This window comes from Arsukibacterium indicum, assembly GCF_019100565.1.
Lineage (GTDB): Bacteria > Pseudomonadota > Gammaproteobacteria > Enterobacterales > Alteromonadaceae > Alishewanella > Alishewanella indicum.
Genome location: NZ_JAHRID010000002.1, coordinates 230,687 through 461,372 on the forward strand (window position 1 = coordinate 230,687; position 230,686 = coordinate 461,372).

Consider the following 230,686-nt stretch of genomic DNA (forward strand, 5'->3'; position numbering starts at 1 on the left):
ATTGCGCTATCCCAGGTTACATGAGGTCGGTGGCCGCGACGGCTATTACACTCAGCAACAATTACGCGAGTTGGTGCAGTACGCCGCGCAGCGCGGTATCCGGATTGTGCCGGAGATAGACCTTCCCGGCCATACTACTGCACTGGGAGCAGCCTACCCTGAACTGATGGCCGCCCCCGGGCCTGCAACGCCAGAGCGACACTGGGGAGTACATAAAGCCGTATTGGATCCCAGTAATGAACAGGTTTATATATTTCTTACTAATTTACTGGCTGAAGTTGCTGCAGTATTTCCGGATCGCTACCTGCATATCGGTGGTGATGAAGTGTTGCCGGATCACTGGCTGACTACGCCCCATATTGTTGACTTTATGCAACAACAGCAGCTGCCCAATGCGCCGGCACTACAGGCGTACTTTAACAACCGGTTGCAAAAAATTGTCCAGCAACTTAACAGGCAGATGATTGGCTGGGATGAGGTGCTGGACGACAAGCTGCCAGGCTCGGTACTGGTGCAATCATGGCGAGGCACCGAATCGCTGGCCAACGCCGCCCGGGCTGGCCATCAGGCTATTTTGTCGACCGGTTATTATCTGGATCAGCCGCAATTTGCCAGCTATCACTATCGCAATGACCCATTGCCCGAACCCGTTGCAATGCCAGAACTTAGCACACTGGAGCATTGGTCAGCCTGGCAATTTCAATTCAACCGCAAGCGAGGCAGCGCGATCAGCGGACAGTTACTGCTGTTGCATATGCGCGATGGCAGCAGTCAGGCCTTATTACAATTTACAGGGCGTCAGCCGCAACTGCTATCGCAATTTACCATTAATGCCAATCAGCTACATTTTTACACAGACAGCTGGATGGGACCGTTACAGGGCAGCTTTATCACCGAAATGAGTACCTGCAATATACAGCAGCCGTCAGCCTTACACGGCCAACTGTTGGTTGGTAATGCGTTTTATCATGTCCGTGGCCATCCGGTTGCTCTGCAGCAACCAGCCAGCGTGCCACTGCCTTTTCAGCTGCCTCAGCAGCAACTGGATGCCGCCAGTGAGGCCAGAATTATCGGCGGTGAAATTGCATTGTGGGGCGAACTGGTAACGCCAGACAATATTGATATCCGGCTTTGGCCCAACGGCTTTGCTGTTGCCGAGCGGCTATGGTCAGCAGCCAGCTTGCAGGATGAGCAAAACCTGTACTGGCGGATGCAACAGCGGTTTGACCAGCTGACAGCTGACAACATTTTACAGACGGTAGCACAGCAACAGCAGGGGCTCAGCTTGCTTGCCGGCCCGGCCAAGCTGGCCGCACTGACCGTGCTTAGCCAGACCCTGGAGCCTGGCCACTACTATCACCGGCTGCATGAAAAATCGGTCGCCGGTGCTTATCATGCTGATGAGCCGCTAAACCGGCTGGTCGACTTTCTTAGGGCTGAGCATCCGCAAATGCGCCAATTTACCCGGCAGACAGCAGGTTGGTTGGCAGACGAAAACCCGGACACGCTGGCCGCACTACTAAACCAGTTACAACAATGGCAGCAGGCTGCTGAGGCATTAACAGCTGTTGATAAGCCTGCATTAGTTTCGCTGGCCGGGCAGGTGGCAGCACTTAGTCAGTCGGGGCAACTACTGCTTAACCGTATTCAACAGCAACAGCCGCTGACTGCAGCAGAACGCAAGTTAATCAGTGGGCAGCTGGCGCAGGGAGCCACACTTCAGCAGGAAATGATCATAGCACTGCACCGGCCGCTGCAAAAGTTGCTGGAATTCGCGCCGCACAGCGAGGTTTGGCTGGCACCAGACACTTTTGCGCCGACCATTGAGGGGCCGGCTGTAGACAGCAAAGGCAACTTGTACGCCGTAAATTTTGCCGTTGAAAGCACTATAGGTAAAGTTACGCCGGGCGGTAACGCATCGCGCTATCTTAGCCTGCCGAAGGGCAGTATTGGCAATGGCATAGTGTTCGATAAAGCAGGTGCAATGTATATTGCTGATTATACCGCTCATAACATCTGGAAGTATCAGCATAACCAGCTTAGTGTTCACGCCCATAACAGTGCCATGCATCAGCCAAACGACCTGGCTATACTCGACAATGGTGTGATCTTCGTCAGCGACCCTGACTGGGCAAATAACAGTGGCCGGGTGTGGCGGATTGCCCCTGATGGCAACAGCAAGCTGGTGGCCGAAATGGGCACCACTAATGGTATTGCTGTCAGTCCCGACCAGCAGTACCTGTATGTCAACGAGAGTGTGCAGCGCCGGATCTGGCGTTTTAATATTAATTCCGACCACAGCCTGAGTAATAAACAGTTAATTGCCCGCTTCAGCGATTATGGCCTGGATGGCATGCGGGTTGACCGTGATGGCAATCTGTTTGTGGCACGCTATGGCAAAGGTACGGTGATAAAACTCAATAGCAACGGTACACTTTTGGCCGAATACCGGCTGAATAACCTATTGCCTACTAATGTCAGCCTGAATAATGATGAAACGTTGCTGTATGTCACAGTGCAGCAATGTGGCTGCATAGAGCGGATCCCCCTGACTTTTGACTGAGTTAGGAGTGGTCCCCCACAGGTATGCTGATCAGTTAAAGGGATTTTCATTTATTGGCCAGATTGGCCGTCTGAGTTTTTGATAGTCGTTACGTTTGGGATCGCTTGGATACGGCGCGCCGGCATCAACATAGATAATCTGGCTGGCCAGCGGCGCAAACCCCTGATAAAAATGATTGGTCGATTTTACCAGCAGGATCCGGCGCTCCTCAGGTGCAATACCCAGCGCCCGGAACAGACTGGGATCAAATGACTGACAACGGTTGCTGTTTAAAATAACCTCAATGCCGTCAAAGCTGATTAAGGCACAATCGCCCATGGGCACGCTGCTGTCGGCAAATTGCTGGCTGGCATTGGTCTGCAAACGCTCAACCCTGACCCTTTTGTCCAGTGGTGGCCCGGCGGTCGCGCCACTTTTACCGCCAAAACGCAGCGCAATATCCGCCCCTTCTCCTGCAGCAAAACACAGCTTTACCGCCATCGGGTCCCAGATCGTTCCTACCGCTACTCCGGTCAGCTTTCTGGCAATAATTTGCTCTAAAATCAGTGTGCCATCGCCGGCCACCCCGCCACCTGGGTTATCCCAGACATCAGCCAGCACTGTCGTACCGTCAGCCATGCCAGCCAGATCCAGAGCACTGGCAATATCATTAAACTGAGGCAAGGTACGACCGCGAAAGCTATATAGCTCAATGCCAAGTTCAGCTGCCAGCGCCTGACCCCGTTCAGGCTGGTTATCGGTTATTACCAGTAATTTAGTTCCCATATCGGCAACATCGCCAGCCATAAAACCATGAATAACTGAGATAGACAACACACCGGCTTGCTGCTCCAGTTTTCTTATTTTTGCGACAAAAGATTTCATCGGTTCGTGGGTTGTTGGCAACACATCTATCATCCGACAATCAAAGCTGTTCATTTCAGGCTTTATCTGGCCCCTGACCGCCGCCAGAGCCAGTTGCACCAGTTCCCGTGCCCGCTGCATAAAATCTAAATGGGGAAATTCTTTAAAAGCGATCAGCAAGTTAGCGGCAGTTTGTCGTTTTGCCGTTAAATGACTATGCGGGTCCAGCGTGGCGCCAATAATGGTTTTCGGGCCAACAATCTGCCTTACCCGCCCCAATAAATCCCCTTCACAGTCATCATAGCCCTGTGCCACCATAGCGCCATGTAACCCCAGCAGTACCGCATCTACCGGCATTGCTTGCTGTAATTGCTGCAAAATTTCATCCCGCAGGTGTTCGTAAGACTGCCGGTTTAGCAAGCCACCCGGCTCCGCCCAGGCACAACTGCCTTCAATCAGCTGCAATGAGGGATCGGCTGCTACTGCTTCACGACAGGCTATCAGAGGCGCACTGCAGAGGGTTGGTGTCGCGGGGTGCTGACCAGGAGGCGCGTAAAAGCTGGCATAAAAACTATGCACGTCAGTATACATTGGCGAAAAGGTATTGGTTTCTGTAGCCAGTGATGCGGTAAATATACGCATTATTCCTCCGCTAATTGACGCGGGTTTGAAGTGATTGGTCTGCCGGTTGCTGCGAAGCAGCCGGGCCAGACTCACGCTGTGAGGTAATGATTGCCAGCGCCTGTTGCCGGCTGATAGCCGGCGGCGGAGTGATTAAACTTACCGTTACCGCAGCCAGTAAAGCGGCTGCTACCGCAGGTAAACAGGGGTTGCCCCAGTATGCCAGCCAGACGGCCTGATTAAGCAACACCAGCGAGGTTATCATTGCGCTTAGCATGGCTGCTAATGCTCCCTGCCAGCTGAAACGCAGCCAGAACCGGCCAAGTAAGGCGCAGACAAATAAGCCAGACATCAGGGTGGAGATCATGCCGGTGATATAGCGAATTAAATCATCTGACAACAGCGCCAGGGTAAGCGCCAGCCCCGACACAAGCAATACGGCCAGCCGGGAATATAAAATAGCCCGATCCGCTGGCGGCATACTGCCGGTTGCACCCTGATAAAGATCCCGGATCAGTACCGATACTGCTGCAATCGCATCAGAGCTGGCGGATGATAAAGTGGCCGATAAACCGGCCAACAGTACCACCATGCTCAGTAACGCTGGCAGCAATAGTACCGTCAGGGTGGTAAAAGCAAACTGATGGTTTTGCAGATCAGGTGCCATCACCCGCGCAGTTATACCAATTAAGGCGGGTAACGCAGCGAATGCCAGATAAAGTAAACCTGAACAGGTAAAAGAACGCCGTACCGTCTTAACACTTTTTGCAGCATAAATACGTTGCCGGAAAGAAGGGGTCGCCATGACCCCGATGGCCACCACGCCAGCCAGTGAAACTGCTGGTAATGCGGCTATAGACGTTACCGTACCGCTTTCCTTTGCCAGTGAAAGCGCCATATTAAGCTGGTTTAGGCCGCCAACAGCTTGTACGGCCGCATAACTCATCAGTAAAAAGCCGGTAAACAAAACCAGGGCCATCAGGCTGTCTGTCCAGATAACGGCGCGGTAGCCACCAATCATCACATATAACGTATAAGCTCCGCCGATCATCAGCTTGGCATAAAATAAGTCAATTCCGGTTGCCCAGGACAAATACAAGGCTCCGCCAATAATATGGGCACCGAGCCAGCCAAGCGATGCCAGAAATATCAGAATTGCACTACCCTGTTTAACCCAAAGGTTGGCTCCAACGTAATAACTGAGCTCCTCGCTCATGGTCATAAAGCGCTTTTGCCGTAACGGTGCAAATAACCAGGCTGTCAGTAAAATACCCAGCGCGCCGCCAACACCGTAAAGCATGCCACTCCAGCCGTGGTTATAGGCAAAGCCAACGGCGCCCATACTGGTACCGGTGCCAATCATCGTCGCCACGGTACTGCCAAACGTTAGACGGGTGGAGACATTGCGCCCCGCCAGCAGAAAATCATCATTGCTCTGCTGACGCCTTGATACCAGATAACTGATCACAATCATCAGCATCAGATAAAGGCCGAAACCAAGCAAAAAATGGCTGCTGTTCATATTAAGCCCGGTCAGCACGATAACAGGTAAGATCGACTTCTACTTTACAATCAACCACTAACGATGCCACTGCACAGATCCGTGCTGGCGGTGCTTCAGCAAATACCTGCCGAAAAACCTGATTAAAACTGCTGAAATAACGGGCATCGGTCAGATACACTTTTACATGCACCACATCAGAGAGCTGATATCCGGCTGCCGTCATAATATCCAGGCAGTTTTGCAACGCCAGCCGGGACTGGTCAACAATACCGCCCTCCACCACTTCACCATCACGCATTGGCGTTTGGCCTGACACATACAACCAACCGCCAGCCTCTACTGCTTTAGCAAAGGGTAAGCGCTGGCCGCCGGTGCCGGTACTTTCATCTATGCCATATCGTGTAATGGTCATTTGTTAATCTCCTAATGGCTGGCGCTCGTCGCCACCGCGATGGCTGTCCAGCGATAATTTTACCCGACGCAACTTATCGCGTGATTTACGCTTATTCTGTTTCGCCACTTCAGTCGCCAGCACGTCAATAATGGCCAGCATGGCGTAGCGCGAGGCTGACGGTTTATAGATAAAATCGGTTTCTGGTGCCTGCAAGCCCAACACAATATCGGCGTTATTCGCCAGCGGCGAGCCGGGCTTGGTAATAGCAATCACTTTGGCACCGTATTGGCGGGCTATCGCGGCAGAATCAATGATTTCGCCGGTATTACCGGTAAGCGAAATGGCAACCATCACATCCTGCGGCTCTACTGCCGCGGCTACCATCCGGGTTAGCAGGCCATCCTGATAACTACAAACCGGCATACCAAACCGGAATAACCGATATTGCAGCTCCTGCGAGCCAATAGATGAACCACCGCCCATGCCGATACAAAAAATCATCCGGGCGTTTTGCAGATAGCTAACGGCCAATTTAATATCTGCTTCCACCAGCAATTTCCGGCTTAAATCCAGGGTGTTTTTAATCGCTTCGTAAACGCCCTGAATACCATCCAGATCAGGCGTTTCGTCAACAAAACGCTGCCCTACCGCCAGGGACTGCGCCAGCTTAACTTTAAGCTGGCGCACATCTTTACAATCTACTGTCCGGGCAAACCGGGTAACGGTAGCCTGGCTTACCCCGGCATTGGCCGAAAGCCTGGCAATACTCATTTCAGTTGCGGCTTTAACATTGTCGAGGATAAGCTGCGCCACCCGCTGTTCTGACTCGCTCATTTCGACAAACCGTTCAGAAATACGGGATAACACATCAATTTCGTAACTCATCGTTTTACCTGTCATGTCCTATAGTGTTACTCAGTAACTTTTGCTAAAGTAACATTTCCATCATCAATAAAGATACTTTGTACCATCACGACCGGAAAGTAAATATTAAAATGGCTTTATTACAGCCATTTACCGGTTTTTTGGTAAAAATATACTTTTACAATAAATAGCAGGTTGTTATGAAGTACCAAAATATCGTTCATAAAGCAGCGACACCGGAAGCAGATAATGCCAATCTCAAGCTGTTTGAACATGATGTCTGCTTGCCCGCCGCGCTGTTAAAACAATCAGCAGTACTGCACAACATTAACTGGATGCAGCGCTTTGCTGATGCCAGCGGGGTATTGTTGGCACCGCATGGTAAAACCACCATGACGCCATGGCTGTTTAAGCAACAACTGGCGGCAGGCGCGTGGGGACTGACAGTGGCAACAGCCTATCAGGCCATCGTCGCAGCAGAAGCTGGAGCAAGCCGGATTATTATTGCCAACCAGTTGGTCGGGGCGGCTAATATGCAACTTATTGCCGGCTTGCTGGCCGCTGGCACAGAGGTTTTTGTCTGTGTCGATCATGCCGATAACGCCCGGGCCCTGTCAGCCTTTTTTCAGGCCAGGCAATTGCAGCTGCCAGTACTGATTGAACTGGGCGTACCGGGCGGCCGCTGTGGCTGCCGAACCAATCAACAGGCACTTATCCTTGCTGAGCAGCTTAGCAGCATGCCTGGCCTGGCACTGGCTGGGATTGAATTTTATGAGGGAGTGATCAACAGCAGCGATGTGAAGAACAGTGTGGCCCAGTTCGCACAACAAGCGGCAGCGCTTTGTAAAGCGCTGTTCCGGCAAAAGTTACTGACTCATTCTCAGTTACTGATTAGCGGCGCGGGTTCAGCCTGGTACGATATTGTCGCCGCAGAATTAACCAAAGCCACGGTGCCAACCGACATGCAGATTGTGCTGCGTCCCGGCTGCTATATCAGCCATGACCAGGGCATTTACTGTCAGGCTCAGCATGCTATTGATTCACGCAGTAAACTGGCTGCCAAGCTCGGCTCCAGTTTAGTCAATGCCTTGCAAATTGCGGTTTATGTGCAATCGCTACCCGAGCCGGGGCTGGCAATTCTCGCTTTTGGTAAGCGTGATGCAGCCTTTGACGCTGGGTTGCCGCAGGCAGATGCCCTGTACCGGGATGGTCAGCTTATCTGCGATAAGCTGACTGACTGCCAGACGGTAAAAGTAATGGATCAGCATGCATTCTGGCACTACAGCCCGCAAGTAACACCCAAGGTAGGTGATATTGTGCTGCTCAGCACGTCGCACCCATGTTTGACCTTTGATAAATGGCGAGAGTTGTGGTTAACAGATGACAACTACAACCTGTTGCATACTGTAGAAACACGATTTTGAGCCCGTTACCCTACCCGGTTACTGACTCAGCTGCGCTGGCAGAATGCTACCCGGCAACTTGCTGGCCAGCGCAATTAACCGCTGCTGATGCTGACGAAGGGCCGTTCTGTCTGCTTCTGATAAGCAGGGCTCGACTACCTGGGTGATATTATCGGTTTGCGCCAGCAGTTGTTCTGCCTGCAGCCGCTGATTCTGCGGCAAAAACGGCAGGGTTTGCCGGGTTACAGATAATACCGGCTGCAGCGACTGCAATAAAGGCCAGCTTCCTTTTGCGCTTAGTTCAATGAATAACGCCGGCGTTAACTGATGTTCAGCCAGTATGTTATCCACTTCATTCAGGTAACTTTTACCCTGCTGCTGAGCCCGTACTTCAGCCGCATGGCGCGGCCAGTTGCAGTGGCGTTGCAATTTTACTTTATGCAGCGTGGCCACATCATCCTGCTGAATCCTGGCCAGCTTTGGCAAAGCAGCCTCCAACCGGCTCAGATTCTGCTCAGTCAGCACGGTATTGGCCTGAACAGTTGCAACCATTAGCACCGACAACCCCGTGGCCATAAATATCTGCCTTATCATCATACTACTCCTGCTTTAACGGGCAATTTAAACCGAGTTTAGCCTTTTAACACCATCTGCTGGCTGAACACTGATTACAATTTATACCCCTGTTAAAACACTAGGCTGAAAAAATAGTGAAAAGTCCCAGCAATATAAACACTGCGCAGGCTATTCGGCGCGCCCAGTCCAGCGACACTTTTTGCAGCAGCCAGCTGCCGGCATAAACCACCGGCACATTGGCGGCCAGCATGCCCAGCGTGGTGCCCCAAATCACCATCCAAACCGCGTCATCAAAGGTTGCCGCCAGAATTACCGTGGCAATCTGGGTTTTATCACCAATTTCTGCCAGAAAGAATAAAATACAACTGGCTGCAAAGGCGCCGTATTTCAAAAGCCGGGTTTCATCGCTGTCATCTTTATCCGGGATAAGCAACCAGAGTCCGACCACGATAAAAGAGCCTCCCAGTAACCAGGGGCCAATGGCTGGTGCAATAAACTGAGCCAGCCAGACTCCCAGCCAGGCAGAAGCAGCATGGTTTAACAGGGTTGCGACCAGAATACCGGCAATAATAGCGCCTTTAGCCCGGAACCGGGCTGCCAGAAATAAAGACAGTAGTTGGGTTTTATCGCCAATTTCAGCGATGGCTACAGCAGAAAACGAGGAAAATAACGCGTCCATTACAACTCTCAGTGGCGAACTTACGAAAGGCGGCAGGCATTGTATGAACTCTGTCCGCCGACCGCAACGTTAAATTAGCCCGGCGGTTGGTGGCCAGGTTTTGCTGCCAGTAACACTTTATCGCTTATTTTTCTGCTGCGCCCTACCAGGCGGCTGCAGGCACCACGCAGCTTAACTAAGCCATAGTAGGTTAACGGCACCAACAGTAAGCTGGTCAGGGTCGAGAATAATAATCCGCCGATAATCGCGATCGCCATCGGTGCGTAGCTTGGGCCACCGCCACCAATCTGAGTGCCGCCCATTGCCAGCGGCAGCAAGCCCAGTACGGTGGTTGACACGGTCATTAATATCGGTTTTAGCCTTGCTTCACAAGCATGAATAATTGTGGTTTTTAAATCCTGCAATGGCAGTAATTGCCGATCCTGGTTAATCCGGTCCACCAGTACTATGCCATTGTTCACCACAATTCCCATCAATACCAGCATGCCAATCATGCCCATCACTCCCATGCCGGTACCGGTTAGCAGAAAGGTCCAGAACACGCCGACCAGAGAGAAAAATAACGAGCCAATTACTGCAGTTGGCAGTAATAACGATTCGAATAACGCCGCCATCACGATATAAATCATCGCGACTGCCAGCAGCATATTCACCATCATCACCTGTTGCTCTTCATCCTGGCGCTGGAAGCTGCCACGGAATGACCAGCGGTAGCCATCGGGTAAGGCAACACTTTTCATTAACTGCTCAATATCGGCCCGGGCTTTATCCATGCTGATGTCTTTTGCCGGGTTCATCCGGATAGCAATGCCGGTAGCACGGTCAAAGCGGCGAATGCTGGATAAGCGTGGTACAACGTTCAGTTCGGCAAGTTGTGCCAGAGTAATTGCAACCCCCTCTGCCTGCGCCACCGGCAATTGCTGCAATTCAGCTAACGAGTGACTGATTTTCTCATCATAGATCAGCCGCAGCAGTAACTCGCCCTGCTCGGGGCTGCGAAAGGTTCTTAAATTGACACCGCGTAACGCCAGCGACACGCTCTGAGCCACCTGCTGCGCGCTGACGTTATAGCGTTCAAGCTGCTGATGATTCAGAATAATTTGTACTTCCTGCTGGCCGCGGGCCAGCTCGGAACTGACATCCTCCAGGCTGGGCAGTGCCTGCAGCATCGGTAACAGCATTTCTGATAACTCCATCAACACTTCAGTAGAGTTGCCCAGCAAATGCAGTTGCATGCCACCGCCGCCACCCCAGCCAAAAATCGGCCGTGATCTTACCAGCGTCGGCCAGTCACTGCGGATCAGCTCTTTTACCTGCTCCAGCTCCAATGGTTGACCGTCTTGCAGAATAATGGTCGACATCGCATAACCGGCCGTGTAGTAGCTGTACACAGACTCAATATGCAATTCTTGTTGGCGGCTGTATAAATACGCCTCCATCTGACTGACTTCAGCGCGTACTTCTTCCAGACTGTAATTGCCCTGCACCTGATAATTTAAGAATAACCGGCCATTGTCGCCGTTATCGCCATTATCAGATCCCATTGAGCCCATAGGTACCACTATGCTGGCCAGCACAAGCACGGCGGCCAATGCCGACAGCTTTGGCCAGTTCATCACCGTTTGCAGACTGCGTTTATAAACACGATCTAACTTACTGCCCTTAGCGTTTTCAACCGGAATAACTTTTAGTTTGGTGGTTAACAGTGGGATCAGGCTCAGTGCCATTACCAGTGAAATTGCCAGACACAGACAAATAGCAATGGCCACATGCTCCAGAAAAATGGTCAGCTGCATTTTCTGGCCAATAATATTTGGCAAAAACACGATAGCAGTGGTAGCGGTGCCTGCCAGTACCGCCAAACTTACCCGGCGCACCCCACGCTCGGTAGCGGCGCGAACATCACCGCCCGCTGCCCGCTCGCGAAAGATACTTTCAGTCACCACAACAGCATTATCTACCAGCATACCTATCGCCAGCATTAAGCCCATCATGCTGAGGATATTCAGGCTGTAGCCCATAAAGTACATGGCACCCAGGGCGATAACAATCGCGCTCGGCACCGATAGTACCACCACCAGGGTAGTGGTTAGATGCCTCAAAAATAAATACAACACCACGAAAGATAGCAAGGCGCCAATAGCCCCTGCCTTTAATAAGTCTTGCAGTGATGTGGTGACACCATCGGCGACATCGTCCATGACATACAAACTAATGCCATTAAATGCCGGATTGTTGTCAGCGGCTGCCACTACCGCCATCGCCGCCTTGGCTACCTCTACCAGATTAGCACCTGACTCTTTGAATACATTCATGCCAACGGCATAGGTCTGGTCTAAATGACGGCCATCTTCGCGCTTTGGCAGCTCCAGAGAAATCTCTGCCACATCGCGCAGCATTAGGCCCGGCCGCACCGGCAGCCGTTCTATTTCAGCCAGTTGCCGGTACTCCCCTAATGGCTTCACCAGCACACTTTGCTCGGCGTTACGCAATTCACCGGCAGTCAGCGCGAAATTACTGCCCCGAAGCTTTGCCAGCAGGGCATTGGCATCCACGTTCAGCGCTTTCAGCTTATCCGGGTTAAGCCGGATAATCACCTGACGTTTTTCCACGCCATACAGCTCTACTTTAGAAACGCCCTGTACCCGCTCCAGCGGCCGCTTGATCTGCTGCTCGAGTAAGTCATAAGCCATAGCCAAATCGCGTTCAGAGGAGATCCGCAGCTGGAATATCGGCATATCGTCGGTGTTAAACTGAAATACCAGCACCCGCTCAACATCATCCGGCAGTAAATGACGGACGGTATCTATCCGTTCGCGAACTTCCAGACTTTTACTATTGATGTTTTCACTCCAGTTAAACTCGAGTGATACCTCACCGCTGTTTTCATTGGAAAAACTGCGCATCTGCTTAATACCGCTGACAGTCGCCAGTGCTTCTTCCAGAGGCCGGGTGATCAACCGCTCTACCTCTGCCGGGCTGGCATTGTTGTAGGGCACATTGACATACAACTGCGGAATATCAATGCCCGGAAACATTTCAAGGGGTAGTAGCCGGCTGGCCAAGGTACCGAACAGCAAAAAGGATATAAACAGCATGGTTATCGTCACCGGCCGGCTTAGTGCCAGCCTGGTAATGGCTAGTGGCTTCTCAGTCATAGCGCCTCCTGCACATCTGCTGTTGTGACTGTCTGCTCACCAGGCTGACGCTCTCGGGTAAACAGCGCATACAGTACCGGAATAAACACCAGCGTCAGCAAGGTCGACAACAGTAAACCAAAAATCACCGTTACAGCCATCGGTGCCCGGATTTCGCTACCATCGCCACCACCCAGAGCCATTGGCAATAAACCCAGTACTGTGGTCAGGGTAGTCATCAGCACAGGCCGTAACCGGCTGGCGCCCCCTTCAACAATCGCTTCCGTTAAGTCTGTACCGTTCTGGCGTAACTGATTAATCCGGTCAATCAAGACAATGGCATTGTTCACCACTATACCGGCCAGCATTATCAAGCCAATAAAGACAATCACAGATAGCCGGGTATCGGTCAGCCATAACCCGAGGATTGCCCCGGCGCCGGCTAAAGGTACGGTAAACAAAATTAACAGCGGTTGCAGCAGGTTTTCAAACTGCGATGCCATCACCAGATACACCAGAAACACCGCCAGTAATAAAGCCATAAATAAAGAACTGTACGCCCGCTGCATTTCCTCGCTCTGCCCGGCTACCACTGCACTGACCCCAAATGGCAGGCTTTGTTTTGCCACAATGTCGCGGGCAATAGCAGTGGCCTGCTCTAAATCACCGAAAGCTAAATTGGCACTGACAATTGCTACCCGCTGCTGTGCTACCCGGGTAATTTCACTGGGGCCCAGTTCGCGGCGAATATCTGCTACTGCCGACAATGGCAGCGGTTGCGCACTACCCGGATTAATAATCAGCGACGCTAATTGTTGCTCATTTTGCCGGTATTCTTCAGCCAACCTGACCCGGATATCAATTTTGCGATCATTAACCGAATACTGGCCGGCAACTTCGCCACCCACATACACCGCAACCCTTTTCGCTACCTGCTGCGCTGTCATACCCAGCTGTGCCAGCCTGGCGTGGTCAAAATACAGGGTTATTTCCGGCTGGCCCGGCCGCAGGCTGGTTTTTACATCAGTAAAGCGCGGTTCTGCAGCCAGGCTAACCAGCAGCTGATCTGCAGCCTGTTTTAAATCTGCCAGCTCAAAACCGGTTAATTCAATTTCCAGCGGGGTGGCAAAACTAAATAACTCCGGCCGGTCAAAGCGGGCTTTTACTCCGGCCATGCCGGCAACATGCTGGCGTAACTGCTCTGTTACCTGCCGTTCAGCCTGCTCATCAGTGCCAGCTTGCATAACAATATTCAGCCGGCCCCAGTGGCTGCCGCCAATCGCCGGATCTACCGTCATCTGCGCGCCGGTGCCTACCTGTCCGTAGCTACGCTCCACCCCAGCAAGGGGGGCGGCAACGCCAGCCAGTTCTTTTAACACAGCGTCGGTTTGTTCAATAGCACTGCCAAAGGGTAGTTGTACTTCAACATAAAACTCGCCCTGACTAAGTTCCGGGATCACATCTGCCCCTAACCTGGGCAGCAGGCTGTAACATAAACCAGCAACCAGTAAGGTGCTGCCAACTGTCAGCCATTTAGCCTGCAACGCTGCGCCCAGCAAGCGACGATACGCCCGGGTAAGCACATCGAGGGCGGCTTTTACCACAAACAACAGCGGTTTAAATAACAGACCCAGTAGCCGGCTTACTGCCCGCCAGATCAGGGTAAACAGGCTTAGCAGGCCAAGCAGGACAAAATACAGGCCTTTAAAAATTTTACCCGGCACCCACCACAACACCCGGCCGACAGTATGATACCAGCGGCTACCTTTTACTTTAGGTGTCGCAGCTTCCGTGCTGTCAGCAGTAACAACCCGCCGTTGGCGCGCCGCCATGGTCGGGATCAATGTCAGTGCCACCACCAGTGATACCAGCAAAGCGAAAGTTACCGTCAGTGCCTGGTCTTTAAATAACTGACCAGCAATACCTTCGACAAACACCAGTGGAAAAAATACCGCTACCGTGGTCAGGGTGGATGCGGTGATGGCCATCGCCACCTCGCCGGTGCCGGTTCTGGCGGCCTCTGGTGCAGATTTACCCTGCTCTTTGTGTCGGGCAATGTTTTCCAGTACCACGATAGCATTATCAACCAGCAGGCCGACGGCCAGCGCAATGCCACCCAGGCTCATCATATTCAGGGTAATACCCTGACCGTACATCAGATTAAATGTAGCTACAATGGAAACAGGGATTGACACTGAAATAATCACTGTCGCCCAGACGTTACGTAAAAACAGATATAAAACCAGCATAGCCAGCAAGCCACCGACAATACCGGCAGATTTAACTTCGCTAATCGCTTGTTTAATAAAGGCTGATTGATCATATACCAGGGTAAGTGTGTAATCCTGTGGTAAACCTTTACGAATATTGGTCAGCTGTGCCAGCAGCGACTCTGCTACTTTTACCGTGTTGGCATCACCTTCTTTGTAAATTGCCACTTCTATTGCTTCGGCACCATTTACATAGGTAACACTTTTTCGATCAGCAAAAGCATCAACAACCGTCGCCACATCTTTTAACCGAATTTGCGAATTGCCAACTGTTGCCAGATACAGGTTTTCAATGGCTGATAAATCGGCAAACTGATTAATGGTTCTGACCAGAAAGTCATAGCCCGGCGTTTCCAGCCGGCCTCCGGCTAAATTGATATTCTCCTGCGCCAACCGGCTGCTGATTAAACCAATATCCAGTTGCAGCTGGCTTAATTTGTTGGGATCAACCAGCACCTGAATTTCCTGGTTTAAACCACCGTCCGGCCGCACTGCGGCAATGCCCGGCATCGCTTCCAGTTTGCGACGTAAGTCTTCTTCGGCATAAGTGCGCAGTGATACCAGTTCGCGATCACTGTTAATGCCCCCTTCACGGCTTAGTGCCAGCCGCACTACAGGATCCAGGTTGGGGTTAAAGCGCAGTAACAGTGGCTTTTCAATATCCAGAGGCAGCATTAGTACGTCGAGTTTTTCCCGTACTTCCAGCATAGCCAGATCCATATCGGTACCCCAGTCAAACTCCAATACCACATCAGAGCGGCCAGAGCGTGAAACCGATTGCACCTTGTGCACACCTTTGACAATGCCCAGGGCTTCCTCAATGGGTTTGCTGACCAACTGCTCTACTTCAGCAGGCGCTGCGCCAACGTATTCAGTGCGAATAGTCAAACTGGGGTAAGACAAATCGGGAAGTAAATTTACCGCCAGCCGGCCCGCGGAGACTAAGCCAAACAACAGAATACCCAGGGTAAACATCCATATTGTGACCGGGCGCGCCACCGCAACATCAACCAGTTTCATAAGTGGTTCCTTTTCAGCATTTTTTATATTTGTTGGTTACTGTATCTTTTAGCCCGGCTATGCCGGGCATTCAGATCCTTGCGGTTAAAATTCGCGGGTAGTTACAATGGTTACCAGGCTTTGGTCTTTCAGCGCACCATGTCCGGCAACAACCACTTTTTCGCCAGTGGCGACACCGTCTAAAATCTCCACGGTGGTATCTGAGCTGTAACCAAGGTGCACCTCTTTGCGACTGACTTTATCTTCCGCATCCACCACAAACACACTATGCTGATTATCTGCTGTGATTACGGCACGCTTAGGTACCAGTAGCGCATCAGGTTTCACATCAAATTTCAGTTCTACCTGGGCAAACATGCCAGGGCGCAGCTTACCGTCACTGTTATCAATAATTAACGTAGTACGAACCGTACCTGACTGGGCATCAACCACCGGTGAAATACGGCTAACGCTTGCTTTAACCGGTAACATGCCGGTAAAGCGTAAAATGGCTGCCTGACCGGCTTTAGCCTGGGCCAGTTGTTGCTCTGGAATATGTACTACAGCTTCCAGTTCAGCATTGGCAACCAGATGAAATAATGATTGTGGCGCCATCTGACTAATTAACTGACCGGTTTTGACATAACGACGCGACACCACACCGCTGATAGGCGCCCGGATTTCAGTTTCGCGCACACTTAACTCGGCCAGATCAACAGAGGCTTTAACTGCATCATATTGCCACTGTAGTTTTTCATACACATCAGTACTGATTAGCTTACGTTGATACATTTCAGCCATCCGCTTCAGTTCACTGTCAAGCCGGCTAAGTTCAGCCTGCTCCTTGGCCAGCATAAAACGTTGCCGCTCATTTTCCAGTACCGCCAGTAACTGTCCGGCTTTAACATAGTCACCTTCTTCCACCAGCACTTGCTCAACAATACCGCTGCTTTTGCTGATAACATCCGTTTCAGCCCGCGCTGCCAGAGTAGCATTGGTATGGTAGCTGCTGCTGATTTCGCCATTACGCGCCATCGCAGCTTCCACCGGAATGGCCACAACTTCTGCGGTATCGCTGTTGCTGCTGCTATTGGCCTGGTTACAGCCAGTTAGGAAAACTGCAGAACTAAATACCGCCACAACCAGTGATAACTTTTTCATTTTTTTAAATCCTTGTTTTTGCTCGTACCGTCAACATGCTTGCTCACGGCCTTTTCAATTTTTTGGTTACTACTGATAGCGACTAATGCAGCGCCTGTGCCATCCTGAATTTTATATTTTTATTATTTAATTTCAATTAGTTAAATTATCTTAATGTGTAATCAAATATTATTGGCGCAATGTAGTTGGCGAGTTACGCTAAAATTTGGTTAGAAACAGCCAACTCTTGCGTTAAAAGGGCTAATTTGCAGGAAATAGTGCATATACTCTAAGGTCTGACCTCTCTATAATGGCCGAACGCTTATTTCGGAGTATGCCCATGAATTTCTCAAAAACCCGCCTTAGTCTTGCTGTTTTACTTGCCGTCGGCAGCACCAATGCTGCCGCTGAGGGCTATAAATTGTTCGAACAGTCGGTTAGTAGTATGGGCAATGCCTATGCTGGGCGCGGCGCGCAAATTACTGATGCCAGCCTGGTGTATTCTAACCCGGCAGCCATTACCAGGCTGAGCGCCCCAGAGCTTTCAGCCGGCTTAAATCTGATTAACGCCAAAACAAATTACCGTAACGCCAGTGCCCAAAGTGCAAATGGCCATCCGGTAGTTGGACGTACTGAAGGGGCAAATAGTTTAAATGAGCTGATCCCTTTTGCGTTTTATGCCGACAACGTAACGGAGCAACTAAGCTGGGGTATTGGCTTTTATGTCCCTTTTGGCTTGTCATCTGATTATGACAACGATTTTGTAGGCCGCTATTTTGCCGACGAAACCGCCATCCAGGTGTTAAGCCTGCAACCTGCAATCGGCTATAAACTGAATGAGCAATGGTCAGTTGGCGTTGGTATCTCGGTAAACCATGTGGAAGGCACCTTATCTAAATACAAAGATCACAGTGGTTTGTGTGAGCTTGGTGCAGCCACCACCAACGCGATGTTTGGCGCACCGGTATACAACGACGCTTATTGTAATAGTCATTATGAAGTTACTGGCGATGACGTTGCCTTTGGTTATACTCTGGGTATTCATGGTGAGCCGGTTGCCGGTACCCGGTTGGCCTTTACCTGGCATTCTGCTGTGCGTTACACCCTTAAAGGTGATTCAGTTATCACCAACACCCCGATCACCGGCGCAAGCGTCGCTGGCAACCCTAATTATCAGGTAGTAGCGCCACAATTACCTGCTATCGATTTAAGTACCGGTAAACTGGCAGCCAACAGTCAGTTAACGGAAGCCAGTCAATTAGCCCTGACCACCCCGGCCAGTGCGGCATTCAGTCTTGATCAGCAACTGACCAAAGCGTTATCTGTGCAGCTGAGCCTGGCCTGGACCGAGTGGAGCGAGTTTCAAAGCATTGATATTGTCAGCAACGACCCGGCTCCGAGTATCTCGCTGAATACCCAGCGGCCACCCAACCTGAACAGTACCGGTTATATTGGTTTTATACCACAGCAGTGGCAAAACAGCTGGTCTGCCGCGCTGGGCTTAAACTACGTTTACCAGGCGGGTTTAACCCTGAAGGCCGGAGTCGCTTTTGATGAAAACCCGATAGCTGCAAGCCACAAAACTGCCAGGATCCCGACTGATGATCGGGTATGGCTGACGGTTGGCGCCAACTGGCAGCTGCACAGTCAGCTAAGTATGGATATCGCATATGGCCATTTATTTACAGGTGATGTGTCAGTTAACGAGCGCGAATATAATGTTCAAAATGAACCGCTGTATAACAGCGGCTATCAGGGGCAGTACAGCAATAAAGGTCAGCTACTGGCTGTACAGTTTAATTACCGCTTTTAACTGCTCGCCAAGGCTATGTTTAAAATTAACCAAACTTATTGTTTAGCTTTGAGTCTTAGCTACTATAGACTTAACTATCTGGTTTAAGCCGATCTTCGCTGATTAGAGGTAACTATGGCAATTTTTAACAATACGCTGGTTCGATTTAGCAGCCTTGCCGCTGCCCTGTTGCTTGGCCTAAGTGCCTGTTCCAGTACCCGTCAGGCAACAGTTGATTACGACCGCACGGTTAACTTTCAGCAATACCAGACTTTTGGCTTTTACCAGCCAGAGCCTGAACTCCGCTCAGAAACCGAACACGCTGCCGCCACTAAACCACTGGCTGCAGAAGTAAAGGCGGCTCAGGATGAAGCAAAAGCGTACACCACGTTACTGGATCAGCATTTTAAAAATGCTATTACTAAAGAAATGGCAGAGCTTGGCTATCAGTACAGTGAACAAAACCCTGATCTGTTGGTAAATTACATGACCAACGTAGAAACCCGCAGTGACGTGCGAAGTTCGCCATTCTCGATTAATGCCGGTTATGGCTACTACGGCAGAAGCAGCAGTTTTATGTTTGGTATTCCGCTGTTTGGTAATCAGCTGGAAAAAACCGAGTATAAAGTGGGTACAGTAACAATTGATGTTATTGATGCCAATGAACAACGATTGGTTTGGCAGGGACTGGTTGATGGCCGGCTGACCAAACAAGCCATGGCCAATCCACAACAGGCTATAAGCGATACCGTGCAACTGATTTATCAGCGCTATCCCAGCCGTCTGCCTGCGGAAACAAAATAACTGTATAAAAAGTACAACTTAAGCAATAACAAAAAACTGGGAGCTAACGCTCCCATCATCACTATTGCGTGAAGAAATCCAGGAAGGAAGGTGTAACAGGGCTAAGTATGGCAGCCGTTAATGGCAGTAATATGACACAGCATTATTTTTTATGATAAGTGATTAGCGACATGCCTACCCCCGGCCCCCAGCGTCTGGCAAAATGGATTGCCCAAAGCGGCCATTGTTCGCGCCGTGCGGCTGGGCGACTGATTAGTGCAAACCGGGTGCGCGTTAATGACAAGCTGGGATGTCATAACGATCAAGTGTGTAATACCGACATCGTTTACATAGACGATAAAATTCTGGCCGAGCTACCGCCCCTCTGCTACCTGCTCTATCACAAACCCGTTGGTATAGATTGCAATAACCGGCCGGCTGATCCGGCAAGTTTGCATCAGTTATTAAAAACCCTGCCGCAACGCGTGTTTGCCGTAGGCAGGCTGGATAAAGACTCCAGCGGCATGCTGCTGCTAACCAATGATGGCGCGCTATGTCAGCTATTAATGCATCCGGATCATTACCATCAAAAAACGTATTCAGTAACCACAGATAAAGCGATAACTGCCGGATTCCTGCACCATATGGCCAGCGGAGTGAACTGGACGCTGGGCCAGAACCACTATCAGTCGCGTCCCTGTAAGGTGCGCGCAACCGGCCGTCAGCAATTTGAAATTATTCTGACTCAAGGGTTACACCGGCAAATCCGCTATATGTGTAAGTCGCTGGGCTACCGGGTTACCGCTTTGCAACGCACCGCCATCGGCGCACTGCCACTGGGCGAACTGGCTACTGGAGCTTATCGCCAACTCAATGCTGACGAACTCGCTTCTTTACAGCAAACTGCACCAAGTTAACCTGACCTTCCTTCAAATAAGCAATAAGGCCGCATTCGCGGCCTTATTTTAAAATAGCTGATAAGAAGTTGGCTTGCCCTGTTACAGCTTCTCCAGCTTGATATCACCACTTACGGTGGTTAATTCAACACTGCCATCACCACTACCCAAAGTGAACTGCAGGCTGCGTGACGGGCCGTATTTTGCTTTGGTGGCTTTATCATTGCTTAGTTTATTGTCAAGGCTGCCGCCGGCTGAAGCTTTAAGTGCAACCCGGGCGTTGGCATTGCTCTCAAGTTTTAATTCAATATCACCGCTGACACTGCTGCCACTGATCCGAGGGCTGCTAACGGCACGCAGCTCTGCTTCAATTTCGCCATTTACCGTGCTTAACTTAAGCTGCTTTGTACCAGATAATTCAAGTTCAGCATCACCGTTTACCGTACTGATGCTCACTTCTTCTGCCTGGCTCTTGGCTTTTATTTTGCCATTTACCACTTCGTAGCTTAAGCGGCCAGTAGATCCCTCATCATTTATTTCACCATTGACGGAATTCAACTCCACCTTGCCACTGGCGCCATTTACCTTTATTTCACCATTTACCGTGCTAAGCTTAACGCTGTTTTGCAGATCGCTGGCAGTGATCTGGCCGTTTACCGTAGCAATTTCACTGCTACCATGAATACCGCTGACAGTAACATTACCGTTTACCCCTTTAAACTCAACACTGCTGCCAACCGGCACTTCAATGCGCAGTTCCGCCATATTCGTTTTGTCTTTCCAGTTGTAATTCACCTGGCGTGGCATTGTCATTTCAAAACGGCTAAAACCGTCTTTGCTATCAAACTCGTAGCCCGTGGCTTTTTCATCCAGTTTACCGCTAACACTGAAAGTATTGCCTGATATGGCTTTAATGGTAATTTCACCGCTCATCACTTCTACATATATCTTTTCATTAGCACTGACACTGCGGCTTTCATTGACCACTTGACGTGAGTCTGCCAGCGCCAGCGTACTAGCTGCCAACAGTACTATGCTTAACAGGCTGCCAAGCCAGTTTTTATTAATTGTTTGCATGTTCTTCTCCTAACTGGTTATTAAGGGTTGCTGCAACGTTGCCTGCTGGATATAGCGAAGCTGTTGCTGATATAACTGTTGCAGCTGCGCTAACAGCTGCGGTTCATCCGGATAAAATTGCAGGGCCCGGCGCACCTGATCGATGGCCTGATCCCAGATAGCTAGTTGTTGCTGCCAGTTGTCAAAGCCCTCTGCCACTGCCACCACTTGTGCCAGTTGCTGTGCTTTTTCCTGTTCGTACAGCTGCAATAGCAGTAATTCGGCATTAGGTGCTGTCGCGACCTGCTGCTGTGGTGTTGGCATAACAGCCAATTGCCAGCCAATCAATGCTACCAGTAACAGTGCTGCAGCACTGGCCCAGTGCATAAGGCCCGCCCGTTTATCACTAGCCGCGGCAGCAACATCCTCAGTCCTAAGCTGGTCGGCAGGTTCAAGCCTGGCAGCGATATCCAGCCAAAGATCCCTTTCGGGTTGCAGCTCACTGTTCAACCGTTGCAGGGCTTGCTCTAATTGTTGTTTATTCATCAGCCAACCACTCCTGTAACAATTGTCTGGCCCGGTGATACTGTGCTTTGCTGCTGCCTTCAGCGATACCCAGCAAGCCAGCAATTTCCTGATGCTGATACCCCTCCAGCGCAAACAACACAAAAACTGCTCGCGCCTGCAAAGGTAACCGTAAAATAGCCTGCTCCAGTGTTACGCTCTCGCCATTACAGGCAACGGAAAGTTCCGGCAATGGCAACTGATCGCTACTGTCAGTTAACCGCAGATTTTTCTGCTGTCGCCAGTGATCAATCGCAGTCCGGGTAGCAACACTGTGCAGCCAGGTCGCAAAGCTGCTGTCGCCACGAAACGCCGGCAATTGCTGCCACACCTTAATAAATATTTCCTGACTGACATCTTCAGCCAGCTGTTTGTTAGCCAAAAGCCGCCAGCAAATCGCATATACCCTGCCAATAAACTGCTGATATAAAATATGAAATGCTTGTTTATCGCCCTGTTGCGCGGCTGTGATTGCCGCTGCAATCTCCATTGCCATACATGCCCTATGCAAGCCAGATTACATAACCGGCCAAATTTAAAAATACTGAAAGGTTAGTCGAACGTATTTACAGAAAGGTTTAAACCGGATAAAAAAATTCAGCGAATTTTAAACCATAACCTTAGCGCCAGCAGTAAGGTTAGGCTGTACATCAGCAGTGATGCGATAACCACCCCAGGCCAGCCCATTGCCTGCCAGAATGGCTGCAGATAGATACCACCAATACTGGCCCCCACATAGTAAAACACCAGATACAACGCACTGGCACTGGCTTTAGCGCGCCGGGCATGCTGATTAACCCAGCTACTGGCCAGTGAATGACACAGAAAAAAGCCAAAGGCACTGATAAAAAAGCCGGTGACAATGACCATCAGCTGGCCATGCAGCGTCACCACAGTCCCCAGCATCAGTAGTATTATGCCAAGTGCCATTGCCAGCGGCGCAGACAGTCGCCTGGCAATGCGGGCAGATAAAGCCGAACCCACCGTACCGCTAAAGTAAGTAATAAAAAGTAAACCCAGCATGCTGCTGCTAAGCAAATACGGCGGCGCTGCCAGTACAAAACTGATAAAGGTGTATTGGTTTAAAAATATCAGAAAGTTCAAACCGCCAATCAGGTAGGTTAGCAATAGCAGCGGTTGGCGCAGATGATTACCATGGTTGCTCAGTGCCTGCCACAACCGGAACGGCTGCTGCTCAAACCGCACTGATTGCGGTAAATAGCGCCATATTAAATAACAGCTTAGCCCACTTAATATTGCCATCGGCCAGAATGCCCATTGCCAGTGCCCCACATCGGCAAGGCCACCTGCCAGTAAGCGACCGCCAATCCCGCCCAACGAGTTGGCGCTGATATAATATCCTACCGCGGTAACCAGTGCTGGCGTTGAGTATTCCTCGCCCATCCAGGCAATAGCAATTGCCGGCAAGCCCCCCAGGCAAATACCCTGCACTGCCCGCCAGCATAGTAATGCGGTAAAGCTTTCTACCTGGGTCAACGCGAACGTGCTAACTGTCATTCCCAGCATGGTTAGCAATAGTAAAGGCTTACGGCCCCAGGCATCCGACAGAGAGGCATAAACCAACAACGATAAGCCCAGACCAAACGTGGCGATGGTGTAACTGAGGCTGGCCTCAAGCGGGCTTAGCTGAAAATCACGGCTAAGCTGGGGCAGCAACGGCTGCATTAAATGTAAATTAGCAAATACCACTATCGCCGCCAGGCACAGCGCAAAACAACTGCGGTAAAATTCGGCCGATTTGTACTCAATCACAGGAGGTGTGCCCGCTTAAGCAAAGCCTTAGTATACTGAGTTCAGGCTCTGATGACGAGCTGGTGTCAGCCCACAAGACGTGTATCATAGCGCTTTATTTCCCGGAAAAGGCCCCGCTTTGTCGTCGTTATTTTTAAATGCCTCGCTGCAAAAAAAAGTCGCTGCTATTGCTCTGCCCATGGTGCTGTCCAATTTATCAGTGCCGCTGCTGGCACTGGTAGATACGGCCGTAAGCGGTCATCTTGAGCATGCCTGGTATCTGGGCGGTGTTGCGCTCGGTTCCAGTTTAATCAGCCTGTTATTTTTTCTGCTGGGCTTTTTACGGATGAGCACCACCGGCCTGACCGCCCAGGCGTATGGAGCGAATGACAACGAAGGCCAGCTAACCTGTTTAAGCCAGAGCCTGTTAGTGGCGTTGCTGCTGGCATTGCTGTTGCTATCTTTGCAAGGGCCACTAGCACAGCTGGCGTTTAGCTTCAGCGATGCAAGTAACGAAGTAAACCAGCAGGCACAGCTGTATTTCGGTATCAGGATCTGGAGCGCCCCGGCAACCTTAATAAACCTGGTGCTGATGGGATGGTTTTTAGGCCGGCAGAATGCCCGCTACCCGATGTGGATGTTAATTGTTACCAATCTGGTCAATATTCTGCTCGATTTACTCTTTGTACTGGGTTTTGGCTGGCAGGTGGCTGGTATCGCGGCAGCTTCAGTTGTAGCCGATTACGCCGGCCTGCTGCTGGGGGGCAGCTTACTACTACGCAGCCTTGTCGCCAAAACACTGCTGACAAGCATGCTCAGTCAGCTTAGCCGGCTTGCCGGTTTGCGCCGGCTGTTTGCCCTGAACCGTGATATATTTCTGCGCAGCTTATGTCTGCAAAGCGTGTTTGTGTTTATCGCCTTTCAGGGAGCAGCTTATGGTGATAATACTGTTGCAGCCAATGCCGTGTTACTGAGTTTTTTAATGCTGGTATCCTACGCCATGGACGGCCTGGCTTATGCCGCTGAAAGCCTGACAGGCAATGCTATTGGTGCCCGCGATAAACATCTGCTTGGCAACACCCTGAGTTTACTGGCGTTGTGGTGTCTGGTGCTGGCCAGTGTTTTCAGCGCCGGATACGGTTTATTTGGCAATAGCTTTGTCAGCTTGTTAACCTCACTGCCTGAAGTACAACAGCACGCCGCGCGTTATCTGGGCTGGATGATTTTACTACCACTGCTGGCCTGCTGGGCCTATTTTCTGGACGGGGTATTTATTGGCGCTACTCAGGGCAAAACCCTGCGTAACAGCATGCTTTTGGCTTTGCTGGGCTTTGCCGGCAGCTTTTACCTGTTGCAAAGCTGGCAAAACCACGCTCTTTGGGCTGCGCTTTCGGTGTTTATGGCGCTTCGCAGCATCAGTTTAGCGCTAATATTATGGCTGCAGTGGCAGCGTAATAGCCTGGTAATAAATCACACCCATTAGCGCCCCGCTTCAGTGTGAAATGCACCGTTGCTAAATTATTGCTAAGCGTCGGCCCGTCAGTTAGAGTGGACAGCGTCATAATACTTTGGTGCCACAGGCACTAACTAATAACGAGACGCTACCTGCATGAGTATTTCCAGCCCTTCAACGCCATTACAAAATTCAATGTCGGCTTTGCCACAACCGTCCTCCTTTTATCGATGGATGGTATTATTATTTGTCAGCCTGGCAATGTTTGGTAACTATTACATTTACGATTCGCTGTGGCCAATTGTCGATTTGCTGCGCGAACAACGTGATTTCAGTTACCAGCAAATTGGCTGGTTATCTACGGCTTACAATATTGCTGCGCTTTGTGTTCTGCTGCTTGGTGGCTACATAATTGACCGCTGGGGTACTAAAAAGGCCATTACTTTGTTTGCCTTAATTTGCCTGGTGGCTGCCGCCTTGACAGCCTTCAGCCCTAATTTTGAAACCATGTTTGCCGGCCGCTTTATGCTGGGTCTGGGTGCAGAGCCGCTGATAGTGGCTGCAACTACGGTGCTGGCCAAATGGTTTAAAGGTAAAGAGCTAAGTTTTGCTTTTGGTATAAACTTGTCAATCTCCCGGCTGGGCTCAGCATCGGCTGACTGGTCTACCGGCTTCGCCAGCCCATTATATGTTAACTGGCAAGACCCATTATGGCTGGCAACAGCGGTGGCCGGTATTTCTGTTACGGCAGCCATTTTATACTGGATATTAGAGCGCCGGGCAGAAGGCCGTTATGATTTAGGTACGGCCGACAGCACTGATAAACTGGAATTTAAAAGCCTGTACTCGTTCAGTGCCTCCTACTGGTATATTGTGGCACTGTGTGTTGTGTTCTATGCCACCGTCTTTCCATTTCGCAGTTTTGCCATCGATTACTTCCAGCAAGCACATGGCCTGGATCGCGAAGCCGCAGGTATTTTAAGCAGTCTGCTGCCAGTTGCCGCGATAATTGCCACGCCGCTGTTCGGACTTTGGGTAGACCGCGTTGGCAAGCGGGCACTCTTTATGGCTGCAGGCTCGCTGGTAATGTTACCGTTGTTTTTAATGGTTACTTATCTGCCGGCCGGGCCAGACGTCAATATTATGATCCCCTTTATCGGCAGTGCTGTGGTACCACTTACCCTGCTGTTGGTTATTTTGCTGTTGGGGATGGTGTTTTCATTGATCCCGGCGGTAATGTGGCCATCTGTCGCTTATATTGTCGACAGCCGCCGCCTTGGCAGTGCGTATGCGCTGATGACATTCTGCCAGCAAATTGGCTGGGCCATCGTGCCTCTGGCAGTGGGCTATTTAAACGACATTTACCTTGCAGGACCTGACAATATTAATGGCTACACGCCTGGCATGTGGTTTTATACTGCGCTGGCATCGTTAGGCTTATACTTTTCCTACAAGTTGTGGCGCACAGAGCAAGGCCCGGGCGGGCATGGTCTTGACTCTATCACAACTAAAACTCCGGTAGTCGCTGCCGAGCAACACCCGGGCTGAGCATTTTTCAATAGCTAACAGCATTGATAATGGAAACGGCGCAATATATTCACTGCGCCGTTTTTTTACCTGCAAAAAAAGCTAAAGTTTAAACAACTGCAGCCGATAGCCTCGTTACGCTATAGTTTAACTAACTGCCGGCATTTACAACCGGCTTAAGTAACAAGAGGTCATTATTATGGCTATTTCCACCGGTAACATCGGTACCGCCAACGCAGCTGGCAAAAATATCGAAAATAAAAATATCGATAGTAAAAATACTGACAATAAGGGCATTGCAGATACCGCCAGCAAAGCCCGCCAGGCTCAGAATGTCGCCATTCTGAAAGCCAATGAAAAAGTGTCGCTGAGCAGCAATAACGACTCGCTTAGCTTATTGTATAAAACAGCGCTGGAAGGTATCAATGCTGAGCTTGAGCCGGTTTTTGGTGAAAATGCCGCCCAGAAAATTTATGACTCTGGTATTGATACCTCCCCGGAAGCTACTGCTGAGCGAATTGTTGCCTTTGCCACCGGCTTTTACAGCCGCTACAAAGCACTTAATCCGGGCCGCACTGAACAGGAGCAGCTGGACAGTTTTTTAAAAGTAATTGGCGGCGGAATTGAAAAAGGCTTTGCCGATGCCAAAGATATTTTAAAAGGCTTGAAGGTATACGAAGGTGAGGTGGAAGCCAGGGTTGACCAAACCTACGCCAAAGTAATGGCCGGGCTCGACAGTTTCCGCCAGAAAATGCTGGAACTGGCAGAGCAGGCTGCAGAGTCTGGTACCACGACTCCCGACAACATCAGTGATCGGGATAATACCGGTTCCTGATTAAAAACTTTGCGAAAATGCCCAGTTCAGCTGCTAGCCTGCTTTTCGAAAAACAGGCTGGCAGGCATCACTTTATTCTGTTGTAACCAGCGGTGTTCAGGGGTGATCTGAAATATCAACCCGGGTAACCAGTAACTGGTCAATTTTATAGCTGTCGATATCAACCACCTCAAATTTGTAACCACCGTGCAGAACAAAGTCGGTACGCTTTGGAATTTTGCGCAGGGTAAACATCATAAAACCGGCAATGGTTTCGTAGTTTTCCGGGTTAGGAAAACTGTCAATATCCAGTACCCGCATCACATCGGCCAGCGGCGTTAACCCCTCCACCAGCCAGGAGTTGCCGTCACGTTTAACGATTTGCTCCTCTTCAGAGCTGACCAGCTCGCCCATGACAATGCTCATCACATCTTTTAACGTGATAATACCCACTACCAGAGCGTACTCATTCATAATAATGGCAAAGTCGACCCCGGTAGATTTAAAATGCTCCAGCGCCTCATACAACGACAAGGTATCGGGAATAATCAGCGGTGAGCGGACAATGCCCTCTTTTTTCAGTGAAATAGGCTGGTCGTGCAGTACCTGCATTAAAATATCGCGGGTATCAACATAGCCTACAACCCGGTCCAGTACTTCGTCACAAACTATAAACTTAGCGTGCGGGTGCTCGGCAATTTTGGCTTTGATATTGTCCTGTGACTCGTTATTGGTGAAAAAAATCAGACTTTCCCGCGCCGTCATCGCCGAGGTTACGGTGCGCGATTCCATATCAAACACATTTTCCAGCAGCTGATGCTCGTGCTGCTGCAACACACCAGCCTGAGCGCCGGCATCCATCATCGCGATAATATCATCAGGGGTAATGTCGTCCTTGCGCATGGTCGGCACATTAAACAAACTGAAAAACAAGTTCGCTAAGCCGTTAAACAACCAGACGAAAGGTTTCAGCACTAAAATCAGTAACATCATCGGCTGAACAATTTTTACCGCGATTTTTTCCGGTGCAATCATTGCTAAGCGCTTGGGCATTAAATCGGCAAACAAGATAAACAATGAAGTGACAAAAAATACCGATAACCCAAAGGCTGCCGCCGGCACCCAGCTGGCATCGAAAAAGATCGCTAGTAATGATGAGAAGTACGGAGTAAATGCCGACTCACCTAAAATACCGCCTAAAATAGCCACCGCATTTAAGCCAATTTGCACTACGGTAAAAAAATTACCAGGGTGCTCCTGCAGCATCAGCACTTTTTCAGCGCTGATGTCACCCTCGCTGGCCATTAGTCGCAAACGCATTTTACGCGAAGCCGCTAAGGCTATTTCTGATACAGAAAAAAACGAACTGGCAGCCACCAGCAACAACATAACAAACAGGTACTCAACGGTACTCATAACGTTTCCACAACCTCAGGGCAAACCATTTTGCCATGCCTGAATGACACGATTGTTATTATAGCTTTAATCAGCTGCTAAAAACGCTAAGCAGCTGAAAATATTAAGTCGTTAGTTAAAGTTTTATGTTATTTACAGCTGTATTTGTCTGCAAAATACGCTATCTTCAAGACTGTTTAATGTCATCCGGAAGCGGTGCATGTCTCAGTTTTCAGCTATTCGTAATTTGCAGTGCACGCCATGGCTAACTGTACTCCTGATGGTATTGTGCATCTGTACCAGCGCTGCCAATGCGCAGCAGCAAGTTAGCACTACTCTCGAGCAAGAGCTGGACCGGTATCTGGTTGAACTGCGGGAAAACGCCACAGCGGCTGAAGCGATGCTGGCTGCACTTTATCAGCGCTACTATCTGGAGCCGACTGAGAACATCCCGCTGGCCAGTAAAGTGCGGCTGATGTCGTATCAGGCTGCTGATCTGCTCTATCAACAACAGCAAGCTTCCGCTGATGCCTTACTCACTGAACTACTGGCAATAGCTGACGATACCGACAATCCTGACATCCTCAGTGAAATTTATGCTACCGAAATAGAGTTTTTGTTTTATCAGCGCCAATTATCAGCTGCAGTACTAAAGGCCGACCGGCTGCAGCTGATTGCAGAGAATGCCAGCGTACCAAGGGTGCGTTACTTTGCGCACAACCTGCTGGGCAGGCTATTTAAAGCCGACAGCCAGTATGACGAGGCCCTGCGCCACTTTACCAAGGCACTTGATGCCGTAATTGCCACTGACGATCAGTTTACCTTACGTCGGCGCGCCTATTTAAACTATTCTATCGCTCAGGTTTACTCAGATTTAAAAAAATGGCCTGAGGCCAGGGCTCTGACTGAAGACCTTATTGCCGCCGCAAAAAAATATAACTATAACAATTTTTTACCTGAACTGTATTTAATGCTTGGTTTTATTCTGGCCGAACAGAAAGATCTTGACGCTGCCGTTACCGTTAATCAACAAGGTATTGTTGCCGCCAGATCTGTAAACCAGCCCGGTGTGGAGCTGACATTCCAGAATAATCTTGGCTCTATTTATATCCAACAGGGTAATTACGCTGCAGCAAAACAGGTATTACAACTTGCTGCTGAACAAGCGAAATTACTGGAAGATGAATTCAGCAGTCAGCTTATTGCTTTTAATCTGGCTTATATAGCAGTGATGGAAGGCCAGCACGACAATGGCCTGGCCAGAATGTTAGCTGCACTGGAATATTTTAAAAACAATGATACTAAAGCCGGTTATGAAAGTACTTTAGAGTCGGTAGCTAAAGCGTATGGCGCTGCCGGTAAATATCAGTTGCAAGCGCAAACGTTGCAACAACAACTGGAACTTCGCGCGGAAATTCTGACCAGTGAGCGGGAAAAAAGCGTGGCTGAATTACAAAACCGCTATGATACCAAAGCGAAAAGCCAGCTGATAACCATCCTGGAGCAGGAAAATGATCTTAAAGCGCAATTGCTGGCAAATCAGAAGCTGCAACAGCAGCTTACCGGCTTATTTGCGCTGGTACTGATCTTTGCGGCAATCCTGCTGTATCAGTTGTATCGTAAAGTGCGGCAGTCGAACCGTAGATTGCGCGAAGCCAACAAGCAACTGGAATACCAATCGTTACGTGACCCGTTAACCGGTTTGTTTAATCGCAGAGCCTTGCAGGACCACATGCAGCGTCGCAGCAAATTCAGCAGACGTTTAAGTGATATCAGTACTCAGGCTAATGGCTTTTTGCTACTGGATATCGACTTTTTTAAAAAAATAAATGACAACTTTGGTCATGCAGCCGGTGATGAGGTGCTGAAGCAAATCAGCGGCCGGTTAACCAAGGTTTGCCGGGAAGAAGATCTGCTGATCCGCTGGGGCGGCGAAGAGTTTCTGCTTTATCTGGATAATATCGAGCCCGAGCAGGTGGCTGGCTTTTGCAAGCGGATCCTTGATGTGATCGCCAGTGAACCGGTACTTAGTGATGACAAAATTATTCCGGTCAGTGCCAGTGGCGGTTTTATTCATTTACCTTTTGCCGGCATTAATGAAACAGAGCTTAACTGGGAGCGCACACTACAGATTGCCGATATGGCGCTGTATTTAAGTAAAGTACATGGCCGCAACCAGGTATATGCCATTACCGGTTTACGCTGCGACTACACGACAGCCCGCCAGGCGCTGACCAACGATTTACAGGGCGCTATCCAGCAGAATATGGTTGACTATATCACTGTGAAAGGGCCAGCGTTACCTAAGTAAATAGCTGTTTGGTTGCAACGCTTGGGGTTACCAGAATACCGAAGCGGCTATCAGTAATACCACCACCAATAAAGCGCTGGCGCGCACCATATCAGCTGATGCCAACCGGTTCAGGGCACGCTCTGCATCGCGCCAGTTTAAAGTGACACGTGGCGCCTGCCATTGCCGGCGTGGCTGGTAAAGCCTTTGGAGCCACATCGACCACAACAACACAGCACTGCTGCGATCATAGCAGGGCTCTGGCAAACGCCATCGGCGCCAACGAACAATCCCTGTAACCAGCAGCGCCAGCAGCACTGGCCAGCTGACAGCCCATATTTTCGGTAATGTCAGGGTTTGCAGGCTAAGTTGCTGCAGCGGGTGCCATAGCCAGGGTAACAGAATAAGGATCAGAGCAAGCAACATCAGGCAGGCGCCCTGCCAGTATAACCCCAAAGCGGCTTCGCCCCCGCCAGAGTCATCACTCAGGTGCCGTTGTTGCCGGCGAATTGCAGCAGCCAGATGCAAAAATAACAGGGCGGTTAAAAAAGCCCCCGCACTTAATAACATTGCCATCAAGCCGGCATTCAGCCAGCCCGGCATCGGCATGGTACCAACCAGACTTTTCATCCCGGTTTTAATGGCCGCGCCACCAGTTAAAGGTAAAGCCATTAAAGCCAGCGCGGGCAGCCAGAACAGGATTTGCCAAAGCGCAGGCAGGCGTTGTTTAGCGTTTAATCCGGCATACAAAAAAAGTGCTCCCTTGGCAATAGCATGATGTGCAGCGTAGGCCATCAGCAGCGGCAGCACGGCAGCTGAACTGGAGGTCCAGGCCAGTGCGACCAGGACAATAACATAGCCAACCTGACTGACCGACGAATACGCCAGAATAACCTTAGGTTGGCGGTGCAACAAACTGGCCAGCACCCCAAAACCGGCCGAGAAGAAACCAAGCGATACCATATAAGGCACCCATTGCTGCAACAGCGGATCGCCTGCTGGTAGAAATACCACTAAACCCAGTACACCCGCCTTGATCATGGCACCAGATAACACCGCACTGGCCGGTGCCGGCGCTGCCGGATGAGCCTGCGGCAACCAGATATGCAGCGGCCAGAAACCGGCTTTCAGGCCAAGGCCGGCAATGGTTAGTAAAATCGTCAGGTGATCCAATGGCACCTGCTGCCAGCTTAGCCAATCGTATTGGCCTCCGGCTGCACTGGCCCGCAGGATCAACGCAGCAAACAATAACAACTCGCCAATGATGGCCAGTTGCAAATATAATCGGCCTGCCCGTCGCGCAGTTTTATCGCCGCTGTGAACCACCAGCCCATAGGCTGACAAACTCATAATACTAAAACCGATATAAAAACTGATCGCATCCAGCGCTGCAATCAACAGCATATTGCCGGCAAAACTCAGGGCAAAGAACAACCAGTACCGGCCTTGGTGCGCAGCCTTTGCCATGAACGTCAGGCTGAAGGCCGCAGCAACTAGCCATAAACTTAAACTGAAAACCCACCACAGTTGCTGCAATTCAGTTGCCAGGCCTAAACCGGCGCCGGGCCAGAGCCAGTCAGATAAATCAATCATACCTGAACTCCCGCTCGACAATTAGTTCAGCCCAGCTAAGCGGACTTATAACCGTGCTGGCAAAAAGCCCCATTAACACAATAAGTAACGCGGTAAATATTACCGGTAGCAACAACATCCAGTGTGTTTCAAATTTAGCTGACAATCGCTGCTCTGCTGGCCAGGGCTGTGCCTGGGGTGAAAACCATAACCGGTAAACAATAGGCAGAAAGTACGCCGCATTTAACAGGCCGGAAAAAACAAACACTAACAACATCAGCGGGTTGTCGGTAGCCACAGCACCCAGCCCCAGGTACCATTTACTGATAAAACCAGCGGTGGGCGGAATACCAATCATGCCAAGCGCGCCCAGCGTAAACGCAATAGAGGTAATCGGCATTCGCCGGCCAGCGCCATTTAACTGACGAATGGTATGCACACCCAGCGTCTCAGCATAGTTACCAGCGCAAAAAAACAGAGTTATTTTCATCACGCCCTGATGTACCAGATGCACCAGACCACCTACCGCAGCAAGAGGCCCGAGCATCGCCACCCCTGCGGTAATATAGGACACCTGACTGATGGTCGAATATGCCAGCCGCCGTTTGATATCCTGCTGTGCCAGTGCTCGCCAGGAGCCATATAAAATTGTCGCCGCTGCCAGCAACATCAAAGGTTCAGCCAGTTGCAGCAATTGCATACTGTCGACCCCGAACACATCATATACCAACCGGATAATGCCAAATGCTCCGGCCTTTACCACGGCTACCGCATGCAGCAAGGCGCTGACCGGCGCAGGTGCCACCATGGCCTGGGGCAGCCAGCCGTGCAACGGCAACAACGCCGCTTTTACACCAAGCCCTGCGATCATCAGGCCAAAAGCCAGTTGCAACAAACCAGCGTGCGCACTAATTACTGCACCGATATAACCTCCAGGCGTAAATTGCGGGCTCTGTACCATTGAATGCAGCAGCGCAACACCGGTCAGTAACAGCACACCACCAGCCAGGGTGTAGCTCAGATAACGTCGGCCGGCCGCCAGCGACTGAGGTGTGCCACGATGCACCACCAGCGGAAAGGTTGCCAGTGTTAACAGCTCATAAAACAATAAAAAGCTGACCAGATTACCAGACAGCGCCAGGCCTACTGTGGCACTGACACACAAGCTGAAATAGCCAAAAAACCGGGAGCGCAGCGGTGAGTTTTCCAGATAACCAATGGCATAAATCGTGGTTGCCAGCCACAGAACTGATGAAAGTGTGACAAACAACAGAGATAGTGCATCCCCTTGCAACACTAAATCAGCACCGGGTAAAAAGGGCACACTGAAATAAAAAGTCGCCCCACTACGCACCGCCTGCAGCATAATCAGCACCAGCACTAACTTTACCGTCACCCCTATCAGGTTTAGGCTTATCCGTAACTTAACCTGGTGCTCTTTCAGGGTAAAAATAACTAAACCGGGTAGCAGTGAGCTCAGAATTATAGCCAGTGGTAAGTAACTTAACCAAAATGTGCTCATCATGCCTCCAGCCGCAGCAATAACAGCAGATGCTCACTAAACAATGCCATCGCCCAGACCGCTAAGGCCGGCAGTAATGCCAGCCACTGCGGCAACAGCTGGGGCGAGAAATCCGGTGCCACCGGCTCAGCCCGATCAAATGCCAGCACAACTACCCGGAATACATAGGCTGCTGACAACAATGTGGCAAGCAGCAAGGCTAATGGCCAGAAGAATGACTGGCCCTGCTGCCAAATGCCTTGCAGCAAAGCCCACTTCGCCAGAAAACCACCACTGGGCGGCAGGCCGATTAAGCTGCCGCCGGCAACGGCGAAGGCAAACATAGCCAGCGGCATGGTCTGGCTGGCACCTTTTAGAATAGTCAGTCTTTTCCCACCCAGCGTGGCACTCATTTCACCTATAGCTAAAAAGCAAGCCGCTTTTGCCAGGGCATGAGCCAGTACAAATAACCATAACGCAGCAAAAATCAGCGGTTGCTTAAACATCAGCATCAGGCCCAGTGCCAGGGTGGCATAACCCAGTTGAGCCACCGTAGAATACGCCACCAGAACCTTGGCATAAGGGGTACGAAGCGCCGACCAGCCACCAAACAGCAGCGCACAAAGCCCGGCAAACGCAAATAATGACGCCATCGCCTGTGCCTGCTCTGTACTGGCCAGCCGCAGCCATAACAGGCATAGCATAAACAGCGGCCCCTTAACCACCAATGCCGACAGCAACGCACTTACCGGCGCCGGGGCGGCGGCATGAGCCGCCGGCAACCAGACGTGTAATGGCCACAGCGCAGCTTTTAACATTAGCCCCAGGCTCATTAGCAGCAAGGCACTGTTGGTCAGCCAGCTGGCCTGCCACTGGCTGGCCAAACCCTGAATGTCCAGCACGCCGTAAGCGCCATATAACAACACAACACCCAGCAGATAACACAGCGAGCCAAACAGGGATAAAAGCAGATAGTTAAGCGCAGGCTTAATCGCCGTTCGCCCGGATAAACTGACCAGCGCTACTGCCACCAGTGCCAGTAACTCCAGACATACGTACAGGTTGAATAAGTCCCTGGACAACCACAACGCGGTTAAACTGATCTGCAACAAACTACTCAGCGGCCAGAAACTCTGATGTAACTGATCCCGCACCCGGGTAGCAAAGGCATATAAGCCAACTAACAATTGCAGTAAAGCTGTCAGCAGAATAAGCAAACTGCTAAGGGTATCAGCCTGCCAGGCAATGGCCAGTCCGGCTGGCCAACCGGCCAGTAAGTATTCACGACTGCCCTGCCCGCTTACCTGCAGTAACAGTTGCAGCGCCAGCAAACTGCAGACAGATGCTGATAACAACGTCAGAAGTGGTGCCAGCCGTGGCCAGAGCAACATCAGCAATGCCGTTAACAGTGGCAACACCAGCAGCATTATCATCAGTGCTCCACCTCTTGCTGTGCTTTCTGCAATGTCCGCTTATGCGGCACTGTCGGCGCTGACGATGCCTGGCTAAGTCTGGCCAGCAAGGCCAGGGCAAAAGCTGTGGCACTAACGGCTACCACCAGCCCGGTCAGCACCAGGGCGTGCAGCACAGGATCGACTAAGCCGTTTGCGGCGCCGGGCACTGTCCCACGATAAGCCAGCACTACCATCAGCATAAAAACACCGGCACTAATGATGTTCAGTGCCAGAACCCGGCGCAGCACTTCAGGGCCGCTGATAAAACCATACAAGCCAATGGCGATAAGACTGGCCGCGGTTATCATAAAAAACATAACTGAACTGTCAGACGCCGCCATTAGTCGCCTCGCTGCTATCTTGCCGGGCCAGACTGAGATCAGTATCCGGTTGCTCAGCAACCACCAGCAAAGTCAGGGTAATAGCGATTGCCAGGGTGGCAAAAACTTCAATCAGCAAAATGATGTACTTGGCAAGCTGTGGTGGCCATTGCAGCCATTGTGGATCAGTTGCCTGATCTAACAGCAACCAGGCGAGCACTGCCGACATTGCAAATACCATCAGGCCGGCAACAGCAAAAAATCTAACCAGGATATTGCCCCACTTTAGCCAGGGCAATTGCTGGTTTAACTTCAACACTACCGCACCGGCTGCCAGTAGCGCCCCGGCCTGAAAGGCACCTCCGGGCTGATGGGCCCCGGCCCATAACAGATAACCAGCCAGTAAAATAATAACCGGCGCTAATAATTGGCTCCAGATACGGCTTAACTGCCAACTCGGTTGTAGCACCGGTTCGGGTGCAACCTGCAGGGTACCGATTAGCGCCAGTAGCAATACCAGTAGCTCAAGCAAAGTGTCCCAGGAACGATAGTTAAGCAGTACCGCGGTAACCGGATGGCTAACCCCGCTATCAGCCAGATACTGTAGCGCCTGCGAAGGCAACGGCCCCGGTTCTGCCGGCAACTGTAATAACGCCAGCAATAAGCCGCAAAAAATCACTACAATAAACACTGCTGGCCAGCAGCGTTGCGACCAGCCAAGCGTGGGGGTATTAACGAGCTGCCCTTGCCGCGCCAGCGCGCTAAAACATAATGCACCGGTTAAGCCGGCGCCAATAGCGGCCTCTGCCAGCGCTAAATCCGGCGCGGCCAGCCTGGCCCAGGCCAGTGCCATCAAAAGACCAAAAGCAATATATAAAATAACCGCATGACTGAGTTGACGGCTAAGCATGCTGGCAAGAGCCAGTGCCAGTAGCAACCCACACAGAACAAAATCGAATAGCAATACACTCATGCCTGCTCCTGCTTTGTTTTGCAAAAGCGGGCAAGCAACTGGCAGGATACGGTGCCAGAACAAAGCACCAGCAACCAAATCAATAGCATTAACAAATTCTGCCACCAGTTACAGTAAAACATCAGGCCGGCCACGACAGAACCCAGGCCCAGAGAGTCGGCTTTCGTCACCGCATGCAGCCGGCTGTAACTGTCCGGAAAACGCAGCATGCCAACACTGCCGGCGATAAAAAACAGGAGCCCTGCCAGCAGTAATCCGCTGCTGATCAACGTGCCTAACAAGTTTAGTTCGACAGCACCACTCATCCGCGCCCCTCCGGTTTGCCGCTAACCTGGCCAGAGCTGCGTTTTAACCGTTGCACCAGCGCCGCGGGTGCAGCTGCTGCCAGCACCGCCAATACCAAGGCAACATCTAACAGGGCGGGCTGGCTTAATGCCTGCGCCAGCACCAGACATATTGCCACACCGGTGGTACCAAAAAGCTGAACAGCCAGCAGCCGGTCTAGTAAAGCCGGGCCCTTAATTACCCGCCGTAAACCCAGCAACATGGTTAAAAGCAGCGCCCCTGCCAACAACATCATTGCGGAAACTCCTCACGGTTTTCCGCCAGCAGTAAGCGGGCCAGCTGCTGCTCCAGAGCAGCAATACTGGCTTGCCAGTCTGCTTGCTGGTCCAGAACATGCACCAATATCTGGTTCGGTTGCCCCGACTGCCGTTCAATCCTGGCACTGCAGGTACCGGGCAGTAAGCTAATCATCGTGGCCAGCAAGCGCTGACTGGCCGGCTGAGATAAACGGCTGGGATAATGTTGCCAGCCAGGCGCGAAATGCCGCCCAGGCGCCAGCGCCCGCCAGCCGACATCAAAAGCACCCAACACCAACTGCCAAAAGAAGAACAGCATAAAACCAGGCAGCACAGACAGCCGCAATGCCGGCAACGTTATAGGGGAAAACTGCAACCAGAAAAGAATAAGTAACCACAGCGGCAGAAAAAAAAGCCATCCCTGATTTTGGGTTAATGCCGCCCAGCAAAGAGCAGCCATTATGCTTAGCGGAACACTATTTAGCAGTCGTCGATTTAGCATTAGCGAATATTCCTTTTGACCGCAACCTGAGCAATACTATTGAAGATACTGTAAAAACTCAAATAAAGGGTTACTTTTACCCACTGCGCTTTTGGTGATATGGTTTTACAAACTAAGTAACAGGAGCCTTCACTATGCGAGACGATCTGCATTTAAAGATCCGCCATTTAGCCCCTTCAGACTACCCTCAGGTTAAAGCGTTAATGGATCGGGTATATCATGACATCGGAGGCGCCTGGCCTGAACACACCATCAATAAACTGATTAAAGACTTTGCCGAAGGCCAGATCTGCCTGATTGACCATGACGACATTATTGGCCTCGCATTAACGGTGCAGGTAAAGTATGACAAGTTCAGCAACCCTCATACCTACGATGATTTAATCGGCAAGCGGGAAACCATTCTGCATGATAAAACCGGTGATGCGCTGTACGGCCTCGATTTAATGATCCACCCGGATTACCGCGGTTACCGGCTGGGCCGGCGTCTGTATGATGCCCGCAAAGATCTGTCCCGTCAGTTGAACCTGCGGGCTATTTTAGCCGGCGGCCGTATCCCTAATTATCAGCAGCACAGCAAACAGATGTCAGCCGCAGACTATCTGGAAGCAGTGAAATGCCGGGAAATTTACGATCCCATTTTAAGCTTTCAGTTATCAAATGACTTTCAGTTAAAACGGCTGTTGAAAAAATACCTGCCGGAAGATGAAAGCTCGCAGGGCTACGCCACCTTACTGGAGTGGAATAATATTTTTTATGAGCCGGTGCAAGCCGGGTTCAACAACCGGAAAAGCCAGATCCGGGTTGGTGCCGTGCAATGGCAGATGCGTGAGGTGGCATCGGTTGAGCAGGTGTTGCAACAGGTTGAATACTTTGTTGATGCGCTGGCAGATTACCAGAGCGACTTTGCCCTGTTTCCGGAGTTTTTTAACGCAGCATTAATGGGCTTATGTCCGGACAAGGCAAACCAGACTGCTGCCATTCGATTTTTAGCCGGCTTTACCGAGCAGTTTAAAGCAGCCATGTCTGATATGGCGGTCAGTTACAATATCAATATTATTACCGGTTCAATGCCGGTACTTGAAGGTGACACCCTGTTTAATGTCAGCTTTTTATGCCGGCGGGACGGTACTATTGATTGCCAGAGTAAAATTCATATCACGCCGCACGAGCGACGCGACTGGGTTATTGAAGGCGGCGACAAACTACAGGTATTTGACACCGATGCCGGCAGGGTTGGCATTTTAATTTGTTACGATGTTGAATTTCCGGAGCTAAGCCGGCTGCTGGCTCAACAGGATATGGACGTATTATTTGTGCCGTTCTGGACCGACACCAAAAATGGTTTCTTAAGGGTTAAACATTGTGCCATGGCCCGGGCTATTGAAAATGAATGCTATGTGGTCATTTGCGGCAGCTGCGGTAACTTGCCGCAAGTTGACAACCTCGACGTGCAATATGCGCAGTCGGCAGTCTTCTCGCCGTCTGATTTTGCCTTCCCGCATGACGCGGTAATGACTGAAACCACCCCCAACACCGAAATGATGATGTTTTCTGATTTAGATTTGGACAGGCTTAAACAAATTCGCAATGAAGGGTCGGTAACGAACTTAAAAGACCGCCGGCATGATCTGTATCAAGTAAACTGGCTGAACCTGCTACCCGATTAGCCTTAAGTCTAAGTGGCAGCGTGCTGTTTTTTCGCTAAGGTAACGAAAACCGCAGCCACAAGGACAATGCGTATGTCTTATCAAACTGAATATCAGGCTGCCTGCCGGCAGCCGCAACATTTCTGGGCCGAAAAAGCAAACCGTCTGGCCTGGTATAAAAAGCCAGAGCAAATTTTGCATATTAAAGGCGACCAATACCAGTGGTTTGCCGATGGTGAATTAAATACCACCTATATGGCACTGGACTACCATGTTGAACAAGGTCGCGGCAGCCAGACCGCATTAATTTATGATTCACCGGTTACCGGCAGCAAACAACAATTCAGCTATCAGCAACTGACCGATGAAGTCGCACTTTTTGCCGGCGTATTAAAAGCACGTGGCGTGACAAAGGGTGATCGGGTAGTTATTTATATGCCAATGATCCCGCAGGCCGTCATCGCCATGCTGGCGGTTGCCCGGCTGGGCGCAGTGCACTCGGTGGTGTTTGGCGGTTTTGCCGCGCACGAGCTGGCGCTGCGGATAGATGACGCCAGCCCGAAAGTGATTGTTGCCGCTTCATGCGGTATTGAAGTTAACCGGGTTATCGCATACAAACCACTATTAGATAATGCGCTTAAGCTGGCCGGGCACAATCCTGATAGCTGTATTATCTGGCAACGGCCACAGTTGACAGCCGAACTGCAACCCGGGCGGGATCTTGACTGGCAACAGCTGTTACATCAGGCGCAGCCAGCGGCCTGCGTGCCAGTAAAAAGCACCGATCCGCTGTATATCCTGTACACCTCTGGCACCACCGGCAAACCGAAAGGCGTGGTCCGGGACAATGGCGGCCATGCTGTAGCGCTGCATTACAGCATGCAGGCCATTTATGGCATGACGCCGGGTGATGTGTTCTGGGCGGCTTCCGATGTTGGCTGGGTAGTCGGCCACTCTTATATCGTTTATGGCCCTTTACTGGCCGGCTGTACCAGCGTCCTGTACGAGGGCAAACCGGTGTATACCCCGGATGCCGGTGCGTTCTGGCGGGTATGCGCTGAATACAACGTAAAAGCATTGTTTGCTGCACCAACAGCCTTTCGGGCCATCCGCAAAGAAGATCCGGACGCAACGCTATTAAGCCAATTTGATTTAAGCGGCTTAGAACGCATTTATATGGCCGGTGAACGGCTCGACCCGGCGACCTATGACTGGACCGTTACCCACACTGGTAAGCCGGTAATCGACCACTGGTGGCAAACCGAAACTGGCTGGGCAATTTGCGCCAACCCGGCCGGCATTGAGCTGTTACCTGGCAAAGCCGGCTCAGCCACAGTGCCGGTACCGGGCTTTCAGGTAGCAATTCTTGATCATAACGGCCAGCCGCTTCCGGCTAACCAGCAAGGCAATATCGCGCTAAAACTGCCGCTGCCTCCGGGCTGCCTGAGCACCATCTGGCAAAATCCGGAGCGCTTTATCAGCGGTTATTTGCGCCAGTTCCCGGGTTATTATGCCAGTGGCGATGGCGGCTATCTGGATGACGACGGTTATCTGTATGTGATGGGCCGCACCGATGATGTGATTAATGTTGCCGGTCACCGCTTATCAACCGGCGAAATGGAAGAAATTGTTGCCAGCCACCCGGCCGTAGCCGAGTGTTGTGTTATTGGCCTGGCTGATCCGCTAAAAGGCCAACAACCCGTTGGTTTTGTGCTGCTGAAAAATGGAATAGAGATAACCGAGCAACAGCTGCAAAGCGAGCTGGTACAACTGGTTCGCGAGCAAATTGGCGCCCTGGCCTGCTTTAAACAGGCATTGATTGTGCCGCGTTTGCCGAAAACCCGCTCGGGTAAAATACTGCGCAAGTTACTCAGACAAATTGCAGACGGTGAAGACTATGTGGTGCCATCTACCATTGACGATCCGGCTAGCCTGGCAGATATTGCCCGCTGTATGACAGCACGTGGCCTGATGGCTAATCAAGCTGATTAAGCCGGCAATACTGATCGCCCCATAGGCATTGGCAGTAATAAATGGTTATAATAACGGCCTGCAGCAAAAGCGGCCGTTATACCCTAAATTTGCCAACAGGAACAAACCATGTTGTATTTTTCCAGCCATAACATTCCGGAGTTACAAGGCCTGAATTTTGACCAGCGGATGCAGGTAGTGCGTGCTGCTGCCGACAAACTGCCTACGCCAACCAAAGTAGGCTTAAATACACTAAAACTCATTATTATATTCGGCTTGTTTATTCTGGTTGCCCGGGCAGAAGGCTGGGCGATTCTGGGCTATGCCCTGCTGATAGCGCCGCTATACCTGTTAATTACCCGCCCTATTACCTTTGCCCTTTGCCAAAGCCGGTTAAGCGCGGTACGCCAGCAAATTTTTGCAAAAAATGAAGCGGCACAAACTGGCGAATAGACCTCGAAATCAGTAAAGCAAAAAAGAAAACCCGCATAATGCGGGTTTTTCTGTAACTAAAATCCGGCCGCTGATTAATTAAACCCGATATAGCTGAAGAATACTGTCAGCATGTTATAGCCAAAATAGATGGTCAGCACAGTGTTAACAAAAATAATTGCCAGGATCACCGGGATAAAGGTACCCAGCGAAAAGTTAACGTATTTTTGTAAAAATGAGCCGGCAAAGCCCGGGTTGCCTTCAATCATTTCGGCATCCAGGTTTTGCTTTTTCCAGCGGTAAATCACAAATAAACATAACAACAGGCCATTTAGCGGCAGTATTGTTTCATAGAACATGTCGTAAATCAGCGCAAAAAACGACTTGGGATTGCCACCATAACTTAGGATATTGCTTAGCCAGTCAACCCGGCCAAACGACAGCGCACTGATCATAGCCAGCACAATCATCGCGCCACCAAGTGAATAGAGTGCCTTACGCCGGCTGAGGCCTTTGCCATCCATAATACTGGCTACAGGTACCTCAATTATCGACACCAGTGACGTCATCGCTGCAAAGAACACCAACAGGAAGAAGAACGAAGCAATAAAAGATGCACCAAAATAGCCAATATCTGCTTGCAGCGCTAAAAAGATTTTTGGCAGAAACATAAAAATCATGCCAATGCTTGACTCTGACAACTCGCTGATTTCAATATCCGGGTTAAAGGAAAACGCCGCTGGTAAAATTAATAAACCTGAACAACAAGCAACCAACAGCGACAATGCTGCGACCATTTTGCCGGCAGACACAATATTATTGTTTTTCTGAATGTAGGAGCCGTAAGTAATTAAAATACCCATCGCCAGCGACAGCGAGAAAAAGGCCTGGGCCAGCGCACCATTTAATACGTTACCGTTTATTTTACTAAAGTCCGGTACCAGGAAGAACTTAACCCCCAGCATGGCGTTATCCAGGGTCAGTACGTAAACTACCAGGGCAATTAACATTACAAATAAGGTAGGCATTAACACGGTAGTGGCTTTTTCAATGCCTTTTTTCACGCCGCCCTGCAGAATTAAAAAGGTCAGGCCTACCACTATCGCCATATATACAAACAGCTCGTTACTGTTAATAAAAACATCAAAGCCAGCGGGGTCAGCCAGCAGATCCAGCTGGCCCATCATCGCTTTACCCAGATAACCGGCTATCCAGACCGTAATCACCAGATAAAACACCCCAATCATAAAGGGAGTAATAACCGACAACCAGCCAACGGTGCGCCAGGCCCGGTTCTGGCCAATTTCAGTATAGGCGCCCAGTGGGTTTTGCCGGGTATGCCGACCCAGGCTCATTTCGGCCAGCATCACCGGTAAGCAGACAAAAAAAACAAAAATGGCGTAGATAATTAAAAAAGCGGCACCGCCGTTTTTACTGGCCATCACCGGAAAAGCCACCAGGTTACCTATGCCGACAGCCGACCCGGCGGCGGCCAGAATAAACCCCAGGCTGGAGCTGAATTGTTCACGTTTCATTGGATTGCGGACTCCCTGAATCTTTTTATTAGAATGGTTGTTTTAATATTTTTATCATGTTCGCACAGCATGCTAACAGCAGGCTGCGGCAAATCCTAGCCCGACCTGACATAAAGAGTATAAAGGCGGGGCTAATTGGTTTTGCCAGGCATTTCTGCTATCTTGCGTCGATTAATTGCAACGGGGTTTTACCATGTTCTATATGATTTACTCTGAAGATGCGGCCAATAGTCTGGAAAACCGGTTGGCAACCCGGCCGGCTCATCTGGCGAGGCTGCAAGCACTGAATGAGGAAGGTCGTTTACTGATTGCCGGCCCGCTACCGGCCATTGACAGTAACGAACCGGGTGGCGCTGGCTTTACCGGGTCATTGGTAGTGGCTGAATTCACCTCGTTAGCCGCCGCTCAAAGCTGGGCTGACAGTGACCCCTACCTAACTGCCGGCGTGTACGTTAAATCGACAGTAAAACCGTTTAAAAGGGTATTGCCGTAAATGACCTACATTCTGCTAACGGGCGGCGCTGGCTATATCGGCAGCCACACTGCACTGGCACTATTGCGTTCCGGCTATCAGGTGATCAGCTTCGATAACTACAGCAACTCTTCTGCCACCGCCCTGCAGCGGGTCGAAAAGCTGGCAGACAGAAGCATGATCAGTATCAGCGGCGATATCAGAGACGAAGCAGCGCTTAGCGCCGTATTCCGCCAGTACCCGATAACTGCCGTGGTACATTTTGCCGGTTTAAAAGCCGTGGGCGAATCAACAGAGCAGCCGCTGCATTATTACGACAACAATGTTGGCGGTACTATTAGCCTGTGCCGGGTGATGCGTGAGTTTGACGTTAAAAAGCTGGTGTTCAGCTCCTCGGCCACCGTGTATGGCGATCCGGAAGTAGTGCCTATCGCTGAAACAGCAGCGCGCTCGGCCACTAACCCGTATGGCCAGAGTAAACTGATGATCGAGCATATTCTGGAAGATCTGGTTAAAGCAGAACCTGATTGGGGCATTACCCTGCTGCGCTATTTTAACCCGGTTGGCGCTGACAGCAGTGGTCAGATTGGCGAAGACCCGAACGGCATTCCCAACAACCTGATGCCGTTTATCTCACAGGTAGCCGTGGGAAAACGCGATAAGCTGAGCATTTTTGGTAACGACTACCCTACTCCCGACGGCACTGGCGTGCGTGACTATATTCATGTGGTCGATTTGGCCGCCGGCCATCTGAAAGCGCTGCAATACCTTAACAACCATCAGGGCATTGAAGCGATAAATCTCGGCACCGGTACCGGCTACAGTGTATTGGATATGGTCAGGGCCTTCAGCCAGGTTAATCAGGTTGAGGTGCCTTACCAGATTGCGCCACGCCGGCCCGGTGATATTGCCAGTTGTTACGCACTGCCAGCCAAAGCATTAACACTGCTCGGCTGGCAGGCTGAGAAAACCCTGGACGATATGGTACGCGACAGCTGGCGCTGGCAAAGCCAGAACCCCAATGGTTACGGCGAGTAATCACAGCGGCAGACCGCACTGCAGCGTGCGGTCTTTATGGTAGCGGCATACGCATTATGCCGCCTTTAAACAAGCCAAAATAGATAACCTGTTGCTGATTTTCTTCCACCAGGATCATACTGCGTACCCCACCAAAAAAATCCTGCTCAGGGTACTGATATTGCTGCCAGCTGGCGCCGCCATCGTCAGTCCATTCAATAATCAGCGGTTGCGGCTCGGTGAAGTTCTTGGCCCAACCCGCGGTGTAAATCCGCTCTGGCGCATCAGGGTCGATTATCAGGTCAAAATAAAACCGGAAGTTGACGTTGTCGAGCACAGCTTGCCAGCTCTGGCCATGGTCTGTACTGCGGACAATTCCCCCTTCAGCACTGACATACACCGTTTGCGGATCATCCGGTGCATAGCGAATTGCCTTTATTGAGCTGGGGTTTGGAAATAAATCGGTATGGGCAACCGCTTGCTCACTTGCCACGTCATACTGATAAAAAATGCCGTTTTCAATGGCACCCTGGCCGCCATACCAAATGGTCTGACCATCAGCCGATTGGGTTAATGCCGTTTTTGGCTGACCAAAACCACCAAAGTCACCATGCACCGCTTTCCAGGTCTGGCCCATGTCACTGGAGCTGGCCAGCACATCTATGCCGGTAGCATAAACCAGCTGCGCCACGGCATCATAGTGCATGGCAAAAATGGCTTCATTTTCGCCGGCCATACCAAACTGGTAATCAATTTCATGCCAGTCACTGCCGCCATTAAAGCTTTCAAACAGTAAGTATGCCGGAAAACCCTCCTGGTTGGTTTTAACAGTAGATGCCAGCCAGTGCTGCTCAGTCAGCAGGCTCATGGCCATCACGTCATAGCCTTCAAGGCCTGCGCCAGTCCAGCCACCGCTGCTGGTCTGGCGATGCACGCCATCATCACTGGCGGCCAGCAGAACGCCATTGTGCTGATACAGCTCATTAATAATATAACCATCCAGCCCCTGAAAACTCAGTTCAACCGGCGGCGCGGGCGATACCGGCGGCGGTGGCGGCTGCTGCACCGGTGCTGTGCTCCCGCCACCACAAGCAGTAACCAGCAAAACACCAAGCCACAATCCACAAGCTGCCAAAAACCTGTTTACCCTCATCTCTCACTCCATTTCAGCCACCGGTAGGGCTACTTTAGCTTAAAATCGCCGCCTTTTTGTAATTAAAAGTTAACAGCTAATTCACTAAAACCAAAGTGATGCAGAAAAAAAGATAACCGGCAGGCAGTAAATGGTATTAAAAAAGGCGCCGCAGCGCCTTTTGGTTAAGATTTTTTCAACTCTGGCCCTGACGGGTCGGCTTTTTGCCGGTGGGCTGGCGCTGGGTTGATTTACCCTTGCTGACTGGCGCGCGCTGCGGTTTAGCCGCTGGCTTTGGTTTGGGTTCGGCTTTTTTAGCCGGCGTTTTCTCAGCAATCTGGTGCTTGCGTACCGCGCGCTTCATACTGGCCAGGCGACGACGCCGTTCGGTGCGATCTTCGCTTTTAACCATGGTCTGTTCTTCTGGCCCTAAGTGCACTAACTTACGCAGATAGTTTACCTCGTCCAGCGGATACTCAGCATAACCCCCTGCCGGAATATGCTTAGGCAGCAATAAATCACCATAGCGTACCCGGATAAGCCGGCTCACTACTGCGCCCTGAGATTCCCACATCCGCCGTACTTCTCGGTTGCGGCCTTCGGTTAACACCACATGGAACCAGCGGTTAATGCCCTCACCCGGCAACGCTTTAATTTTCTTAAAGTTCGCTTTGCCGTCCTCAAGCTCAACCCCGGTGCGCAGTCGCTGGATCATGGCATCATTAATATCGCCAAATACCCGTACTGCATACTCCCGCTCAACTTCAAATTTTGGATGCATTAAGCGATTGGCGAGCTCGCCATCGGTAGTAAACAGCAATAAACCCGAGGTATTAATATCCAGCCGGCCAATCGCTATCCAGCGGGCGCCTTTAATGCTTGGCAAGCGGGAAAATACTGTGGGCCGTCCTTCCGGATCTGTACGCGAACATATTTCGCCTTCCGGTTTATGATAGGCCAGTACCCGGCAAATTTGCTGCTGTTCACTGGCCAATTGCACCGGATGGCCGTCAACCCGCACCGCCTGGGTGGTGCTGACCCGATCGCCGAGTGTTGCCGGCTTGCCATCTACGGTAACCCGGCCCTTACTAATCCAGTCTTCCATTTCCCGGCGCGAACCAATACCAGCGCGGGCTAATACTTTTTGCAGTTTTTCGCTGCTGCTTTTATCACTCATTAGTGTAATTCTCCTGTCATCTCGACGGTGGGAAGAAGATCAGCCGTCAGCTCGGTAAACTCGGGCAGTGGCGGCAAATCGCTAAGGCTTTTTAAGCCAAAATAATCTAAAAATAACGCGGTGGTGGCATACAGCCCTGGCCGGCCCGGTACTTCTTTGTGGCCAACCACCTTTACCCAGCCGCGATCCAGCAAAGTACGAATAATCTGCGTACTGACCGTTACGCCGCGCACTTCTTCAATTTCGCCCCGGGTAATGGGTTGTTTATAGGCTATAAGCGCCAGGGTTTCCAATACGGCGCGGGAATAGCGGGCAGAGCGCTCTGGCCAGAGCTGGGCTAAGTCATCACTGAGCTCAGGCCGGGTTACAAAACGAAAACCAGAAGCCGTATGCTGCAGCACAATGCCGCGGGCGCTGTAGTCGTCTTGTAACTGACGAATTGTAGCATCTATCCTGCTTTTACTGACAGTAAAACGTTGCAGCACTGAGGCCTGCAGTTCTGCCACACTTAATGGCTGTTCGCTGGCAAAAATCGCCGCTTCAATTAACTGCAGCAATTGAATATCATTTATTTTCTGGGCCATCAGCGATGCTCCCGGGCTAGTTTGACATGGATCTGGCCGTAGGCCTCCACTTGCGTCAGCTCTACCATTTTTTCCTTAGTCAGCTCCAGTATCGCCAGAAAGCTCACCACCACGCCCTCGCGCCCCTCGGCCAGCTCAAAGCAATCTTCAAATGCCAGATAACCTTGCTGCTGTTGCAGTAACGCTAAAATCCGGCTCATCCGCTCGCGGGTAGACAAATGCTCGCGTTTAATATGATGATGCTGAAAATCTTTCGCCCGCTGCATAATGCTTTTCAGGGCCATCACCAGCTCACTCAGCTCTACTTCCGGCAGCACCACTAACGGGCTGAAGTTGTCAGCAAGGGCAGCCCGGGCACCAAAATAGTCACGCTCATCACGAGGTAAGCTGTCCAGCTCAGTCGCAGCCTGCTTATACACTTCATATTCCTGCAACCGGCGAATGAGCTCGGCCCGCGGGTCTTGCTCATCGTCATCATGCTGGGTATGTTTTGGTAACAATAAACGTGACTTTATTTCGGCCAGCATCGCAGCCATTACCAGGTATTCGGCCGCCAGTTCAAAATTCAGGCCCTGCATCAGTTCAATATATTCCATATATTGCAGGGTAATTTCGTTTACCGGTAAATCGACAATATCAAACTTATGCTTGCGGATGAGATACAGTAAAAAATCGAGCGGGCCTTCAAAGGCATCCAGCATCACTTCCAGCGCATCAGGCGGAATATACAAATCTTCCGGCCGGTTATGCACGGCCTCGCCGCGGACAAAAGCCAGCGGCAATGGCGGTTGCACCGTTAAATTTGCAGGAGGATTACTCATCAGCTACTAGTTACTGTCTGTGTTACATAAAGGGTGTCGGGTCACCACGGCCTTCACGTAGCACAGTGGCACCGTCTTCTGACAAGTCAACTACGGTAGTCGGATCTTCACCTATTACCCCACCATGTAAAATTAAGTCAACCTGACGCTCCAGTTGCGAGCGCATATCATCCGGATCAGCTTCTGCAAATTGCTGGCCGGGTAAAATTAAACTGGTCGACAACAGTGGTTCTCCCAGTTCTGCTAACAATGCCTGAGCAATTTTATTTTCCGGGATCCGTAAACCTATGGTTTTTTTCTTATCATTTAACAAGCGCCGGGGCACTTCTTTGGTGCCCCGTAATATAAAGGTATATGCGCCCGGCGTATTGTTTTTAATCAGCCGGAAGGCGGTATTCTCAACCTTGGCGTAAACCGACAACTCTGATAAATCGCGGCACATCAGGGTGAAATGATGATCACCGCTTATCTGACGAATTTGGGTAATTCTATCCATGGCATTTTTATCGCCGACATGGCAACCCAGCGCATAACCACTGTCGGTTGGATAAACCACGACACCACCTTGCTTAATGATTTGCACGGCTTGTTTCAGCAAACGTTGCTGCGGGTTCTCAGGGTGAATATGAAAAAATTGACTCATTGAATATTCTTCTATTGTTGTTTTTATTTAATTTAGTACCCAGTTATGCCAGACCGGCGTAACATCGTCTGTTAAATATAGATTTTTTCCAAGATCATTCCAGCTGGTTTGCTGATGAAAATCTGAACCGACCGAGGCAGTTAAGCCATGCAACTGACAAAGTGCCCATAACTCACGCTTTTGCACCGGCGTTTGCTGCGGCGAGATAATTTCCATCGCATCGCCACCGGCTGCAGCAAACTGTTCGGCCAGCCGCTTAACCCATTTTGTTGTCAGTTTATACTTTAACGGGTGGGCCAGCACGGCAACCCCGCCGGCATCATGGATCCACTGCACCGCATCAGCCATCTCTACCCAGTTACTGGGCACATAACCTGTTTTACCGCGTCCCAGATATTTCTTAAACACATCATTAATCGAGCTGGCTTTACCAATATTCACCAGATGGCGGGCAAAATGAGTACGGGTAACGGCCGCGCCATTGGCCAGTGCCTTCACCGCTGGCAGTACATCGGGGATCTGGCTTTTCTCCAACCGCCGCGCCATTTCCTCAGCCCGTTCCAGCCGGCGCTGCTGTTGTGATTCCAGCCGGGTCAGTAATTGCGGACAATCAGGATCAATATTAAGGCCAACAATATGAATTTCCAGTTGTTGCCAGCGGGTGGATATTTCCACACCATTAATCAGCCGCAATGCCAGTTGCTGTTCGGCAATCGTCTGGCGGGCCGGAGCTAAACCCGCTACGGTATCATGATCCGTAATCGCCAGCGCGTCCACGCCGCGCTCAACGGCACGGGCAACCAGTTCGGCCGGCGATAACACGCCGTCAGAGCATAAAGTATGGCTGTGTAAATCAAATTTCATTTATACCTCAATATCAGGCAGCTATTGTCGCACAGGGCTGCTGTTTGGCAAAGCATCCTGATTATTGGCCCGCTGAACCAGATTTGAGCAGCAAGCGTAACCACTTCAAACTAATCATGAGGGGCATCTATGTTTGGCTTTCTGAAACCCAACCCGGCAAAAAAATTGCGTAAAGCCTATGACAACAAGCTCGAACAAGCTATGCATGCGCAGCGCAATGGCGATATGCGGCTTTATGCCGACTTAACCGAACAGAGCGAACAAATCTGGCAGCAACTCACTGCGCTGGAGAAAAGTAACGGCAATTAACAGTGGAGCTGATAAAGCCATCTGGCCGCTTATACGCTTTTAATTCTGTTATATAACAAAACAGCACTTGACGCGTGGCCGATTTCGCGGTTTTATGTGGCGACTTAACTAATCGAATCCGAGTGATTAAAGCTAATGCAATTCAATACCGCATTCAACCTGACTAACTGGTGGTGGCACATACCCAACGGGCGTGTGTAGGCGTTGTATTAGCTTTAATTACCTAAGCCCGTTTCCTGATAAGAAGCGGGTTTTTTTATTTTAAGAGATTAACATTATGATTTTTAGTCATATTACTGACCAGCAGGGCGAAGTAGCCAGCATTACCATGCCGGCGCCCTATTATGCTGATGCGCTGGCCACCTTTGCTTGCCTTTGCGCCGACAGCGACAGTGCGGTGTTACTTGAATCTGCCGAAATTGACAGCAAAGATAACCTGAAAAGCCTGATGCTACTGGATGCCGCGCTGCGCATTGAATGTAACGGTATGCAGGTGACCATTAAGGCGCTAAGCCAGAACGGCAGCACCTTGCTGCCTTTCCTGGCCAGTAAGCTGGCAGATGTTGCCAGCCTGACACAGGATGCCAACAGCCTGAGCTTGCTGTTTAGCCAGCCGGATCCGCTGCTGGATGAAGTCAGCCGGCTGATGCAACCTAATCCGTTCACGGTGCTGCGGGTTATACAGCAGCAACTTACCAGCCATAGCCAGCAAACCGCTGCCGACCACGACCAGCCAGACTTTGCCATTATGCTGGCCGGGGTGATTGGCTATGACATGGTAGCAAATGTTGAACAACTGCCAGAGGTGGGTAATGGTGCTAACCAATGCCCGGATTATGTATTTTACCTGGCCGAAACCCTGCTGGTACTTGATCATCAACGGAAACAAAGCCAGTTTATCGGCAATGTGTTTTGCGGTGAACATGCCCCGGCAACCTACTTTGTTATTGGCAAACGGCTGGAGCAGTTAAAACAACGGCTGGCAGAGCCGGCGCCACTGGTTGCCGCTAAACCGGGCGATGACAGCCAACTACAGGTGGATATCAGTGACGCTGAATTCGGCCGTCAGGTTGAAGCATTAAAAGAGCATATTGTCAGTGGTGATGTGTTTCAGGTTGTACCATCACGCTGTTTCAGCCTGCCCTGCCCCAATCCGCTGGCGGCCTATGCCAAACTAAAACAGCTTAACCCCAGCCCCTACATGTTTTATTTAAAAGATCCGGCGTTTCAGCTATTCGGCGCATCGCCAGAGTCTGCGCTGAAGTTCAGTGCCAGTAACCGCCAGGTCGAAATTTATCCGATTGCCGGTACCCGCCGCCGTGGTTTTAAAGCCGATGGCAGTATAGACCGCGATTTAGACAGCCGGATAGAGCTTGAACTGCGCCAGGATGACAAAGAAAAAGCCGAGCATTTAATGCTGGTTGATTTAGCCCGTAATGACGTTGCCAGAATAAGTGTACCGGGTAGCCGCTATGTGAAAGAGCTGCTGAAAGTAGACCGCTACTCCTATGTGATGCATCTGGTATCGCGGGTAATAGGTACCCTTAAGCCAGAGCTGGATGCCTTACATGCCTATCAGGCCTGCATGAATATGGGCACCTTAGTTGGCGCGCCCAAAGTAAAAGCTGCAGAGCTTATTCGCGGTGTCGAAAAGCAGCGCAGGGGCAGCTACGGTGGTGCAGTAGGATACTTAACCGGCAACGGCGACTTTGACAGCTGCATTGTTATTCGCTCTGCCTATGTTGCCAACAATACTGCCTATATTCAGGCGGGCGCAGGCGTGGTTTTTGACTCGGTGGCCGAGCTGGAAACCGAGGAAACCCGTAATAAAGCCCAAGCGGTAATCAGCGCCATTATGGCGGCAGGCCATTAACCGCCGAATCAGGAATATCGCAGGAGCATTAAGCATCATGACCACTCTGTATTTGTTAGATAATGTCGACTCCTTCACCTATAACCTGGTGGATGAATTTGCCCAGTCAGGCTATGCCGTTAAGCTGTATCGCAATACCGTGCCTGCCAGCTATATCTTTGACAAGATGCAGCAGGAATCCGGGCCTGTGCTGCTGGTGTTATCACCAGGCCCGGGGGCCCCGGCAGAAGCCGGCTGCATGCCGGCCTTACTGCAATTAGTTGCGGGCAAGTATCCGGTGCTGGGCATTTGCCTGGGTCATCAGGCCATCACCGAACACTATGGTGGTATTGTCGGCCGCGCCGGGGAAACCGTGCATGGCAAAACGGCCAGTATCAGTGTTGCACCACATCCGGTTTTCAAAGGGCTGCCCAATCCGTTTTCGGTGGCCCGCTATCATTCTCTGATGGCAACTGAGCTGCCCAATGCCCTGACCTGTATTGGCAATGACCGGCACATCCCGATGGCCATTATTCATGAACAACAAAGAATGCTGGGCTTTCAGTTTCACCCTGAATCTATTCTTACCACACTGGGTAAGCCCCTGCTGCAACAAAGTATCAGTTATTTATTAAGGAGTGACGCATGACAAATGTCGTCGAAACAGGGCAACCGCAAGTATCCGGACAGTTGCAGGAACAATTGCAGGCAATAGTGCAGCAGGTACTAACCGGCAAACCGCTCAGCCAGAGCCAGAGCGATAGCTTTTTCAGGGCTGTGGTTAACGGTGAGGTAGCACCTGTGCAGTTAACCGCTTTACTGGTAGCACTGAAAATGCGCGGCGAAACTGCCGCAGAAATTGCCGGTGCAGCTAAGGCCCTGCGCCAGGCTGCGCTGCCCTTCCCTGCCAACGTTACTGGCAGTATTGATTGCTGTGGTACCGGCGGTGATGGCAGCAATACCATTAATATTTCCACTACTGCAGCCATTGTCGGTGCCAGTATGGGGTTGCCGGTTATCAAACACGGCAACCGCAGTGTGTCATCCAGCTCAGGCTCTGCTGATCTGCTGGAACAACTGGGTATTAACATTCAGCAATCGCCGCAGCAGGCAGCAAATACCCTGCAACAGAGCAACTGCAGCTTTTTATTTGCGCCTCAGTATCATACCGGTATTAAACATGCGATGCCGGTGCGCCAGGCGCTGAAAAGTCGTACGCTGTTTAACTTGCTGGGACCGCTGGTTAACCCGGCAGCGCCTGATTTTCAGTTGTTAGGGGTGTATGATCCTGCGCTGTGCCGGGTTATGGCACAAGCGCTGCAGCAATTAGGTACCAAAGCGGCCTGGGTGGTACATGGCAGTGGTTGTGATGAAGTCGCCTTGCATGGCAATACCTATGTATGTCAGCTGAAAGACGGTGAAATAACCGAGTTTAATCTCAGCCCGGAAGACTTTGGTTTAACGGTGCAACCGCTTAGCAGCCTGGCTGGTGGCACGCCAGCCCAGAACGCAGCGGCCACCCTCGCTATTCTGGGGGGCTCAGGTCAGAGCGCTCATAATCAGGCGGTGGCAATTAATGTTGCCGCCATGCTGAAGATTGCTGGTCTTGGCGAAAACCTAAAAATAAATACCCGGGCTGTGCTGGAGTGTCTGGCCAGTGGCAAGGCAATGCAAACCCTGCAGCAATTTAAGGAGCTAAGTCATGGTTGAACAGCTAACCGGGGTACTGGCAAAAATTATTCAACACAAAACAGCTGAAGTCGCCGGCCTGAAGCAGGCCAGACCGCTTGAGCAATTTAAGGCAGACGTTACACCAAGTCAGCACGACTTTCTGGCGGCGCTAAAGCAGCCGGGAAGCCGTTTTATTCTGGAATGTAAAAAAGCGTCGCCTTCTAAGGGGCTTATCAGGCAACAATTTGATTTAACCGAAATAAGTCAGGTATACAATCAATACGCTGATTGTATTTCAGTGCTAACCGATGAAGCGTTTTTTCAGGGCAGTTATCAGAATCTGGCAACCATGCGCCAGTTGACCGATAAACCACTGCTGCACAAAGACTTTATTATTGACCCTTATCAAATTTATCTGGGCCGGTTACAGGGTGCCGACGCGGTGTTGCTGATGTTATCGGTTTTAAGCGACGAGGCGTATCAGCCGCTGGCCGCGCTGGCGGCCGAACTGAATATGACAGTGCTTACCGAAGTCAGTAATGAGGCTGAAACCCGTCGGGCAGTAGCACTTGGCGCTGAACTGATTGGTATTAATAACCGGAATTTGCGCGATTTAAGCACCGACCTTAACACCAGTTTTGTGTTAGCAGAACTGATCCCACAAGGCGTTACCGTGGTATCAGAGTCGGGCATTTATACTAATCAGCAGGTACGGCAATTACAGCCGGTGGCCGATGCCTTTCTGGTTGGCAGTTCACTGATGGCGCAAAGCGATTTAGCAGCGGCAGCGCGGATGCTGATTGTTGGCGAACACAAAGTATGTGGCCTGACCCGTAAGCAAGATGTCAAGGCGGCTTATGCCGCTGGTGCCTTTTATGGTGGTTTGATATTCGCCCCTTCATCTAAACGTTGCATCAGTGTTCAGCAAGCTGCAGAGCTGGTCACCGCAGCGCCGCTTAAATTTGTTGGCGTTTTTGTTGACACCCCGTTACGTGACATAGCTGAAGCCGCAAAGACATTGTCACTTACGGCAGTGCAGCTGCATGGCAGCGAAACCGATGACGATATCCGGGCACTTCGCGCGGCCCTGCCTGCAGGCTGTCAGATCTGGCGCTCTTACCGGGTAGCAGATAAATTGCCGGTATTTACCGAACTGGCAGACCGGTTGCTACTGGATACGTATCATCCCGGCATGCATGGTGGCAGCGGCCAGGTATTTGACTGGCAATTGCTGCAACAACCGCTGGCCGAGCATACCCATTTGCCAATTATGTTAGCAGGCGGGCTTAACCCGACCAATGTGCAGCAGGCGTTGGCCCTGCCTGTGGCCGGGCTCGACATGAATTCAGGGCTGGAAAGCGCCCCAGGTATTAAAGACAGCACAAAAATTCAGGCGGCTTTTGCCGGGATCAGGGCGTTTCAGTACCGCAGCGCCAACACTCCCGAGCAAGAAAAGCACACCAAGCAGACAATACAGAGAGCAGTATTATGAGCGAGCTTAAATTAAACCCCTATTTTGGCCAGTATGGCGGCATGTTCGTGCCGCAGTTGCTGGTACCAGCACTTAAGCAACTGGAACAGGCCTTTGTTGACGCGCTGCAGGATCCGGCCTTTGACGCTGAATTTCAGCAGCTATTAACCGAATATGCTGGTCGGCCGACCCCACTGACATTATGCCGCAATTTATCACCAAACCCGCTGGTGAAAATTTATATGAAGCGGGAAGATTTACTGCACGGCGGCGCCCATAAAACCAATCAGGTACTCGGGCAGGCGCTGTTAACCAAACGCATGGGTAAAACCGAAGTCATTGCTGAAACCGGTGCCGGCCAGCATGGCGTGGCCACAGCGCTCGCCTGTGCCCTGCTGGGTTTAAAATGCCGAATTTACATGGGTGCCAAAGATATTGAGCGCCAGCAACCCAATGTGTTCCGGATGAAACTGATGGGCGCGACCGTTATTCCGGTTACTGCCGGCTCCGGCACCTTAAAAGATGCGGTAAACGAAGCCATGCGCGACTGGTCAGCCAGTTATGCGACCAGCCATTATATGCTAGGCACTGCGGCAGGGCCGCACCCGTTCCCGACCATAGTACGGGAGTTTCAGAAAATGATTGGCGAAGAAGCCAAACAGCAAATTCTGAAAGCCGAAGGTAAACTGCCCGATGCAGTTATTGCCTGTGTGGGTGGTGGCTCCAACGCCATTGGCATTTTTGCTGATTTTATTAAAGAGGAAGGCGTACGCTTAATTGGGGTAGAGCCCGGTGGCAAAGGCATTAATACCCACCAGCATGGCGCAGCGCTGAGTACCGGCAGCTACGGTATTTTACACGGTGCCTTCACCGCCATAATGCAAACCAGTGATGGTCAGATTGAGGAATCTTACTCGGTGTCTGCCGGTCTGGATTACCCGGCAGTAGGCCCGCAGCATACCCATTTACAGCAAACAGGCCGGGCTGAGTATGTTGCCATTAATGATGATGAAGCCTTAGCGGCATTCCAGCATTTAGCCAAAGCCGAAGGCATTATCCCGGCACTTGAGAGTTCGCACGCGCTGGCCCATGCCCTGAAAATGGCAAAAGAGGCTACTGAGCCCATGGTGTTGTTAGTTAATTTGTCCGGCCGTGGCGATAAAGATTTAAGCCATGTCCACAGCATACTGGCAGAGCAAGCCACAGATAATGCTAAAACCAGTAATGAGGGAGCGCACTAAATGCAACGTTATCAACAGATGTTCAACCGGCTGAAAACAGAACAGCGCGGCGCCTTTGTGCCTTTTGTTACTGTAGGCGATCCGGGCCCGGAGTTGTCGTTTGACATCATTAAAACCCTGATTGACGGTGGGGCTGATGCACTGGAGCTTGGCATCCCGTTCTCTGACCCTATTGCCGATGGCCCGACTATTCAGAATGCTAACCTGCGGGCTATGGCAGCAGGGGTAACACCGGCAATGTGTTTTGATATTATCCGGAAAATACGCGAGTACAACGCTGACATCCCGATTGGTTTATTGCTGTATTCTAATCTGGTGATGGCCCGGGGTTTAGACAATTTCTACAGCCAGGCCGCCGCTGCCGGAGTAGACTCAGTGCTGATTGCCGACGTGCCACTGCACGAAAGTAAAATGTTCCGTCAGGCCGCGATGGCGCACGATATTGCCCCTATTTTTATTGTGCCACCCAATGTCGATGATGATGACCTGCGCGCTATTGCTTCTTATGGTCGTGGCTATACCTATCTGCTCAGCCGGGCCGGTGTAACTGGTACCGAAACACAGGCAGCAATGCCAACTGCCGAGCTGATTGCCCGCATCCGTGCCTATAACCCGGCGCCCCCGCTGCTTGGTTTTGGTATTTCCACCCCGGCACATGTAAAAGATGCCATCGCCAATGGCGCAGCCGGAGCAATATGCGGCTCGGCCATTGTCAAAATTCTGGAGCAAAACCTTGGGCAGCCCGCCAAACTGCTGAGCGAGCTGAAACAATTTATTTTGCAAATGAAAGCAGCAACTTAACCATACTGTTGCATGCTACTCAATATACTCAAGCTGCTGCTGCGGTAACTGTTCCAGCAATCCGTAGTGCAGCTTTAATTCTTGTAGTAACAACTGATTATCCACCAGAAAGCGATTAAACTGGGCCAATACCTCGCTATGGCGGGTAGTCGACAAATGAAAACCGACCTGACTGAAAGGTAAATTTTCGGCAACTACTAAACCTTCAGGTTGCTGCAACTCAGTCAGTAAATGCAACGCCACATTATATTCAAGATCTGCCACATCCAGCTCACCGCGTAACACTAAACTCACCGCGCTTTGCGGATTAGCCACTTCAAATATTTCAAACCTGTTGCTTTGCTTTAACCTAAGCCACTGCACCGGGGTAAACCCCCGGATGATGGCCAGGGTCCGGACCTGTTTTATCGTTAATTGCTGTCGCTGTGGCTTAACCATACTCACGCCCAGATTATAAACCAGCGCCTCACTGTATAGCCGGTCAGCAAGATCGCCCTGAAAACTATGCCATGCAGGGTTATCCGGATAGATAAAGTCAACGGTATTGTCCAGTTCGTGATAAAGACGTTTTACCGGCAATGGCTGAAAACTGAACTGATAGCCATATTGTTCAGCAAATTTATTCAGAACATCGTTGGCAAAGCCATTTTTACCACCGGTAGTAAAGTCGTAATGCGGATAAAACGCCAAGTCTTCTGTGCCTACCACAAAACGGGTTTGCACTGGCATCGCCATTGCAAAAGCCATACTGAATAACATTGCGAACCCTGACAGGTAAGATGTTAGTGACAAAAACGACTCCGGTTTCAGTCTGGTGGTATCAACAAGTGTAGGAAGCCGGCGTTAAAACTGCAATTTCTGCCAACAAGAAAAATAACAGTCGATTTTTCAAGAGCTGCCTTTCATAATGCCGTTTTTAAATGGGGCCAGCACAATGCAAATCAGCAATAACGCAGTAGTTCAGTTTCACTATACCTTAAGCGACACCTCCGGCGAGCTGGAAAGCTCGAACGGCAGTACACCACTCCTTTATATGCATGGCCAGCAGCAAATGCTGCCAAAGTTAGAAGCTGCGCTGGAAGGTAAAGCAGCCGGCGATACCGTTGAACTGACCCTGGCACCAGAAGATGCTTATGGCGAGGTAAAGCAGAATGCTATTCAGAGTGTTCAGGTTAAGTACTTACATGGAGCAAAAAAATGGAAGCCCGGCATGAAAGCCTGGATCCAGACCGACGAAGGTCAGCGTCAGGTCACCGTGGTAAAAGTTGGCATGTTTAAAGCAGACATTGATGTTAACCACCCACTTGCCGGCAAAACCCTGACCTTCAAGGTTGACATATTAAATGTGCGCCCGGCGACCAGCGAAGAAATCGCCCATGGCCATGCCCATGGCGAAGGCGGTCATCAGCATTAATTAATCGGCCGGCACTGGCAACGGTGTCAGGCGCAGCAGCTTGCCACTGGCACTATCAGTCAGTACATATATTGCGCCATCAGGCCCGGTTCGGACATCACGTAATCTGCTGTTAAGCTCGGTTAACAGCAGCTGCTCCGCCACCATTTTACCGTTTTCCATTTGCAAATGGTGCAAAGCCTTACCGGCTAATGCAGTAATAAATAAATCGCCCTGCCAGTCTGGAAACAGCGCGCCCCGGTACAAGGCCATACCAGCCGGCGCTATAGACGGGCTCCAATGATGGATCGGTTCAACCATCCCGGGATATTGCCTGAATGGAGATACCCTGGCACCGGTATAATCAATACCGCGGGTTGCAACCGGCCAGCCATAATTATTGCCCGCCTGTAGTATATTCAGCTCGTCACCGCCACGCGGGCCATGCTCATGGCTGTAAATCAGCTGATTTACGCTATCGCGGACAATGCCCTGCACATTACGATGGCCAAGACTGTATATTTCAGCGGCATAGCCGGCTTTTTCAACAAAAGGGTTGTCAGTTGGAATGCTGCCATCAGGCATCAGCCTGACAATTTTCCCCAGATGATTGGCCGGATTTTGCGCCTGCTCACGATAATCAAAGCCATCCCCCAGGGTCAGTACAATGCTGCTATCTGATAATTGCAGCATCCGGCCACCATAATGTGCGGCCCCTTTGCGGTAAGGCTGCGCTTTAAATATTACACGAATGTCAGTCAGCTGGTTCTGCTGCCAGCGCGCTGTGGCCAGACAAAGGGTATTGGCCTCACTATTACCACAAACGTAGCTAAGCACTAATTGCTGATTCTCTGCAAAAGCAGCCGGCAGCAATACCTCCAGCAAGCCGCCCTGTGCGGCGACGTATAACTCCGGCAATGCCGGGCTTATTTCAGCCAGTAGCTCACCGTCTGCCGATAACTGTTTTAGCTTGCCGGTACGTTCTGTCACCAGCATGCTGTTATCCGGCAGAAACGCTAACGACCAGGGGTAATTTAAATCCTCTGCGACCGTGGTCAGCTGATACGGTGCGGCCACCGCACCCAGTGACGATACAACGCTCAGTGACGACACAATCAGCAGCAAGACAGCTGTTTTCGCAAAAATTTTCATCTCAGGCCTTATTAGTACTGGTTAAACTGAAGTGCGGGTTAATCGGATATAAATTGCCGCCCCTGCTGCAGCACATAGCGCCAGTGCCAGACTACCCTGCACACTGCGGCTGGCGGCGATAAGGGTCGGCATCGGCGCCAGATTATTGATTGCCCACAGCGCCAGTAAAAAACCAACTGCACTACCGGCAACTGCTAACCAGAGCCGGCTGATACCAGCAATATTGCCAAGCAACCGGCTGGCAACAAGCGCTAACAGTAATACAGGCGCCAAAATTACCAGCATGGTAGGGGTGAAAAAGCGCAAATCAAACCACACGGTATTGAACCAGTCAGCAAATGACACCTGCTTTACCAGGGCTGCAATTGCCAGCAAATTAAACTGACTTTGCACAATGCTGCCAAGTGCTGCTGCCAGCAGCAGCGCAATGCCAAATGCCATTAGCCTTTTAAGCTTGCTGTTTCCGGTAACCTCTGTAGAAGTCTGCATATGTTTGCCAATAAAACTGAACATGATGAGTTTAAGCTTACCGGCACAACCGTTTTATTACCAGTAACCGGGTACGATAACAGCATTTTTAATTACTGTTATCCCACTGTAACTGCTACCATTCTGGTATTATAACCAAACCAGCCAGCAGCCGGCAGCGTATGCTCTGGCTGTTTATTCCAGCTTATTGAAGTGACAGCTATGGCCTTTATCAACAACCCGAACTACCAACACAGTGCCCCGGATAAAATTGGCGTTTTGCTGACCAATCTCGGCACCCCGGATGCCCCTACCCCGAAAGCATTAAAGCGTTATCTGAAGCAGTTTTTATCTGATCCCAGAGTGGTTGAAGTACCGCGGCTGTTGTGGTGGTTTATTTTAAACGGGGTAATTTTGCAAATAAGGCCCCGCCGCTCGGCTAAAGCCTATGCCACGGTCTTTACAGAGCAGGGCTCGCCGCTGTTATTTCATACCAGAGCACAAGCCGAAGCCATTGCCAGTAAATTTGCCAGCGATGGCCGCACCGATGTCGTGGTTGATTTTGCCATGCGCTATGGTAATCCGTCGTTCAGCTCAGTACTGGATTCCATGTTCGCCAAAGGCGTGCGCAAAATTCTGGTGTTGCCGTTATATCCGCAGTACTCCGCTTCAACATCGGCTTCCACCTTTGATGAGCTGGCTGGTAATTTCAGCAAACGCCGCTGGTTGCCAGACATCCGGTTCATTTCACACTATCATGATGATTCTGGCTATATTGCCGCCTGCGCCGAACGTATTAAACAACACTGGGCTGAGCATGGCCGCGCTGCTAAGCTGATATTTTCTTACCATGGCATTCCAAAACGCTACCTGCTTAATGGTGACCCCTATCACTGCGAATGTTACAAAAGCTCGCGGCTGATCGCCGAAGCACTGGGCCTGGCCAAAGATGAATATATGACGACCTTTCAATCACGCTTTGGCCGGGAAGAATGGTTAAAGCCTTATACCGATCACACATTAAAAGCTCTGCCCGGCCAGGGAGTGAAATCGGTGCAGTTATTCTGTCCGGGTTTTGCCGCAGACTGTCTGGAAACCATTGAGGAAATCGGTGAGGAAAACCGTGATTACTTTCTCGAGGCCGGCGGTGAAGATTATCAGTATATCAGCGCATTAAACGATCGGCCGGCGCACATAACTGCCTTGTATCAGTTGATCCAGCACAATTTACAGGGCTGGCAGCTGGCAGAAGAACCTCAGCGTGCCGCCAGGGCAGCTGAACTGGCAGCTGAGAAAGGATATCAGACTGACGATAAGCGATAATAACCCGGTATCAGGTTCCGGTCTCGCTACTGGCCGCAACCACCTGGTTTCTGCCCTGGCTTTTTGCCTGATACAAAGCCAAATCAGCGCGGTGCAGCCAACTTTCCCAACTTTCAGTGGGCTGCAATATCGCAATGCCAATAGAGGTTGTTAACTTTTCGCCGTCGGGCAAGCTCAGATGCTCGTTTACGCCCAGCCGTATTTTATCCGCCAGCTTGTGCAAATCAGCCTGTTTAATGTCTGACAGTAAGATGACAAACTCTTCGCCACCAAACCGGAATACGGTATCGCGCTGGCGCACCATAGCCTTTAATATCGGCACCAATTCTGTCAGCACGCCGTCACCGACTTTATGACCATAGTTATCATTAATACTCTTGAAATAATCTAAATCGAGTAACATCAGACCAAATTCGGTACCAGCTTTTCTATGCTGATTAATCGCGGCAATTAGTGCTTCGTCTAGTGTTCTGCGGTTTGCAGCCCCGGTCAGGCTATCGGTGGTCGCCAATACTTTTAAAGCTTCGCGCTGAGTCTGCGTACGATACGCAAACAAATAAGCAAACAGACTGGTAACAAAACAGGTAACGGTAAAGGACACCAACTGAAAAGTACTGGCAAAAATCTGTCCCGGATTAACTAAGGCGACGCCGACAACAACCGATAACGACAGCAATAACATCAGCAGGGCTTTAAATGGCGAAACCAGAAAAAAAATAAAGACAATAAACGGGTACACCCAGAAAACGCCATCTACCCCCAGGTTAATGCACACCAGAATCGCACCAACACAAAAGGCCATTGCCATTATTAAACCGGGGCCCTTGGTGTTGCCGGTACGCCAGGCAAAACTGACACAACAAATACTCACCAGCACCATAACTAAATCGGCAATACCGACAACAATATTGCCGCTTAACAGCCGGTAAATACCATAGGGAGTAACGCATACCGTAATCATTAATCCGACCAGGCTTATCATCGCCAGATAAAAATTACTTTTTAACCTTGCCAGCAAATTTGTTTACCCTGTTTTTTTATTTTTATGCCGCTAATATAGGGGCTTTACCCGCTTAAATGCAACTAAATAGCTCAATTAACAGGCGCTTGAGGGCTGTTACTACTGCCAGGCATTTAAACGATACAACTTTACAAAGCTAGTACCGGGCACTTAGCTGACTAACCAACGCCGGCAACTGATTAAAATGGCTGATATGAAAATCTGCCTGACTGATAAAGTGCTGATTAACCCCGTTTAGATACAGACAGGACAGGCTGCCGGCATTAGCGGCCACCTGCAAATCAAATAAATAATCACCTACGTATAAAATTTCAGCACAGTCCAGTTGTAACTGTTTTGCTATCAGCTGTAAACCTTCCGGATCAGGCTTTGCCGCGCAATCCTCTCGGGTTAATACCAGGCTGATCGGGATCTGCAGCCGCTCTATTACCCGTTGGGTAGCAAGGCGCATATTGCGGGTTAAAATTGCCAGTGGCCAGCCTTGTGCTGATAGTTGCTGCAGGCTTTCCAGGGCGCCTGGGATCCAGCTGGCAGCATCTGCTCCTGCCAGTTCATGCTGCTGAATAATCTGCTCGACCCGCGATTTCTCGGTCTGACATTTGACCGTTGCCAGCTGCTCTAACAGCGGCGTACCGGCCGGCCAGCCAATATCATTACACATAGCCGTAAAATCAAGCCGAGAATCTACCAGTGTACCATCAAGGTCAAAAACAACGGCCTTAATGGCCGGCCGTGCGGTTGTTACTAAGCGTGCTGTCATACTAAATTGTCTGCTTCTTCATTTCTGGTTTATCAGCGCTATATAACGCTTTAAGCAGTGCTTTGGTTTTCTCTGCGGCATTTTATCAGTCATTTAGCAAAATCCGGCCCGAAATGGCGCTTAAGCTTGCTATAAAAGCACGCAATTGGCTAGACTAGCGCCCTGTTAGTTTTATACCTCAGTTTTATACTCAAGAATACAGGAGCGCGACAATGGGCGCACAATGGAAAGCCAAACATAAACAAGACGCGGCAAACGCCAAAGGCCGTATTTTCACCAAACTGGCAAAAGAAATTGCTGTCGCTGCCCGCAATGGCGCTGATCCGGATATGAATTCCAAGCTTCGCTCTGCCATTGAAACCGCTAAAAAAGCCTCAATGCCCAAAGACACCCTGGAACGGGCAATTAAAAAAGGTGCCGGCTTGCTCGATGGCCCGGCCAATTATGAAACCGTGGTTTATGAAGGTTTTGCGCCGCATCAGGTACCGGTTATTGTTGAATGTTTAACCGACAATAAAAACCGCAGCGCCCAAAGCATCCGCCAGCTGTTTCGCAAAGGCCAGCTGGCCACTTCTGGCGCAGTATCCTGGGACTTTAAACATTTAGGTCAAATTGAAGCTGAAGCCACCAGCAGCGACGCCGATATTGAGCTGGCAGCCATTGAAGCCGGTGCTCAGGATTTTGAAACAAGTGACGATAGCGAAGATAACGAAGTGGTGTTTTTAACCGAAGCCACCGATTTAGACATGGTTGCCAAGGCCCTGCCAGAATTTGGCTATAACGTGTTAACGGCAAAACTGGTGTATCGTGCCAATAACCCGGTAAGCCTGAACGACGAGCAACGCGCTGAGGTAGAAGCCTTTCTTGACGCCATTGACGCCGACGATGACGTACAAAACGTTTATGTGGGTTTAGCCGGCTAAACTTCGGTTGGGTTCAGCCGCCAAGCCATCCAATCGGATGGCTTTTGTTTTATTATCTTCGTCGTTGACCAAATAGTACTAACCGAAAAGTATTTGCCAGAAGCTGACTTTACGCTGCTTATGGTAATGCCGGCGCAGCTGCTCTATCTCTTTCAGCGCTTGCTGCAGCTTGCGGTTATCACCTGCTGCGGCGGCATCTTCTGCCTGCTGCAGGGTTACCAACACTTTATCCAGCCCCTCCAGATAGGTTTGCGCTTTATCTTCCGGAAAGCGGGCATTTTTGGCCAGCTCTGTCAGTTTAGTAAGTTCACTCAAATAAGGCCTGGCGGCCTGCGGGCTTTCAGCCTCTCTGGCTTGTTTTAACGCCAGGCCCATGCTTTTCATGGTGGTTTCCAGGTTAACACTGTTGCTGGCAGAGACAGCCAAAGGCAGCGACAGCAACAGACAGAATAAAAAACGGTTTAACATAACGACAACTCCGGGCTGGATTTTCCGGGCGCAGCATAGCATATTATGGCCGGCCGGATTAACCACAAGGACCAACTGATGACAACCCGCCTCTCGTTCCCCCTCTCTGTAATAGGTGCTGCACTACTTAGCATCGGACTTAGCGCCTGCAGCACACCAGGCCAGCTTGATAACCAGAGTTCACTACAACAGTCAACCGGCGCGCTCAGTATTGAACAGCGCGCTGCACAGATTGCTCAGAACAGCATGATTATCGATACCCATATCGATGTGCCATACCGTTTACATAAAGACTGGGAAGATGTTACCAAAGCCACCAAACGCGGCGAGTTTGATTACCCGCGGGCCCGCAAAGGCGGCTTGAATGTGCCCTTTATGTCAATTTATATTCCGGCCTCTTATGAGCGTACCGGTGGTGGTTACCTGCTGGCCAACCAGCTGATTGACAATATGGAAGCCCTGGTCGGTCGGGCGCCGGATAAATTTGCCATGGCTTATAACAGTGAAGATGCACTGGCGCAGTTTGGCAGTGGTAAAATCTCACTGGCCCTTGGCATGGAAAATGGCACACCTATTGGCGGTGACTTAGCCAACCTGGAGCACTTTTACCAGCGCGGTATTCGGTACATTACGCTGGCACACTCTGAAAGCAACCATATCTCTGACTCGAGTTACGATTTACGCCGGCGCTGGCAGGGCTTAAGCCCGTTTGGCAAAGAGCTGGTGGTAGCAATGAATAACATCGGCATGATGATTGATATTTCTCACGTATCAGACGATGCCTTTTATCAGACTGTGGCACTGAGCAAAGCACCGGTCATTGCTTCGCATTCATCACTGCGCAGCTTTGTACCGGGCTTCGAGCGTAATATGGACGATGAGATGATAAAAGCCCTGGCCAAAAATGGCGGGGTTATTCAGATTAATTTTGGCTCGTCTTTTGTCACCGCTATTGCTAATCAGTATGGCGCCTTGCGTAAGGCGGCAGCCGAAAAAGCCGGGGTACCGAACGATGCGGCCTTTGCCGAGGTTTTCCGCCAGCAACAGCCCTACCCGTTTGCCACTCTGGATACGGTACTTGATCATATTGATCACGTGGTAAAACTGGTGGGAGTTGATTACGTTGGTATTGGCTCTGATTATGACGGGGTGGGCGACTCGTTGCCAGAAGGGTTGAAAGACGTGGCCAGCTACCCTAACCTGATTGCTGGTTTACTTGAGCGCGGTTACAGCGAGCAGGATATTGATAAAATTCTGTCGGGAAATTTATTGCGGGTTTGGCGTGAAGTCGAAGCTTACTCCAGGAAACAACAAAGCTAATATACCACCACAGCACTGCAGTAGCAGTGCTGTGGCTTCAGCATTACTGAATAAAAGCCGCCAGCAGGCCTATCAGGCCGCCAAATACCCCACCCCATACCACTAACCAGCCTAAATGCTGGCGGATCATCTGCTGAATAATCTGTTTTACCAGCTCCGGGGTAAGTTCTGCCAGCCGTTGTTGCACTATAGTATCAACCTGATCACGAATTTGCTGTAACTGTTCCGGCTGATCAAGCTGCGCCAGCACCAGCTGATTAAATTCTTCACTGCGGGAGATATCGGTCAGGGCTGTTTTTAACCGGTCAATAAAAGGCTCTTTTAAAGGCAGCAGCGCAGCACTGCCTCCAAACATACTTAACATGCCCCCAAAAGATGACTGCTCTACCACTTTTAACAATGAATCAAAGGTGGGTGATAAGTCGGTTTTGGCAATAACCGGCTCAAAGTCGAACGCTGGCTGGCTTTCAGCACCAGACGAGCCCTGTTGTTTGGCTGTGATAAAACGATCAATGTTGTCACTACTGAAAAACTGGCTCATCACCAGCTGATAAATACCTGCTTTAAACTCATTAAACCGGGCCGGTATAACGCCGGAACCATACAGTAGCGGCACTTTTTCGAACAACATATGCACGGCAAGCCAGTTGGTTAGTGCGCCTGATAACGCAAATAAGCCTACGCTAAGCACTACTGGCTGCTGCCAGAACCAACCTGCGGCAACGATAATTGCGGCGATGCCATTGGTAACTAAATTTTTATTCATGCCTGATCTCTGACTAGCGGTTAAACGACAAGACGCCGATTCTAATCAGAGCGCCAGCGCCAGGCAAGGGTACAACGGTTTAAAAAACGTGATGCTTAACTCAGTTGTAGCCCAGCACCGCGCAGTGGGCTGTATCTGGTTCGCGCTGCGGCGACAGGCTGTTATCCGCACTGCTATCATTCCATACCAGACTTAATGCTTTACGCTCTTGCTGGGTTAAATCAACTGTCTGGTTTTGCTGATAAAAAAACTGTTGTCGTGGCACTTCACTTTGCTTAGAAACACTCATAGCAGACTCCTGCATTATTTAAAATGGCGGCAGTCAGGTAAAAAGATTGGCTATGCTTTCAACCATTTTTAAACCTTTAACACCGCAAATACAGGCTAAGCATAGGTTCGGCAAACTGAGCTTAAGCTGAATTGTGAAAAAAAGTTTGGATAAATACAGTTAATTTGTCACATTTTTAAAAGACTGTTCGTCTTACCTATAACACCGACACTTAATCAGGGCAGCGCCAAACGGCTGTAATTGTCAGCTTACCCTCTTCAGTCATCTGTACTATAGTGTAAACAGCATGCAGCTGAGGGCCAACAACAGGAACAAAAACAATGAGAAAAACCAGAATCGGATTGGTATTAGCGTTAAGCAGTGCCCTATTTTTTGCCCCCATTGCAGCCATTGCCACAGCTCAGCCAGCTGGCTTTTGTGCCAGTGTCAGCTGTCAGTCTGAATTTAAACAGCTGGAGCGAATGGCCAACAATGGCAGCGGTGAGGCCGCAACCATAGTGGCTGTTGCTTATGCCAGAGGCGAAGGCGTTGAGCAGGACATAAAAAAAGCCCGCCGTCATATTAAAAAAGCAGTAAGCTGGGATGAGCCAATGGCACTGCATCAAATGGCTTCCTGGCTGCGGCAGGGCTTTATCTTTGAACAGGATATCGCCAGAGCTGATGAATTACTGGAGCGGGCAGCAAGGGCAGAATTTGCTCCGGCGTTAACCGATAAAGCGAAATTATTACTGGCACAAGATATCCCGCAAGCGGATAAAGAAGCGGTTGCTTTACTGGAGCTGGCAAACGAGCAATTCTACAAACCTGCTCAGTATTTGCTGGCACAGCTACTGGTTAGCGGAGTTGGTATTGAATCTGATTTAGCCCGTGCTGGCGTCATCTATAAAAACCTGGCATTAGAAAGTTATGCCGATTCCAGGCAGCGCTTAGATGAAATTATCAATGCCCTGGAGCAAATATCAGCGCAACCGGAACCTGAACTGGTGGCACTGGTGCAACCGGTGCTGACTAATCTTAAGCAAATTGATGATATTGAGGTTATTGAGGTACGGGGCGAGCAGTTTGACGCCAATTCAGAACTCAGCAATATCGTCAGTCAGCTGAATTCGTTGAATATATACTATCGGGGCAATACCGGCTCGCGCATTCCGGGCAACCTGTGCGGTCGCGGCGCTTCGATGTGCAGCGTGGCCTTTGATCGCAAAACAGATGCCGACTTCGGTGCTACCACCGTGGGCGAGTTAATGGGTCAGTAGGATAAGAAGTAAAACAAAGGGCCTGAGTTACTCGCAGGCCCTTGCTGTTTTTCCAGCGGTGAATTAATTGCTTGGCTATTTACCCGTTACAGATACGCCCGATTAAACGACTCTTTTGACTGCTGCAAATAGTCGCGGGCTTTTACAGCGTGGCTGTCCCAGATCTGTTTATCAGCGGCTTCAGTAAACGGGTTCTGGCTGCTGTGAACGGAACGCTCAAAGCGATCATAATAGGTCAGCACCGCTGAAGTGATCTGATTAAACTGGTCTTTATAACTCTGAGTCTGCTCCAGTTGCTCTGAGGTTTTCAGCACAAAACGGATAAGCTCAGTATTGTTGCCTTCTTTCAGATAACTGCTGGCTTTAAGGGTAATATTACCGGCCACCTCGGCCATCAGTTTTTGCCGGGTAATCTCATCCTTACTCAAGGCCCGGCTTATCGTCTCCTGCGAGCGGGCCATACTGGCGTGTTGCAGAGTGTCTCTTAACTGCTTATCCAGATCGCGGCGAAAGCGGTCCACATTTTTCTGAATAGCCAATAGTTCATTATCCAGCGCCGCCGCCTGGCTCAGCTCTTTTTCCAGCTCGGATAAAAACCGCTCAGCATCCTGATAAATTTTCAGGCCATTTTGTTCAGCGAATTTGCGATCAGCCCGGCTTAAACCTGCGTCATTGTAATTGCTTTTATCAAAGCTGGAGGCCAGAAATGACTTAAACGGCTCGGCAAAGGCCGAGTAAGTGCCACCGCTGACCACATTTAAACCGGCGGTTACCAGATCACCAAACGGCTTTAACATTGAATTGAGCCTGGCCTGCTGCAGCGGCGTAGTCACCCGCCGTGTGTCAGAGACAATACTGCGAAAACTGGCATAAGCCATCGGGTTAGACATTCTGTTACGCTCAGAGCCAGCCAGGGCCAGCGCAATACCTGAATGCAGGGCGTTGGCATACTCCAGATATTGCCGTTGTAAATCAAGCTGGGCCGCATAGTTTACGCCCAGGGTGCGGAACGACTCTGCCTGCACGGCAATATTCTGATCCTGCCGCAGTTTATCCAGAATACCACTGACAATGCGCTGCTCGTTCTTTTGCAATGCCGTGGCCAGCAAAATACGCTCTACCATCACATCGTCAAGCGCCACCATACCGTTGTTAACTTCAATATCAAGCCGCAGGTAACGCCTCGCCGGCTCATCAATCGATACCCGGTGCGCTTTAAAGCTGGTATCACCACCAGTATGCTCAATCAGCGCTACCGGTTGCCACAGCGCATTTAGCGAGGGTAAATCAGCAACCAATACATGAATACGATACGAGGTGTTAATGGTCTCAGGCCGCAGCCACAGTTCCAGCACCCCCATCTCACCAATCGCTTCTTTGCTGAACAGCACCGTATTACCGGCCTTACATTGCAAAGCTAACTCGCCGGAGCGCGGCGCGCCGGGCAAAGCCTGGCAATCCCCTAACTGGCGCCAGAGTTCACCATCACTATTTTCAAAGCCATCACTAAACACCACAGCAGCCTGCGCGGAAATAGCCGGCAGCCAGACAGCAAGCAACAACGCAAAAACTTTACGCATGCAAACTCCGCAAAGCAAAAGGTTAAAACCGCCGGACGGCGGTTTTTGGCAGTGAGGCTATTTTACCAGCAGCCCCCCGATAAGCGGAAGAGGGCTGAACAAATCATTATTTGTGGGCGATAGGCTTATCAGTAAATAAATAGTCTTTTAATTGTTTATCAAAGTACGGATCGCGTCGTCGTATCCACTCCAGCACCATAGCGGCATGTTCTTTTTCTTCATCGCGGTTATGAATAAGAATTTGCTTAAGCGCTTCATCCTTGCAGGCATCAACCCGTTGGTTATACCAATCAACGGCCTCCAGCTCTTCCATTAATGAGGTAATAGCCCGGTGCATATCGCGTGTTTCAGCACTAAGTTCCCCTATCGGTTCATGATAACCTTCGTTTGCCATATGTTCTTTCGTCCTGATAGTGCACTAAAGAACTTAGTGTAGATCACAGCAACGGTACCTGCCTGCAAGATTGCCGTTGAAGGGGAAGTTTTAGGATGGTAGCGTTATATATCCGCCTAAAATATCGCCAATAGTTCTACTTTTCCCTAAATAGTGCAATACCGCAACCACCAGGCAGACCAGTGCGTCTAACTTGTCCTCGTTTTGCTTAAGCTGCACACCTCTTAACGTGTTAATTTCAGCAATTGTTAACGCGACTGAACCAGCATTACAGAGCTGCAACGAAAAAGGTAACCTTTTCCCGATGGCCAATAAGTGACTCGCCAGTAAAAATTGCCCCGCTTTGCGCTCAGCCACATTGCCTTTTTTGTAAGCCAGTCGATATTCCAGGTTGAACAACTCAATAATGGCGGGGTGCGGATAAACCTCAATTTGCCATTGATTGCCAACAATATGCTCGTAATTCATTGTTTGTAATTGCTGAGACAACAGCACACTGGTCGCTTTAGGGAATAAGGTTAAATTGGCGGTGTGACAGCTTGCACCTTTTGCACCATACAACTTACCAATCTGCCGCTCGCAATCTCGCATTCCACTTTGATTTCTGATAATCAGAGGTGCATCGATGGCGATACCCACCGCATTGTAGTCTTGTACTTTGCGGCACAGTTCGTCGTTACTAAACACTTCACTTCCAAGATAATCGACATGCAGAGTGTTGTCATGTAAACGACCTAATGCCATCCCACTTGGTTTTATTCCATGCCACGCTAAGTCTATCCCTGCTAATCGTGTGCCCAACATATTAACCTTTCTGTACTTTAAAAACGTCAGCTGTATTTCTGCAGCCCTGACAAACTAACTGATATAACAACCGAGATTTACTCACCTTGGTATTCTGGCTTTTGCACACCTGGCATGGCCGTTTAAGAGGTGTATTACCGCCGCATTTGCCACATTGCACGTAGTAGCCATAACGGCCAGACTGCGGGCTAAGTGCACTGCAATCACCACAGTGTTTGCACTGTGCGGTTATGCTGTTGATATGTAATGGTTGCGCGGCAGAAACTGTCGAATCCCATGTATTATTAACTGCCGCAGGTACTACAACTGGCAGAGGCTCTGTGGTTGACGATGTGTTGCCAGGTGAAGGCCAAGCAGCATGGGCCTCATTAACGCTGTCACTTTCAATTTGTGGCGTGTTACCCAGCAAAAACTGACATATATGACTGAGCTCTTGCTGGCTAAACGTGGGCCGGGTGTCATATATCTTGCCGACAACGTTATAGAACTTTTTAAAGTTCATCTTCTTATCCAGCGCGTCGGCAATAAACTCAGACTTTACCAGCTTATCAGCAATGTCTTTAGGCGCATTGGAGCGGTCGATAATGGCATCGCTTGAAATAGCACAAAAAACGTCATAACAACGTGCACCAAGTCCTTGCTGAATACCTAAGAACTTACCGATAACCTTTTCGGTATTGGCACACAAGTACTGCTTTAAAAGCTTAAGCTGCAGTTCGGCCTGCTTAATCGGCGATGGCATGCCACTCCACTGCCCTTTATAGCTTCTGGTCCACTCGCCGTATTCATTAACTTTAACCTCACCACGAATGCTCTTTGACTCCACTACGATAAAGCCATAGGTATATACAATAAGGTGGTCTATCTGCGCGCTTTCGCCGTCATGCTCAATACGCAGATCATTCAGCACCATAACCTGGTCACTGTTCTTGTAAGCACGACGTAGGTAAAACGCCACGTCGTGCTCTTGCTTAATACCAGCATCGAGTTTGACGGATGCCGAGCTGGTTTGGGTTTTGTCTTTTAAGATCATGATGGTTTTAAATCAATATTTGGCCAAGCCAAGTTCGACAAGTAACAATGACAAGCAATGCAACGCTGTTTGTGCATCCTCTTCTGTAATGTCACGAGTGCCATGTTGCGCCTGGGCGTTAGGTTTAGCACGTGCATGCAAACGAGCAATAATATTGCTGCTATATTGGCTTAATGTGTTTTGAGACGTCGAGGCAGCTAATTTACTAAGTGCTTTGCCTAAATCTGGAATCGGGTCACCAATGGTAATACCCACCGCACTGGCCGCAGCACTGCGACAACTTTCCACCAAGTGAAATGGGCTTATTTTACGATTGGCTGTCTGCACCTCATCGAGAGTAATGCTAAGGCGCTGATAGTCTTCTGTAGACATCGCATTGGGTAATAGAACAGGTAACGAACCATTTGAACGGGTACTTTTCAGCGTTACAACAACGTCACCACCAAAGACTTGCTCAGCAGCAACCACTTTCCAGAACGATGCATACTCGCCATTACCTATAATGGCTTGGTTGTTATTGGTATCCGAAATGTAGTGATGCATTTTGTATGATTGATAGTGGTAAAACATTTCATCATAAGATTCACTTGGGTGTATTCCAGGTCTTTCGCTGGCCCTTACCGCATTACTAAAACACCATTCTTTCCTAGTATTTGGATAGCCGTAAATTCGCCCCCGCTTAATGCCTGCAGCCGGCTCATATATATCCTCAAGAAATAAAAAGCCCGGATATTCAGCCAAATCATCACAAGCGAAACGCCCCATGTCGGCAAATCTAATTGGCATGACTAATTGTGATGGAGAAACAGGTTTACCGTTGCCCGGCTGTTCGCCAACGTAAACCAACTTTGAGGTGTGGGCAATTCCTAGGACTGACACAGAAACTCCTTTTGCTGTTAACTATTTTTGGCTAATTCGACTGGATATGTTTCTAAACCAAACCGTGATATAAGCTCCTGTTCTAATTCGCGCTTTTTTGCTTCAACTTGACTCACTGCCTTAACTATATCTTCTAACTGATCTCGCGCTTCCCACTTTGTTCGACATGCTAAAATCACTTTTTCATGATGGCGTAATTCAAATGCCGAGTCATATAACGCCTTTGAAACATTAACAATTTCGAACTCGCCTGATTCGGGGTAAAAAAGATGCATAACCCTGCCTGCGTCGGCAAACATTTTAAAATCACGCATTTGCTCTCCTGTTAATATGTGTCGTTAGTCTTCAAAATAGTCGCTGTCGAACTTGGGTATTTTGACTATTCGGGTCGATACACCCACTTCATGATCGATCATCAACTCTGCCAGTTTGATACCGTCTACCAGCACAATACGCTCTACTGATTTAGCAAACTCAACGGCCTGAGCTGTATAAGCAGAGGTAGTAATAAACACACCTTTAGTAGCGCGCTGCCCCGCTAAGGCACCGTAAAAGCCTTGGTTTTCAGGCCGGCCAACACTGCTTTGCCAGCGTTTGGCTTGCACATAGACCTTTTCCAGGCCTAACTTATCTAGCGAGATAACGCCATCAATACCGCCATCGCCAGAGCCGCCTACCCGCTGCAAATCATTGCGGTTTGCGCCGTAGCCCATCTTATGTAGCAAGTCTAAAACGATGGTTTCGAAATAAGTCGGGCTAACTTTGGCAAGTGTTTCCAGTAAGTCTGCAGCTACGCTTTCACGCATTTCCTTTACTGCTGCACCTAAGCGCTCCTCCGGGCTCGATGTTTCGCTGGTTGTGTCACTTATGCTGGGTTTCGTGACAGTTTCAGTAGTTGATGTGGCTTCTTTTAACCGCACGTCCATATAACCAAAAGCGAGATCGGCAACTAGCCCCTGCGATAATGGACCAACGTTACTGGCAGCAAATATTTTTCCCTCATCAGTTAAACACCAAAAACCTCGTTTGGCTGAACTCGACAACCCAGCCCGCTTTAACCGGTCGTGCGCCCAACCTATACGGTTTTTATATACTTGCTGTGCCTGGCTGGGTAATAGCTCTGCACGCTCTTCATCTGTTAGCTGCATTGCATCAGCTGCAGCCTCATAAACCTCGCGAGCCAAAGCACCATCGGGACGAGTCGCTAAAAAACGAAGTACGGGTTCAATAAATTGATCATATGTTGGTATCGCCATTACTAAGTTCCTTATTATTCCCAAGGTGCCACGTAAATATCGAAGTAGCTTTGAACCTTCGTTGGTGTAATCCCCACACTTTCAAGAAACAGTTGCTGACCTGGCGCAAGTGGTTTGTCGTGTATATAGAACGCTTCGCGTTTATTTTCTGGGAATTTCTTGAAAAATTTTGCTCGTTCTATCAGTAGCCAGCGCAAGAACACTTCCGTGACTTCCAAACTCAAGCCAAAGATAAATAAATCATTCTGAAAAACCGCATTTAACCAAGTATGGCGGCCAGGCCATTTGCTAAATTCAGCTCTATAGAACAATCTGTTACCAGATTTGTGTAACATTGGCCGAGCGCGCTCAACTGACCCCATATAGTGCGATAAGCCTAAACGAATACTGCGTTTGTAATGCTGCATGCCATTGATATGCCAGATGGCAAACTCATTAGAAGTATCACTAATCGGTTTATCGGCGTAGTAATTACTCCACGGGTAAAAGTCGGTAAATTTGAGCGCTGTTAACCGATGCAGTTCAAGGCCTAACGAATCTGATAATGTATTTTCAAAATTAGTCGTTAGGATTGGGCATTGATTGTTCATGGCCCATTGAACAATTATATGATGGTGCTCTTTGGCCTGCCAATGCGCCATCCCTTTACAGAACTCTTCTTGCAGGCTTTTACTTGATTTACCCACTTTTAAGTCGAGTGCGTCATAGAATTCTGTTAACGAAATGCCCTCCAATGCCTCTTTGGTGACAGAACCAATATTATTTCGCCACAGCTGTAGCAGTAGCTGCAGCCAATTGCTCGTTCCATCGGCAGAGTCATAAAGATTGACGCCATTTCCGATAATCAGCGCCGGTTTAACCCCAGGTTTTCGTATAAGTGCTTTGAAATCCATATCCATATTTAAATTTCCGTTTTGACTTCAATCACTGAGCTTTTGCAGGCTATCTATTCGGGCAGCTCATGATTTTGCTTTGGTCTTTTTAGATAACTTCGCCCGCTCTGCCTTTATCCGCGCCAGCAACGCCTCGGCGCTATTCTCGCCACTAATCAGCTCGGGGTTAGCCGAACGCCAATCGGCGGTCAGTTCTCCGCGAAAGGCTTTGGCGAGGATAGATTGGGTAAGATTATTTACCCGGCTAAGCGCGGCATGGGCGGCTTGTTCAATGCGATCGGCGAAAGCAAATAGCTCTGCTACCCGGCGGACACAAAATCGTCTGGAACGATTTTGGACTGCTGCAAGCAGGGCCGAAGGCCGAGTATCAGGGATGATACGAGCAATTTCGGTTTGTGGTGTGCCAGCAACAATACGCTGGCAATAGTACGCCATCATCCTGCTTTGGCCTTTTTGGTTGGCTTAACCTTATCCCGCTCTGCCTTTATCCGCGCCAACAATGCCTCGGCGCTATTCTCGCCGCTTATAAGATCGGGGTTAGCGGCGCGCCAATCGGCAGTGAGTTCACCGCGAAAGGCTTTGGCGAGGATGGATTGAGTCAGGTTGTTTACCCGGCTAAGCGCCGCCTGAGCGGCGTGCTCAATGCGGTTGGCAAAGGCAAAAAGCTCTTCTACCCGGCGGACGATTTCGGATTGCTCTTCTTCACACTCGGGGATTAGTATTTCAATTGCTTTAACAATTCCAGTATTAAGATTGGGTTGCGCTGCTCCTTGATTAACGGACCGCAGTATTTCCGTCATCGAAAGCAAAGAATAGTAGATATAACTCTTTAATGGCTCTTCAACGTTTAATATGGCTACTACCCCGTCGTTAATACAGCCATTAATTTTAGAAATCTTAGGCACACCGAGTGTCGCGCCACTGTTTGTAAGTAACAGAGTTCCTTCGTAGATCATCCTACTTTTCGTACTTCCAAGCTCAGTTAAGTAATCCCCTGTAGAAACCAGATATTTAAATTTATCTTTCGTCAATTCTTTTACTGTTATCCAAGGAATGTCCCCACCAAAAAAATCTGGATGACCAGATGGACGCGGAGACCCACCTCGAACAACATTAGCTACATCGCCTATTTTTTTTACTATTCCCAACCGAATGTTTCGAGAAGCACGCCACTCCTCCGTTAACTTACCACTTACCGCGGCGGCGAGGACGGATTGACGGAAGCGTTTTAGGATCTCGGGAATGCGCTCGAGGCGGGTTTTGGTGTTGTCGACCTGGGCTAGCAGGGTGTCGAGTTTTTCGGCGATAACTTTTTGTTCGGCTAGTGGGGGAAGCACCAACGGCGCTTGTGAGAATTTTGATTTGTTTATTATAGTAACAGTCGTCGCAGACGACTCTGATACCATCCATTCCTTCAGCGTTCGCATTTGGTAATAAATGAACTTAACATCCACATTACTAAATGGAAGCACGCTATTGATTTGTTGGTTTGTTGCAGAACGTTCTGTAGTAATAGCACAACGTCCTAAATTACCAATACACGTGACAACAATTGAGCCTTTGGGGATAGTAGGTACTGTAGCCGCACCAAGCTCGGTTAAGTGCTCATCAGTGAATTCGATATTTCCCTGATCGTTAACGTCACCCGGTTTTATAAACGGTATAGCTCCACCAAAATATTCTGAGTTTTTCTTGCTTGGGGTCTTACCTGTGACAACTTCCCCAATCATCTCCAAATTTGTTGTTAGCCATTCAGAAGGTAGACGAATTTCACTCATCACACCGCCCCTTCCAGCGCTTTAAGCAACCCATCCAGCTCACTAAGCGCGGCTTCCAGCTCGTCTTTCGCCTCACGCGCTAAAACCTCTGGCTCGGGCAGATTGGCGGCATCGACGCTGTCTTTATCTTTTAGCCAGCTAATATCCAGCGAGTCAGCCTTATGCTCGCGGATCCAGTCGCGGCTGAATTTGCGCCAACGGCTGTGGGCTAATTTGCTGTCTACGCCTTCGTTTTCATCACTTACTGAAACTTCAACTCGCTCGGCGTCAAAACTATACTCGCCCTCTTCACGTGGGCTTTGGCCATTTGGGTCTTCGCCAAACACTTGCTCAAACGGCGTTAAATGCGCCTCGCCAAAGGGGGTGCGTTTACCAAAACTGGGCATATTGGTGCGCAGGTCGTATACCCACACATTTTCAGTACAGTTCTCTTGCTGGTGTTTGTCTTTGCTACTGCCTTTAGTAAAAAACAGCACGTTGGTTTTAACACCCTGGGCATAGAAGATGCCGGTGGGCAGGCGCAAGATGGTGTGCAGGTTGCATTTGTGCATTAAATCGCGCCGTACCTCGGTGCCGACACCGGCTTCAAATAATACGTTATCGGGCAGTACCACAGCGGCGCGGCCGCCGGGTTTTAGGTTACGGTAAATATGCTGCAAAAACGCCAGCTGCTTATTGCTGGTTTTATAGGTTAAATCGTCACGGGTATTGCTGGCCTCACCGCCTTTACTGGTGCCAAACGGCGGGTTAGCTAAAATAATATCGGCTCGGGCTAAGCCCTTACCGCTATCACCCAGCGCATTGCCTAAATGCACTACGCCCTCAGCGTCGCCTTCCATACCATGCAATAAGCAGTTCATTAGCGCTAAACGGCGGGTGCCGGGCACCAGTTCAATACCAACAAAGGCGTTATTGCGCTGAAAGCTTTGCTCAGTCGCGGTTAAATCATACAAGTCATCGGTATGCTGCTTAATGTACGCATCGGCGGCAATTAAAAAGCCTGCCGTACCCGCGGCAGGGTCTTGTACTACCTCGCCTGCTTTTGGCTTAATGCAGCGCACCATGCTGTTAATTAAGGCACGTGGCGTAAAGTACTGGCCAGCGCCCGATTTAGTCTCACCGGCGTTTTTCTCCAGCAAGCCTTCGTACAAATCGCCCAGGCCGTCTTTAGCGGCGCTAAACCAGTCGATTTGATCCAACGTTTTTATCATCTGCTCTAAATGGCGTGGCTCGCGCAGGCGGGTTTGTGCATCGGCGTATATGGCGCTGATTAGTGGGTCTTCATGTACCTGGTTGCCCAGTGCATCTTTACCGGTAGACAGGCTTAATAAAATGCGTTTGTAATCGTTTAGCAGGTTTATACCCGACTTGCCGTTTAAATCGGTCCAGCGGCAGCCTTGTGGCAGTGGGTGCTTTTTTAAGGTGCCGGCTTCGGTGTTTTCATGCACCATTTTAATAAACAGCAGCAGTACTAACTCGGTAACGTAATCGCTGTAGTTAATGCCGTCGTCGCGCAGCACGTCACACAGGTTCCAGAGTTTTTGTACAATGTCGTTGTTGGTCATGTTTTGCTCTATGTAAGTAAAATGGGCTTAACCATGGGCTTTTAATAAGGCGCACAATGGCTGATTAATATAATAATTGCCGCGACCGATTTTCTGCTTCTCTAAAAAGCCATGTTCAACCAACAGCTCTAAGTATTTGGTCGCAGTGATGCGGCTGACCCCTAACTCATCGACCAAAAACTCAATTTTGGTATAGGGGTGATGAAACAAGTTATTCAGTAGCTCCTGCCGGTAAATTTTCGGCAGTTGCTCACGCAAGCGGTGTTTTACGCCTTGCATTAAGGCTTTCATATTGGTGATTAGGGTTATGGTATCTTGTGCCGTGGTGACAATGCCATCAAGCATATACAGCAGCCAGGGTTCCCAGTTGCCTGTTTCGCGTACCTGCTGCAGCTGTGTGTAGTAATCTGCCTTGTGCATAATAATAAAGCGGCTTAAATACAACACCGGCAGGTTAAGCAGCCCTTTAGCCACCAGATACAAAATATTGATAATGCGGCCGGTGCGGCCATTACCATCATAAAACGGATGGATGCTTTCAAATTGGTGATGGATGATGGCCATTTTTACCAGTGGATCGGCATCGCACAGGCTGTCGTCATTAATATACTGCACCAGGTTATCCATTAAGGCTGCTATGTCGTCAGCATGCTGTGGCGGCGTATAGACCACCTCGCCGGTGCGTGCGTTTTTAAGTGATGTGCCCGGCAAGCGGCGCAAGCCAGCTTGATTGTGCTCAAGCTGTTGCTGCACCGCCAAAATATCATCCAGCCGAATCAGTCCTGTGCGCCTGACAATGGCAAAGGCTTGTTTTAGCGCAAAAGCGTAATCTTGCACCTCTTTAGTGGCCGGATTGGTTAAGGACTCCTCAAACACATTGGCTTTGTAAAGTTCGTCGTGGGTGGTAACGATATTCTCCACTTCCGAGCTATCTTTCGCCTCTTGCAGTGCCAGGGTGTTGATTAAAATGGCTTCATTTGGAATGCTGGCAGCCACACCTTTTAACTCTGCCAGATAGCGATGTGCTTCGGCCGCTTTTTTAAGCACCTGTCGGGTTTCCCACTGGGCTATTTCTGCGAGTGGCAGTAGAGGCAGAGTATTATGCATAGAAAAAAACTTTTTTAAGTAATGACTGGCTCAATATATATAAAAAAATAGAAAATTTATACATGTAACGACTCATATGTATAATAAGTGAAGAAATATATAGATGAGCATGCGACTTCCATGCTTCTATGCACTTTGTGTTGTCCAAATCGCATCACTTAACTCTGCCAGCACCGCGTCTAACTGATCATCCAGCACGGCATTAAGCCGCTTAGCACCACCATCGTTGGCAAAGCTGTTATTTACAAAATCGCGGTCAACCACCACTTCATGCACCAGCTGTTTGGCTAAGCGCTCTAACCACTTGCGCTGGTTGGGGTTAAAGTTGTGTTGCTGAAATAAACGCTGCATGGCCTGTGCTACACGCTGCTCAAACGGCAACAGTGGTTCACCCAGCGCAGCACGGCGTATATGGCCAATAATGCTGGCTGCGATGTCCTGATTGGTTTGGTTACGCACCGCGCTTTGCAGTTTGGCTTCAGAATAGCCTGCACCATCGAGTAATAACTTCACTTCTTTAAGCTGCTCGCGGGTAAGATCACGTGGTTTATTCACCACCACCGCCAGCGCTGCCGATTGGTTAAGCTGGGCTTTAATAAACTGGTTAAAGCTTTCTAAATAGTCTTCTGGCTTTTGGTATTTGCCATAGCTTTGCTCACGCACTAACAGCTCGTCATGGTGATCCGACAATACCGGTTGATACACTGAGCCGACCAGGCTGTTTACTTCATTAAGCTGGTTTAGCAGCCCGCTGTGTTGCTGAATAAACTGCGCAGCCTGAGTGGGCCCCAGTTGGCGTAAATGCGTGTGCAGGCTTTTGGGCTCGACACCCCACAAGTCTTGTAGTTCGGTAAGCTTTTGCTGCAGTGCCGGTTTGCTATCGGCCTTATTTTCGGCTTTGCGCAGCACGCGCATCACTTTTTGGCTTAGCTGGCTTAGCACCACATCAGCATGGCTTTCGCCTTGTTGTTCGCCAGGGCTGGCCAACGCCTGTTGCAGCTTGTCGGGTGTAGTAAGCTCGCCAACCAACTGCTCCAACGTGATGTTGGGGTCTTTCACTAACGGCTTCATGGTGTTCACGTCTTGCAGCGCGGCGTAAATATCCACCGGATCGTAAATACGAAACACGGTTTTACCAATGTCGTCACAACGGCGGGTGGCGCGGCCAATCATTTGCTCGTATAAAATGCGTGATTTAACCCGGCGCATAAACACCAGGTTACAAATTTTGGGCACATCAATACCGGTAGTGAGTAAGTCTACCGTAATGGCAATATTGGGGTAACGCTCATTTTTATACTGGCGGATAAGCTGTTCAACTTTATCACTCTGGCCGGTAATTTTGGCCACCGCAGCCTGGTTATAGTCGCCGTTGTACATGGCTTTAAAGGCGTCATCTAACAGCCGTTTTACCATATCAGCGTGTAGGTCGGTAGCGCAGAAGATCATGGTCTTTTCGTCACCAAAGGGGTCAAGCTCTTTGGCTAACTGCTGGCAAATAACCCGGTTAAAGTTCTCGTTAATCACCCGGCGGTTAAAGGCTTCTACATCAAAGTTCAGCTCATCTTCCAGATCTGAGGCTTCAATTTCGCCGGTTTGGGTATTAATAGCACTGACCTTGGCGCCCTTTTCAAACTTAATGCCGTTTTGGCTAAGCAGGGTTTCAAACCGGATGGGCGGCTCATGATCTATCAGCCAGTCATCAGCCACGGCTTCACGGTACGAATAGGTGTATACCGGTTTACCAAAAATTTCGCTGGTATGCTTGGCCGGTGTCGCCGTTAGTGCCACTTTAAAGGCATCGAAATAATCCAGCACCCGCCGATAACTTGATAAATATTGGCTGGCATCACGAGTGGCCAGCTCGCCTTCGGTCATCTCCTGATCCAGGGTATAACCGCGGTGCGCTTCATCAACGATAATGCAGTCGAACTGATCCAGCGCTGGCGGGTTATCGCTCATAAAGATACGCTTTACCATCGCCTGCACGGTAGCCACCTGAATGCGGGTTTCAGCTTCGGCTGCCATATCGCCCAGCTCAGCGATATTGTATATCTTAGAGAGGGTATGGTTTTGCTCTAGCGGTGCTTCGTTAAACGCATCAAGTGCTTGCTGGCCCAAGGCGGTGCGGTCAACCAAAAACAAAATGCGCTTAAAACGCTCGGCTTTTAAAAAGCGATACATTAAACCGATGATGGTGCGTGTTTTACCGGTGCCGGTCGCCATAGCTAACAAAGCAGTACGGTGGTTTTCAGCCAACGTTTTTTCTACTGCTTCGATGGCTTTTTGCTGGTAAGGCCGAACTTTTAAATAGCCAAAAGGTTCTTGCTTAAGTTTTTTCTCTGCCTCTTCTTTGCTGCGTTTTAATAGATCAAGTAGACCATCTGGCGTGTGAAAACTCTGCAGAGCACGCTTTAAATTGCTCGGCTCGCGGACATCACGAAACCAGGTCCCCGATTGTTCAGCCAGTTGTGGCACATATGGCCGACCATTACAGGAATAGACAAAGGGCACCTTGTAATGGCCATCGTGGTTATCTGGCCAGGCGACGGTTAAACCGGCCAGCTCCCAAGCCGCCGTTAGTGGCGATACTAGATTAAAACCACGGCTATAACGCTCAGCCTGATCAATCTTACCAGCTACATTAACGTTTTCTTTTTTCGCTTCCACTACCGCAATAGGCGTTAATCCGCAGAACAGCGCGTAATCGGCCCGGCCGCCCTTACCGTTTAATTTGGTGGGCCATTCGCTAATCGCTTTATTTTTACCTTTCTCCGGCCGACAGCCTTTTTGGTAGGTCAGCTCCTGCGTATCTACTTCCCAGCCAGCGTCTTTTAGCTGCTGATCGATCAAAATGCGGGTCAGTTCTTCATTCAGGCTAATATACTGGCTGGCGGCCTGCGTTTTTTGCTTAGCGCTACTTTGTTGCTTGGCCACCTCGTCACTGGCTTGGGTGGCAATTTGCTGCTGCAACTGCTGGATCTTCGCTTCATAGTCTTGCTGCTGTTGCTTTAATGCCGCTTCATGCAACGCCGCTTGCTGCGCCAACTGTTTGGCTTCTTCATCCATCGCCAACGCTAAGGCTTCATACTCCGCCTTTTCTTTCGCAACCAGCTCATGTAGTTGCTGGCTGCTATCGAGCTGCACATTGGCCTGGTTTAAATCGGCTTTTAGCTTTTCTATATCCTGCTGCAGTTGACGCAGCTGGCTGCTTGGGTCTGCCGGTGCAATAAAAGGCCCGGCTTTAAATTGGGTACCGGCCTTACCAAAGGCCTGATGAAACCACACCGCTAACGCCCGGGCGACTTTTAAGCCGTCTAAGGCCTCTTTGTGTTGGGTTTTAAACTGGTGGGTAGCTTTATTGCCTTCAATACGCAATATATGAAACAGCTCGCGCACACTGGGGTCAAACCCCAGCTCGCGATTAAGCTTGTAAAGTAAGTCTGCTTGTGTGGTTTGCTCGTCAAAAGCAACGCCGGAGCGCGCAGCCACTTCCTGCGCTATCGCTTCAGCAAACTGGCGCAGTTTAATTAAAGTGGTATTAGGGTCTGCGCTAAAGGCACGCTCAGCACTTTGCGCCAGCTGCAAAAAAAGCGGTTCGTATTCACTTAAAAAAGTAAAGTTAGACTGGTTTGCGCTTAAAACCTGCTGCGTCATAATCCCTCGTCGCAAGCTGATGATTTATCTTCAGATATGAAGATAAGTTTGTACCACTAATAGTTACGCATAGCAAGACTATCCCTATCTTTAACATTGGTTAAAGATAAATTATCGCAATCGGTCAAACTCCGGTTCGTTAAAGTAACCATAATCACTCAGCATGACACACGGCTATTCATTGGCATCCTTGCCAGCTTGTCCCTGTTACATCCTGTTGGCCGCATCCTGCAGCCTTGTCCATTCACTATGTCACTAACAGCGACATGTCATCCCTTGCTGCACATCTTAGGCAGTTTCCAAATTCACGCCATACTGTGCAGATACTCAGTGTATGTTTTTCAAGCAGGTTATTGTTGCTAAATTAAATTGTCATTCCTTTAATCGGGATAATGGCTTAGATTAATTATGCAGTAAGCGAGTTAATATGAACGATTTAAGGACAGGTACTACTAGAATGGAAACACCGAATACCGGCTGGCCGATACGCTGGGAACTATTAATGCGCTACCGGCTGATTGAAATAGTTGCGCTTTGGGAAGGCCGTTTAACCACTAATCATTTATGTAACAGCTTTGGCATTGCCCGCCAGCAGGCCTCCAAAGACATTAATGGCTATTTACGTGATGTTGCACCAGGCAATCTTATTTATGATGGCAGTTTACGAGGCTATAAACCCTCGGATACTTTTAAACCCAAGGTCACCAGCGGCCTGGCCGATGAGTACCTGCATGCACTGGCAAGTACCAAAGATTTCGCTCACACCTTTAGCCAATTAGATTTAGGCTTTGCCCACACTGAAATGCTGACATCACCACTTCGGCAGGTTAACCCGGACATTTTACGCGCGCTGGTACAAGCGGCGCGCGATGGCAAAAAGATCGATATGGGGTATGTGTCGCTTACATCCCCGGATGAAGAAAGCCGGATTATTGCGCCGCACACCCTGGTTTGTACCCCACTTCGCTGGCATGTACGGGCTTACTGTGAAAAGAACCGCGAGTATCGCGATTTTGTGCTTAGTCGGTTTCGCGGCATAAATGACATCGAAGGCGATGCCGATATGACTAAAGCGCAGGATGATCGCTGGAACAGCAAAATTGATATCGTACTCGTGCCGGACTCTCGATTAAGTGACTACCAAAAGGCAATTATTGCCGAAGATTACAATATGACCGATGGTAGGCGGGTTATTTCAGTGCGATCTGCTCTGGTGCCTTATGCGGTTCAGGCGCTAAACCTGGACTTGGCAAAAATTGAAGCGCGCCCGGAGGCGCAGCAGATTATGGTGGCGAACTTAGATGAAGTGAAGCGGCATGCGTTTTGATTAATATGTGTAATCAAAAGATACAGGTTAAATTTCCTCCGGCCGGTTAATGCTTTTCAAAAGCCGGCCGACAACCTAAGCTCAGGCAATGCAAAAAGGAGCCATCGCCATGAGCCAACACACAACGCCAAACGTGACTGAACAGCAAACCAATGAACTTCGTTACCTGCACAAGGTGATGCAGGCTATTCAGATTTTAGGCGAGCAGCCAAGCCTTAATGTAGTGGCTTACGGTAAAATATGGCGCTACGCCGATTTGCTTAAAACCGCAGTACGTTATGCTGAGCTGGCTGAGTTACATGGCTTTGATACCAGTGCGTTTAAACACTGGTTTAAAAAAGATATGGTGATATTTGCGCAATACGGTGTCGACTTGCAGGTTAGCTAACACCTCATCTAGACGCTTAAATGAAAAGAGCCCACGCTTTTGGCAGGGAGTCGGGATGATTCCGGGCTTCCTGCCCTCCACCCCTGCGGGCCGCACTAAAGTGCGTTCCAATTTGCTGAGGCTTTCCTGCCTCAGTCCTTCGGACCAGCACAAGCGCTGTCCAAAATTGCTCCTGACAATTTTGTGCTCCCGGAGAATTGGTCGAACCGAAGGGTTCTCATCAAGTCCTCGATCTCTGCCGAGTTAAATGAAAAAGGCCCATGCTTAAGCGACAGCACCGAGGGATTACCAGAACCATCCATGGTTCTGGCCCTTCGGGCCGCACTAAAGTGCGTTCCAATTCTCTCCCAGAGAATTGGTCGAACCGAAGGGTTCTCATCAAGACCTCGATCTCTGCCGCGTTAAAACAAAAGGCCCACGCTTTTGGCGTGGGCCTTTTGTTTTAATATGGCGGAGAGAGAGGGATTCGAACCCTCGTTAGGGGTTAACCTAAACACACTTTCCAGGCGTGCGCCTTCAGCCACTCAGCCATCTCTCCGGAACTTGCGTTGCAAGCGCGGCTATACTAGGGAAATTCCCTGCGCGCTGCAACTGTTATATCTATAACTGGATTTTTATGGCTGCTTTTTAAGCAGCCGGCACTTAGTTTGCATACGTTCTTTGTTTAGGCGTTGCCTTTTACCTGCATTTTTAAATCGCGGGCGAAATTCAGCATCCGGTTCAGCGGCACTAAGGCTTTTTCGCGCAGTGCGCTATCGACAAAGATCTCATGGCCGGTGGTATCAGTTAAAGCCGCCTCAATCGCTTTTAAGCCGTTCATGGCCATCCAGGGGCAGTGAGCGCAGCTGCGACAGGTAGCGCCGTTACCGCCGGTTGGCGCTTCAATAAAGGTACGATCCGGCATCTGTTGCTGCATTTTATAAAAAATGCCTTTGTCGGTCGCCACAATAAAGGTGCTGTTGGGCAGGGTTTGGCTGGCTTTAATCAGCTGACTGGTTGAGCCTACGGCGTCGGCCAGCTGTACCACGCTATCCGGTGATTCCGGGTGCACCAGTACTGCCGCTTCCGGGTACTGCTTTTTCAGCTCGACCAGGGCATTGGCTTTGAACTCGTCGTGAACAATACAGGCGGCATCCCACAGCAACATATCGGCGCCGGTTTGCTTTTGCACATAAGCGCCAAGGTGCTTGTCGGGTCCCCAGATAATTTTTTTACCCTGGCTATCTAAGTAATCGACGACATCCAGCGCAATAGATGAGGTTACCACCCAGTCAGCGCGGGCTTTAACTGCAGCAGAGGTGTTGGCATACACCACCACCACGCGGTCGGGGTGGGCATCACAAAATGCCGAGAACGGCTCGGCCGGGCAGCCTAAATCCAGCGAACAGGTCGCCTCAAGCGTTGGCATTAGTACGGTTTTATTCGGGGTCAGAATTTTTGCGGTTTCGCCCATAAACTTAACGCCGGCGACAATTAAGGTTTCTGCCGGGTGTTCATTACCAAAACGGGCCATTTCCAGTGAGTCAGACACACAGCCACCGGTTTCCTCGGCCAGCGCCTGAATTTCCGGATCAGTATAGTAATGGGCAACCAGTACCGCATTTTTTTGCTGTAGTAACGCTTTAATCCGGCTTTTATAGGCCAGCTTTTCGTCTGCAGACAACGGCACAGGTTTTCTCGGAAACCGGAAATCCTGCTCACTAAAATACAGCGACTGCGTCATAATACCTGCCAGGTTTGATAAAAATGGCGCGTATTATACAACGGTCGGTAGGGTATGAACAGTATTTAACAGGCTGGTGTTTGGTGGGTCATGATGGATTCGAACCATCGACCAACGGATTAAAAGTCCGCTGCTCTACCAGCTGAGCTAATGACCCACTTCGGTGTACTTGTTTGCGCGGTTTGGTGGGTCATGATGGATTCGAACCATCGACCAACGGATTAAAAGTCCGCTGCTCTACCAGCTGAGCTAATGACCCTAACCGCGGACGCATATCTTACTGATTTACGGCGCTAGTGCAACCGAAAAATGTTAAAAAGGCCACCTTGGCGGCCTGACTGCACAAAAAGCCAGCGATATGAAACAACAAAGCCAACCTGTTGGTTGGCCTGAAAGCTTACTTAAGGGCGTCTATCCGCTCTTGCGCTAACCGGGCAGACGTTGCCGAGGCATGTTCTGAGGTTAGCTGCCGGTAATATCGCAGCGCGGTTTCTTTATTATTTTCCCGCTCAGCAACCTGTCCCAGCTTTAACAAGGCATCTGGTACCTTGTTGGAATCTTTGAAATTTGCCACAACCCGCTCAAAGTGCGTTTTTGCTTTGGCCAGTTCATTGGTATTGTACAATAGCTGCCCCAGCCAGTAATGCGCATTTGGCGCGTAACCAGAGTCAGGATAATTTTGTAAAAAGGCTTCAAATTCTGGGATCGCCGCATCATAGCGTCGATCTTTCAGCACCATATTAACGGCTTTATCGTAAGCCTCGTTTTCTGACACATTTGAAGAATATGAAACAGTTGGCACGGTATTATCATTAGCGGAAACCACCGGTTGAACAGGTGTATTGTTTTGCAATGCCCCTACCCTGCGATCAATTTCCTGATATAAATCACGTTGCCTTTGCAGCATTTCGTCCAGTTGATAGGTGTGGGTTTCAGTCACCCCCCGTAACTGGCTGACTTCTTCAAGCAACACATTTAACTGCTGTTGCATCCGGATTTGACCCTGGGCCCGGGCTTCTACCACCCGCTCCAATGTTGCCAGACGTTGCTCCAGCGTTCCTGAACCAGGATTGGCCAGCTGCTGGTTTGGCGTGTTATTTCTGCCCAGCTCAGTAACCGGTGCCGGGTTAGCCCAGGCACCGGTACTTACTAAGGACAGAGCAACCCACAGTGTTTTACTTACTGTCATGATCACCCGTTTTCGTAATTATTTTATTAGTATACTAATACCGCACGACGGTTTTTAGCAAAACCGGTTTCAGTACGTGATCTGTCAACTGGCTTCTCTTCACCGTAACTTACGGTAGACAGCTGGCCACCAGACACACCCAGGTTTTGTAAATATGATACAACAGCCTGAGCACGACGTTCACCTAAGGCGATGTTGTACTCTGGCGTGCCACGCTCATCTGAGTGGCCTTCGATGGTAACACGAACGCTTGGGTTAGCACGTAAAAAGGTGCCATGCGCTTCTAATACTTCAACGAACTCAGGACGAATTGTTGAGCGGTCAAAGTCGAAATAGATGGTATTTTCCTGACGCAGTGCTTCCAGTTTCTGGCGCATTTGCTCAGCAGGGCTGATTACCGGTTCTGCAGTTTCAACCTGCACTGTCTCAGTGACCTGCTGGGCTCTTGATGCGTTAGCATCGTCAGCAGAAGTTGATGACGTTGAGCTACAGGCGGCTAAAGTCATCACAGGTACTGCGACTAATATAGCCTTTAACACTTTGTTTAAGTTCATTTTGTTGTCCTTAGTAAGTTAACCACGTTTTTGTTTTATAAAAAAGGTGACCAGGCTGGCGATTTTACCTGTCCATCGATCGCCGGCAGTCGGGCTTTAAAGCGTCCATCCATTGAAACCAGTGCTAACACCTGCGATGAACCATGCATGGTGCTGTAAATTATCATTGAACCATTTGGTGCAATACTGGGTGACTCATCCAGATTCGTTTTCGTCAGTACCTGCAGGAAACGGCTCTGCCGATCCATTTTCGCTATATGGTACTGGCCCTGGGTGCGATTCACCATCACAATGGTGCTGCCATCAGGGGTATAGGCGCCAGCCAGGTTCATCTCACCCTCAAAGGTTAACCGTCTGGTAGTGCCAGTTACTAAATTTACGCTATAAAGCTGGGGATTGCCACCTCTGTCAGAACTGAACACCAGCTCTTTACCATCAGGTGACCAGCTTGGCTCTGTGTCAATTGCGCGATGATTGGTTATCCGGTTTAATGCTTTGCTGGCAATATTAAGGGTATAAATTTCCGGGTTACCGTCTTTTGATAACACCAGCGCCAGACTTTCACCATCAGGTGACCACACCGGCGCACCGTTAATGCCAGGAAAAGTACTGACCACTGTCCGCCGGCCGCTGTAGATATCCTGCACGAAAACCTGTGCCTGACGGCGCTCGAAAGTAACATACGCCAGCTTGGTACCATCTGGCGACCAGCTTGGTGACATTAACGGCTCTTTAGAACGCAGTAAAATCTGCTCATTAACGCCATCATAATCGGCTACCACCAGCTGATATGGGAATTCGTTCGCCGGGCGCACCAGCACGTAGGCAATTTTAGTTAAAAACGCGCCGCGCTCACCTGTCAGCTTCTCATATACAATATCGCTGATCCGATGGGCATACTGGCGGAACTGACTGCCATTAATAGTGGTTTCCCGGCTATCAAGCACATGCTCGTTACTGGTGACCAGTTTACCGGCATTGAGCATTTGCGAATTAGGGCCGCTGTTGCCTTTTAACACGTCGATTAATTCAAAACTAACGCTGTAGCGGTCGATGCCAATTTCATTAATCTGGCCCATAACAATGGCCTCAACCCCCTCTCTGGCCCAGGCAGCATAATTAATTTCGCTGGCTCTGGCCGGTTGTTGTGGCATTTTAATCCGCGCCAACGGACTGAACTTGCCGCTTCGCATCAGATCAGCAGCCACAATTTCTGCCAGATTTTCAGTGGGCCGGGTTGTACCATTAAAACTGAACGGCAATATTGCCACCGGCCTGGCAGAGTCGATGCCTTCGGTTATTACAATTTCCAGTGACGCACGGGCCAGCACAGGGAACAGTAATAGTGTCAGGATAAGGGTCTTTTTCAAAAAATTAGTCATCAGAATTCTGGTGCCACCGTTAAAGTTATATCTTTCAGTTGATTATACACATCAGGGTCGGCAGACATCGGTAAAGTGCCTGCCCGGTTTACCGCACGTATTGCGGCTTCGGCAACCTGCCGGTCACCACTGACATAACGCACGTCTGTCACAAAACCACTGGTCGCCAGCCGGATATTAATCCGAGCTGTTTTACCACGCATGTTTTCATCCACTAATAAATTACGTTGTATAGTGTCACGGATCATCGCCGTATAGCGCTGTACCTCAGTTACCGCCTGCTGGGCTCTGGCCTGGCGCCGTGCTTCAGCTTCCCGGGCCAGTTGCTCCTGCATTTGCCGTTCCCGCTCGGCCTGTTCTCTGGCTTCACGGGCTTTACGCTCCCGCTCAGCCTGAGCTTTTGCGGCCGCTTCTTCAGCCTGACGTCGTTTCTCTTCTGCAGCTTTAGCGGCAGCCTCTGCTTTTTTCTGCTCCGCTTCCCGGGCTTTACGGGCCTCTTCCGCCTGTCTGGCTTTTTCCGCTTCAGCCTGTTGTTTCTTTTGAGCCTCTGCCGCTGCAGCCTTGGATTTACGGGCGGCTTCGTCAGCCTTGCGTTTCTCTTCGGCTACCCGCTGCAAGCGTTGTTCTTCTGCAGCGCGATTACGCTCGGCTTGCTGGGCCCTTCGCTCTAGCGCGGCTATCCGGTCTTCTTCCGCTTTTTTGGCGTCATCCCGGCTTTTCTGAATTTCCGCAACCCGCTGCTCCAGTTGCTTGCGGTCAATAGCCACTGCCTCAACGGGTGCCGGGTTACTTTCTACTGCCTGTTCGGTACTGATAGACAGCTCCACCGTTTTGCGTTTAAAGCTGATATTGGCCCCAAAAATCAGCAGCAGCAAAATAGCGACGTGTAACGCCACTGATTTCGCCAACGGCGCAGTCAGTGCTGGTTTAAGCGTATTAAACTTCATTATCAGTCATTAAACCCACTGCCGGCGCACCGGCATTTTTTAAAACATTAATCAGGCGTATTACCGCTTCATAACTTACCGCTTTATCACCTTTGACAATTACCTGTGTTCCAGGCTCAATTGTCAGCCAACTGGCAACTTCCACTTGCAGTTCGGCAGCCGTAAACGGCCCCTGCTGATTGCCATCTTTCTCGAAATAATACAAACCATCGCTATCGACTGTGGCAACCAGCGGCGTTTTGCCTTCAGTCATCTGGGCGATTGGTTCAGCCGCAGATTTTGGTAGCTCTACTTTCACCCCCTGGGTAATCAGCGGGGTAGTAACCATAAAAATAACCAGCAACACCAGCATAACGTCAATGTACGGCACCACGTTTATCTCGGCCACCATTCGCCGTTTTTTCCGGATGTACATCAGGCAGCCTCTGTGCTGTTAACTGCCTGGCGGTGCAGTATGTTTGAAAACTCTTCCACAAAATTGACGTAGCTGCTTTCCAGCAGTTCTACCTGATGCGAAAACTTGTTGTACGCAATAACCGCTGGAATAGCGGCAAATAAACCAATGGCGGTAGCAATCAGCGCTTCTGCAATACCCGGAGCTACCATTGCCAATGTCGCCTGCTGCACTGCGCCCAGAGCAATAAACGAATTCATAATACCCCAGACCGTACCAAATAAACCGATGTAAGGGCTGATAGAACCAACCGTTGCCAGGAAAGGTAAGTTGGTTTCCAACCGTTCCACTTCCCGCGACAACCCAACACGCATTGCCCGCTGCGCACCTTCCATTACCGCTGCCGGCTGTTGCCTGCTGCTTTTATGTAAGCGGGCAAATTCTTTAAAACCGGCTTTAAACAGCGCTTCTAAGCCATTAATACTCTGCCTGGCACTGACTTCGGCATACAATTTAGACAGGTCAACACCCGACCAGAATTTATCTTCGAATTTCTTCGCATCAGTCAGGGCTTCTTTCAGTACTTTTTTACGTTTAAAAATCATACTCCAGGAGGCAACAGACATCCCCACTAAAATTAACATTACGGCCTGTACTACAATACTGGCATCGAGTAATAAATGAAGAATGGAGATTTCACCTGACACGCGTTAACACCTCTGCAATTTCGGCCGGCATTGGCCGGGCTCTCATGGCCTGCTTATCTACACAGGCAACTTTTATTTCAGCCTGACAAACTAACTGGGCCGAAGCATTATAAATTTGTTGGGTAAAAATGATACTTGCTGATCTTAAGGTACTGATTTGACTCGATACCGTCAATAATTCATTAAACCCAGCGCTTTTTTTGTTATCCATTAAAACCTGAGTAACAACAAAGGCGATATTATTTGACAACAAAATGTCCTGCTCAATACCCAGAGCCCGTAACCATTCAGTGCGGGCTCGCTCAAAGAATTTAAGGTAATTGGCGTAATAGACGATGCCCCCGGCATCGGTATCTTCATAATAAACCCGTACCGGGAATTCGAAGCATGTTTCTGACATTTATAATCACATCTTAATTTAGTGCGTATGATAAATAGCCGGATTAGCAAACTCAATGGCTAACCGCAGCAGAAACTAACTATATTTATTTTCATCCCGCTATTGCTTTACGCTCAAAAAACAGACTCATCTGCGCCAGCGAAGTTCAATCTTCTGAAAAACGGGCTCTTTTTGTTTTAATGCTGATGTCAGCCACAAAAAGTAATCCGAGCTATCATCCACACTGAAACTTAATCACAGATGAATAAAGGCGTGCTTTTAATTCCCGCCTGAAAACTGGCTAATAAAGAGGCACTGTAATAATAGTTTCGCATTAGTTATTTTAATGCCAAGGCGTTAATTTTTCTCGTTTGAAGTAATTGCTCGAACTCATTAATATGTGCCCTGTGTTCTGAGCTAGCGCAAAGGCAAGATAAGAGGGTTATCTTGTTTAGTAAAGTTCACTTCGCAGTGAGACTGATAGTTAAGATTAGTTTTGCTGCTGTTTTATGCATGTTCCCTGGATTTATTGAAGCACTCCTTCAACTTGTTGCTTGCCCGCTCCTTTGAGCGGGCTTTTTTTTTATCCACGTCCCGGCTCGCACTACAGCGTTGTTGCCTGCATTAAAAGGCAAAACTCACATAGTTAACTATGCTCGTCTTACCTTTTAACTTGTCGCCTAGCTGTAGCACCAGCCAGTTAGTGGATAATTTGAAACTGCAGCGGTGTTGGCTGCAGCATCAACCAGTTAGAGAATTCGATGCGACAATTCATTCTGACTTGGGTAAGTCGAAACCGAAATGCTGATAGGCGCGTGGAGAGGCTATCCGGCCTCTTGGCGTGCGTTGAATAAAGCCCTGTTGAATTAAAAACGGCTCTATTACATCTTCAATAGTTTCTTTTTCTTCGCCAATCGCTGCCGCTAAATTATCTAAGCCAACCGGGCCGCCCATAAATTTGTCAATAATGGCCAGGATCAGTTTACGGTCCATGTAATCAAAACCCTCGGCATCCACATCCACCATTTGCAGCGCCTGGCTGGCGATGCTAACCGATACAGTGCCGTCTGATTTAACCTGGGCGTAATCACGTACCCGGCGCAACAGGCGGTTAGCAATACGGGGCGTACCACGGGAACGTCTGGCAATTTCTGTTGCAGCCTCTTTATCTAACTGCAAATTAAGATAAAGCGCTGAGCGTTGAATAATATCGCTTAGCTCATCAACTTTATAAAACTCTAACCGTTGCACAATGCCAAAACGATCACGCAGCGGCGATGTCAGGGCGCCGGCCCGGGTCGTTGCCCCAATCAGGGTAAAGGGAGGAAGTTCAAGTTTAATTGAGCGGGCTGCCGGGCCTTCACCAATCATAATATCCAGCTGATAGTCTTCCATGGCCGGATACAGTATTTCTTCAACCACCGGGCTTAAACGGTGGATTTCGTCAATAAACAGCACATCATTCTGTTCAAGGTTGGTTAGCAGCGCGGCCAGATCTCCCGCTTTCTCTAATACCGGGCCTGAGGTACTTTTAATATTTACGCCCATTTCATTGGCAACTATCATTGCCAGGGTGGTTTTACCAAGGCCAGGCGGGCCGAAAATCAGCAAATGATCAAGTGGGTCGCCCCTGCCGCGGGCCGCTTCTATAAAAATAGCCATTTGCTCGCGCACATGCTGCTGTCCGGTATAATCAGCCAGGGTTTTCGGCCGGATAGCCCGGTCAATTACTTCATCTTCACGGGTCGCAGTGCCCTGGATCATTCGATCAGCTTCAATCATCTTGGCTATATCATACTTTTAAGGGCAGCCATGATCAGTTGCTCACTGCTCATGTCAGCACGTTTCACTAGTTTAACCGCTTTACCGGCCTGCGCCTGACTGTAACCCAGCGCCAGTAAGGCTCCCAATGCATCTTGCTCGGCACTGGCCGGTGGTGCAAAAAACGCATCATCCCCCACCAATGTCAGCTTATCTGTTACCGGTGTATCGCTGACACCCCAGTCTTTTAAGCGATCACGCATTTCTATCACTAACCGCTCTGCGGTTTTCTTACCAACACCCGGTAATTTAACCAGGGTGCTGATGTCATCGTGCAACACACAATGTACAAACTGCTGGGCGGTCATACCGGATAAAATCGTCAACGCCAGTTTTGGCCCCACGCCGTTAGCTTTAATAAGCTGGCGGAACAGGCTGCGCTCGGTGCGGCTGATAAAACCATACAATAACTGCGCATCTTCCCGCACCACAAAATGGGTGTAAATGGTAGTCTCACTGCCCGGCTCTGGCAGCTGATAAAAACTGGTCAGCGGCAGTTGCACTTCATAGCCTACGCCAGCGACGTCCAGCAAAATATCCGGTGCCTGTTTTTCAAGGAGCACACCTTGTAAACGTCCTATCATCGGCCGGTTCTTCTTATTCTGGTTCGTTAAGTATTAACTGGCCCGGTTGGATCAGCGCCGGTTGGATCAGCGTAAGCGGCGACGTACCGTTTTACTGGCCTGACCGGCCAATGCCACCAGGCTTTGTTGAGTATGCCCGTGACATAACGCCACTGCAAGCGCATCGGCAGCATCGGCCTGCGGGCTGGCGCTTAACTGCAACAGCGAACGCACCATATGCTGCACCTGTGCTTTATCGGCAGCGCCAGTGCCGACAACGGCCTGCTTTACCTGGCGCGCAGAATACTCAAATACGTCAAGCCCCGCGTGTTTTGCTGCCACGATGGCAGCCCCCCGGGCTTGCCCCAGCTTTAATGCCGAGTCAGGATTACGTGCCATAAAAACCTGTTCAATAGCAAACACCGAGGGCTGGTTCTGGGCGATGATTTCTGACACACCGTTAAAAATTCGCAATAAACGCTCAGGCAACTCATCGGTACCTAAGCGGATACAGCCACTTGCCAGATAAACGAATTTATTTCCCTGCTGGCGGATCACACCATAACCGGTAAGACGGCTACCGGGGTCGATTCCCAGAATAACACTCACCGTCAGCTATGCTCGCCAAGTAATTCGTCACTGATCTCAGCATTATGGTAAACGTTTTGCACGTCGTCTGAATCTTCCAGCATGTCGATCAGTTTGAAAAAGCGGCCAATGTTGTCAGCATCTACCTGAGCGCGCACAGACGGGATCATATCAATCTCTGCATTGTCAGGATTAAAACCTGCAGCTGCCAGCACCTCTTTAATGTCGTTATATTGCTCCGGACTGGTAAACACCTCAATACTGCCATCGTCATGGCTTTGCACGTCTTCCGCGCCAGCTTCCAGTGCCGCTTCGAGCAAGGCATCTTCATCAATCCCCGGCGCAAACAGCAGCACGCCTCTGCGGGAAAATAAGTAAGCAACGGAGCCGGAAGTGCCTAAATTGCCGTTATTTTTTGTAAAGGCATTACGCACATCAGCAACTGTTCGCTTATTGTTGTCGGTCATGGTTTCAACAATAATGGCGACACCGTTAGGGCCATACCCCTCGTACACCAGCTCTTCATAGTTTTCACCTTCCGTTGCCCCGGCACCACGCTTGATGGCCCGGTCGATGGTATCGCGGGTCATATTTTCTGATAATGCTTTGTCAACTGCCAGCCGCAACCGCGGGTTGGCACTGATATCCGGATTACTGCGGGCTGATACGGTTAGTTCACGAATAATTTTGGTAAATATCTTACTTTTTTTGGCATCCTGGCGGGCTTTGCGATGCTTCATGTTCGCCCATTTACTATGGCCGGCCATCTGTCACTCCTCGCTTGCTCTGATAATCATGCGGCAGCTTACTGCCGCCGCAGGGTTAAACTTTCACGCTATTACTGTTTACTGACAACCTGAATATTTAATTCAGCCAGCTGAGCCGGATTAGCTTCACCCGGGGCATCGGTCAGTGGGCAGGCAGCCGTAGCTGTTTTAGGAAACGCCATCACATCACGGATTGACGTGGCACCCGTCATCAGCATTACCAGCCGGTCAAGACCAAAGGCCAAACCAGCATGAGGTGGCGCACCGAACTTTAATGCTTCGAGCAGGAAGCCGAACTTTTCGTTTGCTTCTTCATCACTGATGCCCAGTAATTTAAATACCTTGGCCTGCACCTCTGCATTATGGATACGGACTGAGCCGCCACCTAACTCAGTGCCGTTCAGCACCATATCATAAGCGTTCGACAATAACGTGGTATGGTCCAGCTGCCCGGTTGGTGTCGCCATAAATGCGGCAGTGTCCAGCGGCGCCGTAAACGGATGATGCACAGCCGTGTGGCTGCCATCGTCGTTCTCTTCAAACATGGGGAAATCTACCACCCATAATGGTTTCCAGCCGGGTACCGTTAATCCCAAATCGTTGCCCAGTTTCAGGCGCAGTGCGCCCATTGCCTCACAGACCACTTTATAACTGTCAGCGCCAAAGAAAATCATATCGCCATTAGCGGCAGCGGTGCGCGCTAAAATGCTCTGGACTATGTCAGCAGTTAAAAACTTCGCCACCGGTGACTGAATACCATCGATACCGGCAGTCACGTCATTTACCTTCATCCAGGCAAGACCTTTAGCACCATAAATACCAACAAAACTGGTGTAGTTATCAATGTCTTTGCGCGAGACTTTATCAGCAGCAGCCGGTACTTTAAGTGCCACTACCCGGCCTTTTGGATCATTAGCCGGGCCGGAAAACACTTTAAACTCAACATCTTTAACTAAGTCGGCAATGTCGACAAACTGCATCGGGTTGCGTAAGTCGGGTTTATCAGAGCCGTATAACCGCATGGCTTCGTGAAAGGTCATCTGCGGAAATTCACCCAGATCCACATCCAGTTGCTGTAAAAACAACTGGCGAACCATTTGCTCTGTCACCGCCATAACCTGCTCAGCGCTCATAAAGGAGGTTTCAATATCAATCTGAGTGAACTCTGGCTGGCGATCTGCCCGTAAATCTTCGTCACGGAAACATTTTACAATCTGATAGTAGCGGTCAAGGCCTGACATCATCAGCAACTGCTTAAACAATTGCGGTGATTGCGGCAGCGCGAAAAACTGGCCCTGATGGGTCCGGCTTGGCACCAGATAATCGCGGGCACCTTCTGGGGTTGCCTTGGTGAGAATTGGCGTCTCAACGTCTAAAAAGCCATTGCTGTCCATAAAGTTACGAACAAAACTAGTGACGCGGGCCCGGAACTTCAGCCGCTCACTCATCACCGGACGGCGTAAGTCCAGATAGCGGTATTTCAGGCGCTGCTCTTCGCTGTTGTCGTGGTTAAAATCCAGCGGCAGCGGCGCCGCTTTATTTAAAATGGTTAAACCGCTGGCGTAGACTTCGACTTCACCCGTTGCCATATCGGCATTGATTTGGGATGCCGGCCGTAACCGCACTTCACCGGTTACCGTAATGCAGAATTCGTTTCTTAAGGTGTAGGCCAGATCAAATAATTCTGTTAAATCCGGGTCACAAATTACCTGTACCATGCCTTCACGGTCACGCAAATCAATAAAAATAACGCCACCAAGATCCCGGCGCCGGTTTACCCAGCCACACAATGAAACCTGTTGCCCGGCATGTTGGGCAGTTAAAAAACCGCAATAATGGCTACGCATTAACCTTTCCTTCTATCTCTTTGGTCAGCCGCTGTAAAATGACCGCCAATTATATAGAAATAGCGCCTAATGTCACTGCCCGTTCATGAAAACTCTCGTTCGGTAAAACTGTAGCCATTTTTACCCTGTTGCTTTGCCAGGTACATTTGTTTGTCTGCCTGTTTGAGCAAAGCACTGCTGTTGGTCGCGTCATGCGGATAAATTGCGATACCAATACTGGCCCCTACCTGCACTTCACCAAAAGACAGCTGCAGCGGTTGGCCCAGCTTATAAAGTATTTTTTCTGCAACAATCGCCGCATCATCACGATGCAGCAGCGCTGTTAGCAATATCACAAACTCATCACCGCCAAACCGGGCCACCGTATCACTTTTCCGGATGCACCCTTCCAGTACCCCAGCCAGTTTCAGTAACAACTCATCACCAGCATCATGGCCATGGATATCGTTTACTTCTTTGAAACCGTCAAGGTCCAGAAAAAGTACCGCCAGTATCTCATTATGCCGGCTGTGTTGCTCAAGTGCCTGATCAATCCTTTCTTTTAGCAGGCTGCGATTGGGTAAACCGGTTAAATCGTCATGGGTGGCCATGTAGCGCATTTTATGCTCAGCTTCGCGCCGCAAGTTCACTTCCCGGCGCAAAAATAAGTTCCAGACAATAAATACGGCTATCAGTACCAGGGTGACAGCCACGACTTGCCAGACAATCTGATACACCCTTTTGCGGTCAATACCCTGGGTTATTTCAAAATCAAACCAGCGCTGATAAATCTGAGTTCGCTCGGTTTCACCAATGCTGCGCAGCCCCTTGTTTAAAATGGCGACCAACGGCTGATAATCACTGCGAACCGCCACCAGCGACGGATAATCTGGCAAATCGTCAATCAGTTGCATTCGTAAATTAATCGCGTTAGAGCGTTTTAAGGCTCGACTACCGGCCTCTACCGAATCCAGCACATAGTCAACCCGGTTAGCCTGCAATAAGCGCAGACCATCCTGTAAATCGCTGATGGTAATAACCTCAACACCGGGTACAATATCAGGCAAGTGCTCTGCCAACTGATAATCGCGGAAGATAGCAATTCGCTTAGTGCGAAGATCGCTGGCGCTTGTAACGTTTTCGCTGTTTATATGGCTTATTACTGCCCATTTCACCGACCAGAAGGGTTCAGTAAAACGAGCATAGGCTTCCCGTTCAGCTAACGGCGAAACATTGGCCACTAAATCGATATTACGCTGCTCCAGATCGATAAGGATCTGTTCAAACTCATCGTAAGGCTGAAGTTCAAACTGAATATTTAACCGGGTAGCCAGAATGCTTAAAATCTCCTGACTCACTCCGGCAACATTGCCATCCTCATCAACAAACTCCATAGGCGGCCAGTTGCTGATAATACCTACCCTGAGCGGTGTATGCGCGGCTAACCAGTCGCGTTCCTCCGGTGTTAGCGGAATCTTATTACTAAAGTCAGCAAAGTAGCTTTGTTCTGGCGAGCTTACCCATTTTTTTTCGATGGCAATAAGTTCAGCCAGCGAGAACTGATTAAAGCCTTCTCTTATCTTCTCTGCCAGCTCAGTGTTTTCAATATGAGTAAACGCATACAGCGGCGCAAATATACGACTTGCCGGCATAACATCGAAGTCACTCGCCAGGTTAAGCTGCTGTAGCCGGTTTTGCGCAATCACCTCGGCCCCGAAAAAACCAGCTATTTCCCCGTCAATCGATGCTTGTGTCAACGATTCAAGTGACGGATAGCGTTTGAACGTTGCACCAGGATATTGCCGCTGCAACTCGGGCAAATAATTGGCATTATTAAAAATGCCAATGTTGCCGCTGAAATTACTGTCCAGTGCTGAAATACTGCTATTTTTCAGCCGGTAAAAAGCCGTACTGAAGCTATATAAATGGTAAGCCTTAATAAGCTGCGGGCTCATGTTTTCGATGTCTGGAAAGCCGATATGAGCATCAATCCGCTGATTAACCAGACTCGCCAGACTGTCACCAGAATTATCCGGAACAAAAGCAATACTGGTGCCGGTTTTCTCTGACCATAAGCGCCATAAATCAACCAGCAGGCCAGTGGCCTCCCCCTGAGACGATACATCCATAAAGGGCTGATTCAGCACGGATAAGCCAAGTAACAGCGTATCATCGTTGTCAACTTTAAAACCCAGCCACTTGCGCTCCAGTTCATTTAAGGTTGCTGCTGATACTGCTGCCGCATAGCTTTCTAACCGGTCGTTTAACGGGGAGTTTAACGGCACGCCAAATACCAGTTTGATAGCCTGCAACGGCAGCTTTTTGTATAGCGGAAACTGGTTATTTAAATCCTGATAAGCAGCGTAGCGTGGTGACAAACGATCCAGTGAAGCAAAGGCTTTCAGGTTACCTGCCAGCGCCTCATCATACATTTGAGTGACGGTCTGGTATTGTCGTAACAACGCGCCAGGCAGACGCTGATTCAATGTCGCAACATGACTGGAGTTTTCGACCACACCAATGGCAAACGGCATTAAATTCTGCAGCGTTTCCACTCTTAGCAAATCACGGTGGACAAACACATTGCTGAAAATGGTGATATTAATGTCGTACAGGTTGTAATCTTTGGCCCGTTGTTCTGTGTAGGCCATACCGCCGTGCAAATCTACCTTGCCAGCATTGAGTAGTGCCACTGTTTCTGGCCACTCGGCCATAACAAACTCAATATTAAACTGCTGCTGGCGGGCAATTTCGCGCCAGTAATCGACCAGCAGGCCATCTGGCCGGCCCTGCTCATCAACAAACATATACGGATAAGTGTCGTTGCTAAGTGCAACTTTTAAGGTCTCATTTGTTCCGTATGCCGCTTCGGCTGTTGCCCGTTCACAGATTACAAAACACAACAACAGGACAGCAGTACAAAATAATCTTCTGATCATGTGTTTAGACTGATAGTTAATGTCATATTGTTGTACCCTTACCGCCCGCATTGGTCAAGTTAAGCACAGTTCCGGATTCATAGCAGACTATTTTGTCGTGCTGCAGTTTGCTTTTGGCTGGTCGCAACAATTCAGGTAAACTAGCGCATTCAGATTTATATCGCGAGTTCAGCCATTCCCGCGCAGCACCGGTGCTTTACATTATGCAAAAAGATCATATATACGCCGAGCCCTTAGCTCAGATCCAGGATTTCCGCTTTGATGATCAGGTAGCAGAAGTGTTTCCTGACATGATTCAGCGCTCAATTCCGGGTTATCAGACCATCATTCAGACTATTGGTAAGCTTACTGCGCGCTATCAGCAAGCCAACAGTCATTATTATGATTTAGGGTGCTCACTGGGAACTGCCAGTCTGGCAATGCGCCGCAATATCAATGTCAGCGGCGCCCGTCTTATTGCGGTAGATAACAGCAAAGCTATGCTGGAGCGTTGTGAGCGGCATTTGCTGGCATTTCGCTCAGACGTTCCGGTAAGTCTGGAGCTGGCTGATATCCGTGATATCAGCATTGAGAATGCCGCCGTAGTGGTTATAAATTTTACCCTGCAGTTTCTGGCGCCAGAGCACAGGGATGCCCTGATCAACAAAATTTACCAGGGTTTAAAGCCCGGCGGTGTGCTGATATTGTCTGAAAAATTTATTGCTCATAGTGACACTACCAATACATTGCTGGTCGATTTACACCTGGATTTTAAACGGGCCAACGGTTACAGCGAGCTGGAAATCAGCCAGAAGCGTTCTGCGCTGGAGAATGTAATGAAGCCCGACACCCTGGCACAGCATCAGCAAAGGTTACAGCAAGCCGGCTTCAGTGAACATAGCCTGTGGTTCCAGTGTTTTAACTTTTGCTCAATGGTTGCAATCAAATAGGCCTGCCGGCCAATACAGGGAAACCCAATGCTTGATTTCACCCCTTTTTATGCAAAATTAGCCAGTAATAAGTTACATGCCTGGTTGCAAACGCTGCCTGCTCAGTTAGCTAACTGGCAGCGCCAAGCCCTGCATGGCGATTTTAAACAATGGCAAAAAGTAATTACCAACCTGCCCGCCACTGATGTCAGCACTATTGAACTGACCAACGCAGTGCAGTTTGGTACAGCAGCGGATATCAGCGAGGGCCAGGCAGAACGGATCCGTTTTTTACTGCAGCAGCTTAAACCCTGGCGTAAAGGCCCTTTTACCATCCATGGCATCGAGATTGATACTGAATGGCGTTCAGATTTTAAATGGGACCGTGTTTTGCCGCACATCAGCCCGCTGACGGGTCGCACAGTGCTGGATGTGGGTTGTGGCAGTGGTTACCATTTATGGAGAATGCGCGGGGCCGGCGCCCAATTCGTGGTGGGCATTGACCCGTCTCAACTGTTTTACAGCCAGTTTCAGGCTATTAAACACTTTAACCCTGATCCTGATGTACATCTGATCCCGCTGGGCATTGACGATATGCCGCCACTTGCCCAGTTCGACACGGTTTTTTCAATGGGAGTGTTGTACCACCGACGCTCTCCAATTGATTTTTTGCAGCAATTAAAACAGCAATTACGCCCGGGCGGCGAGCTTGTGCTGGAAACGCTGGTAGTGCCAGGTGACGAACACACTGTGCTGGTACCTGGTGAGCGTTATGCCAAAATGCGTAACGTCTGGTTTATTCCAAGTACCCTTGCCCTATGCCACTGGTTAAGCCGGCTAGGTTTTAAAGAACCGAAAGTGGTTGATTTAAATACAACCAGTCTGACAGAGCAACGGGCAACCGCCTGGATGGAAAATGAAAGTTTAATTGATTTTCTCGACCCGACTGACCATAGTAAAACCATTGAAGGGTACCCTGCGCCATTACGTGCTGTGATTGTTGCCACCATTTAGTTTAAGAAGGATCCAGTCTGCTATGCCCTACCGCCCCCGCTCAACCCTGGAACAATGGCGCATATTACAGGCCGTTGTTGATGCCGGCGGCTACGCTCAGGCAGCCGACTTATTGAATAAAAGTCAGTCATCACTTAATCATGCTGTTGCCAAATTGCAATCACAATTAGGGGTTGAACTGCTGGAGGTAATTGGCCGTAAAGCGCAACTTACCGATGCCGGTGAGGTAATGCTGCGACGCTCCCGGGTGCTAACCCAGCAAATAGAAGACCTGGAGCTGTTAGCAGACAATATCGAACAGGGTTGGGAGCCCGAAATCAGGGTAGCGGTGGAGCTTGCCTACCCGAAACAATATTTATATCGCGCCTTACAGAAATTTTATCCGCAGAGCCGCGGTAGCAGGGTTCAGATAATTGATACCGTATTAACCGGCACCAGCGAAGTCATTGTTCAGAAAAAAGCTGATTTAGTGATCGCAGGAGTGGTACCCAAAGGCTACCTGGGCGAACCTTTATATGTCAGCCGTTTTATCCCGGTGGTGGGCGCCGGCCATGAGCTGGCCCGCCTGGCAACCCTCGATCAGAACCAACTTAGTCAGTATTTACAAATTGTTATCCGCGATACGGCGCAAAAGCCATTAGAGAATATGGGCTGGTTAAAAGCCGAACAGCGCTGGACGGTCGATAACTTTAACGAGGCTATCGAAATTTTACAGATGGATCTGGGTTTTTGCTGGTTGCCCGACTTTACAGTGACCGAAGCGCTGGCAAAAGGCTCACTGGTTCAAATCCAGCTAAATAAAAGCTCAGAGCGGCTGGTACCTATGTCATTGTTAACGCCGCAGGAAGAGACACTGGGGCCTGGCAGTAAACAATTACGCCAGTTAATTCTGGCTGAACACCTTAAATAAGGATAGCTATGCAAACAACTGAAATAAGCAAACTGATGCAGGAATCTGCCCGCGATGCGGTCAGTTACGTGGCAGAGCAGCATAAGCTGCAGCTTGATTTTAGCCTGAGCAGCTTGCAGGAAATTGATGCTGTACTGGCTACCCTGCATCAGCATCAACAACAGCAAAGCCATTCTGCTGAGTTAATTTTTACATTAAGTAATATTCTTGGCGCCTACATAGGTGAAGTTTTTATCAGCAACTATGGCGGCAACTGGCACAGCAATACCGCCGATAACGCTGCACCCTACATTGCTGTACAACTATCGGACAAAGAATTCCCATTTGCATCAGTATGTTACCATAAAATAATGCAAGACAACTCCATCAGTGTTGCCGACTATGTCAAACAAGCTGCTGCAAATGTCATGCAGTAATGCTTTTGTCGGCGCCATTAAGCAGGTAAAATACGCGCCGATTCAGCCAACCAACCAAGCCAATCGAGGAAAGCCGTGAGCAAGCAAAACACATCTTTAAGCTACAAAGACGCCGGAGTTGATATAGATGCCGGCAATGCCCTGGTAGATCGGATTAAAGGCGCTGTAAAACGCACGACCCGTCCGGAAGTCATGGGAGGCTTAGGTGGCTTTGGCGCCTTGTGTCAGATCCCGGCAGGCTATAAAGAGCCGGTACTGGTTTCTGGTACCGACGGTGTTGGTACCAAGTTACGGCTGGCGATGGACTTAAAACGCCACGATGGTGTTGGTATCGATTTAGTGGCCATGTGTGTTAACGATTTAGTTGTGCAAGGCGCAGAACCACTGTTTTTCCTGGATTACTATGCCACGGGTAAACTTGATGTTGATACCGCTTCCGCTGTGGTTGGCGGTATAGCAGAAGGCTGTGTGCAATCAGGTTGTGCTTTGGTCGGTGGTGAAACAGCTGAAATGCCGGGTATGTACCATGGTGACGATTACGACATCGCCGGTTTTTGCGTAGGCGTGGTTGAAAAAGCTGACATTATTGACGGCAGCAAAGTTAAAGCCGGTGATCAGCTGATTGCATTGGCGTCATCAGGCCCTCACTCCAATGGTTTTTCCCTGATCAGAAAAGTACTGGAAGTCAGCGGTCAATCAGCTGACACTTTACTTGAAGGTAAAAGCCTGGCCGACCATTTGCTTGAACCAACCCGCATTTACGTTAAAAACCTGCTGGCGCTAATTAAGCAAATGCCAGTGCATGCACTTTGCCACATCACTGGTGGTGGCTTCTGGGAAAATATTCCGCGGGTACTGCCAGCTGACACCAAAGCAGTAATAAACGGCAAAAGCTGGCAATGGCCGGCTATTTTCAAATGGTTACAGCAGCAAGGCAATATCAGCCAGCATGAGATGTACCGCACTTTTAACTGTGGCGTTGGTATGTTGTTAGTGGTACCTGCCGACTCGCTGCAAGCCGCACTGGCTAACTTGCAAGCTGCCGGTGAAACAGTCTGGCATCTGGGCGAGATCCAGAGCGCGGCTGATGGTGAAGAACTCGTTATTATCAACGAATAGGGCTGTCGATGAAATCTATAGTAGTACTGATTTCAGGAAATGGCTCCAATCTGCAGGCAGTAATCGATGCCTGTGCCAGCGGTTTTATCGCTGGCCGGGTGTCGGCAGTTATCTCCAATAAAACGGCAGTATATGGGTTACAGCGTGCAGCCGAGGCAGGCATTGCAAACCACGCCTTGAGCCATAAAAACTTTGCCAGCCGTGACGCATATGATAAAGAGTTAATTACCCTTATTGACAGCTATAAACCCGATTTGGTGGTGTTGGCCGGCTTTATGCGGATCCTGACCGCCGGCTTTGTCAGCCACTACAGCGGAAAATTATTGAACATTCATCCGTCTTTGCTGCCGAAGTATCAGGGATTAAACACTCACCAGCGGGCAATTGATGCCGGCGACACTGAACATGGCTGTAGTGTGCATTTTGTGACAGAACAGCTTGACGGTGGCCCGGTAATACTGCAAGCCAAAGTGCCGGTGTTCCCTGAAGATGATGCCAATACTGTCGCTGCACGGGTACACGAGCAGGAACATCAGCTTTACCCGCTGGTTATCCGCTGGTTCTGTCAAAACCGTTTACAACAACGCGGCGATAAGGCATGGTTAGATAATAATTTATTGTCGGAACAAGGATATGCAAACGATGAGGACGAATTTTAAATGGCGCCTGCTGGCGTCATTGCTTTTAACCAGCCTGCTTACTCATTCCGGAATAACTTACGCTCAAACTGCCCCTGATCCACAAACTGCTGAACAATCGGCTCAGTTTCGTCAATTTTCTGCCGATTATCTGGTTTACCGTGCCGGCAAAAAGCACGGCGAAGCCAATCGCTATCTCAAATTCAAAAATGATCGTTACCAGATGGGCTACAGCAGTGACATTAGCTGGCTGATTTTTAGTGATAAACGGCAGGAAACCAGCGAGTTTGTGGTTAACAATGATAAAGTTCAGCCACTTAATTATGTGATGAAACGCCGGGGTACCGGCCCGAGCCGCCATTACGAGTTACATTTAGATCCGGCAAAAGAGCAATTAACTGTAGGTAAATCAAAGGAAGTTAAACAGGGCAGCTGGCAGGATGACTGGCTGGATCCGCTTAGCTATCATCAGCAACTGGTAATTGATCTGCGTGCCGGTAAAACTGAGTTTTTTTATGAAGTGTTAAATCGCAACGGTAACAGCAAAACCTATCATTACAAGGTGATAATGGAAGAACCACTGGCACTGCCTTATGGTACCGTGCGCACTTTACGGATTGCCAGAATGGATGATCCGGAAAAACAAGTTTACGCCTGGGTGGCACCAGAGCTGGATTATATGCTGGTGCGTTTATGGCGTGGCGAAGACAATGTTGAGCAATTTGATGTGCAATTACATAAACTTGAGTTTATAACCCCTTAGTTGCCCCCTCTTCCGGTTGCGCCTGTATGACATTTCTTAGCGTCAATACAGGCGCAACCGGCAACTCCTGGCAACAGCAGCTCCCTTTATACAAGTCACGCCAACTGAGCCAGCAGCTGGCCTTTCCGCGTATAAATCATTGTCATCATTTATTTGCAGATACAATTCTGAGAAAAGCCGGATATCGCTTGCAACTTTTTTCAAAGCAATCTAAGCTTAACAGTTAGTGGTCTGACCTCTTATTTAATTGGGAGTTAACAATGAACGTAGTCTTTCTAATACTTGCCATCGTCGTGGCAATCGGTGCTTTAGCTTATTATCGCGCCAGCTTAACCATGTTTACCGCTGCCATTGCTGCGTTATTAGTTGTTGGCAGTCTGACTGATACCTCAGGTATTGTTGCCTGGCTGATATTTTTAGCGGTAGCACTACCACTAAATATTGCCAGTGTCAGACAGCAATACATAACCAAACCGGTGTTAGGTTTATATCGCAAAATTATGCCGGAGATGTCGACCACTGAAAAAGAAGCAATTGATGCCGGTACCACCTGGTGGGAAGCGGATCTGTTTCGTGGCAACCCTGACTGGCACAAAATGCACAATTTCCCCAAGCCACGCTTAAGTGCCGAAGAACAGGCATTCCTCGATGGCCCGGTAGAAGAGCTACTGGCAATGGTTGATGACTGGCACAGCACTCATGAACGTGCCGACTTGTCACCAGAGGTTTATGACTATCTGAAAAGCAAAGGCTTTTTCGCCATGATCATCGCCAAAAAATATGGTGGTTTGGAATTTTCTGCTTATGCGCAATCTTGTGTGCTGCAAAAACTAACCAGTAAAAGCATGATGCTATCCAGTATTGTTGGCGTGCCTAACTCGTTAGGCCCGGGCGAACTGCTGCAACACTATGGTACAGATGAGCAGAAAAACCATTATTTACCGCGGCTGGCAAAAGGTCTGGATGTACCCTGTTTTGCGCTGACCAGCCCCGAAGCCGGTTCTGATGCCGGCGCCATTCCTGACTTTGGTATCGTCTGCAAAGGCGAATGGCAGGGTAAAGAAGTGTTGGGCATGCGCCTGACCTGGAACAAGCGTTATATTACCCTGGCGCCCATTGCTACCGTATTAGGCTTAGCCTTTAAATTGTACGACCCTGAAAAACTACTGGGCGATAAAGAAGAGCTGGGCATTACCTGTGCGTTAATTCCAGCCAATACGCCGGGCGTAAAAATCGGCCGCCGTCATTTCCCGTTAAATGTTCCTTTCCAGAATGGTCCTACTCAGGGCGATAATATTTTTGTGCCACTGGATTACATTATCGGTGGCGCACCGATGGTTGGTCAGGGCTGGAAAATGCTGGTTGAGTGTTTGTCTGTTGGCCGTGCTATTACCCTGCCTTCTAACAGCACCGGTGGTATTAAAGCTGCAGCAATGGCAACCGGTGCGTATGCCCGCATTCGCCGTCAGTTCAAACTACCCATCGGTAAAATGGAAGGTGTGGAAGAAGCCATGGCTCGGATTGGTGGCTATGCCTATATGGCTGATGCCTCAACGACTATGTCGGTTGGCGCTATTGACCTGGGCGAAAAGCCATCGGTTATTTCAGCCATTACCAAATACCATATGACCGAGCGGATGCGCACCGCCATTAACGATGCGATGGATGTGCACGGTGGTAAGGGTATTTGTATGGGTCCAAACAACTATCTGGCCCGTGGTTATCAGGGTGCGCCGGTTGCTATTACGGTAGAAGGCGCCAATATCTTAACCCGCAATATGATTATCTATGGTCAGGGCGCCATCCGTTGTCATCCTTATGTGCTGGCCGAGTTACAAGCGGCGCAACTGGAAGATGAAGGCGCTGCAATCACTGCCTTTGATAAAGCGGTATTTGGCCATATCGGTTTTGCAATCAGTAACTTCTTCCGGACATTCTGGTTGTCATTAACCGGCGGCATGTTCAGCCATGCACCTTACAACGATGCAACGGCAAAGTACTATAAGCAGATGAACCGGTTCAGTGCTGCGATGGCACTGATGTCAGACGTGGCGATGGCGACTCTGGGTGGTGATTTAAAACGCCGTGAGCGTATTTCAGCCCGGTTGGGTGATATTTTAAGTATGCTGTACTTAACCTCGGCCGTGTTAAAGCGCTTTAATGATGAAGGCCGGCAGGTACAGGATTTGCCGCTGGTGCAATGGGCCTGTGAAGACAACCTGGCTAAAGCCCAACTGGCACTGGATGAGTTATTTGATAACTTCCCTAACCGGGCAGTAGGTGTGGTATTAAAACGTGTGGTATTCCCATGGGGCCGTACCTTGCGTAAAGCATCAGATAAAGTGGAACATCAGGTTGCCCGTATTATGCAAACCCCTTGTGAAGCGCGTTCTCGTTTAGGCGCACATTTATATCTGACTAACGAACCTGGTAACCAGTTAGGCCGGGTAGAACAAGTGCTGCTGGATATTCTGGCTGCTGAACCGCTGTTTGATAAAGTTGCTAAAGCAGCCAATAAGCGTCTGCCATTCTACCGCTTGCATGAAGTAGCCGACTTAGGCCTGGAACTTGGGGTCATCAGTAAAGATGAAGCTAACAAGTTACGCTTAGCAGAAGAAGGCCGCTTATTCGTTATTAATGTCGATGACTTCGAGCCGGAGTATCTGGCAGCGGATAACAGCCTGACGCAACAGCCTAATGGTGCCGATGCCCTGAATGAGCAACAAGCTAAAAAAACCAAAGCGGCCTGATTAATATTGCCACTTTAATAAAAAAACCTGCCAGCTGGCAGGTTTTTTTTGCCTGATAGTTCAGTAAATTAATGCTGAGCTATCACTACTAATGCTCAGCTGTCAGAAGTTAACCACTAACGGCGCAGAGCATTGGGCGGTGCTATCAAGACATAAACGGTAAGTAGCACTGTTTACTGCCGGGTTTTTAAACTGATCGTTATAACGACCAGGCCGGCTTAACGTTGTTACCGGTGTATCATCCCGATATAGCGTTAATGCCTGCTCCGCATCACTGCTCCAGCGTAATTGCACCAATGTGGCGCCTGAGCGGCTACGATTAACCCGGATTAGCTCCAGATTAATATCCAGTGGCGGATATACCGGTGCCAGCTGCAGAGCCACAATTACCGGATCATGATCTGACGAGCGATAGGCATCCGGCGCATAATAATCAAATAGTTGCTGCTCAGTTTTAAATTCGGTGTTGTAATCAAGCGCAATAGGTTCATCAGCATTGATGTTCCATTTTGCCGCATCTGCCAACACATCCAGAGCATGTTGATTTAACAAAGCATGGTCAAGTGAGCCAACCAGGCCCTGAAATACATAGCCGTAACTGTCGGTTTTGCCAAGCACTTCAAACACATTGTAATAGCCAGCGGCTGCCAGTGTTGTGATAGGATCTTCTTTCGCGTAAGCGTTTAAATCACCGATAACCAGGGCCGGAATATCTGCAAAATGTTGCTCAGCAAAAATACCTATCGCTTCTGCAGCCCGGGTCCGGCTCAGATTGCAGTTGCCCTGCCCGTCGCCGGTATCGCCATCTGCTGAGCCACAACCTGAACCTTTAGATTTAAGATGATTAACCATTACCGCAAATTCAGCGTTGTTCTCCAGCAAGCGGAACCGCTGAGCTAACATCGGCCGGTTACGGCTATCATCAAACAGTGGCTGGCCGCTGCCATCAAGTGCTGAATTCGCAGAATCCAGTATCCGCGTTGCTTCAGCAGGCACCAGCAAATCTGCACGGTACAGCAAGCCGACGCTGATTTCATCTGTGCCGATAGGGCTTACCTCAGGCTGCACAAATTGCCAGTCCATCTGGCCCGTTGCCTCTCGCAGACCTACTACTAAATCGGCTATAGCTGAGGTGCTGGCAAAGCCATCATTTTCCAACTCCATCAGGCCAATTACTGTCGCATCCAATCCTGCCATGGCGGCCAGAATTTTCGCGCGCTGGCGCTCAAACTCGAGGGCAGAATCTGCACCGCGCGAGGTTGGGAAACCACCGCCTAAACCATTACCATTAAAGTAATTCAGCACATTAAAGCTGGCGACTTTGACATTACCATCAGCCTGCAGAGCCGGGCTCAAACTTCTGGGATTATCAGCGAGAATAGTCACTGGCGCGTTGGGCATAATCCGGTACTCATTAAATGAGTAATGTAACGTACCTGTCAGGCCGACCACAGAATCACCACCTCGCACCGGATTAGCTGCGCTCAGTCCCGGTACAGGATAAGGTACCAGTGCCGGATTTTGCACGGTGCTATTATCATCCAGAATAATCCGGTTTAATTGCTGCGCCTCAGCCAGGGCAATAGCCTCAGCACCCGGTGCCACCACCTGAGTTGGCGTGTAACGCCGGCCACTTGCTAAAGTAAGTTCGCCAAACCGGCCCAAAGTAAAAGTGTCGTTTACTGTCAATGGCTGGGCAAAGCTAACCAGCATACCTTCATGCGCTTCCCAGTTAGCCATATCAGGTACTGGCAGCGTTAATGCCGCAGCTGCCGGCAATGCCGACGTACCGCAATCAACGTTAGCAGCAATACCCGTCAGTTGAGTCATGGTAAAGAATTCAGCCACATTAGCTTGTAATCTTACCCGCTGGCCGGTAGCCACGGTCAGATTAGCACTACCGGTGTACACGAAAATCCCTTCCGAGGTCATCGGGTCATTGTCTTCTGTACCTGGCAGAGACTGAATGGTGAAGCCCTGCAATCCTGGTAAAGTTTGGGTCACTACGGCTTCAACCACCAGCGCCTGGCCAACTAACGGGCTGGCATCACCACTTCCCTGGATCTGATGAATGGGTGTATACGGTGCACCACAGCTTAAATCAAACTCCGGATCCGGGTCTATCGGATCACCACCTTCTCCGTTAAACAAACCGATATCACTGAAGTCATCCTGGGCAAAGCCGAGCCACTGATCTGCAGGCTCAAACGTATCAAAGGGGTTTGTATCATAGCTAACTGCAGCACGACGTAAGGTATCGTTAGCAGTGGTTATACTGCCCGATCCCCAGCTGCCACTTGGCCTGAAACCTACCTGGCCAATACTGTCTACCACCACATCATTCTTGGTTAATGTAATTGCATCATCACCATTCCACAGGCCGCCACCTACTGTCTGATCAGCAAGTAACAGCAGTTCTTCCGCTGCACTTGCAGAAGCAAAGACGTAAGTTGCCCCCGGGGCCAGTTCACCATTTAACGCAACGCTGACGCTGGCGCTGCTACTACCATTAAAAAATACGTTAATCCGATAATCTGCCAGATTAAGGCTGCTATCAGTCGGGTTATAAAATTCTAATGCCTTATTGTTTCCTGAACCTTCAACATATTCTGAGATGAAGAGTTCAGCATACGCAGTTGGAGCCAGCAGCATAGCAACACTGGCGGCTAAGATTGTTTTTTTCATCGCGGATCCCTGAGATTATTGTTATAAAAAAAATAAAGCGTCTTACCATAGCGCTAATTTATGTCACTTTCATTAACCTTTTAACAAACCCTCTATTTATTATTTTACATAAAGTTGTCAGCTTTTTTTACTAGCAAACACCGGGGTTTTCAGGTTTACTAAAGCACTTAAATTAAAGGAGTTTTTATGTTTAAGGTTAATCAGTATTTTGATGGTAAAGTGGCATCAATCGCTTTCGCTGGTGAGCAGCTGCCGGCCACTGTCGGTGTTATGGCCCGGGGCGAGTATGAGTTTGGTACCAGTCAGTATGAGGTAATGACGGTAATCAGTGGCGCCCTGACGGTGCAGTTACCGGGTAGCTCCAGCTGGCAAACCTTTAACAGTGGTGAGCAATTTGAAATTGCCGCCAATGTTAAATTTCAGGTAAAAGTAAACCAGGATACCGCTTACCTTTGTACTTATGCATAATAGCCCGTCATACCTTTTATTTTGAGTAGCCTATGCGCGGAATGCGAAGTGCAGCCAAACAACCTGAACCGCAGAAACGCCCTGAAGCATTACCACTAGGCCAGACCGTTGCCACGCTCTGGCCTTACCTAATGGCGTTTAAAGGCCGGGTACTGTTGGCTTTACTGGCCTTAATCGCTGCCAAAGGTGCAACCTTACTTATGCCATGGGCGCTAAAAGAAATTATTGATGCGCTTGATACAAATGTCAGTGCAGTAGTGGTCCTGCCGGCGGCGCTACTGCTGTTATATGGTGGTTTGCGCTTTGGCTCGGTGTTTTTCGGTGAACTGCGTGACGCATTGTTTGGCCGGGTTACCGAACATGCCATGCGCCAGATCGGCTTAAAGGTATTTAATCATTTACACAGTCTGGAACTGGCATTTCATCTGGACCGGCAAACCGGTGGGATCAGCAGGGATATAGAGCGCGGCAGCAATGGCCTGAGTTTTTTAATGCGCTTTTTAATGTTCAATATTGTTCCTACGCTGTTCGAAATTGTGGCTGTTGCGGTTATTTTCAGTCTGTTGTTTTCCCCGCTATATGCCATAATTACCGTTATCGCTGTTGGCCTGTATATCTTTTTTACCGTCTTTGTTACCGAATGGCGCAACAAGTTTATCCGTGAGGCGAATCAGGCAGACAACACCACCAACAGTCGTGCTATCGACAGTCTGCTTAATTACGAAACGGTAAAATACTTTAACAATGAAGCTTACGAAGCAAAGATTTACGATGGTTTTCTGGCTAACTGGGAACAGGCCCGTCTGAAAAACCGCTTAAGCCTGCTGGCACTTAACTCCGGCCAGGCATTTATTATTGCTGCTGCTATTACCAGCCTGATGTGGTTGGCAGCAGCTGAAGTAATGCAGGGCAATATCAGCCTGGGTGAACTGGTGATGGTTAATGCTTATATGATCCAGCTGTTTTTACCACTGAACTTTTTAGGTTTTGTTTACCGGGAAATTCGCAGGGCATTAACTGACTTAGAGAATATGCTGGGACTGCTAAAACGACAGCCAGCGATCAATGATGCGCCAGACGCTAAGACACTTAAGGTGATGGCCGGACACATTCAATTTACTGATGTCCGGTTTGGTTATCAGGCCAACAGGCCCATAGTTAAGGGCCTGAGTTTTACCGTTGCCGCAGGCAGCAAAGTGGCGATTGTCGGTGCCAGTGGTGCTGGTAAAAGCACCCTCGCCCGCCTACTGTACCGCTTTTACCCGCTGACAGGCGGCCAGATCACCATTGATGGCCAGGATATCAATTCGGTAACTCTTGACAGCCTGCGCCGGGCCATTGCCATAGTGCCGCAGGACACCGTGCTGTTTAACAGCAGCATTCGCGATAATATTCAGTACGGCAACCCCGACGCCAGTGCTGCTGAAGTTGACCAGGCCATAGCGCTGGCTCACCTACGACACTTTATTGATAGCCTGCCGCAGGGCGATGCTACCATTGTTGGCGAGCGCGGCCTGAAAGTATCGGGCGGTGAAAAACAACGGATCGCCATTGCCCGGGCCATTTTAAAAAAATCGCCCATTCTGCTGTTCGATGAAGCCACATCGGCGCTTGATTCAAGCTCTGAACAAGCCATCTTACAGGCGATGCGCGAAGTGGCCCGTAACCATACCAGTCTGGTTATTGCTCACCGGCTGTCAACTATCACCGATGCTGATAATATTCTGGTGTTAAAAGATGGCATCCTGGCTGAGCAAGGCAATCATCAGCAGCTGATTGCCCGCCAAGGTGAATACGCCAGAATGTGGCAGTTACAGCAACAGGAGACATGAGCCAGATCAACCCCTGCCCTGCAAAAGCGGTCTATGCTTTAAGCAACGGGTAAAATAAAAAGGGGGCGCCATGCCACTACAACAATTAAAACATAAATTATTAGTTCAGAAAGTGCAGTTAGAACGCCAGCTAAACGCCATTCATCATGATTTCCAGCAGGGCCGCAGCGCTGATGCAGCCGAGCAGGCGGCCGAGCGGGAAAACGAGCAGGTATTAAACAGTCTGGAGCACAATGCGGCAGAAGAGCTGAAGCAAATCAATATTGCGCTGCAACGGATGGAGCATGGTGAGTATCTGCACTGCAGTCGCTGTGGTGAGGACATTGGCGTGGAGCGCTTAAATGCCGTGCCCTTCACCACCCTGTGCATCAGTTGCGCCAATACACCTTTATAGCGCTGACTAACTGCATTTATCCGGGTTGCAACTGTTGCACCACAAACTCACAGAGTTGATGGCTGCTAAGCACGGTTTTATTTTGCGCCGTGTTGCTGCCGCCGGCTGCCAACTGCTGAATAAAGGCGTCAAGCATGGATACGAAACCGCGTTTGTATAACGTGCTTTGCCAGTCGTCTGCCACCAGTTGCTGTTGCCGGTTATCTGCCATCAGGTGACCCTGTACCAGGTTATCTACCTGCCAGTGCTGGTTATCGGCGAAATACTCCAGCCGTTCAAAGTTACCGCCAGCCAACCGGTTCATTGATGCTGACACCAGTGTATTGCCAGATTGCCAGTTTACCTGCACACAGCCCAGTTGCCCGGCGTTTACGCGGCCGTACACCACCGGCTTAAAGTTGCCACGGTTATGTAACGCGCTGGCATAGTGGGCAAAATCAAGCACATGAATAAAGTCATCATAGATAAAACTGCGCACATCGGCAGGCAGATTATGGCGGTTTTTCTGGTAATGCAGCTGAATTGGCGAGACTACCAGCGGCGGCTGGTACAAGGGCACATAACGGCGGTTAAAGCCGACAAACAACAACAGGTTTTTCCGCTCGGCCAGCGCAAGTAACTGCTCACACTCGGCCAGCTGATAGCTGAGCGGTTTATCAATAAACACCGCAATACCGGCATTGAGCAACTGCATTGCAATACTAAAGTGACTGTCGGTACTGCTGTGGATCATCACGGCATCGGGCCTGGCAGCAATTAACTGCGTAAGCTCAGTGTAACCCTCTGTAATGCGATACTGCTGCATCAACTGCTGCAACACCGCTGCTTGCCTGGTACATAACAGCGGAGTTATACCCGGCATAGCAGCTATTAATGGTAAATAAGCTTTACGGGCAATATCGCCAAGCCCTAACAGCGCAATTCTCATGCAGTAACCTTGTCTGAATTAACTGTAATCAGATTACGCTAAAGCGTTCGGTACAAACAAGGGTCAGCCAAGATGCTGCCGGAAAAACGCCAGTGTGCGCTGCCACGCCAGTTCGGCCATTTCTTTATTGTAGCGGGCAGTAGAGTCGTTATGAAAACCATGATGCGAATCTGGATAACGGTGCACAGTAAATGTCTTATTATGTTGTTGCAGCAACGCTTCGGCCTCAGGCCACCTTGCATTCACCCGCTCATCGAGCTCGCCCAGCTGCACCAACAGTGGTGCTTTAATATCCGCGATTTTATCTGCAGGTGGTGGTGAACCATAGAAAGGAACGCCGGCATCCACCACATCCGGTAATTCAGCTGCCAGTAAGCCCGTCATGGCGCCGCCAAAGCAAAAACCGACGACGCCCAGTTTGCCAGTGGTGCCTTCAAGCTTATTCAACCACTTTGCTGCCGCTTTTAAATCGGCAATAATTTTCTGGCTATCAATACTGCGCTGCATTTGCCGGCCGTCATCGTCATTGCCAGGGTAGCCACCAAGTGGCCAAAGCGCATCGGGCGCAAAAGCAATAAAGCCGGCCTTGGCCAGGCGCCGCGCCACATCTTCAATATACGGGTTTAAACCCCGGTTTTCGTGAATAACCAGCACTGCAGGCAATTTTGCAACTGACTTTGCCGGCTTAACTAAATAACCGCGGCCTTCTCCATGCCCCTCTGGTGACGGAAACGTCTGATAGGTTGCCATGATATCAGGGTCATTAAACGACACTTGCTCAGCCAACGCATAGTTCGGCAGTAAGCTACCCAGAATACTGGCCGCTGTAGCAGTACCAATAGCCAGGCCGCCAACAGCGGTTAGAAAATCCCGCCTGGTTATCATGCCATGCGCATATTTGTCATATAATTCATACGCTTTTTCTGGTATCGCTACCGATTGCACTTTTTTATTGTTATTCATTTTTTTGTTCCTGGTTTGCCGTTTATCTAATAGCAGATAGCCATAACCTACCAACTTGATTCGGCTACGCTATACCGGCGTGAAAAGTTTAGTATAACAGCTGAAAAATAGTTCATGCCGGCCCCCCGTGCTGGCTGGCAAATAACACTGCAACTGATATGCTATACAGCACTCTTGGCATCCTTGGAAACCTTATGTTACTGGCAGTGTTAGCGTTAATCTCCGGCCTGGCGTTATTAGTCTGGAGTGCCGATCGTTTTGTTGATGGTGCCGCCGCCGCGGCCCGTTATGGTGGCATGCCACCGTTATTAATTGGCATGCTGGTGGTAGGCTTTGGTACCTCAGCTCCGGAAATGGTGGTCTCTGCCATGGCTGCCGCTGATGGCAACCCCGCTCTGGCGTTGGGTAACGCCTATGGCTCCAACATTACCAATATTGCGCTGATTATTGGTTTAGTTGCGCTAATAAGCCCCATTAATGTCCACTCCCAGGTCCTGAAAAAAGAATTACCGTTACTGCTGGCTATTACCTTGTTTGCCGGCTGGCAACTGTTTGATCATCAGCTTAGCCGTTTCGATGCCTGGTGTTTGCTGGCTGTATTCGCCGCGGTTATGGCCTGGTCAGTCTGGCAAGGTATGCGCAACCCACAAGATGCGCTGGCAGCCGACGTTGACACTGAGTTGAGCGGTAACAGCATGACCTTAAAACAAGCCCTGCTCTGGCTGGTGCTGGGCCTGGTACTGCTGATTGTGGCTTCACGTTTTCTGGTCTATGGTGCCGTGTATATTGCGCAGGGCCTGGGAGTCAGCGATCTGGTGATTGGCCTGACTGTGGTAGCCGTTGGAACGTCGTTACCAGAACTGGCCTCGTCATTAATGGCGATTAAAAAAGGCGAGCATGATATCGCTCTTGGCAATATTATTGGCTCAAACCTGTTCAATACCTTAGCCGTTGTGGGTATTGCCGCATTGATACAGCCAATGACTGTCGATTCACTGGTACTCAGCCGCGACTGGACTCTGATGTTCGGCTTAACAGTGGCATTGCTGGTGCTGGGAATTGGCATCAAAAAAGCGGGCCGGATCAACCGGCTGGAAGGCGCTTTACTGCTGGCGGTATTTTTTGGCTACACCGGTTATTTAATCAGCACCGCGTTCTGATACCTCCCCTATTTCTGTGTGGCTGATGTCTTACATTAGTCGCACAGAAAACTCTGCTTACAGTTTTCTGACACCAGTTCCCGCTCCTCTGTGCTATTACTTGTTGGAATTAAAATGCCAACATCACAATAAAAACTCAGGGGATACTCATGTTTAAACCGAAAAAACTGGCGATGCTCTGCTGCATTGGTCTTGGTCTGACTGCTGCCACAGCCGCAGCCGCAAATGACGGCACCCGTCTGCTGCAACAACCTGATATCTCTGCAAATCATCTGGCCTTTGTTTACGGTGGCGATATCTGGTTAACTGACCGCAATGGCCAGAATCCACGCCAGCTTACCAGCGATCCGGCCAGTGAATTTGCGCCATCGTTCTCACCTGACGGTAACTGGATTGCCTTCTCTGCCAGCTATAACAACAACACAGATGTCTATGTAATGCCGGCAACCGGTGGCCCGGCTACCCGACTGACTTTTCACCCATCTGCCGATACCGTAAATGGCTGGAGCCCGGATGGTAAAAAAGTGTTATTTGCCTCTAACCGGGAAATTGCCAACAGTCGCAGCAATCAGCTGTATCAGATCAGTGTCGAAGGCGGTTATCCGGCTAAGTTAATGGAAGCCGTAGCCTATGAAGGGCAGCTTTCTGCGAACGGCAATAAACTGGCGTACCGCCCCAATAATATGGCCTACAGCGGCGCCAGTGGCTGGCGGTTACATCGTGGTGGCAGCACGCCACCGGTCTGGATTATTGATTTAGAAAAACAGCAGCTGGAGAAAATCCCCCACCCTAATGCCAACGAATTTAATCCGTTCTGGCTCGGTGATACCGTCTATTTTTTATCTGACAGGGATAATGTGGCGGTTAATCTGTTTCAGTATCGCGACAAACAGGTTAAGCAGCTAACCAATAATACCGACTGGGACCTGCGTAGTGCCGCTGGCCATGGCGACAGCATTGTCTATGAAGCCGGTGGCTATTTGCATCAGTTTGATGTCAGCAGCGGTCAGAGTAAGCCAATTAATATCAACATTGTTACTCAGTCAGCCCAGAAACGGCCACAATGGAAAGATGCCAGCAAAACCTTAACCCGTGCCCGGCTATCGACCACCGGCCAGCGGGTGGTAGTCAGTGCCCGCGGCGATATTTTCACGGTACCGGTAAAAGAAGGCACTACCCGCAACCTTACCCAGACCAGCGGCGTGCGTGAATTCGATGGCTTATGGAGCCCGGATGGCAGCAAAGTGGCTTATATTTCCGATAAAGGCAATAAGCATCAGCTGGTACTGGAGAACCAGGATGGCTTAAGCGAGCCAGAGGTTTATCCACTGGCCGACAGTGGCTATTTTAACCTGCTGAGTTTCTCACCTGATGGCAACCTGATTGCTTATCATGATAATCATTTAAATCTGTATGCGTTTAACCTGAAAACCAAACGCAGCCAGAAGCTGGATACGTCTTTGCGGCGCAACAATTTTAACGTGTCATTCTCACCCGACAGCCGTTATCTGGCCTACACCGTTGCTGGTACCAACTATTTCAGCCAGATAAAACTGTTTGATTTTCAAAACAATAAAGCCAGTCAGATCACTGACGGTATGAGTGAAGCCGATAATCCGGTATTTACTCAGGACTACCTGTACTTTACCGCGTCGGTTAATACCGGCCCATCGCAGGTTGGCCTGGATTTATCCACCCGCGAGCGCCCGGTGCGCAAAGCTATTTACGCTTATGTGCTGGCCAGTGACGGTAAATCGCCGTTGCTGCCAGAAAGTGGCGATGAGCCGGTAAAATCTGCCGCCGCCAAAGATGAGAAAAAAGACGATAAAAAAGGTAAAGGCGACGATAAACCGGCAGTAAAACCGGTAAAACTGGATTTAAATGGCCTGCAGGATCGGATTGTTGCCATTCCGGTCGCCGAACGCAACTACGATAACTTATCAGTGGCTAGTGACGGCGCGCTGTTTTATCTGGAGCGGACCCAGCCTGGTAGCAGCAACGAACTGCCAGGTACTGATGGCCGCAACAGTGCCACCTTACACCGGTTTGATTTTGAAGAGAAAAAAGCCGAAACCGTACAGCAGGACATTGCCAGTTATACCTTAAGTGATGATGGCAAAAAAATCTTAATGATTAGCATGCCAAATAAACTGCAGGTGGGCGATGCCAAAGCCAAGCCAGACGCAAAGGCAGTATCGTTAGCTGAAGTACGCAGCTTTGTTGACCCGGCAGCAGAATGGCAGCAAATTTTTGATGATGCCTGGCGCATGCAGCAGGAGTATTTTTATGATGCCAATATGCATGGCATTAACTGGCAGGCCATTTACGACAAATACCAGCCCATGCTGGCCCACGTGCAGCGCCGGGAAGATTTAAACGACGTGCTGGTGCAAATGATTGCCGAACTGCAGGTTGGCCATAACCGGATTGGCGGCGGCGATGTGCATCAGGAAGGCAGCAGTAAAGTGGGCTTATTAGGTGCTGATTTTGCAATTAACAATGGCAAGTATCAGTTTAAAACAGTGTATACCGGCGATCGCTGGAGCCCGTTTTTAAAAGCGCCGCTAAGCGTGCCGGGCGCCAGTGCCGAAGCCGGCGATTATTTACTGGCAGTTAATGGTAAGGATTTAACGGCCAGCGACAACGTGTTTGCGCTATTGGATAACACCCAGGGCAAACAAGTGGTACTGACCATTGCCGACGACGCCCGTGGCAAAAACCAGCGCAATATTACTGTTGAACCGGTAGCGAACGAAAGCCAGCTGCGGTTATGGCACTGGGTAGAGCAAAACCGCAAGCTGGTTAATGAAAAAACAGATGGCAAGGTGGCCTATGTTTATCTGCCAAATACTGCTGATGGTGGTTTTTACTTCTTTAACCGGATGTTCTTTGCTCAAACCGACAAACCAGCAGTAATTCTGGATGAGCGCAAAAACGGTGGCGGCCAGGCGGCCAACTACATTACCGAAATTCTGGCCCGGCCGTTTTTATCCGGCTGGAAAGACCGCGATGGCCTGATTTTCACCACACCAGGTGCCGGTATCTATGGCCCGAAAACCATGCTGATTGATCAGGATGCCGGCTCAGGTGGCGACTTCCTGCCGTGGGCCTTTAAGCGGCTTGATCTGGGTACCACCATCGGCACCCGCACCTGGGGTGGCTTAATTGGTATTTCTACCAACCCGCCAATGATCGACGGTGGCTTCCACGTGGTACCGTTCTTCCGCTTCTATACCCCGGATGGTGAATGGCGGGTAGAGAACGAAGGTGTCGCACCGGATATCGAAGTCGAGCTCGACCCAATTGCGGTTAATAAAGGCATCGATGTCCAGCTGGAGCGCGCCATAGAGCATACGCTAAGCGAGCTGAAAGCAAACCCGCCGAAAGATCACAGTAAGGCACCGGCTATGCCGACCAAACTGGGTTTGTAATTTTCAGCTTTAAAACCAAAAACCGCTGCAATGCAGCGGTTTTTTTCCGTCGGTCAGGAAACAAATATTTTGCTAACTTTTGCCACCCGCTGGCCTAAATAATGTGCAGTACGCACATCAGCTTCATCAACTGTACCACCGACAGAGTGTGCGATAAGGCCCAATTGTGCGCCCAGCCGATTAAAGCTATCAACCCCGTTGTTTTCTGGAATATCTAACCCAGACCATAACATGCCATGCTGTCCCGCGAAGACTTGCAGGTATTGCAACGTACTAAGCTGGTCGCCACTAACATTGCTACCAATGGTAAAGCCGGCAGCGATTTTATTAGCCCACAGTTGCTGCGACCAGCGCTCGCTGCTGGCATCGGCAAAAGCTTTAAATTGCGCCGATACGCAGCCCATATAAGTCGGTGAGCCAAATATAATGGCATCTGCACCATCAAGTTGTGCAAGTAGCGAGCTATTGCAAAACCGGCCAAGCTTAACGTCAGTACCGACAATCTCAGCCTGAATAACATTAACGCCTGCTACTTCAGAGGCGCCGGCCGCAACAGCCGCAGCCAATTGCCTGGTTGTCCCACCAACGGAGTGAAAAATAACGGCAACCTTTACCACTTTAATATTCCTCCACACGGACCTGGTCTTGGTTTAAGTTGCGCTCGGCCGGTATATCGCTCAAATACTCGACAAATTCCACTTCAAATCCAGCCGGGTCGACAAAATAAATGTTTTTCCGAAAAGGCTCCTCTGCTCCAGGTTTAGCGATGGCATAGCCGGCGCTAGTTAATCTGGTGATCACCGCATCCAGGTTACTGGTTACATAAGCAAAATGAGCAAAGCCGACACTATGGCCCGCCAGCTCGCGGTTATTGCCCTCACCGTGGTCGCTTAACGCTAAATAATGATAATCATCGCCAAAGTGCAGCCATTTGCGTGGTTTACCATACCATTCGCCCCTGCCCTCATCGCGGATTTTCCAGTGCGGAAATGCAGCGCGGTAAAAATGCAGCATGGCATCAATATCGGCTACCACCAGATTTACATGTTCTAAATACATAGCTTGTCTCCTTGCATTAATTCGACCGGCAGGTTAAAACCTCAAGCTAGGTTTAGGTAAAGTGTTTTTTAAGGTTGGCGTAAAAAAATTGCGGAGCAGAATATGGCAGAAGCAACCTGGAGTGTCGGGCGGGTAGCGAAGCGTTGTGGCGTGAACGTCAGCGCATTGCACTTTTACGAGCAAAAAGGCTTGATTAAAAGCTGGCGCAATTGTGGTAATCAACGCCGTTATAAGCCGGATGTGTTGCGGCGTATCTCTGTGATCAAAGCAGCCCAGAAAATGGGCATTAGTCTTGAGGAAATAAAACAGGCGTTTAATTCGCTACCGGATAACCGCACCCCGACTACAGAAGACTGGCAGTTGCTTGCCAGTAACTGGCAACAAATGCTAGATGCCAGAATTAGCTATATGCAAAAGCTGCGAGATGACCTGACCGGCTGCATTGGCTGCGGCTGCCTCAGCATGAACTCATGCCCACTGTATAACCCCGATGATGTGCTAAGTGCTAAAGGTAGCGGCCCGGTGCTACTGGACCAGTCTTCAGCCCGGCCTCAGACTTAGTGTTGCTCCTAAGCCAGATACGTCAAGGTCTTTTACAATCTCAGCCTGTTTTAAATAAACTAAAGTAGTAAGCGCTTAAATAATAAGCTTATTTTATTTCGGCTTAAATATTGCTTGGTTTTTAACCAGCTACCTTAACACCCTTCCAAAAGCAGTACCTGTAGCTTACCCATTCCTGCCATGTCACACGTGGTGAGAATAACGCATACGTTGTATCGTTAATGTTAAGGAATATCTATGTCTACAAACTTAAAACTACTTACCCTGCCTTTGTTAGCGTTGTTTTTCATTGCCCAGTTCGCTGAGGCTGGGATTATCAGAACCAGCGGCAGAGGCGATTTAAGCCTCAATTATTCACAGGCTTTTTATTATGTTGATAACCAGTATTTAAATGAAGTAGGGATTATTGAATCGGCTTTTAATTTTGATGCCCCTTTTGCAGCTAACAGTATAGTGCGCGCCGTTGGCGGTGGCGGCCGTGGCCTAGGTTCCGTGCCGAATGACTGTATTAAAGGTTACACCCAGGACGATTTAGATAATTTAGAGCAGGAAATAAACTTTTTATACGAGGATTTCGATAACGGTTTAATTACTGAAGACGAATTAAACGCCGGGATCGCCGCATTAGAGTTTGCAATTTATGGCGAGCCCTGTGTCTGGGAATTTACTCAGGGTGATGCGCTATCGATGTTTGGCTTTTTCAGCCTGTATTTTGATACGCCCGATGTCAGCTATAACGTGCGCTGGTTAATCGATGACGTTTCCCTCGCCGGCGATATTAATACCGCAGGCGATCTGGTGACGCCGGATGGCACCATTAAGAACGGCTGGGTAACTTTAAATACCGCGCCAACCATGGCCTTTGCGCCGGGTGATTATATGGTGCATGCCGCTGTTGATTTATCGTCCAGCGCCGGCCGGTTTTTTATGACCAGTAACCAGCCAGGGGACGAAATAGTATTCGAGCAAAAATGTATCGAAAAGCCGAATCCTGACTTCGACCCGGACAATCCGGATGAAGGCATCGACCCCTTTATTGAAGTTTGTGGCTATACCAATGTCGACAGAAGCTCATCAGAAGTGAATGATCCCACGATGTCGTTCTTCTCTGATGGTGAGATATTGCGTATTCTGCCGGCCATTGACGGCCCGGTTACCCCGGTTAATGCTCCAGGGTCTATTGCGCTGCTTTTAGCAGGCTTATTAACTATGGGTTTAAGAAGACAACGTAAAACCCGAAACTAATATTTTCATTCTTCCATTTTAATTAAAACGGGCTAAAGCCCGTTTTATTTTTTAGGCAATGTTATTCATTAAACAACTTTAGCGCCTCCGCTTTTTGCCGCGCTAAATCATCGTCCAGAAACTGAATTAACTGCTGAAACTCCGGCTCATCAGCCAGGCTTGCCAGCAACGGGTCATACTTAGTCCACCACTCCCGCCAGCCAATATCAATCGCCTTGGCCAGCGCCTCAATGGCTTGTTCTGATTTGCCTTCCAGCGCATATATTCGCGCTGCTAAATAATGCAGTTCAAAATAGCTTATTGAAGCTTGTAGCTGCTGTGCTAATAAGCTCTGGCACTGCTCAATTAAACCTTGTGCTACTGCCTTGTTACCCCGTTCAAGTTCAGCCCAGGCCACCTCAATGGCGGGTGAACAATGCGGCATCCCAAACCGCTCTGTCTCGTCAACCAAGTCAAATCGATTGGTAAATAGCAGTAGCGCCTGTTGTTTATCACCAAACATTGCCTGATACCAACCCGCTTCAAAGCCAACCCAGTAATCATCGGGGTTGGCAGCCAGTTTAAAATCAAGACGTTTGAATAATTCTAAAAACTTTTCCTCAAAAACAAGAATGTGCTCCGTTGAAAATTCAATAGCTTCCTGCCAATCCGGATCTGATGACTTTGCTTTCACAATGTCAGTTAAACCAAGTTGCAACATAGGAAATGCTACTTTGCCAACTAACCGCTTATCATCTGGTGATAAATTAATTGCCTGGCGAATTTCCGTGATGGCACCCACTAAATTACCCTGACTAAAGTAGATATCAGCTAAGCCCTGATGTGGAAACGGTGACTGGGGGAAGTCCAGTTGCATTTGTTTAAAAATAGCTACCGCTTCGTCAAAGCGGCCAAGTTTGGTCAAAGTAACACCCAAGTTATAACTAGTTGTCAGGAATAGCGGGTCCAGCTCTTGCGCTTTCTGCAAAGCGGATAACGACTCATCGAATTGCTGCAATGAATTTAATGCAACAAACTTCCACATATAGGCAATCGCAAGGCTGGGATTTAATTCAATCGCTTTGTCATAATCACTTACTGCCGCGGAAAAATCATTAGTAACAAAAGCAATTAACCCTTTTACCGCATGAGCCTCAGCCATCTGAGGCTGGCGAGCCAACGCTTTATCAATATTTTGTTGGGCTATGCTGGCCGCTAGATCAGCTTTAATCACGCCAAAACCTGCTACACCTGTACCACCTTCTGCCAATAACAATAAGGTATCCGCCAGCCCGACATAGCCATTGGCATATTCAGGGTCCAGCACCACGGCCTGCTCAAATAACTGGCGGGCCTGTTGCATGGACTCGGTGGTTTGTTTGCGGTACTGCTCACGACCTTTTAAATACAGCACATAGGCATCGGCACTGCGGGTACCGGCCAAATTATCAAAGCTGCCGGCGGCAGCGAAGCTATCCTGTAATGTGTTGACTACCGAGCGGCCAATATCCCGCTCTAGTTCAGCAATATCGGTTAAATTACGGGCATAATTATTGCTCCACAGGGTGCTACCACTGTTAACATCGAGCAACTGTACCCGCACATTAAGCCGGTTATCAGTCGCCTTAACACTGCCGGTTAGTATCGTATCAACTTGTAAACGCTCACCTATCTGCTGAGCGCTTAAACCCTGCTCGCTTAAAAACTGACTGGAGCGCGACGCCGATACTTTAAAATTGGCGGCGCTCCCCAGTAAGCTGGTCATCTCTTCCGCTAAGCCCAGTGCTAAATAGCCCTGATCCTTTCCTTCGCTGTCATCAGTAAATGGCAACACCGCAATAGTGCTGGTACCAGCCTGGCTGGCGGCAGTTGCTGCCTGCTGCTTTGCCAGCTGTTGCTGCTCAAGTACGCCATAGTACTCAAGGCCTACATAACCACTTAGCAGCATTACCAACAGTAAACCGGCCCATTGCCGGCCACCCGGCGCTGCAGCGGGTTTGTCTTGCTCATTAGCACTTGCGGTGCGGGTAATGCCACCCAAGCTGATATCACAGTACCAGGCCAGATAGATAACCAGTGGCAGGCAGCTTAGCAGCAGCACAAACAGCGCTGAGCCAAGCAACGGATTCAGAGCCAGGGTACTGGTTAACACCGAAATAATTTGCAGCAGTAACCAGCTTAACCCCAGGTAAATCAGTACCGATTTGACTACTGCACGCCGTTTTAGCTCACTGAGAAAGGTTTTCAAAATAGAATAGACTTTAGAGGTGTCGAATATAATAAGACTAGTTAACAAAGCCTGTTTATACAACAGGCGCTGGTGTCAGCTTGCTAAGCAACCGTTATTCTGTCGTTACAACAAGCTGCATTGCTGTTTACCAGTCAAGCCGTGCTTCAAAGCTCATTTCCAGCACCTGATCTGTGTCAGCTGGCTGTGCCTTTATGTTCAGCTGAAAAATACGTTGTGAGCTGGCATCCAGGGTGCCGTAGTAAGAAATATAACCATCAGTTTCGGCTTTGCGCATGTCAATAACCTGGGTGTGCCCCAGCAGGTTTTCGTGCTCGACATGCACACTGGCAGCAACCGTTGCATCCTGGCGCGGCTCACTATTGTCCTGAATAACCAGATTCAGTAGCGCAAGATCAGGGTTGGGTGCAATGCCATATTTTTCTGCCATGTTCTGGTTTAGTATATCGGCACGGGTAATATTAGCCCGCAGGGTATAGCCGTCAAGCTCCATCACATGCCCTAAAGGCTTATCGGGTATCACCACCTCTGCGTTATTACCAGGTTCCGCCGGCGCAACGTTCTGTGCGGGACGCTCACAAGCCGTTAAGAATACAGCAGCGATAATAGTAGCGAAAAGATGCTTAGCTGATTGTACTGCTGCTAACATGCTGAATTTAAAACTCATCGGCAGCTCCTCAGGGTTAACGGCATAGAAAGCGAACTGCTTTCAATAGTGACCGTTACATACCCTAAGCATAGCTTAACATTGGCTAATTCGCTGGCGGTTACTCTGCTTTGTCGTCGGCGTTGCTACCAGAAACATCGGGCTTTTTTAATGGCAGACGTCCGGCTTTACGCAGGGCATCATGCAGCAGATACTCTATCTGACCATTAACACTTCTGAATTCATCATCAGCCCAGCGCTGCAGGGCGCTGAGCATTTTGTCATCCAGCCGTAAGGCAAACGCTTTTTTCGCCACAAGCGCCCCGACTAGTACAAGCTACCGGTATTTAATACCGGCTGCACATGATGATCGCCGCACAATACCACCAGTAAGTTACCTACCATAGCGGCTTTGCGCTCGTCGTCCAGCTCTACCACATTGCGCTCTGAAAGCTGCTCCAGTGCTGACTCGACCATGCCTACTGCACCTTCAACAATCTGGCGGCGGGCGGCGACTATAGCGGCTGCCTGCTGGCGCTGCAGCATAGCACTGGCTATTTCCTGCGCGTACGCCAGATGGCTGATCCGGGCCTCCAGCACCTGCACGCCGGCTTTGTTTAAGCGAGCCTGTATTTCATTCTTCAGTAATTCAGTAATATCATCTGTGCTGCTACGCAGACTGATATCGTCATCATTGCCGGCATCATAGGCGTAACTGGATGCTAGATGCCGGATAGCCGACTCGCTCTGAATGCTGACAAAATTCTCATAGTTATCGACTTCAAATACCGCTTCGGCGCTGTCGACCACTTTCCACACCACCACCGCAGCAATTTCTACCGGATTACCGGCGCTGTCATTGACCTTCATTTTGCTGCTTTCAAAGTTACGCACCCGCATCGACACTTTTTGCTTGCTATACAGAGGGTTAGACCAACGCAAGCCATTGTTAAGATCGGTGCCAACGTAGCGGCCAAATAACTGCAGTACTGCCGACTGATTCGGGTGCACCATATAAAAACCAAACCAGCATACCAGTACCACTATGGCGGCCAATGCAAACACGGCCTTTAACACGCCGGGCATTACTACCAGGGCAGCCACCATCAGCACCTGCAGGATCAGCAGCACGCCAATCATACCAAAGCCACCTTTGCTGTTAATCATTCGTTCTTTCAACATAATCAAACCCCATCAATGTGATATTATTTTGATATCACTTTAATAGATATTTTTAAAAAGGCAAGAAAAAAGCTCAATATTTCGGCGATTAACAGACAGCCACGCCACTCTCTCTGATCAGTTCCGGTTCTAACAGCGCTATTTGATTTTGACTATTGCATTCTCTACAAATGTAGATTAGCATCTCTACACGTGTAGACTTACTGTATGGTTAATATGTCTCTGTCTGATTTCGAACTGGAAGTAATGCAAATATTCTGGGAATTGAAAGAAGCAAGCGCTCCTGAAATTCATAAAATTATTGAAAATAAAAGAGCGGTAAAATACTCAACAGTAAAGACAATTATCGATAGATTGGAAAAAAAACAAGCTGTCACTCGCAGTCGCTCTGACGGCAGAATTATTTTTTATCTTCCAGTGATGGAAAAACAAAATGTACGCACTCCACTTATAAAAGAATTTATTAATAGAGTTTTCCTGGGAAAAAGCAGGCCTTTGGTTGCGCACATTATTGAGCAAGAAGAACTAAGCATTAAAGACATAGAGTACCTGGAGTCGGTATTAAGAGAAAAGAAGAAGGAACTCAAGTAGATGTGGAGCTACTTTTTAGTAAATATTTTAATATTTATCAGTGCAATTTCATTAATGAAATTTGTAAAGCTATCGGCAAAAGCGAATTACCTCATGTCATTATTCGCTATTCTTGTATGGTTTATTCCTTATAGCCTTATTTCGGGCTTTATCCCTGGCTCAGTATTAGCCGAACCAATTATCGTTTCATTTACAAATAGTGCTTTGTCCGGTACTGCCGCTGACATTTCCTCTAAACAAGTAAATATAGATTTCATAATTAAAATAACATTTAAAACCCTGATTTCGCTTGGGTTGCTCATTTTTTTGTATCGACTGCTTAGATTATATAACTGGAAAAGGAAGCTGTTATTAAGCAATGCACTAATGCCTTTGAATAGCCTCACTAACCAGCACAAGATCCCTGTTTTTTCAACACAATATCACTTGGGGGGATATTTGCTGGGAGTGCTGAATCCAATCATCGTTATCTCAGATAAAATACAAGAAAAGAGGTTTATTGATCTTATTATTGCGCACGAAAAGCAGCACTGGAAACGAAACGACAATCTACGGCTTTTAATTTTAGAGTTTTGTTCATGCCTTTTCTGGTGGAACCCACTGGTTGGAAAAATGGTAGATTTGAATCGCTTTTATATCGAAGTACTTTGTGATGAAGAAGCCAGCAAGAAATATGGCAAAGATAAATATATCAGTGATCTTTCATCTTTAACATTATTTATTGGTTTACACAAAACCAGTCAGTTAGCTTCAAATATTGTATCTGTCGACACATCAACCATCTCCAGAATTAAATTTTTAAAGGAAAACCGGAAAATGAACCTCAGCAACAAACTGTTTTTTGCACTATCAATCTTTGCGATGACAACCGCTATTTCATGGAACACGCTTGCCACGGCAATTCCAGACAGAGACAACAAACCAGCGCATTCAAACCCGGAAGAAATCGGTTCGTTATTAGCGTTTGACATAGATATTTTATACAACCGAGAAGCCTCAGGAGAATACCGTACCGAAGATAAGCACTCTGCTAAACTAGAGATTTGGTCAGAATTTGCAGAAAAAGTATCTTTCAAATTTAATGATGAATTTTCATTCAATTATAAAGCGACAGATCTTGGTGACGTAATTTTGCTGGAGCTGGAACTGGTAGAAAATATAAACAATGCAGCCGTCATAGTCGCCTCTCCCACTCTTAAGGTTGCTGTAGGTAAGGAGGCTGTTATTGAAATAGATAATCCAGACATAAGCCAAAGTGCGTATAAAATAAAGGCGATTCCTTACAAAAAGGCCAGGCCGACCAAGTAAGCTCTAGCTTTTGGGATCCGGCAGTAAAATTTGGTCAGTCATTGGGCACAACGTCATTATCTAGTAACGTTTACTGCGTGTGCGCCGTGTGTGTTACCATCCTTCAGGCACAGAACATTGCCTAAAATAGCGAACTAACCTTACTTTAAGCTGCCCAATCTCCCGCTGGGCAGCGGAATATCAGGCAGCTTTGCTGCGCAGGAAAAATGCTACTATCACCGATGTAACACTCCCCATAATTGCGGCGCCTATCAGGCTCTGGACAATGTAGCTTGACAGATTAAAGTAAGCAGCAGCTTCATCAGCCGACATCATCTGCTGGCTAACCGCGTAAGCCTGAACATTGGCAAAGTAATCGGGGCTGATCACCGTATGGAACAACCATTGGGATAACGGGCTTAGCACTACTACCACCAGGGTTATCAGCAAACCGGCAATAATGCCCTGTTTCCAGCTCATCACCCCGTTATAATCACGCCATTTTTTCTGGCGCAGCGCCAGCACGTAAATAAGAATAGCCGGGATGGCGAACAAGTTAGTGTAAGTGGCATGGTGCTCAATATAAGGCCCGTGCAGCCCGACCAGATGTTCCAGCCACAGCCATAACAGCATCACCAGCGTAAAAATAATGCCCCAGCGTATTTCAGTCAGATGTTTTTGCATAACGTATTGTTCTTATTAGGTTAGACACAGCAGAAATATAGCGCTTTTTTCTGTAAAAGCCACTGCTGTTGCCTGAACCGACGCCTATTTAAACAGTGCGTAATGCCGCCAGGGTCTGCTCAATTTCCTGTTCATTGTTAATCAGGCTCGGGGCAAAGCGGGCGTATGACTGACGATACGGCGTACTGCTCATTATGATGCCCTTACCATGCATCGCTTTTACCACGTCATCCGGGGCCATGGTTTTATAATCAAAACATACCAGGCCTGATGAAAGCTCTGCCGCCATTGGCGTATGCAAGGTTACGCCCTTTATCTGCTGCAGGCCCTGCTTGGTAAGGGTGTTTAACTGATGAATCCGCTGCTGTACATTGGCTTTGCCAAGCTGCAGGTGCAGCTCAAATGCTTCGGGTAACGCCCAGCGATGTTCAAATGAATGAAAACCGCCCGGTGTCATATGTTCGCCCATTGGCACCTGGTCCTGAGTACTGCCACCCAGCCAGACATCGTAAGAACGGCTGAAGCTCGGGATCACGGCTTTACAGCGCGACCAGCCCCGATCACTACCCCAAACCACACCGGTGCCCCGTGGCCCGAAGATCCATTTGTGGGTGCCGGCAATAAAAAAGTCACAGCCAATGGTTGATACGTCAATATCTTCAATGCCAAAGCCATGCACACCATCGACACAAAACAGAATGTGATCAGCTTCGTTTCGTTGCTGGTTAACGTCGGCAAGCATGGCTGCAATAGCATGCACCGGCAGCTTCACCCCGGTAGACGAGTGCACCCAGGTAACCGCTACTACCCTGGTCGCAGCGCTGATGGCCGCTTTTAATCTGCTCACCACCTGATCGACTGACACCTGTGCCGGATTGTCGTATAGCGCTACCTGTCGCACCTTTGCACCGGTACGCTCAGCGCGTAACTGCAGCGACAAATCGGTAGAATAATGATCGTGTACCGTTTGCAGAATTTCATCGCCCGGGCGTAACTGCAAACCACTGTATACCAGCGCCAGGCCCATAGTGGTGCTGTCTGTCAGAGCAATGTTTTCAGCTTTGCCCCCCATATAACGGGCAGCGGCTGCGGCAATATCAGCATCGATGGTCATAAAGTGTTCATGCCAGTAGTCAGACGGATTAACATCAAAAGCATGCCGGTGCCGCGCTATGGCATCGGCAACCGGTTTAGGGTGGGAGGCCAGTAAAAAAGTAGCAAGGTGAATGTAATCATAACTTAGAACAAACTGCTTGCGCAGGCTCGTCCAATCGCCGGCTTTTAATTGGATTTCAGCGGCATTTTGCGTTGAGCCGGCTTGAAGTAATGCTGGTAAAGGCAGCAAGCTGCTGCCGAGCACTAAGGAGGATTTAGTCAGAAATTCGCGCCGTTGCATAATAACCACCGCTGGTTAAATTTTAATCAGTTTAGTTCAAGCTAAACAACACAGCAAATACGTCACTATAGGCATAGTGGCAGCTTTACAATATAAGGGGCTGAATGCTTTCAGCCGCTCCTTTATTTCAGATCAAACCCATTGCCTGCAGCAGGCTCGCGGGTAGCTAAAGGCTGTGATAAGCTAATTTTACTTTGTTTAAGCTGGCAGGGTTTACATGTTATGAGCGGCTTTACCTCCCTTTATCTGTTTGTTGAACGCACCTTTTTTGGCACCCTTAGCCGGAAAATAATCGGCAATATCAGCTTTTTAGCTGTTTTCTTTTTGCTGGCAATTTATATGGCCTACCCTGAAGATGGCGCTAACAGCAGCTGGTGGGCGTTACTGGTGCTGGGCCTGAGCGCTTTTATTTTTACCATAGGCTATATGCATTATTTATTTGTGCGGCCGGTATCCACCCTGGTCGGCGCGCTGCATGACACCAACCGTAAAGGCACTGATCTTAACTTGCGCCTGCCAGCCTTTACTTTTGATGAGTTCAGAACCTTATCGGAGGAATATAACCAGTTTGTCAGTCAGCTTGGCGTGCTGCTGGGTGACATTCACCAGCAGGCGCAGGAAACGCATCAGGTTAACGAGCAGGTTTCAACGGCAGTAAAAAGTACCCGCCAGCATTTACAGGACACTGAAAAACGCAGTGGCCAAATTCGCCGGGACAGCGATCAGGTACTGGATAATCTTGCAGACATTGTTCAGCATGGTGATGAAGTTAACCAGGTGTCAGGTAATGCAGTAGATAAAGCTAAAGTGGCCAGTGGCCAGATGCAGCAGCTAAGTGGCCAGTTGTCCGGCATTGTTAAGTTGCTTGATACCTTTGGTAACACCATTAATGGCTTACATAAAAACTCTGAAAACGTGCGGCAAATACTGGTGATGGTAGAAACCTTTTCTGATCAGACCAACCTGCTGGCACTCAATGCTGCCATTGAAGCGGCCCGCGCCGGTGAGGCTGGCCGTGGTTTTGCCGTGGTAGCAGATGAAGTAAGGACCCTGGCTGCCAAGGTCAACGATGCCACTAAGCAAATTTCCGGCTTTCTGAATGAAATGGAACAACTGGTAGGCGAAACCCGCACTGAATCACAAAGCCTGAACCAGCAAGCCCAGCAAGCACAGCAGCAAATTGCTGATACGAGTAGTGAATTCAGTAATTTACAACAGGAACTGCAGCAGGCAAAAAATGGTATTCAGAATATCAGTCAGACCGTGTTGCAACTGGAGCAGCGCTATCAACAGACCCATCAGCATTTAAGCGCAATTGAAAAAGTAACCACTGATGCGCACCAGCAAATGGCGTCGATTGATAAAGCAGCGAAAGACTTACTAAGCGGCACTGCCCGCACCCAGCAGCAACTGGGGCGCTTTGCCCGAAGCTAATGTCCAACCGCAGTTACTTGCTGTTGCCACCACTGGCTAAGCTCGCCGGCACTGCCCTGCATCAGTACCGGCAAGTCACGCTTATTCAGCTGATACTGATACATCGGGTCGTAATAGTCAGTTAATAACCGCGTTATCCACTGCCGATGTAAATTGATATCACCGCTTTGCTGTTGAATGGCCAATGCCTGACAGAGCAGCGTGCTTAGCTCGCTGTAAAGCGCCCCACCTAACCGCTTTTTAATCCTGGCCATTGCCTGCTGCAGCATGCTGCTGAACTGACTAAAGCCCTGTTCGGCGTATAAAGTCATGGCTTCGTCCAGTAAATCGATTATGTAGTCCTGCAGTATTACCTCAATCCGCGCCTGGAGTGACTCCTCAAGCAGCAATAAAGGGCTGCGCTGCATTGTCTGAAACAAGCTGTGCGGAATGTTGCGCTGGCCAATAAGCAGGCTTTCATCTTCCAGCAGTAAATAGGGAGCGTTAACTGTCTGCACTTGCAACAGCGCACCAGCCAGATCATTTTCAAAGCGGATTTGTGATGGTTGCGCTGCCAGCTTGCGGCCAAAAGCCGAGCCACGATGATTAGCCAGTGCCTCAAGGTCTACCGCCTGTAACTGGCGTAATAAGCGGGTTTTGCCGCTGCCAGTCGGCCCCGCCAGAAGCAGCACAGGCATGGTCGCTGCCTGATCAATAACTGTAATGGCGGCCTGACGTAATGCTTTAAAGCCGCCTTTTACTCTGGGGTATACAACACCGGCATCAGCCAGCCACTGCTGGGCAATTTGCGACCGCAGGCCGCCCCGGGCACAGTACAGTAAGCCATTTGGGTGCTTCAGGGCAAAATTACGCCAGGCGATCACCCGGTTTGCTTTAACCTCACCTTGCACCAGCTGATGGCCAAGCGCAATTGCCGCCTGCTGCCCCTGTAGCTTATAACAGCTGCCAATAGCTGCACGCTCATTGTCTGTCATCAGTGGCAAGTTAACACTGCCGGTAAAAGCACCGCGGTTAAATTCTACCGGTGCCCGCAAATCAAGTAGTGGCAGCTGCTGCCGCAGTATTTGCTGGTAATCATTTGCCAGAGGTAAGTCGGCAGCCATTAATGTTGCCATTAACCCACATTAATGCGGTGGCCTTTACCCCGCGAGGTCAGCTTGCCAATTGGCTGTAACACTAAATCGTACGCTAACGCGATATCGTTAAAACCCGCTGCTGCATCCGGGCTGACGGCCAGCAGTAAGCCGCCACTGGTTTGCGGATCGCATAGCAGGGCCTGCTGCTCAAGTGTCAGTGGCGAAACCTTAGCACCGTAGCTGGCAAAATTGCGGCCGGTACCGCCTGGAATGCAGCCCTGTGCGATGTAATCAGTCACAAAAGGCAGCGTTGGTATCGCCGTAATATCCAGTATCGCATCCACGTCACTGCCTTCACACATTTCCATTAAATGTCCCAGCAAACCAAAACCAGTCACGTCAGTCATGGCATGAACCCCCGGCAGCGCGGCAATTTCTGCGCCAATCCGGTTTAATTGCACCATGCTATCCCGTGCCAGCGTCCCGTGCCCGGCCTGCAGTTTTTTCTGCTTTTGGGCGGTAGTTAAAATACCCACCCCCAGCGGCTTAGTAAGATACAACCTGTCCCCCGCCCTGGCAGTGTCGTTGCGTTTTAACTTGTTTATTGCCACCCTGCCACTAACCGCTAAACCAAATATCGGCTCTGGGGCATCAATACTATGGCCGCCAGCTAACATAATACCGGCTTCTTTGCAGGTGTGGCGGGCCCCCTCCAATACCTGCTGTGCTAATTCCGGCGGCAGTTTACTCACCGGCCAGCCTAAAATAGCGATAGCCATTAATGGCCGGCCACCCATGGCATAAATATCACTGATTGCATTGGTGGCGGCGATGCAGCCAAAATCAAAGGCATCATCAACAATCGGCATAAAAAAGTCGGTAGTGCTTAATAATGCGCTGCCGTCGCCCAAATCATAAGCGGCCGCATCGTCTTTACTGCTATTGCCCACCAGCAATTTACCGTCGGTAAAGTTAGAATTGGTTTTAAGAATGGTGTCCAGTATTTGCGGTGAAATTTTACAACCACAACCGGCACCATGGCTGAATTCAGTAAGCTTATAAACGGGAGAATCGGACATGACAACAACACCGGACAACAACACAATATAGCCAACATACCCAAAGCCATTTGCAATAACAAGCCATCTTTTGCCTGCCAGGCACAGCAGGCCACTATACTTTAACAATGATTTAAATAATCAGTGAGGCAAATAGTCATGGCTGTGGATAAACAATCACTTCTTGACCTGGCATTGCAACTGGCAGAGCGCACGGGATGGGAAGGGTTGCAGTTAACAACTCTGGCCAACAGTTTAAATATTGATTTGGCAGAGCTGGCGATGGTCGTGAAGCAAAAAGATGAGCTGGCAGATGCCTGGTTTGACCGGGCTGATATGGCAATGTTTAATACTGAGTTATCAGGCGCCAGCGATGCGGCAGAGAAGCTGGAGCTGGCCATTCGCAGCTGGTTAAATAGCTTAGCGCCGTATCAGCAACTTACCCGGCAAATGCTTTATTACAAGCTGGAGCCGGGCCATATTCATTTACAGGCAGCGGCAATACTGCGGATAAGCCGCACCGTGCAATGGTTACGGGAACTGGCCGGTTTGCAGGCAAGCGGCGCTTCCCGGATTGCCCAGGAGCTGGCGCTAACTGGCATATTCAGCAGCGTGTTTATCGGCTGGTTGTATGATAGCTCACCCGGACAAACAACCAGCCTGGCACGGCTAAAATCGGCCATCAGTAATCTGAATAAGCTCGGCTTATGTCGATAATGCTTTACTAGTCATCTAATTGTTTATTCAGCCTTTTTAACAGCGCAATATCCGGCTGATAATTAATTGCCAGCTCAGCCCTGGCCAGCGCTGCAGCGGCATGTTCTCTGGCACAACGTTTAAATTCCGGGCCATAGGCCGCCAGTGCCAGAAAGGCTTTTTGCAGGCGGATATGAATTTCAATATGTCCTGCGCCGTCGCGGGCTATGGCCGTGAAAAAATCATTAAACAATTCATCGAGCCGGACTTCAGGGGCCCACACCCGGTCGTATTTTACTTCCTTTTGACAATTTTCCGGCGGCCAGTTACTTAGCACCCTGACCCCACGGCCAATAATCTCAATCGCGGTACCCGGATCGTTTATTGCCGGCGATAGCGCTTTAGAAGCAATTTCAGCCAGTACCATAACTCCAAAGCGCGGGTCTTGATCAAAACTGCGATAATCGCTTAGCGAAAATGCCTTAAGCAACAGCTGGTCAGGCTGAACATTACTACCAGTCAGCCACATCAGCGGCCGGTCTTTATGAATAAAGGCACCTGGCAGGCTGGCAATATATATATTCGCGTTATGCTCCGCTGCCCAGCTTTGCAGCGCATTAACATCAATATGTTCGATATAGCCAATTTCCCCGGTACAGACTGGGCTGGCATTGGTGGGTATATCATCCACAGAACTTAGCTGATTAGCATCCAGCCAGGGATGTTGTTCACATCGTTTTACTGCCTTGTATGCCTGATCCTCAACCCGGTCGGCTGTTTCACCCACCCGGCCCAGGCTGGATAAATGCTCAATCCAGATTAAAATAGTGACAACAATCAAAAGAATGACGGCAATGGTAATGATAAACAGCACTACCCGACCGCTTTCACCATAAACATCGGCACTGAGCAACACAATACCGACGATACTGTACAAAAAAGAGCCGATAAAAGTGGCCAGTGCATTCTGAGTGGTGCTGTCAGCCATCAGCAGCCGGGTTGCCCGTGGTGATACCCCGGTCGACGCCGCGTTAAAGGCCGCCACCATGATACTTAGCGAAAAGGTGGTTACCGTCAGCATACTGGTGGCCAGTATAGTCAGTATTTTTTCAGCGGCGTCAGAACCAATCGCCATGCCAAGCGAGTCTGGTATCACATCGCTTAACAAAACACCAAGCGCAGGAGTAAAAAATGCCAGCACAGTAAACAGTGACGTACGCACCCATAACTTGCGGCTTAGCTGTAATAATGTCCAACCCCATTTTGTTAACATAAGCCTGCCCTGAGCTGTGGAGAGTTGTAGTGTGGTGTAGAGACTTATCAACATAACCAAAGCAATCCAGTGTTACAAGGTTTGATACTGTTACACACAAAGCGTCTGCCACTTTGCCTGCTAAGATATTCGCATTACACTGCAGATAACAACGTTCTTAAAAGCCGAACTGAGGAATACTATGCTTACCCGTCTGATACTACTTTGTAGCCTGCTGCTGGCCAGTGTCGCTGTTTCAGCCAGTGACGACAGTTACACCTATGCCAACTACCGCCAGGTCACCGTAAGTCACCTGCATCTTGATTTGGACATGAATTTTGAACAGAAAACGTTAAGCGGTTTTGCCGATTTACAACTGAACTGGCTGGTCAGCGATGCAACCGAGCTATATCTGGATACCCGGGATTTAACCATTTCGCGGGTATATGGCAAACAGCAGAATGGCAACTGGCAACCAGTACCGTTTTCGCTGGCAGCCCGTGATGAAGTTCTGGGTAGCAAGTTGACAATAAGCCCTGCTTTTCAGCCACAAAAACTACGTATTCACTACAGCTCTAAACCTCAAGCTTCGGGCTTACAATGGCTGACGCCTGAGCAAACTGCCGGCAAAACCACGCCCTTTATGTTCAGTCAGAACCAGGCCATTCATGCCCGCAGCTGGATCCCAATTCAGGACACGCCGGCTGTGCGGATGAGCTACAGCGCCCGTATTCAGACAACTGACAAAGTACTGGTAGTAATGAGCGCGCCAAACGATCCTGCCACCAACCGCGATGGTGATTACCAGTTTTATATGCCCCAGCCTATTCCGGCGTATTTAATTGCCATTGCTGCCGGCGACTTGCAATTTAAAGCGATGAGCGAGCAAACCGGCGTTTATGCTGAACCTTATATTCTGAATGCCGCTGCAAAAGAATTTGCCAGTACCCAGGCGATGATTGACGCCACTGAGAAACTTTACGGTGAATACCGCTGGGGCCGTTACGATTTATTGATTTTACCCCCAAGCTTTCCGTTTGGTGGTATGGAAAACCCGGTGCTGAGCTTTATTACCCCAACGGTAGTGGCCGGTGATGGCAGCCTGGTGAATCTTATCGCGCATGAGCTGGCGCATTCCTGGTCGGGGAATCTGGTAACCAATGCCACCTGGCGCGACCTGTGGCTAAATGAAGGCTTTACCTCTTATGTTGAAAACCGGATTATGGAGCAGGTGTTTGGTACTGACCGCGCCGTGATGGAGCAAGCATTATCAGTGCAGGCGCTGCAGGATGAGCTTAAAACACTAAGTGCTAACGATAGTATTTTGCACATTGATTTACAGGGGCGCGACCCGGACGATGCGTTCAGTGGTGTACCCTACACCAAAGGCCAGCTATTTTTAATGTTTCTGGAACGGCAATTTGGCCGCGATAAATTCGATCCGTTCGTGCGACGCTACTTCGCCGATCACGCTTTTAAAAGTATTGATACCGCCTCTTTTGTAGAGTATCTGAACCGTAATTTGTTACAAAAATACCCTGATATAGTCTCCCCGGCAGAAGCAGAAACCTGGGTTTATCACAGTGGTTTACCCACCAGCACACCGGCACCGCAATCTGATGCTTTTAACCAGGTACGCCAGCATGCCAGCAACTGGCTTGCCGGCAATATTGAGCTTGCTGCGCTGCCCACCGAAAGCTGGACAGTGCATGAATGGCTGTATTTTATTAATAATTTGCCGCTTAGCATCAGTCAGCCGCAACTTATCAGCCTGGACGCAGCGTTTAACCTGACCGAATCCGCCAACAGCGAAATTGCCCATGCCTGGTACTTGCTGGCACTGAAGACCGGTTATCAGCAAATAATGCCACAACTGGAACAGTACCTGATTAATATTGGCCGGCGTAAACTGATAATTCCACTGTATAAAGAACTGGCTTCGACACCAGCAGGGCTGGCTTTTGCCAGAAAAGTTTATCAGCAGGCAAGGCCAGGTTATCACCCGCTGGCTCAGGGCAGTGTGGATGAACTACTAAACCCATAACTTTGATCTAAAGCCCTGCTGGATCGTATTGAGTGCAGGAGGGCTTACCGACACCAATGATGAAAAAATTGTTTTATGATGGCAGCTGTAAGCTGTGCCAGCGCAAGATCAGTGCCCTGGCGCCCAAACTAACTCCTCACCTGCAACTGGTAGACATTAGTCAGGAGGGCTTTACTGGCTTTGCAGGCGTCAGTAAACGCATGATGATGCAGCAAATTCATCTGTGGGATCAGGATCATTTTATTATTGGCATTGATGCCAGTCTGCACTACTGGCACCTGGCAGGCTATCGAAAACTGGTTGCGTTTCTGCGGCTGGCGCCCTGTTACTGGCTGGCCGGGAAAGCGCATAACTACTGGGCCCGCAGCAGGGCTAACTGTGCTAAAGGTGATTGTACCCTGTGAAACCGCGCCGCGCCGGGCGAAACCGCCCTGTCAGTAAGCAGCTTGATGCTGCCGATAACCAGATTTTACGGCTGCATCAGGCGATGGTCGATAAATTGCTGGCAGACCGCTCCGGCCTGCCCGCTATTTATCAGCGGCTGGAGCAACGCTATCGGGCAGGACAGCTAAGGCATAGCGCCTATATTCACTGGCACAGCATTCTGGATTGTATCGACCAGCCCGAGCTGTTTCAGCGTGAACTACTGGATGACGGGGAGCGGATGCGTAAATTGCGGCGGCGCACTATCCTTACCGGTATACTTACCGAGCAGGAGCGGGTTGCGCTGCTGTATCCTGATGACAAGCCAAACTAAAATGAAGAAAATATGCAACTAATAAAATGCCTGGGTTATGCCGGCCTGTTACCTTTCGCCGTTTTGCCATTGGCCTATCATATGCAGTGGCTGCCAGTGCAGTGGCTGTCGGGCAGCACCCAACTGTTACAGTTGTACCAGTACTATAGCGCGCTTATTCTCGGCTTTATGGCAGGCGTGCTCTGGCCGGTATTGTACCAGCCGGCCGGTAAGCAGTCTGACGCTAACACGCTGGCGCTATTAGCAGTGAGTTTTCCGGTTATCAGTATTATTTGCCTGGCATTGTTGCCTGACTACTTTCTGCCGTTACAAGCGTTATTATTTTTGCTGCTGCGCCTGGCTGAGTTCCACTCTGGAATTAATCAGCGCTACGGTAAAGACTACCGTACCCTGCGTAACGCTCTGACGCTGGTGGTAGTAGTCAGCCATGTAGTTATGTTTGCTCTAATTCAACTGGCTGCAGCATAAATTAGCATAGCTACTGCCGACCTTCGTCACCTAACACCGCCCGCACTTTAGGCTCTAATGAACTTAAGCCGGCAGCGCGGCCAAACTCCAGCGACGCTTCAACCGGTTTACCATTAACTTCATGCGCACCAATGGCCAGTAACGCGCCAACTCTGTTGCCTGACGCACAGTGCACTACTACCTTTTCCTCTCCTTGCAACAGCTGGTACAGCTTTCGGGCATTTTCCGCAGTTACATCGCCCGCCCCGGCAACCGGCAGCGAAATATAGCTAAGGCCCAGTGCTTCTGCTTCAGCCTTTTCATCAAAATTAACCGCCTCACCCGGACCACGCAGGTTGATCACTTTGCTGACACCGGCCGCTTTGAACTTCTGCAAATCTACCTGTGTCGGTTGGCCACCGGTGATCAGATTCTCGGAAGGCTGGTTAAAGTTATCCGGAATATTCGATCCCGCGACACTTTTAGTTTGGAAACCTATTAATAACAGGCCAATGGTAAATAGCGTTAAAACGTGCTTTATCACGCGCATTTTATTCTCCTTAATTATTCTGAAGCATGCTGTAAATATCGCTCTGGTCTTCAGTAAAGCTGCGCATTCTGGCGTAAGTATCATCCAGATCCAGGTGCGCCGCGTGCACCAGCTTTAGCGGGAACTCATCAAAATTTCCTTCGTTAATCTGTTCCCGGTAAACAATCATATAGCGGGCCAGATATAACAATGTTGGATAAGGCAATAGTGCGCCACTGCCGGCAGGTTGTTGTTGCCATAAAATGGCATCGGCAATGTCATTAGGGAATTTCCAGTACTTAGCCAGTTCACTGCCCGCCATGGTGTAGTCAAACCCAAAAAGTTCCAGCTGAGTTTTACGCCGTGGCGCACCGCCCTCTACCTGCTCATCGATAGTTTTTGCCAGCTCGGGTTCCATTATATGAATTAGATACTCACCAATGCCGTGCAGCAAACCACAGGTATAAGCCACTTCGGCGTCTACCTTGTTTAACCTGGCAAGCCACTTGGCTCTGTTGGCCAGCATAAACGAGCGATGCCAGTATGCTTTCAAATCAAAGGTAGCCGGGGCCTTAAAGCTGGATACCAGGCCAATAGACAACACCAGAGTACGTAAAGTATCGCGCCCCAGCACAACCAACGCATCTTTAACTGAGCCAACCTTACGCTGACGACCAAAGTGCACCGAATTGGCCAATCGCAGTACTTTAGCGGTAATGGCCTGATCATTGCTGATGATAGCCGCCAGCTCATCTGTAGACGATTCTTCATCGTGCATGCTGGCTATCAGTTTTTGCAATACTTGTGGAATACTGGGCAGGTTAGTTGCTTGCTCTATCATGTGCTTCATGGCGTTATAATTCCACTACTTAACAGAAAATGCGGGGCTGTACTGAGCTTAATGGCTAGCTGGTCACTTCACAAGTTATCAAGCTACTGAATTTATAGTTAGTGTGGCAATTTTGCACTAAATTTAGCGGCTTTGTGACTTAATCCAGCTTTCAGTAGCAGCAATATCTGCCGGGCGGGCAAACAGATACCCCTGAAAACAGCGACAACCACTTTTTAGCAATAGCTGACGTTGCATCTCGGTTTCAACCCCTTCGGCGACCAACGTCATGCCGTAGGTATCTGCAATACCAATAATAGCGTCAACGATAACCCAATCGCGTGGGTTACCCGAACTGCCACTGCGCACAAAATACTGATCTATTTTTACTTCGTCAAAAGGCAGACGTGATAAATAAGATAATGACGAATAACCGGTGCCGAAGTCATCCATCGAAAACCGCACGCCAAGCTGCTTAATTTGCTCCATTTTTGCGACCGCATCGTCCAGATTGGCCAATACCAGGCTTTCGGTCAGCTCAAGGATCAGTAACTCTGGCGCCAGTTGAAAGTGCTGTAAATAGTGCTGAATAATGCTGACGAACTCGGGTAAATAAAATTGGCGGGCACTGATATTAACTGACATCGTTAACCTGGCGAACTGCGGATCATGCTGCCATTGTTGTAATTGCGCACAGGCTTGCTGCAGCACCCAATCGCCTATTTTTTCGATTTGGCCGTTGGCCTCTGCCAACGGTATAAATTGCGCCGGCGATACTGCTCCCAACTCCGGATGCTGCCAACGTAACAGGGCCTCTACCCCAATTACATCGCCGCTGTCAGCAAGCTGCGGTTGATAATGCAACTGCAACTGGTTGGCCGTAACGGCATTAGCCAATGCTAATTCTAAGGCATAGCGTTGCTGTATTTGCTCTGTCATGGCTGGTGAAAAGCACACCAGGCTATTACCGCCGCTCTTTTTAGCCTGTGACAGTGCAATGTCGGCACGTTTTAACAGCTCAGCAGACGAACCACCAGACTCATCGGCCAGAGCAAAGCCAAACGAGAAGCTACAATGGTAATAATGCTGGTTCAGCTGAAAAGGTTGCTGCAATTGTTGTCTTAATCCGGCACAAATACGTTCAACCTCTGCCATTAGCTGCTGTTCACCGGGTGGTAACTTCGCTAATAACAAAACAAATTCATCACTGCTAATTCGGCCACAACTGCTATTAGCCGGAATAGCCTGGTTCAAACGCCCGGCAACTTGTTTTAACAACTCGTCGCCAGCCTGATGCCCCTGGGTATCGTTCAGGCGTTTAAAATTATCTATATCAACTAATAGCACGCCCGCACAATGCTGTTGCGGGTTAAGTTCATCACAAATTTGTTGCAAGCTTTGCTGGATCCTGCCGCGATTAAGCAAACCGGTAAGGGCGTCGTAGTAAGCTAACTGTCTGATTTGCTGCTCTGCAGCTTTGCGGGCCGATATATCGGTAGTAAAGCCACTCCAGCTAACCCCGGCCTCATCCCGCTGTGGTTGAGCATTCGACAACAACCAGCGGGTCTGGCCGTTTGCCATAATAACCCGGTGTTCATGATGCCAGAGTGTCAGCTGCTCTGCCGACTGGTTAATAGATTGCAATACTGCGGCCTGATCCTCAGGGTGAATGGCATACAGCACTTGCATACCATCCTGACGTGCCTGCTCCGGGCTAACGCCGTAAAGGTCCAGCATGGCGTCACTGGCATATGGAAAGGTAAAACTGCCATCACTATGTAAGCGAAGCTCGTAAACCAAGCCGGGCACCCGGGACGCAATACGCTGCCAGCGCTGATCCAGCTGTTGCACTTTGCTTCTGGCCCGCATACGACTTTGCTGCGCTTCCTGCACCTGCCGGCGCATCAGGACGATCAGCGTTGCTAAAACTAAAATAGACACCGCAACCACCACAGCAATAGTGCCCAGGGTCTGACGGGTCATCACGGCGGCGTCTGGGAGCGGCAAATCAGCCAGTGGCAGGTAAACGGTGGCATGCATTGCAATATAGTGCATGCTGGCAATTGCCAGCCCCATTACCACCGAACTAAGCAAATCCAGTATCAGATTGTGACGAATAACTGGCGCCAGCCAGCGCCGGGTTCCCAGTGCCAGCGTCGCCAGTAGTACCGCGCCAGCGATTGATATGATAAATAATCCTGGCTGATACAACCGCTCAGCATCCATCACCATTGCAGCCATACCGGTATAGTGCATCACCCCAATGCCGGCCCCCATTAACACACCGCCACCAAGAATTTGACCAGCTGAAGATGCTGGCTGAGCAACAACATAAAGTGCGACGCTGGCGGCCAGTATCGCAGGCAGCAAAGACAACAACGTAAGGTTAACCTGATAATCGACATTTACCGGTAATTGCAATGACATCATGCCGGTGAAATGCATAGCCCAAACTCCAAGCCCCATAGCTATAGCACCACTACCCAACCATAAATAACGGGCTGTCTGGTTGGCAGCATGCTGGATCAGGCTTCGATGACTAAAACTGGTATAAGCAGCAAGTACAGCAATTAGCAAAGACAGCACTACCAGCACCACAGTATGATGCCCATGGTAAGCCACACTCAGGTCGGTTTTATCGGTAGTAAAAGCTAAAAATGCCATCCGCTATCCTGCCTGGTTAATTAAAAAGGCACAGGGTATTGTCGCAGAAACCGGCTGATATCGTCGGTTACCGTCTGATTAAGCGTTAAACTAAAGGCCGCAATATTTTGCTGCAGCTGGGCCATGCTGGTTGCTCCGATAATGGTAGAGGTAACACCCTCAACCTGATTAACCCAGGCCAACGCAAGTGCCGCCGGGGCCAGCTGATGGCTGGCTGCCAGCTCGGTAAACGCCGCTACTGCCTGTTCTGACTGCGGTGTATCACGAAACAGACCGTGGCGCTGTAACATGCTCCAGCGGCTGCCAGTTGGCCTGGCCCCCTTAAGGTACTTGCCACTTATCGCACCCGTTACTAAAGGTGACCAGGGCAAATAAGCAATTTGCTCATGCACACATTGTTCAATTAAATACGGCCAGTCTTTAGTGTGTAACAGACTGAATTCATTTTGAATAGATACCATTCGCGGTAGCTTGTGTTGTTTACTCAGTTGCAGGTACTGGCTAATACCCCAGGGGGTTTCATTCGACAGGCCGCAAAAACGGATTTTGCCAGCGGTAACACACTGCTCTAATGCCTGCAATAACCCCAGTATCTGTTCCGTTTGCTGTTCAGCGTCAACATCTGTAAATGTAATACGACCCGGTGCATGCTTACCAAAGTGTGGTGATACCCGGTTTGGCCAGTGCAGCTGATACAGGTCAATATAGTCCGTCTGCAAGCGTTGCAGCGAGCCATCAACGGCCTGAATTAATGTTGCCGGGCTCATGTCACTGCCGTCCCGAATATAATTAAGACCGTTTCCGGCCATCTTCGTAGCCAGTACTATATCAGACCGCTTATGTTGCTGGCGGCTTAACCAGTTGCCTATAATTTTTTCGGTTGCGCCGTACGATTCTGCCGTTGGCGGAACTGAATACATCTCAGCGGTATCAATAAAATTAACGCCCTGTGCCAGAGCGAATGCCAGTTGCTCGTCGGCATCCTGCTGGGTATTCTGCGTGCCCCAGGTCATGGTGCCCAGACAAACCCTTGACACCTTAACGTTGCTACTGCCAAGTATTGAATATTGCATAAATAATCCGTTGTTAAGTCTTCAGCTTACCATTACCAGCACCGGAAAAACCCACGGTCTGAACAAAAATTATGTTGCGAAAAGCTTGCTTAAGGTAATGCTTCCGGCCGGTGCACTTGTTCGGGAGCTACCGCCTGTGCCGCCATTTTTTCCCGCGCTAATTCTTTATCGTCCTGATCCGGGCTGACCCATCCTGCGGCTGTTGCTGCCCCGTATAACACAAGCGGATAAGCATCGGAAAATGATCAGAGCCGATAGCGGGTAAACGATGAATATGCTGCAAAGTAAAATGACTGCTATGGAATAAATGGTCCAGCGGCCAGCGCATAAACGGATAGTCAGCATGAAAACTGTTATACATGCCACGGCCAATCCGTGGATCAAGCAAGCCGCTAACTTTTCTGAACAAACGGGTTGTTTCAGACCAGGCCACGTCATTTAAGTCGCCGGCGACAATAACCGGTGTTGTTACCTGTTTTACACTGGCTGCAACTATCAGCAATTCGGCATCGCGCTCTTCTGAGCTGGCATTTTCTGTGGGGCTGGGCGGTGCCGGATGCAGAAAATGGACAGCAATCCGGCTGCTATCGGATAATTCCACTTCAGCGTGCACAGAAGGAACCCCTTCTTCTACCAGAAACTGCAATGACGGGTTATGTAGTGGCAAGCGCGAATACACATGCATGCCGTATAAATTATCCAGCGGGCATTTCACATTATGCGGATAGTCATCGCTCAACACATCAAGCTGCTGTTGCCACCAGCTATCAGACTCCAGCGTAACCAGAATATCTGGCTGGTGTTGTCTGACTAGATCAATTAGTGCCTGCGAATTGCGGTTAGAAGCCAGTACATTGGCATTTAGTATGGCAATGCAAGGGGTGGCGCCGTCAGCTGCCGCCATTACTTCTTTGCGATGCAATGGTGTGTAAGGCAATATCCACCACAATTGAAAAACCAGGCAGCCAGCACTTATCAATGCCATTGCTGCCTGACTAAACTGACTGAAATCAATTAGCAAAAGCTGAGCGACAAGAATCACCAGGGCCGCCGCAGCCAGTTGCAGCCGGGGAAAATCCAGACCACGAACCCACCAGGCTTTAAAGCGCCATAAAGGCAACAACGTTAACACTGCTAACAGCAGGCTGGCCAGCCACAAACCCGATATCATTACCTAATCCTGTTTAACCTGATATCTTGCCACTTTAGGGGCTTGGCCAGCAAATTGCCAGCATTACCCCAGGGCATACCTGAATAAAAAAGCAAATAAAAACGCCACCGGCTGGTGGCGTTTTGTTTACTGCAAAACCTTACAAGCTTAAATCTTCCACCGGGTAACCCAGCGCTTCAAGCTCTGGCCGGAGTACCGCGGAATCGCCAACAACCACTATCACCATGTTTTTTGGATCAAAATGCTGTTTTGCCAGCTGGTTTATCTCCTGTTTACTGATGTTGGCAATAATGGCATTGCGTTCATCAACAAAGGTTGGCGCCAAATCATGCTCCAGGATCTGCGCCAAGAAGCCCAGTTTGGCATTTGGCGTTTCATATTTTAACGCATCACGCTGATTTAGCGCCCGCCGCATAAACGCCAGTTCAGGATCGGTAACACCTTCAGCACTGAAGCGGTTAAGCTCGTCAATAAACTCTTTAACCGAAGCTGCAGTAGCATCTGCCCGAACAGCAGCTGAAGCAACAAACACGCCGGTATAACTATCAGCATTGAAGCCAGTGCGTGCACCATAGGTGTACCCTTTATCTTCTCGCAGGTTCAGGTTAATCCGGCTGTTAAAGTTACCGCCAATAGTAAAGTTGGCTAACCCGGTTTTAAAATACTCACCGGTAATATCTTCCGATAAGCTACGTTTACCAATCCGGATTTCAGATTGCGGTGAATCATCTTTATGCACCAGATAAATTACTGCACCACGGCTGGTATCCTCAGGTACCTGAACATTCACAGCCGGTGCTTTGCCGGTAAACTGCGTTAGCGGCTTAATAGCCTGCTGCAGCTTATCTTTGGCCAAATCTGACACCACAATTAACTGGCCGCCGTCTGGCTTAAAGTGACTATTATAATAGGCTTTAACATCTTCCAGGCCCAGGTTGGTAACACTGGCCAGGGTGCCACCGCCAGGTTGGCCTAAAATACTGTCACCATACATTAGTTTGCGAAACGCATTGCTGGCCAGGTAACCGGCATTTTTCTCTGACTGCTGAATACCTTGTAATCGTTGCTGTTTCAGGCGGTTAAAATCGTCTTCATTAAACGCCGGCCGCAACATTTTTTCCATCAACAGCTCGATGGTTTTATCCAGGTTTTTGCTCAGACTTAATACGTACAACTGAATATGCTCATCACCGGCACTGATACTGATATAGCTACCCAGCTTTTCCAATTCCAACGCGATCTCTTCGCCGCTGAAGTTTTTGGTATCTTCATTCAGCATGGCGGTTAACATACTGCTTAAACCGGTTTTATCAGGGCTTTCGTAATATAAGCCGCTGTTCAGTTTCAGCAACATCGCCGTAGTTGGCGTTTCATCGCTGGCTGCGCCTAACACGCTAATGCCATTGTCCAGGCTGCTTTGCCAGTACGCCGGTACAGTAACCGCCGGGTTTACTCCGGCTTGCGGCTCAATACTGCGGTCAAAGTTGTCAGTTGCCCGGCGCACCTGTAAATCATCGGCGCTGGTTTGCGACGGGCCACCAAAATCCAGCACTTCCGGGCTGAAGTTATCAGCAGCAGCAATTAAATCCAGCTTGCCACGTGGCACTACCGACATGATCACTGAACCTTTACCTTTGAGATAGGTGTTGTATACACGCATCACATCGTCTTTGGTTACTTTGTTTACCCGGTTTAAATCATTTTGCAGATTGTCCGGGTTGCCGGTCAGAGTTTCGTTAATCGCCAGCTGGCTAACCTTACCCGACACGCTTTGCAGGCCATAAATGGTATTAGCCTCCATTTGTGCTTTAACTTTCAATAAGTCGTCGTCATTGACACCGCGTTGCTCAAACTCGGCCAGACTTTCCCGGATAAGCGCTTCAATATCTGCCAGGTTTTTGCCTGACGCCGGGTGCGGCAGTGCCAGTAAATTAAAAGTACAGGCCAGCTCAGCACAAGGATGATTAACATTAGCCTGCACTGCTACCTGAGTTTTCACCAGGTTTTTATAAAAAATGGAGTTTTTGCCACCACCAAGGATCTCTGCCAGCACATCCAGTGCAGCTTCGTCTTCATGACGCAGATAGACCGTAGGGTAAGACATATAAATCAGAGGTAAATGAACATTATCTTCCATTGAAATATAACGATCACTGTCCAGCGATACCGGTTGTTTTGGCGCTGCGGTAACTTCCGGGCCACGGGGAATTGAACCAAAATACTGCTTAACCAGTGGCAATACTTCATTTGCAGTAACTGCGCCACCTATGGTCACAGTCGCGTTGTTCGGACCGTACCAGCGCAGGAAAAACGCTTTTACATCATTAACATTGGCCCGGTTTAAATCATCCATGTAGCCAATTACCGGCCATGAATAAGGGTGGCCAACTGGATACAAGGCCTGAGAAACCCGCTCGCCCAACCGGCCATAAGGACGGTTGTCGACGCGCTGACCGCGCTCGTTTTTCACCGTTTCACGTTGTACTTCAAATTTTTGTTCCGTTACCGCATCCAGTAGAAAACCCATCCGGTCTGCTTCTAACCACAGCATTTTTTCCAGCTGATTAGAGGGTACTGTCTGGAAATAATTGGTACGGTCAGAGTTAGTGGTGCCGTTTAAGGTACCGCCGGCTTCGGTAACAATCCGGAAATGCTCTTCATCACCGACGTTTTCTGAGCCCTGAAACATCATATGCTCAAAAAAGTGAGCAAAACCAGACTTACCAAGCTCTTCCCGGGCAGAACCAACATGATAAGTCACATCAACATGGACCAGCGGATCGGAGTGATCTTCATGCACAATAACGGTTAAGCCGTTATCCAGCTCGTATTTTTTGTATGGTACTGACACTCCGTTTTTTTGCTGGGTATGTTCAGTTATCAGCTTTACGCCCTGTGGCAGTTGTGGTGCAGCTGGTTGATTACTACAGGCAGTAATAGCCGCTATCAGGCCCATTGCCAGTACAATTTTTGATAATTTCAATGCGTGATCTCCAGATTTTTTCTTGTTGTCATTCTATTTACAAGCTCATGTTATGTGTTAAGACCTCCGGAGTCATCAGCCCGGTAATATTTTGAAACACTTTAGTGACAATTTGCGGCCAATGGCATTATTTTGCGGATTGAAGTTGCTGCGCAAGCCAGCTATACGCCAGTTGCTGCTGCTCAGCATTAAATTCGTGTCCAAGTTGCGGCCACAGTTTTGTGCTCAGCGCCTCAGGGGCAGCGTATGCCTGCCATACTTCCGCCATTCGCTGATAGGCATCGGTAACTCCGGCAGCGGGCATCAGTTTGTCTTTGCCACCATTAATAAACAACATGGCTTTGGGGGCTGCCAGGCTGGCCACATCAGGAATATCCAGCTGGCCGGCCAAACCAGGATGCAACATATAAAACGCTGACTGACCGCTTAAGATATTATTGCCCGGCACCAGCAAGTGCTGATAACGATTGAGCCAGGCTACCGCCACCGCAGCTTTAATATCGTCGGTTAATGCCGCCAGCTGCCAGGCCCGGAATGCTCCCATTGAAAAGCCCAGGGCCGACACCCGCATATTGTCGACGGCTGGCAATTGCCGGATAAAGTGCACCAATTGCAGATCTTCGTAGGCCGCCATGCCTGCCAGTGAGCGGCCCATCAAAAAAAAGTTACTGGCGAGCGCCTGTTGCTGACTAAACTCCATTGGCCCGCGATCGCTCCAGCCCAGGGTATCGGCAGCCACCACCAGATAGCCCTGCTTCGCCAGCTCATCACCAATAAAGTTGCCGGAAAAATAGCGCTCACTCCACTGGAGCGCCCTGGCCAGCTTTGGGTCATCAGCAAAGGGTCGGATCATCTTTTCTTTGCCAATATCAAAACGGGCGCCATGATCATGCAGCAGCAACACCGCAGGTAAAGGCTCACTTAGGGCCGGGCGCAGCAGCAACAGCTTAATCCGGCTATAGCTGGTTAGTTGCACCGACCATAATTCGGCCTGATACCCTTGCCGTTGCTCGGTTTTTTCCAGCATTGGCGCAAAGTCTGTCTCCTCAGCGGGCCATAACAGACTCTTTCGCAATAGCTCACGGCCATTTGCCCGCCACAGCGCTGGTGTCGCAAAGTTGCCAGCTGCCCAACTGGCCGGGTAATCTTGCTGTTGCTGTAACTGCTGATAAAAATCCGGCAACGGGCTGTCTTTCATTACCGACCCTGCCAACGCCAACGCGCTCAGCGTCGCTGCAAGCAGGCCAGAAAACAGAGTAATTAAACGCATATTGTTCTGATCCTGTTGGTGGTTAATAGCCAGTAGGCATTTAATCCACGTTATCCCAGCTTTTAACGGGGATATAGCAATAACCCATTATTAATTCCATATATGAAGCAACCACCGGGAAATTTTTCAATTCACTTGAAGCGATAACACCAAGTGCTTAGCTTAACCACTTCAACGTGGAGTGTTATATGTCGTTATTCAGCCAGTTGCTAGTGTCTTGTTTCCTGCTCGTTGCTGCCAGCACTGCCACTGCCGATTCCTGGAACGATTACTACCGGCAATCTGCACAGGTGCTGGCCGCTGATCAAGCTGCTATCAATGCAGAGCTGGCCGCCCTGAATGAAACTGAAGTCAGGCTGCCGGCAGCATCCCGCCGCTTTGGTTTTGATACTGATGCTCCTGCCAGCTGGTACCATACTGATGCGGGGAAAGTTGTACTGAGCAGTATTCTGAGTCTGCAAACCCCGTCAGGCGGCTGGTCAAAACGCACCGATATGAGCCAGCCGCGCCAGCCCGGCCAGCACTTCGGGGTTGAACCAAACTATGTACCTACTTTCGATAACAGCGCAACCACTACGCAGTTAAGAGTATTGGCCCGGGCGTTCACAGCGACTGGTAGGGCAGAATACGCCGAGGCCTTCTATCGCGGATTACAGTTAATTTTTAAAGCACAATACCCTAATGGTGGCTGGCCACAAACCTACCCACTACGTGGGGATTATCATGACCATATCACCCTGAATGACGGCGTTATGGCCGACATTTTGAACCTGCTGCTGGATATCAGCCTGCAGACCGGCGATTTCGCCTTTGTCAGCCCGCAGATGAAACAACGTAGTCAGCTGCACTTTAACCGCGGCGTTGCCCTGTTGCTTAAATTACAGGTTCATACCGCTGACCGCCTCACTATCTGGGCCGGCCAGTACCACCATCGAACTCTGGCACCGGCTGCTGCCCGAGCCTATGAAATGGTCGCACTGGCCAGTTCTGAAAGTGCCGCTATTACCGAACTGCTAATGCGGATAGTTAACCCCGAACCAGCGGTTGTCAATGCCGTAACCCAGGCGGCCAACTGGTTCTTGCAACACCAGTTGGCCAATCTGTACTGGCATCCGGTTGACCGGGTATTAGTGGCTAAACCCGGCAGCCACCGGATCTGGCCACGGTTTGCCGAAATTGGCAGTAATAAGGCGCTGTTTGCTGATCGCGACGGTAAAATACTGTACGACGTGCACCAGGTCTCACTGGAACGCCGTCAGGGCTACGCCTGGTATACCGCCACCCCTGAGCAGACTTTGCAACTGTATCAACAATGGCAAATTGCGCACTGAACCTTCACCTGAACCTTAACCTGAATGTAAATTTTATTCCGCTTTACTTGGTTAAAAACCAACCAGCCTGCTACGCTTAGCCAGACAATGCTAAGCTGCTAAATTATATTTAGTTTATATAGAAAGCTTCAGGTCAGTTAAGTACCAGCCATTACATCAATTCAGGGTCAGGGAGACAAGCGTGAGAGTAGTAATGCGGTTTTTATCGGAGTTACGCCGGCGTAAAGTTATTCAAACCCTTATCCCTTTTCTGGGCGTTATCTGGCTTCTCCTGCAAATTATTGCCGTGGTTACCCCGCTGCTAAATTTAAGCCCCTTTGTTGCCACCAGCCTGACGATTTTCCTGTTTGCCTGCTTTCCTGTGGTGTTTTACCTGGCCTGGTATTTTGATATTACCCCCCAGGGCATAAAAGTTACTGAAGTAGACTACAGCGAACACCCGAAGCCACTGGGCTTTAAATGGTGGCTGGGTTTAAGCGTGGTAATAGTTGGCTCGTTAATGCTGGGCCTGCATTATTTCGACAATGCCCGCACCGACTATGCCAAACGCAATGAAGGCCTGGTAAACAGCGTAAAGGCCAGTTCTATTGCTGTACTGCCATTTCGGGACCAAAGCCCGGATAGTGATCAGCAGTATCTGGCGGCCGGTATTACCGAAGAGCTGGCAACGATACTTGGCCAGGTTGACGGTTTACAGGTGGCATCTGCCAGTGCCGGTTTTAGCCTGGCACGGCAAAACCTGTTGCCGGTTGATATTGCCAGACGGCTTAAAGTAGATACTTTACTCAGTGGCAGTATTCATAAAATTGGTAATCAAATCCGGTTGCGGGTAGAGCTGATTAATGCCGAGGATGGCATGACCTTATGGAGCCAGAGCTTTTCGCGGGAACTGAGTGATATTTTTGCGGTAGAAACCGAAATCGCCCGCGCTGTTGCTAACCTGCTGCAACAGCGCTATTTAGAAGCAGGCAGCCTGACCAGCCTTAACAGCACCAGCAGTACCGATGCCTATTTAATGTACCTGCGCGGTCGCGAGCAGTACCGCCTACAAACTACGGAATCAATAAAAGAAGCACGCCGTTTATTTGAACAGGCTCTGGCGCTCGACCCCGAATATGCCATGGCTTATGTCGCACTGGCCGATACCATTATTTTACTGGCTGAAGGCAGCGCCAGTTTTGGCGTTTTAAAAGCCGATATTGCTGCGACTTTAGCAGAGCAACATTTAGCCAAAGCGCTGGTGCGGGCGCCCGAACTGGCCGAAGCCCATGCAGTGCGCGGCTTATTGCTGTTTTATTTACAGAGTAACTACGATGCGGCGCTGCCGGCATTGGATAAAGCGCTTAGCCTGAACCCTAACTTAGCTCAGGTGCATTTGTGGCGTTTTGCAGCGCTGGAGCAACTGGGCCGCAGCCAGGATGCCTGGCAAGCGCTGCAGCAGGCGCACCGGCTGGACCCTATTGCTATAACTCACCAGTACAACCTGGCGTTTAAACTTGCCGAGCGAGGGGAGCTAACCCTTGCAGAACAACAATACCGACAGTTAATTGCAGATTTTCCCGACTCGCCCATGGGTTATGCCGGCCTGGCCGACCTTTATACTCAAACTGGTGAGCTGGCAGATAGTCTGGATTACTGGCAGCAGGCGTATCGCTTATCGCCGGAAAATAACAATTTTCAAGTCAACCTAATCAGTACCATGTTGGAATTACAGCTATTAGATAAAGTGGAACAATTAACTTCAGACAAACATTACGAGGCTACATTGTTATTGCGTCGCGGAAGATATAACGAATTAATTGAATTAATGACTTTTCAGTTGGCGGCGAACCCGGAAGATCCTTGGGTAGCCTTTGAAGCTGGCTGGTATCAGTTATTAGTCGGTGATAAAGCCCAGGGTATTGAGCTGCTGCTGCAGGCGCATCAGTATTTTCAGCCAGCTGATTTACTGAGTTTGCCAATGTGCAGCCCGGCGCTGGAAATTGCCTGGGCGTATAAGCAGCGCCAGCAAGCTGAAGCCGCGGCCAAACTTATTCGGCAATGCACGGATACCCTACCGCCAGCTGGTCCCACGGGTTATCAGGATATTTACCGCCGTTACCTGAATGCCCGGCTGGCAGCTTTGCAAAACCGGCCGGAACAGGCATTAACCGAGCTGAGCGCAGCAGTAAACCAGGGCTGGCGCCAATGGTGGAGCCAGCACGACCCGTTGTTGGCACCGATAGCTGATACGACGGAAGCCGAAGCGTTATTCAGCACCATTGAGCAGGCATTGCAGGTGCAACGGGCTAAAGCGGTGGCTAAGCTGCAAAACACATTAAATAACCCGCCTGACTAGCTTCAGTTTTCATTAAAGCCGCCCTGCCCGGCGATACAGCAATAATAACAGCAACGAAAACAAACCAAAGGTTGCCGGTTCAGATACCGCCAGCGGCAGCACCACAAACCGCTCAGGATCACTTGTTACCCGCCAGCTATCACCAAAACTGCTACCAAAACGAAAGCAACCTCCCAGCTCCGGAATACAGGCTGGCTCGCTGATAAAGGTATCAATATTATAAAATACGAACCCCTCGGGGGCGGTCATATCCAGGCTGGCTGTCAGCGAATATTCACCCGGCAGTAAATCGGCTGGCATGGCGGCGTTCATATAAATTTCGCGCCGGGTTTGCCAGGCTACCCCCTCTTCTACAGCCGTATCAGCCCCACCAAATACCCAGGAGTCAGTGCCATTACTGATAGTCCAGCTTAATAGCGACTGCGCGTCGGCAAAAAAACTCTGGGTATAACCAAACAGATCTAACATTTCACCCTGATAAAACTGCCAGTAGCAGGGTTCACCTTCAAAGGGGGTATTGCCATCCAGATAAACAATACAGTCTTCCTCCGGCACCGCTGAAATATAATACTCACCGGGGCCTCTGCTTGCTTGCGGCACCCCGGCGGCATAATATTCTTCCCGTAATAAACCAACTACCAGCTCACTTTCCGGTACCATAACCACCCAGGTCGGAAAACTAATCGAAATACTGCCTTTACCGCCATTACGAATTAAAGCGGCTTCGGCTACTGCGCTATACACTAATAAAAATACCTGACTAAACGCCAGGGTAAGAAATAACAATACTGCCTTAACATTTTTCATATTTAACTCCTTGTTAAATACAGTGACGACGCTAAGTGCTAGCGGCTCAGTTTAAACACAGCGGCATCGACGCTGCGCTGCATCACCACCTGCAGTAACACGGTTTGATGCGGCGTAAACAGCCAGTCGATTTCATCGGGCTCCAGCTTGATACCGGCGGTAGCGCTGACGGCGACACTGGCATAGCCCACCGGCTGGCGCGGTGGTTTATAATGCGGCTCGGCATTAAAGCTCAGATACAACTGATTTAGCTGATAGCGCTGGCGCAATTCGTTCAGGCTGGTCAGATTAAAATACAACGCCCGATTAGCGCTGTTGTCACTATAAGCATGCACACTACATAAAAACTGCTGATATAGCTGCTGCTCAAACTTCTCATCTTTTTTACCGGTGCGGTAAAACTCAACAAAATAATCCTGCACATTGTTGGCCAGGTGATCAGTCAACTGACACACCACCTGAGAGCGCTGCGGGCTTTTGCCAATCACAGTCGGGTCCAGCGCATTGATTTGTTGCTGCCAGTTAAAACTGACAGCCAGCGGCAAATAATCCGCATCTTCTACCTGCAGGGCTTTCTCTAAAATAGTCCGGGTAAGCGGGTTTTTCGGCCCTTTATCTTTAAATACCAGAGTACCGTGGTTTTCGTTATCCAAAATCGCCAGCGCAATATCGCCTTTACTGCGGCTGTACTGCAAGCTACCAGGCAGAACACATTGTTGCTCATCCAGTGCCACGGTGATCCGGCTGCAATTTAAATTAGCGCCGCTGATCCGCACGGTGCCATCAGAACCGTCCTCATTGGCAATAGCACTAACCCCAGAATAACCGGTATTACCAATCATTACCGTGGCCAGAATTTTACCGGCGCCGTACCAGTTCTCTTTTGCAAACAAATCGTTCAGTGCCAGCTGCTGAGTATAAGGCGAAGCCAGTTCCAGCCCTTTCAGAATTTGGGTACCGGTTTGAAAGCCCGGCTGGCCCCAGCCTTTTACCGCCCGGCCAAAAAAGCTGCGGCCCTTATGGGCTAGATGCGAGCCAAAGTTGGCGGGCGCCATCATCACAAAGCGTTTAACCGGGTTGTGGCTGGCATTGTAAAACTGGGTAAGCCATTGCCTTGCAACTAATGAACCGGTGCTATGTACTACCAGATCAACGCTGCGATCGCCGGTCGGCAGGCCCATTTCATGCCAGGCCCTTTGCATGGCGGTGGCTAAATCGGTGTAGGTAACATCGTCGTGCATTGACAACCAGTCGCCCAGATGCAAATGCACGGTCTTTTTGTTGGGGAGTTGTTTAATAAATTTACTAATAGTGGCAAAAGAGCGACTGTTGTCGCTCCAGCCATGCAGAATAATGACCGGGTTGTCCATTATGTCTTCCTTGTTGCTCACCGGAAAACCAGACATCACCCGCTTAGCAGCAGATCTTGGCTACATTTTAAAAACCAGATTAGTATAGCAGGCTTTGCTAATAGCCTTTACTTTTCAAAAATTCCAGCGCTGCAACAATGGCGGTTACCTGCGCCACAATGCATTGCTCCGGGCTGGCATGGGGGCTGTCGGGGTAAACCTCGGTAGTGGTGACATAAGGCGCGTCAGTAATGCCGCCACATAAACCCAGCGATTTTTTCGGGTAGTTTACCACCCCGGGCTGGCTGATAGGCTCACCAATTAAACAACCATCTGCATCTGCCGGCGCAATCTGAGTCACCTTGCTTACGGCAAGGTTAATCGCCTGCTGGAAATCCGCTGCCGGTTTTTCGCTGTCGCCGACTAAATAAAAGCCATCAGGAATATCCCAGTTGGTGTTTACTTCGCCATCACGCGCCGCTTTTGCAGGCCGGAATTCACTGTTATCCGAGTCCGTGGTTTCATGTAAATCTATATGGGCCAGCACCGGCAAACTTAACTGCAGCAAAAAGTTAACTACTGCAGCCGATTCCGCTACCGGGCTGTCAGCTGTAAAATTGCGATTAGGATCAAGCGCCTGTGGGTTCCAGCGATTAATTGTTTCGTAGCCCCAGGGGCTGATACAGGGCAGTAAAATAAGATTAAAATGGTCGCTGTAATTCGCCGCTTCGGTTTGTAAAAAACGAATGGCGCCCTGCACACCGCTGGTTTCATAACCATGCACGCCCCCGGTAACCAATACCGTCACTTTATCAACCGCTAAACCATTACTGAAGGCATACAGCGGGTAACTTTCTGCGCCATACTGACGATAATCCAGCTCGCCATATTGCTGGCGGGTAAAGCCTGGTGCAACCTGCTCTAAGCGGCTCAGCACCTGTTGCTGATAGCTACGCTGGATCTGCTGCCGGGCCAGCCACTGAGCGTTTTCTGCCGGCCCCCACGGTTGTCCTGCTACGCCAATATCGTATTCCTGACTTGCCGTCATACTGTGCTCTCCTTTTTAACCAGGGCGTTACGCTATCGCGTTTTGTCTTTCCAGGCAATTTGCCTTCGCTTATTTCCCATCGCTTTACGTTTAGTTGCGTGCAGCGCTCAGGCCAGTAAACGGGCTATGTTCTAATTTGTCGAACAAACCTGCCAGTATTATCAGATAGCCGCCAGCGGCGCAGTTGGCTACAGTAAAGGTTAATTTAGGTATAAACAGGAGGCTGGCATGGGTTTACTGGTTGAAGGTAAATGGCAGGACAAATGGTACGACACTGACAGCAACGACGGTGAGTTTAAACGGGAAAGTGCCCAACTGCGTAACTGGGTAACCAGTGACGGCAGCGCCGGCCCAACGGGCAAGGCCGGCTTTAAAGCGGAGAAAGACCGCTATCATTTGTATGTGTCTCTGGCCTGCCCCTGGGCACATCGCACCCTGATTTTTCTGCGACTAAAACAACTGACAGAGTATATCAGCGTATCCGTAGTCAGCCCCGACATGCTGGAGCACGGCTGGGAGTTTGACACCAGCAACCACAGTACAGGTGATAAGCTGTTTGGTTACGACTATCTGCACCAGGTATATACCCGCCATCAGCAAGACTATACAGGCCGGGTTACTGTGCCAGTGCTGTGGGACAAACAGCAAAATTGTATTGTCAGCAACGAGTCTGCCGATATAATCCGGATGCTAAATTCTGCCTTTAACGCGCTTACCGGGAACCACGACGACTTTTATCCGGCCGATTTACAGCCGAAAATCAATGAGATTAACGAGCTGGTTTACAATAACATTAACAACGGGGTTTACCGCTGTGGCTTTGCCACCAGCCAAAAGGCTTACGAACAGGCTTACCAGCAATTGTTCGATGCCCTTGAGCAGGTCGAATCTGTTTTGGCAAGCAACCGCTATTTAACCGGCTCATTAATTACTGAAGCTGACTGGCGGCTGTTTACCACCCTAATCCGCTTCGATGCTGTGTACCATGGCCACTTTAAGTGCAATAAGCAACGACTGGCCGATTACCCGAACCTGTCGGGCTTTACCCGTGAACTTTATCAGTGGCCGGGCGTGGCTGAAACCGTCAACTTTTATCATATAAAACGCCACTATTATTACAGCCATACCATGATAAATCCAAGCCAGGTGGTACCTGCCGGGCCACAGGTGGATTATCTGGCGGCACACCAGCGGGCGGGCTGACAATCGCAGCCTGTTCTGGCCAGATGATTAGAAAAGACAAACGAACCGACTATACTCAGAGGAATTATATTGTTGAAACTTGCTATTAATTAGCGTGGAGCAAAATGCCAACCGCCTTATTGCAAACCTTTGCCAGCAAGCTGACACTGCATTTGCTGCTGTGCACCCTGTTGCTGCTTGCCAGCGACAACAGGGTGCAGGCGAAGGCCCTGCGGATCGCTGTACCTGATTATCCACCCTATACCTACGTGCAGGATAAACAACTAACCGGAGAGGGGTTTCAGGCGTTTGACAGCATTATGGCTGAACTGGATGTTGAATACCGCGCTGAAATAGTCCCCCATTTTGGTCGCTCCATCCTTGATATGGAAAATAACCAACTGGATGCCATGTTACTGGCAACCGAGAGCCCCGAGCGAAGCCATCTGGCAGAATACTCTGAACCGTTGTTTTTTACCGACTGGGCCTGGGTGTGGCTGACAAAGCGAGAAGATATCAATCCGGAAAATGAGCATTTTAAAGAGATTGCTGTTGTCTCAGCCCAGAAAAATAGCAATATTTACCGCTGGTTAGCATTACAGGATTATCAAATCACTCCCGGAACCAGTGATGTCAGGGATTTGTTTAACCTGCTTGACCACGGCAGGGTTGACGCCATCATGCTACCGGCTTTAACGGCGACCACACTAATTAATAACAACCAGCGTGACACAAAACAGTACAAGATCCGTAAGCATATCCAACTGCCCTATGGCATATACGTCAGCAAAGCTTATCTCGTCAATCATCCGGATTTTATGCAGAAATTAAATCAGGCTATCAAAAAATATAACGACGAAATAAAACAACCGGTTGCCAGAAAAACTGAAGTCGCCGCACCAAAAAACTAAAAACCGGAGCCGGGCTGTTTTAAAAATTCCAGCTCCCCGGGTGTTGAGGTCCGGCCGAGAATGGCATTTCTGTGTGGATAGCGGCCAAAGCGCTCAATAATCACCTTATGTTTTAATTCAAACTGATAATTCGTATCCGGAGCATAATCTTTATACAATGCTTCTGCCAGTTGATGAATGGCAAGTGACTCACTATGCATATAAGGCAACAGTAAAAAGCTGCGCTCGTCAGGGGTAAGTTGCGCTAAAGCACCTGAGCTTACCGCTTCCTGTGCCAGCACCAGTGCCATTGGATCCTGCGCGAATGCCATCGGTTTATCCCGGTATATATTGCGGGAAAACTGGTCCAGCACAATTATTTCGGCCAGCCTGCCTTTTACGTCTTTACGCCATTGATAAAGCTCGCCCCGCGCCGCTTGTTGCAACACATCACCAAAGCGACGTGCAATTAACTGATCAAAGTTACTATCTTTTGCCCACCACTGGCTGGGCTTAATTTCGCTGAACCAAAAATCTAACACCTGCTGATACATTATTATCCCCGTTTATCTGTCTGTTCTATTCCTAATTGCAATATATGCCGTTGCAACTGCGGATAGAACTGTAAAAAGTCGTGCTCCAGTGCAGTATAGCGTGGCATGATTTCGGTGATAATTCCGCTGAAATTATTAGCAAAGCGGATCCGGCCGGCAATATGATCCAACGCCTGGCCAAGCTGCGGTAACTGCTGGTAGCTGGCAAACCAGTCGTAACGGCTTACCCGTTGCATAGTATCACGCATGGTTGCTGGCATCAGCGGCATGGCGCCATTAAGTTGTCCGTATAACTGAGCTTTATAATCCTCAAATGGCTGCGGGTAAAATTGCTGCCAGTGTCGGATTAAAAAGTGGTCAAACAACACGTCCAGCGCTACCGCAGCAAACCGCCGGCGCATTGGTGAAAACTCAGCTTTGGCAGCCTTAACAATGGGATGCGTGTCGGTGTAACGGTCTGTCGCCCGATGGTTGTAAAGGCCTGCTCTAACTGCCGGATGCAAATTATCGACATTGACCCCTTTACAGAAATCACCCAGCAGATTACCCACCAGTGAGTAGCGGGTTGGCTGGGCCAGCGCGGCATGGGCCAGATAATTCAACACTTTCTCCTGCTATAAGGAAGCCATCAACAACTAGGCTGTGGTTTCAGCTAATGGTACACTGCCCCGGCAATTTTATTAACCTGCAGAGAGAACAATGCGTGTGCTTATCCGTTTATTTTTTCGTTTAGTCCGGCTCATTTTAACCCCTTTTATGCTGCTGGCAGAATGGCTTACCACGCCAAAAGCACCAGAGCGCAGCGCACAACAGCAAGCTGAGGTTGATGCCGCCTGTCAGCAACTAGCGTTATATCAGTTTTCTGCTTGTCCTTTCTGCATCAAAGTACGTAAAGAAATAGCCCGGCTGGGGCTGAATATTGAAAAACGTAATGCACAGCATAACGCCGCGCATCGCAACGAGCTGCAAACGAAAGGTGGCCGGGTAAAAGTGCCTTGCCTGCGGATTTCTGCCCCGGCGCTACAAAATGAGCCAGAGGCGGAACAAAATGAGCAATGGCTATATGAATCTGACGATATAATCGGCTACCTGCGCCAGCAATTTACTCCCGACACCACAAGCTGATAAACACTATCTGGTCAGGATAATCAACACACCGCTCCAGTCCAGGCCCCGGCTTTTGCCAGCCTGGGGGGCAATTTCCACTCCACAATAAAAACCCAGCAATGGAATTCGGGCATCATTTAACAGGTTTTGTACTTCTCTGGCTTCCTCCAGCCCTGCGATTGGCAGTGCAGCGTCAGTTGCCGGGGCCTGGTCAAATTGGGCAATACGGCCGGCACAATCCATGTAAAGGGCAAATAAAGGTTTCCTGCCATCCTGCTTTATTTTCTGAAGCAAGGCCTCGGTGCTGTTTCTTGCCGATGTTCGGCCCAGGGCAGGACTGCGACGCATTAACTGAATTTGTAATCCCTCATGCATATCAGGTTCAAACAGAATAAGCCCTTCATCATTTGGCAGCACCCCGCTTATCAGCCGGTTACTGTACTCATTATCCATACTTAAATCTGCCGCGGGATCAGCTGGTATCCCCAGACAAAGCTGGCTGACCGGCGAGTTACTGCGCCAGCTGTCACTGCCAAAGGCCTGATCAATGACTTTAACGGCAGGTTTACCATCAAGAGTGTAGAGAAACTGGCCAAATATGCCGGTAATAGTATAACGCTGACTACTTAAAGGTTGACAGCCATGCATCACACCAATGTATGAGCGAATATTGCCACCAAACACCAGGGCACTGGCACTTTGCTGGGTAATACTCTTTCCACAAAATTGCTGGGTATGACTAAAACCGTGATCGCCCAGCAACCCGGCGCCAGCAATGGGCAATGGCTTGGGCAGTTTAAGTTCCAGTCCTCTGAGCAGGGGCGCAGATGGGTTCATAACCGGGGCCGCATTCTCAGAGCCGGAGAATTTTACTGAATCATACAACAGCAACAATAAACTGGCATCTGACATGGTGGGCAGTGTTTCAGCTAACTGTTCGCCGGCTTTAAAGGGGCTGTTAAACAAGCCGGTTGCGACAGCCATCTGGCAGTAGTTATCTTCAAATTTCAGTACTGCAACCGCAGCCGGATGCCCGCTATATGACAGGTGTTGATTGGTAATCACACCAATTGCGGACCCTCCAAAAATATTAACGTCCTGCCCCAATACTTCACGTAACCCCCGGTAAAAAGCCTGATGGTCCATTGTGCCACTGCAAAAAGCCAGCACTAAATCAGCATCATTAAAGACAGCCTGCGCTATTGCATGTTGTGCTGCTTGCTGGCCGGCAATAAATGCATTTTCACAGTTACTGTATCCTAATCCTACTTTCATAATCCCTCATACTGCCGACTAATGCACTCTTCCGTTCTGCTAACGAATATTACACAGTATTTACTATTGCAGGAATACGTTAAATAACAAGATTTCAGGTTTTAAGCCTAACTTGATATAGTGAATCTATTCTGAACAGATAGTGTTTGTCTGATGATTGTGATGAAGGTAAAGGTGAACAGATGCGCTTAATTGTTGTGCTATTGTTGCTGGCCCTGAGCGGTTGTGTTGTGGCACCGGATACCGTAGAAAAGCAGGACATGCTGCCGCTGACAGGCGCCGAGCAACTGGCATTGGCAGAGCAGGCGGGCCAGCATCTGGTAAATTGGCCTGAGCAGCGCAGTAGCCGCCAGGAAGTTAATAACCGGCGCCTGTTTACCGGCTGGCAGGGTCAGGGCGTGTTACTCATTGATATGCAGCAGACACAATCAGCAACCATCGCTGTTAATGGCAAGCCGTTGCGACTAACCCGGCCAATGCATGGTACACCCTTTAAAATTGATATTTCAGCACTAACCCGTAATGGGCACAACCAGTTAAAGTTAGTGTCGATGCAACCTGCCACAGCAAAACTGACTATTGCCGTGCCCTACCCTGAACTTAATATGCAACAGGTTACTACTGCAGATCCGCAGCGCTTCAGTAAAGTAGACAAATTAATTAATGACGAAATTGCTGCCGGTTTCCCGGGTGCTGTTTTACTGGTTGTTAAAGATGGCCAGATTATTAAAGAAACCGCTTACGGCTATGCAATGCGCTACCAGGCTGACGGTTCAGTGCATCCAGAACCAGAGTCCATGCAAACCAATACCTTGTTTGATATTGCATCTAATACCAAAATGTACGCCACCACCTATGCTGTGATGCAGCTGGTCAGCAGCGGCATGCTGGATATTAACCGTCCTTTGACTGAATATCTGCCGGAATACATTGGTGATGGCAGAGAGCAGCGACTGGTCAGCGACTTGCTGTACCACACCAGTGGTTATGCGCCAGAGGTGCATTTCCACCGGCCCGATAACAGCAATGGTTCACTTTTTTATTCACTGAACAAAGCCTATACCGACCAGTTACTGCTGGCGCAGGTGCCGTTTGTCAGTGAACGGGCGAAAACCGCACGCTATAGTGATGTGAACTTTATGCTGCTGGGGCTGTTAATTGAGCGACTAACTGCCATGCCGCTGGATCGTTATTTAGAACAACACTTTTATCAGCCGCTTGGCCTGAATAATGTGCTGTTTACGCCGCTGCAAAAAGGGGTAGCGCCTGAAGGCATTGCCGCTACTGAACTGGATGGCAACAGCAGAGGTGGCCGGGTGAGTTTTCCCGCAAACCGCCAGGGGGTGCTGCGCGGCCAGGTTCATGATGAAAAAGCATTTCATGCACTGCAGGGCGTGGCCGGCCATGCCGGTTTATTCGCCACAGCCCGCGATCTGGCGGTGTTAATGAGTGTAGTGGCTCAACAAGGCGGCTATGGCTGGCAGCACTTTTTTAACCCGGCTGTGGTGCAGCAATTTACCCGGCCATCTGGCTATGACCACCGGTTTGGCCTTGGCTGGCGAACTGCCGCCGGTGGCGATTTAAACTGGCATTTTGGCGCTTATGCCAGTGACTATGCCTTTGGTCACACCGGCTGGACCGGCACCGCCACTGTGATAGACCCGGCCCACAATTTAATGGTGGTACTGCTGACCAACAAGAAACACAGCCCCATTACCGCCAACGGTGACAGCTATGAGTTCACTGGTGACAGTTTTGAAACCGGCCGTTATGGCAGCATTATGACCCTGATCTACGAGGCCGTGCTGCAATAGCTGTTAACCAGCACTGTCGGCGTTTAAAAACTGTAACTGAGCCAACTGCTGATACAACGCACAGCTTTGCATCAGTTCACTGTGTTTTCCTGCCGCTATAACCTGGCCGCGGTCCAGCACCAGAATGCGATCGACATGCAGCACCGTACTCAGCCGGTGGGCAATAATTAGGGTGGTTTTGCCTTGCATCAGGTGCGCCAGTGCCTGTTTAACATCATGCTCGCTGGCAGCGTCCAGCGCGCTGGTGGCTTCATCCAGCAACAGTAGCGGCCTGTCGGCCAGAATTGCCCGGGCAATGGCAATCCGTTGTTTCTGGCCACCCGACAACCGCACCCCGCGCTCCCCCAGCTGGCTATGGTAACCATCAGCCAGCTGCTGAATAAAACCATCTGCTTCTGCTGCTTTACAGGCGTCAATAACCTGTTGCTCGCTGGCGCCGGGCCGGCCATAGCGGACATTCTCCAGCACACTGCAGCCAAAAATCACTGCATCCTGCGGAACCAGGGCAAATTGCGCTCGTAGTACCGCAGGATCAAGCAAGCTGATATCAACACCATCCAGTAAAATGCGGCCTGCAGGTAAATTATAAAAACGCAGTAATAACTGAAATATCGTGGTTTTGCCGGCGCCACTTGGTCCGACTAATGCCACCCGCTCCCCCGGCTTAATATGCAGGTTAAGCTGATGCAGTACGGTTCGATCCGGTGACTGTGGATAGTAGAAACTGACATCGTCAAACAGCAAACTACCGGTTACCGGCTCGGTTAATGTCGCCGGTATCGACGGGGCAACAATCTCTACCGGCATTTCTGATAACTCTATTAACCGTTCAGTAGCCCCCGCTGCGCGCTGAATTTCGCCAATTACTTCACTAATGGTGGCAACCGCGCCAGCCACCACTACCGCATAAAACAGAAAAGCGGTAAGCTCTCCTGCGCTTATTCTGCCTGCCACCACATCCAGCGCTCCAGCCCATCCTACCAGGGTAACCGCACTGATACTCAGCAACATGACCACGCCAATTAACAAGGCCCGGTAAAAAATGCGGTGTTTTGCTGCCGCCATCACCTGTTCAATTTTGCTGGCAAACACCTGCTGGTCAAGGGTTTCATGGCCATACGCCTGCACGGTGTGAATTTCGTGCAGGCTTTCATCTACATGGGCACCAATATCAGCCAGCCGGTCCTGACTGGCCCGTGCCATACGTCGCACCCGCCGTCCCAGAACAAAAATAGGCACCAGCACCAACGGTACCGCTATTAACACTAATCCAGTCATTTTCAGGCTGGTAAAAGCCATCATCAGCACACCACCAATTGCCGTTACAGCCGATCGCAGTGCCATTGAAAAGCTGGAACCAACCACGGTTTGCAGAACCGTGGTATCGGCAGTAAAGCGGGAGATCACTTCACCGGTGCGGGTTTCACTGTAAAAGGCCGGAGACAACTGTAACATGTGCCGGTACACATGATTGCGAATATCGGCGCTAACCCGTTCGCCCAGCCAGGTCATCAGATAAAAACGGCAGAATACCGCTGTTGCACTGACCAAGGTGATCAGTAAGATCATCAGAATAATGTTATTCAGCCGGGCCGTGTCGCCAGCAGCAAACCCCTGATCAACCAGTAAACGCACCCCCTGCCCCAGTGCCAGCCACGCCAGAGAACCTATCAGTAAAAACAACATAGCGGCGGCCACCCGCCAGCGATAAGGAGTTAAAAACCGGCCGAGCCACGGCAACACGGCTGTGGCCAGCTTTTGGGAATTGTGGCTGCTATCAGCTATTTTCTGCAATGGAATTTTCCTGTTTCAGGGTTATTTGACTCAGGTTTATCATACTTGATTAACCCTGGCAGATGTAGCTACGCAATTTGACCAGATTGCTATATTATGCGCCAGCCAATTTCGCTGCTGCCAGCATGCCACTATGATATCAACCAATGCGTTATATACCGATTTATCGGAGTACTATGATTTAATGTGCCGTGATATCAATTATCTGGCACAAAGTAGCGCTGTGCACCGGCTGCACAGAATGCTGGGCAACAGCAGTTACTATCATCTTGACTTAGCCTGTGGCACCGGGTCCCATATCCGCCATTTTCTCGATTTGGGTTACCAGTGCTCTGGCCTGGATCTTAATCAGCCGATGCTGGAGCTGGCCCGGGCACGCTGCCCCCAAGCGCACTTTATTTTACAAAATATGTGCCATTTCACGCTGGATAAGCAGGTTGATCTTATTACCTGTTTTTTATACTCAGTTCATTACAGTGGAAGTATCAATTCGTTACAACAGTGCATTGCCAGCGTATTTCAGGCGCTGACTGCAGGCGGACTCTTTGTATTTAATGCCGTGAATAAAAATACTATCTGCAATCAGTCTGCCGTGCGTCATAGTACCCAGCTCGACAACAGCCATTTTGTATTTGAATCAGGCTGGCATTACAGTGGCGAGGGTGAGCAGCAAGCCCTTAAGCTTAGCATTGCCAGAACCAGCGCCGATATTACTCAGGTCTGGCAGGATCAGCATCCTATGGTAGCCGTCAGCTTTGCCGAGCTGCAGGCGCTGCTATGCCCCTACTTTGAGGTACATATACTGGCGCACGATTACGACAAAATTACCCCCTGGGACACCGCAGCAGGCAATGCCTTGTTTGCCTGTGTTAAGCGTGGTAACTGAATAGCTTATATCAGCAGATTGATCTTGCTCAGCGCCTGGGCATGGAGCAATGAACTCATAATTAAAGCTAGCTGCAAAACCTCCAATTGCAATATGCCTTGCTAATATAAAACTTACTTATTTATTAATCCTCATTTTCGCTATATTAACTAAGCTAATTATTTAACATTCAGTCTGTTATATTCATTTTTGTTGTTTTATTCTCGACAAACTAAAGTACTTTTATTCAATATTATAACTTTGTTGGCAAGCGGCTTAAGCTGACAGTATTTACCACAACTCAGTAGGGTATATAGCAATGAAAAAATGGCTAAAATCTGGAACTCTGTTAACCCTTTTATTATCTGCCGGGCTACACGTCAGCGCCTCCCCTAAGCTGGAACTATTGTGGCAAAGCGACGGTTTTAGGGTGCCGGAATCGGTGCTGGTTCATCAGCAACAGCAAGACAAGTTTCTGTTTGTATCTGAAATTGACGGTGCCGGCAATGCTGCTGATGGCGAAGGCGGCATAGCGCTGTTAAATACCGATGGCAGTATGCGCGTGCAGAACTGGTTACGCGGCTTGCATGCGCCAAAAGGAATGGCACAGTTTAACGGTAAACTGTATGTCGCTGATCTGACCGAATTGGTTATTATTGATATCGAAAGCGCAACCGTAACGGCAAAAATTCAGGCGCCGGGTGCAGTATTTCTGAATGATGTAACAGTTGATGATAACGGCGTGGTGTATGTTTCTGATACCCGCAAAAATGTTGTTTATCGATATAAAGACGGCACTATCAGCATCTGGCTAAAGGATATTGTTGCAGCTAACGGCTTAAAAGCTATCGGTAACGAACTGTATATTGCTGCTGCAGATCTGCTGCTAAAAGCAAGCAAAAGTGGCGAAATTACGCAAATAGCCAAAGGCTTCGCCGAACGGGCGGACGGCCTGGAACCGGTGAGCAATGGTGACTTTATCGTCAGCTGCTGGGCTGGCATTATTTACTATGTTAAAGCCGATGGCAGCATGACAACATTATTAGACACCCGCCAGCAAAAACTCAACACCGCTGATATTGGCTGGGATCCACAAAACCAGATCCTGTTCGTCCCCACTTTTGCTGGCAACTCTGTTGCCGCCTACCGGCTAACCGGCCTGGCGGCTGACTAGAGTAATCTATTTGTCGTTGTTGCCGGAGCAGTTCGCTGCACCGGTAGCTTTTTCCATTTCTGAGCCAAAACGCTACATAGCCCTGCAAATAACTGCGAAAATGTTTCTGTTTTGCTGCATCCAGTTGCGCTAGTCAGTCGTTGCTTGCAGTGGAGGTGAGCATTTTATGCTGTATCAGGTTCAGGCTGTCGACCTGCTGTTCGCCAAACACAGTTGATTAAGCAAGGAAAATACTATGATGCATTCAAAATTTGTTCGAGCGGCTCGCGGGCCGATGTCATTAAGTGCAGTAGCCCTGGCAATGATGCTTGCCCTTACCGGTTGCGACGGTGACGATGGCGTAGCTGGCCAGCCCGGTGCAGACGGTGCACCAGGCCAGCCAGGTGCAGATGGGACGCCGGGTTTTGCTGCGGCTGATTTTCTGGTAGCAAATAACGGCAGTGAAAATAGCGGTACCGTTGACCTGATTAACCAGAATGCCGCAGCACTAAAACGTTTTACCGGCCTGAATAATCAGGGTGTCGTACTCGACCCGCTTGGTAATCTGGTTCAGGCAGGCGATAGCAGCAATGGCAGTCTGAAAACATTTTGCCAGATTGCAATGCGGCCTGACGGCGCGGCCTTTAACCCAATGCTTGACCGGGAGCTAACCGGAGCCACTACCGGCCTGGTAAACCCAAAAGGCATCGCATTTTCCCAGCAACGTGGCCTGGTGTTTATTGCTGATCAAACAGCCATGCAGGTTACCGTTTACGGGGCAGCCGCGGCTGGCGATGCTGCACCGCTGGCTACCACAACCACAGAGGCAATGCCCTGGGATCTGTTTTACGATGAAATCAATGACCGGTTATATGTTGCACTGACCAATGGTGTGCTGTCTGTGTACGATAACTACGTTAACGGTAACTATGCCGCCATGCCAAGCCGCAGCATAACCCCAGTCGATGACAGCGGCATGCCATTATCGGTTAACTTGCACGGCATAGCTTATGACCGGGTATCTGACAAAATGGTGTTATCAGATGTTGGTAGTGCCAGCGATGCCACTGATGGCAGCCTGTTTGTATTAAATAATATCTCGGTTGCAGATGGTGAAGTCGTTCCGGCAAGGGTTATCAGCGGCCCGGCAACGCTGCTGGGTAACCCGGTTGATATTGTGCTGTCTGGCAGTGAGCTGCGGGTAGCAGAAAAAGCCAATGATGCCATTTTAGTGTATGCCAACATATTCGCGGGCCAGAGTGGCGACATTGCCCCGGATTTAGCTACCACAGCTATCAAACCGGAATCACTGGTGCAGCTTACATCACCACGTCAGCACCCGGATATTTCAGATACCACTGTACCGTCGGTGTTGCTGGGAGTGGCTGTTTCCAGTAACCCCGCAGCAGCAGGCCCTACTACCGGCCAGATCAGTCGGGTTACTGCCGCCCTTACCAGTGAGCTCAGTCAGTACAATGCATTACAAACGATTGAAAGTGTTACTTTTGATATAGCCGGTGATAGTTATACTACCTTTGATAATGCTGAGGGAGGCGGCATTGTCATCTCTAACCGGGTTGCCAGTCAGCGCAGTGCTGAGCAGTATTCAACTGCGCAGGATCGCATTATAAGCGGTAGTAACACTGGCTTAATATCGCCAAAAGGCCTGGACATCGACTCGGCCAGTGGTTTGATATTTGTTGCAGAAAATAATCCGGCGACACCCGGAGTTTTAATTTTCTCCAGCTGTACCAGTGGCAACGCCGCGCCCGTTCTTACGTTAAATACCGCACCTGCCCAGCCGTGGGATGTCGATTATGATCCGGCCAGCGACAAAGCCTTTGTTGCCCTGACTAATGGTACGGTCGCGGTATTTAATGAAGTAAGAAGCAAATGGCTGGCGGGCACCACTGATATCAGCGCTGCTGACCGCATTATTACCCCGGCAACCGGCGGGGTTGCGCTGGCTGCACCGACTAATCTGCATGGTATTGATTATGACTTTGCCAGTGATGCACTAATCGTTTCTGATGTGGGCAGTGCGGCAGATGCCACTGACGGCAAAATTTATGTCCTGAATAATGCCAGCACCGCTAGTGGCTTAACCAACATTGCGTTAAATATCAGCGGTAATAATTCAGCCCTGGGTAATCCGGTAGATATTATGTATAGCGGTCAGCATCTGTACGTGGCGGAAAAGTCGAACAATCTGGTACTACGGTTTGATGATATTCTCAACAGCGGCGGCGGCAATATAGCTGCAGATGCCAGTTTTGCTTTTACGGCACCAGAGTCTGTAGCCATAGTACCGCGGTACCTTAGCAACCGGCAGTAGGTTTACTGGCTTGCCTCAGGTTTTCGCTTTAACCGTCTGGCCACAACCAAAAGGTTGATGTTGCAGCGTCACACTGACTTGCTCACCCAGCTGCACTTTATACAGCAGGTTGTATTGTTGTTCAGACAGCGGCGCAACTTCAATGCCACTGAAAAGTTTAACCAGTTCAGGTACGGTGTTGCTGTGTCCTACTACCAAAACGGGCCGGCTAAATGTCTGAATTTGCTTGTGCAGTTGCTCTGGCTGCCGCGGGTCATAACTGGTCACCGTCAGTTGCTTGCTGGCCGCGACGGGTTCAGCGGTTTGCCGGGTGCGCTGATAAGGCGTGGCAAACACGGCCTCAAGTTCAATATCGTTAAAATAACGGGCCAGGGCTGCTGCTCTGGCCTGGCCACATTCAGATAGCACCGGATCTTTGCTACCGTCCTGCTTTTCAGCATGGCGTACCAGATAAATAGTATTGGCGCTGACCTGCAGCGCCAGCACACAGCTTATCGCGCCACACCAGGGTAAAAATTTGGCTATTTTCATTATTATGCTTCCTTTACAGCACTTAGTGGGATGCCGTTACAAGTGGGCCAGCCTGCCGATACTAACGTTAATATTTGAGTCACTGGCCGCTTAACGGTAAAAACCCTGCTGGCAGTATAGCCAGTAAAACAATGGCAACCAGTAAGGTAAGGCCAAAACTCAGTAGCGAGCCCAGCAGAATATATTCTGTTAGTGCCCGGTCGTGCGAGTCACGTAAATCGTTATAACGCAGTACTGATTTTGCCGCCACTACCAGCCCGACGCCCGAGTACTGGCCTGCAAGGATTAAAGTCAGGATCACTAAACGCTCGGCAATACCAATTAAATGCCCTGCCGCCGGTGAGCCCTGCTTTTCGCTGCTGGCTGGTGCCGATATGTTTGTCAGCACCATTCCTATCAAAACCGATGCCGGCTTAATCAGTAGCAAATAGCCCAGCAACATCAGCAGATACTCTGTTTTCAGCAGTGTTAAACCCCAGTCAGCGAGGGCCTGGTAACCGACATCTGCCAGCAGCAGCCATACCAGCAGAATAACCAGCAAATGCAACAGCTGGTCCAGCACAAAATAACGCAGGCCGGTAAAATATGACTTGCCGATATCGATCAGCAGGTGGCTGGCCGCAATCAGCAACGCTACACCAATAGTGCTGCTAAAGCCGACGGCCGGCCAGCTGAGGTTATACCACAACACCAGCAATAGCAGGTTCAGGCCAAAATGGATTAAAGTGTGATAATACAGCTGGGCACAGCGCCAGTGCCGCGCCGCCCGGGCCAGTACCCAGGCGGTGGGCTGCAAAAAGAAATCGGCCACAATATGTACCAACACTAACCCCAGCAGTAAGCTGCTGTCAGTCATTGCAAACTCCTTGTAATATGGCTGTCGCAGTAATGAATAAACGCCTGCAGCAGTTGATAGTCAGCGTGATTATTATTGAGCAATTTAGTGACATTCTCCCGGGAAGTTCCCAGTTTGCCGGCGATACTTTCGTGAGAACTGCCTGGCGTCAGAAAATACAGGAGCAGAGCCTCGGCCTGACGGGCAGTCAGTTTAGCAAGCATGTTGTCAGCCAGTTGCAGCGGCACGGCCAGTATCTGCTGCAACTGGGGTTGCTGGCTATGAATAGTTAAACGCTGGCCAGCAGGTAGTTTATCCAGACCATTGCCCGACAACGTAAAAGCCGGGCCGCTGGCGCTTTTCACATCATCCCGCAAATTAGTCACTTCACCCAGACCAATGCTGATTTTGCAATCACGGCCCAGGCTTAACAGGGTTAGCCGGATATAAATAGCCAGTTTTACCGCTGCAGCAGGCTGCGCTAACAGAATCTGAAACGCATCGCCGCGGTAAAAGTTATAGCTGCAACCCAGCGATTCTGCCTGTGAAACCAATAGCTGCTCTAACTGGTACAGCACACTATCGTACTGGCCACCGGCAATACTGCGTGATTTAACAAAGTCGCCGGTTAATACGGCATAGTTAGCTGGCATAACAATCTCAGGCAGCGGGTCAGGCCTTTAATAGTAACTTAATTCGGTTACATGTCAAATATGTAACCGCTAATGGTTACATAATATAAAAGTAACTAAATAAGGTTACATTTATAAGATGAGTTCGTGGCGTGTCTGCCGTTAACAGTAGTCTTAATGCTCAACTGCAATTCTGCCCGTTGTAACCGCCTGTGGCCAGATATGCGGCTGTGGCGCCAGCACAAATAAGTCACCATTCTGGCCTACCAGCTGCTGCGGGATGCCCGCTGCACGAGCTACCTGCGCATTTGCCTGAATATGCGCTGCTTCGCCATGCACCGGGACAGCAATAGCCGGTTGCACATAGCGATACATGATGTCGAGCTCACCCTGGTTCGGGTGGCCTGACACATGAATAAGCTCACTGCTATCGGCGCTTTGCACAGTACGTACTTTCAGGGCGTTCAGCTGCGCTATTAAACGGCTAACCAGCATTTCGTTGCCTGGGATCAGAATAGCGCTGAACAATACCAGGTCATTTTCTTCCAGCATTAAATGCGGGTGGCGCTGCTGGGCCAGCCGGTTAAGGGCTGCTCTGGGTTCACCCTGGCTGCCGGTCGCAACCACCAGCACTTCGTTAGCAGGTAAATACCCCACATGTGACGGCTCAATCAGCGGAATATCTTCCGGCCAGTAACCACAAGCCCTGGCCGCACCTACCATATTTTCCATCGCCCGGCCAAACAACGCTAAATAACGACCGGTACGCCGGGCAATCTGGCCAAGGCTAATCAAACGGCCAATATTACTGCTGAAACCACTAACTACCACCCGCTGTTTTTCATGGCGGATCAGCTGATATAGCCCCTGATAACAGGCGGTTTCAGACTCAGAAAAACCCGGCTTCAGTGCATTGGTGGAATCACAAACCATCGCGGTAATATTCTGGGCTGCCAGTCGTTTAAATACCTGCGGTTTAAAAGGCCGGCCAGTCATTGGCGCTTTATCTATTTTCCAGTCGGCGGTGTGGAATACTTTACCGGCCACAGTGCTGATAACCAGTGCCTGCGGCTCAGGAATAGAATGAGTGATGCTCAGCCAGTTTATTGAAAATGGACCAATGGTACAGGTACCGCCAAGCGGGATCTCAACAATGGGCATATCCTGCGATAAACCACTGCGGGCAATTTTGCGGCGTAAAATCTCTGCCGCAAAAGGCGAGCAATACACCGGGCAACCAAAGCGCGGCCATAAAAACGGTAAGGCGCCAATATGATCCTCATGAGCATGAGTGATAATAATACCTGTCAGCAATTCTTTGCGTTTAGCGATAAATGCCGGATCGGCCGCCTGCACTTCTGCGGTAATGGGGCTGGATATGGGTTGCAGCGGATTATAAAACGTCACCCCGCAATCAACCATTAACCAGCGGCTGTCATGACCGTACAGATTAAGGTTCATGCCAATTTCGCCACAGCCGCCTAACGGCAAAAACCATAAATCATGGGGGCCAGGCAGCATATCTGCAGGTAAGCGGGCAATCAAAACAGCATCCTTGAACATTAAAAGATAGCTATTGTACGCAGCCTGCAGCAAATTAGTACATTACCTTGCTGCCAACCGCCTTAAATCGATAATATAGATTAAGGTTATCGCTTTATTTCACATTAAGTAATCATAAACTTACTATACTATTTTCAGCGCTACTTTCTGGCACCAACGATTTTGATGTCTGGCCGGGAATGACCTGTTGTTAACCACACAAATCTGCAGCAACAAGATAAACAACAGCGTTCATCAGTAGCACTACCTGCTTGCGTATAACAACGATGAGTTAACGAAAAGGACGGGAATAATGAAGAAGAATCTAAACAAATCCATACTGGCCGGCATGATGAGTATGCTGCTGACATCCGGTGCAGTTTTCGCCAATGACCCGCAAAAGCCTGAAATGGTGAAGCCCAAGGGCGCGGTTGCTACCGGCGCCATCAAAGGAGTAGCTGTCAGGGATAATCAATTCTGGTGGCCGGATCAACTGGACTTATCAGCCCTGCGTGATCATGACGCACGTTCTAACCCTTATGGCGCTGACTTTAGTTACGCTGATGCTTTTAACAAACTGGATCTGGCCAGGGTGAAGCAGGACATTAATGCCCTGCTAACCGAGTCGCAAGACTGGTGGCCAGCCGACTTTGGTAATTATGGCCCCTTCTTTATCCGAATGACCTGGCACAGCGCCGGCACCTACCGCACCCTGGATGGCCGTGGCGGCGCCGGCGGCGGTCAGCAACGCTTTGAGCCGTTGAACAGCTGGCCTGATAACGGCAATTTAGATAAAGCCCGGCGTTTGTTGTGGCCGGTTAAACAAAAATACGGTGAAGCACTGTCATGGTCAGATTTAATGGTGCTGGCAGGTAATGTCGCATTGGAAAATATGGGCTTTAAAACCTATGGCTTTGCCGGCGGCCGCGCAGATGACTGGGAACCGGATATGGTGTACTGGGGGCCGGAAGTTGAAATGCTGGCCAGTGACCGCGAAGATGCCGATGGCAAACTGCAGCGGCCGTTAGGTGCCACCCATATGGGCCTGATTTACGTAAACCCTGAAGGCCCCAAAGGTTTGCCTGATCCACTGGGGTCTGCCAAAAATATCCGGGTAGCCTTTGAACGGATGGCGATGAACGACGAAGAAACCCTGGCATTGATCGCAGGTGGCCATACCTTTGGTAAAATGCACGGTGCACACAAACCAGCAGATTGTGTTGGCGCAGAACCCGCTGCAGCCGGTATTGAAGAGCAAGGCTTTGGCTGGAAAAACAAATGTGGCAAAGGTCACTCTGAAGACACGGTAACCAGTGGTCTGGAAGGCGCCTGGACTCAGGCCCCTACCCGCTGGACCTCACTGTATTTAAGTAATTTGCTTAATTTCGAGTGGAAACAAACCCGCAGCCCGGCTGGTGCTATTCAGTGGATCCCGACCGATGAATCCCTGCATAAAGCAGTACCTGATGCGCATGTTAAAGGCAAGTTTAACCCGCCGGTAATGACTACAGCAGATCTGGCGCTGAAATTTGACCCGGAGTATCGCAAAATTGCAGAGCGTTTTCTGGCAAATCCGGAAGAATACCGCTTAGCCTTTGCCAAAGCCTGGTACAAACTTACCCACCGCGACATGGGCCCGCCACGTAACTTCTTAGGCCCCGAAGTACCGGCTGAGGTATTGGTATGGCAAGATCCTATTGATCAGACAACTCAGTCCACCATTAACGAGCGGGATGTTAAAGCCCTTAAAGCCAAAATTCTGGACAGCGGTTTAACGGTGCCCGAACTGGTGCGCGTGGCCTGGGCATCTGCTGCCAGCTACCGTGATACAGATATGCGTGGCGGTGCCAATGGTGCCCGCATAGCCTTAGCACCGCAGAAAGACTGGGCAGTGAATAACCCGGCTGAAACCGCTAAGGTACTGAACGCATTAAAAGGCATTCAGACCGACTTTAACAAAAGCAGAAGAAAAGTATCGCTGGCTGACTTAATCGTGCTGGGCGGTGCTACTGCAATTGAAAAAGCAGCCAAAGACGCCGGTTACACCATTACCGTTCCCTTTAAACCAGGCCGTGGTGATGCCACTCAGGAAATGACTGACGTTAATGCCTTTAACCTGCTGGAGCTGACAGCTGATGGCTTCAGAAATTACTTTGATGCCGATGCCAGCTATAAATCACCAACAGAGATGCTGGTTGATAAAGCAGACCAGCTGGATTTGAGTGTACCGGAAATGACCGTATTAGTTGGTGGCCTGCGTTCGCTTAACGCCAACTATCAGGGCGCTAAACATGGTGTATTTACCGATAAGCCCGGTACCTTAAACAATGATTTCTTCGTTAACCTGCTGGATATGTCTACCGTCTGGCAAAAAGCTGACACTGAAGGCGTTTATCAGGGCTTAGACCGTAAAACCGGCCAGCAAAAATGGACAGCCACCTCGGTTGATCTGATTTTCGGTTCAAACTCTGAACTGCGGGCAATTGCTGAAGTTTATGCTTTCGACACTTCAAAACAGAAGTTTGTTGATGACTTTGTCAAAGCCTGGACTAAGGTGATGAACCTGGACCGCTAAGCTGTAAAGTTAATCGTAACCAAACAAAAAGGGCCTGCGGGCCCTTTTATTATTTGAATTTTATTGCATAAGAATATTACTTAGCACGGCCCGGCTTCGTTGCAGACTTAGGCTTTGCTTTCGCGGGGCTTACCGGGTCTATCATAGTTGCCGTGGCTTTATTAGAGCGGCCGGTTAACACTTTGCGCGAAATACTTTTCAGTAATGAGCCACGGTTACTGACTTCAAAACCCGGTTTGTTGATTCGGGTAATACTACTGCCAATCAGCTTTTGAATGCGCTCCAGCGTTTGTTCTTCCTCGCGGCTGACAAAGGAAATGGCCGTACCCGAGGCGCCGGCCCGGCCGGTGCGGCCAATCCGGTGCACGTAATCTTCCGGCAAATACGGCAGGTTAAAATTCACTACATAATCCAGGCCCTGAATATCCAGGCCGCGGGCGGCGACTTCAGTGGCAATTAATACCTGCAGCTTTGCCGATTTAAAATCAGCAATAGCACGGCGCCTCGCGCCCTGGCTTTTATCGGCGTGGCAAACCGCGGCATTCACTTTGCGCTTTTGCAGCTCTGCTAACAGGCGGTCGGCCTGCTCTTTGGTGCTGGTAAATACCAGTACCTGAAACCAGTTGTGCTCGGCCAGCAGCTGCTCAAACAATTCAATTTTGCGGTTTTCTTCTACCGGATACACCACATGGTTTACGGTATCAGCCGTGCTGTTAGTTTTCGCCACCCGGATTTGCTGATGATTACGCAAAATTTTATGCGATAACTCATTTACCGCCGGCGAGGTAGTTGCTGAGAATAACAAGGTCTGGCGCTTAGTGGCGGTTTGTTGCAACAGGTTGAATACATCGGTGCTAAAGCCCATATCTAACATGCGGTCGGCTTCATCCAGCACCACAAATTCCACGTCACTCAGAATCACGTTACCAAGGGCAATATGTTCCAGCAACCGGCCCGGGGTACTGATCACAATATCCACGCCGGCAGCTAATTTACTGGTCTGGCCGCCCATTTTTACGCCACCGTACAAAGCAGTAACCGTTAGCGGTAAAAACTGCGCATAGCCCGTTATCGCTGCGCCAATTTGCTCAGCCAGTTCGCGGGTAGGCGTTAAAATCAAAGCACGTGGCCGTTTTTCCATGGTGGCTTTAGGGGTATCCAGCATTCTTTGTAATACCGGAATAGCAAAGGCAGCGGTTTTACCGGTACCGGTTTGGGCCGTAACCTGTAAGTCTTTGCCACGGCGCGCCGGCACAATGGCCTGCTGCTGCACCGGGGTCATCTCGCTGTAGCCATATTCTGCCAGGCCGCGTTGTAAATCAGGAGCTAAATCTAACGATGAAAAGTGCATCAGGTGTCCTCTGTAGCCACGCTACAGTTAATAGTATCAGTGAATTAGTCTGCCGCTACATCAGTATCGCGCGGCTTATGATTACAAGCACGGGCCAAAATCTCGATATAGAACGCCGGCAACGCTTCTGCCACCGCAGCATCAATTTTTTTATTAATCTCAGAGGTGAAAATCTGTTCTGCCTTGTCCTCTGTTGCGCCAAAGCGACAATCAAAGGTCCAGTAATCTTTGTCATCCGGCAGTGCTTTACGCCGCTCGCGGGCCAGGTACTTTTTTATCTCATGCTTAATGGCGTCTACCAAACGGGCTGGTTGCAGCTTAGGGTGAGTTAACGCGAATGTTTTTTTCATAAAAATTCCTACAGGTGGGCACACTCACAACATAAAGCTGAACGCGCAGAATAATGCGCGCATTCTACATGGATACGCTAAAGATAACCGCCACTATCTGTAATTTAGCCGTATATTTAAACAGAGTACCAAGCTGCAACTTTACAGAGCAAGCTCAATGCCGTATCAAAAAATTCAGGAAGTTTACGCCGTCTGATACTGATACAACTTATTTTCTGCGCCATACAGGGAAATATTGTCTTTAAAAGCAAAGCCCAGTTTCAACAATAAAGCATTTGAACGCAGGTTATCTGGTTTAGTTACCGCCAGTACTGTGCGCAGGTTATAAGTTTGAATGGCCTGGCTAAGCACAGCCGCTGCCGCTTCCCGGGCATAAGCCTGGCCGCAAAATGCTGGCAAAAATGCAAAGCCTAAATCAGGCAAACTCAGTTCAGGCCTTTTCAGTAAACCACACATGCCAATCGGAGTGGCCGGTTCATTAATTGAGCGCGGTGTCGCATTTTTTAGCAGCACCATATTCAGGCCAAAACCATGGGTGTGATAGCTGGCGAGTGGGCCGTTAGTTAAATAATTTTCAGCATCGGCCACGCTACGCACCTGTTTATCGGCAATATAGCGGATAAACGACTTATCGTTTAGCAGCTGCACAATAAACTGCGCATCCTGCACGGTAAAGCGGCGAATTATTAAATGCGCGGTTTCACAAATCAGGCTCATGCTGGCTATTGCACTCTTGTGCTCAGCCCCTGCTGCAGCTTAAACAGCAGGTGTTTTAGCTGCGCTTTTTCGTTGGCTGAAAAGTCATTAAGCACCTGTGCTGCCCGATGAAAGCGTATAGTCGTTAGTTCATCTATCACAGCCAGCCCATGCCCGGTTAAGCGGATTGGCCTTGAGCGCATATCGGTTTCACTTGGCACCCGGTCAATCAGCGCTTTATCTATTAAGCGGTTAAGACAGGTTGTTAGCGCACCAGAGGTAATGCGTACCTCCTCTAGCAACAACGACGGCTTAACCTGAAAGGGTGGCCCCTGCCTTCTGGCACAGGCCAGCACATCGTGTTCAGTCTGACACAAATTAAATGGCTTTAACTGCTGTAAACCAAGGGTATCAGCATTGGCGCCCACGCCAATTACCAAGCCAACCAGTGCCGCATCTTCAACCGGTAATTCTGGATGTATATCATGCCATTGCCGGGCAACCCGGTTTAACAGCGCCGGCACCTGATTTATTTTATTCATTTACAACTCCGCTGCCATATCGCAGTAACACCATAAAAAAGATAAGTTATTGCACTTTTTGGCCCAGCAATACATTTCCGTTTATCACAATTTTTATTGTGCCCGGCTCAAACGAGATAGTCACTTCGTCGGTGTAGGTCAGCTTCAGTTTGTTATCAGCAGCCAATACCATTAATTCTTCATTTAAAAACAATTTGCCATCAATAGCCTGCAGGGTAACGACGTTGGATTGCATCATCAGATGCTTCTGCAGTTCACCTTCAGCAAAGGCGTAATTGCCAAGCATACCGGCAAACGCCGCCACCGGCGCCAGGCTGCGCTTATCCGGCAGCGTATAGTTTATGTCATTTAAAGCAAAAAACAGTCCGGCCATTAACTGCAAAATGGGCGTATTGCCCCAGTTGGCGGTAATAGCAATAAAGTCGTCCTGCTCTGGCAGACGCAGCATTACACTCTTGGTACCATAGCCGCTGCCGGCAGCAAAATACATCTGCTGATCGCCAAACGGTTTTAATGTCCAGCCATAACCATGCGCATCACCATCTTCCGATTGAATATGCGGCTGAAACATCAGTTTAGTCATCTGTGGCGACAACACCTTATGCTGCTCCAGCGCCAGCATAAATTTGTGTAAGTCGTCTACGGTGGAGTACAGGCCACCGCCCGGGTTTACCCCCAGATGCTTAGCTCTGGCAGCGCTGGCAATACCCGCAGGGGTAATGCGGTAGGGTGTTGCCTGCCGGGCAATAACGTTACTGCCTTCATACACCCCACTATCGTTCAGATTAAGTGGCTTGATAATATTTTCAGTCAGATAAACTGAAAACGGTCTCTTTGATACCGTTTCAATAATCCGGCCCAGCAGTATAATGCCACTATTTGAATATTCATAACGGCTACGGGGCGCAAACAGCAACTGCTGGTTGTTAACCAGTTGTTCGATTTGTTCGCGTAAGCTCAGGTTCTGGTGGGCCTGAATGCCAGACTCCCGTGGCAAACCGCTGCTATGGGTCAGCAGATGATGCACGGTTACTGTTTCAGCCCAGCCGGCTGTCAGCTCGGGAATATAGCTTGCAACCGGCGCATCCAGTTTTACCTTGCCGGCATCAGCCAGTTGCAACAACGCCGCCACCGTAAATACTTTTGAAATTGAATTTATGGAAAACCTGACATCCGGGCTGTTTGGTACAGTGAATTCTCTGTTGGCCAGACCATAACTGGCCAGTAGCAATGGCTCTCCCTGCTGTACCACCTTAACCGTGCCGGAAAAGCCATATACATCAGCATAAGCCTGCGCTATCTCATTAAGCTCGGCACGGATAGCGTTTTCTGACGAAGAGTTGAGTGCTGATACCGACCCCGCAGCCCCGGTAAGCAATACCAACAAACCGGCAAACCAAACTTTTATCAGGCTCATTTTCAATCTCCTTTATATGATGCACTGCGTTTTAAAGTCAGCGCACTATAGCAAGGACTTTATCTTTACGTAAAGATAAAAGAATGACAGATCTGTTTTCCTACTTTGCACGTTAAGGTTAATCAGATCCTATACTCAGCAATAACATTCTGGTTTAACGCAATTGATGGAATTTTCAGATGAAAACGCTTAACACATTATTATTAGTTTTAGTATTTCAAAGTTTTTTATTATCAACCGCTTTGGCACAAAACAGTAAAACAGCCATGGTACCCCTGCCCTCTGTTGACGACTTTTCCCGCGGTGAAGATGGCTGGAGCTTCGGTTTAGGCCTGGGCGTTGAATATGAAACAGCCTATGAAGGCTCGGATGAGTTTGGGGTTGAAATTCAGCCTGCTGGCGCTGTGCAATGGCGCAGCGGTGACAATGTGTTCTTTTTTGCCGGTGAAGCACTTGGTTGGCGCGGGCTTCGCGCTGAAAACTGGTTAGTTGAAGCAGTCATAGGCTTTGATGAAGGGCGTGAAGAGAACGATTCTGATGACGGTCGCTTAGATGGGTTGGGTAATATAGAAGAAGGCTTTGAATTCGTACTGCAGGCCCGTCGCGCGCTGGCTGCCGATTGGCGCTATTGGTTAGTTGGCCGGGCTGTGGTCACCGAAAACGGTAATCTTGGCCTGTTTGGAGTTGGGCGTCGCTTCGGCGATAAAAATGACGGCTCAGGCCATGAAATTAATGCGGTTGTGGTATTTCACGACAGCGAATTCGCCAATACCGGTTTCGGCATAACTGCTGAGCAATCCGCTGCATCAGGCTTAAACGAAACCAGCTTAAGCGGCGGGTTGCGCTCGTTCGGCCTGGATTACAATTATCGCCATATCGTTAACGATAGCTGGCAGATTTTCGCTGAAGCACTTTATGAGCATTTTAGTAGCGACGTTCGCAACAGCCCCATTGCCCGCAGCAACTACGAGGCGGAAATAGGTATTGGTTTTATTTATGTGTTCTAAATTACTCAGCGGCGGGTTTCAGATAAAACACAGGGCGATACCACAGCCCTGTTTGTTGGCGGAAGTGTCAGTGGAAATTACTTTCTGAACTTCATTTCCTGCATCAGCGCTGTGCTCATTACCGTGCGGTATTCTGCACGGTTGCCGCTCTCTTCTGCCATTTTTTCCATTGTCTTCTTAGTCCACTCCAGGTACTTAACGCGACGCTTTGTAAGCCATCAGCAAACCAGGACGTCAAGTGGTCCGTTTTCAGCAGCCACCGTAAAGGGGACAACAGCTAATAGTCACATATCCTGCTAACAATGTTATGCTTGACAACGCTAAGATAACAGCTTCAAGGAGAATGCCATGCGCCCGATTTACTGTGGAATACTATTGCTGATGCTGACTGGCTGTGGCAAAAATGAAGTGGGCGATGTGTCATTGGGGGTATTTACCACCAAGGATATTAAACTTGATGCGGTTGTCGACCCTGTCGTTACCGGGGTTACCTGCCATGTGTCCAGTATTGAGGCTAACCTGGATTTTTCCGACCCATCCGACAGCTCGATCGCCTGTCGCCAGACCGGCCCTATCACCGCCCAAATGATTGCTCAGATAGATAAAAGCAAAAATGGTGAGGTGCTGTTTACCAAATCCAAAAGTATCTTTTTTAAAACCATGAAAATACGTCGTATTCTGGACGCTGAAAACCAAACCCTGATGTACGTCTCATACTCCACCAAAGAAACCTCCGGCAGCTTTAAACACAGCTTATCTACTGTGCCGTTATGGGGAACGGAGGCCTATAACGCAGCGAAAGTGCAAAATTAATCTATTTTAATAGTTCCGGTTACAAGCTCTGTTTTATCAGGAGGTATGTCAAGCATGGCAGTTCAGAGCCACAATATTCAGTTATGGTGGCTGGCACTATTGGCCGGGCTTATTCCACTACTTACTATTCATGTCACTTTTGCCATTTCTGTTATAGAGGGGTTCGTGCCATGGTGCATACCCTATTGGGACAGCTGCACCAGCATTAGCCGCACAGGGCGCTATGGCACCTCTTATTTTATCTTTAAAGGTACCATGCTACCTGCAGCAGTAATCGGTATGGTGTTCTGGTGGCTTAACGGCCGTTGGTTACTGCAACTGGGTACAACCGGTTATGGCCGTCATTGGGTGCAATGGCTCGGGCTGGTGGCCTGTGTTGCCCTGGCAGCATACACGCTGGCTCTGGGGCATGAGGGTGAGGGTTTTAACATCACCCGCCGAATCGGCGTCGTACTCTATTTTTCGCTCACGTACCTGGCGCAGTTGCTGATAAGTGCTGCGCTGCAGCGGCACCATCGCTGGTATAAAACCGGAAATTATCTTATGTGGCTCTGTAAGGTGACACTAATGGTGGGAATTATTTCTGTCATTCTTACTGCGGTAGTACCTGATTTATACAGCCAGCTGGACGATGCCTTTGAATGGGTATTAGCACTACTGATAAACCTGCATGCACTGTGGCTGGCAGTGCTATGGCGGCAAAGTGCGTTTCAGGCAAGTTTGTTGGCTAAGTAAGCAACGTTGTGCCAGTTTTACTGGGGCGTGTTGACGTTTGCTGGTTAGATTTTGTTCTTCAGTCGGCGTTTTGATCGCAAAACGAGGAGTGCGATTTAGTTATTCTAAATAAACGACGAGTGACAAAGAACAAAGCGCCGCCAGATGAACCCTTCGGGCAGCGTGTGGCTGGCATTTCTACTGCGTTATCGCTTGTTCATGTAGAGTAACTACACATCACAAGCTCTGCCTTGTATAAATACCAGCCACCCAGCTGCAAAAACAACCAGCAAACGTCAACACGCCCTAATAAAGATCACGATGATAGCAGCCCTGCTCGATTAAATGATGATAGGTTGCTGTGCCCAAAGCGAGTTGCAGTTGGGCATCCACTGCGCTACCCATGCCATCATAGCGGCCACAGACGTAAATGTGGCCGCTTGAACCAATAAAACGTGCAATTTGCGCCGCATTTTTTTGGACAAGGTCCTGAACATAGCAGGGGTTGGCCGGGTCTTGGGAAAACGCATAGTCAAGCTGATGCAACATGCCGGCTTGCTGCCAGCCTGCCAGCTCTGCTTTTAACAACGGGTTCAGATCAGCCGAACGTTCGCCATATATAAGCCATACCGGGCCGGGAGGCTGCTGCAGTGTCTGTCTTGCCTGCTTTGCCAGATGGATCCGCTCTGAAAGATGGCCGCGAATGCCTGCCAGGCCACTGCCTGCGCCAATTAACAGCAGCGGCGCCTGCGCATCATTAATATGACATGACGGGTTTGGCTGCAGCTGCATATTTACTGTGCCATCCAGGGTTAAATCTTGCGTTAGCCAACCAGAGCAGAGTCCCGGCTGGCTATGCTCATCTATATGCTGGCGTATGATTAACTGCATTTCATTGCTTTGCGGAACAGAGGCTACCGAGTAACGCCGCGCGGCTACTTCAGGATTATTCTCAGGTGATATTGCTACCAGATCGCCGGCACGCCAGTGTGGTAGTGGCTGGGTGCTGGTAAAGCGCAGCAAATACAATCCGGGCTGTGTTTGCGAATTTAACCGCTGCCGCACCAGCAACTGCCAGCTTTGCGTTGTGTTAGCGGCCGCGTTCACAAGCTGACTCTTGTCGAAGGTTTGCAGCGGTGCACTGGCTCTGGCGCCGAGTTGAGCCAGGGTGGTGTACAAATCGGCACCAAACTGACAAAACTTCGGGTAACTGCGATCCCCCAAAGCCAGCACGTCAAAACTCAGTGAACTAAGCAGGCTCTGCCCGGGATCAGCATTATCGGGGACCTCGCTACGGGGCTTGTCGCTAAGGGCGTTGGCGCCACCGGCTTTAGTAAGAGCCTGCAATTCGCGGTAAAAACGCCGGCCGTTATCAGGCGGCTCGCCATCACCATAAGTACTCACCACAAAAATGGCTTTTCAACCTGAGTCAGTTGCCGTGGCTGCAGTTCAGACAATGCCCTGACACTGGCTTTAGCCGGCCCGCCCAGTGCCTGTTGCTGCTGAAGCGCAAGCGCTCTGGCAGTACCACTCTGGCTGGCATAGGCCACCAGTAAGGGTAAACTGGCAGTCGCGTCTGAGCGCTGACGGTGACGCCACAAAACGCTTAGTGTCCACCCCAGCCAGCACAGGCTGAGCAATATGGCCAGCATCGTCATTACAGCGGTAACACCTCAAAGGTGGCAGCATAACTGCCGGTACGAACGGTGGCCGGTTTGGCAACGTTATCGTCGCGATAGCTGGCTTCCAGAAAATACATGCCGGCGTGCGGCCAGGTTATATTGATTTCACCTTGCTGATTAGTTGTCAGGGTGATAGCTTGCTGGCTGTAGCGATAGCGCATGCCACCCGGCACCACTTCTACTTCAGCACCCTGAGCTGGCTGACCGTCAATTAATAATCTGAAGGTTGCCGTTTCAGTGGCATACAAATCATTGGGGTGGGTTATAGGTAGCAGCTCTAAACCCTGTTTTGTCGGCTGTAAAGCGCCGGTGGTGGGGGCGCCAACCGTAACAAAGGTTTCAATCCGGCGCCAGCCGCGCGACACAGTAAGATCGGTAGCCTCTGCTGGCACCGCAGTGGAAAATTCCGCTTCATTGGCCGTTTGCCCCCTGCCCGGCCACATTTTCCGGTTACCCGCTTCGTCACGCCAGAACGCCCGTAAGCCACCCGATGCCGTGGCAATTTTATAAGTGCCCTGCTGGGCCAGCGGTACATCAAACACACTGCGGTACCGCCCTTTGCTGGTGTTGATAATATCAATTACGTTGCCATCTGGCGCAGTAACCTCAATGCCCTCCAGCGACATCGCAACATGATCCGGGTGAAACAAGGTATTTGAGATCGCAGCATCTACCGTCACCAGGGCATCGTCGCCGGATAATACCGTGGCACTGGGCTCCAGCCATGCCCGGTGGGCTTGGGCTGTCGTTGCCATGGTCATGGCCGCGATGGTAGTAAATAGCAGAAAAGTGAAACGCATAATGTTGCTCCTTAATAAAATACCGCTGCGTTAAAAATGTAAACGAATAGCGCTAAGCTCATGCTGACCTGTAACTTCGAGTGGCAATTGTTGCGCTGCTAATGGCAGCTCCAGCGGCAGTTGTAATACTTCCCGCCCGCCTACTTCCCGCGCGGCTTCAACCACCAGGTGGTATTTGCCCGGCGCCAGTGTGGCCAGGGCGTCAGTCAACTGAGTGCTGATAATATGCTGCCCCGGGCCGCGGGTTGCGCCGGTCAGTCCGTCCACCGGCATACTTAAGCCGCGGCCACCACGGCGCCACCACTGGCGCAGGTCTTTTAACCAGTCTTGTCCTTCGCCATTTGCCATCGCCACGTCATACCACAGTGCGACGTGGGTCGGCTGGCGCTTCTCATCCTCAATCCATACCGCCACATAAGGGGCATGGTATTCCGCTACCTCCAGCTGCGGTAAGGTCACGGTTAACTTAAGCTGCGACGGTGTCGCTGCAATACTGAAGCCGCTGACCAGACACAGTAATCCCACTATTATTAAACGCATGGTTTTTCCTTTTTAGTTATATAAATACCAGCATAATTACCACAGGTACCAGAGCACCTAACGCTATTACAGGCCAGGTCATTGGCCGGTGCGGCCCCTGCCTGAACAGTAAAATCAGCCCGGTAACACAAAACACTACACAAACTGCAGCAAACGCATCTATAAACCAGAACCAGACCACACCGCTGTCACGGCCTTTGTGTAAATCATTAAAGTAAGCCACCCAGCCGCGGTCTGTGCGTTCATAGCTGAATGCTGCTGTCTGGCTATCAATAGCTATCCAGGCATCGGCACCGGGTTTGGGCATGGCGGCATAAAACTCTACCCCGTCCCAGTCGCCAGTCTGAGAAGGCGCCATACTAACGCCTTGCTCTGCCAGATAACCGTGCAATGTCGCCGGCAACATTACCTGCCCTGCCGGCAATCGCTGCAGGTGCAGCAATACCTCAGCAGGTATTGCTGCCTCGATAGTGGTTATCCGGGGGGTAGTTTTTATGGCCGCTGCATGATTAAGGGTTATGCCGGTTATCGCAAATAACAGCATGCCCACCAGTGTTACGGCGGCACTTACCCAGTGCCACTGTCTTACTGAACCAAAACTGAGGCGCATCAGAAGCTTACCGTCATGCCAATCCAGAAATTACGGGCCTTGTCTTTAACGTTGTAATCATCAGTAAACATCACCTCGCTGACCGCCCCGCGGCCGGTAACATAGTCGTACTGACCATCATTATTCAGATCGGTAAACAGTGTTGAATAAGAAGTGAAATCCCGATCCAGCAGGTTATTAATCCGCACGTCGAACCGCACCAGATCATTAAGCTGATAGCTGGCGCCGATATTCAGCAGGCTGTAGTTTTCATAATACAATTCCTGGTCGATCACGCTGTCATAGCCACGGTAGCGATCAGAGCGCAACTCACCCTGCAAATACAGGTTTATATTGTCCTGCAGCTGCCAGTTAACCCGCACATTTACCATATGCTCTGCGGTATTGGTCAGGGGCAGGCCAGCTTGTGGGCCGCTTTTCTGCTCACTGTCGGTCCAGGTATAGTTGGCTTGTACCGCCCAGTCCGGCGCAACCTGATAACGACCGGCAACTTCCAGCCCATGAATATCTACACTATCGATATTAATCTTCTGGCTGTATGTCTGGTAACCCAGTTGATCATATTCACCCAGATTAACGCAGGGCCGCACGCCTCCGGTCTGGGTGCAGCTTTGAATGGTGTCACCGCGGGCAATTTTGTCCTCAAACTGTGTTCTGAAGTAAGTGATATTAAAATTATGGCTGTTATCGGCCGCGCTCCAGTACAGCGCTATTTCAGAATTGACACTGGTTTCTGGCTGTAACCCGGGGTTACCGGCAAACGGACTGGTGCCCTGACCACCAAAACCGGTAATACCGTCATATAAATCGGTGGTATTGGGTGTTTTGTAGCCGGTGCTGACCCCGCCTTTTACGGTCCATTGCGGGCTAAGATTATATACCGCATACAGCCTTGGCGAGACCTGGCTGCCAAACGTATCGTGCTCGTCATACCGAATACCGCCGGTAAGAGTGAACACGTCAGTTATCATCCAGTTATCTTCAACAAACAGCGAATACATTTGCTGTTTCTGCACGCCACCGGCATTGCCGCTCTCCAGGCCAAATACGCCATCAATCAGCTCGCCGTCAATCAGCTGACCACCAACAACCAGATTATGAGAACCCGCCGCTTCCAGCGGAATATCAAGCCTGACATCCAAAGTGTACTGGTTGCTTTCAAGCGGCCGGGCCGGACGGGGTAAAAAGGTTTGCTCGGCCAGGTTACGCCGTGCTTCTTCCGTCATGCCGGCATAGTCGCCTGTACCGTCGTACATTTCCTGCAGTAACAGCCGTTCTGCCACACTCAGTGGCAGGGTGCGGCCATTATTGGAGGTATCAACATAGGACAGCGCCACCATGCTGCTGCCAAAACCCCATTTACCGTCATGAGCCAGTGACCACCAGCTGCGGTCAAACTCCTGATCAGCCGCATAGCCCGCCCGCGGATTCACCTGGCCGCGGCTATCCTGCCACAGCGCCGCAATACTATCTTTGGTGCCCAGTGGATAAACAATGCTGTCATTTTCAATATCGTAGCTTGGGGTGTTGTCGTACACCTGGTTTGACATATCGTAATCAAACTTCAGCCGCTGATTGTCAGCCGGCGTCCATGACAGTGAGAAACCAAGATGTTCATCCTGGTTATCAACAGTCCGGCCACCGCCACCGAAGCCCAGCTCGCGGACAATAACATTGCCATTAGGGTCAATTGCCGGCGCAAACGCCGGTGATGATGCCTGCTGATCATACAGGCTGGCACGCAGGCCCAGGCTTAGTACGTTTTCGATGAGCGGGCCCATTACCGATACTTCAGTAGTAAAGTCGTCGCCAAAGCTATCATCTGACTGTACGCTTCGGCCCATACTGACTTCGCCGGTCCAGTTTTCAGTGTGCTTTTTGGTGATAACATTAATTACCCCACCCAGGGCATCAGCACCGTACAGGGTAGAAGCGGGACCGCGGATCACTTCAATCCGGTCAATCGCTGCCAACGGCGGCACATGATTAAACGCATTACCGCTAAAGTTATTCGGGTAAATATCACCGTGGTTATTCTGGCGACGACCGTCAATCAGCAACAGGGTGTATTCGCCGGTTAAGCCCCGCATACTAACCGAGCCCTGGCCGGTTTTATCCCGCGTCGTACCAATATCAATGCCTTCCTGATACTTCACTGCGTCAAGCAAACTGGTAAAAGTACGTTCACGGATCTCTTCCTGTGTAATAACTGAAATACTGGCCGGCGCATCAGTCAGCTTTTGCTCAAAACCTGACGCTGTCACCACGATATGCTCAATGCCATCGGGTGCTTTTGCCGACTCTGCCAGCGCAGCCCCAGCCAGAGTTGCGCTAATAACCAAAGCCAGTTTAGTTGGCGTCAAGTGCTTCATTTTTATCGTCCTTTTATATCCGTGAGCAAGAGTGCCCTAAAAATTCAGGGGGATAATAGACGACTTTGGACGCCAACGTCAATATTAATGATAACCATTATCATTTGTATTACTGGGAGGCTAAACTAATGAGAGTGCCATGCGCCCTTTTTTCCAGGGTCTGCGATTGCTGGTAAATATTCATGGCCAATAAAGCGTTTGGCCGAATAATCAGGCCGGGAATGGCGCGGTAAATAAGTGCTTTTAAATAAAAACAGTGCCTTTAAGATACAACACAGCAAAACCTGATACTAACACCCGGTCATTGCTGAGGCGGCAATATAAGATGCCACCGCGAGCTGACGCCTGGTAAGCCATTAATTCATCTTTTGCCAGTTGTTTCGCCCAATAAGGCGCCAGCCCGGCATGAACAGAGCCGGTTACCGGATCTTCATCGCCGCCATTTGCCGGCCAGAAATAACGGGATATAAAGTCATATCTAGTTGTGGTGGCACTGGCTTTAGCGCTAACCACCACATCATAAGGCGCTAACTGCTTTAACTGCTCTGAGCGATAGCTCAGGTTTCTAACCTCCTGCTCAGAGGCCACTATTGCAAAATACGCCTGGCGGTTTTTTAATACCTGAATAGGTGTTACTGACAAACCGGCCAGTAAGGCCTCCGGCACCTGCTCGACAAGCTCTGGGCACTGGTTGGGAAAGCTCATTTCAATCCTGCCATCGCTATGCTGCTTAACAAACAACGAGCCCACTTCTCTGGTGCTAAATTCAATTTCCCCTTCTCCGCCAAGGTACTGAAAAATCACAAAAGAAGCGGCCAAGGTGGCATGGCCACAAAAATCGATTTCGGTCAGCGGCGAGAACCAGCGAATTTCATATTGATTGGCAGATAGCGGACAAATAAAAGCGGTTTCAGACAGGTTATTTTCAGCGGCAATACTTTGCATTACCTCAGGCTGCAGCCATTCACTTAACGGCACTACCGCCGCTGAGTTGCCTTTAAACTGCTGCTTAGTAAAAGCATCAACAACATAAATAGCTAATTCCAAATCAAACTCCTCAGGTTTATTTGCTCAGGTAAAGCCACATCGTTTTATTGCTGCCTGTGCATCTATTTTAAAAGCACAATCCCTACCGTATAGCTTTGCGGAACCCATGCATATGCCTTTGAGGATCCTGGCGGGCATGCAGCACACGAATAACTTCAAGCTGGTTGGCGGTAACCCGGTAAAACAAAATATGGCTTTGAATGGGTAAGCTTCTGATATGAGGTAGCAGTTCTGGACGTTCGACACCGATTAGCGGTTGCTCTGTTAGTAACCAAAGCTGATGTTTAATGGCCAGCAGGTAGCTGTCTGATTGGGCTTGTCCCCACTGCCGAAGTCCGTGCTGGTAGATATCTTTCAAGTCATTCTTAGCCGCAGGCGCAATAATGAGCTTGTAAGCAGGCATATAGTTAGCCTTTTATATCGTTAAACATTGCATCCAGCGCCGCCTTTGATTCAATTGCAATACCTTCGCCACGATCCAGTTGGTCAGTACCCACTTTCAATTGCTCGCGCAGCCGAGCCAGTTTTACTTCATGGATCCAGTCTTCGTGCGTATCCATAAAACGCAACGCTTCGCGGATGACTTCACTGGCATTATTGTATAAACCACTCTCAACTTTGGCTTTAATGCGAGACTCTAATTCGGGCGTCAGGGATACATGCATGATGGCCTCCAAGGGTAAGCACTTATATCCGCTATGCTAGGCTTGGCGACAAAGATTGTCAATTTTTGTAGTTTACGAACTTGACCAAAACGGCTGTTCCAGCCGCTCTCTCTCTCAGGTTTCGGCTGAACTAAATAGAGGATAGCACCTCTTTTGAAGGAACCGGGAGTAAGGAACAGTGTTTTCACCGACATGTAGAGAAGTGGCGGCACTTTGGCAGCTGTTTGGCGTAACTGATAACTTGTAGTTTAAAGCGGAGCTTGGTTAACTCTCAGCATGGTTTAAATCTGTTGTGTTGATTATGGATATTTCTGCTGAAAAACTAAAACGGGCAAGACTGTTACATAACTTGTCGCAAGAACTATTAGCCAAACAATCGGGACTGAGTTTGCGCACTATTCAGCGTTTGGAACGTGAGGGCGGAGGCTCGGTGGAGTCGTTGCATGCCCTTTGCGCTACCCTGAATATCTGCGCTGAGCAGTTACAGCAACAAACCACTGCAATGCAAGCCGGCTGGCAGCGCACAACCATTATCAGCCGACTGCTCGTGTTTATAGTGTTATTTGCGGCTTTGTTCAGCCTGATGGGGAAAGCCTCGGCCACCAGTATTCACATCTATCTGGATTTAATGTCTTTGGTAATAATTTTCAGCTTTTTAACCCTGTCGACGTTGGCATGTTTTGGCTTTAATGGCTTACTAAGAGCAGTAAGTGGACTGAAATATCTGGCCAGCTCAGAACTTTACCAGCAACAAGCTACTAGTGATTTAGCGCAGCTTTACACTTTTATCTATAAAAACTGTTACTGTGCCGCCGCTATCGGCAGTTTAATCGGCCTGGTCAGTTTACTTGAAATTTATGCCACCACAGCGAACAGCAGCCAGCTGTTTATGGGTCTACATGTGCTTACGATTCTGTGGCTATATGCAGCAATTATTGCCGAGTGCCTGCTAAGACCTCTGATATATAAACTAAAAAATGCCAGTGACTAACGTTATACATGATGATCCGCGCTGGCCAGTATTTCTCAGTAACATTAATCAAAATTCCCAGGCGCTGGATAACATTAAATTTAATGTCAGTTTAATCAGTAATGCCAATACCATTTAAATAAACCATGCAGGGTGCCGTTACTTTTTTGTATTAATCTCCTGTCGGTACAACACCGCGTCAACCTCGCCCAGTGCGTCCCGGTGCAAAAAACGTTTTACAAACTGCATACCCAGTTTGCGCATAACACCGATGGAGCCGGCGTTATCCGGCATAGCAATGGCTGATAAAAACCGCACCTGACAGTTATGCGCCAGCACCGCGTCTGCTACTGCCCTGGCGGCTTCGCTGGCATAACCCCTGCCCCAGTATTCCCGCTTAAAGCGCCAGCCAATTTCCACATCATCAGCACTGGGTGTGGTGGTGTTAAAGCCCATGGGCCGGATTAATACCCAACCTAAATAGGCATCGTCGGCACGTCGCCGTACCTGCCAGATACCAAAACCACGGCTGCTATCACGATATTGCACCATACGCGGCAAAAAAATTTCTTTTATGGCCTGCATACTGGTGCGCTTCCCACCGTTAAGGTAGCGCATGACTTCTTCGTCCTGATCAACGTCAAACAGCAGCTGCGCATCCTGCTGACACAGCAAGGCGAAACTCAGCCGCTCAGTTGCGGGTACTTGTATCATTATTCGTTCCTGGGTTGTGGTATTAATATCGGCGTTAGTACCCACATTCGCATTAGAGCATTATTACAGCCTGGCTTGCATGTAACGGGCCTGCTCACCCTGATAACTGGCCAGTGCCTGCTCTGCATTGTCGCTAAGCCCGGTAACTTCGTTAAAGCCCTGCCGCTGCCAGTAAGGTACCGAGCCCTGCACCGCAACCAGGGCCAGTTTCGTCAGGCCTTGACTTAACGCATGCTGCTGAGCGGTAGCAAGCAAGCGGCTGGCTAGCCCGAGGCCACGGGCGGCAGGGCTCACGGCCATATCGTGCAGGTACAAAAGCTGTGGCAAAGTACTTGGGGCAAAAGCCGACGCCAACGGCGTAATATGGCCATTTATTGAAGGATAACTAAATAAATAAGCTAATAACTGGCCGTTAGCGTTTTCAGCCAGCCAGCAACTGTCAGCAGCGACACTTAAACGTTGCTGCAATAGTGCCGGGCTTTCATATAAGGCATCGCTATAGCAGCTATCCTGCAGTGCAACAACTGCCATAATATCTGCCGGTTTAATTAATCGAATTGTTATTGTCATTGTCGTTGTCATTTTTTTAGCGCGGCAAAACCTGTTAAACACTACCCGCTGTTTCTATCACTATAATCCGCGCTTCACCCACCGGATGAGCGACATGCTTCCATATTACCTGTTACGCTAATTTATCTAACTCAGCTTTCAGATACTGTGCCAGCTCAAGCATGCCATATTGCCCCGCCTTTGCTTCAGCGTCTGAATTATAATTAGTATTGGTGTTCACATCATAGGCATAGCTGTTGCCCTCAGCATCCTGGATGGCCTCGATACCCGCAACCTGAATCGCATTCTGTTTAAGAAACATTTCATACTTATCAATAAACGCGGGCCGATAGTCTTGCAGTATTTCAAACTTAGCCTTGGGCTTAGTGGGCGTTTTGTCAGTGGGGCAGAACATGTCACCTATTGCGCAAGCATCGGCCGGGCAAAGTTCAAAGCCCTCTGAAGTATCCACTTTAACCGCATACAAAAACTTGCCGCCAATAAACTCATGCCGGATGATAAAGGGTTCGGGCGCCTTAATATATTGTTGAATGAGCGTAATGCCATCAACCGGCGCATCAAAATTGGGGCCGTCCAGATAGTCTTGCAGGGCCTGTACCGAGTGAAATAATTGCACCCCCTGGCCTTTGCCAGCACGATTATGCTTGGTGATAAATGAGCCCATACCCAGCGAGTTTGCCGCTTCAATGATGTGTTTTTTGCCGACTGCAGCAATGGTTTTTGGCGTAGCTATACCTGCTTTCTCTAAAGCTAAGTACTGATGCACTTTGCTAATCTCTAAACTTAATGCCCGGCTGCCGTTGATCACTTTACGGCCATGATATTCCAGCCAGGCAATAACCGCGCCAGCCAGTTCCGGGGCAAAGCGATGATCCCGGGTGTGGGACGAGGCACTCATCCGGTTATAAAAAACGCCTTGTGGTGGCTCAGCCGATAAATCAATCGAGCCTTCATCTAAATGCCATAACTCGTAAGGGTAATTCAGCTCATCGAGTCTGTTTTGTAAATGAACTGTCCATTCATTGTTTTCATGTAGCACGTAAATCTTGCTCATTGAGTTAAGCCTTTAATTACCGGGTTTATGTTTTATTGGGTAGTCTCCGCTGGCTAAAGTATACCGTAACGATGCTGCACAGCGGCAATTGAATTGACAACGAGTTGCCCTAATACATGGCTGTCGATATCAGCCAGCCGCTTGAAATAAAGGCAGGACTTGCACATTTTGTGTTTGCCGAGCCTGGCCAGCAGTTTTTCCTGCGCAGCATCTTCACAAGAAAGGTAAACAACAAGCTCCCGCCCCCTGATTGCGAATCCCGTCAGGCACATTTCACCGGTCCTGCCGCTATCATAGACATAACGATACGAGCCATAACCGACGATACTTGGCCCCCACATTTTCGGGCTCTGCTTGGTAATCTTATTGAACATCGACATAAGGGCCTGGCAGTCAGCTTTCTGCTCTTCAGACGCCCGTGAAGCAATGTATTCTTCAACACTGGCAGCTGTTGCTTTCGTTTTTAGTTCGGTCATTAGTTAAACCTTCTAAGTTATGGCGCGTTGCCCGGAAAAAGCACTGAGCAGCTGGGTTTTGCCTGAAACAGAGTTTACACCAGTCAATTGATATAAAAAGTGCTCGATAGGGTTATTTAAATTCAAACAGAATCAATGGCACTGACCCTTTTTGATTTCACCTTCCACCAGAATCCTGTTGCAGTTTTAAAGCCAATACACTATGGTTGCCGAATGCAAACCTCCTTTAAATTTAAGCCAGTAAACTCCGCTGTTTACTGCCAGCATATTACTATTATTGCCTGCCATTCCTAGGCCGGTTTTGCCCTGCGCGAAACCGGCTTAATACCTGAATATAAACCATATTGTCGTTATCTCTGTCCATCGGAGCTGTAATGTATTTCTGTTATCCCAAACAGTCGTGCCCGGCTGTTGCCCCTATTATTGCTGCATTAGCTTGCCGCCCTATATTGCCGTTAACAGCGCTGCAATTACAGCAGCTGTTGCATTATCTTGCCGATGAAGCCAGCGAAAGCCGGTTTGAACTTAATAGCGCCCGGGTCAGGCTAGACAGCAGTATCGAACTTTTGAACCTCTGCAATGGAGAGCATGGCTGGCTGCAGCTGGTAGCGCCGGTTGCCGCTGATCTCCGCCAGCGCCGACTGTCTGTGTTATCACCATTGGGCAGGACTTTGCTGGGACAAAGTGCAGACAGTGTCATTTCACTTAATTTATTGGGTCAGAAATTGCGTTTTCGCATTCTGACCGTATTGTGCGTTAAACATCCTAAACCAAGGAGTGCAGAATGCTTCAACCTGAAATAACCTTATCAACAACCGACTTTGACCGGCTGGACGCTTTACTCAGCAAAACCAGCGAAGACATACCGGGCTACAGCAAATTAAGCCAGGAGCTGGAGCGTGCCAATCTGGTAGCACCAGAGCAGTTGCCTGACAACGTGGTGAGCATGAACTCGACAGTGCGGTTTCGGCTGGCCAATGGCAAAACCACAACATTAACCCTGGTTTACCCAAAGGATTTAGATCAGAGCGGCAGTAAAATATCGGTATTAGCACCGGTGGGCAGTGCCCTATTAGGTTTGAAAGCCGGCGATACCATTCACTGGCCGTTACCCGATGGTGAAATGTCATCAATCACCGTGGAAGAATTGTTATATCAACCCGAGCGCGAAGGATTATATCATCGCTGAGCTCACAATAACACCGTCTAACAGGCGCAACTTAAGTGTTGCGCCTGTGTGGTCATGCAGTCAGTTCTTGTTTTTTGCCTGTTTCTTGCCTTTCTGGATTGGCAAAAGGCAAGACCTGACCTTACACCACTCTTACCTGCGCTTCCCCAGCCAATAAAACATCGCCGCAATAACAACAGCGGCAATAAAGTATGCGGGCAAGGTGGTTTTCAACATCAGTACACCGCTTTCGACTCTCTGCTCTTCATGCAAGAACGGCGTGGCTTGTGAATTAAACGACAGGTTGTAAATGGTAAAATTTATGATAAAGATGACAACTGCAAGCAGTGCATAAATGGCGAGTTTTTTCATAGTAACTACCTAACCTCCCAAAACCAGATCTGTTTTGAGTCGCTAAATTAAAGAATAACGGTTGGCAATAACTTGTTGTCTGCCTATATGCTACCGGGAAGGCTCAGTACTAGCGCTCGCAGGCGTTTATTTAGTCATTTTCTTAGCCGTTATTTTAATTAACACCAATGAAATAACAGCAACCAGAACAAAGCTGGGCAATATGTATAAAAATATATAAGGTGCGTTTTCCACTCTTTGCTCTTCATGGATAAATGGGAAAGCAAGCTTTTTGTAAGATTCCAAAAAAACCATAAAATTCAAAGCAGAAACAACAATAACAATGACGGCAGAGTAAAATACCGACTTGATTTTTAACATAGCTACTTTACCTCCCAAAACCAAACATCCTTGCTTTTATTCAGATCTGAAACTACGCCAAAGAACTCATAAATAGCCCGAGATGTCATTCCACCGCTAGTTATTTTGTCCTTGTTCCAAAGATCAATATGATCGCCACTTCGGTTCGGGAACGATTCATTTCCTCTTTGCCAATAGTCTTTAAAGAAAATAATTCCTGTTTTACCGTCCAGATCTTTTTGAAATGATTGCGGGCTAACTTTTTGTACTTTTCCTAACCAGCTGTAATTAGATTTATTCAGCCAATTTGCCATCTCTTCTGCAAGCAATATATGTTTCATGCCTGGATGTCCCCAACATTTCTTTACGCTGGCGCCAACGGTTGATACTCCGGTTTTGATTAAGGCATCACTCAGTAAAATTGCACAGTAATTGCCGAACGGACTAGACCTTGTTTCTTGCTTATTCTGACACTTTGCTTTTATCAAGTCAGCTTCAGGAAAATTTTCCCATATCTCATTGAATTTACTCATTTCACATCCCTATTTTATGAATACTTTGCTTGGTAATTTAACAGTGTCACAGGAAGAACTACCGAACTAATTTGTATATTCAGGCTCTGACCGCCAACTTCGCTGTTAAATCCTGCCTTATTAAAGCCACATTTGAAACCATTATTTTACACATTTAACATTTAAAGGTGAAAAAACCGGCTCATAGGCCGGGGTTTTAGTTATTGCGCTAAAACACTGCATGTTTCGGCGGTAGTGCTTTGGGTGGCAGTATGAAACACTTAGCTATTGGGCTATATGGAAATATTGAGCAATAACCATGAGATCCTCGAAAAGTGAGCGCCAAACTATGTTGTCTGGTATTTCAGTTGCAAATGCAATTAAGAACAAAATGGGTACTGAGTACCACGGTTTATTCCCACCGCATTTTGCTATCGGGCTATCAGCATTGCTTAGCAGTTTGTTGTCGAGTTTCGTGCTGCTGTTGTTATTCAGCTTTACCTTGTTTGAATTTTCTACGCTGGTAATGTTGGCTGATACTGCCCTGATGTTCGTTCTGATGTCGTTATTGCTTAGATTAATTCAAGGCAGAGCTTCACCAGGCAGCATAAAGCTGGCTCAAGCATATGCCGTTTTTTGTACTGTCGCAGGTATATTGTGGTTGGTACTATTCTACAACCATTTTACTCCAGCGCTGCTAACTGCATTGGCATGGATAGGAATAGTCGCTGGCGTTACTGCCGCAGTACTGTTAAGTACTCAGCGTTTTAAGCAGCTGGTGCAATACCAGCAAAAGGTTTGGCATATTAGACAGGAAGTCCTTGCTGAGATGAAAAAGTCTTCAGCAAGCTGAAAGAAAACGCAGAGGTCCTGAAGGCTTTCGATTGGCAAATAACCGAAAAGTACTTCCTCCTAAATAAGACTGTATGAAAACAAAAAAGCGAACCATCTCTGGTTCGCTTTTTTTTCTCTCAATGAATGCTCCTATCGGTTGCAAACTTTATTAGAGTTGCAAACTTAATTCCGATAGTTGCATTCTTTATTCGAGATCTACAAGAACTACACACTTACCGATACGCTTCCGGGCTTGGACAAGCGCACATTAAATTCCGGTCACCATATACATCGTCTATCCGAGTAACGGTTGGCCAGAACTTGTTCTCGGCTACGTAAGCTACCGGGAAGGCGCCGTAGGTGCGCTCGTAGGCGCGATCCCAGGCCGGGTCGAGAATATCTGCCATGGTGTGCGGCGCATAAGCCAGTGGGTTGTTGTCTACTGTCCACTCGCCAGCTTCTACCTTGGCTATCTCGGCGCGGATACTGGTCATCGCTTCAATAAACTTATCCAGCTCGGCTTTGCTTTCTGATTCAGTAGGTTCAATCATCAGCGTGCCGGCAACCGGGAAGCTCATGGTTGGCGAGTGATAACCGTAGTCCATTAAACGCTTGGCAATGTCCATTTCAGTAATACCGCTGGCTTCTTTAAGCGGCCGGATATCGATAATACATTCGTGGGCTACCCGGCCGTTAGTGCCGCGGTACAGTACCGGGAAATGCGGGTTAAGCTTATTGGCCATATAGTTGGCATTTAAAATGGCAAACTCGGTGGCCTGTTTTAAGCCCTCCGCGCCCATCATGGCAATGTACATCCAGCTGATAGGTAATATGCCGGCACTGCCGAACTGCGCCGCTGATACCGCGCCATTGTTATCGCCGGTGCCGTCAATTTTTACCACCGGGTGGTTTGGTAAAAACGGCGCTAAATGGCTTTTCACACCGATAGGGCCCATACCCGGGCCGCCGCCGCCGTGCGGAATACAGAAGGTTTTATGCAGGTTTAAGTGCGATACGTCTGAACCAATAAAGCCCGGCGAGGTTAAGCCTACCTGGGCGTTCATATTTGCGCCGTCCATATACACCTGGCCACCGTAAGAGTGGACGATGTCGCACAGCTCCTGAATGCTCTCTTCAAATACGCCGTGGGTAGACGGGTAAGTAACCATAATGGCAGCTAAGCGATCGCCCACTTCTGCAGCTTTGGCTTTTAAATCGGCCATGTCGATATTGCCTGACTTATCGCAGTCAACCAGTACCACATCGTAGCTGGCCATCGCCGCTGTTGCCGGGTTCGTACCGTGCGCCGATACCGGAATTAAACAGATATTGCGATGACCTTCACCACGGCTTTCGTGGTACTTACGAATGGCGACCATACCGGCATATTCGCCCTGGGCGCCTGAGTTAGGCTGCATTGATATATTGTCGTAACCGGTAATATTCACCAGCCAGTCGCCCAGCTCGGTGATCATTTCATAATAACCTTCGGCCTGATCGCGCGGCACGAACGGGTGCAGTGAACCAAACTCCGGCCAGGTGATCGGGATCATCTCGGCAGTGGCGTTTAGCTTCATCGTGCACGAGCCCAATGAAATCATTGAATGATTCAGCGCTAAATCTTTGTTTTCCAGCTTTTTAATATAACGCAGCATCTCAGTTTCACTGTGATACTGGTTAAATACCGGATGGCTTAACACTGTTGTAGTACGTGCCAGTTCAGCTGGAATAGACTCTGAGCCATTGGCAACGATATCGGCATCCAGTTTTTCAACGGTAAGGCCATGCTCAGCACCTAATACGATATCAAACAGCTCAGCAATATCAGCCGCCTGAGTGGCTTCACTGAAACTTACCGCCAGGGTGTCGCTTACGTCAGTACGCAGGTTTACACCGGCGTCCAGCGCGCGTTTTATTACCGCCGCACGGTCGCTGACTTTAAAGGTAACGGTATCGAACCAGTGGCTGTTTACGATTTCTACGCCTTTGGCTTTAATACCGGCGGCGAAGATATCGGCACTGCGGTGAATGCGCTCAGCAATGTCTTTTAAGCCCTGCGGGCCATGATATACCGCGTAGAACGAGGCGATATTGGCCAGTAATACCTGAGCAGTACAAATGTTCGAGTTGGCTTTTTCGCGGCGGATATGCTGCTCACGGGTTTGCATGGCCATGCGCAGCGCCTGATTACCGCGACGGTCTTTCGACACCCCGATGATCCGGCCCGGCATAGAGCGCTTGTAGGCATCGCGGGTAGCAAAAAATGCCGCATGCGGGCCGCCATAGGCCATAGGTACACCAAAGCGCTGCATTGAACCTAGTACCACGTCGGCACCCAGCTCACCCGGTGATTTTAACAGCATTAACGCCATCGGATCGGTTGCTACTGCCACTACTGCTTTTTTCGCCTGCAACGCTGCAATTAACGCGCTGTCGTTGCGGATATCGCCGTTAGTGGTTGGGTACTGAATTAAGGCACCGAATACCTCATGGCTGGCCGCTTCGCTGGCCTTGCCAATCACGATATCAAAGCCAAACATTTCGGCGCGGGTTTTTACCACATCGATAGTTTGCGGGTGCACATCATCACTAATAAAGTACAGGTTGGCTTTACTTTTGCTCACCCGCTTGGCCAAAGCCATGGCTTCGGCAGCCGCGGTCGCTTCGTCCAGCAGTGAGGCACTGGCCAGCTCTAAACCGGTTAAATCTAATGACATTTGCTGGAAGTTTAATAAGGCTTCTAAGCGGCCCTGGGCAATTTCCGGCTGATATGGCGTATACGCCGTGTACCAGCCCGGGTTTTCCAGCACGTTACGCAAAATAACATTGGGCGTTAGCGTTGGGTGATAACCCATACCAATGTATGACTTATACATTTTGTTTTTTGCTGCCACCGCTTTTAAATGTACTAAGGCATCATTTTCAGTGCGGCTGTTACCGGTCGCCAGTGGCTTGGGTAAGCGGATACTGGCCGGTACGGTTTGAGCAATCAGCGTTTCCATGCTATCAACGCCCAGCTCGGCCAGCATAGCGGCAGTTTCTGCCTCATCCGGGCCGATATGGCGCTGAATAAATTCGTCGTGGTTCGCAAGTTGCGACAGGGTTTTCACAGCGGTATGGGTCATGCTTTGAATGTCCTAGTAATGTTACAGCGTGCAGCACAGCTGTTGGTAAGATAAAGCCCCGATATGTACGGGGCTTTATGCTATAGCGATCTGTTAATTAAGCTTCGTCGATGCTGCTTTTGTAACCGGCAGCGTCCAGTAATGCTTCCAGTTCAGCTTCATCGCTGGCTTTAATTTTAAACATCCAGCCGTCGTTATACGGGCTGGCATTAACCTGTTCAGGTGAATCGGCCAGGGCTTCGTTCACTTCTACCACTTCGCCAGACAGCGGGGCGTAGATGTCAGAGGCGGCTTTTACCGACTCGGCCACGGCGCAATCGTCGCCCTGGCTGACGTTGTCACCCACTTCCGGTAATTCAACAAATACCATATCACCCAGCAGCTCCTGGGCGTGCTCGGTAATACCTACCGTGAAAATACCGTCACCGTCGTTGCGAACCCATTCATGGCTGCTCGCATATTTTAATTCTGCAGGGATAGAGCTCATTGTAAATTCCTTAGCTGTCTTGATACGTATGTTGTAGTTGTCTACGTTAGTTATTTTTATCCGGGGTTACCCGTACTGATTTTAGATGACTTTTTTACCCATGCGCACAAACGCTGGTTTAACCACCTTAACACTGACCAGTTTGCCGCGAATATCCACTTCAGCAGTATCTGCTGTGTTCGCCGGCACCCGCGCCATAGCAATACTGTAGCCTAAAGTAGGAGAAAACGTACCCGAGGTAATAACCCCTTCGCCGCCTTCTACCACTACCCGCTGGCCGTGGCGCAGCACACCTTTTTGCTCCATCACCAGACCAACTAACTTGGCGGTACCGGCCGCTTTTTGCTGCTCTAACGCTGCACGGCCAATAAAGTCGCGGTCTTCCGGTGTCCAGGCAATGGTCCAGCCCATATTGGCCGCAAGTGGTGATACCGTTTCGTCCATATCCTGGCCGTATAAATTCATGCCAGCTTCCAGGCGCAGCGTATCGCGGGCGCCTAAGCCAGCCGGCGCGACGCCGGCGTCCAGCAGTTTTTGCCAGAAATCGGCGGCCTGGCTTTCAGGCAAGGCAATTTCATAGCCATCTTCACCGGTGTAACCGGTTGTGGCAATAAACAACTCACCAGCCTGTTTACCAAAAAACGGCTTCATGCCCGCAACAGCCGCCTGCTGCTCAGCCGTTAATAAGGTGGCCACTTTCGCTTTGGCATTCGGGCCCTGCACCGCAATCATCGCAAATTCAGGGCGCTCGGTTACGGTTACATCAAACGCTTTTGCTTCAGTACTGATATGCGCCAGATCTTTGTCGCGGGTGGCCGAGTTAACCACCAACCGGAAAAAGTCTTCCTGCATAAAATACACAATTAAGTCGTCAATTACGCCGCCATCTGCGTTCAGCATGCCGGTGTACAAGGCTTTACCCGGTTCCGTCAGTTTCGCGACATCATTGGCCAGTAAATAACGTAAAAACTCACGGCTGCGCTCACCGGTTAAGTCAACAATGGTCATATGGGATACGTCAAACATACCGGCATCGCGGCGTACAGCGTGGTGCTCTTCAATTTGTGAGCCGTAGTTAATTGGCATTTCCCAGCCAAAAAAATCGACCATTTTGGCACCAGCAGCAAGGTGGCTGGCATGTAACGCGGTTTTTTGAGCCATTATTTTTTCCTACTTATTGTGAGGGCCACAAGCGGTAAAACTAACAATAGCAATAAGCCTTATTTTTCAGGCTATTACGTAAGAATGCTAAGCTTGAGACTAAAAAATACCGCTCGATTATACCGCATAGGGCGGGCAGCAAACAGCCCAATTTGGATTACTTTTTGTAATGCGACAGCTGCTGTTACAAATAAAACTAAGGCAAAGCAGCTGGCTAAGCGTCCGCCAGTGGACCAGTCACGTTAAGTGGTTTTTTTACAATGTCGGGTAAGTCGCCTTTCAGGCCAAGCGCATGAGCCATTAATTGCTGTTTCAGCCAGGGCAGCTTATCCGCTGCCACTAAGCCGGCGCCACGCAGCAGTTTTAGCAGCGCTGGTTTGGCGGTAAAGCCGCGTTTAAAGGCTTCCATTGCCACGATCATGCTTTGCGCCTCGGCTTTGCGCCAGCGTTCATAGCGGCGCAGCATTTTGGGGGCGGCAATATCATCGCCCGCTTCCCGCTGTTCGCTTATTAGCTGGGCCAGCGCGGCAACGTCCATCAGCCCCAGGTTCATGCCCTGGCCGGCCAGCGGATGAATACTATGGGCGGCATCGGCTACCAGCACCACCCTGCCCCGTTGCCAGCTGCTGGCGTAGCGCATAGTTAAACCAAATGTCTGGCGCTCACTAACCAGCGCCACCGGCCCTAACACCGCCTGGCTGGCCGCGCACAATGCCTGATTAAAGGCGGTATCATCCAGCGCCATCAGGCGGCCGGCTTCAGCGGTTTCGGCGCTCCAGACAATAGAGCAAAGATCAGGCTCAGGCAGTGGCAGTAAGGCCAGCGGACCACTGTTTAAAAACACCTGGCGGGCAGTAAGCTGATGTGGCTCGGTACAGCGAATCTTGGCAACAATAGCGGTATGCTGATAATCCCAATGGGTTAACGGCAACTGCATATGCTGGCGCACAAAGGAATTGACGCCATCAGCGCCGACTAACAGCTGGCTTAAAATAAGCTCGCTGTTATCGAGCTGCAGCATCACTTCACGCTCGCCCTGCTTTAACTGGCTAATTGCCACATCAAAGTAGCATTGCACGTTACTGTACTGTTGTAACTGTCGATACAACAGCTGGCGAATATGTTCGTTATCGCAAATATAACCCAGCGCCTCAAGTTGTTGCTCGACTGCGGAAAAACCAATTTTGGCAAAGCTATCGGCTTCCCACACCTGCATATCGGTATAGGCCGCTGCGCCGGCCAGCAACTGCGGCCAGATCCCTAACTGCTGAAATAAATTGCGGGATGCCATATTTAACGCACTAACCCGCTGATATTCTTGCGATAAATCAGGTGCAGCATCAGCAGGGGCCGGACCTTTCTCAACCAGTACTACCCGCAGCTGCTGACGGGCCAGCAACAACGCCAGGGTCAGGCCGGCACTGCCGCCGCCAACTATGGTGACATCAGTATTTTGCATAAGGTTGTCCCCGGCCCATCGCCTGCATGGCAAGCGGCCGTTTTAATGGATCGCACAGCAACATTGCTGCCAGCCCGGCATTACGGGCCAGTGCCATCAGTCGTGAATTATTGGAAAAACCGCGCACCAGGGCATCAGTAAACCAGATAACCCGTTCAATATCCTGTTCGCGTAATTGCTGATAAGCCCGCAGCACTGGATAGCTGCCGGGATCCGTCGCCGTATCAAGCGCAAGCAGCAACGCCTGAATATCACGGATTGCCAGGTTAAAACCCTGGCCGGCAATTGGATGTAAGTTATGCAGGCTGTTACCCAGCAAGGCGGTGCGATGACGAACAATTTGATCCGGCCGCCGTAGCAGTAGCGGATACTGGGCCCGGGCACCAGCGCCGCTAAAAACGCCGGCCCGGTAACCAAACGCCTGCTGCACAGCAGCAGTAAATTGCTGCTCATCAAGGGCTAACAAACCGTCAACAGCATCGCGGGCTACCGTCCATACCAGCGAGTAACGCTGCCCGGTAAGGGGCAGCAACGCAATAGGTCCATGCTCAGTAAAGCGCTCAAAAGCGGTATTATTATGAGCCTGCGCCAGCGCCAGATTGGCAATAACAGCACTTTGTTGGTAATCATCACTGCTGACACTAAAGCCAGCCAGCTGCCGGCTTTGCGATACACCGCCCTCTGCAATAATCAGTAAACTGGCAGCTAGCACATTGCCACTGTCAAGCTGCACAGTCTGACAATCTATTTCAGGGGTAATAGCGGTAATATAATCGGGCTGAAAATAACTAAGGTTAGGCTGCTGTGCCAGTTTGGCGCGCAGTAAATTGCCCAGGTGTTCTACTTCCAGCACCTGGCCCAGTGCGGCCAGCTGATACTCGGCGGCCGTTAACAACGTTTTGCCGAAATGGCTGCGGTCTGATACCCAGATCTGTTTAAGCGGGCAAGCCTTATCAGCCAACTCCTGCCACAACCCCCAGCGCTGCAATAAGTTAACGCTGCCGGCAGCCAGCGCAATACTACGACTATCAAAACTGGTCGGTTGCGGGCTTTGTGCCTGTTCAGCACTAGGCTTTTCGCCGCCTTGCCTCTCAATCAGGGCTAATCTCAGCGTCGGCCTTGTACGTAGCAGACACCAGGCCAGCAAACTACCGGCCATACCGCCACCGGCAATAATAATATCAAAATGATTGCTCTCATTTACCGGCATCAGCTGCCGCCATCAGTTGCTCAATTGCCTCTATTTCTTTGGGCACAGCTGTTGTCAGGTTGTCGTGGCCATCGGCGGTTACCAGCAGGTTATCCTCAATCCGGACAGCTAAGTCCCACCAGCATTGGTCGGTAGGGCTGCCTGCCGGAATATACAGGCCGGGCTCGATGGTTAATACCATACCCGGCACAAAGGGCTGCTCAGCCATCTCACCGTCCGGCCCCGCCACTTTGTAAGCACCGACGTCATGCACATCCAGCCCCAGCCAGTGGCCAATGCCGTGAATAAAATACTGTTTACAGGCTTTATCAGCGATAAGCTGCTCCAGCTCGCCCTGCAAAATGCCTAAGCCCAGTAAGCCCTCGGTTAGCACCTGCTCGGCTGCTGCCGTTACCTTTGCAAAATTACTGCCGGGCTTTACGGCACTACAGGCTGCATACTGAGCATCCAGTACCAACTGATACAACTCAGCCTGGGCTTTACTGAATGTTCCCGATACCGGAAAAGTCCGGCTAATATCAGCTGCATAGCCCTGCAGCTCGCAGCCGGCATCAATCAATACCAAATCGCCTGCTGTCAGCTCACTGTTGTTGTCGGTGTAATGCAATATACAGCCATTGTCGCCACTGCCAACAATACTGTTATACGCCGGATAACGGGCGCCGTTTAAGGCAAAATGATGCAGAATTTCTGCCTCTAACTGATATTCATACCGGCCCGGCCGGCAAAGCTGCATGGCCCGGATATGCGCTTCGGCGCTGATTTGGCCGGCCCGGCGCATTATCGCAATTTCAGTTTGGTCTTTTATCAGGCGCTTTTCGGCGGTAACAGGCGCTAAATCAATCAGCTGGACAGGTGCGATATCGCCGCGTTTTTCCCGTTGTTTAAGCTGTTGCATCAGTGCGGTAACCTGCGCCAGCAAAGCGCTGTTCTCAGTTAAATGCATATACACAGCGGTACTGCCATTAATGGCTTGTTGCAATATGCTGTTTCGCTCGCTTAGTGGCGCAGCCTGTAAATGCAGATATTCAGCTGCAGCAGCCGGCCCGAGCCGCCTGCCATGCCACACTTCCTGCGCCGGATCTTTTTCGCGACACAGCAACTGCACGGCTGGCATGTCAGAGCGGTTTGCAATAATTAGTAAGGCATCCGGTTCGTTAAAACCAGTGTAGTACCAGAAGTCGCTGTGCTGGCGAAAGGGGTATTCGGTATCCCGGCTGCGGCTTTGCTCAGCGGCGGCACTTAGCAGGGCAACCGAGCCAGGCTGCAGAGCGGCAATTAATTGCTGACGGCGCTGAACGAATACAGAGTTAGGCATTGCAATCCTTTATAGCGAAAAGTAACTCAAAAGGCAGGATTAATGCAGCGTTTTACCATGGGGTGGCTGCGGGCTGTATTTCAACCCTACCTCATTAAAACAGCAGAGCACCATGATCCTTACATGTTCCAGCACCAGATAATAGGCTTCTTCATTTTCGTCTTTGCTGCCATCGGTTACGGTGTGAATATCAACCCGGGTCACTTCGGTCAGTTGGTCCAGCGCTTCGCGCACGTCCTCAGACACCAGCGATAAATCAGTTTGCTGTACCGCAAAACCTACCAGAAACGCCTGAGACCACTCCACCAGTGCTTCTAACCGCTCGAATAAGGCGTCATCATCACTGGGCAGCAACACACTGAACGAAAAATCACCTTTATTCAGACTCTCTGCAGTGCTATCAACTAATAATTGCACCTGCTTTTCCAGCGTTACCGGCAATGCCTGGCCATCGTTCAGAAAATCATACAGTACCGGCAGCAACGATTTTGCATCGGCCTTAACTCCGGCACTTAACATGCCGGTAATTAAACCATGCAATTCAGCGGCTGACGCCATCACATGAGCCTGCTCCAGCTCACTACTCCAGCGGTCATAACTTTGGATAAGAGGATGCGTCATAAGGTAGTCTTCACAAAATTACACGGCAATATCCTACCACTGCCGCAAGCCAACTGCCAGCATACTGCAACCCGTTCAGGTATTGCCGGATATCTGTGCAATCAATTGGCAATTATCAACCGCCCCCTTATAAGCTGACAACTCAGCTGCTATACTTCAAGCGTTCTCTGGGTTGTTTGTAAAGTTATTGACGTCCCTGAGCCGATAATTGTTTTATCCAGGAATTCTTCTGCGTTGCTTTTGTGCAGGCCCGGCTCGTACCGGGAAGCCTACGGTAACCATGAGACTTCCGCCTTGAACCTTGGGTTCAAGGGCTTAAATAACAAACGGCAATCTGGAGAACCCTTTTCCTGGTGTTCTGTAATTTCGCGTTAGGGCAGCAAAGGTATTCTGATGTCACTACTGCAGCAAGCCGATTTAGTTTCTGTGCCCCCGTCCCGGCAGGCTATTCGCCAGCGTGTTCGCCAATTGCGTCAGCAATTAACAGCCTCAGAACAATCTCAGGCTGCCAGCCAGCTGGCAGAGCAGGTATTAAACCAGGCTGCAGTTATAGCAAAACAGCATGTTGCCGTGTACCTGGCCAACGATGCAGAACTGGCTACCGGGCCATTAATTCAGGCACTATGGCAAGCAGGTAAAAACGTTTACTTGCCGGTGTTACACCCTTTTTGCCCGGGCTATTTACTGTTTATTCATTACCAAAACCACACTGAATTAAAACCAAACCGCTTTGGCATACCCGAGCCACGGCTTAACTGCGCTAACCTAATGCCAGTAGCTGGCCTTGATATTATTTTTACCCCGCTGGTGGCGTTTGATGCTAAAGGCAACCGGCTGGGCATGGGCGGCGGCTTTTATGACAGGACCTTATCGCAACTGCCTGCCAACAGCCCTTGTCAGGTTATTGGCCTGGCCCATAACTGCCAACAGGTAGACCAGATACCGACTGAAAGCTGGGATGTTCCGCTGCAACAACTGATAACGCCGGCTAAATATTTTGATTTTCGAAATCTATAAAGGCAGGCCAGAAACCCGATCTTTCCATTTTTTTGGCTTTTACTCTTTTGTCTGTGGTCGCTTTCGATATAATATCCATCTGTACGGCTAAACGCCAAAAACACCCTGTTCAAAAAGAGAACTGCCATGACCCAAGATGAAATGAAACGTGATGCTGCCTGGGCAGCCCTGGAATTTATCAGCAAAGACAGCATTGTCGGCGTTGGCACTGGCTCCACCGTTAATCATTTTATCGATGCCCTGGCCACTATCAAAGATGACATTCGCGGTGCCGTATCCAGCTCTGAGCAATCGACTGCCAAACTGAAACAACTGGGTATCAAGGTGCTTGATTTAAACGACATCAGCGAGCTGAGTATTTATATTGATGGTGCTGATGAAATTAACGGCCAGAAACATATGATCAAAGGCGGCGGCGCTGCCCTGACCCGCGAAAAAATTGTCGCAGCAGTCGCTGAAACCTTTGTCTGTATTGTCGATAGCACTAAGCAGGTTGAGGTACTTGGCCGCTTTCCACTGCCCATTGAAGTGATACCAATGGCCAGCAGCTATGTCAGTCGCGAACTGAAAAAGCTGGGGGCAAAGCCGGTATTGCGCCAGGGCGTGATTACCGACAATGGTAACCAGATCATTGATGCCCATGACTTGCAAATTACCGATCCGCTGGCGCTGGAGCAACAACTTAACAATATTGTCGGCGTGGTAACCAACGGCTTATTTGCCCGCCGGCCGGCCGATATAGTGCTGGTAGGCAGCAGCGATGGTACCCGCGTTCTTAAATAAACCACAGTGGCGGCAGCTACAGTTTAGTAGCAGATCATTTTATAAATCAGAGTAACGAGAAAAACATGGAAAAATATTCGCTGGCCAAAGACAAAATAAAAATACTGCTGCTGGAGGGCCTGCACCAGAGTGCGGTAAAAACCTTTACTGATCAGGGCTATACCAATATTGAATACCTGAAAACCTCGTTACCCGAGGATCAGCTGATTGAGCGCATCAGCGAAGCCCATTTTGTTGGTATCCGCTCCCGCACCCAGTTGACTGAGCGGGTGCTGGACGCTGCCAACAAACTGATGGCAATTGGCTGCTTTTGTATTGGTACCAATCAGGTTGATTTAGACGCGGCGCTGAAGCGGGCTATTCCGGTATTTAATGCGCCGTTTTCTAACACCCGCTCGGTAGCAGAATTAGTGCTTGGCCAGATGATTATGCTGCTGCGGGGTATTCCGCAGCGCAATGCCGCTGCCCACCGCGGCGAATGGTTAAAAACTGCCGATAACTCCTATGAAGCCCGCGGCAAAACGTTGGGTATTATCGGTTATGGTCACATTGGTACGCAGCTAAGTATTATGGCTGAGCATATTGGCATGCGGGTACAGTTTTATGATATTGAGAGCAAGCTGGTGCTGGGCAATGCCAATCAGGTTGATTTAGCTACCCTGCTTAGCACCTCAGATGTGATCAGTTTGCATGTACCTGAAACCCCACAAACAAAAAATATGATTGCGACAGCCGAGCTGGCGCAAATGAAACAAGGTGCAATTTTAATTAATGCCTCCCGCGGCACCGTAGTTGATATAGACGCATTAACCGCGAGTTTGCAAAGCAATAAGCTGGCTGGCGCTGCAATCGACGTATTCCCGGTGGAGCCTAAGGGTAATGATGAAGAGTTTATCTCGCCTCTGCGTGCCTTTGACAATGTACTGCTAACGCCGCATATCGGCGGCTCTACCCAGGAAGCACAGGAAAACATTGGTTATGAAGTGGCTGGCAAAATGGTCAAATACAGCGACAATGGCTCAACCCTGTCGGCGGTAAATTTCCCGGAAGTATCGCTGCCGGAACACAAAGGCCGTTCACGTCTGCTGCATATTCATAAAAACCAGCCTGGCATGATGACCAAGATTAACGAAACCTTTGCCAAACACAATATCAATATTTCCGGCCAGTACTTACAAACGGTGCAGGATATTGGTTATGTGGTGATTGATGTTGATTCTGAAGACCATGAACTGGCCTTAAACGAACTGAAAGCTATTCCGGGTACGCTTCGGGCGCGGGTACTGCACTAACTGATAAACCGGGCGGCCTGCACACAGGCCGCCCGCTTAGTGAAAATTAAAACGTATAAACCAGCGATGCAGCCGTTTCAGTATCCATGGTTTTTAAATTGCCCTCTGGCCGCGAGTTATGGCGGGCGGTAAAGCTAAAACGCATCGATAACTTATCAAATAACTGCGAGGTGATACTGCTACGGCTAACGAAGGTTGAGTTAGCACCATCCAATGATACTGAGCCTTCAAAGGTTTGCCTGAAAGTGCTGCCCTCGTATATTTTCTGATCCATATTAAAGGCCAGAAACCAGATTAAACCGGTGTTAGTCACGCCACTGTTGCTGCGCTGATGGGCAAAACCCGGGCCGGTTTCCAGGTCAATATAATTAGTTTGCCTTTCATACACCCGGTTAGCATAGCCGACAGCCAGCGAGCTTTGCAGCCGGAACGCACCAAACATGTCATACTGATAAGCACCCCGGCCAAATAACGACTGGCGGCCAACTAAAAATTTGTAATTACTCTGCCCGGTGATACCGTAACGTTTGGCCGTGGTAACACTGTTATTATGCTGAGTTTGGGCATTGAATATTTTACTGCGTTGAATCCGGCCATAGAGCTCATACCGGTTACGAAAGTATTCCATTTCATGCACCAGCTGGCTGTGTATCCGGATTGAATGCGCTTCAGTGTTGCCGGTATTAATCAGCAGGCCCAGTTCAATATCACCACCAATAGTCCCCAGGAATTCCAGTGGTAACTGAAACGTCGGGTAATCGCCTGTTGCCACACCATCAGCATCAGAATTACTGTCAGAATCTGCATCAGCGTCATCCGCCCACACTGGCAGCATTAACCCTAACCCAAAACTAAACAGTAATATTACAATTAACCGGTTTAACACGCTGTCAGTTTGCCTCAGCCCGTTTACTGATAAAATCCAGAGCCATATCTATTCTGGCTAAGCTGCGATTTTGGCCAATTAACAGCAGGGTTTGATCCAGCGCAGGTGAATTACCACCTCCGGTAACCGCTACCCGCATTGGCATACCGACTTTGCCCATTCCCAAACCCAATTGCTCGGCGGCAGCATTAATAGCATCATGAATCGCTGGCGCCTGCCAGTCAGTCAGTTCTGCCAGTTTTTGCCGGACCAACGCCAACGGCTCGGCAGCAACTGGTCGCAAGTGTTTTTTAGCGGCATTTTCTTCAAATTCGCTGAAGTCTTCATAAAAATACCGGCTAACTTCAACCAGCTCTTTTAAGGTTTTCACCCGCTCAGCCTGCACGTTTATCACATCTTCAATCGCAGGCCCTTGCCGGGTATCCAGTTTCTGCTCTGCCAAATGCCATTGCAGCTCTGCGGCTACTCTGGCCGGCGGCAGGGTTTTCATATAGTGCTGATTTAACCACAACAGTTTTTCAGTATTAAACGCCGATGGCGCCCGGTTACAATCTGCCAGGTCAAATAACTCAATAAGTTCGTCTTTACTAAAAATTTCCTGATCACCATGTGACCAGCCCAGCCGAACCAGATAGTTAATCAGCGCTTCCGGCAGAAAACCATTATCACGGTATTGCATCACGCCAACAGCGCCATGGCGTTTTGACAAGCGTTTACCATCATCGCCGAGGATCATAGGTACATGTGCATACTTTGGAATGTCGGCGCCCAGCGCTGCCAGAATATTCATCTGGCGGGGCGTGTTGTTAACATGGTCATCGCCACGGATAACATGAGTAATGCCCATTTTCCAGTCATCCACCACCACGGTAAGGTTATAGGTTGGGGTGCCATCACTGCGGGCAATGATAAGATCATCCAACTCACTGTTGGCGATCTCAATCCGGCCTTTAATCATGTCGTCAATTACCACCACCCCCTGCTGCGGGTTTTTAAAGCGAATAACGTAAGGTTTGTCAGCCGGGTGATCAGTCCGATCCCGCCACATGCCGTTGTATTTTGGTTTTTCACCGGCCGCCATTTGCGCTTCGCGCATCGCGTCGACTTCTTCCACGGTACAGAAACACTTGTACGCCTTACCGTCAGCCAGCAACTGCGCAACCACTTCTTTATATAAGTCGAAGCGCTGGGTCTGATAATACGGGCCTTCATCGTGCTCCAGCCCCAACCATTGCATACCCTCTAAGATAGCGTCAACCGATGCCTGATTAGAGCGCTCTAAATCTGTGTCTTCAATTCGCAGAATAAACTTACCGCCGCGCTTTTTGGCATAGAGCCAGCTGTACAACGCAGTGCGGGCACCACCAACATGCAAATAGCCGGTAGGGCTTGGCGCAAAACGGGTTACTAACGACATAATTAATCCAACATTGGCGAAAATTCAGTTGGCGCTATTGTAACAATGCTGACGTAATGATGCACCACCTGCGCACTGCCATTCATCCACCATTTCACACTAAAAACCGCTGATGTTTACTTTTGCAGCAATCAGACCACTTTTTAAAAAATAAAGTTGACAGTAAATTCATGCTCCCTATAATGAGCGCCATCAAACAGCGTGGATTGTTAGCTCAGCTGGGAGAGCACCGCCCTTACAAGGCGGGGGTCACTGGTTCGAACCCAGTACAATCCACCAATATGATGTCTTATCATGGAGAGCACCGCCCGCTCTTTACGACGAGACGGTTGTCACTGGCTCAACCCAGTACAATCCACCAATTTGTCACACGTTTTCTCCCGTGGATTGTTAGCTCAGCTGGGAGAGCACCGCCCTTACAAGGCGGGGGTCACTGGTTCGAACCCAGTACAATCCACCACTTCTCTACTAAATATCATAAAAAAGCACCGCCCTCTCTTTATCAAGACACGGTTGCCACTAGCCCAAACCCAGTACAATCCACCAATTCCTTATCTGATACCATAAAAAAGCACGGTTCCCAAAAAAATTATTTCTTTTGCTCTGGCTGTTGTTGCTTCTTTTGCTGTTGGGCCAGCACAATCCGCCGCATAATATCTTTCCATGACACTATGCCGATTAACCGTTTCTGAGCGTCGATAACCAGTAAACAACTGATATTGCGATCCACCAGTATACTGGCCGCCTGCAAAATACCGGTATCCTGTGACACACTGAACACCGGCGACGACATGATCTGGCCGACCTTACGCTTTTGCATATAAAGCTCGACAGTGGTGGCTGATGCGGTATCCATTACCGAACTTACCGCTTTAAAATAATCCTTCACCGACACGATGCCAATTGGCTGCTGCATGCTGTTAACCACCGGTACATGCTGAAACTTTGTTTCGGTAAACAACGTTCGTAAACTGGCCAGGCTGGCATCCTCTGTGGTTGCCCGCACTTTTCTGGTCATAATAGCGGTTAGCGACATACATGTACCTGATCTTATATTTGATAATTACACTTTAGCTTACATGTTAAAAGCTATGCCAGCTATTTAGCAGGGCTGTTGCCATAGCCAAAACTTGCTATAGTAAACGCAATGTTTTCCTCCCGGCTGGAACCCTTTACTACATGAACACAGCGCCGCGTCGCGATGAACGAATTCTGGTGATAGACGACCAAAGTCTGGCTCAGGGCTTTTTCCGTTTTGCTCTGGAGCAACTGGGCTATCAGAATATTTTTCTGGCCGAGCGGGCTAATGCGGCGCTGAATCTGTGCCGGGACAATCAGTTTGATTTGATTATCTGTGCCCATAACCAGCAACAGGGTAAAGATGGCTTTCAGTTGTATGAAGAAATTAAAGCCAAGGGGCTGCAGCAACTTAGCTGCGCTATTATTTTTATCAGCGCTGAAACCGACCCGTCGCTGGTGCATAGCGTAATTGAGCTGCAACCCGATGAATTCCTTGCCAAACCCTTTGTGATTAAAGACTTACAGTTGCGGATTGAACGGGTTTTGCGTCGGAAACAGCAATTGCGTGAGGTATATCAGGCGCTGGATGCCCACGACGATCAGAAAGCGCTGGCTGCGATTGATAAGCAACTGGCAGATGCCCGGCTGCATAAGCTATTTCCTTTGCTATTGCGCTTAAAAGGCGATGTGTTGCTCAGTCAGAACGATTACGAGGTGGCCGAAAAGTTTTTCACGGCAATGCTAAATATTCAACCATTCAGCTGGGCCAGAATGGGTCTGGTACGCTGCTATCTGGCACTTGGTAAAGAACAGCAGGCGTTTACCGAGCTTGAAGCACTGCTCGATCGTTCAGAAAGCCGCTTATTTGCCCTGGATTTACTGGCAGAGCTGGAATTTAAGCAACAACATTATCAACAGGCCCAGCAACACTTGCTGGAGGCGGCTGAACTGGCCCCACGCAATATGTTCCGCCAGCAAAAATTATTGCAACTATCCCGCATTAATCACGATTACGAGAATCAGTATCGGGCTGCCCGCGATATGGTGAAATATGCCCGTTACTCCATGTACGAGCAACCCGACTTATATTTAACGCTGGCCCGAGCCAGTATTGATTATGCCCTGAGTGTAGAGGATGAAGAGCAAAGCAGTCGGCTAAACCGCCAAGCCACCGTTTCACTCAGTACAGTGCAGCGTCAGTATGCCAATGGTAATCATGCTGTGCTGGAAAGCCAGCAGCAGGTGTTGCAGGCCAGGTTATTATACTTGCAGGATCATAAAGACAAAGCTCAGGCTTTGTTGAATTCACTGGAACCGCTGCAGAAAATAGAGTCAGTGGAAGGGGCGCTTGATCGGGCCAAAGCCCTGCATGAAGTTGGCTTGAGCCAGGCATCCGCCGATTTATTTGCCCAAATCAGTCAGCACTGTCAGCAGCAACTGGCCGATCCGTTATTTAACGCCTATTTGCAGCAGGAACAACAGGAACGCCTGGCCATGCGGCTTGGCCCACGTGAACTGAACAACAATGCGGTTACTTTGTACAAACATGGCAACTGGCAGGAAGCGTTCGATGCTTTTAAACTGGCTTTTAGGGTTATGCCCAAAAACGCTGGTATAGCCCTCAATTTATGGCAAACCCTGTTAACCAGCCCACGGCCACTGTGTGCACCATCCAGCAAACAACAATTGCTGGACCAGTGTCAGCAGTTAATTGAAAGCAGCACGTTAAAGCCGGAACAGCAACAACGCTATCAACAGCTTAAACATAAATATGGCAACGAGCATGCTTAATCCGGGGCAGGATTTGCGCTGGCAGATAACGGCCCTGGCCATTCTTTAAAGATTGGCGGCAGAGTCTTGCTGCATGCCAGCCAGATCATCGCCAGTACCAGTAATACCGGGGCTATCAGCCGCCATGGCGCATCCAGAATAACATCAGGATCCAGACCACTGATGCTATGGGCAAAGTCGGCCAGCGTTACCAGCCAGAGCAACCACAGCCCGGGGCGCCATAACCAAAACCAGAACTTGTGCCCTTTTGGCCGGCGCTGGCTAAGCGCGGCCACAAGCAGCAACAGGGGTAATGCTATCAGACAGGCCACTAAAAAGTCATGCTGGCGTGGGTAAAACTGGCCAAGCAAACTGTGCTGCGAGCGCATCATGCTCAGTTCTGCAACCCAACATAAATAAGGGCGCAGTAACAACAGCAGCAACCAGTAAAAGCGCAACGGAATTTGTAAAAGACCGTTGTTATCCAGCAATGGCCAGTACTGCTGAGTTTTCATAATAATACCGCCGTCACCGGTTATACCTGCCTTTTGCGCTGCGCCAGCATGCCCAGCGCAATAAAAATTGCCAGACAAACCCAGGGCAGTTCTATATTGGTTAACCGCACCAGTAACCCTGCCACCACCGGCGTTAAAAAAATCGTAACAGCACCATAACCAAAGGCACACACCAGAATAAAAATAGCCGTGCGCCAGATAAAATGCAGGCTGCCTATCTGCCGGCGGATAAAGCGGTTGATATCATCGCCAAATACCACCAGAGTAGTCGCAACCATTGCCAAAGCAATATCCCGGATATACGGCCGGAACAACAGGCCCCAGTCGGTCAGCAACTGGTACAACAGCTCACGCATCAGGCTACTCCGTTACTACTAAATAACTCTAACATTTGCTGCTCTGTCCACACCGGCACATTAAGCTCGCCGGCTTTGGTCAGTTTAGAACCGGCGTTGTCACCGGCTATCACGGCATGGGTTTTTGCCGACACCGAACCGGATACCTTAGCGCCCAGTTGTTGCAGCCGGGCTTTAGCATCATCCCGCCCCATACTGCTAAGCGTTCCGGTTAATACCACCGTCAGGCCAGCCAGCGGCTGGGCCGAGGCCTGCTGCACGGTAATATCCGGCCAGTGAATTCCTACCTGTTGCAGCTTTGCAATAACCTGCTGATTATGTGGCTCGGCAAAAAAACTTTGCAAATGCTCGGCCACAACTTTGCCAACGTCATTCACCTCTAATAGCTGCTCCAGACTGGCGCTGAGAATAGCCGGCAGGCTGCCAAAGTGCTGCGCCAGATTAAGCGCGGTCGCCTCACCTACTTCTCTGATACCAAGTGCATAAATAAACCGCGGTAATGTGGTCTGACACGACGCTTTAATAGCATTTAGCAGCTTTAACGCCGACTTTTCAGCCATCCGTTCCAGACCAATCAGCGCCGGCATATCCAGTTTATAAATATCTGCCGGGGTACGAACCAGCTGCTGGTCGACCAATTGCTCCACCAGCTTGTCCCCCAGGCCGTCGATATCAATGGCTTTGCGGCTGACAAAATGCTTGATCGACTCTTTTAACTGGGCCGGGCAAAATAAGCCGCCACTGCAGCGGGCCACCGCTTCGCCGCTTACCCGCTCTATTGCGGAACCGCAAACCGGACATGTAGCTGGAAATAAAATATCCCTTGCGTCCGCAGGCCGCCGCTCAGGTAATATTGCAACTACTTGCGGAATAACATCGCCGGCCCGGCGCACGGTGACGGTATCGCCAATTTTGATACCCAGCCGGTTAATTTCATCCTGATTATGTAAAGTTGCGTTGCTGACGGTAACGCCGCCCACCACAACAGGTGCCAGGCGGGCAACCGGAGTGATGGCGCCGGTGCGGCCGACCTGAAATTCGACATCTAACAGTGTTGTCAGCTGCTCCTGCGCCGGGAATTTAAAAGCTATCGCCCAGCGGGGCGCCCGGGCTACAAAACCCAGTGCCTGTTGCTGGGCTAACCGGTTAACCTTGATAACGACACCATCAATTTCATAGTCCAGGCTATCCCGCTTGGTATAAAGCGCATGGCAGTAGTTAATCACGGCCTCAATACCGGTTACATTGTCAAGTAACGGGCTGACCACCAGGCCCATCTGCTGTAACTGCTGCAATCTTCTATAATGACTGGCCTGATCAAGTTGCCCTGCCGGATCATCATAATCACCGACAGCATAGGCACTGAAAAACAATGGCCTGTCGGCAGCTATTTTTGCATCAAGTTGACGTAAGCTGCCAGAAGCGGCATTGCGGGGGTTAGCAAACAGTTTTTCGCCATTTGCTGCCATTCGCGCATTCATCTGCTCAAAGTCGCGCAGCGGAATATAGGCCTCGCCTCTTACTTCCAGAAATGCCGGATGCTCATCACCAAATAGTTTCAAAGGTACCGATTTAATGGTTTTCGCATTCTGAGTTACATCTTCACCGGTAAAGCCATCACCACGGGTCACGGCTCTTATCAGCCGGCCGTGCTGGTAATGCAGGCTCAGCGCAACCCCGTCGAGTTTGGGTTCACAACAAAATTCAATTGCAGTGCTGGCGTCCAGACTTTCCGCTATTCGCTTATTGAATTGGGTCAGCTCATCTTCTGTTTTGGCTTTTTCCAGCGACAGCATTGGCAGGGTATGCTGGAATTGGACAAACTTATCCAGTGGGGTTTGCCCTACTCTGCGGGTTGGCGAGTGTTCATCGGCAAGATCCGGATACTTTGCCTCCAGTGCCAGCAGCTCATCATAAAGCTGGTCATATTCAGCGTCGGGCACCAGGGTGGTATTCAGGTTGTAATAGGCGTGCGAGTATTTATGCAATAACTCTCTTAACGCGACAATTCTGGCTTTATCTGTTTGGCTCATTAGTTTTTAATACCGAATGAAAAACGGCAGGGTTGCCCTGCCGTATAGGATAAATACTGTACCTTAACCGTGAATAAGCTGCTGGCGCTGAAATTCACGAATTTTGTCGACATAATGCCGCACGGTTTGCACGGTTAATACGCTGCGCTGACCATCCAGTACCTGGCCGCCGAATTCCTCGGCCAGTTTTTTGGCAGCATTATGCATTAAATTAAAATTCTGCAACGGCTCGCCCGGGCCGGGTAAGGTCATAAACAAACTTAAACCGCGGGTGCTGATTTTATCAATCTGCTCTAAATCGAAGGTGCCCGGGTTAAACATATTAGCCAGGCTGAACAGCACCTCACCGCCGCCGGCGCTATCCAGATGCCGGTGGAAAATATCCATATCGCCGTATTTAAAGCCAAGCGGTAATAATGCAGACAGTAAATCCGGGCCTTTAATTTCCTGCCCTTCAGGCAGCAGTACGTATAAAATCAACACTTCAGAAGGCTGATGCACTGCTTTATGCTCAGGCTCAGCTGCACCTGCTGTGGCCTGCTCATCGAAATCTGATTGCGATCCGGCACGGTATGCGCTGTCGCGCTGCGAACTGCGTGGGGTTTCATCATCAGCCAACGCACTGAAATTAATACTCGGTTCGGTTTTTACCTCGGGTTCGCCAAAATCCAGCTCAGGCTGCTGTCGAACCTGGCTGGCGGTAGCCGACGCAGGAGAAGCTGTTCTGACTTCAGGCTCTGTTCGGCCGGACGCCGCGCCAGCCCGTGATTTAACAACCCGAACCGGGCCCACGCCTAATTCATCAAAGCCTTCAGTGTGCTCCGGCTCTGCCGTTGGTGTTGTGTCAGGGTGATAACGATGACCAGCCTGGCGGTTATTTTTCCTTACTGTCCACAGCCCATGAATAAACAGACCACCCAGTACCAGCGCCCCTAAAATAATTAATACTAATCTTAACTCATCAGCCATAGTTGTACCTTATTATGTTATCAGGCTACTGCCAGCTTGACAGCATCGTCCACATCCACAGCCACCACCCGCGATACCCCAGGCTCTTGCATGGTCACGCCCATTAGCTGTGCTGCCATCTCCATGGCAATTTTATTGTGGCTAATATAAATAAACTGCACCGTTTCTGACATTTCGCGTACCAGGTTACAAAACCGGCCAACGTTCGCATCGTCTAATGGTGCATCTACTTCATCCAGCATACAAAACGGTGCCGGATTCAGTCTGAATATTGAAAACACCAATGATAAGGCCGTTAGCGCTTTTTCACCACCCGATAATAAATGAATTGTACTGTTTTTTTTGCCCGGCGGTCTGGCCATTATACTAACACCGGTTTCCAGTAAATCATCATCAGTAAGATCCAGATACGCACTGCCACCGCCAAATACTTTTGGAAACAGCCCTTTTAAGCCTTCATTTACCTGTTCAAAGGTGTCCTTAAACTTCTGCCGGGTTTCTTTATCAATTTTGCGCATTGCCGTTTCCAGCGTATCCAGCGCTGAAGTTAAATCGTCATGCTGACTATCCAGATACCGCTTACGCTCAGCCTGTTGTTCGTACTCTTCTATCGCCGCCAGGTTGATTGCGCCCAGCCTGCCGACAGCTTCAGTTGTTTTGTCCAGCTGCTGCTGCCACTGGTTTTCATCAGCATCTGCATCCAGTTGCGGGATCACGTCTTTTATATTGACCTGCTGCTCACGCAACAGTTCCAGCATGTTGTTGGCCCGGATCCGAAAGCCTTCGGCATCAAGGCGCAGCGACTCTATTTGCTGCCGTTTCTGGTTCAGCTGTTGCATAATGCCGTGCTGCCCCTGCTCGAGCTCCCGCATTTGCTGCTCCAGCCCGGCCAATTGATCGTTTGCCGCTATCATAGCATGCTCGGCGTCTTGCCGGTTTAACAGGGTTTCCTGTAATTGCTCCTGCAGCACGAGCTCTGGCTCATCATTATCGTCACGTTGTTGCTGCAGCTCTATGATTTGCTCGCGCAATTGCACCAGCTGTAATTGAGCCCGACTCAGGTTTTGTGCCAGACTCTGCTGTTGTCGTTCGGCCACGGTTAACTGAGTTTGCAGCTGCCGGCACAACTCTTTTTGCTGCTCATAGCGTTGTGTGCTCTGTTGCAGCGCCAGCTCGGCTTGCTGCTGTGCCTGTTGCAAGCCCTGCTCGGCATCCGCATGTTCAGCCAGACTAAATTCAGCTTGCTGATGACGCTCTTCCAATACTGCCTGCTCTGTTACCAGCTCGCTCAGCCGGCTGCTTAACTGCTGACATTCTGCACTAAGCTGCTGTTGTTGCTGCTGCGCTAACTGCAACGCCTGCGTCTGTAACTGGCGTTCGGTATCAGCCTGTTGCTGTAGCTGGCGTAAGTCGGCCAGCTCTTGTTGTCGCTGCGCCAGGGCCTGCTGTGCGCTGCTATCATTTTGCTGTGCTTTAGCGAATTGCTCTGCAATCTGTGCCTGCTCAGCCGCCAGTTCTGCAAGCTCTGCCGCAATTGCCGTTAACCGCTCGCGGCGCAGCAGGCTGGAATCGGTAATGTCGCGGGTGCTGCTCTGGCCCCAGTTGTATCCCAACCAATGACCATCCGCGGTGATCACTGATTGCCCCGCTTTCAGGCTGCTGGCACAAAGCCTGGCTTCAGCCAGATTTTCTGCCAGCAATATTGTCTGAAAATAATCCGGATAACAGCCGTCGGTTATAACAGCCGCCAGCGTGCCGGGCGTTGCCAGCTGCTCAGAGGCACTGACGTAGCATAAGCTGTCTTGTGCCACGCCATCAGTACTGATACTGGCATGTTGCAATTGCCCCAGCGCAGCAGCGACCGCGCCGGCCCAGCTGGACTGCACATTAAGCTGTGCCAGTAACGCTTGCTGGTTTTGTTGCTGGCGATCCTGCAGCGCTGTCAGACGCTGCTGCTCCTGACTTAAAATCTGTTGCCGGGTGCTTAGTGCCGCCAGTTGCTGTTGCAGATCTGCACTTTGCAATGTGGTTTGTTGTACCGTGGTTTTAGCGTGCTCTGTCAGCGTAATTACAGCGCTGATGTCAGTGTTCAGTTGCTGTAACCTGGCCGACAGCGCTTCAACCTGCTGTGCGGGCTGTTGCTGTTGTAACTGCTTTAGCTGTTGCTGGCGCTGAAGTAGCTGGTTTTGATACTGTTCTGCCTGGCCGGCAGCGCTTTGCCACTCTAACCGTGCCTGTTGCTGTTGCTGGCGCAAATTAAAATATTGTTGCTGCCATTGCTGCCATTGCTGTTGCCGGGCAGCTAACCGATCGCGGTCAGCCAGCAACTGCTGCTCCAGCTCTGCCAGCTGCTCTTCGCTGATAGCCAGTTCAGGGCTGTCTTGTTGTTGTTGGGCTATCAGCTCGTCAAGTTGCTGTTGCTCAGCAGCAATAAATTGCTCGCTGTCCGCCAACGCCTGTTGCTTTTGCTGCAGCTGGTTGCTTAACATTTGCTGCTGCTGGCGCTGATTTAGTATTTGTTGCTCCAGCCGGCTGATGGTAGTGCCCAGCTGGTAAAAGCGGCTTTGCTGTTGCTCGGCTTGCTGGCGGGCGTCACTGATTTGTTCTTTTAGCTCAATCAGTATGCGTTGCTCGCCCTGCATGCCCGCCTGATATTTTTCCAGCTCAGTTTGCTGGGTAGCTAACTGTTGCTCCAAGCCGGTTAACTGGTTATTAAAGCGCAACCATTTTAAAGTGGTAAGCTCTGCCTTTAGTTTTCGCTCCTGCGCTTTTAATTCTTTATAGCGCTGGGCAGCAGCCGCCTGACGTTTTAGTTTGTCGATGTTTTTTGCCAGCTCTTCACGCACATCAGCCAACCGCTCCAGGTTCTCGCGGGTGTGTTTAATCCGGTTCTCGGTTTCACGCCGCCGCTCTTTGTACTTGGAAATACCGGCGGCTTCTTCTATAAATACCCGTAATTCCTGCGGCTTCGATTCGATTAACCGCGAGATCATGCCTTGTTCAATTATCGCATAGCTGCGCGGCCCCAGCCCGGTACCCAGGAAAATGTCGGTAATATCCCGCCGCCGGCACTTGCTGCCATTTAAAAAGTAGCTGGATTGCGCATCGCGGGTAACCAGCCGTTTAATGGAAATCTCGCTGCGATCGGCCATGTTACCGCTAAGCCGGCCTTCGGTGTTTTCAAATACCAGCTCCACTGATGCCTGTGATACCGGCTTACGCTGGCCCGAGCCGTTAAAAATAACATCGGTCATTGCATCGCCACGCAGGTTTTTGGCTGAGCTTTCACCCAGCACCCAGCGCACTGCGTCAATAACATTAGATTTGCCGCAGCCGTTCGGGCCTACCACAGCCGTCATTTGCTCGGGAAAGGGGACAAGAGTTGGATCAACAAAGGACTTAAAGCCCGCCAGTTTAATGTGTTTTAAGCGCATCAGTGCCCGGTTTTATTGTTTTTAGTATCCGTTTTAGCTGAATGTAACAGCCGCAAAATCGGCTGTCACGGAATAATCAGTCAGCCTTAGGCGTGCTGAAGGTTTTGCGCCGCCAACGCTGCGCTTTTTCAGCTGCTGACACCTTTACCACTTTGCGGCTTTTCTTTGGCATGACCAGCACCGGACGCGACACCAGCAGGTTGTTTGGATAGATCACCTGTTCATTGTCTTTTGTTTGCAGCACGGTGCTGAACAGGTTAATGTCAACAATTCTGCCTTCCAGATAATTTCCGCCGTCAATCACCCTTACTTCCATGCCCTTGGCAAAAGCCTTCTGCCCCAGCAGAATAAAAAAAGCAGTGATATTACTGAGTAAACTCCAGGCCGCAAAGAGTGCGACGCCGATCACGGCAATCATAGATGAGGCCAGCACCAGTAAGCCGCGAATATCTACGCTCCATATCACACTAAGCACGACAATCAGCAGCAAAACCAGCAAAATATGAAATACCGCCGCCGCGCGTTTGTTCATGTCGGCTTTTAAGCGGCTGTTGGCAATAACCTGATACAGCAACGGCATAACCCGGTAGCTGATAATAAAATACAAAATCACTGCCGCTACACTGATAATCAATTGCAAAGTCACCGGATTAAACTGACTTAGCAATTGCTTACTGTACTCAACAAAAGACACGTAAATTCCTCTGCCGCTTAGTCTAAATCGTTCAATGGCCAGCGAACGATATAGTCTTCAAAATTTTCCATATCTACCCGGGTTTCACAGAGAGTTTTATTGCGCACCGACATTTGCTTTTTATGCATCAGGCTTTTTTTACCGCCATTTAACAGCGGGTGCCAGCCTGGTAAACCGCGGCCTTCATGTAAGCGCCGGTAAGCACAGCTGGTTGGCATAAAAAAAATGTCTTTTAAGTTGGCTTTGGTAAGCGTAATACAATCCGGCACCAGCACACTGCGCTGGTTATATTCAGTGCATTCACACTTGTGGCTGTTTAGATAACGACAAGCAATATTGGTATAATGCACCTGCTCTTCAGGGTGCAACACATCGGTAGGCCCTTCTGCTTCATCGTCATCAATAAATTTATTCAGGCAGCATTTGGCGCAGCCATCACACAGTGCTTCCCACTCTTCCGTGTTCATTTCATCAAGAGTTTTGGTTTCCCAGTAACGCTCGGCTAACGCCATAACTAGCTTACCTTTGTGTTGATGGTGAAAAAATCGGCCAACTGCAGTTGCAGCTGATCACCAGATTGCAACGGCCCGACGCCGGCAGGGGTGCCGGTGAGCACCATATCACCGGGCAACAACGTGAAGTGCTGCGACATTTCACTGATTAACTGACTGATGCCGCGGATCATATTAGCACTATTGCCATGTTGTCGCGGCTCACCATTAACCACTAAACTGAAATCCAGTTGCTGCGGGTGGGCAATCTCACTTGCCGGCACAAACCCCGCCACCGGACAAGCGCCATCAAAGCCTTTAGCTATTTCCCATGGCCGGCCCAGTTGTTTCAGGCTGGCCTGAACTTCGCGCAGGGTTAAGTCCAGCGCCAGGCTGTAGCCCCATATCGCATTAGCCACCTGCTCAGTAGAGGCCTGAGTTAGCGGCTGGCTAATTAAAACAGCCAGCTCAAGCTCGTTGTGCACGGCCCCACGACCGGCCGGAATGGCAAAACCCGGCGCCAGCGCGCACAAGGCAGTGGCAGGTTTAATAAAAAATAACGGCTCTACTGCCGTTTTGCTTTGCATTTCAGCGATATGGTCCTGATAGTTCTGACCAATACAAACCACTTTACCCACCGGCAAGCCGATATGGCTACCGTCAATATGGTGATGCGAATAAATCATATTTTACTCGGCGATAATCAGGTCAGCCAGATAGCCAACACTGGTAACAAAATAGTATGAGCGGTTCCAGTGCATCAGGCTTTTATAGTTGTCGTAACCTAAAAATGCCCGGCCTGCTTCGCCATCCGGCAAAATTAACGCCGCCTGCAAATCACGGCCTGGCAATTCAGCGCCATTTAACCGCCGCACGCCCAGTTCATTCCATTGTGCCAGACTGCGGGCCGACTCATTCCAGCGGCCCAGCCATGCTGCCCGTGCCAGGCTACCGCGCTGAATAGCTAAGCCGCTATCAAACCCTTCCGGTAATACCACTTCCCGGCCCCAGGTAATGCTGTTATCCCAGTCCTGTTGTTTCAGATAATTGGCAATAGAAGCGAACACATCCAGCTGATTAGTCCAGATATCTTTTTTACCATCGCCATCACCATCCTGAGCATAGGCCAAAAATGAGCTTGGCATAAACTGGCTCTGGCCCATTGCGCCGGCCCAGGACCCTTTCATATCCTCAAAGCTGATATGTCCTTCGGCCAGTATATCCAGCGCATGAAAAAACTCCTGGCGAAAAAAGGTTTCGCGCCGGCCGTCGTATGCCAGAGTCGCTAACGCCGAGGGAATAGAGTAAGTACCCATAAAACGGCCGAAGCTACTTTCCAGGCCCCAGAGCGCCACAATAAAGCGCGGTTGTACGCCGTATTTTTCACCAATTTTCTCCAGCTCTGGCAAATATTGCTGGTAAAAACCTCTGGCCATGGTGATCCGGATATCACTTACCCGTTTGGGCAAATAGGTGCTGAGCGTTTCAACCACTTCTGGCTGGCTCTGGTCGGCCTTTACCACCCGCTCGTGGAAGGTTAACGAGCTGAACACCTTATCAAGCAATGCTTTATCGTAACCTTTCTGCTCGGCTTCCTGGCGCAGGGCCGCGGTATATTGTTCAAAACTTGGTTTAACCGGTTGTTCTGCAGCCGGGCTTTGCGGCTCATTACTGGTTTGGCTGGCAGCAGCGAAACTGCCGCCAGCAGTGACTAAACTGGTTGCCAGCAAGGCTGGTAAGCCAATGTTTCTTAGCGCTAATTTTAATTTCATATTAACCTTTTTCTGTCTGGATACTGGCTTTATGCTGAGCCAGCAGGTTTTCAGGTGGAGGTGGCAGTTGCAGATAAAACCCCTGCTCACTGAGCGCAGCACGTAGCTTATGAATATCCACCAGGGCTAAATGTTCCCGCTTTGCCAGATTAATTACGGTAACCAGCTGCGGTTTACCAAAAGTGGTCATTAAAGCAGCAGGTACCGGACTGAAATCGTCGCGGCGTTCAACATACAAATAAGTGCCCTCTTTACGCGGGCTTTTATAAACAACACATAACATCAATAAAACGTCTTCGCTACCTTGCCTAACAGAGGGCGAAACTATAACATGAAGCACAGGTAATGCGCACTGGCCGAGCGGTCAGGTGCATAAATAATACTGCTTATCGCAGTGATAAAAATAACGCGTGCGCCGATAGCTTTATGTCTGATAAATCGTTAGAACTGAAAGGGAGTTTATTCCCTATGTCAGTGTTGCATTGTGCTGATTTAAGCACAGCAACCCTGCAAAAACTGCTGAGCGCCAAACTGGCGCAAGCCCCTGCTTTTTTTCTGCAGGCACCTATAGTGTTAAACCTCAGCGATGTTAGTCAGACGCCTGACTTTGCCGCACTAAAAAACCTGTTTACTGAGTTAAAATTGGTATTGGTTGGCGTAACAGCAGCCAATGCTGAGCAGAAAGCAGCCGCCCATGGTGCTGGCCTGGCAGTGCTGCAAGCTGGCAAAGCAAGCGTAAAAAGCCAGACAACAGCTAGCACGCCTCAGCCTGCCGAAAGTATCGCTGCTACCGATCCTAATTCAGCAAAAGCGGCGAACAATACTGTAACGACCCAGGTAGCTGTGCCGATGGACAGCAAAGTAGTAGAGCAAACCGTTCGCTCCGGACAACAGATCTATGCCAAAGGCACCGACCTCATCGTTAAAGGTGCAGTTGGCGCCGGCGCCGAAGTAATTGCTGATGGCAATATTCATATTTATGGCTCACTGCGGGGCAAGGCTATTGCCGGCGCCAGTGGCGATACCAGCAAGCGTATTTATTGTTATAACCTGCAGGCAGAACTGGTGTCTATCGCCGGCAATTACTGGCTTAGCGACAGTTTGCAGGACAAATTTTGGGGCAAATCAGCCTGCATTAAGATGCAGGACGATAGCTTAGTCATCTCTGAATTAGTGTAAGGATCGTCACTATGGCAAAAATTATTGTGGTTACATCGGGTAAAGGCGGTGTTGGCAAAACCACATCCAGTGCGGCAATTGGTACCGGCCTGGCGCTGGCTGGCCATAAAACGGTTATAGTCGATTTTGATATCGGCCTGCGTAACCTTGATTTAATCATGGGCTGTGAGCGCCGGGTAGTTTACGACTTCGTTAATGTGATTAACGGCGAAGCGAATTTAAAACAAACCCTGATTAAAGATAAGCGCACCGATAACCTGTTTATTTTGCCCGCCTCACAAACCCGTGATAAAGACGCCCTGACGAAAGAGGGTGTGGAAAAAGTATTAAACGAGCTGGCTAAAGAGTTCGATTTTATTATTTGTGACTCACCAGCTGGTATTGAATCCGGCGCGATGATGGCCCTTTATTTTGCCGACGAAGCGGTAGTAGTGACTAACCCTGAAGTGTCGTCAGTGCGTGACTCCGACCGGATCCTCGGTATGCTATCCAGCAAATCACGCCGAGCCGAGCAAGGCCTGGAAGGTATTAAAGAGCATTTGCTGCTTACCCGCTATAACCCGGAGCGGGTAGAAAAAGGCGAAATGCTCAGCGTGGAAGATGTTAAAGAGATCCTGGCGATTGAACTGGTTGGCGTTATCCCGGAATCACAGGCGGTGTTAAATGCCTCTAACTCGGGCCAGCCGGTTATTCTGGATAAAGACAGCGACGCCGGCCAGGCCTATCTGGACACCATAAAGCGCTTATTAGGCGAGCAAGTGCCGTTCCGTTTTCTTAACGTGGAGAAAAAGGGCTTTATTAAAAGGATTTTTGGAGGTTAACCGATGTCATTACTGGATTATTTTCGCTCAAGTAAGAAAAACACCGCCAGCACCGCTAAAGAGCGGCTGCAAATTATTGTCGCGCACGAGCGCAAGCGCCGCAACGGCCCGGACTATCTGCCGCAGTTAGAACGCGATATTCTGGAAGTGATTCGCAAATACGTGGATATTCCGGCCGATCAAATCGCCGTATCGCTGGAGCAGCGCGGCGACCAGATTTCCGTACTGGAACTCAATGTGACCTTCCCGGATGATAAGCGCTAAGCCTGTTTAGCAATAAAAAAGCCCGCAATTGCGGGCTTTTTTGTCGCTACTTAACAGAACCGTGCAAGTGGCGTTTTCTATATTGTTTATTCAGCAACAAAACCATCCATTACCGTTAAACCTACCCCCATTAAGCCAACACCATCGCGGGCAATAGCGGTGTAAATTTTATTGGCTTCCAGCATTAAGGCGCCGGTTTCAATGGCAGCGGTTTTGGTACCGGTTGGGGTTACCGTGACAAAATACTCACCGGCGGCCAGCGGCACATAACCGGTTTCAGCTTTAAAGGGTACATCACTGAAAGCAGGCATAGCTTCGCTGATATCACCATCGGCAGTAACGTAGATGTCGACGTTACCAGCCAGAGTAGAACCATGGATAATCCGAACCCGGGCTTCAGTGGCGACAGTACGGGTATTGTCCATCAGCACTAGTGGCTCAATGGCAAATTCATCTGCATCGCTTAGTGAGCCCACAGCCAATACTGTGTAGAAAGCACCTGGATCCAGGGTTACATCAGCGTCAATCACTGCAGTCTCGGTATTAGCGACTGCCACTTTAACGTTGTAATCACCCGGTGCCGGTGATACATAACCGGTGAAATCAGGGAAAGCTAAGTCAGAAACCAGTGGCTCTGCAAAATTATCATTAACCACGATATCAACTGCCGGTGCGTCTGATACATTGTGCACCACCCGCAGTGAAGAGGTTGAACCACCATCAAGGATCGGTAATACATCGCCTTCAGGAGTTACCGCAATCAGCGATACTGGTGATGCACCTGAGTATTCACTGTTGATAGCCGCTACAACTAAGTCGGTACCGCCCGCAAGCTCCAGGGTGTTGCTATCAAACACCACCGTCTCAGTACCCGGCAAAGTGATCCGGACCCGGTAGTCGCCGGCCGGAACATCCAGAGCTTCGGTAAACTCGGTAAAGGCCAGCGTGGTAAGCGGTGCACCCAGTTCTGCGTCAGGCGCCGTAACATGCACATCAACTGTTGGCGCTGCAGAAGCAGCATGTACAACCTGCAACCGGACG

Annotated in this window: 213 protein-coding genes, 5 tRNA genes and 1 other RNA gene (2 of these 219 cut by a window edge); 78 read left to right on the forward strand and 141 right to left on the reverse strand. The window is 49.6% G+C overall.

What is annotated here, in order from left to right; translation table 11 throughout:
* Positions 1-2,563 carry the 3' portion of a family 20 glycosylhydrolase gene (locus KQY15_RS05600; protein WP_217668062.1) on the forward strand. 608 nt of this gene lie to the left of the window's left edge, so only the last 2,563 of its 3,171 coding nucleotides appear in the window; its start codon lies off the left edge, out of view; the stop codon is at positions 2,561-2,563.
* Between the two features lie 30 nt (positions 2,564-2,593).
* On the opposite strand, the gene KQY15_RS05605 is transcribed toward KQY15_RS05600, so the two are convergent.
* The 4 genes from KQY15_RS05605 to KQY15_RS05620 are packed head-to-tail and all read right to left on the reverse strand — an operon-like array spanning position 2,594 to position 6,810.
* Complete coding sequence (locus KQY15_RS05605; RefSeq protein ID WP_217668064.1) at positions 2,594-4,048, reverse strand: M81 family metallopeptidase; 1,455 nt, start codon at positions 4,046-4,048, stop codon at positions 2,594-2,596.
* A 10-nt stretch (positions 4,049-4,058) separates the two neighbouring features.
* The gene (locus KQY15_RS05610; protein WP_217668066.1) at positions 4,059-5,549 is read right to left on the reverse strand and encodes a sodium:solute symporter family protein; all 1,491 of its coding nucleotides are present in this window, start codon (positions 5,547-5,549) and stop codon (positions 4,059-4,061) included.
* A 1-nt stretch (position 5,550) separates the two neighbouring features.
* A complete protein-coding gene (locus KQY15_RS05615) occupies positions 5,551-5,943 on the reverse strand; it encodes a RidA family protein (protein ID WP_217668068.1) in 393 nt (130 codons plus the stop codon).
* A 3-nt stretch (positions 5,944-5,946) separates the two neighbouring features.
* Positions 5,947-6,810 (reverse strand): MurR/RpiR family transcriptional regulator, encoded by an 864-nt coding sequence (locus KQY15_RS05620; protein WP_217668070.1) that lies wholly within the window; start codon positions 6,808-6,810, stop codon positions 5,947-5,949.
* A gap of 179 nt (positions 6,811-6,989) precedes the next feature.
* Between KQY15_RS05620 and KQY15_RS05625 the strand changes: the two genes are divergently transcribed.
* Positions 6,990-8,213: an amino acid deaminase gene (locus KQY15_RS05625; RefSeq protein ID WP_217668072.1), complete on the forward strand. Its 1,224-nt coding sequence runs from the start codon at positions 6,990-6,992 to the stop codon at positions 8,211-8,213.
* 18 nt (positions 8,214-8,231) lie between these two features.
* Here KQY15_RS05625 and KQY15_RS05630 read toward each other — a convergent pair whose 3' ends face one another.
* From KQY15_RS05630 to KQY15_RS05650, 5 genes are all read right to left on the reverse strand, one after another.
* Positions 8,232-8,789 (reverse strand): hypothetical protein, encoded by a 558-nt coding sequence (locus tag KQY15_RS05630; RefSeq protein ID WP_217668074.1) that lies wholly within the window; start codon positions 8,787-8,789, stop codon positions 8,232-8,234.
* A 97-nt stretch (positions 8,790-8,886) separates the two neighbouring features.
* Positions 8,887-9,447 (reverse strand): TMEM165/GDT1 family protein, encoded by a 561-nt coding sequence (locus tag KQY15_RS05635; protein WP_217668076.1) that lies wholly within the window; start codon positions 9,445-9,447, stop codon positions 8,887-8,889.
* A gap of 74 nt (positions 9,448-9,521) precedes the next feature.
* Positions 9,522-12,605 carry an efflux RND transporter permease subunit gene (locus KQY15_RS05640; protein ID WP_217668078.1) on the reverse strand — a complete coding sequence of 1,028 codons (3,084 nt, stop codon included), beginning with the start codon at positions 12,603-12,605 and terminating at the stop codon, positions 9,522-9,524.
* Positions 12,602-15,874, reverse strand: a complete 3,273-nt coding sequence (locus KQY15_RS05645) for an efflux RND transporter permease subunit (RefSeq protein ID WP_217668080.1) — start codon at positions 15,872-15,874, stop codon at positions 12,602-12,604. Before KQY15_RS05645 ends, KQY15_RS05640 begins: the two co-directional genes overlap by 4 nt.
* A gap of 84 nt (positions 15,875-15,958) precedes the next feature.
* Entirely contained in the window at positions 15,959-17,014 is a 1,056-nt protein-coding gene (locus tag KQY15_RS05650) for an efflux RND transporter periplasmic adaptor subunit (protein ID WP_217668082.1), read from the reverse strand.
* Positions 17,015-17,333: 319 nt separating this feature from the next.
* Here KQY15_RS05650 and KQY15_RS05655 point away from each other — a divergent pair, with 319 nt between their 5' ends.
* The 3 genes from KQY15_RS05655 to KQY15_RS05665 all read left to right on the forward strand — a co-directional run bounded on the left by KQY15_RS05655 (position 17,334) and on the right by KQY15_RS05665 (position 20,485).
* Positions 17,334-18,806 (forward strand): OmpP1/FadL family transporter, encoded by a 1,473-nt coding sequence (locus KQY15_RS05655; protein WP_217668084.1) that lies wholly within the window; start codon positions 17,334-17,336, stop codon positions 18,804-18,806.
* A 114-nt stretch (positions 18,807-18,920) separates the two neighbouring features.
* A complete protein-coding gene (locus KQY15_RS05660) occupies positions 18,921-19,589 on the forward strand; it encodes a DUF4136 domain-containing protein (protein ID WP_217668086.1) in 669 nt (222 codons plus the stop codon).
* A 170-nt stretch (positions 19,590-19,759) separates the two neighbouring features.
* A complete protein-coding gene (locus KQY15_RS05665) occupies positions 19,760-20,485 on the forward strand; it encodes a pseudouridine synthase (protein ID WP_217668088.1) in 726 nt (241 codons plus the stop codon).
* An 81-nt stretch (positions 20,486-20,566) separates the two neighbouring features.
* Here the strand turns inward: KQY15_RS05665 and KQY15_RS05670 are convergent, their stop codons facing one another.
* From KQY15_RS05670 to KQY15_RS05685, 4 genes are all read right to left on the reverse strand, one after another.
* On the reverse strand, positions 20,567-21,541 hold the full coding sequence (locus KQY15_RS05670) for a DUF4097 family beta strand repeat-containing protein (protein ID WP_217668090.1): 975 nt from the start codon (positions 21,539-21,541) through the stop codon (positions 20,567-20,569).
* A 9-nt stretch (positions 21,542-21,550) separates the two neighbouring features.
* Positions 21,551-22,066 (reverse strand): hypothetical protein, encoded by a 516-nt coding sequence (locus tag KQY15_RS05675; protein WP_217668091.1) that lies wholly within the window; start codon positions 22,064-22,066, stop codon positions 21,551-21,553.
* The gene (locus tag KQY15_RS05680) at positions 22,059-22,580 is read right to left on the reverse strand and encodes an RNA polymerase sigma factor (protein WP_217668093.1); all 522 of its coding nucleotides are present in this window, start codon (positions 22,578-22,580) and stop codon (positions 22,059-22,061) included. Before KQY15_RS05680 ends, KQY15_RS05675 begins: the two co-directional genes overlap by 8 nt.
* Before the next feature lie 101 nt (positions 22,581-22,681).
* Complete coding sequence (locus tag KQY15_RS05685) at positions 22,682-23,857, reverse strand: MFS transporter (protein WP_217668095.1); 1,176 nt, start codon at positions 23,855-23,857, stop codon at positions 22,682-22,684.
* A 118-nt stretch (positions 23,858-23,975) separates the two neighbouring features.
* Between KQY15_RS05685 and dinF the strand changes: the two genes are divergently transcribed.
* From dinF to KQY15_RS05700, 3 genes are all read left to right on the forward strand, one after another.
* A complete protein-coding gene (gene dinF / locus KQY15_RS05690; RefSeq protein WP_254795458.1) occupies positions 23,976-25,319 on the forward strand; it encodes an MATE family efflux transporter DinF in 1,344 nt (447 codons plus the stop codon).
* Between the two features lie 126 nt (positions 25,320-25,445).
* Positions 25,446-26,837 (forward strand): MFS transporter, encoded by a 1,392-nt coding sequence (locus tag KQY15_RS05695; protein WP_254795459.1) that lies wholly within the window; start codon positions 25,446-25,448, stop codon positions 26,835-26,837.
* Between the two features lie 178 nt (positions 26,838-27,015).
* Positions 27,016-27,651, forward strand: coding sequence for a DUF5610 domain-containing protein (locus KQY15_RS05700; protein ID WP_217668099.1), 636 nt, complete (start codon positions 27,016-27,018; stop codon positions 27,649-27,651).
* A gap of 96 nt (positions 27,652-27,747) precedes the next feature.
* On the opposite strand, the gene paeA is transcribed toward KQY15_RS05700, so the two are convergent.
* Positions 27,748-29,046 (reverse strand): polyamine export protein PaeA, encoded by a 1,299-nt coding sequence (paeA, locus tag KQY15_RS05705; protein ID WP_217668101.1) that lies wholly within the window; start codon positions 29,044-29,046, stop codon positions 27,748-27,750.
* A 199-nt stretch (positions 29,047-29,245) separates the two neighbouring features.
* Between paeA and KQY15_RS05710 the strand changes: the two genes are divergently transcribed.
* Positions 29,246-31,336, forward strand: a complete 2,091-nt coding sequence (locus tag KQY15_RS05710; protein ID WP_217668103.1) for a tetratricopeptide repeat-containing diguanylate cyclase — start codon at positions 29,246-29,248, stop codon at positions 31,334-31,336.
* A gap of 27 nt (positions 31,337-31,363) precedes the next feature.
* Here the strand turns inward: KQY15_RS05710 and KQY15_RS05715 are convergent, their stop codons facing one another.
* From KQY15_RS05715 to KQY15_RS05750, 8 genes are read right to left on the reverse strand one after another with little or no spacing between them, the layout of a single operon-like run.
* Positions 31,364-32,908, reverse strand: a complete 1,545-nt coding sequence (locus tag KQY15_RS05715; RefSeq protein WP_217668105.1) for a proton-conducting transporter transmembrane domain-containing protein — start codon at positions 32,906-32,908, stop codon at positions 31,364-31,366.
* Positions 32,901-34,409 (reverse strand): complex I subunit 5 family protein, encoded by a 1,509-nt coding sequence (locus KQY15_RS05720; protein WP_217668107.1) that lies wholly within the window; start codon positions 34,407-34,409, stop codon positions 32,901-32,903. The genes KQY15_RS05715 and KQY15_RS05720 overlap by 8 nt, the downstream gene beginning before the upstream one ends.
* Positions 34,409-35,821: a complex I subunit 5 family protein gene (locus tag KQY15_RS05725; RefSeq protein WP_254795461.1), complete on the reverse strand. Its 1,413-nt coding sequence runs from the start codon at positions 35,819-35,821 to the stop codon at positions 34,409-34,411. Before KQY15_RS05725 ends, KQY15_RS05720 begins: the two co-directional genes overlap by 1 nt.
* On the reverse strand, positions 35,821-36,183 hold the full coding sequence (locus tag KQY15_RS05730; RefSeq protein WP_217668109.1) for an NADH-quinone oxidoreductase subunit K: 363 nt from the start codon (positions 36,181-36,183) through the stop codon (positions 35,821-35,823). The genes KQY15_RS05725 and KQY15_RS05730 overlap by 1 nt, the downstream gene beginning before the upstream one ends.
* Positions 36,170-37,135, reverse strand: coding sequence for a hydrogenase subunit MbhD domain-containing protein (locus KQY15_RS05735; protein ID WP_217668111.1), 966 nt, complete (start codon positions 37,133-37,135; stop codon positions 36,170-36,172). The genes KQY15_RS05730 and KQY15_RS05735 overlap by 14 nt, the downstream gene beginning before the upstream one ends.
* Positions 37,132-37,416: a cation:proton antiporter gene (locus KQY15_RS05740; RefSeq protein WP_217668520.1), complete on the reverse strand. Its 285-nt coding sequence runs from the start codon at positions 37,414-37,416 to the stop codon at positions 37,132-37,134. Before KQY15_RS05740 ends, KQY15_RS05735 begins: the two co-directional genes overlap by 4 nt.
* A gap of 20 nt (positions 37,417-37,436) precedes the next feature.
* Complete coding sequence (locus tag KQY15_RS05745) at positions 37,437-37,715, reverse strand: MrpF/PhaF family protein (RefSeq protein WP_217668113.1); 279 nt, start codon at positions 37,713-37,715, stop codon at positions 37,437-37,439.
* Positions 37,712-38,218 carry a Na+/H+ antiporter subunit E gene (locus tag KQY15_RS05750; protein ID WP_217668115.1) on the reverse strand — a complete coding sequence of 169 codons (507 nt, stop codon included), beginning with the start codon at positions 38,216-38,218 and terminating at the stop codon, positions 37,712-37,714. The genes KQY15_RS05745 and KQY15_RS05750 overlap by 4 nt, the downstream gene beginning before the upstream one ends.
* Positions 38,219-38,352: 134 nt before the next feature.
* Between KQY15_RS05750 and KQY15_RS05755 the strand changes: the two genes are divergently transcribed.
* The 3 genes from KQY15_RS05755 (at position 38,353) to KQY15_RS05765 (ending at position 42,291) form a co-directional block, all read left to right on the forward strand.
* Positions 38,353-39,888, forward strand: a complete 1,536-nt coding sequence (locus KQY15_RS05755) for a bifunctional GNAT family N-acetyltransferase/carbon-nitrogen hydrolase family protein (protein ID WP_217668117.1) — start codon at positions 38,353-38,355, stop codon at positions 39,886-39,888.
* Between the two features lie 72 nt (positions 39,889-39,960).
* Entirely contained in the window at positions 39,961-41,859 is a 1,899-nt protein-coding gene (locus KQY15_RS05760; protein ID WP_372449310.1) for a propionyl-CoA synthetase, read from the forward strand.
* Between the two features lie 108 nt (positions 41,860-41,967).
* On the forward strand, positions 41,968-42,291 hold the full coding sequence (locus KQY15_RS05765) for a DUF6170 family protein (RefSeq protein WP_217668121.1): 324 nt from the start codon (positions 41,968-41,970) through the stop codon (positions 42,289-42,291).
* A 74-nt stretch (positions 42,292-42,365) separates the two neighbouring features.
* Here KQY15_RS05765 and KQY15_RS05770 read toward each other — a convergent pair whose 3' ends face one another.
* Positions 42,366-43,805: a sodium-dependent transporter gene (locus tag KQY15_RS05770; protein WP_217668123.1), complete on the reverse strand. Its 1,440-nt coding sequence runs from the start codon at positions 43,803-43,805 to the stop codon at positions 42,366-42,368.
* Positions 43,806-43,998: 193 nt separating this feature from the next.
* Between KQY15_RS05770 and KQY15_RS05775 the strand changes: the two genes are divergently transcribed.
* Positions 43,999-44,298, forward strand: coding sequence for a YciI family protein (locus KQY15_RS05775; protein ID WP_217668125.1), 300 nt, complete (start codon positions 43,999-44,001; stop codon positions 44,296-44,298).
* Complete coding sequence (gene galE / locus KQY15_RS05780; RefSeq protein WP_217668127.1) at positions 44,299-45,315, forward strand: UDP-glucose 4-epimerase GalE; 1,017 nt, start codon at positions 44,299-44,301, stop codon at positions 45,313-45,315.
* Positions 45,316-45,349: 34 nt separating this feature from the next.
* Here galE and KQY15_RS05785 read toward each other — a convergent pair whose 3' ends face one another.
* The 6 genes from KQY15_RS05785 to rnm all read right to left on the reverse strand — a co-directional run bounded on the left by KQY15_RS05785 (position 45,350) and on the right by rnm (position 50,515).
* Positions 45,350-46,447: a WD40/YVTN/BNR-like repeat-containing protein gene (locus KQY15_RS05785; protein ID WP_217668129.1), complete on the reverse strand. Its 1,098-nt coding sequence runs from the start codon at positions 46,445-46,447 to the stop codon at positions 45,350-45,352.
* 175 nt (positions 46,448-46,622) lie between these two features.
* Entirely contained in the window at positions 46,623-47,603 is a 981-nt protein-coding gene (gene rluB, locus KQY15_RS05790) for a 23S rRNA pseudouridine(2605) synthase RluB (RefSeq protein WP_217668131.1), read from the reverse strand.
* The gene (gene scpB, locus KQY15_RS05795) at positions 47,603-48,187 is read right to left on the reverse strand and encodes an SMC-Scp complex subunit ScpB (protein ID WP_217668133.1); all 585 of its coding nucleotides are present in this window, start codon (positions 48,185-48,187) and stop codon (positions 47,603-47,605) included. The genes rluB and scpB overlap by 1 nt, the downstream gene beginning before the upstream one ends.
* Positions 48,187-49,008: a segregation and condensation protein A gene (locus KQY15_RS05800; protein ID WP_217668135.1), complete on the reverse strand. Its 822-nt coding sequence runs from the start codon at positions 49,006-49,008 to the stop codon at positions 48,187-48,189. The genes scpB and KQY15_RS05800 overlap by 1 nt, the downstream gene beginning before the upstream one ends.
* Positions 49,009-49,030: 22 nt before the next feature.
* A complete protein-coding gene (locus KQY15_RS05805) occupies positions 49,031-49,651 on the reverse strand; it encodes an L-threonylcarbamoyladenylate synthase (RefSeq protein ID WP_217668137.1) in 621 nt (206 codons plus the stop codon).
* A 27-nt stretch (positions 49,652-49,678) separates the two neighbouring features.
* Positions 49,679-50,515, reverse strand: coding sequence for an RNase RNM (rnm, locus tag KQY15_RS05810; protein ID WP_217668139.1), 837 nt, complete (start codon positions 50,513-50,515; stop codon positions 49,679-49,681).
* 129 nt (positions 50,516-50,644) lie between these two features.
* Here rnm and KQY15_RS05815 point away from each other — a divergent pair, with 129 nt between their 5' ends.
* The 7 genes from KQY15_RS05815 to trpA all read left to right on the forward strand — a co-directional run bounded on the left by KQY15_RS05815 (position 50,645) and on the right by trpA (position 57,860).
* Positions 50,645-50,824 carry a DUF6435 family protein gene (locus tag KQY15_RS05815; RefSeq protein WP_217668141.1) on the forward strand — a complete coding sequence of 60 codons (180 nt, stop codon included), beginning with the start codon at positions 50,645-50,647 and terminating at the stop codon, positions 50,822-50,824.
* A gap of 277 nt (positions 50,825-51,101) precedes the next feature.
* Positions 51,102-52,697 carry an anthranilate synthase component 1 gene (locus KQY15_RS05820; RefSeq protein WP_217668143.1) on the forward strand — a complete coding sequence of 532 codons (1,596 nt, stop codon included), beginning with the start codon at positions 51,102-51,104 and terminating at the stop codon, positions 52,695-52,697.
* A gap of 37 nt (positions 52,698-52,734) precedes the next feature.
* Positions 52,735-53,325 carry an aminodeoxychorismate/anthranilate synthase component II gene (locus KQY15_RS05825; protein WP_217668145.1) on the forward strand — a complete coding sequence of 197 codons (591 nt, stop codon included), beginning with the start codon at positions 52,735-52,737 and terminating at the stop codon, positions 53,323-53,325.
* Complete coding sequence (gene trpD / locus KQY15_RS05830; protein WP_254795463.1) at positions 53,322-54,386, forward strand: anthranilate phosphoribosyltransferase; 1,065 nt, start codon at positions 53,322-53,324, stop codon at positions 54,384-54,386. Before KQY15_RS05825 ends, trpD begins: the two co-directional genes overlap by 4 nt.
* Positions 54,379-55,839, forward strand: a complete 1,461-nt coding sequence (gene trpCF / locus KQY15_RS05835; RefSeq protein ID WP_217668147.1) for a bifunctional indole-3-glycerol-phosphate synthase TrpC/phosphoribosylanthranilate isomerase TrpF — start codon at positions 54,379-54,381, stop codon at positions 55,837-55,839. The genes trpD and trpCF overlap by 8 nt, the downstream gene beginning before the upstream one ends.
* Complete coding sequence (gene trpB / locus KQY15_RS05840) at positions 55,836-57,059, forward strand: tryptophan synthase subunit beta (protein ID WP_217668149.1); 1,224 nt, start codon at positions 55,836-55,838, stop codon at positions 57,057-57,059. The genes trpCF and trpB overlap by 4 nt, the downstream gene beginning before the upstream one ends.
* Entirely contained in the window at positions 57,060-57,860 is an 801-nt protein-coding gene (gene trpA, locus KQY15_RS05845; protein ID WP_217668152.1) for a tryptophan synthase subunit alpha, read from the forward strand. It begins immediately after the preceding gene.
* 15 nt (positions 57,861-57,875) lie between these two features.
* Here the strand turns inward: trpA and KQY15_RS05850 are convergent, their stop codons facing one another.
* Positions 57,876-58,619 carry a substrate-binding periplasmic protein gene (locus tag KQY15_RS05850; protein WP_217668154.1) on the reverse strand — a complete coding sequence of 248 codons (744 nt, stop codon included), beginning with the start codon at positions 58,617-58,619 and terminating at the stop codon, positions 57,876-57,878.
* 175 nt (positions 58,620-58,794) lie between these two features.
* Here KQY15_RS05850 and KQY15_RS05855 point away from each other — a divergent pair, with 175 nt between their 5' ends.
* Entirely contained in the window at positions 58,795-59,274 is a 480-nt protein-coding gene (locus KQY15_RS05855; RefSeq protein WP_217668156.1) for an FKBP-type peptidyl-prolyl cis-trans isomerase, read from the forward strand.
* Here KQY15_RS05855 and KQY15_RS05860 read toward each other — a convergent pair whose 3' ends face one another.
* Complete coding sequence (locus KQY15_RS05860; protein ID WP_217668158.1) at positions 59,275-60,405, reverse strand: PQQ-dependent sugar dehydrogenase; 1,131 nt, start codon at positions 60,403-60,405, stop codon at positions 59,275-59,277.
* Between the two features lie 21 nt (positions 60,406-60,426).
* The gene (locus tag KQY15_RS05865; RefSeq protein ID WP_217668160.1) at positions 60,427-60,894 is read right to left on the reverse strand and encodes a hypothetical protein; all 468 of its coding nucleotides are present in this window, start codon (positions 60,892-60,894) and stop codon (positions 60,427-60,429) included.
* Positions 60,895-61,095: 201 nt separating this feature from the next.
* On the opposite strand from KQY15_RS05865, the gene hemH reads away from it, so the two are divergent.
* A complete protein-coding gene (gene hemH, locus KQY15_RS05870) occupies positions 61,096-62,196 on the forward strand; it encodes a ferrochelatase (RefSeq protein ID WP_217668162.1) in 1,101 nt (366 codons plus the stop codon).
* A gap of 10 nt (positions 62,197-62,206) precedes the next feature.
* Here the strand turns inward: hemH and KQY15_RS05875 are convergent, their stop codons facing one another.
* Both KQY15_RS05875 and KQY15_RS05880 read right to left on the reverse strand, forming a co-directional pair.
* Positions 62,207-63,214: a GGDEF domain-containing protein gene (locus KQY15_RS05875; RefSeq protein WP_217668164.1), complete on the reverse strand. Its 1,008-nt coding sequence runs from the start codon at positions 63,212-63,214 to the stop codon at positions 62,207-62,209.
* A 139-nt stretch (positions 63,215-63,353) separates the two neighbouring features.
* Positions 63,354-63,977: an HAD family hydrolase gene (locus KQY15_RS05880; protein ID WP_217668166.1), complete on the reverse strand. Its 624-nt coding sequence runs from the start codon at positions 63,975-63,977 to the stop codon at positions 63,354-63,356.
* A gap of 212 nt (positions 63,978-64,189) precedes the next feature.
* Here KQY15_RS05880 and KQY15_RS05885 point away from each other — a divergent pair, with 212 nt between their 5' ends.
* Entirely contained in the window at positions 64,190-64,900 is a 711-nt protein-coding gene (locus KQY15_RS05885) for a YebC/PmpR family DNA-binding transcriptional regulator (RefSeq protein WP_217668168.1), read from the forward strand.
* Between the two features lie 78 nt (positions 64,901-64,978).
* On the opposite strand, the gene KQY15_RS05890 is transcribed toward KQY15_RS05885, so the two are convergent.
* Positions 64,979-65,368 carry a cytochrome b562 gene (locus KQY15_RS05890; RefSeq protein ID WP_217668170.1) on the reverse strand — a complete coding sequence of 130 codons (390 nt, stop codon included), beginning with the start codon at positions 65,366-65,368 and terminating at the stop codon, positions 64,979-64,981.
* Positions 65,369-65,446: 78 nt separating this feature from the next.
* On the opposite strand from KQY15_RS05890, the gene KQY15_RS05895 reads away from it, so the two are divergent.
* Positions 65,447-66,688 carry a dipeptidase gene (locus tag KQY15_RS05895; RefSeq protein WP_217668172.1) on the forward strand — a complete coding sequence of 414 codons (1,242 nt, stop codon included), beginning with the start codon at positions 65,447-65,449 and terminating at the stop codon, positions 66,686-66,688.
* 43 nt (positions 66,689-66,731) lie between these two features.
* Here KQY15_RS05895 and KQY15_RS05900 read toward each other — a convergent pair whose 3' ends face one another.
* Together KQY15_RS05900 and KQY15_RS05905 are read right to left on the reverse strand one after the other, a co-directional pair.
* The gene (locus KQY15_RS05900; protein ID WP_217668174.1) at positions 66,732-67,454 is read right to left on the reverse strand and encodes a DUF445 domain-containing protein; all 723 of its coding nucleotides are present in this window, start codon (positions 67,452-67,454) and stop codon (positions 66,732-66,734) included.
* A gap of 100 nt (positions 67,455-67,554) precedes the next feature.
* A complete protein-coding gene (locus tag KQY15_RS05905; RefSeq protein WP_217668176.1) occupies positions 67,555-67,743 on the reverse strand; it encodes a hypothetical protein in 189 nt (62 codons plus the stop codon).
* Positions 67,744-68,063: 320 nt separating this feature from the next.
* Here KQY15_RS05905 and KQY15_RS05910 point away from each other — a divergent pair, with 320 nt between their 5' ends.
* Positions 68,064-68,999, forward strand: coding sequence for a tetratricopeptide repeat protein (locus KQY15_RS05910; protein WP_217668178.1), 936 nt, complete (start codon positions 68,064-68,066; stop codon positions 68,997-68,999).
* Between the two features lie 86 nt (positions 69,000-69,085).
* Here KQY15_RS05910 and bdpA read toward each other — a convergent pair whose 3' ends face one another.
* From bdpA to hsdR, 13 genes are all read right to left on the reverse strand, one after another.
* Positions 69,086-70,579 carry a BAR domain-like protein A BdpA gene (gene bdpA / locus KQY15_RS05915; protein WP_217668180.1) on the reverse strand — a complete coding sequence of 498 codons (1,494 nt, stop codon included), beginning with the start codon at positions 70,577-70,579 and terminating at the stop codon, positions 69,086-69,088.
* A gap of 106 nt (positions 70,580-70,685) precedes the next feature.
* The gene (locus tag KQY15_RS05920; RefSeq protein ID WP_217668181.1) at positions 70,686-70,973 is read right to left on the reverse strand and encodes an encapsulin-associated ferritin-like protein; all 288 of its coding nucleotides are present in this window, start codon (positions 70,971-70,973) and stop codon (positions 70,686-70,688) included.
* A gap of 90 nt (positions 70,974-71,063) precedes the next feature.
* A complete protein-coding gene (locus KQY15_RS05925; RefSeq protein WP_302850299.1) occupies positions 71,064-71,777 on the reverse strand; it encodes a DUF429 domain-containing protein in 714 nt (237 codons plus the stop codon).
* A gap of 1 nt (position 71,778) precedes the next feature.
* Positions 71,779-72,810 carry a nuclease-related domain-containing protein gene (locus tag KQY15_RS05930; RefSeq protein ID WP_217668185.1) on the reverse strand — a complete coding sequence of 344 codons (1,032 nt, stop codon included), beginning with the start codon at positions 72,808-72,810 and terminating at the stop codon, positions 71,779-71,781.
* 12 nt (positions 72,811-72,822) lie between these two features.
* Complete coding sequence (locus tag KQY15_RS05935) at positions 72,823-73,689, reverse strand: hypothetical protein (protein ID WP_217668187.1); 867 nt, start codon at positions 73,687-73,689, stop codon at positions 72,823-72,825.
* Positions 73,690-73,706: 17 nt separating this feature from the next.
* Positions 73,707-74,003: a hypothetical protein gene (locus KQY15_RS05940; RefSeq protein WP_217668189.1), complete on the reverse strand. Its 297-nt coding sequence runs from the start codon at positions 74,001-74,003 to the stop codon at positions 73,707-73,709.
* Positions 74,004-74,027: 24 nt separating this feature from the next.
* On the reverse strand, positions 74,028-74,945 hold the full coding sequence (locus tag KQY15_RS05945; RefSeq protein WP_217668192.1) for a restriction endonuclease: 918 nt from the start codon (positions 74,943-74,945) through the stop codon (positions 74,028-74,030).
* Positions 74,946-74,959: 14 nt separating this feature from the next.
* Positions 74,960-75,844 (reverse strand): SIR2 family protein, encoded by an 885-nt coding sequence (locus KQY15_RS05950; protein WP_217668194.1) that lies wholly within the window; start codon positions 75,842-75,844, stop codon positions 74,960-74,962.
* A 60-nt stretch (positions 75,845-75,904) separates the two neighbouring features.
* Positions 75,905-76,276: a hypothetical protein gene (locus KQY15_RS05955; protein ID WP_217668196.1), complete on the reverse strand. Its 372-nt coding sequence runs from the start codon at positions 76,274-76,276 to the stop codon at positions 75,905-75,907.
* Positions 76,273-77,616: a restriction endonuclease subunit S gene (locus tag KQY15_RS05960; RefSeq protein WP_217668198.1), complete on the reverse strand. Its 1,344-nt coding sequence runs from the start codon at positions 77,614-77,616 to the stop codon at positions 76,273-76,275. Before KQY15_RS05960 ends, KQY15_RS05955 begins: the two co-directional genes overlap by 4 nt.
* Entirely contained in the window at positions 77,616-79,181 is a 1,566-nt protein-coding gene (locus tag KQY15_RS05965; RefSeq protein WP_217668200.1) for a class I SAM-dependent DNA methyltransferase, read from the reverse strand. Before KQY15_RS05965 ends, KQY15_RS05960 begins: the two co-directional genes overlap by 1 nt.
* Positions 79,182-79,208: 27 nt before the next feature.
* Complete coding sequence (locus KQY15_RS05970; RefSeq protein ID WP_217668202.1) at positions 79,209-80,288, reverse strand: Fic family protein; 1,080 nt, start codon at positions 80,286-80,288, stop codon at positions 79,209-79,211.
* A gap of 126 nt (positions 80,289-80,414) precedes the next feature.
* The gene (gene hsdR, locus KQY15_RS05975; protein WP_217668204.1) at positions 80,415-83,945 is read right to left on the reverse strand and encodes a type I restriction-modification system endonuclease; all 3,531 of its coding nucleotides are present in this window, start codon (positions 83,943-83,945) and stop codon (positions 80,415-80,417) included.
* A 457-nt stretch (positions 83,946-84,402) separates the two neighbouring features.
* On the opposite strand from hsdR, the gene KQY15_RS05980 reads away from it, so the two are divergent.
* Positions 84,403-85,272, forward strand: coding sequence for a BrxR family helix-turn-helix transcriptional regulator (locus tag KQY15_RS05980; protein WP_217668206.1), 870 nt, complete (start codon positions 84,403-84,405; stop codon positions 85,270-85,272).
* Between the two features lie 109 nt (positions 85,273-85,381).
* Positions 85,382-85,660 (forward strand): hypothetical protein, encoded by a 279-nt coding sequence (locus KQY15_RS05985; protein WP_217668208.1) that lies wholly within the window; start codon positions 85,382-85,384, stop codon positions 85,658-85,660.
* A gap of 448 nt (positions 85,661-86,108) precedes the next feature.
* Here KQY15_RS05985 and KQY15_RS05990 read toward each other — a convergent pair.
* The 17 genes from KQY15_RS05990 to KQY15_RS06070 all read right to left on the reverse strand — a co-directional run bounded on the left by KQY15_RS05990 (position 86,109) and on the right by KQY15_RS06070 (position 101,439).
* Positions 86,109-86,198, reverse strand: a tRNA-Ser gene (locus KQY15_RS05990).
* Between the two features lie 126 nt (positions 86,199-86,324).
* Complete coding sequence (gene nadA / locus KQY15_RS05995) at positions 86,325-87,383, reverse strand: quinolinate synthase NadA (protein WP_217668210.1); 1,059 nt, start codon at positions 87,381-87,383, stop codon at positions 86,325-86,327.
* Positions 87,384-87,464: 81 nt separating this feature from the next.
* Positions 87,465-87,540 (reverse strand) — tRNA-Lys (locus KQY15_RS06000).
* Between the two features lie 26 nt (positions 87,541-87,566).
* Positions 87,567-87,642, reverse strand: a tRNA-Lys gene (locus tag KQY15_RS06005).
* 138 nt (positions 87,643-87,780) lie between these two features.
* Positions 87,781-88,572, reverse strand: coding sequence for a tol-pal system protein YbgF (gene ybgF, locus KQY15_RS06010; RefSeq protein WP_217668211.1), 792 nt, complete (start codon positions 88,570-88,572; stop codon positions 87,781-87,783).
* Positions 88,573-88,598: 26 nt separating this feature from the next.
* On the reverse strand, positions 88,599-89,126 hold the full coding sequence (gene pal, locus KQY15_RS06015) for a peptidoglycan-associated lipoprotein Pal (RefSeq protein WP_217668213.1): 528 nt from the start codon (positions 89,124-89,126) through the stop codon (positions 88,599-88,601).
* 35 nt (positions 89,127-89,161) lie between these two features.
* A complete protein-coding gene (gene tolB, locus KQY15_RS06020) occupies positions 89,162-90,508 on the reverse strand; it encodes a Tol-Pal system beta propeller repeat protein TolB (RefSeq protein ID WP_217668215.1) in 1,347 nt (448 codons plus the stop codon).
* Positions 90,508-91,455 (reverse strand): cell envelope integrity protein TolA, encoded by a 948-nt coding sequence (tolA, locus tag KQY15_RS06025; protein ID WP_217668217.1) that lies wholly within the window; start codon positions 91,453-91,455, stop codon positions 90,508-90,510. The genes tolB and tolA overlap by 1 nt, the downstream gene beginning before the upstream one ends.
* Positions 91,445-91,870 (reverse strand): protein TolR, encoded by a 426-nt coding sequence (gene tolR, locus KQY15_RS06030; RefSeq protein WP_217668219.1) that lies wholly within the window; start codon positions 91,868-91,870, stop codon positions 91,445-91,447. The genes tolA and tolR overlap by 11 nt, the downstream gene beginning before the upstream one ends.
* On the reverse strand, positions 91,870-92,556 hold the full coding sequence (tolQ, locus tag KQY15_RS06035) for a protein TolQ (protein ID WP_443627108.1): 687 nt from the start codon (positions 92,554-92,556) through the stop codon (positions 91,870-91,872). Before tolQ ends, tolR begins: the two co-directional genes overlap by 1 nt.
* Entirely contained in the window at positions 92,546-92,956 is a 411-nt protein-coding gene (gene ybgC / locus KQY15_RS06040) for a tol-pal system-associated acyl-CoA thioesterase (RefSeq protein WP_217668221.1), read from the reverse strand. Before ybgC ends, tolQ begins: the two co-directional genes overlap by 11 nt.
* Before the next feature lie 750 nt (positions 92,957-93,706).
* Entirely contained in the window at positions 93,707-94,717 is a 1,011-nt protein-coding gene (ruvB, locus tag KQY15_RS06045; protein WP_217668222.1) for a Holliday junction branch migration DNA helicase RuvB, read from the reverse strand.
* 5 nt (positions 94,718-94,722) lie between these two features.
* On the reverse strand, positions 94,723-95,340 hold the full coding sequence (ruvA, locus tag KQY15_RS06050; RefSeq protein WP_217668224.1) for a Holliday junction branch migration protein RuvA: 618 nt from the start codon (positions 95,338-95,340) through the stop codon (positions 94,723-94,725).
* 66 nt (positions 95,341-95,406) lie between these two features.
* Positions 95,407-95,928, reverse strand: coding sequence for a crossover junction endodeoxyribonuclease RuvC (gene ruvC, locus KQY15_RS06055; RefSeq protein ID WP_217668226.1), 522 nt, complete (start codon positions 95,926-95,928; stop codon positions 95,407-95,409).
* A gap of 2 nt (positions 95,929-95,930) precedes the next feature.
* Positions 95,931-96,674: a YebC/PmpR family DNA-binding transcriptional regulator gene (locus tag KQY15_RS06060; RefSeq protein ID WP_217668228.1), complete on the reverse strand. Its 744-nt coding sequence runs from the start codon at positions 96,672-96,674 to the stop codon at positions 95,931-95,933.
* 71 nt (positions 96,675-96,745) lie between these two features.
* Positions 96,746-98,521 (reverse strand): aspartate--tRNA ligase, encoded by a 1,776-nt coding sequence (gene aspS / locus KQY15_RS06065; protein ID WP_217668230.1) that lies wholly within the window; start codon positions 98,519-98,521, stop codon positions 96,746-96,748.
* 83 nt (positions 98,522-98,604) lie between these two features.
* The gene (locus tag KQY15_RS06070) at positions 98,605-101,439 is read right to left on the reverse strand and encodes a transporter substrate-binding domain-containing protein (protein WP_217668232.1); all 2,835 of its coding nucleotides are present in this window, start codon (positions 101,437-101,439) and stop codon (positions 98,605-98,607) included.
* 203 nt (positions 101,440-101,642) lie between these two features.
* Between KQY15_RS06070 and cmoA the strand changes: the two genes are divergently transcribed.
* The 8 genes from cmoA to fadE all read left to right on the forward strand — a co-directional run bounded on the left by cmoA (position 101,643) and on the right by fadE (position 109,957).
* Complete coding sequence (gene cmoA, locus KQY15_RS06075) at positions 101,643-102,368, forward strand: carboxy-S-adenosyl-L-methionine synthase CmoA (RefSeq protein WP_217668234.1); 726 nt, start codon at positions 101,643-101,645, stop codon at positions 102,366-102,368.
* A gap of 27 nt (positions 102,369-102,395) precedes the next feature.
* Positions 102,396-103,361, forward strand: a complete 966-nt coding sequence (gene cmoB / locus KQY15_RS06080; RefSeq protein WP_217668235.1) for a tRNA 5-methoxyuridine(34)/uridine 5-oxyacetic acid(34) synthase CmoB — start codon at positions 102,396-102,398, stop codon at positions 103,359-103,361.
* Between the two features lie 22 nt (positions 103,362-103,383).
* Positions 103,384-104,271: a LysR family transcriptional regulator gene (locus tag KQY15_RS06085; RefSeq protein WP_217668237.1), complete on the forward strand. Its 888-nt coding sequence runs from the start codon at positions 103,384-103,386 to the stop codon at positions 104,269-104,271.
* A gap of 8 nt (positions 104,272-104,279) precedes the next feature.
* The gene (locus KQY15_RS06090; RefSeq protein WP_217668239.1) at positions 104,280-104,687 is read left to right on the forward strand and encodes a hypothetical protein; all 408 of its coding nucleotides are present in this window, start codon (positions 104,280-104,282) and stop codon (positions 104,685-104,687) included.
* Positions 104,688-104,762: 75 nt separating this feature from the next.
* Complete coding sequence (gene purM, locus KQY15_RS06095) at positions 104,763-105,806, forward strand: phosphoribosylformylglycinamidine cyclo-ligase (RefSeq protein ID WP_217668241.1); 1,044 nt, start codon at positions 104,763-104,765, stop codon at positions 105,804-105,806.
* A gap of 8 nt (positions 105,807-105,814) precedes the next feature.
* Positions 105,815-106,465: a phosphoribosylglycinamide formyltransferase gene (gene purN, locus KQY15_RS06100; RefSeq protein ID WP_217668243.1), complete on the forward strand. Its 651-nt coding sequence runs from the start codon at positions 105,815-105,817 to the stop codon at positions 106,463-106,465.
* On the forward strand, positions 106,449-107,207 hold the full coding sequence (locus KQY15_RS06105; protein WP_217668245.1) for a DUF3108 domain-containing protein: 759 nt from the start codon (positions 106,449-106,451) through the stop codon (positions 107,205-107,207). The genes purN and KQY15_RS06105 overlap by 17 nt, the downstream gene beginning before the upstream one ends.
* Positions 107,208-107,467: 260 nt before the next feature.
* The gene (fadE, locus tag KQY15_RS06110) at positions 107,468-109,957 is read left to right on the forward strand and encodes an acyl-CoA dehydrogenase FadE (protein ID WP_217668247.1); all 2,490 of its coding nucleotides are present in this window, start codon (positions 107,468-107,470) and stop codon (positions 109,955-109,957) included.
* A gap of 102 nt (positions 109,958-110,059) precedes the next feature.
* Here fadE and KQY15_RS06115 read toward each other — a convergent pair whose 3' ends face one another.
* On the reverse strand, positions 110,060-112,642 hold the full coding sequence (locus KQY15_RS06115) for an ExeM/NucH family extracellular endonuclease (protein WP_217668249.1): 2,583 nt from the start codon (positions 112,640-112,642) through the stop codon (positions 110,060-110,062).
* A 186-nt stretch (positions 112,643-112,828) separates the two neighbouring features.
* Here KQY15_RS06115 and ppnP point away from each other — a divergent pair, with 186 nt between their 5' ends.
* From ppnP to KQY15_RS06130, 3 genes are all read left to right on the forward strand, one after another.
* Positions 112,829-113,110 (forward strand): pyrimidine/purine nucleoside phosphorylase, encoded by a 282-nt coding sequence (gene ppnP, locus KQY15_RS06120; RefSeq protein WP_217668251.1) that lies wholly within the window; start codon positions 112,829-112,831, stop codon positions 113,108-113,110.
* A gap of 32 nt (positions 113,111-113,142) precedes the next feature.
* Positions 113,143-114,942, forward strand: coding sequence for an ABCB family ABC transporter ATP-binding protein/permease (locus KQY15_RS06125; protein ID WP_217668253.1), 1,800 nt, complete (start codon positions 113,143-113,145; stop codon positions 114,940-114,942).
* A 70-nt stretch (positions 114,943-115,012) separates the two neighbouring features.
* Complete coding sequence (locus KQY15_RS06130) at positions 115,013-115,336, forward strand: TraR/DksA family transcriptional regulator (RefSeq protein ID WP_217668255.1); 324 nt, start codon at positions 115,013-115,015, stop codon at positions 115,334-115,336.
* 16 nt (positions 115,337-115,352) lie between these two features.
* Here the strand turns inward: KQY15_RS06130 and KQY15_RS06135 are convergent, their stop codons facing one another.
* Together KQY15_RS06135 and KQY15_RS06140 are read right to left on the reverse strand one after the other, a co-directional pair.
* Entirely contained in the window at positions 115,353-116,264 is a 912-nt protein-coding gene (locus KQY15_RS06135; RefSeq protein WP_217668257.1) for a Gfo/Idh/MocA family protein, read from the reverse strand.
* A gap of 63 nt (positions 116,265-116,327) precedes the next feature.
* Positions 116,328-117,227, reverse strand: coding sequence for a dienelactone hydrolase family protein (locus tag KQY15_RS06140; RefSeq protein WP_217668259.1), 900 nt, complete (start codon positions 117,225-117,227; stop codon positions 116,328-116,330).
* A gap of 194 nt (positions 117,228-117,421) precedes the next feature.
* On the opposite strand from KQY15_RS06140, the gene KQY15_RS06145 reads away from it, so the two are divergent.
* Positions 117,422-118,387 carry a calcium/sodium antiporter gene (locus tag KQY15_RS06145; protein ID WP_217668261.1) on the forward strand — a complete coding sequence of 322 codons (966 nt, stop codon included), beginning with the start codon at positions 117,422-117,424 and terminating at the stop codon, positions 118,385-118,387.
* A 149-nt stretch (positions 118,388-118,536) separates the two neighbouring features.
* Positions 118,537-121,818, forward strand: coding sequence for a S41 family peptidase (locus KQY15_RS06150; protein ID WP_217668263.1), 3,282 nt, complete (start codon positions 118,537-118,539; stop codon positions 121,816-121,818).
* Positions 121,819-121,871: 53 nt separating this feature from the next.
* On the opposite strand, the gene KQY15_RS06155 is transcribed toward KQY15_RS06150, so the two are convergent.
* Positions 121,872-122,435 (reverse strand): flavodoxin family protein, encoded by a 564-nt coding sequence (locus KQY15_RS06155; RefSeq protein WP_217668265.1) that lies wholly within the window; start codon positions 122,433-122,435, stop codon positions 121,872-121,874.
* A 1-nt stretch (position 122,436) separates the two neighbouring features.
* Positions 122,437-122,877 (reverse strand): VOC family protein, encoded by a 441-nt coding sequence (locus KQY15_RS06160; RefSeq protein WP_217668267.1) that lies wholly within the window; start codon positions 122,875-122,877, stop codon positions 122,437-122,439.
* Positions 122,878-122,979: 102 nt separating this feature from the next.
* Between KQY15_RS06160 and soxR the strand changes: the two genes are divergently transcribed.
* Positions 122,980-123,438 (forward strand): redox-sensitive transcriptional activator SoxR, encoded by a 459-nt coding sequence (gene soxR, locus KQY15_RS06165; protein WP_217668269.1) that lies wholly within the window; start codon positions 122,980-122,982, stop codon positions 123,436-123,438.
* Positions 123,439-123,675: 237 nt separating this feature from the next.
* Positions 123,676-124,683, forward strand: a complete 1,008-nt coding sequence (locus KQY15_RS06170; protein ID WP_217668271.1) for a hypothetical protein — start codon at positions 123,676-123,678, stop codon at positions 124,681-124,683.
* A 61-nt stretch (positions 124,684-124,744) separates the two neighbouring features.
* Here KQY15_RS06170 and KQY15_RS06175 read toward each other — a convergent pair whose 3' ends face one another.
* The 4 genes from KQY15_RS06175 to KQY15_RS06190 all read right to left on the reverse strand — a co-directional run bounded on the left by KQY15_RS06175 (position 124,745) and on the right by KQY15_RS06190 (position 128,738).
* Complete coding sequence (locus KQY15_RS06175; RefSeq protein ID WP_217668273.1) at positions 124,745-126,910, reverse strand: TPR end-of-group domain-containing protein; 2,166 nt, start codon at positions 126,908-126,910, stop codon at positions 124,745-124,747.
* A gap of 127 nt (positions 126,911-127,037) precedes the next feature.
* Positions 127,038-127,577 (reverse strand): DUF4426 domain-containing protein, encoded by a 540-nt coding sequence (locus tag KQY15_RS06180; RefSeq protein WP_217668275.1) that lies wholly within the window; start codon positions 127,575-127,577, stop codon positions 127,038-127,040.
* Positions 127,578-127,677: 100 nt separating this feature from the next.
* On the reverse strand, positions 127,678-127,872 hold the full coding sequence (locus KQY15_RS06185) for a type II toxin-antitoxin system antitoxin (RefSeq protein WP_217668277.1): 195 nt from the start codon (positions 127,870-127,872) through the stop codon (positions 127,678-127,680).
* A gap of 11 nt (positions 127,873-127,883) precedes the next feature.
* Entirely contained in the window at positions 127,884-128,738 is an 855-nt protein-coding gene (locus KQY15_RS06190) for an SPFH domain-containing protein (protein WP_254795465.1), read from the reverse strand.
* 216 nt (positions 128,739-128,954) lie between these two features.
* Between KQY15_RS06190 and KQY15_RS06195 the strand changes: the two genes are divergently transcribed.
* Entirely contained in the window at positions 128,955-129,329 is a 375-nt protein-coding gene (locus tag KQY15_RS06195; protein ID WP_302850300.1) for a BlaI/MecI/CopY family transcriptional regulator, read from the forward strand.
* The gene (locus tag KQY15_RS06200) at positions 129,330-130,637 is read left to right on the forward strand and encodes a M56 family metallopeptidase (RefSeq protein WP_217668281.1); all 1,308 of its coding nucleotides are present in this window, start codon (positions 129,330-129,332) and stop codon (positions 130,635-130,637) included.
* A 180-nt stretch (positions 130,638-130,817) separates the two neighbouring features.
* On the opposite strand, the gene KQY15_RS06205 is transcribed toward KQY15_RS06200, so the two are convergent.
* On the reverse strand, positions 130,818-131,300 hold the full coding sequence (locus tag KQY15_RS06205) for a DUF4199 domain-containing protein (protein ID WP_217668283.1): 483 nt from the start codon (positions 131,298-131,300) through the stop codon (positions 130,818-130,820).
* Positions 131,301-131,388: 88 nt separating this feature from the next.
* Entirely contained in the window at positions 131,389-132,696 is a 1,308-nt protein-coding gene (locus KQY15_RS06210) for an aminotransferase class V-fold PLP-dependent enzyme (protein ID WP_217668285.1), read from the reverse strand.
* 222 nt (positions 132,697-132,918) lie between these two features.
* Between KQY15_RS06210 and KQY15_RS06215 the strand changes: the two genes are divergently transcribed.
* Positions 132,919-134,130 carry a methyl-accepting chemotaxis protein gene (locus KQY15_RS06215; protein WP_217668287.1) on the forward strand — a complete coding sequence of 404 codons (1,212 nt, stop codon included), beginning with the start codon at positions 132,919-132,921 and terminating at the stop codon, positions 134,128-134,130.
* Here the strand turns inward: KQY15_RS06215 and mnmH are convergent.
* Together mnmH and selD are read right to left on the reverse strand one after the other, a co-directional pair.
* On the reverse strand, positions 134,127-135,245 hold the full coding sequence (mnmH, locus tag KQY15_RS06220) for a tRNA 2-selenouridine(34) synthase MnmH (protein ID WP_254795468.1): 1,119 nt from the start codon (positions 135,243-135,245) through the stop codon (positions 134,127-134,129). The genes KQY15_RS06215 and mnmH overlap by 4 nt on opposite strands.
* Entirely contained in the window at positions 135,245-136,285 is a 1,041-nt protein-coding gene (selD, locus tag KQY15_RS06225) for a selenide, water dikinase SelD (protein ID WP_217668289.1), read from the reverse strand. Before selD ends, mnmH begins: the two co-directional genes overlap by 1 nt.
* Before the next feature lie 138 nt (positions 136,286-136,423).
* Here selD and KQY15_RS06230 point away from each other — a divergent pair, with 138 nt between their 5' ends.
* On the forward strand, positions 136,424-136,981 hold the full coding sequence (locus KQY15_RS06230; protein ID WP_217668291.1) for a TetR/AcrR family transcriptional regulator: 558 nt from the start codon (positions 136,424-136,426) through the stop codon (positions 136,979-136,981).
* Positions 136,982-136,988: 7 nt separating this feature from the next.
* Here KQY15_RS06230 and KQY15_RS06235 read toward each other — a convergent pair whose 3' ends face one another.
* Positions 136,989-138,233 (reverse strand): DUF2254 domain-containing protein, encoded by a 1,245-nt coding sequence (locus KQY15_RS06235; protein ID WP_217668293.1) that lies wholly within the window; start codon positions 138,231-138,233, stop codon positions 136,989-136,991.
* A 181-nt stretch (positions 138,234-138,414) separates the two neighbouring features.
* On the opposite strand from KQY15_RS06235, the gene KQY15_RS06240 reads away from it, so the two are divergent.
* From KQY15_RS06240 to KQY15_RS06255, 4 genes are read left to right on the forward strand one after another with little or no spacing between them, the layout of a single operon-like run.
* Positions 138,415-140,256 carry a M1 family metallopeptidase gene (locus KQY15_RS06240; RefSeq protein WP_217668295.1) on the forward strand — a complete coding sequence of 614 codons (1,842 nt, stop codon included), beginning with the start codon at positions 138,415-138,417 and terminating at the stop codon, positions 140,254-140,256.
* 32 nt (positions 140,257-140,288) lie between these two features.
* The gene (locus KQY15_RS06245; RefSeq protein WP_308160227.1) at positions 140,289-140,660 is read left to right on the forward strand and encodes a thiol-disulfide oxidoreductase DCC family protein; all 372 of its coding nucleotides are present in this window, start codon (positions 140,289-140,291) and stop codon (positions 140,658-140,660) included.
* Complete coding sequence (locus tag KQY15_RS06250) at positions 140,657-141,013, forward strand: hypothetical protein (RefSeq protein WP_217668297.1); 357 nt, start codon at positions 140,657-140,659, stop codon at positions 141,011-141,013. The genes KQY15_RS06245 and KQY15_RS06250 overlap by 4 nt, the downstream gene beginning before the upstream one ends.
* A gap of 12 nt (positions 141,014-141,025) precedes the next feature.
* Positions 141,026-141,481 (forward strand): DUF3429 family protein, encoded by a 456-nt coding sequence (locus KQY15_RS06255; protein ID WP_217668299.1) that lies wholly within the window; start codon positions 141,026-141,028, stop codon positions 141,479-141,481.
* 10 nt (positions 141,482-141,491) lie between these two features.
* Here the strand turns inward: KQY15_RS06255 and KQY15_RS06260 are convergent, their stop codons facing one another.
* The 7 genes from KQY15_RS06260 to KQY15_RS06290 form a co-directional block, all read right to left on the reverse strand.
* Positions 141,492-142,010: a protein tyrosine phosphatase family protein gene (locus KQY15_RS06260; RefSeq protein WP_217668301.1), complete on the reverse strand. Its 519-nt coding sequence runs from the start codon at positions 142,008-142,010 to the stop codon at positions 141,492-141,494.
* A 10-nt stretch (positions 142,011-142,020) separates the two neighbouring features.
* Complete coding sequence (locus KQY15_RS06265) at positions 142,021-142,839, reverse strand: HDOD domain-containing protein (RefSeq protein WP_217668303.1); 819 nt, start codon at positions 142,837-142,839, stop codon at positions 142,021-142,023.
* A gap of 123 nt (positions 142,840-142,962) precedes the next feature.
* Positions 142,963-145,482 carry a bifunctional diguanylate cyclase/phosphodiesterase gene (locus KQY15_RS06270; RefSeq protein ID WP_217668305.1) on the reverse strand — a complete coding sequence of 840 codons (2,520 nt, stop codon included), beginning with the start codon at positions 145,480-145,482 and terminating at the stop codon, positions 142,963-142,965.
* A 20-nt stretch (positions 145,483-145,502) separates the two neighbouring features.
* Positions 145,503-146,555: an aldo/keto reductase gene (locus KQY15_RS06275; protein WP_217668307.1), complete on the reverse strand. Its 1,053-nt coding sequence runs from the start codon at positions 146,553-146,555 to the stop codon at positions 145,503-145,505.
* 157 nt (positions 146,556-146,712) lie between these two features.
* Positions 146,713-147,726, reverse strand: a complete 1,014-nt coding sequence (locus KQY15_RS06280; protein ID WP_217668308.1) for an endonuclease/exonuclease/phosphatase family protein — start codon at positions 147,724-147,726, stop codon at positions 146,713-146,715.
* Between the two features lie 139 nt (positions 147,727-147,865).
* Positions 147,866-150,709 (reverse strand): M16 family metallopeptidase, encoded by a 2,844-nt coding sequence (locus tag KQY15_RS06285; protein WP_217668310.1) that lies wholly within the window; start codon positions 150,707-150,709, stop codon positions 147,866-147,868.
* A gap of 127 nt (positions 150,710-150,836) precedes the next feature.
* Positions 150,837-151,979 (reverse strand): dienelactone hydrolase family protein, encoded by a 1,143-nt coding sequence (locus KQY15_RS06290; RefSeq protein ID WP_217668312.1) that lies wholly within the window; start codon positions 151,977-151,979, stop codon positions 150,837-150,839.
* Positions 151,980-152,167: 188 nt separating this feature from the next.
* Here KQY15_RS06290 and pelA point away from each other — a divergent pair, with 188 nt between their 5' ends.
* Together pelA and KQY15_RS19225 are read left to right on the forward strand one after the other, a co-directional pair.
* Positions 152,168-153,310, forward strand: coding sequence for a pectate lyase (pelA, locus tag KQY15_RS06295; RefSeq protein ID WP_217668314.1), 1,143 nt, complete (start codon positions 152,168-152,170; stop codon positions 153,308-153,310).
* Positions 153,311-153,491: 181 nt separating this feature from the next.
* Positions 153,492-155,648 carry a tetratricopeptide repeat protein gene (locus KQY15_RS19225; RefSeq protein ID WP_217668316.1) on the forward strand — a complete coding sequence of 719 codons (2,157 nt, stop codon included), beginning with the start codon at positions 153,492-153,494 and terminating at the stop codon, positions 155,646-155,648.
* 12 nt (positions 155,649-155,660) lie between these two features.
* On the opposite strand, the gene KQY15_RS06305 is transcribed toward KQY15_RS19225, so the two are convergent.
* From KQY15_RS06305 to KQY15_RS06315, 3 genes are all read right to left on the reverse strand, one after another.
* Positions 155,661-156,455 carry a hypothetical protein gene (locus tag KQY15_RS06305; RefSeq protein WP_217668318.1) on the reverse strand — a complete coding sequence of 265 codons (795 nt, stop codon included), beginning with the start codon at positions 156,453-156,455 and terminating at the stop codon, positions 155,661-155,663.
* Positions 156,456-156,493: 38 nt separating this feature from the next.
* Positions 156,494-157,825 carry an esterase/lipase family protein gene (locus KQY15_RS06310; RefSeq protein ID WP_217668320.1) on the reverse strand — a complete coding sequence of 444 codons (1,332 nt, stop codon included), beginning with the start codon at positions 157,823-157,825 and terminating at the stop codon, positions 156,494-156,496.
* Between the two features lie 97 nt (positions 157,826-157,922).
* Positions 157,923-158,852 carry a M14 family metallopeptidase gene (locus KQY15_RS06315; RefSeq protein WP_217668322.1) on the reverse strand — a complete coding sequence of 310 codons (930 nt, stop codon included), beginning with the start codon at positions 158,850-158,852 and terminating at the stop codon, positions 157,923-157,925.
* Positions 158,853-159,080: 228 nt separating this feature from the next.
* Here KQY15_RS06315 and KQY15_RS06320 point away from each other — a divergent pair, with 228 nt between their 5' ends.
* Together KQY15_RS06320 and KQY15_RS06325 are read left to right on the forward strand one after the other, a co-directional pair.
* Positions 159,081-160,055: a glutathione S-transferase family protein gene (locus KQY15_RS06320; RefSeq protein WP_217668324.1), complete on the forward strand. Its 975-nt coding sequence runs from the start codon at positions 159,081-159,083 to the stop codon at positions 160,053-160,055.
* 104 nt (positions 160,056-160,159) lie between these two features.
* The gene (locus tag KQY15_RS06325; protein WP_217668326.1) at positions 160,160-160,945 is read left to right on the forward strand and encodes a substrate-binding periplasmic protein; all 786 of its coding nucleotides are present in this window, start codon (positions 160,160-160,162) and stop codon (positions 160,943-160,945) included.
* On the opposite strand, the gene KQY15_RS06330 is transcribed toward KQY15_RS06325, so the two are convergent.
* Together KQY15_RS06330 and KQY15_RS06335 are read right to left on the reverse strand one after the other, a co-directional pair.
* Positions 160,942-161,478 (reverse strand): DUF924 family protein, encoded by a 537-nt coding sequence (locus tag KQY15_RS06330; RefSeq protein ID WP_217668328.1) that lies wholly within the window; start codon positions 161,476-161,478, stop codon positions 160,942-160,944. The genes KQY15_RS06325 and KQY15_RS06330 overlap by 4 nt on opposite strands.
* A 2-nt stretch (positions 161,479-161,480) precedes the next feature.
* On the reverse strand, positions 161,481-162,080 hold the full coding sequence (locus KQY15_RS06335) for an acyl carrier protein phosphodiesterase (RefSeq protein WP_217668330.1): 600 nt from the start codon (positions 162,078-162,080) through the stop codon (positions 161,481-161,483).
* A 97-nt stretch (positions 162,081-162,177) separates the two neighbouring features.
* On the opposite strand from KQY15_RS06335, the gene KQY15_RS06340 reads away from it, so the two are divergent.
* A complete protein-coding gene (locus KQY15_RS06340; protein ID WP_217668332.1) occupies positions 162,178-162,603 on the forward strand; it encodes a glutaredoxin family protein in 426 nt (141 codons plus the stop codon).
* Between the two features lie 6 nt (positions 162,604-162,609).
* Here the strand turns inward: KQY15_RS06340 and KQY15_RS06345 are convergent, their stop codons facing one another.
* Entirely contained in the window at positions 162,610-163,860 is a 1,251-nt protein-coding gene (locus KQY15_RS06345) for an FIST signal transduction protein (protein WP_217668334.1), read from the reverse strand.
* A 182-nt stretch (positions 163,861-164,042) separates the two neighbouring features.
* On the opposite strand from KQY15_RS06345, the gene pbp4b reads away from it, so the two are divergent.
* Positions 164,043-165,674 carry a penicillin binding protein PBP4B gene (gene pbp4b / locus KQY15_RS06350; protein ID WP_217668336.1) on the forward strand — a complete coding sequence of 544 codons (1,632 nt, stop codon included), beginning with the start codon at positions 164,043-164,045 and terminating at the stop codon, positions 165,672-165,674.
* Positions 165,675-165,677: 3 nt separating this feature from the next.
* On the opposite strand, the gene KQY15_RS06355 is transcribed toward pbp4b, so the two are convergent.
* On the reverse strand, positions 165,678-167,468 hold the full coding sequence (locus KQY15_RS06355) for an ABC transporter transmembrane domain-containing protein (RefSeq protein ID WP_254795469.1): 1,791 nt from the start codon (positions 167,466-167,468) through the stop codon (positions 165,678-165,680).
* A gap of 133 nt (positions 167,469-167,601) precedes the next feature.
* Here KQY15_RS06355 and KQY15_RS06360 point away from each other — a divergent pair, with 133 nt between their 5' ends.
* The 3 genes from KQY15_RS06360 (at position 167,602) to KQY15_RS06370 (ending at position 171,821) form a co-directional block, all read left to right on the forward strand.
* Complete coding sequence (locus KQY15_RS06360; RefSeq protein WP_254795471.1) at positions 167,602-168,354, forward strand: class I SAM-dependent DNA methyltransferase; 753 nt, start codon at positions 167,602-167,604, stop codon at positions 168,352-168,354.
* Positions 168,355-168,652: 298 nt separating this feature from the next.
* Complete coding sequence (locus KQY15_RS06365) at positions 168,653-169,507, forward strand: SMP-30/gluconolactonase/LRE family protein (protein WP_217668338.1); 855 nt, start codon at positions 168,653-168,655, stop codon at positions 169,505-169,507.
* A gap of 235 nt (positions 169,508-169,742) precedes the next feature.
* The gene (locus tag KQY15_RS06370; RefSeq protein WP_217668340.1) at positions 169,743-171,821 is read left to right on the forward strand and encodes a collagen-like protein; all 2,079 of its coding nucleotides are present in this window, start codon (positions 169,743-169,745) and stop codon (positions 171,819-171,821) included.
* Between the two features lie 15 nt (positions 171,822-171,836).
* Here KQY15_RS06370 and KQY15_RS06375 read toward each other — a convergent pair whose 3' ends face one another.
* The 4 genes from KQY15_RS06375 to KQY15_RS06390 all read right to left on the reverse strand — a co-directional run bounded on the left by KQY15_RS06375 (position 171,837) and on the right by KQY15_RS06390 (position 175,364).
* Positions 171,837-172,352: a SixA phosphatase family protein gene (locus tag KQY15_RS06375; RefSeq protein ID WP_217668342.1), complete on the reverse strand. Its 516-nt coding sequence runs from the start codon at positions 172,350-172,352 to the stop codon at positions 171,837-171,839.
* Between the two features lie 79 nt (positions 172,353-172,431).
* A complete protein-coding gene (locus tag KQY15_RS06380; protein ID WP_217668344.1) occupies positions 172,432-173,208 on the reverse strand; it encodes a DUF3307 domain-containing protein in 777 nt (258 codons plus the stop codon).
* On the reverse strand, positions 173,205-173,840 hold the full coding sequence (locus KQY15_RS06385; protein WP_217668345.1) for an RNA polymerase sigma factor sigma-70 region 4 domain-containing protein: 636 nt from the start codon (positions 173,838-173,840) through the stop codon (positions 173,205-173,207). Before KQY15_RS06385 ends, KQY15_RS06380 begins: the two co-directional genes overlap by 4 nt.
* Positions 173,841-173,993: 153 nt before the next feature.
* Entirely contained in the window at positions 173,994-175,364 is a 1,371-nt protein-coding gene (locus tag KQY15_RS06390) for a ribonuclease J (protein ID WP_217668347.1), read from the reverse strand.
* A 310-nt stretch (positions 175,365-175,674) separates the two neighbouring features.
* Between KQY15_RS06390 and katG the strand changes: the two genes are divergently transcribed.
* The gene (katG, locus tag KQY15_RS06395; RefSeq protein ID WP_217668349.1) at positions 175,675-177,936 is read left to right on the forward strand and encodes a catalase/peroxidase HPI; all 2,262 of its coding nucleotides are present in this window, start codon (positions 175,675-175,677) and stop codon (positions 177,934-177,936) included.
* A 76-nt stretch (positions 177,937-178,012) separates the two neighbouring features.
* Here katG and KQY15_RS06400 read toward each other — a convergent pair whose 3' ends face one another.
* The 5 genes from KQY15_RS06400 to KQY15_RS06420 form a co-directional block, all read right to left on the reverse strand.
* Positions 178,013-179,287: a DEAD/DEAH box helicase gene (locus KQY15_RS06400; RefSeq protein WP_217668351.1), complete on the reverse strand. Its 1,275-nt coding sequence runs from the start codon at positions 179,285-179,287 to the stop codon at positions 178,013-178,015.
* A 44-nt stretch (positions 179,288-179,331) separates the two neighbouring features.
* Positions 179,332-179,637 carry a DUF6172 family protein gene (locus KQY15_RS06405; RefSeq protein ID WP_217668353.1) on the reverse strand — a complete coding sequence of 102 codons (306 nt, stop codon included), beginning with the start codon at positions 179,635-179,637 and terminating at the stop codon, positions 179,332-179,334.
* Positions 179,638-179,820: 183 nt separating this feature from the next.
* The gene (locus tag KQY15_RS06410) at positions 179,821-180,354 is read right to left on the reverse strand and encodes a GNAT family N-acetyltransferase (protein ID WP_217668355.1); all 534 of its coding nucleotides are present in this window, start codon (positions 180,352-180,354) and stop codon (positions 179,821-179,823) included.
* Positions 180,355-180,359: 5 nt separating this feature from the next.
* Positions 180,360-180,875 (reverse strand): MarR family transcriptional regulator, encoded by a 516-nt coding sequence (locus KQY15_RS06415; RefSeq protein WP_217668357.1) that lies wholly within the window; start codon positions 180,873-180,875, stop codon positions 180,360-180,362.
* A 46-nt stretch (positions 180,876-180,921) separates the two neighbouring features.
* On the reverse strand, positions 180,922-182,292 hold the full coding sequence (locus KQY15_RS06420; protein WP_217668359.1) for a serine hydrolase domain-containing protein: 1,371 nt from the start codon (positions 182,290-182,292) through the stop codon (positions 180,922-180,924).
* Positions 182,293-182,471: 179 nt separating this feature from the next.
* Here KQY15_RS06420 and KQY15_RS06425 point away from each other — a divergent pair, with 179 nt between their 5' ends.
* The 3 genes from KQY15_RS06425 (at position 182,472) to KQY15_RS06435 (ending at position 184,847) form a co-directional block, all read left to right on the forward strand.
* Positions 182,472-183,299: a MipA/OmpV family protein gene (locus KQY15_RS06425; protein WP_217668361.1), complete on the forward strand. Its 828-nt coding sequence runs from the start codon at positions 182,472-182,474 to the stop codon at positions 183,297-183,299.
* A 348-nt stretch (positions 183,300-183,647) separates the two neighbouring features.
* Positions 183,648-184,112: a CreA family protein gene (locus tag KQY15_RS06430; RefSeq protein WP_217668363.1), complete on the forward strand. Its 465-nt coding sequence runs from the start codon at positions 183,648-183,650 to the stop codon at positions 184,110-184,112.
* Positions 184,113-184,166: 54 nt separating this feature from the next.
* Positions 184,167-184,847, forward strand: coding sequence for a hypothetical protein (locus tag KQY15_RS06435; RefSeq protein WP_217668364.1), 681 nt, complete (start codon positions 184,167-184,169; stop codon positions 184,845-184,847).
* Positions 184,848-185,132: 285 nt separating this feature from the next.
* Here the strand turns inward: KQY15_RS06435 and KQY15_RS19230 are convergent, their stop codons facing one another.
* From KQY15_RS19230 to KQY15_RS06480, 9 genes are all read right to left on the reverse strand, one after another.
* Complete coding sequence (locus KQY15_RS19230) at positions 185,133-186,233, reverse strand: NADPH cytochrome P450 oxidoreductase family protein (RefSeq protein WP_217668365.1); 1,101 nt, start codon at positions 186,231-186,233, stop codon at positions 185,133-185,135.
* Complete coding sequence (locus tag KQY15_RS06445; RefSeq protein ID WP_217668366.1) at positions 186,227-186,484, reverse strand: hypothetical protein; 258 nt, start codon at positions 186,482-186,484, stop codon at positions 186,227-186,229. Before KQY15_RS06445 ends, KQY15_RS19230 begins: the two co-directional genes overlap by 7 nt.
* The gene (locus tag KQY15_RS06450) at positions 186,484-187,308 is read right to left on the reverse strand and encodes a DUF4198 domain-containing protein (protein WP_217668367.1); all 825 of its coding nucleotides are present in this window, start codon (positions 187,306-187,308) and stop codon (positions 186,484-186,486) included. Before KQY15_RS06450 ends, KQY15_RS06445 begins: the two co-directional genes overlap by 1 nt.
* A gap of 30 nt (positions 187,309-187,338) precedes the next feature.
* Positions 187,339-187,848, reverse strand: coding sequence for a DUF2271 domain-containing protein (locus KQY15_RS06455; protein ID WP_217668368.1), 510 nt, complete (start codon positions 187,846-187,848; stop codon positions 187,339-187,341).
* Positions 187,849-187,864: 16 nt separating this feature from the next.
* Positions 187,865-188,458 (reverse strand): PepSY-associated TM helix domain-containing protein, encoded by a 594-nt coding sequence (locus tag KQY15_RS06460; RefSeq protein WP_217668369.1) that lies wholly within the window; start codon positions 188,456-188,458, stop codon positions 187,865-187,867.
* On the reverse strand, positions 188,458-190,830 hold the full coding sequence (locus tag KQY15_RS06465; protein ID WP_217668370.1) for a TonB-dependent receptor domain-containing protein: 2,373 nt from the start codon (positions 190,828-190,830) through the stop codon (positions 188,458-188,460). Before KQY15_RS06465 ends, KQY15_RS06460 begins: the two co-directional genes overlap by 1 nt.
* A gap of 243 nt (positions 190,831-191,073) precedes the next feature.
* Entirely contained in the window at positions 191,074-191,877 is an 804-nt protein-coding gene (locus tag KQY15_RS06470) for a PhzF family phenazine biosynthesis protein (RefSeq protein ID WP_217668371.1), read from the reverse strand.
* Positions 191,878-191,959: 82 nt separating this feature from the next.
* On the reverse strand, positions 191,960-192,280 hold the full coding sequence (locus tag KQY15_RS06475; RefSeq protein ID WP_217668372.1) for a type II toxin-antitoxin system RelE/ParE family toxin: 321 nt from the start codon (positions 192,278-192,280) through the stop codon (positions 191,960-191,962).
* Positions 192,281-192,284: 4 nt separating this feature from the next.
* Complete coding sequence (locus KQY15_RS06480) at positions 192,285-192,542, reverse strand: type II toxin-antitoxin system ParD family antitoxin (RefSeq protein WP_217668373.1); 258 nt, start codon at positions 192,540-192,542, stop codon at positions 192,285-192,287.
* Positions 192,543-192,843: 301 nt separating this feature from the next.
* On the opposite strand from KQY15_RS06480, the gene KQY15_RS06485 reads away from it, so the two are divergent.
* A complete protein-coding gene (locus KQY15_RS06485) occupies positions 192,844-193,533 on the forward strand; it encodes a helix-turn-helix domain-containing protein (RefSeq protein ID WP_217668374.1) in 690 nt (229 codons plus the stop codon).
* 138 nt (positions 193,534-193,671) lie between these two features.
* On the opposite strand, the gene KQY15_RS06490 is transcribed toward KQY15_RS06485, so the two are convergent.
* From KQY15_RS06490 to KQY15_RS06505, 4 genes are all read right to left on the reverse strand, one after another.
* Positions 193,672-194,226 (reverse strand): GNAT family N-acetyltransferase, encoded by a 555-nt coding sequence (locus KQY15_RS06490; protein ID WP_217668375.1) that lies wholly within the window; start codon positions 194,224-194,226, stop codon positions 193,672-193,674.
* A 63-nt stretch (positions 194,227-194,289) separates the two neighbouring features.
* Positions 194,290-194,796 carry a GNAT family N-acetyltransferase gene (locus tag KQY15_RS06495; RefSeq protein WP_217668376.1) on the reverse strand — a complete coding sequence of 169 codons (507 nt, stop codon included), beginning with the start codon at positions 194,794-194,796 and terminating at the stop codon, positions 194,290-194,292.
* A 112-nt stretch (positions 194,797-194,908) separates the two neighbouring features.
* A complete protein-coding gene (locus KQY15_RS06500; protein WP_217668377.1) occupies positions 194,909-195,850 on the reverse strand; it encodes an ATP-grasp domain-containing protein in 942 nt (313 codons plus the stop codon).
* 53 nt (positions 195,851-195,903) lie between these two features.
* Positions 195,904-196,326: a DUF1801 domain-containing protein gene (locus KQY15_RS06505; RefSeq protein WP_217668378.1), complete on the reverse strand. Its 423-nt coding sequence runs from the start codon at positions 196,324-196,326 to the stop codon at positions 195,904-195,906.
* A gap of 374 nt (positions 196,327-196,700) precedes the next feature.
* Between KQY15_RS06505 and KQY15_RS06510 the strand changes: the two genes are divergently transcribed.
* Together KQY15_RS06510 and rnk are read left to right on the forward strand one after the other, a co-directional pair.
* The gene (locus KQY15_RS06510; RefSeq protein ID WP_217668379.1) at positions 196,701-197,129 is read left to right on the forward strand and encodes a GreA/GreB family elongation factor; all 429 of its coding nucleotides are present in this window, start codon (positions 196,701-196,703) and stop codon (positions 197,127-197,129) included.
* The gene (gene rnk / locus KQY15_RS06515) at positions 197,111-197,515 is read left to right on the forward strand and encodes a nucleoside diphosphate kinase regulator (RefSeq protein WP_217668380.1); all 405 of its coding nucleotides are present in this window, start codon (positions 197,111-197,113) and stop codon (positions 197,513-197,515) included. The genes KQY15_RS06510 and rnk overlap by 19 nt, the downstream gene beginning before the upstream one ends.
* A gap of 132 nt (positions 197,516-197,647) precedes the next feature.
* Here the strand turns inward: rnk and KQY15_RS06520 are convergent, their stop codons facing one another.
* From KQY15_RS06520 to KQY15_RS06530, 3 genes are all read right to left on the reverse strand, one after another.
* A complete protein-coding gene (locus KQY15_RS06520; RefSeq protein WP_217668381.1) occupies positions 197,648-197,866 on the reverse strand; it encodes a hypothetical protein in 219 nt (72 codons plus the stop codon).
* Between the two features lie 126 nt (positions 197,867-197,992).
* The gene (locus tag KQY15_RS06525; RefSeq protein WP_217668382.1) at positions 197,993-198,226 is read right to left on the reverse strand and encodes a hypothetical protein; all 234 of its coding nucleotides are present in this window, start codon (positions 198,224-198,226) and stop codon (positions 197,993-197,995) included.
* Between the two features lie 2 nt (positions 198,227-198,228).
* On the reverse strand, positions 198,229-198,738 hold the full coding sequence (locus KQY15_RS06530; RefSeq protein WP_217668383.1) for a type VI secretion system amidase effector protein Tae4: 510 nt from the start codon (positions 198,736-198,738) through the stop codon (positions 198,229-198,231).
* A gap of 298 nt (positions 198,739-199,036) precedes the next feature.
* Between KQY15_RS06530 and KQY15_RS06535 the strand changes: the two genes are divergently transcribed.
* Entirely contained in the window at positions 199,037-199,570 is a 534-nt protein-coding gene (locus KQY15_RS06535) for a hypothetical protein (RefSeq protein WP_217668384.1), read from the forward strand.
* 214 nt (positions 199,571-199,784) lie between these two features.
* Here the strand turns inward: KQY15_RS06535 and gcvP are convergent, their stop codons facing one another.
* From gcvP to KQY15_RS06570, 7 genes are all read right to left on the reverse strand, one after another.
* The gene (gcvP, locus tag KQY15_RS06540) at positions 199,785-202,676 is read right to left on the reverse strand and encodes an aminomethyl-transferring glycine dehydrogenase (RefSeq protein WP_217668385.1); all 2,892 of its coding nucleotides are present in this window, start codon (positions 202,674-202,676) and stop codon (positions 199,785-199,787) included.
* 97 nt (positions 202,677-202,773) lie between these two features.
* Entirely contained in the window at positions 202,774-203,163 is a 390-nt protein-coding gene (gene gcvH, locus KQY15_RS06545; RefSeq protein WP_217668386.1) for a glycine cleavage system protein GcvH, read from the reverse strand.
* Positions 203,164-203,244: 81 nt separating this feature from the next.
* Positions 203,245-204,324 carry a glycine cleavage system aminomethyltransferase GcvT gene (gene gcvT / locus KQY15_RS06550; protein WP_217668387.1) on the reverse strand — a complete coding sequence of 360 codons (1,080 nt, stop codon included), beginning with the start codon at positions 204,322-204,324 and terminating at the stop codon, positions 203,245-203,247.
* A 214-nt stretch (positions 204,325-204,538) separates the two neighbouring features.
* A complete protein-coding gene (locus KQY15_RS06555) occupies positions 204,539-205,783 on the reverse strand; it encodes an FAD-dependent oxidoreductase (protein WP_217668388.1) in 1,245 nt (414 codons plus the stop codon).
* Positions 205,770-206,993 carry a 2-octaprenyl-6-methoxyphenyl hydroxylase gene (gene ubiH, locus KQY15_RS06560; RefSeq protein WP_254795473.1) on the reverse strand — a complete coding sequence of 408 codons (1,224 nt, stop codon included), beginning with the start codon at positions 206,991-206,993 and terminating at the stop codon, positions 205,770-205,772. Before ubiH ends, KQY15_RS06555 begins: the two co-directional genes overlap by 14 nt.
* On the reverse strand, positions 206,980-208,311 hold the full coding sequence (gene pepP / locus KQY15_RS06565; RefSeq protein WP_217668389.1) for a Xaa-Pro aminopeptidase: 1,332 nt from the start codon (positions 208,309-208,311) through the stop codon (positions 206,980-206,982). The genes ubiH and pepP overlap by 14 nt, the downstream gene beginning before the upstream one ends.
* A 39-nt stretch (positions 208,312-208,350) precedes the next feature.
* On the reverse strand, positions 208,351-208,932 hold the full coding sequence (locus tag KQY15_RS06570) for a UPF0149 family protein (RefSeq protein ID WP_217668390.1): 582 nt from the start codon (positions 208,930-208,932) through the stop codon (positions 208,351-208,353).
* Between the two features lie 161 nt (positions 208,933-209,093).
* On the opposite strand from KQY15_RS06570, the gene ssrS reads away from it, so the two are divergent.
* The 4 genes from ssrS to serA all read left to right on the forward strand — a co-directional run bounded on the left by ssrS (position 209,094) and on the right by serA (position 212,024).
* Positions 209,094-209,277, forward strand: a non-coding RNA gene (gene ssrS / locus KQY15_RS06575) — 6S RNA.
* A gap of 48 nt (positions 209,278-209,325) precedes the next feature.
* Entirely contained in the window at positions 209,326-209,949 is a 624-nt protein-coding gene (locus tag KQY15_RS06580; RefSeq protein ID WP_217668391.1) for a 5-formyltetrahydrofolate cyclo-ligase, read from the forward strand.
* Between the two features lie 126 nt (positions 209,950-210,075).
* Complete coding sequence (gene rpiA / locus KQY15_RS06585) at positions 210,076-210,732, forward strand: ribose-5-phosphate isomerase RpiA (protein ID WP_217668392.1); 657 nt, start codon at positions 210,076-210,078, stop codon at positions 210,730-210,732.
* 65 nt (positions 210,733-210,797) lie between these two features.
* Positions 210,798-212,024, forward strand: coding sequence for a phosphoglycerate dehydrogenase (gene serA / locus KQY15_RS06590; RefSeq protein WP_217668393.1), 1,227 nt, complete (start codon positions 210,798-210,800; stop codon positions 212,022-212,024).
* A 46-nt stretch (positions 212,025-212,070) separates the two neighbouring features.
* Here serA and KQY15_RS06595 read toward each other — a convergent pair whose 3' ends face one another.
* Together KQY15_RS06595 and gltX are read right to left on the reverse strand one after the other, a co-directional pair.
* The gene (locus KQY15_RS06595; RefSeq protein ID WP_217668394.1) at positions 212,071-212,859 is read right to left on the reverse strand and encodes a DUF481 domain-containing protein; all 789 of its coding nucleotides are present in this window, start codon (positions 212,857-212,859) and stop codon (positions 212,071-212,073) included.
* A 55-nt stretch (positions 212,860-212,914) separates the two neighbouring features.
* Positions 212,915-214,327, reverse strand: a complete 1,413-nt coding sequence (gene gltX, locus KQY15_RS06600) for a glutamate--tRNA ligase (RefSeq protein WP_217668395.1) — start codon at positions 214,325-214,327, stop codon at positions 212,915-212,917.
* A 203-nt stretch (positions 214,328-214,530) separates the two neighbouring features.
* Between gltX and KQY15_RS06605 the strand changes: the two genes are divergently transcribed.
* Positions 214,531-214,606: transfer RNA gene (locus KQY15_RS06605), tRNA-Val, on the forward strand.
* Between the two features lie 105 nt (positions 214,607-214,711).
* Positions 214,712-214,787: transfer RNA gene (locus KQY15_RS06610), tRNA-Val, on the forward strand.
* Positions 214,788-214,916: 129 nt separating this feature from the next.
* Here the strand turns inward: KQY15_RS06610 and KQY15_RS06615 are convergent.
* Entirely contained in the window at positions 214,917-215,363 is a 447-nt protein-coding gene (locus KQY15_RS06615) for a CBS domain-containing protein (RefSeq protein ID WP_217668396.1), read from the reverse strand.
* 143 nt (positions 215,364-215,506) lie between these two features.
* Here KQY15_RS06615 and KQY15_RS06620 point away from each other — a divergent pair, with 143 nt between their 5' ends.
* Entirely contained in the window at positions 215,507-217,138 is a 1,632-nt protein-coding gene (locus KQY15_RS06620) for a response regulator (protein ID WP_217668397.1), read from the forward strand.
* On the opposite strand, the gene KQY15_RS06625 is transcribed toward KQY15_RS06620, so the two are convergent.
* The 10 genes from KQY15_RS06625 to KQY15_RS06670 form a co-directional block, all read right to left on the reverse strand.
* Entirely contained in the window at positions 217,135-217,632 is a 498-nt protein-coding gene (locus KQY15_RS06625; protein ID WP_217668398.1) for a DUF2919 family protein, read from the reverse strand. The genes KQY15_RS06620 and KQY15_RS06625 overlap by 4 nt on opposite strands.
* Before the next feature lie 20 nt (positions 217,633-217,652).
* Complete coding sequence (locus KQY15_RS06630; RefSeq protein ID WP_217668399.1) at positions 217,653-217,988, reverse strand: DUF3392 domain-containing protein; 336 nt, start codon at positions 217,986-217,988, stop codon at positions 217,653-217,655.
* Positions 217,988-220,021 (reverse strand): NAD-dependent DNA ligase LigA, encoded by a 2,034-nt coding sequence (gene ligA, locus KQY15_RS06635; protein ID WP_217668400.1) that lies wholly within the window; start codon positions 220,019-220,021, stop codon positions 217,988-217,990. Before ligA ends, KQY15_RS06630 begins: the two co-directional genes overlap by 1 nt.
* Before the next feature lie 63 nt (positions 220,022-220,084).
* Entirely contained in the window at positions 220,085-220,990 is a 906-nt protein-coding gene (gene zipA, locus KQY15_RS06640) for a cell division protein ZipA (RefSeq protein ID WP_217668401.1), read from the reverse strand.
* Positions 220,991-221,010: 20 nt separating this feature from the next.
* Positions 221,011-224,424: an AAA family ATPase gene (locus tag KQY15_RS06645; protein ID WP_217668402.1), complete on the reverse strand. Its 3,414-nt coding sequence runs from the start codon at positions 224,422-224,424 to the stop codon at positions 221,011-221,013.
* 76 nt (positions 224,425-224,500) lie between these two features.
* Positions 224,501-225,118 (reverse strand): mechanosensitive ion channel domain-containing protein, encoded by a 618-nt coding sequence (locus KQY15_RS06650; protein WP_217668403.1) that lies wholly within the window; start codon positions 225,116-225,118, stop codon positions 224,501-224,503.
* Between the two features lie 17 nt (positions 225,119-225,135).
* The gene (locus KQY15_RS06655; RefSeq protein WP_217668404.1) at positions 225,136-225,630 is read right to left on the reverse strand and encodes a YcgN family cysteine cluster protein; all 495 of its coding nucleotides are present in this window, start codon (positions 225,628-225,630) and stop codon (positions 225,136-225,138) included.
* Positions 225,631-225,632: 2 nt separating this feature from the next.
* Positions 225,633-226,295: a fumarylacetoacetate hydrolase family protein gene (locus tag KQY15_RS06660; RefSeq protein ID WP_217668405.1), complete on the reverse strand. Its 663-nt coding sequence runs from the start codon at positions 226,293-226,295 to the stop codon at positions 225,633-225,635.
* 3 nt (positions 226,296-226,298) lie between these two features.
* Positions 226,299-227,381: a lytic murein transglycosylase gene (locus KQY15_RS06665; RefSeq protein WP_217668406.1), complete on the reverse strand. Its 1,083-nt coding sequence runs from the start codon at positions 227,379-227,381 to the stop codon at positions 226,299-226,301.
* 1 nt (position 227,382) lies between these two features.
* Positions 227,383-227,664, reverse strand: coding sequence for a YcgL domain-containing protein (locus KQY15_RS06670; protein WP_217668529.1), 282 nt, complete (start codon positions 227,662-227,664; stop codon positions 227,383-227,385).
* A 185-nt stretch (positions 227,665-227,849) separates the two neighbouring features.
* Here KQY15_RS06670 and minC point away from each other — a divergent pair, with 185 nt between their 5' ends.
* From minC to minE, 3 genes are read left to right on the forward strand one after another with little or no spacing between them, the layout of a single operon-like run.
* Entirely contained in the window at positions 227,850-228,560 is a 711-nt protein-coding gene (gene minC / locus KQY15_RS06675; RefSeq protein WP_254795475.1) for a septum site-determining protein MinC, read from the forward strand.
* Between the two features lie 11 nt (positions 228,561-228,571).
* A complete protein-coding gene (minD, locus tag KQY15_RS06680; protein ID WP_217668408.1) occupies positions 228,572-229,381 on the forward strand; it encodes a septum site-determining protein MinD in 810 nt (269 codons plus the stop codon).
* A 3-nt stretch (positions 229,382-229,384) separates the two neighbouring features.
* Positions 229,385-229,645 carry a cell division topological specificity factor MinE gene (gene minE, locus KQY15_RS06685; protein ID WP_214000723.1) on the forward strand — a complete coding sequence of 87 codons (261 nt, stop codon included), beginning with the start codon at positions 229,385-229,387 and terminating at the stop codon, positions 229,643-229,645.
* Positions 229,646-229,731: 86 nt separating this feature from the next.
* On the opposite strand, the gene KQY15_RS06690 is transcribed toward minE, so the two are convergent.
* A protein-coding gene (locus tag KQY15_RS06690) for a DUF4397 domain-containing protein (RefSeq protein WP_217668409.1) crosses the window boundary here: on the reverse strand, positions 229,732-230,686 show its 3' portion. The gene runs 440 nt beyond the window's last position; 955 of the gene's 1,395 nt are visible here — the last part of the coding sequence; its start codon lies off the right edge, out of view — the gene reads right to left on this strand; the stop codon is at positions 229,732-229,734.

Bases quoted from the DNA above. Each gene is read 5' to 3' on its own strand.
- trpD (WP_254795463.1), top strand. From the start codon at position 53,322: ATGACAAATGTCGTCGAAACAGGGCAACCGCAAGTATCCGGACAGTTG.
- KQY15_RS05725 (WP_254795461.1), bottom strand. From the start codon at position 35,821: ATGATAATGCTGCTGGTGTTGCCACTGTTAACGGCATTGCTGATGTTG.
- KQY15_RS05670 (WP_217668090.1), bottom strand. From the start codon at position 21,541: ATGCAAACAATTAATAAAAACTGGCTTGGCAGCCTGTTAAGCATAGTA.
- KQY15_RS05735 (WP_217668111.1), bottom strand. From the start codon at position 37,135: ATGAGTGTATTGCTATTCGATTTTGTTCTGTGTGGGTTGCTACTGGCA.
- soxR (WP_217668269.1), top strand. From the start codon at position 122,980: ATGGCAGAAGCAACCTGGAGTGTCGGGCGGGTAGCGAAGCGTTGTGGC.
- KQY15_RS06145 (WP_217668261.1), top strand. From the start codon at position 117,422: ATGTTACTGGCAGTGTTAGCGTTAATCTCCGGCCTGGCGTTATTAGTC.
- KQY15_RS06520 (WP_217668381.1), bottom strand. From the start codon at position 197,866: ATGAAAAAACTCGCCATTTATGCACTGCTTGCAGTTGTCATCTTTATC.
- KQY15_RS06450 (WP_217668367.1), bottom strand. From the start codon at position 187,308: ATGCGTTTCACTTTTCTGCTATTTACTACCATCGCGGCCATGACCATG.
- KQY15_RS06435 (WP_217668364.1), top strand. From the start codon at position 184,167: ATGGCAGTTCAGAGCCACAATATTCAGTTATGGTGGCTGGCACTATTG.
- KQY15_RS06125 (WP_217668253.1), top strand. From the start codon at position 113,143: ATGCGCGGAATGCGAAGTGCAGCCAAACAACCTGAACCGCAGAAACGC.
- KQY15_RS06500 (WP_217668377.1), bottom strand. From the start codon at position 195,850: ATGAGCAAGATTTACGTGCTACATGAAAACAATGAATGGACAGTTCAT.
- galE (WP_217668127.1), top strand. From the start codon at position 44,299: ATGACCTACATTCTGCTAACGGGCGGCGCTGGCTATATCGGCAGCCAC.
- KQY15_RS06240 (WP_217668295.1), top strand. From the start codon at position 138,415: ATGCTTACCCGTCTGATACTACTTTGTAGCCTGCTGCTGGCCAGTGTC.
- KQY15_RS05715 (WP_217668105.1), bottom strand. From the start codon at position 32,908: ATGATTGATTTATCTGACTGGCTCTGGCCCGGCGCCGGTTTAGGCCTG.
- KQY15_RS06475 (WP_217668372.1), bottom strand. From the start codon at position 192,280: ATGCCTGCTTACAAGCTCATTATTGCGCCTGCGGCTAAGAATGACTTG.
- KQY15_RS06085 (WP_217668237.1), top strand. From the start codon at position 103,384: ATGCCCTACCGCCCCCGCTCAACCCTGGAACAATGGCGCATATTACAG.
- purN (WP_217668243.1), top strand. From the start codon at position 105,815: ATGAAATCTATAGTAGTACTGATTTCAGGAAATGGCTCCAATCTGCAG.
- cmoB (WP_217668235.1), top strand. From the start codon at position 102,396: ATGCTTGATTTCACCCCTTTTTATGCAAAATTAGCCAGTAATAAGTTA.
- KQY15_RS06620 (WP_217668397.1), top strand. From the start codon at position 215,507: ATGAACACAGCGCCGCGTCGCGATGAACGAATTCTGGTGATAGACGAC.
- KQY15_RS06410 (WP_217668355.1), bottom strand. From the start codon at position 180,354: ATGAGCCTGATTTGTGAAACCGCGCATTTAATAATTCGCCGCTTTACC.
- KQY15_RS06400 (WP_217668351.1), bottom strand. From the start codon at position 179,287: ATGCACTTTTCATCGTTAGATTTAGCTCCTGATTTACAACGCGGCCTG.
- KQY15_RS06425 (WP_217668361.1), top strand. From the start codon at position 182,472: ATGAAAACGCTTAACACATTATTATTAGTTTTAGTATTTCAAAGTTTT.
- KQY15_RS05965 (WP_217668200.1), bottom strand. From the start codon at position 79,181: ATGACCAACAACGACATTGTACAAAAACTCTGGAACCTGTGTGACGTG.
- KQY15_RS05665 (WP_217668088.1), top strand. From the start codon at position 19,760: ATGCCTACCCCCGGCCCCCAGCGTCTGGCAAAATGGATTGCCCAAAGC.
- KQY15_RS06430 (WP_217668363.1), top strand. From the start codon at position 183,648: ATGCGCCCGATTTACTGTGGAATACTATTGCTGATGCTGACTGGCTGT.
- KQY15_RS05880 (WP_217668166.1), bottom strand. From the start codon at position 63,977: ATGACAGCACGCTTAGTAACAACCGCACGGCCGGCCATTAAGGCCGTT.
- KQY15_RS06160 (WP_217668267.1), bottom strand. From the start codon at position 122,877: ATGTATTTAGAACATGTAAATCTGGTGGTAGCCGATATTGATGCCATG.
- KQY15_RS05635 (WP_217668076.1), bottom strand. From the start codon at position 9,447: ATGGACGCGTTATTTTCCTCGTTTTCTGCTGTAGCCATCGCTGAAATT.
- KQY15_RS05675 (WP_217668091.1), bottom strand. From the start codon at position 22,066: ATGAATAAACAACAATTAGAGCAAGCCCTGCAACGGTTGAACAGTGAG.
- KQY15_RS06265 (WP_217668303.1), bottom strand. From the start codon at position 142,839: ATGAAGCACATGATAGAGCAAGCAACTAACCTGCCCAGTATTCCACAA.
- KQY15_RS05860 (WP_217668158.1), bottom strand. From the start codon at position 60,405: ATGAAAATTTTTGCGAAAACAGCTGTCTTGCTGCTGATTGTGTCGTCA.
- KQY15_RS05955 (WP_217668196.1), bottom strand. From the start codon at position 76,276: ATGATGGCGTACTATTGCCAGCGTATTGTTGCTGGCACACCACAAACC.
- KQY15_RS06490 (WP_217668375.1), bottom strand. From the start codon at position 194,226: ATGATACAAGTACCCGCAACTGAGCGGCTGAGTTTCGCCTTGCTGTGT.
- KQY15_RS06320 (WP_217668324.1), top strand. From the start codon at position 159,081: ATGGGTTTACTGGTTGAAGGTAAATGGCAGGACAAATGGTACGACACT.
- KQY15_RS05625 (WP_217668072.1), top strand. From the start codon at position 6,990: ATGAAGTACCAAAATATCGTTCATAAAGCAGCGACACCGGAAGCAGAT.
- KQY15_RS06345 (WP_217668334.1), bottom strand. From the start codon at position 163,860: ATGAAAGTAGGATTAGGATACAGTAACTGTGAAAATGCATTTATTGCC.
- KQY15_RS05655 (WP_217668084.1), top strand. From the start codon at position 17,334: ATGAATTTCTCAAAAACCCGCCTTAGTCTTGCTGTTTTACTTGCCGTC.
- KQY15_RS06480 (WP_217668373.1), bottom strand. From the start codon at position 192,542: ATGCATGTATCCCTGACGCCCGAATTAGAGTCTCGCATTAAAGCCAAA.
- KQY15_RS05920 (WP_217668181.1), bottom strand. From the start codon at position 70,973: ATGGCAAACGAAGGTTATCATGAACCGATAGGGGAACTTAGTGCTGAA.
- KQY15_RS06215 (WP_217668287.1), top strand. From the start codon at position 132,919: ATGAGCGGCTTTACCTCCCTTTATCTGTTTGTTGAACGCACCTTTTTT.
- KQY15_RS06150 (WP_217668263.1), top strand. From the start codon at position 118,537: ATGTTTAAACCGAAAAAACTGGCGATGCTCTGCTGCATTGGTCTTGGT.
- KQY15_RS05900 (WP_217668174.1), bottom strand. From the start codon at position 67,454: ATGAATAAAAATTTAGTTACCAATGGCATCGCCGCAATTATCGTTGCC.
- KQY15_RS06445 (WP_217668366.1), bottom strand. From the start codon at position 186,484: ATGACGATGCTGGCCATATTGCTCAGCCTGTGCTGGCTGGGGTGGACA.
- KQY15_RS05775 (WP_217668125.1), top strand. From the start codon at position 43,999: ATGTTCTATATGATTTACTCTGAAGATGCGGCCAATAGTCTGGAAAAC.
- KQY15_RS05945 (WP_217668192.1), bottom strand. From the start codon at position 74,945: ATGGCGATACCAACATATGATCAATTTATTGAACCCGTACTTCGTTTT.
- KQY15_RS06405 (WP_217668353.1), bottom strand. From the start codon at position 179,637: ATGAAAAAAACATTCGCGTTAACTCACCCTAAGCTGCAACCAGCCCGT.
- pepP (WP_217668389.1), bottom strand. From the start codon at position 208,311: ATGCCTAACTCTGTATTCGTTCAGCGCCGTCAGCAATTAATTGCCGCT.
- KQY15_RS06275 (WP_217668307.1), bottom strand. From the start codon at position 146,555: ATGCAATATTCAATACTTGGCAGTAGCAACGTTAAGGTGTCAAGGGTT.
- rluB (WP_217668131.1), bottom strand. From the start codon at position 47,603: ATGAGTGATAAAAGCAGCAGCGAAAAACTGCAAAAAGTATTAGCCCGC.
- KQY15_RS05785 (WP_217668129.1), bottom strand. From the start codon at position 46,447: ATGAGGGTAAACAGGTTTTTGGCAGCTTGTGGATTGTGGCTTGGTGTT.
- trpCF (WP_217668147.1), top strand. From the start codon at position 54,379: ATGGTTGAACAGCTAACCGGGGTACTGGCAAAAATTATTCAACACAAA.
- KQY15_RS06455 (WP_217668368.1), bottom strand. From the start codon at position 187,848: ATGCGTTTAATAATAGTGGGATTACTGTGTCTGGTCAGCGGCTTCAGT.
- ubiH (WP_254795473.1), bottom strand. From the start codon at position 206,993: ATGCCGGTAAATGAGAGCAATCATTTTGATATTATTATTGCCGGTGGC.
- KQY15_RS05605 (WP_217668064.1), bottom strand. From the start codon at position 4,048: ATGCGTATATTTACCGCATCACTGGCTACAGAAACCAATACCTTTTCG.
- KQY15_RS06505 (WP_217668378.1), bottom strand. From the start codon at position 196,326: ATGACCGAACTAAAAACGAAAGCAACAGCTGCCAGTGTTGAAGAATAC.
- KQY15_RS05765 (WP_217668121.1), top strand. From the start codon at position 41,968: ATGTTGTATTTTTCCAGCCATAACATTCCGGAGTTACAAGGCCTGAAT.
- KQY15_RS06530 (WP_217668383.1), bottom strand. From the start codon at position 198,738: ATGAGTAAATTCAATGAGATATGGGAAAATTTTCCTGAAGCTGACTTG.
- KQY15_RS05745 (WP_217668113.1), bottom strand. From the start codon at position 37,715: ATGATGTTGTTGGCAGGGGCGCTGCTTTTAACCATGTTGCTGGGTTTA.
- nadA (WP_217668210.1), bottom strand. From the start codon at position 87,383: ATGACGCAGTCGCTGTATTTTAGTGAGCAGGATTTCCGGTTTCCGAGA.
- KQY15_RS06235 (WP_217668293.1), bottom strand. From the start codon at position 138,233: ATGTTAACAAAATGGGGTTGGACATTATTACAGCTAAGCCGCAAGTTA.
- KQY15_RS05890 (WP_217668170.1), bottom strand. From the start codon at position 65,368: ATGTTAAACCGTTTTTTATTCTGTCTGTTGCTGTCGCTGCCTTTGGCT.
- pbp4b (WP_217668336.1), top strand. From the start codon at position 164,043: ATGCGCTTAATTGTTGTGCTATTGTTGCTGGCCCTGAGCGGTTGTGTT.
- KQY15_RS06535 (WP_217668384.1), top strand. From the start codon at position 199,037: ATGAGATCCTCGAAAAGTGAGCGCCAAACTATGTTGTCTGGTATTTCA.
- trpB (WP_217668149.1), top strand. From the start codon at position 55,836: ATGAGCGAGCTTAAATTAAACCCCTATTTTGGCCAGTATGGCGGCATG.
- KQY15_RS06310 (WP_217668320.1), bottom strand. From the start codon at position 157,825: ATGGACAACCCGGTCATTATTCTGCATGGCTGGAGCGACAACAGTCGC.
- KQY15_RS05865 (WP_217668160.1), bottom strand. From the start codon at position 60,894: ATGCAGACTTCTACAGAGGTTACCGGAAACAGCAAGCTTAAAAGGCTA.
- KQY15_RS05640 (WP_217668078.1), bottom strand. From the start codon at position 12,605: ATGACTGAGAAGCCACTAGCCATTACCAGGCTGGCACTAAGCCGGCCG.
- KQY15_RS06130 (WP_217668255.1), top strand. From the start codon at position 115,013: ATGCCACTACAACAATTAAAACATAAATTATTAGTTCAGAAAGTGCAG.
- KQY15_RS06385 (WP_217668345.1), bottom strand. From the start codon at position 173,840: ATGCCAGCTAACTATGCCGTATTAACCGGCGACTTTGTTAAATCACGC.
- rnk (WP_217668380.1), top strand. From the start codon at position 197,111: ATGCTTCAACCTGAAATAACCTTATCAACAACCGACTTTGACCGGCTG.
- paeA (WP_217668101.1), bottom strand. From the start codon at position 29,046: ATGAGTACCGTTGAGTACCTGTTTGTTATGTTGTTGCTGGTGGCTGCC.
- KQY15_RS05755 (WP_217668117.1), top strand. From the start codon at position 38,353: ATGCGAGACGATCTGCATTTAAAGATCCGCCATTTAGCCCCTTCAGAC.
- KQY15_RS05680 (WP_217668093.1), bottom strand. From the start codon at position 22,580: ATGGCAATGGAGATTGCAGCGGCAATCACAGCCGCGCAACAGGGCGAT.
- KQY15_RS06420 (WP_217668359.1), bottom strand. From the start codon at position 182,292: ATGAGCCTGATAAAAGTTTGGTTTGCCGGTTTGTTGGTATTGCTTACC.
- KQY15_RS06580 (WP_217668391.1), top strand. From the start codon at position 209,326: ATGTCACTACTGCAGCAAGCCGATTTAGTTTCTGTGCCCCCGTCCCGG.
- rnm (WP_217668139.1), bottom strand. From the start codon at position 50,515: ATGAAATTTGATTTACACAGCCATACTTTATGCTCTGACGGCGTGTTA.
- KQY15_RS06495 (WP_217668376.1), bottom strand. From the start codon at position 194,796: ATGACAATAACAATTCGATTAATTAAACCGGCAGATATTATGGCAGTT.
- KQY15_RS06570 (WP_217668390.1), bottom strand. From the start codon at position 208,932: ATGACGCATCCTCTTATCCAAAGTTATGACCGCTGGAGTAGTGAGCTG.
- KQY15_RS06060 (WP_217668228.1), bottom strand. From the start codon at position 96,674: ATGGCCGGCCATAGTAAATGGGCGAACATGAAGCATCGCAAAGCCCGC.
- KQY15_RS05970 (WP_217668202.1), bottom strand. From the start codon at position 80,288: ATGCATAATACTCTGCCTCTACTGCCACTCGCAGAAATAGCCCAGTGG.
- KQY15_RS05895 (WP_217668172.1), top strand. From the start codon at position 65,447: ATGACAACCCGCCTCTCGTTCCCCCTCTCTGTAATAGGTGCTGCACTA.
- KQY15_RS05815 (WP_217668141.1), top strand. From the start codon at position 50,645: ATGTTTGGCTTTCTGAAACCCAACCCGGCAAAAAAATTGCGTAAAGCC.
- tolA (WP_217668217.1), bottom strand. From the start codon at position 91,455: ATGAAGTTTAATACGCTTAAACCAGCACTGACTGCGCCGTTGGCGAAA.
- KQY15_RS06200 (WP_217668281.1), top strand. From the start codon at position 129,330: ATGTGGAGCTACTTTTTAGTAAATATTTTAATATTTATCAGTGCAATT.
- KQY15_RS06270 (WP_217668305.1), bottom strand. From the start codon at position 145,482: ATGGCATTTTTAGCTTTTACTACCGATAAAACCGACCTGAGTGTGGCT.
- KQY15_RS06625 (WP_217668398.1), bottom strand. From the start codon at position 217,632: ATGAAAACTCAGCAGTACTGGCCATTGCTGGATAACAACGGTCTTTTA.
- KQY15_RS06595 (WP_217668394.1), bottom strand. From the start codon at position 212,859: ATGCTGCCAGTGTGGGCGGATGACGCTGATGCAGATTCTGACAGTAAT.
- zipA (WP_217668401.1), bottom strand. From the start codon at position 220,990: ATGGCTGATGAGTTAAGATTAGTATTAATTATTTTAGGGGCGCTGGTA.
- KQY15_RS06340 (WP_217668332.1), top strand. From the start codon at position 162,178: ATGCGTGTGCTTATCCGTTTATTTTTTCGTTTAGTCCGGCTCATTTTA.
- KQY15_RS05750 (WP_217668115.1), bottom strand. From the start codon at position 38,218: ATGCTAAATCGACGACTGCTAAATAGTGTTCCGCTAAGCATAATGGCT.
- KQY15_RS05855 (WP_217668156.1), top strand. From the start codon at position 58,795: ATGCAAATCAGCAATAACGCAGTAGTTCAGTTTCACTATACCTTAAGC.
- minE (WP_214000723.1), top strand. From the start codon at position 229,385: ATGTCATTACTGGATTATTTTCGCTCAAGTAAGAAAAACACCGCCAGC.
- KQY15_RS05925 (WP_302850299.1), bottom strand. From the start codon at position 71,777: ATGTTGGGCACACGATTAGCAGGGATAGACTTAGCGTGGCATGGAATA.
- KQY15_RS06255 (WP_217668299.1), top strand. From the start codon at position 141,026: ATGCAACTAATAAAATGCCTGGGTTATGCCGGCCTGTTACCTTTCGCC.
- selD (WP_217668289.1), bottom strand. From the start codon at position 136,285: ATGTCCGATTCTCCCGTTTATAAGCTTACTGAATTCAGCCATGGTGCC.
- KQY15_RS06180 (WP_217668275.1), bottom strand. From the start codon at position 127,577: ATGAGTTTTAAATTCAGCATGTTAGCAGCAGTACAATCAGCTAAGCAT.
- KQY15_RS05960 (WP_217668198.1), bottom strand. From the start codon at position 77,616: ATGAGTGAAATTCGTCTACCTTCTGAATGGCTAACAACAAATTTGGAG.
- KQY15_RS05820 (WP_217668143.1), top strand. From the start codon at position 51,102: ATGATTTTTAGTCATATTACTGACCAGCAGGGCGAAGTAGCCAGCATT.
- KQY15_RS06190 (WP_254795465.1), bottom strand. From the start codon at position 128,738: ATGTTGAAAGAACGAATGATTAACAGCAAAGGTGGCTTTGGTATGATT.
- KQY15_RS05910 (WP_217668178.1), top strand. From the start codon at position 68,064: ATGAGAAAAACCAGAATCGGATTGGTATTAGCGTTAAGCAGTGCCCTA.
- KQY15_RS06510 (WP_217668379.1), top strand. From the start codon at position 196,701: ATGTATTTCTGTTATCCCAAACAGTCGTGCCCGGCTGTTGCCCCTATT.
- KQY15_RS05825 (WP_217668145.1), top strand. From the start codon at position 52,735: ATGACCACTCTGTATTTGTTAGATAATGTCGACTCCTTCACCTATAAC.
- bdpA (WP_217668180.1), bottom strand. From the start codon at position 70,579: ATGCGTAAAGTTTTTGCGTTGTTGCTTGCTGTCTGGCTGCCGGCTATT.
- KQY15_RS05885 (WP_217668168.1), top strand. From the start codon at position 64,190: ATGGGCGCACAATGGAAAGCCAAACATAAACAAGACGCGGCAAACGCC.
- fadE (WP_217668247.1), top strand. From the start codon at position 107,468: ATGAACGTAGTCTTTCTAATACTTGCCATCGTCGTGGCAATCGGTGCT.
- gcvT (WP_217668387.1), bottom strand. From the start codon at position 204,324: ATGGCTCAAAAAACCGCGTTACATGCCAGCCACCTTGCTGCTGGTGCC.
- KQY15_RS06370 (WP_217668340.1), top strand. From the start codon at position 169,743: ATGATGCATTCAAAATTTGTTCGAGCGGCTCGCGGGCCGATGTCATTA.
- KQY15_RS05710 (WP_217668103.1), top strand. From the start codon at position 29,246: ATGTCTCAGTTTTCAGCTATTCGTAATTTGCAGTGCACGCCATGGCTA.
- ybgF (WP_217668211.1), bottom strand. From the start codon at position 88,572: ATGACAGTAAGTAAAACACTGTGGGTTGCTCTGTCCTTAGTAAGTACC.
- KQY15_RS05660 (WP_217668086.1), top strand. From the start codon at position 18,921: ATGGCAATTTTTAACAATACGCTGGTTCGATTTAGCAGCCTTGCCGCT.
- gcvP (WP_217668385.1), bottom strand. From the start codon at position 202,676: ATGACCCATACCGCTGTGAAAACCCTGTCGCAACTTGCGAACCACGAC.
- KQY15_RS06290 (WP_217668312.1), bottom strand. From the start codon at position 151,979: ATGCGTTTAATTACTCTGTTTTCTGGCCTGCTTGCAGCGACGCTGAGC.
- KQY15_RS06525 (WP_217668382.1), bottom strand. From the start codon at position 198,226: ATGTTAAAAATCAAGTCGGTATTTTACTCTGCCGTCATTGTTATTGTT.
- KQY15_RS06460 (WP_217668369.1), bottom strand. From the start codon at position 188,458: ATGCGCCTCAGTTTTGGTTCAGTAAGACAGTGGCACTGGGTAAGTGCC.
- minD (WP_217668408.1), top strand. From the start codon at position 228,572: ATGGCAAAAATTATTGTGGTTACATCGGGTAAAGGCGGTGTTGGCAAA.
- KQY15_RS05760 (WP_372449310.1), top strand. From the start codon at position 39,961: ATGTCTTATCAAACTGAATATCAGGCTGCCTGCCGGCAGCCGCAACAT.
- KQY15_RS06210 (WP_217668285.1), bottom strand. From the start codon at position 132,696: ATGCAACGGCGCGAATTTCTGACTAAATCCTCCTTAGTGCTCGGCAGC.
- KQY15_RS05940 (WP_217668189.1), bottom strand. From the start codon at position 74,003: ATGCGTGATTTTAAAATGTTTGCCGACGCAGGCAGGGTTATGCATCTT.
- trpA (WP_217668152.1), top strand. From the start codon at position 57,060: ATGCAACGTTATCAACAGATGTTCAACCGGCTGAAAACAGAACAGCGC.
- ligA (WP_217668400.1), bottom strand. From the start codon at position 220,021: ATGAGCCAAACAGATAAAGCCAGAATTGTCGCGTTAAGAGAGTTATTG.
- KQY15_RS06555 (WP_217668388.1), bottom strand. From the start codon at position 205,783: ATGCAAAATACTGATGTCACCATAGTTGGCGGCGGCAGTGCCGGCCTG.
- tolR (WP_217668219.1), bottom strand. From the start codon at position 91,870: ATGTACATCCGGAAAAAACGGCGAATGGTGGCCGAGATAAACGTGGTG.
- KQY15_RS05630 (WP_217668074.1), bottom strand. From the start codon at position 8,789: ATGATGATAAGGCAGATATTTATGGCCACGGGGTTGTCGGTGCTAATG.
- KQY15_RS06645 (WP_217668402.1), bottom strand. From the start codon at position 224,424: ATGCGCTTAAAACACATTAAACTGGCGGGCTTTAAGTCCTTTGTTGAT.
- gcvH (WP_217668386.1), bottom strand. From the start codon at position 203,163: ATGAGCTCTATCCCTGCAGAATTAAAATATGCGAGCAGCCATGAATGG.
- KQY15_RS05615 (WP_217668068.1), bottom strand. From the start codon at position 5,943: ATGACCATTACACGATATGGCATAGATGAAAGTACCGGCACCGGCGGC.
- KQY15_RS06415 (WP_217668357.1), bottom strand. From the start codon at position 180,875: ATGAATAAAATAAATCAGGTGCCGGCGCTGTTAAACCGGGTTGCCCGG.
- pelA (WP_217668314.1), top strand. From the start codon at position 152,168: ATGTCGTTATTCAGCCAGTTGCTAGTGTCTTGTTTCCTGCTCGTTGCT.
- KQY15_RS06135 (WP_217668257.1), bottom strand. From the start codon at position 116,264: ATGAGAATTGCGCTGTTAGGGCTTGGCGATATTGCCCGTAAAGCTTAT.
- KQY15_RS06615 (WP_217668396.1), bottom strand. From the start codon at position 215,363: ATGTCGCTAACCGCTATTATGACCAGAAAAGTGCGGGCAACCACAGAG.
- KQY15_RS06325 (WP_217668326.1), top strand. From the start codon at position 160,160: ATGCCAACCGCCTTATTGCAAACCTTTGCCAGCAAGCTGACACTGCAT.
- pal (WP_217668213.1), bottom strand. From the start codon at position 89,126: ATGAACTTAAACAAAGTGTTAAAGGCTATATTAGTCGCAGTACCTGTG.
- KQY15_RS06105 (WP_217668245.1), top strand. From the start codon at position 106,449: ATGAGGACGAATTTTAAATGGCGCCTGCTGGCGTCATTGCTTTTAACC.
- hsdR (WP_217668204.1), bottom strand. From the start codon at position 83,945: ATGACGCAGCAGGTTTTAAGCGCAAACCAGTCTAACTTTACTTTTTTA.
- cmoA (WP_217668234.1), top strand. From the start codon at position 101,643: ATGCAAAAAGATCATATATACGCCGAGCCCTTAGCTCAGATCCAGGAT.
- KQY15_RS06465 (WP_217668370.1), bottom strand. From the start codon at position 190,830: ATGAAGCACTTGACGCCAACTAAACTGGCTTTGGTTATTAGCGCAACT.
- KQY15_RS05650 (WP_217668082.1), bottom strand. From the start codon at position 17,014: ATGAAAAAGTTATCACTGGTTGTGGCGGTATTTAGTTCTGCAGTTTTC.
- KQY15_RS06230 (WP_217668291.1), top strand. From the start codon at position 136,424: ATGGCTGTGGATAAACAATCACTTCTTGACCTGGCATTGCAACTGGCA.
- KQY15_RS05770 (WP_217668123.1), bottom strand. From the start codon at position 43,805: ATGAAACGTGAACAATTCAGCTCCAGCCTGGGGTTTATTCTGGCCGCC.
- KQY15_RS06365 (WP_217668338.1), top strand. From the start codon at position 168,653: ATGAAAAAATGGCTAAAATCTGGAACTCTGTTAACCCTTTTATTATCT.
- KQY15_RS06360 (WP_254795471.1), top strand. From the start codon at position 167,602: ATGATATCAACCAATGCGTTATATACCGATTTATCGGAGTACTATGAT.
- katG (WP_217668349.1), top strand. From the start codon at position 175,675: ATGAAGAAGAATCTAAACAAATCCATACTGGCCGGCATGATGAGTATG.
- KQY15_RS05805 (WP_217668137.1), bottom strand. From the start codon at position 49,651: ATGAGTCAATTTTTTCATATTCACCCTGAGAACCCGCAGCAACGTTTG.
- KQY15_RS06665 (WP_217668406.1), bottom strand. From the start codon at position 227,381: ATGAAATTAAAATTAGCGCTAAGAAACATTGGCTTACCAGCCTTGCTG.
- KQY15_RS06655 (WP_217668404.1), bottom strand. From the start codon at position 225,630: ATGGCGTTAGCCGAGCGTTACTGGGAAACCAAAACTCTTGATGAAATG.
- hemH (WP_217668162.1), top strand. From the start codon at position 61,096: ATGGCCTTTATCAACAACCCGAACTACCAACACAGTGCCCCGGATAAA.
- KQY15_RS06660 (WP_217668405.1), bottom strand. From the start codon at position 226,295: ATGATTTATTCGCATCACCATATTGACGGTAGCCATATCGGCTTGCCG.
- KQY15_RS06195 (WP_302850300.1), top strand. From the start codon at position 128,955: ATGTCTCTGTCTGATTTCGAACTGGAAGTAATGCAAATATTCTGGGAA.
- KQY15_RS05905 (WP_217668176.1), bottom strand. From the start codon at position 67,743: ATGAGTGTTTCTAAGCAAAGTGAAGTGCCACGACAACAGTTTTTTTAT.
- KQY15_RS06280 (WP_217668308.1), bottom strand. From the start codon at position 147,726: ATGATATCGGGTTTGTGGCTGGCCAGCCTGCTGTTAGCAGTGTTAACG.
- KQY15_RS06170 (WP_217668271.1), top strand. From the start codon at position 123,676: ATGTCTACAAACTTAAAACTACTTACCCTGCCTTTGTTAGCGTTGTTT.
- KQY15_RS05980 (WP_217668206.1), top strand. From the start codon at position 84,403: ATGGAAACACCGAATACCGGCTGGCCGATACGCTGGGAACTATTAATG.
- mnmH (WP_254795468.1), bottom strand. From the start codon at position 135,245: ATGGCAACATTAATGGCTGCCGACTTACCTCTGGCAAATGATTACCAG.
- KQY15_RS06375 (WP_217668342.1), bottom strand. From the start codon at position 172,352: ATGAAAATAGCCAAATTTTTACCCTGGTGTGGCGCGATAAGCTGTGTG.
- KQY15_RS05610 (WP_217668066.1), bottom strand. From the start codon at position 5,549: ATGAACAGCAGCCATTTTTTGCTTGGTTTCGGCCTTTATCTGATGCTG.
- serA (WP_217668393.1), top strand. From the start codon at position 210,798: ATGGAAAAATATTCGCTGGCCAAAGACAAAATAAAAATACTGCTGCTG.
- KQY15_RS05645 (WP_217668080.1), bottom strand. From the start codon at position 15,874: ATGAAACTGGTTGATGTTGCGGTGGCGCGCCCGGTCACAATATGGATG.
- KQY15_RS05700 (WP_217668099.1), top strand. From the start codon at position 27,016: ATGGCTATTTCCACCGGTAACATCGGTACCGCCAACGCAGCTGGCAAA.
- aspS (WP_217668230.1), bottom strand. From the start codon at position 98,521: ATGCGTAGCCATTATTGCGGTTTTTTAACTGCCCAACATGCCGGGCAA.
- KQY15_RS05620 (WP_217668070.1), bottom strand. From the start codon at position 6,810: ATGAGTTACGAAATTGATGTGTTATCCCGTATTTCTGAACGGTTTGTC.
- KQY15_RS06115 (WP_217668249.1), bottom strand. From the start codon at position 112,642: ATGAAAAAAACAATCTTAGCCGCCAGTGTTGCTATGCTGCTGGCTCCA.
- KQY15_RS06380 (WP_217668344.1), bottom strand. From the start codon at position 173,208: ATGACTGACAGCAGCTTACTGCTGGGGTTAGTGTTGGTACATATTGTG.
- ppnP (WP_217668251.1), top strand. From the start codon at position 112,829: ATGTTTAAGGTTAATCAGTATTTTGATGGTAAAGTGGCATCAATCGCT.
- KQY15_RS05720 (WP_217668107.1), bottom strand. From the start codon at position 34,409: ATGAGCACATTTTGGTTAAGTTACTTACCACTGGCTATAATTCTGAGC.
- KQY15_RS06070 (WP_217668232.1), bottom strand. From the start codon at position 101,439: ATGATCAGAAGATTATTTTGTACTGCTGTCCTGTTGTTGTGTTTTGTA.
- rpiA (WP_217668392.1), top strand. From the start codon at position 210,076: ATGACCCAAGATGAAATGAAACGTGATGCTGCCTGGGCAGCCCTGGAA.
- KQY15_RS05850 (WP_217668154.1), bottom strand. From the start codon at position 58,619: ATGTTATTCAGTATGGCTTTTGCAATGGCGATGCCAGTGCAAACCCGT.
- KQY15_RS06485 (WP_217668374.1), top strand. From the start codon at position 192,844: ATGGATATTTCTGCTGAAAAACTAAAACGGGCAAGACTGTTACATAAC.
- KQY15_RS06330 (WP_217668328.1), bottom strand. From the start codon at position 161,478: ATGTATCAGCAGGTGTTAGATTTTTGGTTCAGCGAAATTAAGCCCAGC.
- KQY15_RS06305 (WP_217668318.1), bottom strand. From the start codon at position 156,455: ATGAAAAATGTTAAGGCAGTATTGTTATTTCTTACCCTGGCGTTTAGT.
- KQY15_RS06140 (WP_217668259.1), bottom strand. From the start codon at position 117,227: ATGAATAACAATAAAAAAGTGCAATCGGTAGCGATACCAGAAAAAGCG.
- tolB (WP_217668215.1), bottom strand. From the start codon at position 90,508: ATGACTAATTTTTTGAAAAAGACCCTTATCCTGACACTATTACTGTTC.
- KQY15_RS06205 (WP_217668283.1), bottom strand. From the start codon at position 131,300: ATGCAAAAACATCTGACTGAAATACGCTGGGGCATTATTTTTACGCTG.
- KQY15_RS06630 (WP_217668399.1), bottom strand. From the start codon at position 217,988: ATGCGTGAGCTGTTGTACCAGTTGCTGACCGACTGGGGCCTGTTGTTC.
- KQY15_RS05730 (WP_217668109.1), bottom strand. From the start codon at position 36,183: ATGGCGGCGTCTGACAGTTCAGTTATGTTTTTTATGATAACCGCGGCC.
- KQY15_RS05950 (WP_217668194.1), bottom strand. From the start codon at position 75,844: ATGGATATGGATTTCAAAGCACTTATACGAAAACCTGGGGTTAAACCG.
- ruvA (WP_217668224.1), bottom strand. From the start codon at position 95,340: ATGATAGGACGTTTACAAGGTGTGCTCCTTGAAAAACAGGCACCGGAT.
- gltX (WP_217668395.1), bottom strand. From the start codon at position 214,327: ATGTCGTTAGTAACCCGTTTTGCGCCAAGCCCTACCGGCTATTTGCAT.
- KQY15_RS06090 (WP_217668239.1), top strand. From the start codon at position 104,280: ATGCAAACAACTGAAATAAGCAAACTGATGCAGGAATCTGCCCGCGAT.
- KQY15_RS05800 (WP_217668135.1), bottom strand. From the start codon at position 49,008: ATGAGTAATCCTCCTGCAAATTTAACGGTGCAACCGCCATTGCCGCTG.
- KQY15_RS05985 (WP_217668208.1), top strand. From the start codon at position 85,382: ATGAGCCAACACACAACGCCAAACGTGACTGAACAGCAAACCAATGAA.
- ybgC (WP_217668221.1), bottom strand. From the start codon at position 92,956: ATGTCAGAAACATGCTTCGAATTCCCGGTACGGGTTTATTATGAAGAT.
- minC (WP_254795475.1), top strand. From the start codon at position 227,850: ATGTCAGTGTTGCATTGTGCTGATTTAAGCACAGCAACCCTGCAAAAA.
- scpB (WP_217668133.1), bottom strand. From the start codon at position 48,187: ATGGCCCAGAAAATAAATGATATTCAATTGCTGCAGTTAATTGAAGCG.
- ruvB (WP_217668222.1), bottom strand. From the start codon at position 94,717: ATGATTGAAGCTGATCGAATGATCCAGGGCACTGCGACCCGTGAAGAT.
- KQY15_RS06315 (WP_217668322.1), bottom strand. From the start codon at position 158,852: ATGACGGCAAGTCAGGAATACGATATTGGCGTAGCAGGACAACCGTGG.
- KQY15_RS05695 (WP_254795459.1), top strand. From the start codon at position 25,446: ATGAGTATTTCCAGCCCTTCAACGCCATTACAAAATTCAATGTCGGCT.
- KQY15_RS06670 (WP_217668529.1), bottom strand. From the start codon at position 227,664: ATGTTATGTGTTGTTTATAAAAGCCCGCGTAAAGAGGGCACTTATTTG.
- KQY15_RS06260 (WP_217668301.1), bottom strand. From the start codon at position 142,010: ATGCGCGTGATAAAGCACGTTTTAACGCTATTTACCATTGGCCTGTTA.
- KQY15_RS05930 (WP_217668185.1), bottom strand. From the start codon at position 72,810: ATGATCTTAAAAGACAAAACCCAAACCAGCTCGGCATCCGTCAAACTC.